Source organism: Serratia sp. TSA_105.2 (assembly GCF_052692115.1).
The window spans coordinates 57672-288357 of record NZ_JBQZFT010000001.1 but is presented as its reverse complement, the minus strand read 5'-3'; the positions used below and the strand labels follow the sequence as shown (position 1 = coordinate 288357).

The 230686-nt window shown below is 60.9% G+C and carries 207 protein-coding genes, 2 tRNA genes, 1 other RNA gene, 1 pseudogene and 1 riboswitch (2 of these 212 only partly in view); of the genes and pseudogenes, 97 read left to right on the top strand and 114 right to left on the bottom strand.

What is annotated here, in order from left to right; translation table 11 throughout:
* The 3 genes from yqhD to ACUTSC_RS01255 form a co-directional block, all read left to right on the top strand.
* A protein-coding gene (gene yqhD, locus ACUTSC_RS01265; RefSeq protein ID WP_443002439.1) for an alcohol dehydrogenase crosses the window boundary here: on the top strand, positions 1–261 show its 3' portion. The gene continues 903 nt to the left of window position 1, outside the view; 261 of the gene's 1164 nt are visible here — the last part of the coding sequence; the start codon falls outside the window, past its left edge; its stop codon occupies positions 259–261.
* 287 nt (positions 262–548) lie between these two features.
* A complete protein-coding gene (dkgA, locus tag ACUTSC_RS01260; RefSeq protein WP_445653038.1) occupies positions 549–1373 on the top strand; it encodes a 2,5-didehydrogluconate reductase DkgA in 825 nt (274 codons plus the stop codon).
* A 142-nt stretch (positions 1374–1515) separates the two neighbouring features.
* Positions 1516–2121, top strand: a complete 606-nt coding sequence (locus ACUTSC_RS01255; protein ID WP_443002438.1) for a transglycosylase SLT domain-containing protein — start codon at positions 1516–1518, stop codon at positions 2119–2121.
* A 63-nt stretch (positions 2122–2184) separates the two neighbouring features.
* Here ACUTSC_RS01255 and ACUTSC_RS01250 read toward each other — a convergent pair whose 3' ends face one another.
* Both ACUTSC_RS01250 and ACUTSC_RS01245 read right to left on the bottom strand, forming a co-directional pair.
* Complete coding sequence (locus ACUTSC_RS01250) at positions 2185–4353, bottom strand: YgiQ family radical SAM protein (protein ID WP_445653037.1); 2169 nt, start codon at positions 4351–4353, stop codon at positions 2185–2187.
* Positions 4354–4433: 80 nt separating this feature from the next.
* Complete coding sequence (locus tag ACUTSC_RS01245) at positions 4434–5168, bottom strand: GntR family transcriptional regulator (RefSeq protein WP_038879436.1); 735 nt, start codon at positions 5166–5168, stop codon at positions 4434–4436.
* A gap of 658 nt (positions 5169–5826) precedes the next feature.
* Here ACUTSC_RS01245 and ACUTSC_RS01240 point away from each other — a divergent pair.
* A complete protein-coding gene (locus tag ACUTSC_RS01240; protein ID WP_025304294.1) occupies positions 5827–7224 on the top strand; it encodes a purine-cytosine permease family protein in 1398 nt (465 codons plus the stop codon).
* Positions 7221–8153 (top strand): PfkB family carbohydrate kinase, encoded by a 933-nt coding sequence (locus tag ACUTSC_RS01235; RefSeq protein ID WP_094860195.1) that lies wholly within the window; start codon positions 7221–7223, stop codon positions 8151–8153. Before ACUTSC_RS01240 ends, ACUTSC_RS01235 begins: the two co-directional genes overlap by 4 nt.
* 34 nt (positions 8154–8187) lie before the next feature.
* Here ACUTSC_RS01235 and ACUTSC_RS01230 read toward each other — a convergent pair whose 3' ends face one another.
* Together ACUTSC_RS01230 and xapA are read right to left on the bottom strand one after the other, a co-directional pair.
* A complete protein-coding gene (locus tag ACUTSC_RS01230; RefSeq protein WP_130017285.1) occupies positions 8188–9438 on the bottom strand; it encodes a nucleoside permease in 1251 nt (416 codons plus the stop codon).
* An 81-nt stretch (positions 9439–9519) separates the two neighbouring features.
* Positions 9520–10341, bottom strand: coding sequence for a xanthosine phosphorylase (gene xapA, locus ACUTSC_RS01225; protein WP_047729825.1), 822 nt, complete (start codon positions 10339–10341; stop codon positions 9520–9522).
* Positions 10342–10478: 137 nt separating this feature from the next.
* Between xapA and ACUTSC_RS01220 the strand changes: the two genes are divergently transcribed.
* Positions 10479–11390 (top strand): LysR family transcriptional regulator, encoded by a 912-nt coding sequence (locus tag ACUTSC_RS01220; RefSeq protein ID WP_197767487.1) that lies wholly within the window; start codon positions 10479–10481, stop codon positions 11388–11390.
* 17 nt (positions 11391–11407) lie between these two features.
* Here the strand turns inward: ACUTSC_RS01220 and ftsP are convergent, their stop codons facing one another.
* From ftsP to parC, 4 genes are all read right to left on the bottom strand, one after another.
* Positions 11408–12823 carry a cell division protein FtsP gene (gene ftsP, locus ACUTSC_RS01215; RefSeq protein ID WP_063988673.1) on the bottom strand — a complete coding sequence of 472 codons (1416 nt, stop codon included), beginning with the start codon at positions 12821–12823 and terminating at the stop codon, positions 11408–11410.
* A 132-nt stretch (positions 12824–12955) separates the two neighbouring features.
* Entirely contained in the window at positions 12956–13690 is a 735-nt protein-coding gene (locus tag ACUTSC_RS01210; RefSeq protein ID WP_004937266.1) for a 1-acylglycerol-3-phosphate O-acyltransferase, read from the bottom strand.
* A gap of 53 nt (positions 13691–13743) precedes the next feature.
* A complete protein-coding gene (locus ACUTSC_RS01205) occupies positions 13744–13935 on the bottom strand; it encodes a hypothetical protein (protein WP_197767488.1) in 192 nt (63 codons plus the stop codon).
* A 3-nt stretch (positions 13936–13938) separates the two neighbouring features.
* On the bottom strand, positions 13939–16212 hold the full coding sequence (gene parC, locus ACUTSC_RS01200) for a DNA topoisomerase IV subunit A (protein ID WP_025304301.1): 2274 nt from the start codon (positions 16210–16212) through the stop codon (positions 13939–13941).
* Positions 16213–16527: 315 nt separating this feature from the next.
* Between parC and ACUTSC_RS01195 the strand changes: the two genes are divergently transcribed.
* Both ACUTSC_RS01195 and ACUTSC_RS01190 read left to right on the top strand, forming a co-directional pair.
* On the top strand, positions 16528–17109 hold the full coding sequence (locus ACUTSC_RS01195) for an NAD(P)H-dependent oxidoreductase (protein WP_445653036.1): 582 nt from the start codon (positions 16528–16530) through the stop codon (positions 17107–17109).
* Positions 17110–17142: 33 nt separating this feature from the next.
* Entirely contained in the window at positions 17143–17451 is a 309-nt protein-coding gene (locus ACUTSC_RS01190) for an antibiotic biosynthesis monooxygenase (protein WP_197767610.1), read from the top strand.
* Between the two features lie 5 nt (positions 17452–17456).
* On the opposite strand, the gene ACUTSC_RS01185 is transcribed toward ACUTSC_RS01190, so the two are convergent.
* From ACUTSC_RS01185 to nudF, 6 genes are all read right to left on the bottom strand, one after another.
* Positions 17457–18371 (bottom strand): LysR substrate-binding domain-containing protein, encoded by a 915-nt coding sequence (locus ACUTSC_RS01185; RefSeq protein ID WP_197767489.1) that lies wholly within the window; start codon positions 18369–18371, stop codon positions 17457–17459.
* A gap of 83 nt (positions 18372–18454) precedes the next feature.
* Positions 18455–20350 (bottom strand): DNA topoisomerase IV subunit B, encoded by a 1896-nt coding sequence (gene parE, locus ACUTSC_RS01180; RefSeq protein WP_025304305.1) that lies wholly within the window; start codon positions 20348–20350, stop codon positions 18455–18457.
* 46 nt (positions 20351–20396) lie between these two features.
* Complete coding sequence (gene yqiA, locus ACUTSC_RS01175) at positions 20397–20981, bottom strand: esterase YqiA (protein ID WP_025304306.1); 585 nt, start codon at positions 20979–20981, stop codon at positions 20397–20399.
* A complete protein-coding gene (gene cpdA / locus ACUTSC_RS01170; protein WP_033636061.1) occupies positions 20981–21808 on the bottom strand; it encodes a 3',5'-cyclic-AMP phosphodiesterase in 828 nt (275 codons plus the stop codon). Before cpdA ends, yqiA begins: the two co-directional genes overlap by 1 nt.
* A gap of 27 nt (positions 21809–21835) precedes the next feature.
* Positions 21836–22261, bottom strand: a complete 426-nt coding sequence (locus ACUTSC_RS01165) for a DUF1249 family protein (RefSeq protein WP_004937244.1) — start codon at positions 22259–22261, stop codon at positions 21836–21838.
* Positions 22261–22893 (bottom strand): ADP-ribose diphosphatase, encoded by a 633-nt coding sequence (nudF, locus tag ACUTSC_RS01160; RefSeq protein WP_004937242.1) that lies wholly within the window; start codon positions 22891–22893, stop codon positions 22261–22263. The genes ACUTSC_RS01165 and nudF overlap by 1 nt, the downstream gene beginning before the upstream one ends.
* 347 nt (positions 22894–23240) lie before the next feature.
* On the opposite strand from nudF, the gene hasF reads away from it, so the two are divergent.
* The gene (gene hasF, locus ACUTSC_RS01155; protein ID WP_060439221.1) at positions 23241–24758 is read left to right on the top strand and encodes a multidrug efflux transporter outer membrane subunit HasF; all 1518 of its coding nucleotides are present in this window, start codon (positions 23241–23243) and stop codon (positions 24756–24758) included.
* A 150-nt stretch (positions 24759–24908) separates the two neighbouring features.
* Positions 24909–26858, top strand: coding sequence for a dihydroxyacetone kinase operon transcriptional regulator DhaR (dhaR, locus tag ACUTSC_RS01150; RefSeq protein ID WP_445653035.1), 1950 nt, complete (start codon positions 24909–24911; stop codon positions 26856–26858).
* Here the strand turns inward: dhaR and dhaM are convergent.
* From dhaM to ACUTSC_RS01125, 5 genes are all read right to left on the bottom strand, one after another.
* Positions 26855–28285: a dihydroxyacetone kinase phosphoryl donor subunit DhaM gene (dhaM, locus tag ACUTSC_RS01145; RefSeq protein ID WP_197767490.1), complete on the bottom strand. Its 1431-nt coding sequence runs from the start codon at positions 28283–28285 to the stop codon at positions 26855–26857. The two genes, dhaR and dhaM, sit on opposite strands and share 4 nt — an antisense overlap.
* Positions 28286–28302: 17 nt before the next feature.
* Positions 28303–28935, bottom strand: coding sequence for a dihydroxyacetone kinase subunit DhaL (dhaL, locus tag ACUTSC_RS01140; RefSeq protein WP_197767491.1), 633 nt, complete (start codon positions 28933–28935; stop codon positions 28303–28305).
* Positions 28936–28944: 9 nt separating this feature from the next.
* Positions 28945–30015 carry a dihydroxyacetone kinase subunit DhaK gene (dhaK, locus tag ACUTSC_RS01135; RefSeq protein WP_060422900.1) on the bottom strand — a complete coding sequence of 357 codons (1071 nt, stop codon included), beginning with the start codon at positions 30013–30015 and terminating at the stop codon, positions 28945–28947.
* A 51-nt stretch (positions 30016–30066) separates the two neighbouring features.
* Positions 30067–31167 (bottom strand): glycerol dehydrogenase, encoded by a 1101-nt coding sequence (locus ACUTSC_RS01130; protein WP_445653034.1) that lies wholly within the window; start codon positions 31165–31167, stop codon positions 30067–30069.
* A gap of 153 nt (positions 31168–31320) precedes the next feature.
* A complete protein-coding gene (locus ACUTSC_RS01125; protein ID WP_255411660.1) occupies positions 31321–31452 on the bottom strand; it encodes a hypothetical protein in 132 nt (43 codons plus the stop codon).
* Positions 31453–31520: 68 nt separating this feature from the next.
* Between ACUTSC_RS01125 and ACUTSC_RS01120 the strand changes: the two genes are divergently transcribed.
* Both ACUTSC_RS01120 and ACUTSC_RS01115 read left to right on the top strand, forming a co-directional pair.
* On the top strand, positions 31521–32183 hold the full coding sequence (locus ACUTSC_RS01120) for a DUF1190 family protein (protein ID WP_197767493.1): 663 nt from the start codon (positions 31521–31523) through the stop codon (positions 32181–32183).
* Between the two features lie 3 nt (positions 32184–32186).
* Positions 32187–33347, top strand: a complete 1161-nt coding sequence (locus ACUTSC_RS01115) for a glutathionylspermidine synthase family protein (protein ID WP_164141355.1) — start codon at positions 32187–32189, stop codon at positions 33345–33347.
* 47 nt (positions 33348–33394) lie between these two features.
* Here the strand turns inward: ACUTSC_RS01115 and ygiD are convergent, their stop codons facing one another.
* Entirely contained in the window at positions 33395–34177 is a 783-nt protein-coding gene (gene ygiD, locus ACUTSC_RS01110; RefSeq protein ID WP_047570468.1) for a 4,5-DOPA-extradiol-dioxygenase, read from the bottom strand.
* Between the two features lie 322 nt (positions 34178–34499).
* On the opposite strand from ygiD, the gene ACUTSC_RS01105 reads away from it, so the two are divergent.
* Entirely contained in the window at positions 34500–36032 is a 1533-nt protein-coding gene (locus ACUTSC_RS01105; protein WP_197767494.1) for an alkaline phosphatase, read from the top strand.
* A 52-nt stretch (positions 36033–36084) separates the two neighbouring features.
* Here ACUTSC_RS01105 and ribB read toward each other — a convergent pair whose 3' ends face one another.
* Positions 36085–36738 (bottom strand): 3,4-dihydroxy-2-butanone-4-phosphate synthase, encoded by a 654-nt coding sequence (ribB, locus tag ACUTSC_RS01100; protein WP_004937218.1) that lies wholly within the window; start codon positions 36736–36738, stop codon positions 36085–36087.
* 110 nt (positions 36739–36848) lie between these two features.
* A riboswitch (FMN riboswitch) is annotated at positions 36849–37009 on the bottom strand.
* A gap of 145 nt (positions 37010–37154) precedes the next feature.
* Between ribB and ubiK the strand changes: the two genes are divergently transcribed.
* Positions 37155–37430 carry a ubiquinone biosynthesis accessory factor UbiK gene (ubiK, locus tag ACUTSC_RS01095; RefSeq protein WP_004937216.1) on the top strand — a complete coding sequence of 92 codons (276 nt, stop codon included), beginning with the start codon at positions 37155–37157 and terminating at the stop codon, positions 37428–37430.
* 58 nt (positions 37431–37488) lie between these two features.
* Here ubiK and hldE read toward each other — a convergent pair whose 3' ends face one another.
* The 3 genes from hldE to ACUTSC_RS01080 form a co-directional block, all read right to left on the bottom strand.
* Positions 37489–38919 (bottom strand): bifunctional D-glycero-beta-D-manno-heptose-7-phosphate kinase/D-glycero-beta-D-manno-heptose 1-phosphate adenylyltransferase HldE, encoded by a 1431-nt coding sequence (gene hldE, locus ACUTSC_RS01090; protein ID WP_197767495.1) that lies wholly within the window; start codon positions 38917–38919, stop codon positions 37489–37491.
* Positions 38920–38996: 77 nt separating this feature from the next.
* Entirely contained in the window at positions 38997–41834 is a 2838-nt protein-coding gene (gene glnE, locus ACUTSC_RS01085; protein ID WP_197767496.1) for a bifunctional [glutamate--ammonia ligase]-adenylyl-L-tyrosine phosphorylase/[glutamate--ammonia-ligase] adenylyltransferase, read from the bottom strand.
* Between the two features lie 45 nt (positions 41835–41879).
* Positions 41880–43187 (bottom strand): CYTH domain-containing protein, encoded by a 1308-nt coding sequence (locus ACUTSC_RS01080; RefSeq protein WP_197767497.1) that lies wholly within the window; start codon positions 43185–43187, stop codon positions 41880–41882.
* A 278-nt stretch (positions 43188–43465) separates the two neighbouring features.
* Between ACUTSC_RS01080 and ACUTSC_RS01075 the strand changes: the two genes are divergently transcribed.
* Together ACUTSC_RS01075 and ACUTSC_RS01070 are read left to right on the top strand one after the other, a co-directional pair.
* Positions 43466–44086 carry a TIGR04211 family SH3 domain-containing protein gene (locus tag ACUTSC_RS01075; RefSeq protein ID WP_197767498.1) on the top strand — a complete coding sequence of 207 codons (621 nt, stop codon included), beginning with the start codon at positions 43466–43468 and terminating at the stop codon, positions 44084–44086.
* A gap of 122 nt (positions 44087–44208) precedes the next feature.
* Positions 44209–45453 carry a multifunctional CCA addition/repair protein gene (locus ACUTSC_RS01070; protein ID WP_197767499.1) on the top strand — a complete coding sequence of 415 codons (1245 nt, stop codon included), beginning with the start codon at positions 44209–44211 and terminating at the stop codon, positions 45451–45453.
* Positions 45454–45492: 39 nt separating this feature from the next.
* On the opposite strand, the gene bacA is transcribed toward ACUTSC_RS01070, so the two are convergent.
* Together bacA and folB are read right to left on the bottom strand one after the other, a co-directional pair.
* Positions 45493–46317 (bottom strand): undecaprenyl-diphosphate phosphatase, encoded by an 825-nt coding sequence (bacA, locus tag ACUTSC_RS01065; RefSeq protein ID WP_004937204.1) that lies wholly within the window; start codon positions 46315–46317, stop codon positions 45493–45495.
* 131 nt (positions 46318–46448) lie between these two features.
* Positions 46449–46808 carry a bifunctional dihydroneopterin aldolase/7,8-dihydroneopterin epimerase gene (gene folB, locus ACUTSC_RS01060; RefSeq protein ID WP_197767500.1) on the bottom strand — a complete coding sequence of 120 codons (360 nt, stop codon included), beginning with the start codon at positions 46806–46808 and terminating at the stop codon, positions 46449–46451.
* Between the two features lie 107 nt (positions 46809–46915).
* On the opposite strand from folB, the gene plsY reads away from it, so the two are divergent.
* Positions 46916–47560 carry a glycerol-3-phosphate 1-O-acyltransferase PlsY gene (gene plsY / locus ACUTSC_RS01055; protein ID WP_197767501.1) on the top strand — a complete coding sequence of 215 codons (645 nt, stop codon included), beginning with the start codon at positions 46916–46918 and terminating at the stop codon, positions 47558–47560.
* A 30-nt stretch (positions 47561–47590) separates the two neighbouring features.
* Here the strand turns inward: plsY and tsaD are convergent, their stop codons facing one another.
* Positions 47591–48604 carry a tRNA (adenosine(37)-N6)-threonylcarbamoyltransferase complex transferase subunit TsaD gene (tsaD, locus tag ACUTSC_RS01050; protein ID WP_049198481.1) on the bottom strand — a complete coding sequence of 338 codons (1014 nt, stop codon included), beginning with the start codon at positions 48602–48604 and terminating at the stop codon, positions 47591–47593.
* A 325-nt stretch (positions 48605–48929) separates the two neighbouring features.
* On the opposite strand from tsaD, the gene rpsU reads away from it, so the two are divergent.
* The 3 genes from rpsU to rpoD all read left to right on the top strand — a co-directional run bounded on the left by rpsU (position 48930) and on the right by rpoD (position 53032).
* The gene (gene rpsU / locus ACUTSC_RS01045; protein WP_001144069.1) at positions 48930–49145 is read left to right on the top strand and encodes a 30S ribosomal protein S21; all 216 of its coding nucleotides are present in this window, start codon (positions 48930–48932) and stop codon (positions 49143–49145) included.
* 136 nt (positions 49146–49281) lie between these two features.
* A complete protein-coding gene (gene dnaG, locus ACUTSC_RS01040; protein ID WP_197767502.1) occupies positions 49282–51033 on the top strand; it encodes a DNA primase in 1752 nt (583 codons plus the stop codon).
* 157 nt (positions 51034–51190) lie between these two features.
* Complete coding sequence (gene rpoD, locus ACUTSC_RS01035) at positions 51191–53032, top strand: RNA polymerase sigma factor RpoD (RefSeq protein ID WP_063988654.1); 1842 nt, start codon at positions 51191–51193, stop codon at positions 53030–53032.
* Between the two features lie 74 nt (positions 53033–53106).
* On the opposite strand, the gene mug is transcribed toward rpoD, so the two are convergent.
* Positions 53107–53595, bottom strand: coding sequence for a G/U mismatch-specific DNA glycosylase (mug, locus tag ACUTSC_RS01030; protein ID WP_060419767.1), 489 nt, complete (start codon positions 53593–53595; stop codon positions 53107–53109).
* Positions 53596–53741: 146 nt separating this feature from the next.
* Between mug and ACUTSC_RS01025 the strand changes: the two genes are divergently transcribed.
* Together ACUTSC_RS01025 and aac(6') are read left to right on the top strand one after the other, a co-directional pair.
* Positions 53742–53817: transfer RNA gene (locus ACUTSC_RS01025), tRNA-Ile, on the top strand.
* Between the two features lie 122 nt (positions 53818–53939).
* Positions 53940–54380, top strand: coding sequence for an aminoglycoside 6'-N-acetyltransferase (gene aac(6'), locus ACUTSC_RS01020; RefSeq protein ID WP_197767510.1), 441 nt, complete (start codon positions 53940–53942; stop codon positions 54378–54380).
* Here the strand turns inward: aac(6') and ACUTSC_RS01015 are convergent, their stop codons facing one another.
* Positions 54381–55097 (bottom strand): HPP family protein, encoded by a 717-nt coding sequence (locus ACUTSC_RS01015; RefSeq protein WP_197767611.1) that lies wholly within the window; start codon positions 55095–55097, stop codon positions 54381–54383.
* Positions 55098–55268: 171 nt separating this feature from the next.
* Here ACUTSC_RS01015 and yfcF point away from each other — a divergent pair, with 171 nt between their 5' ends.
* Complete coding sequence (gene yfcF, locus ACUTSC_RS01010; protein ID WP_197767511.1) at positions 55269–55904, top strand: glutathione transferase; 636 nt, start codon at positions 55269–55271, stop codon at positions 55902–55904.
* 73 nt (positions 55905–55977) lie between these two features.
* Here yfcF and ACUTSC_RS01005 read toward each other — a convergent pair whose 3' ends face one another.
* The 3 genes from ACUTSC_RS01005 to ACUTSC_RS00995 are packed head-to-tail and all read right to left on the bottom strand — an operon-like array spanning position 55978 to position 60010.
* Complete coding sequence (locus tag ACUTSC_RS01005; RefSeq protein ID WP_197767512.1) at positions 55978–57219, bottom strand: aromatic amino acid transport family protein; 1242 nt, start codon at positions 57217–57219, stop codon at positions 55978–55980.
* Between the two features lie 58 nt (positions 57220–57277).
* A complete protein-coding gene (locus tag ACUTSC_RS01000) occupies positions 57278–58732 on the bottom strand; it encodes a succinate-semialdehyde dehydrogenase (protein ID WP_197767513.1) in 1455 nt (484 codons plus the stop codon).
* 12 nt (positions 58733–58744) lie between these two features.
* Complete coding sequence (locus tag ACUTSC_RS00995) at positions 58745–60010, bottom strand: 4-aminobutyrate--2-oxoglutarate transaminase (protein ID WP_197767514.1); 1266 nt, start codon at positions 60008–60010, stop codon at positions 58745–58747.
* A gap of 121 nt (positions 60011–60131) precedes the next feature.
* On the opposite strand from ACUTSC_RS00995, the gene pdxR reads away from it, so the two are divergent.
* On the top strand, positions 60132–61622 hold the full coding sequence (gene pdxR / locus ACUTSC_RS00990) for a MocR-like pyridoxine biosynthesis transcription factor PdxR (protein WP_197767515.1): 1491 nt from the start codon (positions 60132–60134) through the stop codon (positions 61620–61622).
* Between the two features lie 15 nt (positions 61623–61637).
* On the opposite strand, the gene ACUTSC_RS00985 is transcribed toward pdxR, so the two are convergent.
* Entirely contained in the window at positions 61638–63257 is a 1620-nt protein-coding gene (locus ACUTSC_RS00985; RefSeq protein WP_445653033.1) for an ABC-F family ATP-binding cassette domain-containing protein, read from the bottom strand.
* A 307-nt stretch (positions 63258–63564) separates the two neighbouring features.
* On the opposite strand from ACUTSC_RS00985, the gene ACUTSC_RS00980 reads away from it, so the two are divergent.
* Entirely contained in the window at positions 63565–65586 is a 2022-nt protein-coding gene (locus tag ACUTSC_RS00980) for an oxidoreductase (protein ID WP_443002422.1), read from the top strand.
* A gap of 34 nt (positions 65587–65620) precedes the next feature.
* Here the strand turns inward: ACUTSC_RS00980 and rlmG are convergent, their stop codons facing one another.
* Positions 65621–66760 (bottom strand): 23S rRNA (guanine(1835)-N(2))-methyltransferase RlmG, encoded by a 1140-nt coding sequence (gene rlmG, locus ACUTSC_RS00975; protein WP_197767518.1) that lies wholly within the window; start codon positions 66758–66760, stop codon positions 65621–65623.
* A 149-nt stretch (positions 66761–66909) separates the two neighbouring features.
* Between rlmG and ACUTSC_RS00970 the strand changes: the two genes are divergently transcribed.
* The 5 genes from ACUTSC_RS00970 (at position 66910) to sstT (ending at position 71899) form a co-directional block, all read left to right on the top strand.
* A complete protein-coding gene (locus ACUTSC_RS00970) occupies positions 66910–67416 on the top strand; it encodes a M48 metallopeptidase family protein (protein WP_004937154.1) in 507 nt (168 codons plus the stop codon).
* Between the two features lie 50 nt (positions 67417–67466).
* Positions 67467–68447: a Gfo/Idh/MocA family oxidoreductase gene (locus tag ACUTSC_RS00965; protein ID WP_197767519.1), complete on the top strand. Its 981-nt coding sequence runs from the start codon at positions 67467–67469 to the stop codon at positions 68445–68447.
* A 1-nt stretch (position 68448) separates the two neighbouring features.
* Positions 68449–69180 (top strand): glutamine amidotransferase, encoded by a 732-nt coding sequence (locus ACUTSC_RS00960; protein WP_060424716.1) that lies wholly within the window; start codon positions 68449–68451, stop codon positions 69178–69180.
* A gap of 252 nt (positions 69181–69432) precedes the next feature.
* Positions 69433–70401, top strand: a complete 969-nt coding sequence (locus tag ACUTSC_RS00955) for a TerC family protein (RefSeq protein ID WP_443006802.1) — start codon at positions 69433–69435, stop codon at positions 70399–70401.
* 262 nt (positions 70402–70663) lie between these two features.
* Complete coding sequence (gene sstT, locus ACUTSC_RS00950) at positions 70664–71899, top strand: serine/threonine transporter SstT (RefSeq protein WP_197767520.1); 1236 nt, start codon at positions 70664–70666, stop codon at positions 71897–71899.
* A gap of 53 nt (positions 71900–71952) precedes the next feature.
* On the opposite strand, the gene ACUTSC_RS00945 is transcribed toward sstT, so the two are convergent.
* Positions 71953–73440 carry a UxaA family hydrolase gene (locus ACUTSC_RS00945; protein ID WP_197767521.1) on the bottom strand — a complete coding sequence of 496 codons (1488 nt, stop codon included), beginning with the start codon at positions 73438–73440 and terminating at the stop codon, positions 71953–71955.
* Between the two features lie 20 nt (positions 73441–73460).
* Positions 73461–74873, bottom strand: a complete 1413-nt coding sequence (uxaC, locus tag ACUTSC_RS00940) for a glucuronate isomerase (RefSeq protein ID WP_197767522.1) — start codon at positions 74871–74873, stop codon at positions 73461–73463.
* Between the two features lie 300 nt (positions 74874–75173).
* Here uxaC and ACUTSC_RS00935 point away from each other — a divergent pair, with 300 nt between their 5' ends.
* The 11 genes from ACUTSC_RS00935 (at position 75174) to ACUTSC_RS00885 (ending at position 82707) form a co-directional block, all read left to right on the top strand.
* Positions 75174–76472 carry an MFS transporter gene (locus ACUTSC_RS00935; protein ID WP_197767524.1) on the top strand — a complete coding sequence of 433 codons (1299 nt, stop codon included), beginning with the start codon at positions 75174–75176 and terminating at the stop codon, positions 76470–76472.
* Between the two features lie 119 nt (positions 76473–76591).
* Entirely contained in the window at positions 76592–77368 is a 777-nt protein-coding gene (gene exuR / locus ACUTSC_RS00930; protein ID WP_033636102.1) for a transcriptional regulator ExuR, read from the top strand.
* A 186-nt stretch (positions 77369–77554) separates the two neighbouring features.
* Positions 77555–78001 (top strand): hypothetical protein, encoded by a 447-nt coding sequence (locus ACUTSC_RS00925; protein ID WP_197767525.1) that lies wholly within the window; start codon positions 77555–77557, stop codon positions 77999–78001.
* 136 nt (positions 78002–78137) lie between these two features.
* Positions 78138–78818 (top strand): DedA family protein, encoded by a 681-nt coding sequence (locus ACUTSC_RS00920; protein ID WP_033644523.1) that lies wholly within the window; start codon positions 78138–78140, stop codon positions 78816–78818.
* Positions 78815–79189, top strand: coding sequence for an EnvZ/OmpR regulon moderator MzrA (mzrA, locus tag ACUTSC_RS00915; protein WP_004937130.1), 375 nt, complete (start codon positions 78815–78817; stop codon positions 79187–79189). Before ACUTSC_RS00920 ends, mzrA begins: the two co-directional genes overlap by 4 nt.
* A 241-nt stretch (positions 79190–79430) precedes the next feature.
* On the top strand, positions 79431–79802 hold the full coding sequence (locus ACUTSC_RS00910; protein ID WP_197767526.1) for a DUF1090 family protein: 372 nt from the start codon (positions 79431–79433) through the stop codon (positions 79800–79802).
* A gap of 164 nt (positions 79803–79966) precedes the next feature.
* Positions 79967–80272, top strand: coding sequence for a DUF883 family protein (locus ACUTSC_RS00905; RefSeq protein WP_004937125.1), 306 nt, complete (start codon positions 79967–79969; stop codon positions 80270–80272).
* Between the two features lie 2 nt (positions 80273–80274).
* Positions 80275–80676: a phage holin family protein gene (locus ACUTSC_RS00900; RefSeq protein WP_015379160.1), complete on the top strand. Its 402-nt coding sequence runs from the start codon at positions 80275–80277 to the stop codon at positions 80674–80676.
* A complete protein-coding gene (locus tag ACUTSC_RS00895; protein WP_004937121.1) occupies positions 80673–80960 on the top strand; it encodes a YqjK-like family protein in 288 nt (95 codons plus the stop codon). The genes ACUTSC_RS00900 and ACUTSC_RS00895 overlap by 4 nt, the downstream gene beginning before the upstream one ends.
* 294 nt (positions 80961–81254) lie before the next feature.
* On the top strand, positions 81255–81650 hold the full coding sequence (locus ACUTSC_RS00890) for a DoxX family protein (protein WP_004937119.1): 396 nt from the start codon (positions 81255–81257) through the stop codon (positions 81648–81650).
* Between the two features lie 70 nt (positions 81651–81720).
* On the top strand, positions 81721–82707 hold the full coding sequence (locus ACUTSC_RS00885; RefSeq protein ID WP_197767527.1) for a glutathione S-transferase C-terminal domain-containing protein: 987 nt from the start codon (positions 81721–81723) through the stop codon (positions 82705–82707).
* Between the two features lie 51 nt (positions 82708–82758).
* Here ACUTSC_RS00885 and ACUTSC_RS00880 read toward each other — a convergent pair whose 3' ends face one another.
* Entirely contained in the window at positions 82759–83655 is an 897-nt protein-coding gene (locus ACUTSC_RS00880) for a LysR family transcriptional regulator (RefSeq protein WP_004937113.1), read from the bottom strand.
* Between the two features lie 107 nt (positions 83656–83762).
* On the opposite strand from ACUTSC_RS00880, the gene ACUTSC_RS00875 reads away from it, so the two are divergent.
* Positions 83763–84464, top strand: a complete 702-nt coding sequence (locus ACUTSC_RS00875) for a pirin family protein (RefSeq protein WP_197767528.1) — start codon at positions 83763–83765, stop codon at positions 84462–84464.
* A 57-nt stretch (positions 84465–84521) separates the two neighbouring features.
* Here the strand turns inward: ACUTSC_RS00875 and rnpB are convergent.
* An RNA gene (gene rnpB / locus ACUTSC_RS00870) (RNase P RNA component class A) lies at positions 84522–84899 on the bottom strand.
* Between the two features lie 41 nt (positions 84900–84940).
* Positions 84941–85804: a 16S rRNA (cytidine(1402)-2'-O)-methyltransferase gene (gene rsmI, locus ACUTSC_RS00865; protein WP_445653032.1), complete on the bottom strand. Its 864-nt coding sequence runs from the start codon at positions 85802–85804 to the stop codon at positions 84941–84943.
* Between the two features lie 62 nt (positions 85805–85866).
* On the opposite strand from rsmI, the gene ACUTSC_RS00860 reads away from it, so the two are divergent.
* The 5 genes from ACUTSC_RS00860 to ACUTSC_RS00840 all read left to right on the top strand — a co-directional run bounded on the left by ACUTSC_RS00860 (position 85867) and on the right by ACUTSC_RS00840 (position 91162).
* A complete protein-coding gene (locus tag ACUTSC_RS00860) occupies positions 85867–87906 on the top strand; it encodes a penicillin-binding protein activator (RefSeq protein ID WP_197767529.1) in 2040 nt (679 codons plus the stop codon).
* A complete protein-coding gene (locus ACUTSC_RS00855) occupies positions 87903–88256 on the top strand; it encodes a YraN family protein (RefSeq protein ID WP_197767530.1) in 354 nt (117 codons plus the stop codon). Before ACUTSC_RS00860 ends, ACUTSC_RS00855 begins: the two co-directional genes overlap by 4 nt.
* 51 nt (positions 88257–88307) lie before the next feature.
* Positions 88308–88898 (top strand): DnaA initiator-associating protein DiaA, encoded by a 591-nt coding sequence (gene diaA, locus ACUTSC_RS00850; RefSeq protein ID WP_004937103.1) that lies wholly within the window; start codon positions 88308–88310, stop codon positions 88896–88898.
* A 9-nt stretch (positions 88899–88907) separates the two neighbouring features.
* A complete protein-coding gene (gene dolP, locus ACUTSC_RS00845; RefSeq protein WP_004937101.1) occupies positions 88908–89483 on the top strand; it encodes a division/outer membrane stress-associated lipid-binding lipoprotein in 576 nt (191 codons plus the stop codon).
* A 116-nt stretch (positions 89484–89599) separates the two neighbouring features.
* Complete coding sequence (locus tag ACUTSC_RS00840) at positions 89600–91162, top strand: S10 family peptidase (RefSeq protein ID WP_443002417.1); 1563 nt, start codon at positions 89600–89602, stop codon at positions 91160–91162.
* 57 nt (positions 91163–91219) lie between these two features.
* Here the strand turns inward: ACUTSC_RS00840 and mtgA are convergent, their stop codons facing one another.
* The 4 genes from mtgA to ACUTSC_RS00820 form a co-directional block, all read right to left on the bottom strand.
* A complete protein-coding gene (mtgA, locus tag ACUTSC_RS00835; protein WP_149559065.1) occupies positions 91220–91951 on the bottom strand; it encodes a monofunctional biosynthetic peptidoglycan transglycosylase in 732 nt (243 codons plus the stop codon).
* A complete protein-coding gene (gene elbB / locus ACUTSC_RS00830; protein ID WP_197767532.1) occupies positions 91948–92601 on the bottom strand; it encodes an isoprenoid biosynthesis glyoxalase ElbB in 654 nt (217 codons plus the stop codon). The genes mtgA and elbB overlap by 4 nt, the downstream gene beginning before the upstream one ends.
* A gap of 237 nt (positions 92602–92838) precedes the next feature.
* Entirely contained in the window at positions 92839–95178 is a 2340-nt protein-coding gene (arcB, locus tag ACUTSC_RS00825; RefSeq protein ID WP_197767533.1) for an aerobic respiration two-component sensor histidine kinase ArcB, read from the bottom strand.
* 92 nt (positions 95179–95270) lie between these two features.
* Positions 95271–96209: a TIGR01212 family radical SAM protein gene (locus tag ACUTSC_RS00820; RefSeq protein ID WP_197767534.1), complete on the bottom strand. Its 939-nt coding sequence runs from the start codon at positions 96207–96209 to the stop codon at positions 95271–95273.
* Between the two features lie 691 nt (positions 96210–96900).
* Between ACUTSC_RS00820 and gltB the strand changes: the two genes are divergently transcribed.
* The 3 genes from gltB to ACUTSC_RS00805 all read left to right on the top strand — a co-directional run bounded on the left by gltB (position 96901) and on the right by ACUTSC_RS00805 (position 103438).
* Entirely contained in the window at positions 96901–101361 is a 4461-nt protein-coding gene (gltB, locus tag ACUTSC_RS00815; RefSeq protein WP_445653031.1) for a glutamate synthase large subunit, read from the top strand.
* A gap of 14 nt (positions 101362–101375) precedes the next feature.
* Entirely contained in the window at positions 101376–102794 is a 1419-nt protein-coding gene (locus ACUTSC_RS00810) for a glutamate synthase small subunit (protein WP_063988608.1), read from the top strand.
* 164 nt (positions 102795–102958) lie between these two features.
* Positions 102959–103438 carry a hypothetical protein gene (locus ACUTSC_RS00805; protein ID WP_445653030.1) on the top strand — a complete coding sequence of 160 codons (480 nt, stop codon included), beginning with the start codon at positions 102959–102961 and terminating at the stop codon, positions 103436–103438.
* 63 nt (positions 103439–103501) lie between these two features.
* Here ACUTSC_RS00805 and sspB read toward each other — a convergent pair whose 3' ends face one another.
* The 5 genes from sspB to zapE all read right to left on the bottom strand — a co-directional run bounded on the left by sspB (position 103502) and on the right by zapE (position 107203).
* A complete protein-coding gene (gene sspB, locus ACUTSC_RS00800) occupies positions 103502–104002 on the bottom strand; it encodes a ClpXP protease specificity-enhancing factor (protein WP_004937084.1) in 501 nt (166 codons plus the stop codon).
* 5 nt (positions 104003–104007) lie between these two features.
* A complete protein-coding gene (gene sspA, locus ACUTSC_RS00795; protein ID WP_063988752.1) occupies positions 104008–104649 on the bottom strand; it encodes a stringent starvation protein SspA in 642 nt (213 codons plus the stop codon).
* Positions 104650–104974: 325 nt separating this feature from the next.
* Positions 104975–105367 carry a 30S ribosomal protein S9 gene (gene rpsI / locus ACUTSC_RS00790; protein ID WP_004937080.1) on the bottom strand — a complete coding sequence of 131 codons (393 nt, stop codon included), beginning with the start codon at positions 105365–105367 and terminating at the stop codon, positions 104975–104977.
* A gap of 15 nt (positions 105368–105382) precedes the next feature.
* Positions 105383–105811 carry a 50S ribosomal protein L13 gene (rplM, locus tag ACUTSC_RS00785; protein WP_004937079.1) on the bottom strand — a complete coding sequence of 143 codons (429 nt, stop codon included), beginning with the start codon at positions 105809–105811 and terminating at the stop codon, positions 105383–105385.
* A gap of 264 nt (positions 105812–106075) precedes the next feature.
* Positions 106076–107203, bottom strand: a complete 1128-nt coding sequence (gene zapE, locus ACUTSC_RS00780) for a cell division protein ZapE (RefSeq protein WP_060424675.1) — start codon at positions 107201–107203, stop codon at positions 106076–106078.
* A gap of 231 nt (positions 107204–107434) precedes the next feature.
* On the opposite strand from zapE, the gene zapG reads away from it, so the two are divergent.
* From zapG to degS, 3 genes are all read left to right on the top strand, one after another.
* A complete protein-coding gene (gene zapG / locus ACUTSC_RS00775; protein ID WP_004937074.1) occupies positions 107435–107836 on the top strand; it encodes a Z-ring associated protein ZapG in 402 nt (133 codons plus the stop codon).
* A 181-nt stretch (positions 107837–108017) separates the two neighbouring features.
* A complete protein-coding gene (degQ, locus tag ACUTSC_RS00770) occupies positions 108018–109388 on the top strand; it encodes a serine endoprotease DegQ (protein ID WP_063988604.1) in 1371 nt (456 codons plus the stop codon).
* Positions 109389–109476: 88 nt separating this feature from the next.
* Positions 109477–110535 (top strand): outer membrane-stress sensor serine endopeptidase DegS, encoded by a 1059-nt coding sequence (degS, locus tag ACUTSC_RS00765; RefSeq protein ID WP_063988603.1) that lies wholly within the window; start codon positions 109477–109479, stop codon positions 110533–110535.
* A gap of 74 nt (positions 110536–110609) precedes the next feature.
* On the opposite strand, the gene murA is transcribed toward degS, so the two are convergent.
* From murA to mlaF, 7 genes are all read right to left on the bottom strand, one after another.
* Positions 110610–111869 carry a UDP-N-acetylglucosamine 1-carboxyvinyltransferase gene (murA, locus tag ACUTSC_RS00760; RefSeq protein WP_004937068.1) on the bottom strand — a complete coding sequence of 420 codons (1260 nt, stop codon included), beginning with the start codon at positions 111867–111869 and terminating at the stop codon, positions 110610–110612.
* A gap of 55 nt (positions 111870–111924) precedes the next feature.
* The gene (gene ibaG, locus ACUTSC_RS00755; RefSeq protein ID WP_025304370.1) at positions 111925–112179 is read right to left on the bottom strand and encodes a BolA family iron metabolism protein IbaG; all 255 of its coding nucleotides are present in this window, start codon (positions 112177–112179) and stop codon (positions 111925–111927) included.
* Positions 112180–112319: 140 nt separating this feature from the next.
* On the bottom strand, positions 112320–112622 hold the full coding sequence (mlaB, locus tag ACUTSC_RS00750; RefSeq protein ID WP_033639304.1) for a lipid asymmetry maintenance protein MlaB: 303 nt from the start codon (positions 112620–112622) through the stop codon (positions 112320–112322).
* Entirely contained in the window at positions 112622–113251 is a 630-nt protein-coding gene (gene mlaC, locus ACUTSC_RS00745) for a phospholipid-binding protein MlaC (protein WP_063988602.1), read from the bottom strand. The genes mlaB and mlaC overlap by 1 nt, the downstream gene beginning before the upstream one ends.
* Before the next feature lie 14 nt (positions 113252–113265).
* Positions 113266–113814: an outer membrane lipid asymmetry maintenance protein MlaD gene (gene mlaD, locus ACUTSC_RS00740; protein ID WP_063988601.1), complete on the bottom strand. Its 549-nt coding sequence runs from the start codon at positions 113812–113814 to the stop codon at positions 113266–113268.
* Positions 113815–113818: 4 nt separating this feature from the next.
* Positions 113819–114601, bottom strand: coding sequence for a lipid asymmetry maintenance ABC transporter permease subunit MlaE (gene mlaE, locus ACUTSC_RS00735; RefSeq protein ID WP_004937059.1), 783 nt, complete (start codon positions 114599–114601; stop codon positions 113819–113821).
* A 4-nt stretch (positions 114602–114605) separates the two neighbouring features.
* Positions 114606–115421 (bottom strand): phospholipid ABC transporter ATP-binding protein MlaF, encoded by an 816-nt coding sequence (mlaF, locus tag ACUTSC_RS00730; RefSeq protein WP_028127533.1) that lies wholly within the window; start codon positions 115419–115421, stop codon positions 114606–114608.
* Positions 115422–115724: 303 nt separating this feature from the next.
* Between mlaF and ACUTSC_RS00725 the strand changes: the two genes are divergently transcribed.
* The 11 genes from ACUTSC_RS00725 (at position 115725) to npr (ending at position 123758) form a co-directional block, all read left to right on the top strand.
* Complete coding sequence (locus ACUTSC_RS00725) at positions 115725–116702, top strand: calcium/sodium antiporter (RefSeq protein ID WP_004937053.1); 978 nt, start codon at positions 115725–115727, stop codon at positions 116700–116702.
* Positions 116703–116718: 16 nt separating this feature from the next.
* Positions 116719–117705: an arabinose-5-phosphate isomerase KdsD gene (gene kdsD, locus ACUTSC_RS00720; protein WP_197767538.1), complete on the top strand. Its 987-nt coding sequence runs from the start codon at positions 116719–116721 to the stop codon at positions 117703–117705.
* A 17-nt stretch (positions 117706–117722) separates the two neighbouring features.
* Entirely contained in the window at positions 117723–118277 is a 555-nt protein-coding gene (gene kdsC, locus ACUTSC_RS00715) for a 3-deoxy-manno-octulosonate-8-phosphatase KdsC (RefSeq protein WP_021505108.1), read from the top strand.
* Positions 118274–118852, top strand: coding sequence for an LPS export ABC transporter periplasmic protein LptC (gene lptC, locus ACUTSC_RS00710; RefSeq protein ID WP_197767539.1), 579 nt, complete (start codon positions 118274–118276; stop codon positions 118850–118852). The genes kdsC and lptC overlap by 4 nt, the downstream gene beginning before the upstream one ends.
* Positions 118821–119360 (top strand): lipopolysaccharide ABC transporter substrate-binding protein LptA, encoded by a 540-nt coding sequence (lptA, locus tag ACUTSC_RS00705; RefSeq protein ID WP_025304377.1) that lies wholly within the window; start codon positions 118821–118823, stop codon positions 119358–119360. Before lptC ends, lptA begins: the two co-directional genes overlap by 32 nt.
* Before the next feature lie 6 nt (positions 119361–119366).
* The gene (gene lptB / locus ACUTSC_RS00700) at positions 119367–120092 is read left to right on the top strand and encodes an LPS export ABC transporter ATP-binding protein (RefSeq protein ID WP_004937040.1); all 726 of its coding nucleotides are present in this window, start codon (positions 119367–119369) and stop codon (positions 120090–120092) included.
* Positions 120093–120144: 52 nt separating this feature from the next.
* The gene (gene rpoN / locus ACUTSC_RS00695; protein WP_445653029.1) at positions 120145–121578 is read left to right on the top strand and encodes an RNA polymerase factor sigma-54; all 1434 of its coding nucleotides are present in this window, start codon (positions 120145–120147) and stop codon (positions 121576–121578) included.
* Between the two features lie 23 nt (positions 121579–121601).
* Positions 121602–121889, top strand: coding sequence for a ribosome hibernation promoting factor (hpf, locus tag ACUTSC_RS00690; protein WP_004937038.1), 288 nt, complete (start codon positions 121602–121604; stop codon positions 121887–121889).
* 154 nt (positions 121890–122043) lie between these two features.
* Positions 122044–122505, top strand: a complete 462-nt coding sequence (gene ptsN / locus ACUTSC_RS00685; RefSeq protein ID WP_016930212.1) for a PTS IIA-like nitrogen regulatory protein PtsN — start codon at positions 122044–122046, stop codon at positions 122503–122505.
* A gap of 129 nt (positions 122506–122634) precedes the next feature.
* On the top strand, positions 122635–123489 hold the full coding sequence (rapZ, locus tag ACUTSC_RS00680) for an RNase adapter RapZ (RefSeq protein ID WP_015379177.1): 855 nt from the start codon (positions 122635–122637) through the stop codon (positions 123487–123489).
* Positions 123486–123758 (top strand): PTS phosphocarrier protein NPr, encoded by a 273-nt coding sequence (npr, locus tag ACUTSC_RS00675; protein ID WP_004937034.1) that lies wholly within the window; start codon positions 123486–123488, stop codon positions 123756–123758. Before rapZ ends, npr begins: the two co-directional genes overlap by 4 nt.
* A gap of 47 nt (positions 123759–123805) precedes the next feature.
* Here npr and ACUTSC_RS00670 read toward each other — a convergent pair whose 3' ends face one another.
* From ACUTSC_RS00670 to ACUTSC_RS00625, 10 genes are all read right to left on the bottom strand, one after another.
* Positions 123806–125722, bottom strand: coding sequence for a BglG family transcription antiterminator (locus ACUTSC_RS00670; RefSeq protein WP_445653028.1), 1917 nt, complete (start codon positions 125720–125722; stop codon positions 123806–123808).
* A gap of 51 nt (positions 125723–125773) precedes the next feature.
* Entirely contained in the window at positions 125774–126988 is a 1215-nt protein-coding gene (locus ACUTSC_RS00665) for a lactonase family protein (protein WP_084827496.1), read from the bottom strand.
* Between the two features lie 234 nt (positions 126989–127222).
* Positions 127223–127963 carry a 2-dehydro-3-deoxy-phosphogluconate aldolase gene (gene dagF, locus ACUTSC_RS00660; protein WP_033648993.1) on the bottom strand — a complete coding sequence of 247 codons (741 nt, stop codon included), beginning with the start codon at positions 127961–127963 and terminating at the stop codon, positions 127223–127225.
* The gene (locus ACUTSC_RS00655; RefSeq protein ID WP_048234895.1) at positions 127960–129078 is read right to left on the bottom strand and encodes a DgaE family pyridoxal phosphate-dependent ammonia lyase; all 1119 of its coding nucleotides are present in this window, start codon (positions 129076–129078) and stop codon (positions 127960–127962) included. The genes dagF and ACUTSC_RS00655 overlap by 4 nt, the downstream gene beginning before the upstream one ends.
* Positions 129062–130201 carry an amidohydrolase/deacetylase family metallohydrolase gene (locus ACUTSC_RS00650; protein ID WP_197767541.1) on the bottom strand — a complete coding sequence of 380 codons (1140 nt, stop codon included), beginning with the start codon at positions 130199–130201 and terminating at the stop codon, positions 129062–129064. The genes ACUTSC_RS00655 and ACUTSC_RS00650 overlap by 17 nt, the downstream gene beginning before the upstream one ends.
* Before the next feature lie 63 nt (positions 130202–130264).
* Complete coding sequence (locus ACUTSC_RS00645; protein ID WP_048234891.1) at positions 130265–130915, bottom strand: DUF4310 family protein; 651 nt, start codon at positions 130913–130915, stop codon at positions 130265–130267.
* Positions 130916–130926: 11 nt separating this feature from the next.
* Positions 130927–131703 (bottom strand): DUF4311 domain-containing protein, encoded by a 777-nt coding sequence (locus ACUTSC_RS00640; RefSeq protein ID WP_004937006.1) that lies wholly within the window; start codon positions 131701–131703, stop codon positions 130927–130929.
* A 30-nt stretch (positions 131704–131733) separates the two neighbouring features.
* A complete protein-coding gene (locus tag ACUTSC_RS00635; RefSeq protein ID WP_047729783.1) occupies positions 131734–132030 on the bottom strand; it encodes a DUF4312 family protein in 297 nt (98 codons plus the stop codon).
* A complete protein-coding gene (locus ACUTSC_RS00630; RefSeq protein WP_197767542.1) occupies positions 132030–132395 on the bottom strand; it encodes a glycine-rich SFCGS family protein in 366 nt (121 codons plus the stop codon). Before ACUTSC_RS00630 ends, ACUTSC_RS00635 begins: the two co-directional genes overlap by 1 nt.
* A gap of 36 nt (positions 132396–132431) precedes the next feature.
* Positions 132432–132758, bottom strand: a complete 327-nt coding sequence (locus ACUTSC_RS00625) for a glycine dehydrogenase (RefSeq protein WP_443002446.1) — start codon at positions 132756–132758, stop codon at positions 132432–132434.
* A 444-nt stretch (positions 132759–133202) separates the two neighbouring features.
* Between ACUTSC_RS00625 and rnk the strand changes: the two genes are divergently transcribed.
* The gene (gene rnk, locus ACUTSC_RS00620; protein WP_004936993.1) at positions 133203–133613 is read left to right on the top strand and encodes a nucleoside diphosphate kinase regulator; all 411 of its coding nucleotides are present in this window, start codon (positions 133203–133205) and stop codon (positions 133611–133613) included.
* A gap of 37 nt (positions 133614–133650) precedes the next feature.
* On the opposite strand, the gene ACUTSC_RS00615 is transcribed toward rnk, so the two are convergent.
* From ACUTSC_RS00615 to ACUTSC_RS00605, 3 genes are read right to left on the bottom strand one after another with little or no spacing between them, the layout of a single operon-like run.
* Positions 133651–134439, bottom strand: a complete 789-nt coding sequence (locus ACUTSC_RS00615; protein WP_197767544.1) for a TSUP family transporter — start codon at positions 134437–134439, stop codon at positions 133651–133653.
* Complete coding sequence (locus ACUTSC_RS00610) at positions 134432–135313, bottom strand: formyltransferase family protein (protein ID WP_197767545.1); 882 nt, start codon at positions 135311–135313, stop codon at positions 134432–134434. The genes ACUTSC_RS00615 and ACUTSC_RS00610 overlap by 8 nt, the downstream gene beginning before the upstream one ends.
* A complete protein-coding gene (locus ACUTSC_RS00605) occupies positions 135310–136764 on the bottom strand; it encodes an FAD/NAD(P)-binding protein (RefSeq protein WP_197767546.1) in 1455 nt (484 codons plus the stop codon). Before ACUTSC_RS00605 ends, ACUTSC_RS00610 begins: the two co-directional genes overlap by 4 nt.
* A gap of 283 nt (positions 136765–137047) precedes the next feature.
* Here ACUTSC_RS00605 and ACUTSC_RS00600 point away from each other — a divergent pair, with 283 nt between their 5' ends.
* Complete coding sequence (locus tag ACUTSC_RS00600; RefSeq protein WP_063988588.1) at positions 137048–137830, top strand: AraC family transcriptional regulator; 783 nt, start codon at positions 137048–137050, stop codon at positions 137828–137830.
* 4 nt (positions 137831–137834) lie between these two features.
* On the opposite strand, the gene cybC is transcribed toward ACUTSC_RS00600, so the two are convergent.
* The 4 genes and pseudogenes from cybC to ACUTSC_RS00580 all read right to left on the bottom strand — a co-directional run bounded on the left by cybC (position 137835) and on the right by ACUTSC_RS00580 (position 140560).
* Positions 137835–138221 (bottom strand): cytochrome b562, encoded by a 387-nt coding sequence (gene cybC, locus ACUTSC_RS00595; protein WP_060424637.1) that lies wholly within the window; start codon positions 138219–138221, stop codon positions 137835–137837.
* Between the two features lie 138 nt (positions 138222–138359).
* A complete protein-coding gene (pmbA, locus tag ACUTSC_RS00590) occupies positions 138360–139700 on the bottom strand; it encodes a metalloprotease PmbA (protein ID WP_197767547.1) in 1341 nt (446 codons plus the stop codon).
* Positions 139701–139875: 175 nt separating this feature from the next.
* On the bottom strand, positions 139876–140214 hold the full coding sequence (locus ACUTSC_RS00585; protein ID WP_197767548.1) for an XRE family transcriptional regulator: 339 nt from the start codon (positions 140212–140214) through the stop codon (positions 139876–139878).
* Positions 140198–140560, bottom strand: a pseudogene (locus ACUTSC_RS00580) (type II toxin-antitoxin system RelE/ParE family toxin). The gene ACUTSC_RS00585 and the pseudogene ACUTSC_RS00580 overlap by 17 nt, the downstream one beginning before the upstream one ends.
* A gap of 192 nt (positions 140561–140752) precedes the next feature.
* On the opposite strand from ACUTSC_RS00580, the gene yjgA reads away from it, so the two are divergent.
* Positions 140753–141301: a ribosome biogenesis factor YjgA gene (gene yjgA / locus ACUTSC_RS00575; RefSeq protein ID WP_197831420.1), complete on the top strand. Its 549-nt coding sequence runs from the start codon at positions 140753–140755 to the stop codon at positions 141299–141301.
* Positions 141302–141331: 30 nt separating this feature from the next.
* Here yjgA and ACUTSC_RS00570 read toward each other — a convergent pair whose 3' ends face one another.
* The 5 genes from ACUTSC_RS00570 to aaeX form a co-directional block, all read right to left on the bottom strand.
* A complete protein-coding gene (locus ACUTSC_RS00570) occupies positions 141332–141631 on the bottom strand; it encodes a barstar family protein (RefSeq protein WP_004936963.1) in 300 nt (99 codons plus the stop codon).
* A gap of 5 nt (positions 141632–141636) precedes the next feature.
* A complete protein-coding gene (locus ACUTSC_RS00565) occupies positions 141637–142104 on the bottom strand; it encodes a ribonuclease (RefSeq protein WP_047729775.1) in 468 nt (155 codons plus the stop codon).
* A 279-nt stretch (positions 142105–142383) separates the two neighbouring features.
* Positions 142384–144351, bottom strand: a complete 1968-nt coding sequence (aaeB, locus tag ACUTSC_RS00560; RefSeq protein WP_197767550.1) for a p-hydroxybenzoic acid efflux pump subunit AaeB — start codon at positions 144349–144351, stop codon at positions 142384–142386.
* Positions 144351–145286: a p-hydroxybenzoic acid efflux pump subunit AaeA gene (gene aaeA / locus ACUTSC_RS00555; protein ID WP_197767551.1), complete on the bottom strand. Its 936-nt coding sequence runs from the start codon at positions 145284–145286 to the stop codon at positions 144351–144353. Before aaeA ends, aaeB begins: the two co-directional genes overlap by 1 nt.
* Positions 145287–145293: 7 nt before the next feature.
* Entirely contained in the window at positions 145294–145497 is a 204-nt protein-coding gene (aaeX, locus tag ACUTSC_RS00550) for a p-hydroxybenzoic acid efflux pump operon protein AaeX (RefSeq protein WP_004936952.1), read from the bottom strand.
* Positions 145498–145811: 314 nt separating this feature from the next.
* Here aaeX and aaeR point away from each other — a divergent pair, with 314 nt between their 5' ends.
* Positions 145812–146723, top strand: coding sequence for an HTH-type transcriptional activator AaeR (gene aaeR, locus ACUTSC_RS00545; protein WP_004936950.1), 912 nt, complete (start codon positions 145812–145814; stop codon positions 146721–146723).
* Here aaeR and ACUTSC_RS00540 read toward each other — a convergent pair.
* Positions 146714–147058 (bottom strand): hypothetical protein, encoded by a 345-nt coding sequence (locus ACUTSC_RS00540; protein ID WP_445653027.1) that lies wholly within the window; start codon positions 147056–147058, stop codon positions 146714–146716. The two genes, aaeR and ACUTSC_RS00540, sit on opposite strands and share 10 nt — an antisense overlap.
* Positions 147055–147330 (bottom strand): double zinc ribbon domain-containing protein, encoded by a 276-nt coding sequence (locus ACUTSC_RS00535; RefSeq protein WP_197767554.1) that lies wholly within the window; start codon positions 147328–147330, stop codon positions 147055–147057. Before ACUTSC_RS00535 ends, ACUTSC_RS00540 begins: the two co-directional genes overlap by 4 nt.
* Before the next feature lie 207 nt (positions 147331–147537).
* On the opposite strand from ACUTSC_RS00535, the gene uriH reads away from it, so the two are divergent.
* Both uriH and ACUTSC_RS00525 read left to right on the top strand, forming a co-directional pair.
* Positions 147538–148479, top strand: a complete 942-nt coding sequence (gene uriH / locus ACUTSC_RS00530) for a uridine-preferring nucleoside hydrolase UriH (protein WP_063988580.1) — start codon at positions 147538–147540, stop codon at positions 148477–148479.
* A gap of 685 nt (positions 148480–149164) precedes the next feature.
* Complete coding sequence (locus ACUTSC_RS00525) at positions 149165–150847, top strand: Wzy polymerase domain-containing protein (RefSeq protein WP_197767555.1); 1683 nt, start codon at positions 149165–149167, stop codon at positions 150845–150847.
* A gap of 45 nt (positions 150848–150892) precedes the next feature.
* Here ACUTSC_RS00525 and ACUTSC_RS00520 read toward each other — a convergent pair whose 3' ends face one another.
* The 10 genes from ACUTSC_RS00520 to csrD form a co-directional block, all read right to left on the bottom strand.
* Positions 150893–151657: a CDP-diacylglycerol diphosphatase gene (locus tag ACUTSC_RS00520; RefSeq protein ID WP_197767556.1), complete on the bottom strand. Its 765-nt coding sequence runs from the start codon at positions 151655–151657 to the stop codon at positions 150893–150895.
* 107 nt (positions 151658–151764) lie between these two features.
* Positions 151765–153210, bottom strand: a complete 1446-nt coding sequence (gene tldD / locus ACUTSC_RS00515; protein ID WP_197767557.1) for a metalloprotease TldD — start codon at positions 153208–153210, stop codon at positions 151765–151767.
* A 7-nt stretch (positions 153211–153217) separates the two neighbouring features.
* The gene (nit1, locus tag ACUTSC_RS00510) at positions 153218–154078 is read right to left on the bottom strand and encodes a deaminated glutathione amidase (RefSeq protein ID WP_047729770.1); all 861 of its coding nucleotides are present in this window, start codon (positions 154076–154078) and stop codon (positions 153218–153220) included.
* The gene (yhdP, locus tag ACUTSC_RS00505) at positions 154075–157875 is read right to left on the bottom strand and encodes an AsmA2 domain-containing protein YhdP (protein ID WP_197767558.1); all 3801 of its coding nucleotides are present in this window, start codon (positions 157873–157875) and stop codon (positions 154075–154077) included. The genes nit1 and yhdP overlap by 4 nt, the downstream gene beginning before the upstream one ends.
* Before the next feature lie 86 nt (positions 157876–157961).
* A complete protein-coding gene (gene rng / locus ACUTSC_RS00500; protein ID WP_025304418.1) occupies positions 157962–159431 on the bottom strand; it encodes a ribonuclease G in 1470 nt (489 codons plus the stop codon).
* Between the two features lie 38 nt (positions 159432–159469).
* On the bottom strand, positions 159470–160054 hold the full coding sequence (locus ACUTSC_RS00495; RefSeq protein WP_048321988.1) for a Maf family protein: 585 nt from the start codon (positions 160052–160054) through the stop codon (positions 159470–159472).
* Between the two features lie 10 nt (positions 160055–160064).
* Entirely contained in the window at positions 160065–160553 is a 489-nt protein-coding gene (mreD, locus tag ACUTSC_RS00490; protein ID WP_004936918.1) for a rod shape-determining protein MreD, read from the bottom strand.
* On the bottom strand, positions 160550–161575 hold the full coding sequence (mreC, locus tag ACUTSC_RS00485; protein WP_197767559.1) for a rod shape-determining protein MreC: 1026 nt from the start codon (positions 161573–161575) through the stop codon (positions 160550–160552). The genes mreD and mreC overlap by 4 nt, the downstream gene beginning before the upstream one ends.
* Before the next feature lie 94 nt (positions 161576–161669).
* Positions 161670–162713, bottom strand: a complete 1044-nt coding sequence (gene mreB, locus ACUTSC_RS00480; RefSeq protein WP_003855260.1) for a rod shape-determining protein MreB — start codon at positions 162711–162713, stop codon at positions 161670–161672.
* Positions 162714–163126: 413 nt separating this feature from the next.
* Positions 163127–165061 (bottom strand): RNase E specificity factor CsrD, encoded by a 1935-nt coding sequence (csrD, locus tag ACUTSC_RS00475; protein ID WP_197767560.1) that lies wholly within the window; start codon positions 165059–165061, stop codon positions 163127–163129.
* 204 nt (positions 165062–165265) lie between these two features.
* On the opposite strand from csrD, the gene acuI reads away from it, so the two are divergent.
* The 8 genes from acuI to ACUTSC_RS00435 all read left to right on the top strand — a co-directional run bounded on the left by acuI (position 165266) and on the right by ACUTSC_RS00435 (position 173068).
* The gene (gene acuI / locus ACUTSC_RS00470; protein ID WP_047729768.1) at positions 165266–166243 is read left to right on the top strand and encodes an acrylyl-CoA reductase (NADPH); all 978 of its coding nucleotides are present in this window, start codon (positions 165266–165268) and stop codon (positions 166241–166243) included.
* Between the two features lie 155 nt (positions 166244–166398).
* Positions 166399–167400, top strand: coding sequence for a protein-methionine-sulfoxide reductase catalytic subunit MsrP (gene msrP / locus ACUTSC_RS00465; protein WP_197767562.1), 1002 nt, complete (start codon positions 166399–166401; stop codon positions 167398–167400).
* Entirely contained in the window at positions 167401–168000 is a 600-nt protein-coding gene (gene msrQ, locus ACUTSC_RS00460) for a protein-methionine-sulfoxide reductase heme-binding subunit MsrQ (RefSeq protein ID WP_016930241.1), read from the top strand.
* A 287-nt stretch (positions 168001–168287) separates the two neighbouring features.
* Positions 168288–168740, top strand: a complete 453-nt coding sequence (gene aroQ, locus ACUTSC_RS00455; RefSeq protein WP_004936891.1) for a type II 3-dehydroquinate dehydratase — start codon at positions 168288–168290, stop codon at positions 168738–168740.
* 32 nt (positions 168741–168772) lie between these two features.
* Positions 168773–169240: an acetyl-CoA carboxylase biotin carboxyl carrier protein gene (gene accB / locus ACUTSC_RS00450; protein ID WP_038879746.1), complete on the top strand. Its 468-nt coding sequence runs from the start codon at positions 168773–168775 to the stop codon at positions 169238–169240.
* Positions 169241–169252: 12 nt separating this feature from the next.
* Positions 169253–170602 (top strand): acetyl-CoA carboxylase biotin carboxylase subunit, encoded by a 1350-nt coding sequence (gene accC / locus ACUTSC_RS00445; protein WP_004936886.1) that lies wholly within the window; start codon positions 169253–169255, stop codon positions 170600–170602.
* Positions 170603–171021: 419 nt separating this feature from the next.
* Positions 171022–172089, top strand: a complete 1068-nt coding sequence (locus ACUTSC_RS00440; RefSeq protein ID WP_028127541.1) for a cupin domain-containing protein — start codon at positions 171022–171024, stop codon at positions 172087–172089.
* Between the two features lie 25 nt (positions 172090–172114).
* Positions 172115–173068, top strand: a complete 954-nt coding sequence (locus ACUTSC_RS00435; RefSeq protein ID WP_197767563.1) for a lactate/malate family dehydrogenase — start codon at positions 172115–172117, stop codon at positions 173066–173068.
* Between the two features lie 170 nt (positions 173069–173238).
* Here ACUTSC_RS00435 and ACUTSC_RS00430 read toward each other — a convergent pair whose 3' ends face one another.
* On the bottom strand, positions 173239–173436 hold the full coding sequence (locus ACUTSC_RS00430; RefSeq protein WP_443002401.1) for a hypothetical protein: 198 nt from the start codon (positions 173434–173436) through the stop codon (positions 173239–173241).
* A gap of 36 nt (positions 173437–173472) precedes the next feature.
* On the opposite strand from ACUTSC_RS00430, the gene ACUTSC_RS00425 reads away from it, so the two are divergent.
* The 8 genes from ACUTSC_RS00425 (at position 173473) to fis (ending at position 181290) form a co-directional block, all read left to right on the top strand.
* A complete protein-coding gene (locus tag ACUTSC_RS00425; RefSeq protein ID WP_443006801.1) occupies positions 173473–175299 on the top strand; it encodes a hypothetical protein in 1827 nt (608 codons plus the stop codon).
* A gap of 47 nt (positions 175300–175346) precedes the next feature.
* The gene (locus tag ACUTSC_RS00420; RefSeq protein WP_197767565.1) at positions 175347–176552 is read left to right on the top strand and encodes an MFS transporter; all 1206 of its coding nucleotides are present in this window, start codon (positions 175347–175349) and stop codon (positions 176550–176552) included.
* 195 nt (positions 176553–176747) lie between these two features.
* Positions 176748–176824 (top strand) — tRNA-OTHER (locus ACUTSC_RS00415).
* A gap of 219 nt (positions 176825–177043) precedes the next feature.
* Positions 177044–177286 carry a YhdT family protein gene (locus ACUTSC_RS00410; RefSeq protein ID WP_004936865.1) on the top strand — a complete coding sequence of 81 codons (243 nt, stop codon included), beginning with the start codon at positions 177044–177046 and terminating at the stop codon, positions 177284–177286.
* Entirely contained in the window at positions 177276–178721 is a 1446-nt protein-coding gene (panF, locus tag ACUTSC_RS00405) for a sodium/pantothenate symporter (protein ID WP_197767566.1), read from the top strand. Before ACUTSC_RS00410 ends, panF begins: the two co-directional genes overlap by 11 nt.
* A gap of 11 nt (positions 178722–178732) precedes the next feature.
* Positions 178733–179614 carry a 50S ribosomal protein L11 methyltransferase gene (gene prmA, locus ACUTSC_RS00400; RefSeq protein WP_016930246.1) on the top strand — a complete coding sequence of 294 codons (882 nt, stop codon included), beginning with the start codon at positions 178733–178735 and terminating at the stop codon, positions 179612–179614.
* 393 nt (positions 179615–180007) lie between these two features.
* Positions 180008–181012, top strand: coding sequence for a tRNA dihydrouridine synthase DusB (dusB, locus tag ACUTSC_RS00395; protein ID WP_025304426.1), 1005 nt, complete (start codon positions 180008–180010; stop codon positions 181010–181012).
* Positions 180994–181290 carry a DNA-binding transcriptional regulator Fis gene (fis, locus tag ACUTSC_RS00390; protein ID WP_000462905.1) on the top strand — a complete coding sequence of 99 codons (297 nt, stop codon included), beginning with the start codon at positions 180994–180996 and terminating at the stop codon, positions 181288–181290. Before dusB ends, fis begins: the two co-directional genes overlap by 19 nt.
* Positions 181291–181364: 74 nt before the next feature.
* Here the strand turns inward: fis and ACUTSC_RS00385 are convergent, their stop codons facing one another.
* Together ACUTSC_RS00385 and ACUTSC_RS00380 are read right to left on the bottom strand one after the other, a co-directional pair.
* Positions 181365–181595 (bottom strand): hypothetical protein, encoded by a 231-nt coding sequence (locus ACUTSC_RS00385; RefSeq protein ID WP_197767567.1) that lies wholly within the window; start codon positions 181593–181595, stop codon positions 181365–181367.
* Between the two features lie 146 nt (positions 181596–181741).
* Positions 181742–182083 (bottom strand): hypothetical protein, encoded by a 342-nt coding sequence (locus ACUTSC_RS00380; protein WP_197767568.1) that lies wholly within the window; start codon positions 182081–182083, stop codon positions 181742–181744.
* Positions 182084–182331: 248 nt separating this feature from the next.
* Here ACUTSC_RS00380 and lpxO point away from each other — a divergent pair, with 248 nt between their 5' ends.
* From lpxO to ACUTSC_RS00365, 3 genes are all read left to right on the top strand, one after another.
* Positions 182332–183237 carry a lipid A hydroxylase LpxO gene (gene lpxO / locus ACUTSC_RS00375; RefSeq protein WP_445653026.1) on the top strand — a complete coding sequence of 302 codons (906 nt, stop codon included), beginning with the start codon at positions 182332–182334 and terminating at the stop codon, positions 183235–183237.
* A gap of 302 nt (positions 183238–183539) precedes the next feature.
* Complete coding sequence (gene lpxP, locus ACUTSC_RS00370; protein WP_197767570.1) at positions 183540–184460, top strand: kdo(2)-lipid IV(A) palmitoleoyltransferase; 921 nt, start codon at positions 183540–183542, stop codon at positions 184458–184460.
* A 116-nt stretch (positions 184461–184576) separates the two neighbouring features.
* The gene (locus ACUTSC_RS00365; protein WP_197773720.1) at positions 184577–185275 is read left to right on the top strand and encodes a CTP synthase C-terminal region-related (seleno)protein; all 699 of its coding nucleotides are present in this window, start codon (positions 184577–184579) and stop codon (positions 185273–185275) included.
* Positions 185276–185316: 41 nt separating this feature from the next.
* Here the strand turns inward: ACUTSC_RS00365 and ACUTSC_RS00360 are convergent, their stop codons facing one another.
* The 3 genes from ACUTSC_RS00360 to ACUTSC_RS00350 form a co-directional block, all read right to left on the bottom strand.
* Complete coding sequence (locus tag ACUTSC_RS00360) at positions 185317–203097, bottom strand: amino acid adenylation domain-containing protein (RefSeq protein ID WP_445653025.1); 17781 nt, start codon at positions 203095–203097, stop codon at positions 185317–185319.
* A 611-nt stretch (positions 203098–203708) separates the two neighbouring features.
* Positions 203709–204398: an LrgB family protein gene (locus tag ACUTSC_RS00355; protein WP_004936833.1), complete on the bottom strand. Its 690-nt coding sequence runs from the start codon at positions 204396–204398 to the stop codon at positions 203709–203711.
* On the bottom strand, positions 204391–204813 hold the full coding sequence (locus tag ACUTSC_RS00350; protein WP_047570376.1) for a CidA/LrgA family protein: 423 nt from the start codon (positions 204811–204813) through the stop codon (positions 204391–204393). The genes ACUTSC_RS00355 and ACUTSC_RS00350 overlap by 8 nt, the downstream gene beginning before the upstream one ends.
* A gap of 140 nt (positions 204814–204953) precedes the next feature.
* Between ACUTSC_RS00350 and ACUTSC_RS00345 the strand changes: the two genes are divergently transcribed.
* Entirely contained in the window at positions 204954–205841 is an 888-nt protein-coding gene (locus tag ACUTSC_RS00345) for a LysR substrate-binding domain-containing protein (RefSeq protein WP_197767573.1), read from the top strand.
* Between the two features lie 76 nt (positions 205842–205917).
* On the opposite strand, the gene ACUTSC_RS00340 is transcribed toward ACUTSC_RS00345, so the two are convergent.
* The 5 genes from ACUTSC_RS00340 to ACUTSC_RS00320 form a co-directional block, all read right to left on the bottom strand.
* Positions 205918–207567: a Na+/H+ antiporter gene (locus tag ACUTSC_RS00340; RefSeq protein WP_033636184.1), complete on the bottom strand. Its 1650-nt coding sequence runs from the start codon at positions 207565–207567 to the stop codon at positions 205918–205920.
* A 197-nt stretch (positions 207568–207764) separates the two neighbouring features.
* Complete coding sequence (locus tag ACUTSC_RS00335; RefSeq protein ID WP_197767574.1) at positions 207765–209126, bottom strand: NCS2 family permease; 1362 nt, start codon at positions 209124–209126, stop codon at positions 207765–207767.
* A 332-nt stretch (positions 209127–209458) separates the two neighbouring features.
* Entirely contained in the window at positions 209459–209866 is a 408-nt protein-coding gene (locus ACUTSC_RS00330; RefSeq protein ID WP_197767575.1) for a VOC family protein, read from the bottom strand.
* Between the two features lie 47 nt (positions 209867–209913).
* Positions 209914–210582, bottom strand: coding sequence for a glutathione S-transferase N-terminal domain-containing protein (locus tag ACUTSC_RS00325; RefSeq protein WP_197773939.1), 669 nt, complete (start codon positions 210580–210582; stop codon positions 209914–209916).
* Positions 210579–211022 (bottom strand): lipocalin-like domain-containing protein, encoded by a 444-nt coding sequence (locus ACUTSC_RS00320; protein ID WP_197767576.1) that lies wholly within the window; start codon positions 211020–211022, stop codon positions 210579–210581. The genes ACUTSC_RS00325 and ACUTSC_RS00320 overlap by 4 nt, the downstream gene beginning before the upstream one ends.
* Positions 211023–211218: 196 nt before the next feature.
* On the opposite strand from ACUTSC_RS00320, the gene bhsA reads away from it, so the two are divergent.
* A complete protein-coding gene (gene bhsA, locus ACUTSC_RS00315) occupies positions 211219–211479 on the top strand; it encodes a multiple stress resistance protein BhsA (protein ID WP_025304435.1) in 261 nt (86 codons plus the stop codon).
* Between the two features lie 55 nt (positions 211480–211534).
* On the opposite strand, the gene ACUTSC_RS00310 is transcribed toward bhsA, so the two are convergent.
* A complete protein-coding gene (locus ACUTSC_RS00310; protein ID WP_049201481.1) occupies positions 211535–212452 on the bottom strand; it encodes a LysR family transcriptional regulator in 918 nt (305 codons plus the stop codon).
* 132 nt (positions 212453–212584) lie between these two features.
* Between ACUTSC_RS00310 and ACUTSC_RS00305 the strand changes: the two genes are divergently transcribed.
* The gene (locus tag ACUTSC_RS00305) at positions 212585–213334 is read left to right on the top strand and encodes a 3-oxoacyl-ACP reductase family protein (RefSeq protein WP_445653024.1); all 750 of its coding nucleotides are present in this window, start codon (positions 212585–212587) and stop codon (positions 213332–213334) included.
* 62 nt (positions 213335–213396) lie between these two features.
* Here the strand turns inward: ACUTSC_RS00305 and ssb1 are convergent, their stop codons facing one another.
* Complete coding sequence (gene ssb1, locus ACUTSC_RS00300) at positions 213397–213930, bottom strand: single-stranded DNA-binding protein SSB1 (RefSeq protein WP_063988542.1); 534 nt, start codon at positions 213928–213930, stop codon at positions 213397–213399.
* Between the two features lie 277 nt (positions 213931–214207).
* Between ssb1 and uvrA the strand changes: the two genes are divergently transcribed.
* Together uvrA and ACUTSC_RS00290 are read left to right on the top strand one after the other, a co-directional pair.
* On the top strand, positions 214208–217036 hold the full coding sequence (gene uvrA, locus ACUTSC_RS00295; RefSeq protein WP_197767578.1) for an excinuclease ABC subunit UvrA: 2829 nt from the start codon (positions 214208–214210) through the stop codon (positions 217034–217036).
* Between the two features lie 229 nt (positions 217037–217265).
* Entirely contained in the window at positions 217266–218318 is a 1053-nt protein-coding gene (locus ACUTSC_RS00290; RefSeq protein ID WP_197767579.1) for a zinc-binding dehydrogenase, read from the top strand.
* A 30-nt stretch (positions 218319–218348) separates the two neighbouring features.
* On the opposite strand, the gene maa is transcribed toward ACUTSC_RS00290, so the two are convergent.
* The 5 genes from maa to ACUTSC_RS00265 form a co-directional block, all read right to left on the bottom strand.
* Positions 218349–218906 (bottom strand): maltose O-acetyltransferase, encoded by a 558-nt coding sequence (gene maa, locus ACUTSC_RS00285; protein ID WP_197767580.1) that lies wholly within the window; start codon positions 218904–218906, stop codon positions 218349–218351.
* 156 nt (positions 218907–219062) lie between these two features.
* On the bottom strand, positions 219063–219416 hold the full coding sequence (locus tag ACUTSC_RS00280; RefSeq protein WP_038874311.1) for an MmcQ/YjbR family DNA-binding protein: 354 nt from the start codon (positions 219414–219416) through the stop codon (positions 219063–219065).
* Between the two features lie 4 nt (positions 219417–219420).
* Positions 219421–219837 (bottom strand): secondary thiamine-phosphate synthase enzyme YjbQ, encoded by a 417-nt coding sequence (locus ACUTSC_RS00275; protein WP_197767581.1) that lies wholly within the window; start codon positions 219835–219837, stop codon positions 219421–219423.
* Positions 219838–219963: 126 nt separating this feature from the next.
* A complete protein-coding gene (locus ACUTSC_RS00270; protein ID WP_049195296.1) occupies positions 219964–221157 on the bottom strand; it encodes an amino acid aminotransferase in 1194 nt (397 codons plus the stop codon).
* Between the two features lie 80 nt (positions 221158–221237).
* Entirely contained in the window at positions 221238–221711 is a 474-nt protein-coding gene (locus ACUTSC_RS00265; RefSeq protein ID WP_038874314.1) for an Lrp/AsnC family transcriptional regulator, read from the bottom strand.
* 215 nt (positions 221712–221926) lie between these two features.
* Here ACUTSC_RS00265 and ACUTSC_RS00260 point away from each other — a divergent pair, with 215 nt between their 5' ends.
* A complete protein-coding gene (locus ACUTSC_RS00260) occupies positions 221927–222694 on the top strand; it encodes a transporter substrate-binding domain-containing protein (RefSeq protein WP_047729740.1) in 768 nt (255 codons plus the stop codon).
* Between the two features lie 43 nt (positions 222695–222737).
* Here the strand turns inward: ACUTSC_RS00260 and alr are convergent, their stop codons facing one another.
* Both alr and dnaB read right to left on the bottom strand, forming a co-directional pair.
* Positions 222738–223817: an alanine racemase gene (gene alr, locus ACUTSC_RS00255; RefSeq protein ID WP_197767582.1), complete on the bottom strand. Its 1080-nt coding sequence runs from the start codon at positions 223815–223817 to the stop codon at positions 222738–222740.
* 17 nt (positions 223818–223834) lie between these two features.
* Positions 223835–225259, bottom strand: coding sequence for a replicative DNA helicase (dnaB, locus tag ACUTSC_RS00250; RefSeq protein WP_025160134.1), 1425 nt, complete (start codon positions 225257–225259; stop codon positions 223835–223837).
* A 167-nt stretch (positions 225260–225426) separates the two neighbouring features.
* Here dnaB and ACUTSC_RS00245 point away from each other — a divergent pair, with 167 nt between their 5' ends.
* Positions 225427–226410 carry an NADPH:quinone reductase gene (locus tag ACUTSC_RS00245; RefSeq protein ID WP_197767583.1) on the top strand — a complete coding sequence of 328 codons (984 nt, stop codon included), beginning with the start codon at positions 225427–225429 and terminating at the stop codon, positions 226408–226410.
* A 299-nt stretch (positions 226411–226709) separates the two neighbouring features.
* On the opposite strand, the gene pspG is transcribed toward ACUTSC_RS00245, so the two are convergent.
* The 3 genes from pspG to ACUTSC_RS00230 form a co-directional block, all read right to left on the bottom strand.
* Entirely contained in the window at positions 226710–226928 is a 219-nt protein-coding gene (gene pspG / locus ACUTSC_RS00240) for an envelope stress response protein PspG (RefSeq protein ID WP_025304448.1), read from the bottom strand.
* A gap of 157 nt (positions 226929–227085) precedes the next feature.
* Positions 227086–228096: a tRNA dihydrouridine(20/20a) synthase DusA gene (gene dusA / locus ACUTSC_RS00235; RefSeq protein WP_019453217.1), complete on the bottom strand. Its 1011-nt coding sequence runs from the start codon at positions 228094–228096 to the stop codon at positions 227086–227088.
* Between the two features lie 111 nt (positions 228097–228207).
* A complete protein-coding gene (locus ACUTSC_RS00230) occupies positions 228208–228780 on the bottom strand; it encodes a sugar O-acetyltransferase (protein ID WP_197767613.1) in 573 nt (190 codons plus the stop codon).
* A 245-nt stretch (positions 228781–229025) separates the two neighbouring features.
* On the opposite strand from ACUTSC_RS00230, the gene zur reads away from it, so the two are divergent.
* Positions 229026–229538 (top strand): zinc uptake transcriptional repressor Zur, encoded by a 513-nt coding sequence (gene zur / locus ACUTSC_RS00225; protein ID WP_015379223.1) that lies wholly within the window; start codon positions 229026–229028, stop codon positions 229536–229538.
* A gap of 102 nt (positions 229539–229640) precedes the next feature.
* Here zur and ACUTSC_RS00220 read toward each other — a convergent pair whose 3' ends face one another.
* Entirely contained in the window at positions 229641–229850 is a 210-nt protein-coding gene (locus tag ACUTSC_RS00220) for a CsbD family protein (protein WP_004936743.1), read from the bottom strand.
* 314 nt (positions 229851–230164) lie between these two features.
* Positions 230165–230686, bottom strand: the end of a protein-coding gene (gene dinF / locus ACUTSC_RS00215; RefSeq protein WP_197767584.1) for an MATE family efflux transporter DinF. 816 nt of this gene lie beyond the right edge of the window; only the last 522 of its 1338 coding nucleotides appear in the window; its start codon lies beyond the right edge, outside the window; it ends in the stop codon at positions 230165–230167.

Here is a 230686-nt window from a genome sequence, read left to right as displayed (position 1 = left end):
GAAAAACTGCTGCAGTATGCTGACCGCGTTTGGGGCCTGCGCGAAGGCAGCGAAGACAGCCGTATCGACGGGGCCATCGCCGCCACTCGCGCCTTCTTCGAGCAGATGGGCGTACCGACCCGCATGGCGGATTATCAGCTCGACGGCAGCAGCATTCCGGCGCTGCTCGACAAGCTGCATCAGCACGGCATGACTGCCCTGGGCGAGCATCAGGACATTACCCTGGACGTCAGCCGCCGCATTTATGAAGCGGCGCGTTAATCGCAAAACGGCGATTTTTTGCTAGGCTTTAGTCTCCGTCAGCCATTTTTCACCGCAGCCGGCGCCCGGCCGATCACCGGGCGCCGTCAGGCGCCTTAGCGCGCCGCCGATCGTTTCGCACCAGCCGTCTTACCGCTCATTCACAGGGAGAGCGGGGAGAAAGTCGCCCTCCCGCCACCGCTGAAATTAGGCTGGCAAACCCGGCAACCGCCCATTTTGCCAACTAGAATTTATCTATAGCCGTTTCGGTGCCGCAGGCGCCGCAATCCGTACACAAGGAGATGCGCATGACAACGCAACAACCCATCATCAAACTCCACGATGGTAATCTGATGCCGCAGTTGGGTCTCGGCGTTTGGCAGGCGAGTATTGAAGAGACCACCCGCGCGGTGAGCAAAGCGCTGGAGATCGGTTACCGCTCCATCGACACCGCCGCGATCTACAAGAACGAGGAAGGCGTCGGCGCCGCGCTGCAGTCCAGCTCGCTGCCGCGCAGCGAGCTGTTCATCACCACCAAGCTGTGGAACGACGATCAGGGCGATCCGCTGGCGGCGCTGGAAACCAGCCTGGAGAAGCTAAAACTGGACTATGTGGATCTGTACCTGATCCACTGGCCGCGCCCGCAGCAGGATCAATACGTCTCCGCCTGGCGCGATCTGATCAAACTGCGCGAACAAGGCCTGGTGAAAAGCATCGGCGTATGCAACTTCCATACGCCGCATCTGCAGCGCCTGCTGGATGAAACCAACGTGGCGCCGGTCGTCAACCAGATAGAGCTGCATCCGCTGCTGCAACAGCGCCAGCTGCGCGCCTGGAACGCCACGCACCACATCGCCACCGAATCCTGGAGCCCGCTGGCGCAGGGCGGTGAAGGGGTGTTCGACCATCCGCTGATCAAGGCGCTGGCCGAGAAATACGAGAAAACCCCGGCGCAGATCGTGGTGCGCTGGCACCTGGACAGCGGCCTTATCGTGATCCCGAAATCGGTCACGCCGTCGCGCATCCGCGAAAACTTCGAGGTGTTTGATTTCAAACTCGATAAGGACGAACTGGGCGAGATCGCCAAGCTGGACGTCGGCAACCGCCTCGGGCCGGATCCGGATACCCTGTAATTCCTCCCCAAGCCCTCTCCCGCCGGAGGGGGCTTTTCCTTCCACACATTGCTCCCTTGCGCCGCCTGACGTTATGATGACGACGCCGGAGGCTCCGCCCGCCGGTTACTGCCGTTCAAAAAACAGACAAGCACGGAGCACCATGAAATTCTCTTTCTCACACGGGTTACGGCTGGGCATGCTTTGCGTCATGCTGGTGCTGGCGGGTTGCGCCGGCAAGAAACAGCGCGTCAGCTACGATCGCCACGCTTTCGACAGCGCCATTAAAGACGCCGCCAGCGAATACGGCGTGGACGCCAGGCTGATCACCGCCATGATCCAGGTGGAGTCCGGCTTCAACCCCGCCGCGGTGAGCAGGTCCAACGCTATCGGCCTGATGCAGCTGAAAGCCGATACCGCCGGCTGCGATGCCTACCGCTACAAAGGCAAACGCGGCTGCCCGGACGATGACGATCTGCTGGATCCCGACACCAATATCGATCTCGGTGCCGCCTACCTGGCCACCTTGCAAAAACAGCAGCTTAAAGGGATCGCGAATCCTGTTACGCTGCGCTACGCCACCATCATCGCCTACGTCAACGGCACCGGCGCGCTGCTGCGCACCTTCTCCAGCAACCGTCAGCAGGCCATCGCGATGATCAACAATCTGTCGCCGGAAGCCTTTAACTGGCACGTGCGCAAATACCACCCCGCTCCGCAGGCGCCGCGTCATTTGATGAAAGTGGAAGCCGCCTACGAGCAGCTGTGATGCTCAAAAGTGAAAAGGAGAACCCGAGGGTTCTCCTTTTTGTTTGCGCACGCGTCGTAGCCGTTACGGCTTGGCCTTGCGAATCGGTTTGCGCGGCGGCCGGTTGGACGGCGTGCGCTGCCGATTGATATCGGTATGTTTGGTCAGCGCCGGCCGGGTATGGCGTTGCAGCCGTTTCGCTTCGCGCTGCTCGTCGATGCTCGGCGCCGGCACCAGACACTCGCGGCGGCTGCCGATCAGGTGCTTCAGCCCCATCTCTTCCAGCGCGGCGCGGATCAGCGCCCAGTTGGCCGGATCGTGATAACGCAGCAGCGCCTTGTGCAGCCGGCGCTGACGCTCGCCACGCGGCACCACCACGTCTTCGCTCTTGTACCCCACCTTGCTAAGCGGGTTTTTGCCGCTGTAATACATGGTGGTGGAGTTGGCCATCGGCGAAGGATAGAAGTTCTGCACCTGATCGAGGCGGAAACGGTTCTTCTTCAGCCACAGCGCCAGGTTCACCATGTCTTCATCGCGGGTGCCCGGGTGCGACGAGATGAAGTACGGGATCAGGTACTGCTCTTTGCCCGCCTGCTTCGAATAGTGATCAAACAGCTGCTTGAAGCGATCGTAGCTGCCCATGCCCGGCTTCATCATCTTCGACAGCGGGCCTTCTTCGGTGTGCTCCGGCGCGATCTTCAGGTAGCCGCCGACGTGGTGGGTCGCCAGCTCCTTGATATAGCGCGGATCTTCCACCGCCAGATCGTAACGAACCCCGGAAGCGATCAGGATCTTCTTGATGCCCTCCAGCGAACGCGCACGGCGATACAGTTTGATGGTCGGCTCGTGGTTGGTGTCCATGTAGGTGCAGATCTCCGGATACACGCACGAGGCGCGGCGGCAGGTCTGCTCGGCGCGCGGGTTGGTGCAGCGCAGCATATACATGTTGGCGGTCGGGCCACCGAGATCGGAGATCACGCCGGTAAAGCCCGGCACCTTGTCGCGGATCTCTTCGATTTCGCGAACGATCGAATCTTCCGAACGGCTCTGGATGATGCGCCCTTCGTGCTCGGTGATCGAACAGAACGAGCAGCCGCCGTAGCAACCACGCATGATGTTCACCGAGAAACGGATCATGTCATAGGCCGGAATGCGATCCTGGCCGTAGGACGGATGCGGCACGCGCTGATAAGGCAGCGCGAAGACGCTGTCCATCTCCGGCGTGGTCAGCGGGATCGCCGGCGGGTTGATCCACACGTAGCGGTCACCGTGTCTCTGCATCAGCGCGCGGGCGCAGCCCGGGTTGGTTTCATGGTGCAAAATGCGCGAGGTGTGCGCATACAGCACCTTGTCGCCCTTCACTTTCTCGAAGGACGGCAGCAGCACGTAGGTCTTCTCCCACGGCTTCGGCTTGGCGGCACGCACGGTGACAGGCTTGGCTTCCGGCTCTTTCGGCTTGGCGCCGTCGGCGCACGGCAGATCGTCGCCGTACGGGTTCGGGATAGCTTCGATGCGGCCCGGCTTGTCGAGACGGGTGGAGTCCACGCCGCTCCAGCCCGGCAGCGCTTCTTTACGCATCACCGCGGTATTGCGAATATCGTGGATGTCGCCGATCTTCTCACCGGCGGCCAGGCGATGCGCCACTTCCACCAGCGGGCGTTCGCCGTTGCCGTAGATCAGCATGTCGGCTTTGGAATCCACCAGCACCGAGCGGCGCACGGTATCCGACCAGTAATCGTAGTGGGCGATGCGGCGCAGGCTGGCTTCGATGCCGCCCAGCACGATCGGCACGTCTTTGTAGGCTTCTTTACAACGCTGGCTGTAGACCAGGGTGGCGCGATCCGGGCGCTTGCCGCCGACGTTGCCGGCGGTGTAAGCATCGTCGTGGCGCAGTTTGCGATCGGCGGTATAGCGGTTGATCATCGAGTCCATGTTGCCGGCGGTGATGCCGAAGAACAGGTTCGGTTTCCCCAACCGCATGAAATCTTCTTTGTTGCTCCAGTCCGGCTGCGCGATGATGCCGACGCGGAAGCCCTGCGCTTCCAGCATGCGGCCGATGATCGCCATGCCGAAGCTCGGGTGATCGACATAAGCGTCGCCGCTGATGATGATCACGTCGCAGCTGTCCCAGCCCAGTTGATCCATCTCTGCTCGCGACATCGGTAAAAACGGCGCGGTGCCAAAACATTCAGCCCAATAAGGCTTATAGGAAAACAGTTCACGATCGGGTTGGATCAGGCTGGTGGTGCTCATTCTGCTGCTCTTTTTACAGGTTAATTAATCGCCGGGCGGCGATTATACGCACTAGCAGCAAAAAGAGCATGGTTATTTCGCTAACCGTTCACTTCGAATTCATAAACGTCGCTGCGGCACAAGATATCGCTGAACTCCAGCGCCTCACCCTGGGCGTTGCGGCTGGTTTGGGTGATGTGCAACAACGGCGCGCCGCACGGCACGTTGAGCAGCTCGGCGACCTCGTCGCTGCAGGACACCGCCTTCAGCAGAAAGTGTTTATCTTCAGGCACGATGCCGCGCGATTGCCATAACGCATACAGCGAATGCTCCAGCTGGCCCGGTTCGGGCAGAAAGCGCGGCGGAATATAGGTGGTTTCCAGCGAGACCGGGCTGCCGTTCAGCAAGCGCAAACGCCGCAGTTTGATCACCTCATCCCCCTCCGCCAACCCCAGCGCCGCCGCGGCCTTAGCCGGCGCGCCGACCCGAGTGCGCAGCAACCATCGGTTACTGACGCTGCTGCCGTGGCGCAGCGCCTGAGCGGTGAAACCGCTGTCTTTATCGAGGGAATAGCCGATGCGCATCGCCACGCGGGTGCCCACGCCCTGCTGCCGCGAAATCAGCCCCTTCTCCTCCAGCAGCTTCATCGCCTTGCTGACGGTGACGCGCGACAGCGCCAGGCCTTCCGCCATCTGCCGTTCCGGCGGCAAAAACGCCTCTGCCGCCAGCACCTGCTGCCTGATTGCAGTTTCTATCGCCGTCGCCAGCTGAATATAACGCGGCGCTACCGCCCCCTGCGCCAGATGGCCACGCAGCCAGGCCATAAAATCCGTCATTCGCCCGCCCTCTTACCTATGCCATTTGTCTGGATTTCGTTTTTTATCCTATCGCCGATCCGGCGATAAGCCCCTCACCTTAACTAAAATATCGCTAATGTTTTCAGAGTGGCATCACAATTTTTGCCTAATGGACTTTCATTGGATCTAGATCGCGCGTAATCTGTGCTTATTGATGTTGATACATCAATCGCACCAACACCAGGGACCCACTTTAAAAACAATAAAAAACCCGCTGCCAGCCCTAAAGGATACCCTTGATGGCCGGTAGCGGGGATATACTGTCAGCACAAACGGCCGAGAATAAGCAACGTAGCTAATGGATAGCTTGCTCACTGCTCATAGCCACATCACAGGATCCCCTTGCGGTGGGCGCAACGGATCGATGTCGGCAAATAGAAACGTTCCCGCTTCGCCAAACCCCGCTGCAGACCCACTCTTTGACTACACTCATTGGCGCCGTGCGGCCGACGTGCCTCACCCGATAAGGCGGATACCGCCCTCACTTTGACAGACCCGGCGGTATCAGCCGCTACACACTGCGCGGAATCGGCGTCTTCACCGACAACGGAATAGCCGGCGTCAACCGCGCCAACGGAATCGATTTTCAGTCAACTGCGGCGGCCCTCGCGGCCCTGCGCTACAGGGATCATTTGCTATGACCGATATCAATCGCAATGAAGCATGGAAGGTAGAAAGCACCGGTATCGATCGGGTGCCGGACGCGGAACAGACCGGCAAGCCCATCGAGCTGTTTTGGATCTGGTCGGCGGCCAATATCGGCATTCTCGGCGTGGTGTACGGCGCCATTATCGTCGGCTTCGGCTTATCCTTCCTGCAATCGGTACTCGCCGCGCTGGTCGGCGTCGCCAGCTTCGTGCTGGTCGGCCTCACCAGCTTCGCCGGCAAGCGCGGGCGCACCTCTACGCTGACGCTCTCGCGGGTGATTTTCGGCCTGAAGGGCAACGTGGCGCCCACCCTGTTCAGTTGGATCAACCTGATGGGCTGGGAAGCGGTCAATGTGATCACCGGCACCCTGACGCTGGCGGCGCTGTTCGAGGCCTTCGGGTTGGGTAGCAGCCACCTGCTGACCGCGCTCAGCCTGCTGCTGTTCGGCGGGCTCACTGTCGTCGTCAGCCTGCTGGGGCAAAATACCGTGGTCTGGATGCAAAGCTGGTTCAGCCGCATCTTCGGCACCATGACGCTGATCGTGGTGCTCTATATCCTGTTCAACACCGAGTGGAGCCAGGTGCTGGCGCTGCCTTCCGGCAGCTGGTTGACCGGCTTCCTGCCGGCGGTATCGGTGATCGCCGCCGGCACCGGCATCAGCTGGGCGATTGCCGGCGCCGATTACAGCCGCTATCAAAGCCCGAGCTCGTCGAGCAAAAGCATTTTCGCCGCGGTAATGGGCGGCGCCTGTTTGCCGCTGATGCTGCTGATGCTGGCCGGCATCCTGCTTTCCGTGCAGCTGCCCGATCTGGCCAGCGCCGCCAACCCCATCGCGCTGATAGGCTCCGTGCTGCCCGCCTGGATGGCGATCCCTTATCTGCTGGCCGCCACCGCCGGTATCGTCACCATCGCGGTGCTCAGCCTGTATTCCGCCAGCCTTAACCTGCTGACCATCGGCGTGCAGGTCAAACAGTGGCTGGCGGTGTCGATCGACGCGGTCGTAGTGCTGGGCATCGCCCTGTATGTGCTGTTCATCTCCGGCGATTTCATGGGGCCGTTCATCTCCTTCCTGGTGTTCTGCGGCGTCTTCCTGGCGGCCTGGGAGGCGATTTTCCTGCTCGATTACCTGTGCCTGCGCCGCCGCCACGGGTATGATGGCAACGCTTTGTACGGCCTGCATGGCCAGAACCGCGGCGTGCGCAAAGCCCCGCTGTTCTGCTGGTTCCTCGGTGCCCTGTGCGGCCTGCTGGTCACCAAAACCGGTTTTATCGACGGCCCGCTGGCCAAAGGCTTGTTCGCCGATTCCAGCCTGGGGCTGTTTGTGTCGTTCGCGGTGAGTCTGATCGCTTACGGTCTGTACCTGACCCAACGCAGAGAACATCAATGAGTGAGTGGGAAGCTGTAACACCTGTCCTGGTTATTGGGGGCGCAGTCGGCGATCTGGTGATGACGCTGCCGCGCCTGCCGACCAGCGGCGAAGATATCGAAGCCCAGCCGCAGGCGCGGCAAATCGGCGGCTGCGCGTTCAATGTGGCGCGCGCGCTGGTGCGCCTGGAAACGCCGGTGATTAACGGCATGCCGGTTGGCAACGGCGAATGGGGCGCGGCTGCCGAAGCCGCCATGGGCGAGCTGGGGCTGGAGGTACTGTTGCGCCACGGCCAGATGGACAACGGCTGGTGCCTGGCGCTGGTGGAGCCGAACGGCGAACGCACCTTCATCACGGTTTCCGGCTGCGAAAGCCAATGGAATAAAGCGCAGCTGGCGACGCTGCCGCTGACAGAGCACACCCTGATCTACGCCAGCGGCTACGAGCTGGCGGGCGAAAGCGGCGAAGCGCTGCGCGAGTGGCTGACGCGCATGCCGTTCGACCAACCGCGCCTGATCGATCCCGGCCCGCGCATCGCTCAGCTCAGCGAAGATTTCTTCGCCATGCTCAGCGACAGCCACACCCTATTGACGCTCAACCGCGACGAAGTGGCCGCGCTGTGTGGCGCCGGTGACGCCGTAGAGGCCGCGCAGCGCTATGCCGCCGCCCGTAACCTGACGCTGATCTGCCGCCTGGATCGCGACGGCGCGTGGATCTGCGACGGCCGTACGCCGCCGCTGCACGTTCCCGCCTATCCGGTAGACGTGGTCGACACCATCGGCGCGGGCGATGCCCACTGCGCCGGTTTACTGGCGGGCCTGTCTGCCGGCTGGCCGCTGCCGCAGGCGGTCGATCTGGCCAACCGGGTCGCCGCTTGCGTGGTGGCCAGCCTCGGCGCCGCCAATCCGCCCGACCGGCAGCAGCTGCAACAGCGCTTCCCGCAGGCCTGACGTTTCAAGGCGCCGTCACGCGGCGCCTTCTGCCTTACTGCGCCGCCGCCGCGCTCTCCTGCGGCGGGTGGCGATAGTTGAAGCTCAACGCGAACACGATCCCCAGCACCAGCGTATACAGCGCAAACACCAGCCAGATGCTCTGCCAGTCTTTCACGCCGTCATGGCTGAAGAAGTCCACCACCTCGCCGCTGGCAAGCGCCCCCAGATAGGCGCCCAACCCGTTCACCATGGTCATGAACAGCCCCTGCGCGCTGGCGCGGATGCGGTGATCGGCCTCTTTCTCGACGAAGATGGCACCGGAGATATTAAAGAAGTCGAACGCACAGCCGTAGACGATCATCGACAACAGCAGCAGAACGAAACCAAAGCCAACCGGCGTGCCGTAAGCCAGGAACAGGAAACGCAGCGTCCAGGCCGCCATGCTGATCAGCATCACCTGCTTGATGCCGTAACGGCGCAGGAAGAAGGGAATGGTGAGGATAAAGAACACTTCGGAGATCTGCGACAGCGACAGCAGCACCGCCGGATACCGGACGCTGAGGCTGTCCTGATACAGCGGATTGAGCGACAGATCGTGCAGGAACGGGTTGCCGAAGGTATTGGTTATCTGCAGCGCCGCGCCAAGCAACATGGCGAACAGGAAAAACAGCGCCATGCGCCGCTGGCGGAACAGCACCAGCGCATCCAGCCCCAGCACGCTCACCCAGCTCTTCGACTCGGCCGCGCGGTTGGTCGGGCAGCGCGGCAGCGTCAGCGAATAAGCGGACAGCAGCAGCGACGCCGCAGAAGCCAGGTACAGCTGCAGATTGCTGAGCTCGATTTGGCTGAAACCGACCAGCCACATCGCCAGAATGAACCCCACCGTGCCGTACACCCGCACCGGCGGAAAGTCCTTCACCGTGTCAAAGCCGTGCTTCTCGAGGCAAAAATAGGAAATGGCGTTGGAGAGCGCGATGGTCGGCATGTAGACCATGGCGTTGAACAGCATCACCCAGAACATCAGCATCGGTTGCTCGACCTGCGCCGCGCAGTACAGCGCCAGCGCCCCGAGCAGGTGGCAAAGCGCATACAGAGAGTTGGCCTTCATCCACCGATCGGCAATGATGCCCGCCAGCCCCGGCATGATCAGCGCAGCGATGCCTTTGGCGCTGTAAACCATCCCCACCTGCATGCCGCTGAAATGCAGCGTGTTGATCATGTAGGAGCCCAGCGTGACCAGCCAGGCACCCCAGATAAAGAACTGCAGGAAAATCATGACTTTCAATCGTGTTTTTATCGCCATCGCCATCACCTTGTTATTATGCTTTCAACGATGATTGATGCGGCAGGCCCCCTGCAGCCCGCCGCCGGTTTGCTTGCGCTATTACAGCGTTTTGAACAGCTCGCGGATCAGGCGCATGAAATCGTCCGCCGCCAGTGCCGCGCAGCTGAGCGTTTGTTCATGGGAAAGCGGCGTATCCGACAGCCCTTCGGCATAGTTGGTCATCGCAGACACCACCAGCACCTTGAGGCCGCAGTGGCGCGCCGTCAGGACTTCCGGCACGATCGACATGCCCACCACGTCGCAGCCCAGGGTCTGCATCATGCGGATCTCCGCCGGCGTTTCGAAATTCGGCCCGGTGTAGGCGGCGAATACCCCTTCCGCCAGCGGGATGCCCGCGCTTTCGGCCACCGCCGCCAGCTGGGCGCGCAGATCGCGATCGTAGGCGTTTGCCAGGCTGAAGAAGCGCGGCCCAAAGCGCTCGTCGTTGGCGCCGACCAGCGGCGATTCCGGCATGAAGTTGATGTGATCGGTAATGGCCACCAGGCTGCCCGGCGCCACCGAGCGGCGCAGCGAACCGGCGGCGTTGGTCGCCAGCAGGAATTCGCAGCCCAGCAGTTTGAAGGTGCGCACCGCGGTGGTCATCACCTGCATGCCGCGCCCTTCATAGAAATGACCGCGCCCTTTCATGCACAATACCGGCACGCCTTCCAGCTTGCCGGCGACCAGTTGCCCGGCATGGCCGGCGACGCCGCTCACCGGAAAGCCCGGCAGCTCCGCGTAGTCGATGGTGACGGTTTCAGTCATCACCTCCGCCAGGGCGCCAAGCCCGGAGCCGAGAATCAAGGCCGCTTTCGGCTGGAAACCCGGCAGGCGTGCGCGGACAACATCGGCGCAGGTAAAAGCATCTTCTTGATTAAACATCGTATTCTCTCTTTCAGCAGGGGACAATAATCCCCATAGTAGAGAGCGAGGCGCGGCCGAGACCAATACATTCTTGGCGGCCGATTTATTCCATTTACCTATAAGTTGAGCTGCGTCACAAGGAGACGATATCCCGGATGAATCAGCCCCATGCCCTGCCCGATCCCGGCCGGATTAACTTCCGCCTGCTGCACTATTTCCGCGTGGTGGCGGAAGAGATGAATTTCACCCAGGCGGCTCGGCGGCTGAATATGTCACAGCCGCCGCTCAGCAAGCACATCAAGGAGCTGGAGAGTCAGCTCGGGGTGGTGCTGTTCAAACGCACCACCCGCTCCATGACGCTGACGCCGGCCGGCCGCACGCTGCTGCGCAACGTCGAGCGGCTGCTGGATCAGGCCGACAGCGCGCTGCATCAGGTGCAACAGATGGGGCGCGGCGAAGGTGGCCATATGGTGGTCGGCATGGTCGGCACCTCGGCCTGGGGCGGCCTGATCGCGGCGCTGCGGCGGTTCAGCGAGCAAAACGCCGGCGTCACCTGGTCGTTGAACGAGCTGACGCCCAGCCAGCAAATCGCCGCGCTGCAAAAGCGGCATATCGATATCGGGGTCTGGCGAGAGGCGCAGCAGCAGACGCTGCCGGGGTTGACCTGCCAACGGTTGGCGTGCGAAAGCATCGCCGTGGTGCTGCCGATCGCTCATCCGCTGGCGCAGCAGGAAAACATCCCGCTGGCGGCGCTGCAGAACGATAGCTTCATCGTGCTGCCGCCGCATGAGGCCAGCCTGGGGCTGTATCTGCACAATCTGTGTCTGCAGCAGGGATTCTTGCCGGACGTCGCTTATCAGGTCAACGAGCCGCAAACCCTGCTGGCGCTGGTGGCGGAAGGCTGCGGCATTACGCTGCTGCCGGACAGCTACGGCCGCATTCCGTGGCCCGGCGTGCGCTTTTGCTCGCTGCAACAGGCGCCGCCGGCGGATCTGTATGCGGTTTACCGCGCCGACAGCGTCACGCCGGTGGTGCAGGCCTTCCTGGAGATGCTGCGGGCGCCGTAAGCGGCCCGCAGCGCAGATTACATCGTCGGCTGCACCATCAGCTGGCCGGCAGTGCCGCGATCGGCCATTTCCAGCGTCTGGCTGTAATACAGGAACGGGAAGTGTTCGGAGGTAGGTTGGTTGAAATACACCAGCAGCTCAACGTCGCCATCGACCCAGACGGTGTCCTTCCAGCCGCGATCTTCCGCCATCGGCTGCGCGCCGTTGACACGTTTGATCAGGAATTGCACGCCCTGAATATGGAACGACTGCGGCGTATCCGCATGAATGTTCCAGCGTTCCCAGGTGCCTTGCTGCGCCTGCACGTCGATGCGGTTCATGTCCCAAATCGCGCCGTTGATGCCGACGCCGCCGTCGCCCAGGCGGAAATCGCGGGTGCGGCTGGCGCTGCCGTCCAACAGCTGATCCGCCAGCAGACGCATCGGCAGGTTGTCGGTCACCAGCGGCAGCAGGCCGGTCGGGCGCAGCGTCAGCACCTGGGTGGACACCAAAATGCTCGACGGCTCGAACAGGCCGCGCAGGCGATCCATGATGCCCGCCGCTTCACCGGCGGTGATGGTCACCTCCTCGCCCTTCGACATGTCGATCAGCACTTCCCGGCGTTCGCCCGGCGCCAGCGACAGCTGCTGCACCGCGACCGGCGCAGGCAGGAAGCCCTGATCGCTGGCGATCACGTTGAACGGCCGTCCGTCGCTGAGCTGCAAGGTATAGCGGCGCGCGTTGGAGGCGTTCAACAGGCGCAAACGCACCCAGCCGCGCGACACCTCGACATAGGGGTTTTGCACGCCGTTGACCAACAGCGTATCGCCGACGAAACCGCCCTGCGACGGCGCATCGTATTGCGGCGTGCCGAAGTTATCGAAGCGCTTGTCCTGAATGATCAGCGGAAAATCGTCGACACCATAGTGGTTGGGCAGCGGCAGCGCTTTGCTGACGGCATCCTCCACCAGCCACAGCCCGGCCAGCCCGTTGTAAACGTGCGGCGCCATGCGGTTCGGCGTGTTGGCGTGGTACCAACAGGTGGCCGCCGCCTGGCGAATAGGCAGCACCGGCGACCAGTCGACGTTGGGCGACATCATGCGCGGCGCACCGCCCATCAATGTGCCCGGTACCTGCAGACCGCTGATGGTCATCGCCACCGGCTCCTGCAGGCGGTTGCTGTAGATCAGTTTGACGTCGTCACCGCTGTAAACCCGCACCGTCGGCCCCAAATACATGCCGTTGATGCCCCACACCGCCGCTTTACGGTTATCCATAAACGCCCAGTGGGCGCGCTGCAGGGTCAGGAACAGCGGCTGACCGCGGCGCGACTCCAGCAGTGGAGGGATGGGTAATGGGGTCTGCGTTCCGCTCGCCTCTGCCCTCAGCGGCACGGCGCCCGCGCACAGCGCCAGGCCCGATGCCTGTAAAAACTGACGTCGACTGAGTGACATATTTTCTCCATGAAAAGCAATAACTAAACCGTGTGCAAAACCCAAACGCCCGCCAATCAAGATTAGCAGGCGCTCAGGCGTTAACGGCGCTGAACGCCAATTAAAAACGTATTCTTTGAAGCCGGTAGACTCTTATTTTTTGGCGGCGTTGCGCTGGGCGACTTCGGCGTCCAATTCGGCGATCTTCGCCTCCATCAGCTCGCGGCAATGGGCCGCCAGCTCGCGCACGTTTTCTTTGCCGTATTTGCTGGTATCCACCGGCGCCAACATCTCGACGATCACATGACCGTTATTCCAGCGATTAAGATTTATATTACCGCTGGTGGTCGATACGCAGATCGGCACAATCGGCACGCCGGCGGCGATGGCCGCGTGGAACGCGCCGGTTTTAAACGGCATCAGCCCGCGACCGCGGCTGCGGGTCCCTTCCGGGAACATCCAGATCGAAATGTCTTTCTTTTTGAACTGCTCCGCCACCTGGGCGATGGTGCCGTGCGCCTTGGCGCGATTATCACGATCTATCAGCAGATTACCGGTCAGCCAATACAGCGGGCCGAAAAACGGGATCCACACCAGACTTTTTTTACCGACGGTCACGGTGCGCGGCTGCACGATATTCGAGGCCGTCACCATGTCGTAGTTATTTTGGTGGTTGGCGATATAGATGCAGTTGCCGTTGTTGGCCGCATCGGCCGGCACGCGGGTTTCAACCTTGATGCCGAACAGCGTCGACAGGCGGCCGAAAAGGTGGCCGAAGGTCGCCACATGGCGGGGATTGCGCGGGCTGAACAAGCAATAAACAGAACCGAAAATACACACCAGAATACAGAAAAGAGTGGCGAGAACGGCACGCAAAATCAATAACATAACAACCTCATTAGCACACTGCCAACGCAGTTCACTTCGCTGCGCAGATTCCTTTACTCATTATTTGCCGGCCAGGCGATAAGCACGCCGATATGTCGCCTGCCTTTCTCGCTATTTTCCCGCCAGCCGGCAGTACGCACAATAATTTTATGCGCAGAAATGTTAACTATTTGGAAAATAAACGCCAGCAAAAATAAATAAGGCGGCCACAGCATGCTGCGACCGCCCGTTAACGCTAACGCCAACGCTTACTCTTCGCTGTCGCCGCCCGACGCCCGCACCGGCGCATCCACTTCGACGCGATCGATGCGCTGCAGGCCGCGCGGCAGTTGGGTGCCCTTGCGGCCGCGCTCCGCACGGAACTTCTGCAGATCCTCCGGTCGCAGCGTCAGCTTGCGTTTGCCGACGTGCAGCGTGACGGACGCCTGCGGCGGCAGCACGAACAGCCAGGCCAGCTTGTCTTCACCGGCCGCCGCCTGGGCTGCCGGAATCGAGACGATCTTGTTGCCTTTGCCCTTCGACAGCTGCGGCAGATCGGCAACCGGGAACATCAGCATGCGCCCGGCGGCGGTGATCGACAGCAGCATGTCGTCTGCGCCGTGGATCTCCATCGGCGGCAGCGCCCTGGCGTTGTCCGGCAGCGTAATCATCACCTTGCCTGCGCGATTGCGCGCCACCAAATCGTTGAAGGTGCAAACGAAGCCGTAACCGGCATCGGACGCCATCAGCAGCTTCTGATCGTCGGCCGCCATCAGCACCTGCTCAATAGTGGCGCCCGGCGGCGGCGTCAGCTTGCCGGTCAGCGGCTCGCCCTGCCCGCGCGCCGAAGGCAGCGTCATCGGATCGAGCGCATAGCTGCGCCCGGTGGAGTCGATGAATACCACCGGCTGGTTGCTCTTGCCGCGCGCCGCGCCGCGGAAGCTGTCGCCGGCCTTGTAGCTCAGGCCGGCCGGATCGATGTCGTGGCCCTTGGCGCTGCGCACCCAGCCCATTTCCGACAGCACGATGGTCACCGGCTCGGACGGCACGAAGTCGTGCTCGCTCATCGCCTTGGCTTCCGCGCGCTCAGTCAGCGGCGAACGACGATCGTCGCCGTAGGTCTGCGCATCGGCCTGGATCTCTTTCTTAATCAGCGTGTTCAGCTTGCGTTCGGACGCCAGCAGCGCCTGCAGCTGATCGCGCTCTTTCGCCAGCTCATCCTGCTCACCGCGGATCTTGACCTCTTCCAGCTTGGCCAGGTGACGCAGTTTCAGCTCGAGGATCGCTTCCGCCTGGGTATCGGAGATGCCGAAACGCTGCATCAGCACCGGCTTCGGCTCATCCTCGCTGCGAATGATGTGGATCACCTCGTCGATATTGAGGAACGCCACCAGCAAACCTTCGAGGATATGCAGGCGTTTCAGCACTTTCTCGAGGCGGTAGTTCAGGCGGCGGCGCACCGTGTCGCGACGGTAGGCCAGCCATTCGGTGAGGATCTCCACCAGCCCTTTGACCTGCGGGCGGTTATCCAGACCGATCATATTCATGTTGATGCGGTAGCTGCGTTCCAGATCGGTGGTGGCAAACAGGTGGTTCATCACCTGTTCCAGATCGATGCGGTTGGAGCGCGGCACGATCACCAGACGCGTCGGGTTTTCGTGGTCGGATTCATCGCGCAGATCTTCGACCATCGGCAGCTTCTTGGCGCGCATCTGGCTGGCGATCTGCTCCAGCACCTTGGCGCCGGACACCTGATGCGGCAAGGCGGTGATCACCGCGCTGCCGTCTTCTTTCTTCCACACGGCGCGCATGCGCACCGAGCCGCGGCCGCTCTGGTAAATTTTGCGGATTTCGTCGCGCGGGGTAATGATCTCGGCTTCGGTCGGGAAGTCCGGCCCCTGCACGAATTCGAGCAGGTCATCGAGTGAGGCGCCCGGCTTGTCGAGCAGCGCCACCGCCGCGGCGGCGACTTCGCGCACGTTGTGCGGCGGAATGTCGGTCGCCATGCCGACGGCAATGCCGGTGGTGCCGTTCAGCAGGATGTTCGGCAGGCGCGCCGGCAACATCTTCGGCTCTTGCAGCGTGCCGTCAAAGTTCGGGATCCAGTCGACGGTGCCCTGCCCCAGCTCGGCCAGCAGCACTTCGGCGTATTTGGATAGGCGGGATTCGGTATAACGCATCGCCGCAAACGACTTGGGATCGTCCGGCGCCCCCCAGTTCCCCTGGCCGTCCACCAGCGGATAGCGGTACGAGAACGGCTGCGCCATCAGCACCATGGCCTCATAACACGCGCTGTCGCCGTGCGGGTGGTATTTACCCAGCACGTCGCCCACGGTACGGGCGGATTTCTTGAATTTGGCGCTGTTGTTCAGCCCCAGCTCAGACATGGCGTAGATGATGCGGCGTTGTACCGGCTTCAAGCCGTCGCCAATGTACGGCAACGCCCGATCCATGATGACGTACATGGAATAGTTCAGATAGGCGTTTTCAGTGAATGTGTGCAGCGGTAAACGCTCTACACCGTCATGAGTCAGATCACTCATTACTCAATTATCCTCAGACCGTGGCTTGGCAATCCCTGGACGACAATAAGGCATCGCTTGTCGATTCTGCCCGCGATAGTAACCCATCTGCGGGGTGGCTGTCACAGTTGGCGCAAGGATCGCCGGCCGAAGGCGCTGTCGCCGGGGCGTTTAGGCAAAACTCCACCGTTATTGTTGATTAAGAATCAAGACTGTTGTGCCTGCCGTCACGTTTTTACTTGCCTGGCCAACGATTACACTCTCGTTCAGCAAGCTGTTTTTGCGCACCGCAGCGGAAAACGGCATCTATCTTAACTCTGACGGGAGCCGCAAAAGATGAGCAATATCCTGATTATCAACGCTAAAAAGCAATTCGGCCATTCCAACGGCGAACTCAACCAAACCCTGAGCGACGTGGCGGAAAGCTTCCTGCGCGATCTGCAGCACGATGTGCAGGTCACGGTGGTCGACGACGGCTATGACATCGAAGCCGAAGTACAGAAATACCTGTGGGCCGATGCGGTCATCTATCAGATGCCGGGTTGGTGGATGGGCGAGCCGTGGATCCTGAAAAAATACATCGACGAAGTGTTCACCGCCGGCCACGGCAGCCTGTACGCCAGCGATGGCCGCACCCGCTCCGACGCCGGCAAGAAGTACGGTTCCGGCGGCCTGATTCAGGGCAAAAAATACCTGCTGAGCCTGACCTGGAACGCCCCGCTCGAGGCTTTCACCGATCCGAACCAGTTCTTCCACGGCGTCGGCTTCGACGGCGTCTACCTGCACTTCCACAAGGCCAACCAGTTCCTGGGGATGGAAGCCTTGCCGACCTTTATCTGCAATGACGTGATAAAACAACCGGATATCGAAACGGACATCGCACGTTATCGCGAGCATCTGGCGGAAATTTTTGCTTAACTGGCAGCGAAGGGCTTAACCAACGAGGTAATGATGATCACCGTAATCGCAGAAATCAAAGTCAAACCCGGCCACCGCGCCACCGTGTTACAAACCATTGAAAAACTGGTGCCGCTGGTGCTGGCGGAAGAAGGCTGCGGCGAATACACGCCGATGGTAGACAGCCACACCCAAGCCCCCTGGCAGAAACTGTCGCCGGACTCGGTGTTTATGCTGGAAAAATGGCAAAGCCAGGCGCATCTGGAAAAACACCTGCAGATCGACCATATGCTCAAGCACCGCGAGACCATCAAGGACTACGTGCTAGGCACCGAGATCTACGTGCTGGAAAACGCGCTGTAATCCCCTCAGAGGCCCTCTGCGGCCTCTGGCGGTTCTCCCTCAAGGCGGGCGCTGACATAGTCGAGAAAACAGGTGAGGCGCGCCGCCAACTGGGCGTCGCGGTAATACACCGCGTTGATCGGTTGACGCACGTCCAGCGTCTCCCGCACCAGCAGCGGCACCAGCCTGCCCGCTTCCCGATCGCGTCGGGTCATGAAATCTGCCAGTTGGACAATGCCCGCACCGCGCAACGCCAACTCACGCAGCGTCTCCCCGCTGGAGGCCGAGATCGTCGGTTCGATGGCAAAATGCCGCGCCTGCCGGTGACGCAGCGGCCACTGGTTCAGCGACTCCGGGTAGGTGAATCCCAACAGGCAATGGCGGTGCAGATCTTCCACGCCGCGCGGTTCGCCATGCCGTTGCAGGTAATCCGGGCTGGCGAGGATGCGCAACCGGCTATGCCCCAGCAGGCGCGCATGGAGCGTGGAGTCGCGCAGCGCGCCGATGCGGATCGCGATATCGGCGCGTTTCTCCAGCAGGTCGATATTGCGATCGTCGGTGTCCAGCTCCAGCTCAATCTGCGGATAACGGCGGCGGAACTCCGCCACCATAGGCACCAGCACGTGCGCCATGAACGGGGCGGCGGCGTTGACCCGCAGCCGACCGGCGGGCAGCTGGCGCCGCAGCGCCATGAGTTCTTCGGCCTGATCCACCGAACGCAGGATTTCGCGCGCAGGCGTCAGGAAGCTCTGCCCTTCTTCGGTCAGGCTCAGGCGACGCGTGGTGCGGCGCAAGAGCGTAGCGTCGAGTTTCGTTTCCAGGCGGCTGAGTGCGCGGCTGACGCCGGAGGTGGTTTGGCCGAGCCGATCGGCGGCGGCGGTGACCGAACCGCTGTCGACCACCGCCGTGAATGCCAGCAGCTCTTCGAGGGTGATCTTCACGCGGTTCGCCCCAGGTTGACGGGCGCCGCATGCAACGCCCTGCGGGAAAGCAGGCCCGGCGTTTCACCGGGCCAGGGTCAGGCTCAGACCGCCAGTTCGGCCATGTCGCCCTTGTCTTGCAGCCAGTTGCGGCGATCTTCCGAACGCTTCTTGGCCAACAGCATGTCCATCACCGCCAGCGTCTGATCGACGTCATCCTCTGCCACCGTCAGTTGCACCAGACGGCGGGTGTTCGGATCGAGGGTGGTTTCGCGCAGCTGCAGCGGGTTCATCTCGCCCAGCCCTTTAAAGCGCTGCACGTTCGGCTTGCCCTTCTTGCGCTTCAGCTGTTCCAGCACGCCGGCTTTCTCTTCTTCATCCAGCGCGTAGAACACCTCTTTACCGAGATCGATACGGTACAGCGGCGGCATGGCGACATAGACATGGCCGCCTTTTACCAGGGAACGGAAGTGGCGCACGAACAGCGCGCACAGCAGCGTGGCGATGTGCAGGCCGTCGGAGTCCGCATCCGCCAGGATGCAGATTTTACCGTAGCGCAGCTGGCTGAGATCTTCGCTGTCCGGATCGATGCCGATCGCCACGGAAATGTCGTGCACTTCCTGCGAGGCCAGCACTTCGTCCGAGGAAACTTCCCAGGTATTCAGGATCTTGCCCTTCAGCGGCATGATCGCCTGATATTCGCGATCGCGCGCCTGTTTGGCCGATCCGCCCGCCGAGTCCCCTTCCACCAGGAACAGTTCGGTCATGGCCAGATCCTGCGAGGTGCAGTCCGCCAGCTTGCCCGGCAGCGCCGGCCCGCTGGTCAGCTTCTTGCGCACCACTTTCTTGGCGGCGCGCAGGCGGCGCTGGGCGCTGGAGATCGCCAGCTCGGCCAGCTGTTCCGCCGCCTGAACGTTCTGGTTCAGCCACAGGCTGAAGGCATCTTTCACCACGCCGGAAACGAAGGCCGCGCACTGGCGCGACGAGAGACGCTCTTTGGTCTGCCCGGCGAACTGCGGATCCTGCATCTTCACCGACAGCACGTAGGCGCAGCGATCCCAGATATCCTCCGCCGACAGCTTCACGCCGCGCGGCAGAATGTTGCGGAATTCGCAGAACTCGCGCATCGCGTCCAGCAGCCCCTGACGCAGGCCGTTGACGTGGGTGCCGCCCTGCATGGTCGGGATCAGGTTGACGTAGCTTTCGGTCAGCAGCTCGCCGCCTTCCGGCAGCCACAGCAGCGCCCAGTCCACCGCTTCGGTATCACCGGCGAAATTGCCGACGAACGGCGCTTCCGGCAGGGTAATCAGGCCGTTGACCGCTTCCATCAGGTAGTCGGTCAGGCCGTCCTGATAGCACCAGCGCTGTTCGGTGTTGTTCACCTTGTCGATGAAATAGATCTCGACGCCAGGGCACAGCACCGCTTTGGCTTTCAGCAGGTGAGTCAGGCGCGATACCGAGAAACGCGGGCTGTCGAAGAACTGTTCGTCCGGCCAGAAGTGCACGCTGGTGCCGGTGTTGCGTTTGCCGCAGGTGCCGGTCACCGTCAGATCTTGCACCTTGTCGCCGTTTTCGAAGGCGATGCCGTAGACGTTGCCGTCGCGGCGCACGTTGACTTCCACCCGTTTCGACAGGGCGTTGACCACCGAGATGCCAACGCCGTGCAGGCCGCCGGAGAACTGGTAGTTTTTATTCGAGAATTTACCGCCGGCGTGCAGCCGGCACAGGATCAACTCAACCGCCGGCACGCCCTCTTCCGGGTGGATGTCCACCGGCATGCCGCGGCCGTCGTCGATCACTTCCAGCGACTGATCGGCGTGCAGAATCACGTCGATACGCTTGGCGTGACCAGCCAACGCTTCGTCGACGCTGTTATCGATCACCTCTTGGCCGAGGTGGTTTGGGCGCGTCGTGTCGGTATACATGCCGGGACGACGGCGCACTGGTTCTAGACCGCTGAGTACTTCAATGGCATCAGCGTTATAGCTGGATTGAGTCATCGTTGATTATTTTTTCGTGGTTAAAGGGAGGTGCCGGAACGGTCCGTCAGACCGCGTTTAGCCCTAAAAAATCCACAATCTGGGGGAAGTAGTGCTCGAAACCGACGAAGGCGTGGTTTCCACCCGACTCCACCGTTTGCCGACACGCGGTGTAATACGCCACTGCCTGGCCGTAATCGAGAATTTCATCGCCCGTTTGCTGCAGCAGCCAGATTAAATCCGGCGACTCCAAGGGATCGATCTGCATCACTTTCAGATCGTAAACGTGCCGAGACTCTAACACATATTGCTGGCCGGTGTAGGGGTTCTCGTTGGCGCCGAGATAGTCGACCAGCAGCTCAAACGGCTTGACCGCCGGGTTGACCACCACCGCCGGCAGCGAAAAACACTGCGACAACCAGGTGGCGTAATAGCCGCCCAGCGATGAGCCGACCAGCCCGAGCGTTTGGCCGGCGCGCTCCAGCACCATATTTTCCAGCATCTCGGCGGCCTCCGCCGGAAAAGCCGGCAGCTGTGGCACCAGCATCTCGATGTCGGGATGGTGCTCGGCTAGCCAGGCCTTGAAGGCCACCGCCTTGGCCGACTGCGGCGAACTATTGAAACCGTGCAGGTAGAGCAGTGTCGAAGGCATCAGTATCCATCCGAGTCCATATCGGGGCGGAAATCGTCGTTTTCCAGGCGGAACACCTGCGTCTCGACGCGGCCGTCCGGCAGCAGATCGAGGTAGCGCCAGCCGGGGGAGACGTCGTCGATGGTGAAGTTCGTGCAGTGCGGCTTGAATTGCACGCAGGTGGACGGCGTCGCCAACAGGCGCCGGCCCTGCCATTCCAGATCCAGATCCTGGTGAATGTGCCCGCACACCACGGTATTCACTTTCGGATAACGCAGCAGGATCGCGCCCAGCATATGCGGGTTGCGCAGGCTGTGCTGATCGAGCCAGGTGCAACCGGACGGCAGCGGATGATGGTGCAGCAGCAACAGCGTATAGCGCTCGGGATGAGCCTGCAGGCAGCGCTCCATCCACTCGAGCTGGTATTCGCTCAATTCGCCGTGCGGTACGCCGAACACCTGGCTGTCCAACATCAGCACCTGCCAGCTATCGCCCAGCAGCACCTGTTTGGAAGGCGCAATGCCGGCGGCGGCCAACGCGTCGACCATCGCCGGTTGGAAATCGTGGTTGCCCGGCAGCCACACGCAGGGTGCCGGCAGTTGCGCGATGCCGGCGGCGAAGTGGCGGTACGCCTCTTGCGAATGATCCTGCGCCAAATCTCCCGTGGCGACGATCAAATCGACGTCGCGGCGCTGCGCCTGAATGGCGTCCAGCACCGCGTGATAGCTGCGATAGGTATTGATGCCGAGCAGCGTCTCGTGTTCACCGGCAAAAAGGTGGGTATCTGTTATTTGTAGAATCCTGACCGCGGCCCCACTCGCCACGGGCAGTTTAAACAGGCTTTCCAAATGGTGTCCTTTGTTATTTCAGTCTGTCTAACAAACCGGAACCGCCATCGCTCCATGCGCCAAACAGTAGCGCAGCCAATCAGCAAGAAACTGGTTAATTTGATGCTTTTCGTCGCGTTGATGCAACTTTTTATTAGGATAATCATAACGCGCTTTAAAGCGGTAGATCTGCTGACTGGAACACACTTCCGCAACCATGGCGTCATGGTACAACCGCACCGTCATCGCGGGCAGGCTCCAGTAGCTGACCGCCGGAAAGATCTGCTCGATCTCCACCAGCGACGTGTAACGCGTGGACTCAACGATGGTCAAACGATAGCCGGCGCCGTTCACCTGATAAGTCACCGTTTCGCCCGCTTCGTCGTTGCGCGGCAGCAAGCGGCGCAATTGCGCGAAGTTGGTTTCGCACAATCTCATCATTTCGGGGAAATCAGGGGTATAGCGCTGTTTCATTAGTTGGCCCACTCTTTTCTCAACGATTCATGGTGCAACGCCAGCCATTGCAATGCAATCACTGATGCGGCGTTATCGATCGCGCCCTCCTCCACCCAGCGGTAAGCCTGCTCGCGGCTGACCACGTGGACGCGGATATCTTCATGTTCTTCCGCCAGGCCATGGATGCCTTCGGCGGTGCCGGCGTCCACCTCGCCGACCATGATCGACAGACGTTCGCTGGTGCCCCCCGGGCTGGCCAGATAGCTCAGCACCGGTTTGCAGCGCCCGACCACCACGCCGGCCTCTTCCTGCGCTTCGCGGCGGCACACATCCTCGACGCTTTCGCCGGTTTCGATCATACCCGCCACCATTTCCAGCAGCCAGGGCGAATTACTGGTATCGACCGCGGCGATGCGCAGTTGTTCAATCAGTACCACTTCGTCGCGCACCGGATCGTAGGGCAACAGCACCGCCGCATGACCACGCTCGAAAATTTCACGCGTGATTTCAGGGCTCATTTCGCCATTGAACAAACGATGGCGAAACCGGTATAAATTGAGTGAAAAAAAACCACGGTACAGCGTCTCGCGTGCAATAATTTCTACATCTTTTTTATCGAAAGTGACGGGTGACGGCTGCGAACGGTTCATGCGCGAATTCTCCTGCTTGAGTATGCCGATAAAATAAACGGTTTTGATGACAGAAACAGCGGGACTCTCCGCCGCGGCTTTATGTTAGGCTGTTTTTCGCCGCCGGATGCGGCACGTTTGTGCGCTCGCAGGTAATAGCGGGAAACAATCCGGATTGTCAGCCATAATATCAGCTGCAGTCGACCCGGGCAGTACGCCAAGGTAAATGGGCGGTCTGAAAGGTAAAAGTTACGCGAGATGGCACATTCAGCCACCTGATGCGTACCGCAGACTCTGCTAGAATCGGCAACTATTTCGTCTATCGTCAGCGCTAACATAGCAATATTGCTGCACAACAAGGAATGCAAATGAAGAAACTGCTCCCCCTTCTTATCGGACTGAGCCTGGGCGGCTTCAGTGCAATGAGCCAGGCAGAGAACCTGCTGCAGGTCTACAAACAGGCCAGGGAAAGTAACCCGGATCTGCGCAAAAGTGCAGCTGACCGCGACGCCGCATTCGAAAAGATCAATGAAGCGCGCAGCCCGCTGTTGCCGCAGCTCGGTTTAACCGCAGGTTACGATTACACCAACGGTTATCGTGACAGCAATGGCGTTAACAGCAACGTGACCAGCGGTTCGTTGGCGCTGACGCAAACTATTTTCGACATGTCGAAATGGCGCCAGCTGACGCTGCAGGAAAAAACCGCCGGCATCTCCGACGTCACCTTCCAAACCGCCGAGCAGTCGCTGATTCTCAACACCGCCACCGCCTACTTCAACGTGCTGAAAGCGATCGACACGCTGTCCTATACCCAGGCGCAGAAAGATGCGGTATACCGCACGCTGGATCAAACCACCCAACGCTTCAACGTGGGCCTGGTGGCGATCACTGACGTGCAGAACGCCCGCTCGAACTATGACACCGTGCTGGCGGCGGAAGTCTCCGCCCGCAACGATCTGGATAATGCGCTGGAAACGCTGCGCCAGGTGACCGGGGCCTTCTACCCGGAGCTGGCCTCACTGAACACCGATCGCTTCAGTACCCAGCGCCCGGAAGCGGTGAACAACCTGCTGAAAGAAGCGGAAGCGCGCAACCTGAGCCTGCTGTCCGCCCGTCTGAGCCAGGATCTGGCGCGCGAGCAAATCCGCGCAGCCCAAACCGGCTATATGCCGACGATTGACGTCAGCGCGTCAACCGGCATCAGCAATACCAAATACAACGGATCCAACACCGGCGGCGCGAATGCCGCGCGCTACAGCGACTCCGATGCGGGCCAAAATAAGGTCGGCATCAGCTTCAACCTGCCGCTGTACAGCGGCGGCGCGACCAATTCCCAGGTGAAACAAGCGCAGTACGGCTTCGTCGGCGCCAGCGAGCAGTTGGAAAGCTCACACCGCAGCGTGGTGCAGACCGTGCGTTCGTCGTTCAACAACGTCAATGCCTCGATCAGCAGCATCAACGCCTACAAACAGGCGGTGATTTCCGCGCAGAGCTCTCTGGATGCGATGGAAGCCGGTTATCAGGTTGGTACCCGCACCATCGTCGATGTGCTGGACGCCACCACCACCCTGTATAACGCCAAACGTCAGCTGTCCGACGCGCGTTATACCTATCTGATCAACCAGCTGAACATCAAGTCGGCGCTCGGCACGCTGAACCAGAACGATCTGCTGCTGTTGAATGGCGCGTTGGGTAAACCGGTGTCGACCGCACCTGACGCCGTGGCGCCGCAGAACCGCGCGCAGGACGCCTATGCGGACGGTTATCAGGACAATGCGCCAATGCAGCAAACCGCAGCGCCGGTACCGGCGGCCACTCGCGCATCCGCGCCGGCCGTCACCACCAGCCAACCGGCTCGCCAGAGCGGCAACCCATTCCGCAACTGATGCGCACGCGTTGATAAATACGGGGTCCGGCCTGCGCCGCGCCCCGTTTTTTTTGCCCCGATTTCCCCCACTTCTGCCCGCCGCCTCACAGCCGCCGCTGTGCCAGGTGGTATCATCGTCACTCTCGTTTTCGCAGTCTGGTGAGGTTCGATGGACAACGATTCACGCTGGCAGCGCTTGATTAACGACGGCGAACTGCCGCCGCCGCTGCGCCCGACACAGGCGGTTTACGCCTCCTGGCTGCGCTGCCGCAGCCTGATGCAGCCCGACGTCTGGCAAGCACCGCACCGCGCCCAGGGCGCCACCTTCGAATCGATTTGCCGCCGCAAGAACGACCTGCTGACGCTCGGCCAGGCGGCGCTGGAGGACGCCTGCGAATACATGGAGCCGCGTCGTTGCCTGTTGATGATCCTCGACGAGAGCGGCTGCATGCTGTGGCGCTGCGGCGACACCCAAACCTGGGAGCTGTTGCAGCCATTGGGGTTCGCCCCCGGCGCTTACTGGGCCGAGGGGCAGATCGGCACCAACGCCCCGGCGCTGGCGGCGACGGAAGGCCACCCGGTGCGGGTGAGCGGCGAGGAGCACGTGCGCCGGGCGCTGCACGGCTGGTCATTCTGCGCGACGCCGGTCTACGACAACAGCGGCCGCCAACGCGGCTCGATCGCGCTGGGCTGCCTGCTGGCCGACTGCGCCGCCGGCGATCTGTCGCTGACGCTGGCCATCGCTCGCGAAATCGGCAATTCGCTGAACGCCGACGGCCTGCTGGCGGAATCCAACCGCCATCTTAACCAGCTTTACGGCCTGCTGGACGGCGTAGACGACGGCGTCATGGCCTGGGATCACCGTGGCTACCTGCAATATATCAACCAGCGCGCCGCCGCCCTGCTGAAGCTGGACGAGCAGCAGAGCCAGGGCAAACCGCTGGCGCAGCTGCTGACGCTGCCCGCCCTGCTCAAGCGCGCCATCGCCGACCGGCAGCCGCTGCAACACGTCGAAGTCACCTTCGAAAGCCAGCGGCAGTTTATTGCCGCCTTGCTGACGCTCAAGCCGATTTTCGACGGCGATCGCTGCAGTTTTATCGCCCTGCTGCACCCACTCGAGCGGCTGCGCCAATATGTCAGCAGCCAGTTGGGGCGCGTCAGCCACAGCTTCGAACAGATGCCCTCCGCCTCGCTGGAAATGCGGCGACTGATCCGTTACGGGCAGCAGGCGGCCAAGGGCCAGCATCCGATCCTGCTGCGCGGGGAGGAAGGGGTTGGCAAAGAGCGGCTCAGCCAGGCTATCCACAACGCCGGCGAACGCGCCGCCGGGCCGTATATCGCCCTCAACTGCCAGCTGTTGCCGCAGGCGCAGGGGCTGCGTGAACTGCTGGGCAGCGACGCCAGCGAAGAAGAGGCGGGCCAGCTCAGCAAATTCGAATTGGCCAACGGCGGCACGCTGTATCTCGAACAGATCGAATACCTGCCGGCGGAGATGCAGTCGGCGTTGCTGCAGGTGCTGAAAACCGGCGTGGTGATCCGCCTCAATTCCAGCCGAGTGATCCCCGTCGATGTGCGGGTGATCGCCGGCAGCGCCGCCGATCTGCCGCTGCTGGTGCAACAAAACCGCCTCCGCCGCCAGCTGTTTTACAGCCTGCAAGCCTTCGAGATCCAGATCCCGCCGCTGCGCCAGCGGCTGAGCGATATTCCGCTGCTGGTCAAACACCATCTGCGCGCGCTGGAGCAACACTTTCAGTGTCGCTTTCGGGTGGATGACGAAGTGATGGCCCAACTGGCGCTCTACCTGTGGCCGGGCAACGATTTGGAACTGAAAGGGGTGGTGGAGCGCGCGGCGATGATTTGCCACGGCCACCACATCCAGTTAGCAGATTTGCCGGCACACCTGCTCGGCCAGCCGTCGCTGCTGGAGAGCGATCCGCAGCCCGGCGCGCCGCTGTTGACGCTGACGGACATGGAGCGCCAGGCGATCCTCCGCGCGGCGACCGTCAGCCGTGGTCAGTTGACGGAGATGGCGCAGCTGCTGGGTATCGGCCGCACCACCCTGTGGCGGAAGATCAAACAGCATGGGATCGACATCCGCCAGTTCAAGCTGCGCGCCTAGTGGCTGAGCTGCAACACCCCGCGCGCAGCGTCCAGCATCGCCTTCTGCCCGCTGCGGGTTTTGCTCAGGCAATCCTGCATACCGACCACCATCGGAATGCCCATCGCCTTCGCCAGAATGGCGCTGTGCGACAGGGCATTGCCACCGCTCAGGCAGATGCCGAGCACCAGCCGCCTGTCGAGCATCACCACCTCCGAAGGCATCAGCTCGTCCATCACCAGTATCGACGGCTCTGCCAGCGCGATGGCCGACAGCGGCAGCCCCTGTAGATGGCACAGCGTGCGGCGCAGCATGTCGCGCACGTCCAGTTCACGCGCCCGCATGTAGTCGTCATCCAGCTCGCGGTACTCTTCGGCGATCGCTTCCAGCACCTGCCGCCAGGCCTGTTCGGCGCAGCACAGCTGCTGCGCGATGCGGGTGTAAGCCGCCTGCTGCAGATCCGGATCGTCCAACAGCATGCTGTGGGCGCCAAAGATCGCCGCCTGCGGCTTGCCGATCAGCGTACCGGTGCGTTCCGCCAGCCGATTCAGATCGCTCAGGGTGTGCTGCAGCGCCTCACGCAGGCGTTGCTGTTCGCCCAACACCTCGTCCGCGCCAATCCGTCGATCGGCGGTTGGCGGCCAGAAGCTGTGGGCCTGGAACACCGGCCCGCTGGTGACGCTTTCCGCCACCGGGATACCGTGCAGCGAAGGCTGCTGCCGCTCGGAGACCGTCTCGCCGAAATGCTGTTCCGCCAGCGCGTTGAACGCCGCCAGCGCCTCGTCCGCCTGCGCGCCGTCGGCGATCAGGCGAATAGTGTCGCCGTGGCGCACCTGCAACAGCGCCAACTGATTGAGGCTGCGCGGATCGACGCACTGCCCCTGCTTTTCCAGCACCAGCTCGGCCCTGAACGGCGCCAGCGTCTCGACCAGCCGCGCCGCCGGGCGCGCGTGCAGCCCGTGCGGGTTCTGCACCGTCCAGGTTGCGCTTTTGCCCTGCGCCAGCGGCAAAGCCGCGCTTTTCGCGGCCGGCGAGCCTTCGCCCAGCTGCGCCTGTTTGGCCTGCAGCGCGCCCTGCGCCTCCGCCACCACCTGCTCCAGCGAGGCACCGGAGTTGGCGGCCACCACCGCCGCCAGCGTGCCTTCGACCAGCGGTGCCGCACACAGCCGCACTTTGACAGCCACGTCCGGGTCCAGCAGATCGAGCGCGGTTTCGGCACTGAGCAGCGCGCTACCCAAATCCATCAGCACCAGAACGCCGTCACCGTCGGCGACCGCTTCGATCGCCTCCATCACTTTGACCGCGTCGGTGCCGATCGGGTGTTCCTCGTCATCCACGCCCGCCGCCAGCGCCAGCTTGCAACCGTCGCCGCGCATCATCTGCCGCGCCAACTGCTCAACGCCGCGCGCCAGCAACGCGCTGTGCGAAACCACCACGATATTAATCATCTCGCCTCCTGCTACGGCTAACTACCGGCGACCTCAGCCAGCGTTTTCATCATCAGCATCACCGAAGTGGCGCCGGGATCCTGGTGGCCGATGCTGCGCTCGCCCAGATAACTGGCCCGCCCCTTGCGCGCCTGCATGGTAATGGTGCTCTCCACCGCCCGCTCGGCGCTGTCGGCGGCGCGCTGCAGCGCTTCCGCCACGCTCAGGTTCTGCTGCGCGGACTGGCCGAGGCTTTCCACCACCGGCCACCAGACATCGCACATGGTTTTATCGCCCGGCTCCGCCTTACCGCGCATCACCACGCCTTCCACCCCCTCTTGCATCATCTGATGCAGCTCCGGCAGATCCAGGCTTTGCTTGGCGTTCGCCGCCTGCGCCGCGCGGATGAAGAAGGTGCCGAACAGCGGACCGCTGGCGCCGCCCACGCTCGACAGCAGCGTCATGCCGGTGTTTTTCAGGATAAAGCCGATATCCTTGTTCGCCACCGACGGCAGCTTTTCCACCACCTTGTTGAAACCGCGATTCATGTTCAAACCGTGGTCGGCATCACCGATCTCGGTGTCCAGCCGGGTCAGAAAATCGCGCTCCCGGCTGAACACCTCGCCGCAACGCATCAGCCAATCGACAACCTGTTGTTTGGTCAACGCCATGATTCCTCCTCAGCAACCCCAACGCAGCGCAGGCGTTTTCACCGGCGCATCCCACAAGGACAACAGCTCGTCGTCCACGTTCAACAGCGTGATGGACACGCCCTGCATATCGAGCGAGGTGCAATAAGACCCCACCAGGTTGCGTTCAATAATGATGCCCGCTTCGGCGCAGCGCTCCGCCAGCCGATGGTACACGCCGTATAGCTCCGACAGTGGCGTGGCGCCCAGGTTGTTGACCAGCGCGATCGCCCGATCGCCGCGCGTCAGCGGCTGTTTGGTCTGCATCTCGTCGCGCCACTCGCCCTGCTGGCGATCCCAGACGCGGATCGTGCGCTGATAGTGGCCGTGGTCGATCAGCGTATGGAACATGTCGTCCACCGCCGCGTTGAGCGTGGTGAACGGGCGGCGCGCAATGCCCGGCTCGCCGTGAATGCCGACGCCGAACTCCATTTCGTTTTCCGCCAGGGTGAACGACGGCTTGCCGGCGGCCGGTACGGTGCAAGCCCCCAGCGCGATGCCGATTGAGTGCCCGTGGTTGTTGATGCGATGCCCTAACGTCACCACGCTGTCCAGATCGTCGCCGCGCGCCGCAGCGGCGCCCAGCAGCTTCTCCATCAGTACGGTGTTGGCCACCCCGCGCCGCCCGGCGGTAAACAGGCTGTCTTTGACCGCCACGTCGTCATCCACCAGCACCGTCGCCACCGCGACGCCGCTGTCGTGCAGCAGCTCGGTGGCGGTTTCGAAGTTGAGCACGTCGCCGGTGTAGTTCTTGATCAGCATCAGCACCCCGGCGCCGCCGTCGATCGCCTGGCCGCACTCGTACATTTTATCCGGCGTCGGCGAGGTGAAAATCTCGCCCGGACAGGCGCCATCGAGCATCCCTTCGCCGACGAAACCGCAGTGCATCGGCTCATGGCCGCTGCCGCCGCCGGACAGGATCGCCACCTTGCCCGCCACCGGCGCATCGGCGCGGGTCACGAACACCGGATCCGCGTGCACCAGCAGCTCGGGATGGGCCTCCGCCAGCCCCTGCAACTGCTCTTCCAACACCGACTCGACCTGATTAATCAGTTTTTTCACGATGGTTTCCTCTGTAAGAACAGGGACGCGGCGCACCGCGCCCCAAGGGTATCAATGACGCTGCAGCCAGGCGGCGCCCAGCCTATCCGCCGTCAGGATCGCCGCCTGCACGCCCGCAGGAGTGACCTTGAACGGCATGTTGTGAATGGTTTCGCCGGCCGCGCAGCTTGCCTCGGCCACCGCCATGATCTTCGCCGTCGCATCGCCGGTGACGCCCATCTGCGCCAGCGTGATCGGCAAGCCGATGCCATGGCAAAACGCCAGCACGGTTTCAATCTGCGCCATCGGGCTGTTCTGCAGCACCAGCTGCGCCAGGGTGCCGAACGCCACTTTCTCGCCGTGATACAGGTGGTGGCACTCTTCGAGCACGGTAAAACCGTTGTGAATAGCATGCGCCGCCGCCAACCCGCTGCTCTCGAAGCCGATACCGCTCAGATACGTATTGGCCTCAATGATGCGCTCCACCGCTTCCGTCACCACGCCGGCCTCGACCGCCAGTTTGGCTTTCACCCCTTCCGCCAGCAGCGTGTCATAGCACAGCCGCGCCAAACTGAGCGCCGCCAGCGTCGATTTGCCGCCGGCCATGCTGGTGGCCTGGGCGTCGAAGCAGGCCTGGGCTTCGAAATAGGTGGAGAGCGCGTCGCCCATGCCGGCCACCAGCAGGCGCACCGGCGCTTTGGCGATGATGGCGCTGTCCATCACCACCATGTCCGGGTTGCGCGGGTAAATCAGGTATTCGGCGAATTCGCCCTGTTCAGTGTAGAGGACCGACAGCGCGCTGGTCGGCGCATCGGTGGAGGCGATGGTGGGAATAAGCACCACCGGCAGCTGTTGGTAGTGCGCCACGGCCTTGGCGGTGTCGAGCGTCTTGCCGCCGCCGACGCCGATCACCCCGCGGCAGCCGTGAGCCTGCAGCTCATGGCCGAGCCGGTCTATCTCTTTGCGGCTGCATTCGCCGTTGAAGCGGGCCGCGTGATGTTTCACGCCGTGCTGCTGCAGGCTGCCCATCAGGGTGTCGCCCGCCAGCTGCATCACGAAGTCGTCAGCGATCACCAGGTAGTGATCGGCGAGGGATTTGGCGTATTCGCCGACGGCGGCCAGCGCATTGGCGCCCTGAATATATTTGCCTGGTGACTGGATGATTCTCAACATAACCGGATCCTTGTAGGGAGTTGGCGATGGTAACGTTCAGATATCAGGTGATGACGCGCCGACTTCGCCGCCGGCTTGTTGTTGTGCTTCGACTATGAGCGACCGCTGCCCGCCTGGCGAGCTTCGCGATTTTTGTTCCATTATGGAACATCATCATAGCGACAACGTTTCATGATGAAACGCCAACGCGCGTTTTTTCGCCGCGAAAGCGAACTGGCGCACACCCCAACGTATAACTGCGTAAAGAGTCGATTCTGCGGGCGTTTCAGCTTTAATTTTGACCATGTTTCCCCTATCCTTAGCGCCACTACTGGGAAAGGGCGAAAACAGCCCGCATGATGGGATTGATAACGATGAAACGGACAAAAAACATCAACCAAGAGACGTTCCGCAAATCCTGGCGCAGCTACCGTGTCGCGCCCGTGGCTTTGGCGATCAGCGCCGTCTTTATGCTGGCCGGCTGCGAGAAAAGCGATGAAACGGTCTCCCTGTATCAGAATGCCGATGACTGTTCGCGCGCCAATCCTTCGATGAGCGAGCAGTGCACCACCTCCTACAACAACGCCCTGCAAGAAGCGGCGAAAACCGCGCCGAAATACGCCACCCGCGAAGACTGCGTCGCCGAATTCGGCGAAGCACAGTGCACCCAGGCTCCGGCGCAGGCCGGCATGGCGGCGGAATCGCAAAGCAGCGGCAACTTCTGGATGCCGCTGATGGCGGGCTACATGATGGGTCGCCTGATGGGCGGTTCCGGCTTCGCGCAGCAGCCGCTGTTCACCTCCAAGAACGCCGCCAGCCCGGCGAACGGCAAGTTTGTCGACGCCAGCGGCAAGAGCTACGGCCCGGCCACCGCCGGCGGCCGCACCATGACGGTGCCGAAAACCGCCATGGCGCCGAAGCCTGCGGTCACCAACACCGTGACCCGCGGCGGCTTCGGCGAGACCGTGGCCAAGCAGACCAGCATGCAGCGCAGCAGCGCCACCTCCAACTCCGGCTCTCGCAGCATGGGCGGTTGATGCATGAAACGTATTGCTATTACCGAGCGCCCGGATTGGCGTGAAAAAGCGACCGAGTTTGGTTTCCGTTTCCACACCATGTACGGCGAGCCGTACTGGTGTGAAGACGCCTATTACCAGTTCACGCTGGCGCAGATTGAAGAGATCGAAAACGCCACCGCCGAACTGCACCAGATGTGCCTGCAGGTGGTGGAAAAAGTGGTCGGCAGCGACGAGCTGATGGCCAAGTTCTGCATCCCGAAACACACCTGGGAGTTCGTACGCAGCTCCTGGCGCACCAATCAGCCATCGCTGTACTCGCGTCTCGATCTGGCCTATGACGGCGTCAACCCGCCGAAGCTGCTGGAGAACAACGCCGATACGCCAACCTCGCTGTATGAGGCGGCCTTCTTCCAGTGGCTGTGGCTGGAAGACCAGATCAACGCAGGCAAACTGGATCCGGAGTCGGATCAGTACAACAGCCTGCAGGAGAAGCTGATCGAGCGTTTCGCCGAGCTGAAAGCGCATCACGGTTTTGGCCTGTTGCACCTGGCCTGCTGCCAGGACAGCGAAGAAGATCGCGGCACGGTGCAATATCTGCAGGACTGCGCGCAGGAAGCCGGTCTGCCGACCGAGTTCCTGTTCATGGAAGATATTGGCCTCGGCGAGAAAGGCCAGTTTACCGATTTGCAGGATCAGGTGATCGGCAACCTGTTCAAGCTCTACCCGTGGGAATTCATGCTGCGCGAGATGTTCTCCACCAAGCTCGAAGACGCCGGCGTGCGCTGGCTGGAGCCGGCCTGGAAGAGCATCATCTCCAACAAGGCGCTGCTGCCGCTGCTGTGGGAAATGTTCCCGAACCACCCGAATCTGTTGCCGGCTTATTTCGCGCAAGACGATCATCCGCCGATGGATCATTACGTCACCAAGCCGCTGTTCTCACGCGAAGGCGCCAATATCCAGATCGTCGAAAACGGTCAGGAAGTGGCGCGTGTGGACGGACCTTATGGTGAAGAAGGCATGATCGTACAGCAGTTCCACCCGCTGCCGAAGTTTGAAGACAGCTACACGTTGATCGGCAGCTGGCTGGTGAACGATCAGCCTTGCGGTATCGGCCTGCGCGAAGATCGCGAACTGATCACGCAGGATCTGTCGCGCTTCTATCCGCACACCATCCTCGGCTGATCGCCCCGCCGAAGACAAAAACGCCAGTCTCTGACTGGCGTTTTTCTTTAGCCCACCTGCACCGACAGCATGCTCAGCGCTCCCATTTCGATACCGTCGATCGGCACGCTGATGGCCTCTTTGCCATCCCAACCGCCAAGCACGTACAGCAACGGCAGATAGTGTTCCGGCGTCGGATTCGACAGCGCAGCCCCCTCATGGCGCATGAAATCCACCAGCGGATGGTTTTCGCCCCGATAACGCAGGTTATCCCGGACAAAGTTATTGAACGATTCCGCCCACGGGTAGGCGCTGGTATCGCCCTGCCATTTCACCATGCGCAGGTTGTGCACCACGTTGCCGCTGGCGACGATCATCACGCCCTCATCGCGCAGCGCAGCGAGTTTGCGGCCCAGTTCATAGTGATAGGCCGCCGGCTGCGTGCCGTCGACGCTGAGCTGCACCACCGGGATGTCGGCATTGGGATACATCTTGATCAACACGCCCCAGGTGCCGTGATCCAACCCCCACTCACCGAGATCGGCCGTCACCGGCACCGGCGCCAGCATGCGCTGCAACTGCGCAGCCAGCGCGGGAGAACCTGGCGCCGGATAACGGGTATCAAACAGCGCCTGCGGGAACCCGCCGAAGTCGTGAATGGTTTTGGGTTTTTCCATCGCGGTGACCGCAGTGCCGCGGGTATACCAATGCGCGGAAACCGCCACGATCGCCTTCGGGCGCGGCAATGACTCACCCAACGCACGCCATGCCCGGGTGTAACGGTTGTCTTCCAGCACGTTCATCGGGCTACCGTGGCCAAGAAACAGTGCCGGCATACGAGAGGTATTCATAAGGAGATCCTTAGTTCAAATTGTGCTATGCCGCTACATTACGCGCTTTGCCGCACCAACACAGCCGGATAACCGTGATGAAGATGTTCAATAAATTTGAATTAAAGACGAAGGAATGCGCTGGCAAATAGAAAGATAAAAAATCCATATATTTCAATAAATTAATAAGCCACATGAATGCCATGACATTACTGCCACACAGATCTAATTTGTGAACAATTTATGTATTTTTTGTTAAATCAATCTATACACTCCTCCTCTGCCGACGGGAGCAGGCAACCCCGCCGCGCAATGGGAATTACGTCTCACCAAGGAGGAATTCATGTTCAGACTCACACTGGCAACCCGCCTGGCGCTTTCCATGTCCTTGCTCACCGGCTGGACGGCAACCACCGGCGCGGCGGACAACGCGCAGCTGACGCAGCGCGAAGACCCTTACTTCCTTCAGGCACAAGCTCAGCTGCAACAGCGACTGAAACAGGCACCAAATATCAACCGCGCCAAAAACGTCATTCTGGTAGTCGGTGACGGCATGGGATTTTCCACCGTGACCGCCGCCCGCATTTTTGAAGGGCAGCAGCGCGGCGTGGACGGCGAATCCAACGTGCTGGCCTGGGAGGCCTTTCCCTATCTGGCGGCGGCCAAAACCTACTCCGCCGACGCCCAAATCACCGACTCCGCGCCCAGCGCAGTGGCGATGACCACCGGCGTCAAAACCATCAACGATCTGATGGGCCTCGACCATACGGCTACCCTCAACAATTGCGAGGACCAGCAAACCAAAGCCGTCACCACGCTGTGGGAGATGGCCGCAACGCTTGGCATGGCCACCGGCGCCGTGACGACCGCGACCATCACCCACGCCACGCCGGGCGCCACCTATGCCCATATCGCCAACCGCGATTGGGAATCCGACGCAAAAATGCCGGCAGCGGCCCTGGCCGCAGGCTGCCGCGACATCGCGCGCCAACTGGTGGAAATGAAGTACGGCAACGGCCTCAACGTGGCGATGGGCGGCGGGCGCGCCAACTTCCTGCCCGACAGCGTGAGCGATCCGGAATATCCCGGTAAAAAAGGCGCCAGAAAGGATGGCCGCGATCTGACGCAGGCCTGGCTACAACGCTATGGCGAGCGTGGGCAATATATCTGGAATCAGGCGCAGTTCGCCAAAATCGAACCGGCCAAAGTCGACCACCTGTTGGCCCTGTTCGAGCCGTCGCACATGAACTTCGAGCACGATCGGCGGCAAGACGCGGCGGGAGAGCCTTCGCTGGCAGAAATGACCGGCAAGGCCATCGATATTCTGGCCAGGAATTCCGAAGGCTACCTGCTGTTGGTGGAGGGGGGACGCATCGATCACGGTAGCCACAACGGTAACGCCTACCGCACGCTGAGCGACGCGGTCGCCCTGAACGAGGCGGTGAAAACCATCGTCGATAAGGTCAATCTGGACGAAACTCTGGTGATCGTGACCGGCGATCACAGCCACACGTTGACCATCGCCGGCTATGCCAAGCGAGGTAATCCTATCCTCGGCATTTCCGTCGGCGTCGACGGCAAACCGCGGCTGGGCAGCGACGGCAAGCCTTACACCACCGTCGGCTTCGCCAATGGCCCCGGCGGCGCGATCCCGCTGACCGAACGCCCGGCATTAACCATGGAACAGGCCACCGCGCCCGACTTTATTCAGCCGGCGCTGGTGCCGCTGAATAGCGAGACCCACGGAGGAGAAGATCTCGGCATCTACGCCATCGGCCCCTGGGCGCATCTGTTCCAGGGCACGGTGGAGGAGAACTACACCTTCCACGTGATGAATTACGCCAGCCGCATCGACGAACGCCTGTCAGAACGGTAGATACAAAAAAGCCGCGTAACGCGGCTTTTTTATCGTTGAAAGCGGCCGGCTATCAGCTGGCTTTTTTCTCGTGCGCCTGGCGGTAGGCCACCAGATCTTCGATGGTCAGCACCACCATGTCGTGCTGTTTGGCGAAGGTAATCACTTCCGGCGCATGCGCCATGCTGCCATCGTCGTTGGTCAGCTCACACAGCACGCCGGCAGGTTTGAAACCGGCCATGGAAACCAGATCGATGGTCGCTTCGGTGTGGCCGCGACGGCTCAGCACGCCGCCCGGCTGCGCGCGCAGCGGGAATACGTGGCCCGGACGGTTCAGGTCGCTCGGCTTGGCGCTGTCTGCCACCGCCGCACGGATGGTGGTCAGGCGATCGGAAGCGGAAACCCCGGTGGTCACACCCTGCGCCGCTTCGATGGTCACGGTGAAGGCGGTCTGGAACTGACTGGAGTTGTTGGTCACCATCATCGGCAGCTCAAGCTGCTGACGGCGTTCTTCGGTGATGCACAAGCACACGATACCGCTGCCGTGGCGAATGGTCAGCGCCATCTGCTCAACGGTCATGGTTTCCGCGGCGAAGATCATGTCACCTTCGTTTTCACGGTTTTCATCATCGAGCACCATTACGCCGCGCCCGTTGCGCAGTGCGTCGATCGCGCGTTCAACGCGTTCTGTCGGCGTGCCGAAGTCTGAAAGTAGCGTCTGATTCATGGTAAAAAACCTCATTAAAAAATTATGGATTACCAGAACCAGGGCGATCTTGAGGAGTAGCTAGCAATAGCTAAAAAAATAACGCAAGCGGGCGCAAGCCCGGCAGATACCGTTACTCTCTCCCATCCGGACTATAACCGTCGGCCCCGGAATTACACCGGATCTGCTGACCTCTAACCGGCCCTGACGGGCTGACTGAGCGCTCGCGGGCTTTCACCGTAGAAGGTGATTTACCGCCGGTGGGGACTTTCACCCCGCCCTGAGAATAAGCAGGATGACTATAACGCTAATGGGTAGGCAGGGCAATTGGCAAAAGCACAATTCGGCCACGCACGGCGAATGCGCTTAATGGTTTATCCGGCGGGCAACTCGCATTACACTAAGCGGCAGCTATTAAACTCTGAAAGGGATACGCCATGATTGACCCGAAAAAAATCGAACAAATCGCACGCCAGGTTCATGAGTCCATGCCTAAAGGCGTTCGTGAATTCGGGGAAGACGTTGAGAAAAAAATCCGTCAGGTCCTGCAGTCGCAGCTGACCCGCCTGGATTTGGTTAACCGCGAAGAGTTCGACGTACAGACTCAGGTGCTGTTGCGCACCCGCGAGAAGCTGGCGCTGTTGGAACAGCGCATGGCCGAGCTGGAAAGCAAACTGAGCGCGGCACCAGCCGCCAAGCAGGAAGACGAATAAATTCCCGCCAAGGGCGCGCACCTGAACCGCGCGCCCTTGTTCTTTAGGTCGCTCGGCGTTAGCCGCGCCCGTCTTTAATCGCTTTGATGATGTTGGTGGTCGACAGCCCGTCTTCAAAGTTCAGCACTTTGACATCGCCGCCGTTGGCCCACACTTCCGCACTGCCGGCAATCTCTTCCGGTTTGTAATCACCGCCTTTCACCAGCAGATCCGGCAGGATGTCGGCGATCAAGCGCTGCGGCGTATCCTCTTCGAACGGCACCACCCAATCCACCGCTTCCAGCGCGCCCAGCACGATCATCCGATTCTCCAGCGCGTTGACCGGGCGTGTTTCCCCTTTCAGGCGTTTGGTCGACGCATCGCTGTTCACCGCCACGATCAGGCGGTCGCCCAGCTTGCGGGCGTTGGCCAGATAAGAGACGTGGCCGGCATGCAAAATGTCGAAGATGCCGTTGGTCATCACCACTTTTTCGCCGCGCTGACGCGCCTGCGCCACGGCATGCTTCAACTGCGCTTCGGTCATCACGCCAAAACCGGTTTCGGCACGGCCGCGCACCGCGTTTTCCAACTCGATGGGCGACACGGTGGAAGTACCGAGCTTGCCCACCACCACGCCGGCGGCGGCGTTGGCCAGGAAACAGGACTCTTCCAGCGAATTACCGGCGGCCAGCGAGGCGGCCAGCACGCCGATCACGGTGTCGCCCGCGCCGGTCACATCGAACACTTCCTGCGCCTGGGTCGGCAGGTGCAGCGGCTCAACGCCCGGCTGCAGCAGCGTCATGCCGTGTTCGGAACGGGTGACCAACAGCGCCGACAGCTCAAAATCCGCCACCAGCTTCATGCCGCGTTCCACCAGTTCCGCCTCATCCTTGCAGTGGCCCACCACCGCTTCGAACTCGGACAGGTTCGGCGTCAGCAGCGTCGCGCCGCGATAGCGCTCGAAGTTAGAGCCTTTCGGATCGATCAGCACCGGTACCTTGGCGGCGCGCGCCAGTTGGATCATGCCCTGCACCTGGCTGAGCGCGCCCTTGGCGTAATCGGACAGCACCAGCGCGCCGATCTGCGGCAGCGCCTGCTGAATGCGCTCCAGCATCGGCTGCGGATCGACGTTGGAGAAGCCTTCTTCGAAGTCGAGACGGATCAGCTGCTGGTTGCGCGACAGCACGCGCAGCTTGGTGATGGTCGGATGGGTCGGCACCGAGACGAAGTCGCAGCGCACGTTGACTTCATTCAGTTTGGCGCTCAGCGCCCGCGCCGCATCGTCGATGCCGGTCAGGCCCACCAGGCGGGAAGTGGCCCCCAGCGAAGCGATGTTCATCGCCACGTTAGCCGCGCCGCCGGGACGCTCTTCGATGGTATCGACCTTGACCACCGGCACCGGGGCTTCCGGTGAAATGCGGCTGGTCGGCCCATACCAATAGCGATCCAACATGACGTCACCGACCACCAGCACACCGGCGCGGCGAAAATCAGGCAGCGTAACTTTCATCCGATAACTCCAAAAAAGTACAAAATTTTAGTGGCGCAGATATTACCACAGACCGCCGGAATACCCGCAAAAAGGTATTAATCCAGCCATTTGGCCCAGCTGGCGCGCACCTGCTCGCGCTCGGCGGCGAACAGTTCGCTACCGACCTTGCCGGAATGCTCCTGCAGCGCCAGATGGTGGATCTCGTCGCGCATGGTGACATAGGCCTGGGTCAACGCGCGCGCCTCCTCTTCCGGCATGATGTCGTAATTGGCCATCAGCTCGAAGATGCGCACGTTGTCCGACCAACGCGTCAGCCGCGGTTCACCCGGCGCATAGCGTAAGACCAGATATTGGGCGATAAATTCGATGTCGGTAATGCCGCCCTCATCGGTTTTGATATCAAACAGATCGCGCTGCTTGTTGCCGAGATGGTTGCGCATCTTTTCGCGCATCTCGCGCACTTCGCGCTTCAGGATCTCCGCATCACGCGTTTTGCACAGGATCTCGCGCCGGATCGCATCGAACTGCTGATGCAGCGCCGGATCGCCATGCACGATGCGCGCGCGCACCAGGGCCTGATGCTCCCAGGTCCAGGCTTCGTTTTGCTGGTAGTCGGCGAACGCCTCGACGGTGCTGACCAACATCCCCGCAGCGCCGGAAGGCCGCAGGCGCGCGTCCACCTCATACAGAATGCCGGAGGAGGTGCGGGTGCTGAACAGATGCATCACCCGCTGCGCAAGCCGCAGGTAGAACTGACGGCCGTCGATGCAGCGATCGCCGTCGGTCATCACCTCCGGCGGGCAATCCAGCAGGAACACCAGATCGAGATCGGAACTGTAACCCAGCTCCCAGCCGCCCAGCTTGCCGTAGCCGATCACCGCAAAGCCGCGCCCTTCACGCTCCTGCAGATGGGTCGGCTGGCCGTAGCGCGCCACCATGTCGCTCCAGGCCTGTTGCACCACCGCGTCGATGATCGCCTCCGCCAGATAAGTCAGGTGGTCGCTCACTTTCATCACCGGCAGCGCGCCGGCGATATCCGCCGCGGCGATGCGCAGCTGCTGCGCCTGCTTGAACTGGCGCAGCGCCTCCAGCTTTTGCTCTTCGTCGTCTTCCGGCACCCGTAGCAGGTACTGGCGCAGCTCGCTGCGGTAGGCGTCCAGCGCCACCGGCTGATACAGCGTGGCCGGATCCAGCAGTTCGTCCAGTAACAGCGGGTAGCGCGACAGCTGGTTGGCAACCATCGGCGACGCGGCGCACAGGCGGATCAGATGGCTGAGTGCCGCGTGATACTCTACCAGCAGCTCGAGGTAGGTGGTGCGGGTGACGATGCTGAGCAGCAGCTGCGCCAGCCGCACCAGCGCGGTCGGCGCGTCCTGGCGCGGGCATACCTCCGCCAGCAGGCGCGGCATCAGCTGATCGAGCACGTCGCGGCCGCGCGGGCCGATGGTGCGTTTGTCGACGTCATGGCGGAAATCGGCGATGGTGCGCAGCATCTGTCGGCGCCCCTCTTCGTCCAGGTGCGGCGTCAGTGGCGCCAGCTCGTTTTCCTCCAGCGCGTCCTGCCACAGGCTGTGGTAGTGCTGATAGTCGGGATCTTCGCCGACATCCGGGCTATCATCACCTATCAGGTCATCGAACACGGCGCGCACCGCCTGCATGTGCAGCTCCAGCGCCGCCATCAGCGCCGGCCAATCCGCCAGCCCCATGCCGTAGGCCAGCCGCGCCTGATCGAGCGCATCCTGCGGCAGCGTCTGGGTTTGCTGATCGCCGATCGCCTGCAGCAGATTCTCCAGCCGCCGCAGGAACAGGTAGGCGGCGCTCAGCGCCCGCACCTGCTCGGCCTCCAGCAGCCCCAGCTCCCCCACCGCCTGCAGCGTCGGCAGCAGCGAACGCCCCTGCAGCGCCGGCTCGCGGCCGCCGCGGATCAGCTGGAATACCTGGGTGATGAATTCGATTTCGCGAATGCCGCCGGCGCCCAGCTTGATGTTGTCCTTCAGGCCGCGACGCCGCACTTCACGGGCGATCATGCCCTTCATGTTGCGCAACGACTGGATGACGCTGAAATCGATATAGCGGCGGAACACGAATGGCCGCAGCGTTTTACGCAGCTCCTGGCTGTAAGCGTCTTCCGCGCCGCCCATCAGGCGCGCCTTCACCATCGCATAGCGCTCCCAGTCGCGCCCCTGCTCCTGATAGTAATCTTCCAGCGCCGCGAAGCTCATCACCAACGGGCCGCTGTCGCCGAACGGCCGCAGCCGCATGTCGACGCGATAGACGAAGCCGTCGATAGTCTGCTGATCCAGCGCCTTGATCAGCCGCTGGCCGAGGCGGGTGAAGAACTGGGCATTGTCCAGCTCGCGCCGCCCGCCCTGGGTCTGGCCGTTTTCCGGGTAGGCGAAGATCAGATCGATATCCGACGAGAAATTCAGCTCGCCGCCGCCCAGCTTGCCCATGCCGAGGATCAGCAGCGGCTGCGGTTCACCGGCGGCGTTGCACGGCGTGCCCCACTCGCGGCAGCAGGTTTGGTACAGCCAGTCGCGCGCGCTAACGATCAGCGTTTCCGCCAATCCGCTCAGCTGCAGCAGCGTTTCTTCGGTCGAACACAGCCCCTGAGCCTGCACCCAGGCAATGCGCACCAGCGTTTCACGGCGAAACAGACGCAGCGTGCGCATCAGCTGCGCCTCATCGCGCACCTCTTCCAGCTCGTCCTGCAGCCAGGCAGCATAGTGTTGCCACTCGCCGGGCGCCGGCGGCTGTTCGCGCAGCGTCGCCAGCCAGGCCGGCTGGGCAAGCAGCGCGTCGCTGACGAAATCGCTCGACGCCAGCACCCACTGCTCCTGTTCGCTAAAGGCGCAGTCCGCGCCGTGAACTTCCTGAAAACGCTGCACAACCTGCTGTGCCTGAGCCTGCAACGCGGCTGAAAGTGGCGACATAGTGTATGACCCGTTCTGCGGCCCACGGCTGGCGGGCCGGCTGGATTAACGAAGCGCGCCGTTTAACCAGAATGGCGCATGCGATAAGGCCTGTTTGCGGCTGGCTTCATACCAGCCCTGGCGGCGCTCGCTCAGCGCTGCCTGCAGCTCACGCCAGGCCTCGATATAAGGCCCGGTCTGCTCGTCGGGATAGGCGCCCGACAGCAGGACCAGCGCCGAAATCTGACGCGTCAGTCGCGGCAATTGTTCCTGATATTCATCTTCGTTCAGCGTACGGCTGAAGGCTTCTTTCAGCTCCGCGCTGCTGCGCCCCAGCATGATGTCGCTGAAGCGCTTGAAAGAACCGTCCAGCTTGGCCTGCGCTTTGGCATCGATAAACGGCCGCCAGGCGCCGCTCACCAGCCATGATGTGAGCGCCAACTTACATTGCAGATAGGCCGTGCTGTAGCACAGGGTCTCTGGCTGTGCGGCTTTGTCCGCCAACAGCGGCTCGAGCTCGGTCAGGCGGGCGCGCAGATCGGCGCTGGCCTTGCGCGGCACCAAACCGCCGAAAATCACCAGCGCCTGGCGGATCGTTCCGACCGCCTCAACCACCGAGGCGCGCGCCTGCGCGTCGCCGCGTAGCCACAGCTCTTCGTGGTACTGCCAGTGGCTCAGCGCCAGCTCGAAGGCGGCGATCATCCCCTGCTCTACGGTCGCCTTGGCCGCCGGCTTCAGCACCTGCAGCGGGCGCATCTCGCGCGGCGGATTGCCCTGCGCCAGATGGTAACCGCGCGCCGCCTTGCTCAGGCTGCCCTGACGCAGCCCGTCGTGCGCCGCCAGCTCACCGGCCAACGCCAGCAGATCGGCGGTATCGCCTTTCAACAACTCCAGCTCGATCTCGCTCAGGGCTTCGCTGAGGTCACCGGCACGCACCTCGCCCTGGTCCAGGCCAATCTCGATCTCGCTTTGGCCGTAAGTAACCACCCACTTCTCACGCACGAAATCGGTACGGAACAGCGGTTGCAACGCCTGCTGCAACGCTGCGATATCGCAATCCTGCGGCCAAATGTCGGCAGGAAACTGCGCCAGCACCAGCTGCGGCTCGGCGATAGCGACATTGTATTCCGGGCGCTGGTGCAGGCCGCCCACCACTTTACCGGCGGTTTTGATGGTCATCTCATAGCGATCGTCGAAACCGCGAATGCGCAGCCCCATGTCGTGACGGCGCAGGAAGTTGTCGGCCGTTTCGAAGTAAATGTTGGTCAGCTTTTGCGGCTCGGAATGCTGATGCGGCCAGGCGGCGAGCCATTGCGGCAAAGCGGCCACCGCTTGCGGCGCGGCGATAAATTTCAGTTCAATTTCAACGGTCATAATTCTTTAACACCAATAAGTTATGCATTCACGTCGGTTTCAGCGCGGCGCGTTCGGCCCGCCGTATGCTGCCCACTGACGCACAGTTGCCGTTATCTTACCGCGATTCCCGGTGCCTTAACCCTGCTAACTGTAGAAAAAACCTGTTACGTTATAAAACGCTGCGCAACTCACAGAATCAGCCACAGTAAGATAGTTCTCATTCCGGTTTTGGCGTTGCGTCGTCAGACTGAACCCTCTACTATCGTTCCATAAATTCACCCAGAAACGATGAACTAATGCAGAAATTACGCCTGATTTGCCTTGCCGCGCTGAGCTTCAGCATCACTTGGGCCGCACATGCCGAAGATAAACGCTATATCTCCGATGAGTTAAGCACTTACGTCCATAGCGGCCCAGGTAATCAGTACCGTATTGTCGGCACTCTGAACGCCGGTGAAGAAGTCACCCTATTGAGCGTCAACGACAGCACCAACTACGGCCAGATCCGCGATCCGAAAGGGCGCACCACCTGGCTCCCGCTCGATCAGCTCAGCCAGACGCCAAGCCTGCGCACCCGCGTGCCCGAGCTGGAGCAGCAGGTGAAAACCCTGACCGACAAGCTGGCCAACATCGATAACACCTGGAACCAGCGTACCTCGGAAATGCAGGAAAAAGTCGCGGGCAGCGACAGCACCATCAGCAGCCTGCAGAAGGAAAACCAGGATCTGAAAAACCAGCTGGTGGTCGCACAGAAGAAGGTCAACGCCGTTAACCTGCAGCTCGACGATAAGCAGCGCACCATTATCCTGCAGTGGTTCATGTACGGCGGCGGCGTCGCCGGCGTCGGTTTGCTGCTGGGCCTGCTGTTGCCGCACCTGATCCCGCGCCGCAAGAACAACAATCGCTGGATGAACTGATCTCAGTATCGTTCAGTTTGAGTATGGGCGCCTGCGGGCGCCCTTTTCATTGGTGCCGACATCCCGCAGCCAATTCATGTAATCTGATAGACAGAGCCTTACACGATATTCAGGAGTCAACAGTGCAGATTTATCTGGTCGGCGGCGCCGTTCGCGACAGCCTGCTCAACATCCCGGTAGTCGATCATGATTGGGTGGTGGTGGGCGCCACGCCGGCGGAGCTGCTGGCATTGGGCTACCAACAGGTCGGCAAAGATTTCCCGGTGTTCCTCAACCCCGATTCTCATGAGGAGTACGCGCTGGCGCGCACCGAGCGCAAATCCGGCCAGGGGTACACCGGTTTTACCTGCTATGCCGCGCCGGACGTCACGCTGGAAGAAGATCTGCTGCGGCGCGATCTGACCATCAACGCCATCGCCCGCTCCGCCGAAGGGGAACTGATTGATCCTTACGGCGGCGTGGCCGATCTGCAGGCGCGCGTGCTGCGCCACGTTTCCGACGCGTTTGGCGAAGATCCGCTGCGCGTACTGCGCGTGGCCCGCTTCACTGCCCGCTTCGCCCACCTGGGTTTTCACATCGCCGACGAAACGCGCGCCCTGATGCGCCAAATGGCGCATAGCGGTGAACTGGCTGCGCTGACCGCCGAACGCGTCTGGAAGGAAACCGAAAAGGCGCTGCAAAGCCAGAGCCCGCAGGTCTATTTTCAGGTGCTGCGCGACTGTGATGCGCTGGCGGTGCTGTTCCCGGAAATCGACGCGCTGTTCGGCGTACCGGCCCCCGCCAAGTGGCACCCGGAGATCGACACCGGCGTGCACACGCTGATGGCGTTGGCGATTGCCGCCCGCCTCACGCCGGAGGTGGACGTGCGCTTCGCCACCCTGTGCCATGACCTCGGCAAGGGGTTGACGCCGAAAGCGTTCTGGCCGCATCACCACGGCCACGGCCCGGCAGGCGTGCGGCTGGTCGAAGCGCTGTGCCAGCGACTGCGGGTGCCCAACCCGGTGCGCGATCTGAGCAAGCTGGTGGCCGAGTACCATGATCTGATCCACACCGTGAACAAGCTGCGGCCGGAAACCCTGCTGAAGCTGTTCGACGCCATCGACGTCTGGCGCAAGCCCCAAAGGCTGGAGCAGATTATCCTGGCCAGCGAAGCGGACGCGCGTGGCCGTACCGGCTTTGAGGAAAACCCTTATCCGCAGGGCGACTATCTGCGTCAGGCGTATCAGGTGGCGAACGCGGTATCGATTAAAGAAGTGGTCGCCAGCGGGCTGCAGGGCACCGCGATCCGCGATGAGCTCAAACGCCGCCGCCAGCAGGCGCTGGCCGACTGGAAACTCAGCCAAACGATTATCAACGATCAGGCATAAAAAAACCCCGCAGAGCGGGGTTTTTTCTTGGCGTCGGGCTTACAGGAATACCATGTAAACCACGGCCGCCACGATAAAGCGGTAGATGGCGAACGGCACGAACGAGATGCGCTTGATCAGCGACAGGAAGGTCTTGATCGCAATCAGCGCCACCACGAAGGCCGTTACGAAACCGACGGCGAACATCGGCAGATCGCCCCAGGTCAGGAAGTGCAGGCTCTTGTACAGATCCAGGCCGCTGGCGCCAATCATCATCGGCACCGCCAAAATGAAGGAGAACTCGGACGCCGCATAGCGGTTCACGCCCACCAGCATACCGCCGGCGATAGTGGAACCCGAACGGGAGAAGCCCGGCCACAGCGCCAGGCACTGGAAGCAGCCGATCATGAACGCCTGGCGGTAGGTGATGTCATCCAGCCCTTCCGCGCTCGGTTTCTTCGGCTTCAGCCATTCCGCCGCCAGCAGCAGCAGGCCGCCGACCACCAACGCATACATCACGTTTTTCGGCGCGAACAGCGACTTGATGAAATCATGGAAGGCCAGACCCAGCACCACCGCCGGGATCATCGCCAGCAGGATGTGCCCCAGCTTCAGTTGGCCGCTGGTTTTGCCCTCGTGCTCCACCGGCTTGCCGCCGAAATGGATACCGATCAGGCCGAACAGCCGGCGCCAGAACATCACCACCACGGCCAGGATCGACCCCAGTTGGATGATGACTTCAAAGGTTTTGGCTTTGTCGCCGGTAAAGCCCAGCCACTCGCCAACGATAATCATATGCCCGGTGGAAGACACCGGCAGAAATTCGGTTAACCCCTCGACAACCCCAAGAACAAACGCAATAAACAGTGAATGCATGTCAGCCATGTGCTTCGATCACCCTATAAATAACGGCTATCACATAAAAAAGCGGCAGTGTTTAAAGACAATGCCGCTAAAACAATTCTCAGGATTAAGACCAGGTTAACGGTCTTTCGTTGCAAGCAGATGACATAAAATTATGCGGGACGAGTACCGCGCTCAATGATCACGCCGACCCGACTGGCATGTGCTACAGCGCCCGGTTTGCTGACCTTAATACGGACCCAGGGGGAATTGAAGCGCTGAAGCAAAATTTCGGATATTTCCTCCGCCACGCGTTCCACCAGCGCGAAGCGGTTCGACTCAACGTGCCGGATCACGGCGTCGCTGACGTCGGCATAGCTCAGACAGTCGGTTACGTCATCGCTGGCGGCGGCCGGCCGGTTATCCCAGCCCATTTCGATATCGAACACCAGCTTCTGACGAATGCCCTGTTCCCACTCATAAACGCCAATGGTGGTAATTACGGTAAGCTCTTCAATAAATACGATATCCATCACGTCATTCTCTGTTTTTGGCCTTGCCGGATACCACTTCCAGCGGAATGTGCGTATTATCCATAGATGTTGCGAGTAAAACGACCATTATTAAACGGAACCGCGTTATGAGTGCTACCGCGCTTGGCATGATTATCTTCGCGTATCTGTGCGGCTCGATTTCGAGCGCGATCCTGGTTTGCCGGATCGCCAGGCTGCCGGACCCGCGTGAGCATGGCTCAGGAAACCCCGGGGCGACCAACGTCCTGCGCATCGGCGGCCGGCTTGCGGCGGCGGCGGTGTTGGTGTTCGATATTCTGAAAGGGATGTTGCCGGTCTGGCTGGCCTACAAACTCGATGTGCCGCCGCTGTACCTCGGCCTGACGGCGATCGCCGCCTGCCTGGGGCACATCTATCCGGTGTTCTTCCACTTTCGCGGCGGTAAAGGCGTGGCGACGGCGTTTGGCGCCATCGCGCCTATCGGTTGGGATCTGACCGGCCTGATGACCGGCACCTGGCTGCTGACGGTGTTGCTCAGCGGCTACTCTTCGCTCGGCGCTATCGTCAGCGCGCTGATCGCCCCGTTCTACGTCTGGTGGTTCAAACCGCAGTTCACCTTCCCGGTGGCGATGCTCTCCTGCCTGATCCTGATGCGGCATCACGACAATATCCAGCGCCTGTGGCGCGGCCAGGAAGGCAAGATTTGGGGCAAGTTCCGCAAGAAGAAAAACGACGCGGATACGGATAACGGCGACCAGCCGAAAGACGAATAACAGAAGGGCCGGATTATCCGGCCCTTTGCTTTATACCGCAGGCAGTTCCGCCAGCGGCCAGCGCGGCCGCACCGAAACGCTCAGTTCCGGGCTGGCGCCGCTCTTCAGGCGCACCATGCCGGCATAGGCGATCATCGCGCCGTTGTCGGTGCAAAATTCCGGGCGGGCATAGAACACTTCCCCACCGCGCTTGTGCATCATCTCCGCCAGCTTGGCGCGCAACGTACGGTTGGCGCTCACGCCGCCGGCCATCACCAGGCGTTTAAAACCGGTCTGCTCCAGCGCGCGTTTGCACTTGATTGCCAGCGTATCCACCACCGCATCCTCGAAGGCGCGGGCGATGTCGGCACGCGTCTGATCGTCGTTGCCGTTGGAACGAATGGTGTTGGCGGCGAAGGTTTTCAGCCCGGAGAAGCTGAAGTCCAGGCCCGGACGATCGGTCATCGGCCGCGGGAAGGTGAAACGTCCCGCCGTGCCCTGCTGCGCCATCTTAGACAGCATCGGCCCGCCGGGGTAATCCAGGCCGAGCAGCTTGGCGGTTTTGTCGAACGCTTCGCCGGCGGCATCGTCGATCGATTCGCCCAGCAGTTCATACTCACCGATGCCGGTGACGCTGATCAGTTGAGTATGGCCGCCGGAGACCAGCAGCGCGACGAACGGGAACGCCGGCGGGTTGTCTTCCAGCATCGGTGCCAGCAGGTGGCCTTCCATATGGTGCACCGGCACCGCCGGCACGTTCCAGGCGAACGCCAGCGCGCGCCCCACGGTAGCGCCGACCAACAGCGCCCCCACCAGGCCTGGCCCGGCAGTGTAGGCCACGCCGTCGATGTCGGCCGGGGTCAGGTTGGCCTCTTTCAGCGCTGCCTGAATCAGCGGCACGGTTTTGCGCACGTGATCGCGGGAGGCCAGTTCCGGCACCACGCCGCCGTAGTCGGCGTGCAGCTTCACCTGGCTGTATAATTGGTTGGCCAACAAACCGGTTTGATCGTCATACACTGCAATTCCGGTTTCATCGCAGGACGTTTCTATACCCAGTACTCGCATTACATTTCCCATCATTCACGTGCGGCCGCCAGTCTACCACATTCCGCCGCATTTACCGCCGGTGCCGCGCATCTTGTCACCGGCTCGCACCTATGTCGATGATTCATCCAGAAAATGCCCAGGCGATTAAAGACGAGCATTTTTTTCTGATTAGTCTATAATCAGCGCCCGGTGCAAAATTGCGCACGTTGCGGCAGAGCGACGCGGGTTTCAATTTGCGGTGATGCTTTACAAAGCAGCATCCATTGGAGTAAAATTCCGCACCATTTTGAAAAGGCTGGCGCTTGGCCAGCAACAAACCGAATTTTATTGAGGTGAGAGGCACATGCCGGTAATTAAAGTACGTGAAAACGAGCCATTTGACGTTGCTCTGCGTCGTTTCAAACGCTCTTGCGAAAAAGCGGGTGTTTTAGCTGAAGTTCGTCGTCGTGAGTTTTATGAAAAACCAACTACCGAACGTAAACGCGCTAAAGCTTCTGCTGTGAAACGTCACGCGAAGAAACTGGCTCGCGAAAACGCACGCCGCACTCGTCTGTATTAATTCTTCGGGGGCAACCCCACCGCGTGAATTTCTGATTTTCAAAATCGCGCAGACCGAGTAGTTGCATACGAAGGCCGTGCTTTCCGAAAGGAATGCGCGGCTTGTTCTCGTTTATAGGCTAATGAAGTAAGGGCTTATGGCTGGACGAATTCCGCGCGTATTTATCAATGACTTGCTGGCTCGCACCGACATCGTCGACCTGATCGACGCCCGCGTGAAGCTCAAGAAGCAAGGCAAGAACTACCACGCGTGCTGTCCGTTCCACCACGAAAAGACGCCTTCCTTTACCGTTAATGGCGAAAAGCAGTTTTATCACTGTTTTGGGTGTGGTGCGCACGGCAACGCCGTCGATTTTTTGATGAATTACGACCGACTCGAGTTTGTCGAAACCATCGAAGAGCTGGCGACCATGCACGGGCTGGAAGTGCCTTACGAAGCGGGCACCGGGCCAACCCAGATCGAACGCCATCAGCGCCAGAGCCTGTACCAACTGATGGAGCAGCTCAGCGCGTTCTATCAACAGTCACTGCAGCAGTCCTCCGGGGCACCGGCACGCAGCTATTTGCAGCAGCGCGGATTAAGTGACGACGTTATTCGCCATTTCGCCATCGGCTTCGCGCCGGCGGGATGGGACAACGCCCTGAAGCGTTTCGGCCGCGACGCCGACTCGCGCCGCGCATTGAACGATGCCGGCATGCTGGTGACTAACGATCAGGGGCGTTCGTACGACCGTTTCCGCGAACGGGTGATGTTCCCCATCCGCGACAAACGCGGGCGCGTGATCGCCTTCGGCGGCCGCGTATTGGGCGACGGTATGCCGAAGTACCTGAACTCGCCGGAAACCGAAGTTTTCCATAAGGGCCGCCAGCTGTATGGCCTGTATGAAGCACAGCAGAACCACCCTACCCTCCAGCGGCTGCTGGTGGTGGAAGGGTATATGGACGTGGTGGCGTTGGCGCAATTCGGCATCGATTATGCCGTCGCCTCGCTCGGAACCTCGACGACGGCTGAACACATTCAGCTGCTGTTCCGCGCCACCGACAACGTCGTCTGCTGTTACGACGGCGACCGCGCCGGCCGCGAAGCGGCCTGGCGAGCGCTGGAAACCGCGCTGCCGTACCTGAACGACGGGCGCCAGCTGCGGTTCATGTTTTTGCCCGACGGCGAAGATCCGGACACCCTGGTGCGCAAGGAAGGCAAAGAAGCCTTCGAACAGCGAATGGAGCAGGCGCAGCCGCTGTCCACGTTCCTGTTCGAAAGCCTGCTGCCGCAGGTGGATCTGAGCAGCCCGGACGGGCGTGCCAAGCTGAGCACGCTGGCGCTGCCGCTGATTACGCAGGTGCCGGGCGAAACGTTGCGCTTGTACCTGCGCCAGGAGCTCGGCAACAAGCTGGGGCTGCTGGACGACAGCCAGCTCGACAAGCTGATGCCCAAGCAGGCGGAAAATGCGCATCCTTATCAGGCGCCCCAGCTAAAACGCACAACCATGCGTATACTGATAGGGTTACTGGTGCAAAATCCGCAGTTGGCTACACTTGTACCTTCTCTTGAAGGGTTGCAACACGCCAAACTACCAGGCCTGCCGCTGTTCAGCGAGCTGGTGAGCCTTTGCCTGGCTCAACCTGGAATAAAAACGGGCCAGATTCTGGAAGAATATCGGGATACAAAGTTCAGCGCTAACCTTGAAACTTTGTCTGCCTGGAACGATATATCAGATACAGAGATTGCAGAAAGAACCTTTCTGGACTCCCTGAATCATATGTTCGACTCTGTGCTCGAAATACGGTTAGAAGAGTTGCTGGCACTCTCCCGTACGCAGGGCTTGAGCCCCTCAGAGCGAGAAGAAGTTCGTATGATCAACGAGTCAAGAGCTGGAAAGAAAAACTGAATACCAAACGGCTTAAGTGCCGATAATTGCGAGGGCAGAGCCCTGCACAGTGCCGCCATAGTGGGCCGCGGCGATAACGAAAACGCCCCAAATGCTATTGTTGGCGGTTTCGCCGACCGACACCAACCTAAATACTCTGAAGTGTGGATACCGTCTTATGGAGCAAAACCCGCAGTCACAGCTGAAGCTACTTGTCACCCGTGGTAAGGAGCAAGGCTATCTGACCTATGCTGAGGTCAATGACCATCTGCCGGAAGATATCGTCGACTCCGATCAGATCGAAGACATCATCCAGATGATTAACGACATGGGCATCCAGGTGATGGAAGAAGCACCGGACGCCGATGACCTGCTGCTCGCCGAAAACTCGAACAGCACGGACGAAGATGCGGAAGAAGCCGCCGCACAGGTTCTGTCCAGCGTGGAATCCGAAATCGGCCGCACCACCGACCCGGTGCGCATGTATATGCGCGAAATGGGTACCGTCGAACTGCTGACGCGCGAAGGCGAAATCGACATCGCCAAGCGCATCGAAGACGGCATCAACCAGGTGCAGTGCTCGGTTGCCGAATACCCGGAAGCCATTACCTATCTGCTTGAGCAGTACGATCGCGTCGAAGCGGGCGAAGCGCGCCTGTCCGATCTGATCACCGGCTTCGTCGATCCTAACGCGGAAGAGGACATCGCCCCCACCGCGACCCACATCGGTTCTGAGCTGTCGAGCGAAGAGCAAGACGACGACGAAGAAGACGAAGACGACGAAGACGACGACACCGAAGACGACAACAGCATCGATCCTGAGCTGGCGCGTCAGAAGTTCGCCGATCTGCGCGATCAGTACGAAACGACCCGTCTGGTGATCAAGAAGAACGGCCGCAGCCATGCCAGCGCCGCGGAAGAGATCCTGAAGCTGTCTGAAGTGTTCAAGCAGTTCCGCCTGGTGCCGAAACAGTTCGACTTCCTGGTCAACAGCATGCGCACCATGATGGATCGCGTTCGCACCCAAGAACGTATCATCATGAAGCTGTGCGTTGAACAGTGCAAAATGCCGAAGAAGAACTTCGTCACCCTGTTCGCCGGCAACGAAACCAGCGATTCCTGGTTCGAAGCCGCGCTGGCGATGGCCAAGCCATGGTCGGAAAAGCTGAAAGACGTGGCCGAGGACGTGCAGCGCAGCCTGCAGAAACTGCGTCAGATCGAAGAAGAAACCGGCCTGACCATCGAGCAGGTCAAAGACATCAACCGTCGCATGTCGATCGGTGAAGCGAAAGCCCGCCGCGCGAAGAAAGAGATGGTTGAGGCCAACCTGCGTCTGGTTATTTCCATCGCCAAGAAATATACCAACCGCGGCCTGCAGTTCCTGGATCTGATCCAGGAAGGCAACATCGGCCTGATGAAAGCGGTAGACAAGTTCGAATACCGCCGCGGCTATAAGTTCTCGACGTACGCCACCTGGTGGATCCGTCAGGCTATCACCCGCTCCATCGCCGACCAGGCGCGCACCATCCGTATTCCGGTGCATATGATTGAGACCATCAACAAGCTCAACCGTATTTCGCGCCAGATGCTGCAAGAGATGGGCCGCGAGCCGACGCCGGAAGAGCTGGCCGAGCGCATGCTGATGCCGGAAGACAAGATCCGCAAGGTGCTGAAGATCGCCAAAGAGCCAATCTCGATGGAAACGCCGATCGGCGACGACGAAGATTCGCATCTGGGCGACTTCATCGAGGATACCACCCTCGAGCTGCCGCTGGATTCCGCGACCTCGGAAAGCCTGCGTTCCGCCACCCACGACGTGCTGGCCGGCCTGACCGCGCGCGAAGCGAAAGTGCTGCGCATGCGTTTCGGTATCGACATGAACACCGACCACACGCTGGAAGAGGTCGGCAAGCAGTTTGACGTTACCCGTGAGCGTATTCGTCAGATCGAAGCCAAGGCACTGCGCAAGCTGCGTCACCCGAGCCGCTCCGAAGTGCTGCGCAGCTTCCTGGACGACTAAGTCCGGCTGCCGCACCCAAAACAAAAACCCCGGCCTGCCGGGGTTTTTTTATGCCCTGAATACGCCCCGCCGCATCATTGCAACGCCAGGAACAGCTCGCGATAGCTGGCGGTAAGCTGCTCCAGCGTGGCGCGATTCAATCCGCTGGGGTTAGGCAATACCCACACCTCGGTCTCCCCCAGCATCAGCGCCTGTTTGCCCCAGGGCGCGTTTTTCACCCCGAAGGCGGTGGTGAACGCCTGCTTGCCCAAAATCGCCAGCGCGCGCGGCTGATAGCGCAGGATTTTCTCTTGCAGCACCTCGCCGCCACTGCGCAGCTCGTCGCGCGACAGCTCGCTGGCCGCCACCGTCGGGCGCGCCACCAGCGCGGTAATGCCGCAGCCGTTATCCTTCAGCTGCTGCCACTGCTCCGGCGCCAGCTGGCGCTCGGTAAAGCCGGCCTGATGGATCACCTTCCAGAAGCGATTGCTGCCGTTGGCGAAAGGGTAGCCCTGATGGGCGGAAGAAAGGCCGGGGTTGATGCCGCAAAACACCACCCGCAGGTTAGGCGCCAGAAGTTCCATGAGTGTCGTGAGTCCATTGCAGGGATTTACTGCGGTTATCGCAAAATCCGCCAGCAATTACAACAGGCTAGAACTGTGCAGAAAAGCAACATACGGGCGGGTAACAGTAGACCGCCGCTTAAGGATTCCCTATAATCTCGCGGCTTGGCCCCTTAGCTCAGTGGTTAGAGCAGGCGACTCATAATCGCTTGGTCGTTGGTTCAAACCCAACAGGGGCCACCAAATTTTAGCTGTTTTCACGGCCTTACAAGCCATCCTGCCCGGGGTGGCTTTTTTGTTTCCCGCCGCCGTGCCACACTTCTCTCTCGGCATTCCTGATTTATTCCGACTCATAAGGCCCCTGCATGATCGTCAACTGCGACCACGACAACCTCGACGCCTGGCTGGCGCTGCGCTCAGCGCTGTGGCCCACCTGCCCGTTGGAAGAACACCGCGCGGAGATGCGTGAAATATTGGCTTCGCCGCACCACACCGCGTTTATGGCGCGGGGACTGGACGGCGATTTCGTTGGCTTTGCCGAGATCGCGCTGCGCTACGATTACGTCAACGGCTGCGAATCGTCGCCGGTGGCATTTCTGGAAGGGATTTACACCGTCGAACGCGCCCGCCGCCAAGGCTGGGCCGCGCGCCTGATCGCGCAGGTGCAGGAGTGGGCCAAGCAGCAGGGGTGCAGCGAGCTGGCGTCGGATACCGATATCGCCAATCTGGACTCCCAGCGCCTGCATGCGGCGCTGGGCTTTGCCGAAACGGAACGGGTGGTGTTTTACCGCAAAACGTTGGGCTGATCAGGCGGTCTTGCTTTGCCGCTGATGCGCCAGCTGCTCGGCGCGCAGCAGGATCTCCTGCAGATCGTCCTCGTCGATATCGAACAGGTCCCCCTCCATCAGCGCCTCGTGCAGATCGGCGCGGGTGATGGACACGGCATCGATCGGCAGATTGGCCGGTTTGGCCTCCGCCGGCGCCAGCGCGTGCGGGTAGCGTCGCCCGGCCAGGTTGTTGAACAGAATGGCCAGCGCCGCCAGCAGCACCGAGTTCAGCAGCACCGGGTACAGCACGAAGTCATAGCCCATCTGGTGAATACCGGGGCCGCCGAGGATGGCGGTCAGCGCCACCGCGCCACCCGGGGGATGCAGGCAGCGCAGCTTGAACATCAGGCCGATGGCCACCGCCGCCGCTATGCCGCAGGCCAGGCCCGGATCGGGGATCAACAGACCGGCACTGACCCCCACCGTCGCCGCCAGCGCATTGCCGCCGACGATCGACCAGGGCTGCGCCAACGGGCTGTTGGGCACGCCGAACAGCAACACCGCCGAGGCGCCCATCGGCGCGATAAACCACAGGTTCACCTCGCCCAAAACAAAGTGGCTGATCCAGCCGGCGAGCATCAGCCCCAAACCGGCGCCGACGCTGGAAATCAGCATCTCTCGCTTGCCCACCGCCAGCGGGTGCGGCCACAGGCGCGCACATCCCACTTTCACTCGTTCTATCCACTGCGTTTTCATGTTACCCAATACGGCTCAATTCACGTGTTGGCAACAAATATATCACATCATCCTGAAGGAACTCACGGCGCCGTAAACCGCGCCGCCCAAGAACTTTTAGGCTAACAGATTGATTTTTAGCCTCCCCTCAACAATGATCAATGTTCCCCCCTTAACCCCGAGGAACCGCCGATGTCTCAACCGATCATCGAGCTTTACACCGACAGTGAATTTTTCAGCCCGTACGCCATGTCCGCCTTTGTCGTGCTGACGGAAAAAGGCATTCCGTTCACCGTGAAGACGGTGGATCTGGCGAAAGAAGAGAACAAAGAGGCAGCCTACGCGGCGCTGTCGCTCACCTGCCGGGTGCCGACGCTGGCGATCGGCGAGTTCCAGCTCTCGGAGTCTTCGGCGATCGCCGAATACCTGGAAGACATCCATCCGGCCCACGCCGTATACCCGCGCGACGTAAAGCTGCGCGCCAAAGCGCGTGAGATCCAGGCCTGGCTGCGCAGCGATCTGCTGCCGATCCGCGCTGAGCGCTCGACCGAGGCGGTATTCAACAACGGTAAGTTCCCGCCGCTGTCCGAAACCGCGCAAGAGGCCGCGCGCAAGCTGATCGACGCCGTCGAAAAGCTGCTGAGCCACGGACAGGACAATGTATTCAGGGAGTGGTGCATCGCCGACACCGATCTGGCGCTGATGCTCAACCGGCTGGTGATACACGGCGATCCGGTGCCGGAGCGCGTGCGCCACTATGCGCACAAGCAGTGGCAGCGCCCGTCGGTGCAGGCGTGGCTGGCGTTGTCGGAAAAACGGCGCGCCTGAGAAAAAAAGCGGCGGCCACGACGCCGCCGTTCTCAATGCCGAGAAACAACATCACTGCTTGAGGGAAGGCAAATCACCATCCAGAGGGCAGATAGCCTAACAATGAAGCGATGGCGTACACCGCGCTGGCCAGGTACAGCAGCACAATGCTGACCTGCAGCAACGGGTGCGTGATCCAATTGCACTGCCAGCGTGGGGTCTGGTCGCCCTGCTTGCGCGCGCCGCGCAGGATCAGCATCGGCATGATCGACAGGATCACCCCGCTGAACACCCCGGCGAAGTAGAGCGCGTTGACGAACGACACCAGGCCGCTGTAGGCCAGCACGAACGGCGGCACCACCACCAGCAGCAGTACGCCGAAGCGGCGCAGCGGCAGCTCGTCATTGCCCAGCCGGAACTTGTCGAAAATATTGGTCAGGAAGCTGCCGCCCAATCCCCAGTACGAAGTCAACATCGCGCACAGCGCAAAGATGTTGGCGGAGAAGAACGCCCACTGCCCCAGCGCCTGGCCCCAGGAGATAGTGGCCACGTCGGAGATGTCATCCAGCCCGCTGAGCGCGATCACCGACATCGGCACCGCCGCCAGCAAAATGAAGGTCACCACCATACCGACGATGATCGCCTTCGGCAGTTGCTCAGGCTTGTCGGCAAAGCCGCGCGCCATCTCCGGCACGATGTACTGCGCCGAGAAGCAGAACACCACCACGTTGAACACCGGCACCATATAGCGCCAGTCGCCGTCCAGCAGGTTGCGCATCTGGGTGGTGTCTTTCAGCAGCGTTGCCGCCACCAGCGCGGTCAACATCACCACCATGCCGATGCTGATGAACTTCTCGCCGCGGCCGATCGCTTTCAAACCGAGGTACAGCACGCCGGCGGCGGGCACGAAGAACAGCAGGCTGCCCAGCGCCGGCGAGATGCCGAACAGCGATTGCAGCAGCTTGCCGCTGCCGGTCATATAGGCGGTAAGCGCCCCAACGCTGTTGACGCACACCGAAGCGAACATCAGCCAGGCGCCCAGGCCGCCGACGTAGCGCTTCGCCAGCCCGCTCAGCTGCAGATGCGCGCGGGTGCGCAGCGTGGATTCGGCGACGTACAGCATAGTGATGGTGGTCAGGCTCCCCACCAGCACCAGCCAGAACAGCAGCGGCAGGAAACCGGCCTTGCTGGAGGCGTAGGCGATGGAGAGCACCCCGGCGCCGATGTTGGTGCCGACGATCATCGCCACCCCTTCGAGGAAACTTAACGATTTGGCGGGTGCAGGTGCTCGCACCCCGGCGGCAAGCACCGGAGAAACAGAGATATTATCAGACATGCATCATCCTTTATCGCCCGGCGACGCTGGCCGCCGGGATGGGTTAACGTCCTGACGCTCAACAGCTCACATCGATACACAGGTATTTCAGCTCCAGATATTCTTCTATCCCGTAGCGCGATCCTTCGCGCCCGAGCCCTGACTGCTTCACGCCGCCGAACGGCGCCACCTCGTTGGAAATCAACCCGGTGTTGATGCCGACCATGCCGTACTCCAGCGCTTCCGGCACGCGCCACTGGCGCGCAGCGTTCTGCGTGAACAGGTAGGCGGCCAGGCCGAATTCGGTGTCGTTGGCCATGGCGATGGCTTCCGCCTCGTCATGGAAACGGAACAGCGGCGCCACCGGCCCGAAGGTCTCTTCTTTGGCGAAGCGCATCTTCTGCGTTACCCCGGTCACCACCGTCGGCTGGAAGAAAGTGCCGCCGAGCGCGTGCGGCTGGCCGCCGGTGGCGATCTGCGCCCCTTTGATCAGCGCATCGTCGATATGGCTCTGCACCTTCGCCACCGCATCGCTGTCGATCAGCGGCCCCTGGGTGGTGCCTTCCTGGCTGCCGTCGCCGACTTTCAGCTGTTCGACCGCCGCCACCAGTTTCTCCGCCAGCCGCTCGTAGATGCCGTCCTGCACGTAGATGCGGTTGGCGCAGACGCAGGTCTGGCCGCTGTTGCGGAACTTGGAGGCCATGATGCCCGCCACCGCCGCGTCCAGATTGGCGTCGTCGAACACGATGACCGGCGCGTTGCCACCCAGCTCCAGCGACAGTTTCTTGATGCTCGGCGCGCACTGCGCCATCAGGATGCGGCCGACCTCGGTCGAACCGGTAAAGCTCAGCTTGCGCACCACCGGGCTGTCGCACAGCACCTTGCCCACCTGCGCCGCTTCGCCGGTCACCACCTGTAAAACGCCGGCGGGAATGCCAGCGTCCTGCGCCAGCTTGGCCAGCGCCAACGCGGTCAGCGGCGTTTGCTCGGCCGGTTTGACGATGATGGCGCAGCCCGCCGCCAGCGCCGGCGCCACCTTGCGGGTGATCATCGCCGCCGGGAAATTCCACGGGGTGATGGCCGCGCACACGCCGATCGGCTGCTTAACCACCACCAGGCGCTGCGAAGCCTGTGGCGCCTGCAATACCGCGCCGTCCACCCGCTTGGCCTCTTCGGCGAACCAGGTGATGAACGACGCGGCGTAGGCCACTTCGCCGCGCGCTTCCGCCAGCGATTTGCCCTGCTCGGCGGTCATCAACTGCGCCAGATCTTCCTGTGCGGCCAGCACCTTGTCGGCCCAGGCCAACAGCAGCGCGGAACGCTGCTTGGCAGTCAGCTGTTTCCACTCGCTTTGCGCCCGCTGCGCCGCCGCGATCGCCTGCTGGGTTTCCTCTTCGCTGACCAGCGGAATGCTGGCCAGTTCGACGCCGGTGGCCGGGTTGATCACCGCTTCGCGCTGGCCGCTCAGGGCATCGCACCATTCGCCGTTGATCAGACACTGGCTGCGCAGCAGCTCGGGATTGTTCAATTTCATGCCGTTCGCTCCTTAGTGAGCCAGCGCGCGGGTCAGAATGCCCATCGCCTTGGTGAACTGATCGTCCGGGATGGTCAGCGGGTACAGGAAGCGGATCACGTTGCCGTTCACGCCGCAGCTCAGCAGCAGCAGCCCTTCCTCCATCGCCTTCTGCTGCACCTGACGGGTGATCTCCGCCGAAGGCTTGCCGGTAGCCGGATCGTTGAACTCCACCGCCACCATCGAACCTTGCGCACGCACATCGGCGATCGCCGGGCTGGTTTTGCGCGCCTGCTGCAACACTTCCACCAGGTGCTCGCCCAAGCGCTGGGCGCGCTGGCATAGCTGCTCTTCGTCGATCACGTCCAGCACCGCATGCGCCGCGGCCACCGCCAGCGGGTTACCGGCGTAGGTGCCGCCCAGCCCACCCGGCGCCGGCGCGTCCATCACCTCGGCGCGGCCCGCCACCGCCGACAGCGGCATGCCGCCCGCCAGGCTTTTCGCCATGGTGATCAGATCCGGTTTAACGCTGTAGTGCTCCATGGCGAACAGCTTGCCGGTACGGGCGAAGCCGGTCTGCACTTCGTCGGCGATCAGCAGGATGCCATGCTGGTCGCACAGCGCGCGCAGCGCCTGCATGAACTCGGCTGGCGCCACGTTGAAGCCGCCTTCGCCCTGCACCGGCTCCAGCACGATCGCCGCCACCTGCTTGGGATCGATATCCGCTTTAAACAGGCGATCCAGGCTGTTCATCGCGTCTTCGGTGGTCACGCCGTACAACGCGTTCGGGTACTGGCCGTGGAACACCGAGCCGGGGAATGGGCCGAAGCCCAGTTTGTAAGGCGCCACTTTGCCGGTCAGCGCCATGGTCATATAGGTGCGGCCGTGGAAACCGCCGCCGAAGGTGATCAACCCCGGGCGGCCGGTGTAAGCGCGGGCGATCTTCACCGCGTTTTCCACCGCTTCCGCGCCGGTGGTGAAGAAGGCGGTTTTACACGGGCCGGCGATCGGCGCGCGCTGGTTGATACGCTCCGCCAACGAGACATAGCTTTCGTAAGGAACGATCTGATAGGCGGTGTGGGTGAAGGCCTGCAGCTGCTTTTCAATCGCGGCGATCACCTTCGGGTGGCGGTGGCCGGTGTTCAGCACGGCGATCCCCGAGGCGAAATCGATCACTTCTTTGCCTTCCACATCCCACAGCGTGGCGTTCTCTGCGCGCTCGGCGTAAAAACCACACATCACGCCCACTCCGCGCGGGGTGGCGTCCTGACGGCGTTGGTTCAATTCTGCGTTTTTCATGCTGTTCTCTCCGGTCGGTGCCAGTTACACGTTTCGTTCACATTCGTGAAACAATGCCGTTTATTTACACAGGATGTGGCCCTATAATCGAGTGCCAGTTACGAATAATTGAGGGATCCAATTGCGCTCATTGAGTGGTGATCTGTTGCTGCAGCGCCTCGGCGAGCAGCCCGATGACAAGCTGCACAAGCGGCTTTACAACGCGATCCGCACCAGCATTCTCGACGGCAGCCTGCCGCCCTCCAGCCGCCTGCCCGCCTCGCGCGATCTGGCGCAGGAGCTCAGCCTGTCCCGCAACACCGTGTTAACCGTTTACGAACAACTGCTGGCGGAAGGTTACGTGTCGGCGCGCGCCGGCAGCGGTACCTTCGTCGCCGACACGGTGCCGGACAGCTGCCTCTCCACCGGCGGCGCCCCGGCGAACGGCAGCGGGCAACCACGCCGCGTCGAATTGTCGGAGCGCGGCGCCACGCTGCTGCACCACGCCAGCGCCAGCCCCAAACAATGGGGGGCGTTCATTCCCGGCGTGCCCGACGTCAACGCCTTTCCCCATCAGCTGTTCAGCAAGATCCAGGCGCGCCTCAGCCGCCGCCCGGCGCCGCAGCGGCTGACCTACAGCAATCAGGGCGGTAGCCCGGAGCTGCAACATGCATTGGTGGAGTATTTACGGGTAGCGCGCTCAGTGCACTGCTCGCCGGAACAGATCCTGATCACCGAGGGCATCCATCAGGCGATCGATCTGGTGACGCGCATGTTGTGCAATCCGGGGGATGACGCCTGGATCGAAGAGCCGGGCTATTGGGGGATCCGCAATATCCTGCGCATCAATGCGCTGAATATCTGCCCGCTGGCGGTGGACGAAGCCGGGCTGGTGCCGCCGGAGCAGCCGACCACCCCGCCGCGGCTGATCTTTGTTACCCCGTCGCACCAGTATCCACTCGGCTCGGTGATGAGCCTGGCGCGGCGCCAACGGCTGCTGGCGCTGGCGCGCAACGCCGGCGGTTGGATCGTCGAGGACGACTACGACAGCGAATTCCGCTTTTCCGGCCAACCGATCCCGGCGCTGCAAGGGCTGGAGGCCGATGCGCCGGTGATTTACATCGGCACCTTCAGCAAGACGCTCTACCCGGCGCTGCGCCTCGGCTATGTGGTATTGCCGCTGCCGCTGGTGCAGGCGTTGAAAACCGCCCACGCCGAGCTGTACCGCGGCGGGCACCTGCTGATCCAGAGCGCGCTGGCGGAGTTTATTCAGGCGGGGCACTACACCGCGCATATCCGCCGCATGCGGTTGCTGTACGCCCGGCGGCGCGCCTTTCTGACCGGATTGATCGAACAGCACCTCGGCAAACAGGCGCTCAGCGAGTTCAACAGCAACGCCGGATTGCATCTGATCCTCAATCTGCCGGACGAGGCCGACGACGTGGCGATCGCCGCCGCCGCCGGCGCGCAGGGGGTGCTGGTGCGGCCGCTGTCGCGCTACTACATGCTGCCCAACCGCCGGCGCGGCCTGCTGATGGGGTTTGCCTGCGTACCGGAAGAGCAGATGGCCGCGGCCTTCACCCAACTGTTGGCGTGCATTAACGCGCCCGAGATGCAAAAGGCGGCCCCCTAGGGCCGCCTTCACGCCTTACCAGGCCTGAAGCCGCCAGCCGTCCGCCTGTCGGTGCAGGCGGTGCGTCGGCCGCAGCGCCTGCAGGAAGTCTTCGTCGTGCGATACCACCAGCATCGCGCCGGGGAAATCCGCCAGGGCGGTTTCGATCGCCAGCGACGACGCCAGATCCAGGTGGTTGGTCGGTTCGTCCAGCAACAGCAGCTGCGCCGGTTGCCGCCGCCACAGCGCACAGGCCAGCGCCGCCTTGAGCCGTTCGCCGCCGCTCAGCGAGCCCAGCGGCAGCGCGATGCGATCCGCGCCAAGCTGCAGCTGCACCAGCCGGGTGCGCAACGCGCCTTCCGCCAGCGGCGAATCCTGCAGCCCCAGATGGTCCATCACCGACAGATTCGGGTCGAGCTGCGACAGGGTTTGATCGAGGTAGGCCGTCGACAGCGGGCAATGACAATGACCGGACAGCGCCGTCAGCTGACCGAGAACGGTCTTCAGTAAAGTGGACTTGCCGCAGCCGTTGGGGCCGGTCAACGCCACGCGCATCGGGCCGTCGATCCGCAGATCCAACGGCGGCGCGCTGACGAACGGCAGCTGCAGCTGCTCGAGCACCAGCACCTGCTTGTTCGCGCTCACTTCACTGCCCGGCAACGCCAGCAACACCGGCTGCTCGTCCTCCACCCGCTGATAGGCCTCGCGCACCGCCGCATCGAGGCTGTCGCGCTGATCCTGATGCTGTTTGCGCAGCGTGCCGAGGCTCTCCTTCGCCGCCGATTTGTAGGCCACCCGTTCGAAGGAGGCGATATTCAGCGTATCGACGACGCGCAGCGTTTGCGCCGAGCGTCGCTGGCTCATGTCGTGCTCTTTCTGCTGGCGGGCGCGGGTGCGGCGGCGCTCCTCGCGCGCATGCTCCAGATCGGCGCGCGCCGCCTGCTGCTCCGTATCGCGCTGGCGCCGGTAGTCGTCGTAGTTGCCGCCGTAGCTGCGCAGCGCGCCGGGCGTCAGTTCGACGATGCGCTCCATACGCCCCAGCAGCTGCCGGTCATGGCTGGCGATCAGCAGCCCGCCGCGCCACTGATCCAACTGCTGATACAACCAGGCGCGCCCGACGCTGTCGAGGTGGTTGGTCGGTTCGTCCAACAGCAGATAATCCGCCTCCCCCAGAAAAGCGCCGCACAGCGCCGCGCGCATCCGTTCGCCGCCGCTCAAGTCGCACGCGGATCGCAGCGGATCGAAGGCCGGCAGCCCGGCGGCGGCGAAGGCGCTTTGCAGGCGATCGTTGAGATCCCAGCGCCCTTCCAGACGATCGATGTCGTCCGCCAACGGCCGCCCCTGCTCGATGCGCGCCAGCGCGGCGAAGACCTCGCCGTAGCCCAGCAGCTGCGCCAGCGTGGTGTTCGCCGCGATCTCCGGCTGCTGCGCAACGTAAGCCAATGCGGCATGGGATTCGACGTGCCCGATGCTCGGCCGATCCCGTCCGACGATCAGGCGCAGCAGCTGGGTTTTGCCGACGCCGTTGCGCCCCACCAGGCCGCAGCGCGACCGATCGAAAGCGAGATCCAGCGGGCCGAACAGCGTTTCGCCGTCAGCAAATTGGCAGGTCAGTTGATGTAAAACGAAATAAGGGGACTGCGCAAAATGAGCCATAAGCACTCCTGAATGAGATCAAAACATCCCCACAGGGCGCGGGAGCGCACAGCGTGGGACCAGATATCAACAGGTGTGATTGTTCATTTTCGGTTATGGCTCCGCAGAGAGAAGGAATTTACAACGCGCAAAGGTTAACCGATCTTTTGTTCGTTATGCAAACGTTGCCTGAGATTCATGACGTCTATCACATTCGGCACAACGCAGATTCCCAAGCGGCGCGACAACGGCTAGATTTATCTCATCCGACCACTTGTGTTCACATAATTATAACAACGGGCCCCGATTTCACCCGATGGAGAGTGCAATGAGCAATTACCCTCACCTGCTGGCGCCGCTGGATCTCGGCTTCACTACCCTGAAAAACCGGGTGCTGATGGGATCGATGCATACCGGCCTGGAAGAGCTGCCTGACGGCCCGCAGCGCCTGGCCGCGTTCTATGCCGAGCGCGCCGCCGCCGGCGTGGCCCTGATCGTCACCGGCGGCATCGCGCCCAACGACAAAGGCGTGGTGTATCGCGGCGGTTCTACCCTCAACAGCGAGGCGCAGCTGCCTCACCATCGGCCGGTCACCGAGGCCGTTCATCGCGCGGGCGGCAAGATAGCGCTGCAGATCCTGCATGCCGGCCGCTACAGCTATCAGCCGCACCCGGTGGGCCCTTCCGCGCTGCAGGCGCCGATCAATCCCTTCGCGCCAAGCGCGCTGAGTGAAACGGAGATCGAGCAGACCATCGCCGACTTCGCCCGCTGCGCGGCGCTGGCGCAACAGGCCGGCTACGACGGCGTTGAGGTGATGGGTTCCGAAGGCTACCTGATCAACCAATTTTTGGCGGCGCGCACCAACCAGCGCGACGATCGCTGGGGCGGCAGCTTCACCAACCGCATGCGCTTCGCCGTCGAGATCGTGCGGGCGGTACGCCAGGCAGTGGGCGCAGAATTCATTCTGATCTACCGGCTGTCGATGCTCGATCTGGTGGAAGACGGCTCCAGCTGGCAGGAGATCGAACAGCTGGCGCTGGCGGTCGAACAGGCGGGCGCCACGATCATCAATACCGGCATCGGCTGGCACGAGGCGCGCATCCCGACCATTGCCACCATGGTGCCGCGCGCCGGGTTCAGCTGGGTGACCCGCAAGCTGATGGGCAAGGTGGGTATTCCGCTGATCACTACCAACCGCATCAACGATCCGGCGGTGGCCGAGCAGGTGCTGGCGGACGGCTGCGCCGACATGGTGTCGATGGCGCGCCCGTTCCTCGCCGACGCCGCCTTTGTGCAGAAAGCCGCCGAGGGACGTGCCGACGAGATCAATACCTGTATCGGTTGCAACCAGGCCTGTCTCGACCAGATTTTTGAAGGCAAGCTGACGTCTTGCCTGGTCAACCCGCGCGCCTGCCGCGAAACCGAAATGCCGTTGACGATGGCGGAAAAACCGAAAACGCTGGCGGTGATCGGCGCCGGCCCCGCCGGGCTGGCCTTCGCCACCACCGCCGCCAGCCGCGGCCATCAGGTGACGCTGTTCGACGCGGCCGATCAGATCGGCGGCCAGTTCAACATCGCCAAGCAGATCCCCGGCAAGGAAGAATTCCATGAAACCCTGCGTTACTTCCGCCGCCAGCTGGCGCTGCGCGAAGTGACGGTCAGATTGGGCGTCAAGGTCGAGGCGGCGGATTTAAGCGAATTCGACGAAGTGATCCTCGCCTGCGGCATCGTGCCGCGCACCCCGGACATCCCCGGCATCGGCCACGCCAAGGTGCTGAGCTATCTGGACGTGCTGCGCGATAAAAAACCGGTCGGCCAGCGGGTGGCGATCGTCGGCGCCGGCGGCATCGGCTTCGACACCGCCGAGTACCTCAGCCAGCATGGCGTGTCCAGCAGCCTGGATCAGGCGGAATTCAACCGCGAATGGGGCATCGACGGCCGCCTTGAGCAGCGCGGCGGGCTGGCGGCGCAAGGGCCGCAGGCACCGCGTGCCGCGCGGCAGATCTACCTGTTGCAGCGCAAAACCAGCAAAGTGGGCGAAGGCCTGGGGAAAACCACCGGTTGGATCCACCGCGCCAGCCTGGCGATGCGCGGCGTGAAGATGCTCAACAGCGTCAGCTATCGGCTGATCGACGACGAAGGACTGCACATCACCCGCGCCGAGCAGGACAGCTGTCTGCCGGTAGACACGGTGGTCATCTGCGCCGGGCAGGAACCGCGCCGCGAGCTGCAGCAGCCGCTGCTGGCGATGGGGAAAACCGTGCATCTGATCGGCGGCGCCGACGTGGCCGCCGAGCTGGACGCCCGCCGCGCGATCGATCAGGGTACGCGGCTGGCGATGGCGCTGTAAAAAAGGGGCGCCTGGCGCCCCTTGGTCATCACGCTCAGCGACGCGCGCCGGATTTCACCGCTCTCAAGATCACGAACTTCTTGTTCGAGGCCACCAGCGTGCAGTTGCCGAACAGACGCTTGAGCTTCTGGTGATAGTCGAGATGGCGGTTACCGACGATGCGCAATTCGCCGCCCACCTGCAGGCAGCGCTTGGCGTCGCAGAACATCTGCCAGGCGGTGTGATCGGTAATGGCGTGCTGCTGGTGGAACGGCGGGTTACACAGCACCGCCTGCACGCTTTCGCGTTCGATGCCCGCCAGCGCGTTGTTCACCTCAAACTGGCAGCGATCCAGCTCTTGTGGCAGGTTGTGCTCCACGTTCAGCTCGCTGGAGGCCACCGCCATGTAAGATTCATCGACGAAGGTCACCTGCGCTTCCGGGTTTTGCGCCAGCGCCGCCAAGCCAATCACGCCGTTGCCGCAGCCCAGATCGACGATATGGCCGTTCAGGCCACGCGGCAGATGATCCAGGAACAGGCGCGCGCCGATATCCAGGCTGCCGCGCGAGAAGACGTTGGCGTGGTTATGGATAAGCCAATCGGTGCCATCCAGCGTCCAGTCGGTGGTTTCCGCTGCCGCCGGCGGGACGATGTCCGCCACCTGGCAGAAGATCAGGCGCGCTTTCTTCCACGCCAGGCTGGTGCGCGTCGGGCCCAGCACCTTTTCGAACAGCTGCATCGTCGAGGTATGCACGTCACGCGCTTTGGCGCCGGCGACGATCAGCGTGTCTTCGGTCACAACGTGGCGCAGCGCGCGCAGCTGCTGCTCCAGCAGCGCCAGCGCCTTCGGCACGCGAATCAGCACCACCGCCGGCGCCGCCGGCAGCTCGGCCAGGCTGTCCAACAGCGTGACCTGCTCAGGATCCAGACCGTTGAGCTTGAGGTTGTGGCGCGTCGCCAGCTGGCTCATGTACGAGTCGCTGACGCTGTAAGGGCGATGCGCGTGCAGCGCACAGGCCAGGGTGCCGAAGTTATCGTTGAAAATCAGCACCGGACGGCCGCCGATATCTACGTTTTCAAGCTGTTGCAGCAGATATTCGTCCGCCGCTTCCCACGCCTGCAGTTGGGTGGATTCTTCCTGTTGGGGATAACGCTCCAGCTCAAGTTGCTGTGTTCCCAGATCGAGTTGGCTCATTGCCCCTCCTGACTGATAAAATTTGGGCTGTTTATCCCCTAAAAACGCCCGTCAGTAAAATGTTTTTTCGGATAAATTGCGTATGTCAGGATTTGAGCGAAAAAACAGCATAGAATGACCAGCTGAATGGCCGTTGATACGGAACAAGAATGTCTGAATTGACCTACCTGCAAGGCTACCCAACGCATCTGCAAAGTCAGGTGCAGCAACTGATCCATCAGAACCGGCTGGGAGACGTGCTGCTGCAGCGCTATCCGCAGGTGCACGACTGCACCACCGACAAGTCGCTGTATCAGTTTACCGTCGATCTGAAAAACCAGTATCTGCGCAACGCCCAGCCGCTGAGCAAGGTGGCCTACGACAGCAAGATCCACGTCATGAAGCACGCACTCGGCCTGCATACCGCTATCTCACGCGTGCAGGGCGGCAAGCTGAAGGCCAAGGCAGAAATCCGCGTGGCGACGGTGTTCAAGGTTGCGCCCGAACCGTTCCTGCGCATGATCGTGGTGCATGAGCTGGCGCACCTGAAAGAGAAAGATCACAACAAGGCGTTCTACAGCCTGTGCTGTCATATGGAGCCGGATTACCACCAGTTGGAGTTCGATACCCGGCTGTATCTGACGCACCTTTCGCTGTTCGGCGAGCTGTATGCATAGCGAGTGAGGGCGTGATAATCTGCGGTTTTAAGCCTGGACCGGAGCTCGCCATGATTCGCTTTGCCGTCGTCGGCACCAACTGGATTACGGAACGTTTTATCGATGCCGCCCATGAAAGCGGCAAACTCAAGCTGAGCGCCGTGTATTCACGCTCGCTGGAACAGGCGCAGGCGTTTGGCGCCAACTATCAGGTCACGCAGTTTTTCGACTCGCTCGAGGCGATGGCGCAGTCTGACGCCATAGACGCGGTGTATATCGCCAGCCCCAATTCCCTGCACTGCCCGCAATCGCTGCTGTTCCTGCGCCATAAAAAACACGTGATCTGCGAAAAACCGCTGGCCTCCAACCAGCGCGAAGCGGAACAACTGGTAGCCTGCGCGCGGGAAAATCAGGTGGTGCTGTTCGAAGCGTTCAAAAGCGCCTACTTGCCGAATTTCCTGGCGCTGCAGCAGGCATTGCCGAAAGTCGGCCAGCTGCGCAAAGCCTTTATCAACTATTGCCAATACTCTTCGCGCTATCCGCGCTACCTCGCCGGCGAGAACCCCAACACCTTTAACCCGCAGTTCTCCAACGGCTCGATCATGGACATCGGCTATTACTGCCTGGCCAGCGCAGTGGCGCTGTTCGGCGCGCCGCAGTCGGTGCTGGCCAGCGCCACGCTGCTGGATACCGGCGTGGACGCCCATGGCACCGTCTGCCTGAACTACGGCGATTTCGACGTCACGCTTTCCCATTCCAAGGTCAGCGACTCGGCGATCCCCAGCGAGATCCAGGGGGAAGAAGGCACGCTGATTATCGACAAGATTTCCGAATGTCAGGGCGTGGCGCTAACGCCGCGCGGCGGCAACCGCCAGGATCTGAGCCAGACGCAGCACATCAATACCATGCTGTATGAAGCGCTGGCCTTCGCCGAGCTGATTGAGAAGCATCAGGTGGAACACCCGGGGCTGGAGAATTCGCTGATCGTCGCCCGCCTGCTGACCGATATCCGCCGCCAGACCGGCGTCGTCTTCCCCGCCGACGGAGAATGAGATGAAACCGCTGCTCGTGATGCAAACCGGCGACGCGCCGCAGGCCATTCGCCAGGAACTGGCCAACTTTGAAGGTATGTTCCTGCAACAGGGCAACATCGACGCCGAACGCGCGCACATTGTGCATCTGCCCGCCGGCGAACGGCCGTTGCCGCCGGCCGCCTATTGCGGCGTGGTCATCACCGGCTCGCCGGCGATGGTGACCGAACAGCTGCCGTGGAGCGAGGAGGCCGCCGAATGGCTGCGTCAGGCGATGGCGATCAAACTGCCGCTGTTCGGCGTCTGCTACGGCCACCAGCTGTTGGCCTACGCGCTCGGCGGCGAAGTGGGCTATCACCCGCAGGGTATGGAGGTGGGTACGCTGGAGATCGAACTGCTGCCCGCCGCGGCTGAAGACCGGCGGCTCACCCTGCTGCCGCCGCGTTTCAAGGCCAACCTTATCCATTCGCAGAGCGTGCTGACGCCGCCCGCCGGCGCGCAGACGCTGGCGCGTTCGCAGCAGGACGCGCACCAGATCCTGCGCTATGGCGATCACGCCCTGACCACCCAGTTCCATCCGGAATTCAACGGCGCGGTGATGAGCCAGTATCTGCAGTGGCTCGGCGAACTGCATCCCGAGCAGCAAGCCCGCTATCAACAGCAACAACAACAGGTTAGCGACACGCCGTTCAGCCGCCTGCTGCTGCAGGGGTTCGTCGTCAGCCTCGGCGCGCAAAAAGCGATGGCCGGCTAACGCGATTCACGTTGACCGCCGACACATTTTGCATTACTTTCTGCTCTGCAAAGGGGAGTAACTTCATTGCCGGTCAATCGTCATTACGATGCGCAAGCATCCGGTTACCGGGCAACCTGATGTCAAAGGTGTAACCACCTTCATCAACGTTGTAAGTGAGACCTTGCCGGAAGGCGAGGTTTGCTTGCAGCGTTCACAAAGCGGCTGGCGTCTTCCGACGTTGGCCGTTTTTGTTTTTGAAGGATACCTCTGATGATGAATTCCGTTGGCACACCGTGGTTATGGGGCAGCTTCGCCGCCGTCATAGTCGTGATGCTCGCAATCGACCTCCTGTTGCAGGGCCGTAAAGGCGCGCACACCATGACCCTGAAGCAGGCCGCCAGCTGGTCGCTGGTGTGGGTCAGCCTCTCCCTGCTGTTCAATTTCGGTTTCTGGTACTACCTGAATGAAACCGCCGGGCGCGCCGTCGCCGATACCCAGGCGCTGGCCTTCCTGACCGGCTACCTGATCGAAAAAGCGCTGGCGGTGGATAACGTGTTCGTCTGGCTGATGCTGTTCAGCTACTTCGCCGTGCCGGCCAACCTGCAGCGGCGGGTGCTGATCTACGGCGTGCTGGGGGCGATCGTGCTGCGTACCATCATGATCTTCGCCGGCAGCTGGCTGGTCAGCCAGTTCCAGTGGCTGCTGTATCTGTTCGGCGCCTTCCTGCTGTTCACCGGTATCAAGATGGCGCTGGCGAAGGAAGATGACTCGGCGATCGGCGACAAGCCGCTGGTGAAATGGCTGCGCAGCCACCTGCGCATGACCGACAGCCTGGAAGGCGAGCGCTTTTTCGTGCGCCGCAACGGCATCCTGTTCGCTACCCCGCTGGTGCTGGTGCTGATCCTGGTCGAACTGAGCGACGTGATCTTCGCGGTAGACAGCATCCCGGCGATCTTCGCCGTGACCACCGATCCGTTCATCGTCCTGACCTCTAACCTGTTCGCCATCATGGGTCTGCGCGCCATGTACTTCCTGTTGGCCAACGTAGCGGAACGTTTCTCGATGCTGAAATATGGCCTGTCGGTGATCCTGGTGTTTATCGGCATCAAGATGCTGATTATCGACTTCTTCCACATCCCGATCGGCGTGTCGCTCTGCGTGGTGGCAGGCATCCTGACGCTTACCTTGCTGATCAACGCCTGGGTCAATCGCCGCAACGATCGCCTGGCGAAGAAATAACCACAATCTGTTATCCGGGGCGCTAGTCGCCCCGCTATTGTTTGGCAATTCCCCCAAAACGCCAAACGTTATTGCGATCACACAAATGTAACCAGTATGTTATCAAGTGTTGATCCGCGCTCAGAATTTCATCCCCGCCTCTTTCCAACATCATTCGATTGCTGAATACTGATTCGGCAAACACACTTAGTTACAGAATCATATAAAGCTACCCGGCGTCGTTCCCGCCGCGGCGGCCAGATAACATCAGGAAGAAAGCACTATGCAAAAACTATTACAAAGGATCATGCAGGGTAGCCTGGTCAAACAAATCATGGTCGGCCTGGTGGCCGGCATTCTGGTGGCGTTGGTTTCGCCGGCAGCCGCTGCGGCCGTCGGCCTGCTCGGCACCCTGTTCGTCGGCGCGCTGAAAGCGGTGGCGCCGGTGCTGGTGCTGATCCTGGTGATGGCCTCGATCGCCAACCATAAACAGGGGCAGAAGACCAACATTCGCCCGATCCTGTTCCTCTACCTGCTGGGCACCTTTGCCGCAGCGCTGGTGGCGGTCGTCGTCAGCTTTATCTTCCCTTCTACGCTGGCGCTGACCACCGGTGCGACCGACATTACCCCGCCGGGCGGCATTGTGGAGGTGATGAAGGGTCTGTTGATGAGCGTGGTGGCCAACCCATTCCATGCGCTGATTAACGCCAACTACATCGGTATTCTGGCGTGGGCCGTCGGGCTGGGGCTGGCGCTGCGCCACGCTTCCGAAACCACTAAGGGGCTGATCAACGACATGTCCCATGCGGTCACGCTGGTGGTACGCGCGGTGATCCGCTGTGCGCCGCTCGGCATCTTCGGCCTGGTGGCCTCCACGCTGGCGGAAACCGGCTTCGGCGTGCTGTGGGGCTACGCCCAGCTGCTGATGGTGCTGCTCGGCTGCATGCTGCTGGTAGCGCTGGTGCTCAACCCGCTGATCGTTTACTGGAAAATCCGCCGCAACCCGTATCCGCTGGTGTTCGCCTGCCTGCGCGAGAGCGGCGTGACCGCCTTCTTCACCCGCAGCTCCGCCGCCAACATCCCGGTGAACATGGAGCTATGCAAGAAGCTGAACCTGAATGAGGACACCTACTCGGTTTCCATCCCGCTGGGCGCCACCATCAACATGGCCGGCGCGGCGATCACCATCACCGTGCTGACGCTGGCGGCGGTGAACACGCTGGGCATCGCGGTGGACGTCCCGACCGCTCTGCTGCTGAGCGTGGTGGCTGCCCTCTGCGCCTGCGGCGCCTCCGGCGTGGCCGGCGGCTCGCTGCTGCTGATCCCGTTGGCGTGCAATATGTTCGGCATTCCGAACGACGTGGCGATGCAGGTGGTGGCGGTCGGCTTTATTATCGGCGTGCTGCAGGATTCGGCGGAAACCGCCCTTAACTCTTCCACCGACGTGCTGTTCACCGCCGCGGCCTGCCAGGCGGAAGATCAACGGCTGGCGAACGAAGACCCGCTGAAGGTGCGTTAATCCCACCTGTCGGCATCGAAAAGGCGCTCTTTCGAGCGCCTTTTTTGTCAGCCTTACAGCGTCACCCCGCTTTTAAAGATCGCAAGCTCGCGGAAATCGTTGGCTTCATTGCGCGCCGGGCGGCCGTTGGCGATCTCGACGATCAGATCGACGAAGCGGCCGAGCAAAGTCTCCATCGCCACGCCGTGGATCAGGCCGCCGGCGTCGAAATCGATCCAGTGCGGTTTCTTCGCCGCCAGCTCGCTGTTGGTGGCCAGCTTCACCGTCGGCACAAAGCCGCCGTACGGCGTGCCGCGCCCGGTGCTGAACAGCACCATATGGCAGCCGGCACCGGCCAGCGCGCTGGTCGCCACCGCATCGTTGCCCGGCGCGCTGAGCAGATTCAGCCCCGGCACGCGCAGCCGCTCACCGTACTTCAGCACGTCCACCACCTGGCTCAGGCCCGCTTTTTGGGTGCAGCCGAGCGATTTCTCTTCCAGCGTGGTAATGCCGCCGGCCTTGTTGCCCGGCGATGGATTCTCGTATATCGGCTGTTGATGGGCGATGAAATAGCGTTTGAAATCGTTGATCATGTCGACGGTTTTGTCGAAGGTCTCCCCGTCGCGGCAGCGGCTCATCAGAATGCGCTCGGCGCCGAACATCTCCGGCACTTCGGTCAGCACCGTGGTGCCGCCGTTGGCGATCACATAATCGGAAAAGCGCCCCAGCAACGGGTTGGCGGTGATGCCCGACAATCCGTCCGAACCGCCGCACTCCAGGCCGAATTTCAGCTCGCTCAGGCGGCCCGGCTCGCGGCGATCGTGGCGCATCTCCCGGTACAGCTCGTGCAGCAGCGCCAGCCCGGCCTCCACCTCGTCGTCCTGCTGTTGGCACACCATAAAGCGCAGCCGCCGCTCGTCCGTCATCCCCAGCGTGGCGCGAAAGGCATCCACCTGATTGTTCTCGCACCCCAGCCCGATCACCAGCACCGCGCCGGCGTTGGGATGGCGCGCCATGTTCTGCAGCATGATGCGGGTGTTGGCATGATCCTGCCCCAACTGCGAGCAGCCGAACGGATGGCTGAACAGATGCACGCCGTCGATCCCCTCCGCCTGCGTTTGCTGCAAAAAACGCTGCTGGATCTGGCGGGCGATGCCGTTGACGCAGCCGACGGTCGGCACGATCCACAGTTCATTGCGGATCCCCACGCCGCCGTCGGCCCGGCGGTACAGCTGCACCTCGCGATCCGCCGCCTGCGGCGGCAACGCAGGGAACTGCGGCTGGTAACGGTAGCTGTCCAGATCGCTCAGGTTGGTTTTGGCGTTTTGCGAATGGATATGCTCCCCACGGCCTATGGCCGCGAGCGCATGGCCGATCGGCTGGCCATATTTGATGATGTCCTCACCCTCGGCGATCGGGCCGAGCGCAAACTTGTGCCCGCGCGCCACCGGCTGTACCAGCGGAACGGCTACGCCTGCCAGCTCAAGCGTTTCTCCGGCGGCCAGGTCGCGCAGCGCCACCGCCACGTTATCCTGCTCGTGAATCTTTATCGTACTTTGCATAAACCGGTCCCGGATAACGGCTACGCCAGGTCAATGGCGAAATAGTCTTTGGCGTTGTCGAAGCAGATATTTTTCACCATTCCGCCCAGCAGCGCGATATCGGCCGGCGCTTCGCCGTCCGTCACCCAGCGGCCGATCATCTGGCAAAGGATGCGACGGAAGTATTCATGGCGCGTATACGACAGGAAACTGCGACTGTCGGTCAGCATGCCGACGAAGCGGCTCAGCAGCCCGAGCTGCGCCAGCTGCGTCATTTGGCGCTGCATGCCGTCCTTCTGATCGTTGAACCACCAGCCGGAGCCGAACTGCATCTTGCCCGGCGTGCCTTCCCCCTGGAAATTGCCGATCATGGTGCCAATCACTTCGTTATCGCGCGGATTGAGGCAATAAAGAATGGTTTTCGGCAGGCCGCCCTGCCGCGCCTGGGCATCCAGCAGCCGCGACAGCGGCTCCGCCAGCGGCCGATCGTTGATCGAGTCGAAGCCGATATCCGGCCCGACGGCGGCCAGCATGCGGCTGTTGTTATTGCGCAGCGCGCCGATGTGATATTGCTGCACCCAGCCGCGCCGCCGGTATTCGCCGGCCAGGAACAGCAGCACCGCGCTTTTGAACTGGGCGCTCTGTTCCGGCGTCGGCAACTCGCCGTTCAGGCGACGCAGCAGGATTGCATCCAGCGTCGCTTCATCGGCCTCGCCGAACACCACCACGTCCAGCGCATGGTCAGCCACCTTGCAACCGTGGGCGGCGAAGTGATCCATACGCTTGTACAGGGCGTCGCACAGCGCGCTGAAGCGGCCGATCGCGGTATCCGCCGCCGCCTCCAGCTGCCGCAGATAGTCGTTGAAGCCGGGCGCATCGATGGTGAAGGCCTTGTCCGGCCGCCAGCTCGGCAACACCTTGATATCGAAGCTGTGATCGTCGGCGATCGCCCGATGATGGCGCAGATCGTCGATCGGATCGTCGGTAGTGCCGACCATTTTCACGTTCATCTGCCGCATGATGCCGCGCGCGCGAAACTCATCCTGCGCCAATAGCGCATTGCCGCGCTGCCAGATCTCATCCGCCGTGGCCGGCGACAGCAGCGTTCCAGTGATGCCAAACGGCCGGCGCAGCTCCAGGTGCGTCCAGTGATAGAGCGGGTTACCGATGGTGTGTGGCACCGTAGCGGCCCAGGCGTCGAATTTCTCGCGATCGCCCGCATCGCCGGTGCACAGCCGCTCCGCCACGCCGTTGGTGCGCATCGCCCGCCATTTGTAGTGATCCCCCCGCAGCCAGATATCGTACAGGTTGCTGAAGCGGGTATTCTCCGCAATCTGTTGCGGCGGCAAATGGCAGTGGTAATCGAAAATCGGCTGGTGCGCCGCGTAGTCGTGATACAAACGCCGGGCAAATTCGCTGTCCAGCAGGAAATCTTCGCTCAAAAACGTCGCCATCTCGGGCTCCTTACCTTACTTGCCGTGCGGCACAGGGATCGAATCACAAAAGTTATCACACCAATTTTAGCGAGCGTCCAGCAAATTTTTCCCGCCATCTGCCGTTCTGCTGTCCTTCAATCCTTTTTTCGCTCAGTTTTACGGCAAATGCGCGGCATAAACGCCCTATTTCACCGGCGACAGTATCGCTCAGGCGAATAATTCCTTTTGTGATATCACTCAACTTTTAAACTTGTATGACAGGTTATTGTCTCGCCAGCCGCATCGCCGGCCATACCTTCAAACGGGGAGATATTTCGGATGCGTAAAATTAAAGGGTTACGCTGGTACATGATCGGGCTGGTGACCATCGGCACCGTGCTGGGCTACCTGACCCGCAACGCCATCGCCGTGGCGGCGCCGACGCTGGAAGATACGCTGCACATCACCACCCAACAGTATTCTTATATCGTTGCCGCCTATTCCGCCTGCTATACCGTGATGCAGCCGGTGGCGGGCTATGTGCTGGACGTGCTGGGCACCAAGGTCGGTTACGCCATGTTCGCCATTCTGTGGGCGCTGTTCTGCATGGGTACCGCGCTGGCCAACAGCTGGGGCGGCCTGGCGCTGGCGCGCGGCGCGGTCGGCATGGCCGAGGCGGCGATGATCCCCGCCGGGCTGAAGGCCAGCAGCGAGTGGTTTCCGGCCAAAGAACGTTCGATCGCCGTCGGCTATTTCAACGTAGGTTCGTCGATCGGCGGCATGATCGCCCCGCCGCTGGTGGTGTGGGCCATCGTGGCGCACAGCTGGGAGATGGCGTTCATCATCACCGGCGTGCTGAGCCTGATCTGGGCCATCTGCTGGCTGCTGTTCTACAAGCACCCGAAAGATCAGAAGAAACTGAGCCAGGAAGAGCGCCGATACATCCTCGAAGGGCAGGAAGCGCAGCACCAGACCTCTAACGCCAAAAAAATGTCCGCCTGGCAGATCGTGCGCAACCGCCAGTTCTGGGGCATCGCGCTGCCGCGCTTTCTGGCGGAACCGGCCTGGGGCACCTTCAACGCCTGGATCCCGCTGTTCATGTTCAAGGCCTACGGTTTTAATCTGAAAGAGATCGCCATGTTCGCCTGGATGCCGATGCTGTTCGCCGATCTCGGCTGCATCGTCGGCGGCTACCTGCCGCCGCTGTTCCAGAAATATTTCAAGGTCAATCTGATCGTCTCGCGCAAGCTGGTGGTGACGATGGGAGCGGTGTTGATGATCGGCCCCGGCATGATCGGCCTGTTCACCAGCCCTTACGCGGCTATCGCGCTGCTGTGCGTCGGCGGCTTCGCCCATCAGGCGCTGTCCGGCGCGCTGATCACCCTCTCTTCCGACGTGTTCGGCCGCAATGAGGTAGCGACCGCCAACGGCCTGACCGGCATGGCGGCCTGGACCGCCAGCACGCTGTTCGCCCTGGTGGTGGGCGCCCTGGCGGACACCCTCGGCTTCAGCCCGCTGTTCGCCGCGCTGTCGGTCTTCGACATTCTCGGCGCCATCGTCATCTGGACGGTGCTGCAAAACCGCCCGGCCGCCGAACCGCAACCCGCCACGCTGCAACCGTCCCCGGCGCGCAGCTGATCCCGTCGCCCGGCCGCCGCGCCGGGCCTCCTGCTCCTCTGGCAGCGGTGCCGAATAAGTGGTATAACAAATCCGATGGCTACGCGCCCCTTCCCACCGCACCGTATAGAGCATTCACTATGGAATTCACTGAAACCAGACGCCTGTATCAGCAACTGGCCGCCGAGCTTAAGCAACGCATCGAAAGCGGCCGCTACCCGGTAGGCGACAAGCTGCCGGCCGAGCGATACATCGCCGAAGAGATGAATGTCAGCCGCACCGTGGTGCGCGAAGCGATCATCATGCTGGAGGTGGAAGGCTATGTGGACGTGCGCAAGGGATCCGGGATCCACGTGGTGTCCAACCAGCAAAAACACCTGGTGGTGCCGGGCGACAGCATCGAGTTCGCCACCGCCGGCCCGTTTGAGCTGCTGCAGGCGCGCCAGCTGATCGAAAGCAACATCGCCGAATTCGCCGCCACCCAGGTGACCAAACAAGATATCGTGCAGCTGATGGAGATCCAGGAGCACGCCCGCAAAGAAGATCGCTTCCGCGACTCGCAGTGGGATCTGAAGTTCCACGTGCAGGTGGCGCTGGCCACCCAGAACACCGCCATGGCCACCATCGTGGAAAAAATGTGGGTACAGCGGGTCAACAACCCTTACTGGAAAAAACTGCACGAGCATATCGACGAACGTTCGATCGCCAGCTGGTGCGACGATCACGATCAGATCCTCAAGGCGCTGATGCGCAAAGATCCCTACGCCGCCAAACTGGCGATGTGGCAGCATCTGGAAAACACCAAGCAGATGCTGTTTAACGCCACCAGCGACGACTTCGAATACAACGCCGACCGCTACCTGTTCGCCGAGAATCCGGTGGTGCATCTGGATGGCGTGAGCCACGAGCCGAAATAGCCACGGCGGTCAAAAACCGTCGGCTTATGTCAGGTAATGTAAAATCCGCTGAATCGATGCCGGAACCGCCGTTTGCCGTGTACTATTTCACCGTCGGCAACGTAGATTTCCCTGTTGCCAATCGTGCTATTTTGGTAGAGTTAGCCCACTTTTTTACCCATTGCTGCGGGGGCGGGACGCGAATAAATGCGCTGGTTGTTTGCCATGCTGATTGCTGTTTTCTGCTGGACCGGTTCGGTCTCCGGCCAACAGCTATGCGTGGCGTCACCCAAGCCCACCCCCAGCGCGCTGAGCAGCCTGCCGCCGCTGGCGGAGCCGGCGCTTTCCCCCTATGATCATGTGTATCGGGCGCCGGCCGAAGCGCGCCGCAAAGCCCCCGGCAAGTTGCCGCTGCTGCTGCCCAGAGCGCACTCTTTCCCCGGTTCGCTGCTCGTATCCTCCCTGCCGGTGCCGGTCTATACCCTGGCCGCAGAGCCGGGCTACCGAATTCGCTTCCCTCGCCAGGACACTCCGGCGCCCAACCGGCTTGCCCAGGTCGACTGGATGCTGGACGCCTCCAGGCAACAGAGTCGGCAGGCCGGCTGGAAAGAAAGTAACATGCAGTACCGTGGCACGCTGACTTACCACCTATGACCGGTGTCGCACCGCTAAGAAACCTTAAAGCAACGCCGTTTCATCGTTATCAGCATTCAGGATCGCCGCGCGCTTTCAGCCCACGCCCGTTCCGCCGCTGAGATAAAAATAAACAATGACGTTTTAGGAACACCGGATGGACATCATTAAAGAACTGATACATGCCTTGTGGCAGCAGGATTTTGAGACGCTGGCGAACCCTTCGTTGGTGTGGACCCTCTACATCCTGCTGTTCATGATCCTGTTTTTGGAGAACGGCCTGCTGCCGGCCGCTTTCCTGCCGGGCGACAGCCTGCTGATCCTGGTCGGTGTGCTGATCGCCAAAGGCACCATGGGTTTCCCGCTGACCATCGTTATCCTGACCGTCGCCGCCAGCCTGGGGTGCTGGGTCAGCTATATACAGGGCCGATGGCTCGGCAATACGCGAACGGTGCAAGGCTGGCTTTCTCACCTGCCAGCCCACTACCATCAACGCGCTCACAATCTGTTCCACCGCCACGGGCTTTCCGCTCTGCTGGTCGGCCGCTTCCTGGCCTTCGTGCGCACCCTGCTGCCGACCATCGCCGGGCTGTCCGGCCTGAGCAACGCGCGCTTCCAGTTCTTCAACTGGATGAGCGGCCTGCTGTGGGTCTTGATCCTGACAACGCTGGGCTTCGCGCTGGGGAAAACCCCGGTGTTCCGCAAGTATGAAGATCAGCTGATGTTCTGCCTGATGATGTTGCCGCTGGTGTTGCTGGTGGTCGGGCTGGTCGGCTCGCTGATCGTGCTGTGGCGCAAGAAACGCGCCAGCGGCCAGAACCCGGGGAAAGGGGCGTGACAGCAAAGCGCCCGCGCTGGCAATACGTCTTGATGATCGCGCTCGCCCTGCTGGCATTGGCGACGCTGCTGGTGCCCTGCATGGTGCGCACCGAGAGCGAGCTGCGCATTCGCGCCAGCCAGCAAGGGCTGTCGCTGCCCGACGGTTTTTACGTCTACCAGCGCCTGGATGAGCGCGGCATCCGCATCAAAAGCATTACGCCGGAAGGCGATGGCCTGGTCATCCGTCTGGATTCGCCGGAGCAGCAATTGCTGGCGCGCGAAGCGTTGCAAACCATTTTGCCGCCCGGTTACCACATCGCATTGAGCGAGTCCCCTGTGCCGTCGCATTGGGTACGCGAATTTGCGCGTTCCCCTCTCAATCTGGGATAATCCCCCTTCCTATGAAGGGGTTTCCTTTCATTGCATTATTTTCATTTTCATTCGCACCAATTAGCTCAAGAATTAATCAGTCGGCACTGAGTCACGGCTGATTCTTTGGGGGCCCGCCGGTTTCATGACTATGCTGAAGGGTAACTTCAGCCGGCGACGAACGCCCTCCTCTCGCGCTGCCGCCTTCGGCAGTCAGGAAAGCGGATGCCTGTTCAGGCATCCCATGAAAAGGAACTGAAAGATGAAATTACGCCACTCACTGTTACTGCTGTTGCCACTCTGCACGCTGCCGGCGCTCGCTGCGGCCGCCGAGGGCGGTTGCGCCGCCAAAGCGCAAGATATCCAGCAGCAAATCGACTATGCCACCCAACACGGCAACACCCACCGCGTGGACGGGCTGAAAAAAGCGCTGAGCGAAGTGCAGACTCACTGCACCGAAGCCGGCCTGCAGGCCGAACGTGAGAAAAATATCGCGGAGAAACAGCGCAAGGTCGATGAGCGCCGGCGGGAGCTGAAAGAAGCGCAGCAAACCGGCAAGCTGGACAAGGTCGCCAAGAAGCAACAAAAGCTGGCGGAAGCGCAGGCTGAGCTGAAACACGCCCAGGCGGAATAATTTTTTTACACCAGCGGATTTATCGATGAGAGCCCCATCACACGGGATTTCTTAAGTATATGGGATTGATGTCTGGTGTTATCTGCTGGCCATCACCCCTTTGCTCCGGCGAAAAAATCCGCTATGTTAAAAGTCTGTCGAAATAAACGTTAAGGAATAATCACATGGCACATGATTCAAATGCAGAAAACTTACGCGCTGAACTGAAGTCCTTAGCCGATACGCTGGAAGAAGTGCTGAACTCCTCCACCGATAAGCCGAAAGCCGAGCTGGAGAAGCTGCGTTCGAAAGCGGAAGGCGCGCTGAAAGAGACCCGCGCTCGCCTGAGCGACGCCGGTGACAAGCTGGCTTCGCAAACCAAACAGATCGCCGGCCAGGCCGACGACTACGTGCGCGACAACCCGTGGACCGGCATCGGTATTGGCGCGGCAGTTGGCGTCGTGCTCGGCGTGCTGCTCGCGCGTCGCTAATCATGGCTGAACAACCGCAAGTGCGCGCGCAGGGCCCCGCCAAAGGGGTCCTGGATATCGGTCAGCGCATCATCACGATCCTGGTCGGCATGGTGGAAACCCGTGTCCGGCTGGCGGTGGTCGAGTTGGAAGAGGAGAAAGCCAACCTCATTCAGCTGCTGATCATGGCCGGTATGACGCTGCTGTTCACCGCCTTCGGTTTGATGAGCCTGTTGATCCTGATCTTCTGGGCCATCGATCCGGTCTACCGGCTGGTGGCGCTGGGCGCCACGACCGGCGTGCTGCTGTTCCTGGCCGTGGTCGGCACCATCTGGACGCTGGTCAAGGCCCGTCGCACCACGCTGCTGGGCGCCACGCGCAAGCAGTTGGAACTCGACCGCGCCGAACTGGAGCGCGAGCCATGAGCCGCCGCCGCTACCTGGAATGGAAAAAAGAGAGGCTGATTCGCCAGATCCAGCAGCAACGTCTGGATCTGGCCGAACACAAGTCTCTGTGGCTGGAAAAGACCGAACGCATTGACCGCGGCTGGCAAACGGTGTTTGGCCTGCGCCGCTATCTGGTGCTCGGTTCCAGCGTCATGGCGCTGTACGGCATCCGCCACCCCAGCAAGATGATCCGCTGGTCGCGCCGCGCTTTCGGTGCCTGGAGCGCTATCCGTCTGTTTAAAAAGACCTTCTCCGCCAAGTAAGCGCCGCGCTTTTCCTTCAAACATCCTGTTGCTCCGCCCTCGTTTTCCCCCTAAAACAGCGCTGCTTATCCCGAGGGCCGGGCAACCTGCTGACCAGCGTCAGTTTATTAGCACGCTAAAGATTCAGATTTTTTGAAAAATTACGACAGTTTTACTTGCTAACAACCTGAGCACTTCCCGCTTAACATTCACTCCATCAATTTGAGACGGAGCGGACAGGGTAAGAGACCCGCTACGCCGCCCGTTGATATGACTACCGCCGAACAGGCGCACAAAAACACTTTGGAGTAGATGATGAAAAAATTAGAAGATACAGGTTTGTTGGTTGCTCGTATTCTGATGCCAATCCTGTTTATCGTGGCAGGCTACGGCAAAATGGGTGACGCTTATGCCGGTACCCAACAGTATATGCAATCGATGGGCGTGCCTGGCTTCTTGCTGCCGCTGACCATCCTGCTGGAATTTGGCGGCGGTCTGGCGATCCTGTTCGGTTTCCTGACCCGCACCGTAGCGCTGTTCACTGCCGGTTTCACCATCCTGACCGCGCTGCTGTTCCACACTGACTTTGCGGAAGGCGTAAACCAGTTGATGTTCATGAAAAACCTGACCATCGCCGGCGGCTTCATCGTGTTGGCGGTTGCAGGCCCGGGCGGCTTCAGCATCGACCGCCTTCTGAACAAGAAATGGTAATCTAAACTGTCATTCAGGGCCCGGCATGCCGGGCCCTGTCGTTTTTCACTCGGACACCAAGGAGATTCCCATGGGACAACTCGTCGATGGCGTTTGGCAAGACATCTGGTATGACACGAAATCTACCGGCGGCCGTTTCAAACGTTCAACCGCTCAGTTTCGCAATTGGGTGACCGCCGACGGTCAGCCGGGCGAACACGGCGCGGGCGGCTTCCAGGCTGAAGCGGGCCGTTATCACCTGTACGTTTCTCTCGCCTGCCCCTGGGCGCACCGCACGCTGCTGATGCGCAAACTGAAAGGGCTGGAGCAGATCATTCCGGTCTCGGTGGTGCACCCGCTGATGCTGGAAAACGGCTGGACCTTCGGCCAGGATTTTCCTGAAACCACCGGCGATCCGCTGTATCACGCCGACTTCTTGTACCAGATCTACCTGCGTGCCGATCCGCACTACAGCGGGCGCGTGACCGTACCGGTACTGTGGGACAAACAGCGGCAAACCATCGTCAGCAACGAATCCGCCGACATCATCCGCATGTTCAACAGCGCGTTTGACGGCGTGGGCGCCCGCGCGGGCGATTACTACCCGGCCGAGCTGCGCGGCAAAATCGATGAGCTGAACGGCTGGATTTACGATCAAGTGAACAACGGCGTGTACAAGGCCGGTTTCGCCACCAGCCAGGAAGCGTATGACGACGCGGTCAACGGGGTCTTCAACGCGCTGGAACGCCTGGAGCAGATCCTGGGGCAGCACCGCTACCTGACCGGCGATCGGCTGACCGAAGCCGACCTGCGTCTGTGGACCACGCTGGTGCGCTTCGATCCGGTGTACGTCACCCACTTCAAGTGCGATAAACACCGCATCAGCGACTACCTGAACCTGTACGGTTTCCTGCGCGACATCTACCAGATGCCGGGCATCACCGAAACGGTCAGCCTGCCGCACATTCGCAACCACTACTACCGCAGCCACGCCACCATCAACCCGCACGGCATCATTTCCATCGGGCCGGCGCAGGATCTGGACGAGCCGCACGGCCGCGACCAGCGCTTCGCCTAAGGCAAAAAAAATCCCCTTGCCGCCCGGCAAGGGGATGTCATCCAAGCGATGTTAGCGCTGCGCGAACAGGCGCGGAATTTCGCGCAGGAACCAGGCTTTCGCCTCCCCCATGCTGTCGCGCCGCCAGGCCATGATGATATCGGCTTCGCGGCTGTATTCCGGCCCCACCACGCGCAGCCGCCCGGCTTCGATATCTTTCTCCACCATCGGATACGGCATGGTCGCCACCCCTAACCCGGCCAGCAGCGCCAGACGCTTGTCTTCGATGGTGCTCACCGTCAGACGCTGCTGCTTATCCAGCAGCTGCACGGTCAACACCGGACGCTCGCGGGCGGTATCCGCCACCGCGATGCCGCGGTATTTCACGCGGGTCACCTCGGACAGCGGCTCCGGCTCCTGGTGGATAGGATGATCCGGCGCGGCGACGTAAACGCTCATCACCTTGTACAGTTTGCGGGTGTTGATCTCCGACGACGCGCGAAAATGCATGTCCGGCGCGATCACGATGTCGGCGCGCCCCTGCTCCAGCCGCTCCCAGGCGCCCGCCAGCACCTCGGTGAAAATCGACACCTGGGTGTTGGCCTTCAGCGCCAGCTTGTCCACCAGCGGGAACAGCAGGCTCGGCGGCGACAGCGCTTCGCTGACGATGGTCAGGTGAGTTTCCCAACCGCGCGCCAGCGCCTCGGCGTCGGTGGTCAGCTTGTCGGCCGCTTCCAGCAGCACCCGCCCGCGTTCCAGCAACATGCGCCCCACATTGGTGAACTTGGTGCGGTGGCCCGAACGGTCGAACAGCACCACGTCCAATTCTTCTTCCAATTTTTGCATGGTGTAGCTGAGCGCCGACGGCACCCGGCCCAATTCGTCGGCGGCCGCGGCGAAGCTGCCGCGCCGGTCGATCGCGTCCATCACTCTCAGCGCCTCAAGCGTGAGCGCCCGATCTCTGGCCATCACATCCCTCTGTCAGGAAATTTGAATATGCCGACCAGATTAACTGGCTAACAATCCGACGTCCAGATGCTTACCATTTGGATAATGAATTTAGAGAGCCGATTGCCATGATTACATGCAGAACAGCACAACAATGCGGGCAAGCTGACTTTGGTTGGCTGCAGGCTCGCTACACCTTTTCCTTTGGTCACTACTTCGATCCCAAACTGATGGGCTACGCGTCGCTGCGGGTGCTGAATCAGGAGGTGCTGGCGCCGGGCGCGTCATTCCAGCCGCGCACCTATCCCAGCGTGGATATCCTGAACCTGATCCTGCAGGGCGAGGCGGAATACCGCGACAGCGACGGCAACGCCGCGCGCGCCAAAGCCGGCGAAGCGCTGCTGCTGGCCACCCAGCCGGGCCTGAGCTACAGCGAACAAAACGTCAGCAGCGATACGCCGCTGACCCGCCTGCAGCTGTGGCTGGACGCCTGCCCGGAACGTAACAACGAGCGGGTGCAGCGCCTGACGCTGCCGGCGGCAGGCAACCTGCTGCTGGCCTCGCCGGACGGCGCGCAGGGCAGCCTGCAGCTGCGCCAGCAGGTTTGGATCCACCATCTCGATCTGCAGCCGGGCGAAGAACAAACGCTGACGATTAACGGGCCACGCGCCTATTTGCAGTCGATTCACGGCACCATCACCGCCACCGGCGAGCGTCACGAAGCGCAGCGCCTGACCTGCGGCGACGGCGCCTTCGTGCGCGAGGAGAATCGCCTGACGATCCGCGCCGAGACGCCGCTGCGCGCACTACTGATTGACCTGCCGGTGTAAACCGGCCGGTAAACGAAAAACCCCGCGCAACTGACGTTGCGCGGGGTTTTCTTTTGTCGAGGGAGTTGACCGGTAAGCCGGGTTCTGTCGTGGACAGTCATTCCTCTAGGCCAGCAATCGCTCACTGGCTCAAGCAGCCTACCCGGGTTCAGTACGGGCCGTACCATGTGAACCCCTATTTGGCCTTGCTCCGGGTGGAGTTTACCGTGCCACGAACTGTTGCCAGCCGCGCGGTGCGCTCTTACCGCACCCTTTCACCCTTACCTGATCCCGCTTGCGCGGGCCATCGGCGGTTTGCTCTCTGTTGCACTAGTCGTAGGCTTGCGCCTCCCAGGCGTTACCTGGCACCCTGCCCTATGGAGCCCGGACTTTCCTCCCCTCCATCTGTCTCCCCGAAGAGGACGGCAATGAAGCGGCGACTGTCTGGTCAACTCCGGCGCGGATAGTAGCGTCGCGGCAGCGGCAGGTCAACCGCTTTACGGCTGTTGTTGCTCCAGCGCGTGCTTATACAGCGCATTTTTCTTCACGCCGTGGATTTCGGCCGCCAGCGCTGCCGCCTTTTTCAGCGGCAGCTCTTTTTGCAGCAGCGCCAGCGTGCGCTGCGCCTCGAGCGGCAGCGCATCCTCCTGCGCCTTGTGGCCTTCGACGATCAGCACCATCTCGCCGCGGCGGCGCACTTCATCTTCCTGCACCCACGCCAGCAGTTCGCCCACCGGCGCGCCGTGGATAGATTCCCAGGTTTTGGTCAGCTCGCGCGCCAGCACCACATAGCGCTGCGGGCCCCAGACGGTGACCATGTCCTGCAGGCTTTCCAGCAGGCGGTGAGTGGATTCGTAGAAAATCAGCGTGCGCGGTTCCTCCGCCAGCGCCATCAGCGTATCCTTGCGCCCCTTGGTTTTCGCCGGCAGGAAGCCTTCATAGCAGAAGCGGTCGGAAGCGACGCCCGCGGCGCACAGCGCGGTAGTGGCGGCGCAGGCGCCCGGCAACGGCACCACGCGAATGCCGGCCTCGCGGCAGCGGCGCACCAGGTGATAACCGGGATCGTTGATCAGCGGCGTGCCGGCGTCGGACACCAGCGCGATGCTCTGGCCTTCCTGCAGTTTCGCCAACAATTGATCGGCCTTTTGCTGTTCGTTGTGATCGTGCAGCGCGAAAAGACGCGCGTTGATCGCGAAGTGTTGCAGCAGCAATCCGGTATGGCGCGTGTCTTCCGCCGCGATCAGATCAACGCTTTTCAGTACCTCTAACGCACGGTGGGTGATATCGCCCAGATTGCCGATGGGGGTGGGCACCACATACAGCGTTGATGCAGAAATGACTGATTGTTGGTGTTGATTCATTGTTTCATCCGGGTTGCCGATTTAATATTGAGCATCTTGAAAAAAACATCACTGGATACAGTATGCTTTCCTCAACATTCGTTCGTACCAAAGCAGGGCGTTCCAAGCCTGTCCGACTTACCGCAGTCATCGCGGCCGCCCTTTTCCTGGCAGGCTGTCCAAGTCGGGCCCCGCAAACGCCGCCCGCCAATATACAGGACGAAGCGAGCGCCAGCTCCGATTACTACCTGCAGCAGTTGCAGCAAAGCAGCGATGATAACAAGGCTGACTGGCAATTACTTGCTATTCGCGCCTTGCTGCGTGAAGGAAAACTGCCGCAGGCCGGCGACCAGTTGAGTCAACTGCCGAAAAATCTCAGCGGCGCGCAGCAGACTGAACGCCAGTTGCTGACTGCCGAACTGCAGATCGCCAACAAAAGCTACGTCAGCGCCCGCAGCACGCTGGGCCACCTGGACAGCGGTTCGCTGTCGCCGAACCAGAAGGTGCGCTACTACCAGGCGCAAATCGCCGCCAATCAGGGCAAAGCGTCGCTGCCCTTGATCCGCGCCTATATCGCTCAGGAGCCGTTGCTGACCGGCAAACCGCACCAGGACAACCTGGATCAGACCTGGCAGGCGCTGCTGCAGCTGACGCCGCAGGAGATGAACAGCCTGGTGATCAACGCTGACGAGAACGTGCTGCAAGGCTGGCTGGATCTGCTGCGCGTCTATCAGGACAACAAGCAGGATCCCGATCTGCTGAAGGCCGGCATCAAAGACTGGCAGAACCGTTATCCGAAGAACCCGGCGGCCAAAACGCTGCCGGCTCGCCTGAACCAGGTGCTGAACTTCACCCAGGCCTCCACCTCGAAAATCGCCCTGCTGCTGCCGTTGAACGGCCAGGCGAAAGTGTTCGCCGACGCCATCCAGCAAGGCTTCGAAGCGGCGAAAAACGGCGGTTCCATGCCGGCGCCGCAGCCTCAAGCCGCGCAACCGGCCAACGCGCCGGCCCAAACGGCGCCGGCCGATCAGGCCGCCGCGGGCGACATCAACGCCAACGGCGCGGTCAGCCCTTCGGCGCAAGAGAGCCAGCCTGCCGTGACCGCCGCGCAACCCGCTGCGCCGTCCAGCGCGCCGATAACGCCGCTGCAGGCCGCCAACGCGCAGGTCAAAGTGTACGACACCACCAGCCAGCCGCTGGCCGCCTTGCTGAGCCAGGCGCAGCAGGATGGCGCCACCCTGGTGGTCGGGCCGCTGCTGAAAGAGAACGTCGATCAGCTGTCCGCCAGCACCACCACGCTGAACGTGCTGGCGCTCAACCAGCCGGAAACGCCGAAGGACAACCTGAACATCTGTTACTTCGCCCTGTCGCCGGAAGATGAAGCGCGCGACGCCGCCCGCCACATCTGGGAACAGCAGAAGCGTCAACCGCTGCTGCTGGTGCCGCGCGGCGCCTTCGGCGATCGCGTCGCCAAGGCCTTTAACCAGGAATGGCAGAAGCAAGGCGGGCAAACCGTGCTGCGTCAGGACATCGGCTCCGCTGGCGAGCTGCGCCAAATGGTGAACAGCGGCGGTATCCGCATGACCGGTACGCCGATGTCGAGCGCCCCGGCGCCGCAGAGCGTCACCATCGCCGGGTTGACCATTCCTGCGCCGCCGAGCGACGTGCCCGCCGCGACCGGCGGCAGCGTCGACGCGGTGTATATCGTCGCCACGCAGTCTCAGCTGACGCTGATCAAACCGATGATCGACATGGCCACCAGCTCGCGCGGTAAGCCGGCGATGTACGCCAGCTCGCGCAGCTACCAGGCCGGCGCCGGCCCAGACTTCCGTCTGGAAATGGAAGGCCTGCAGTTCAGCGATATCCCGCTGCTGGCGGGTTCAAATCCTCAACTGTTGCAGCAGGCCAGCGCGCGTTTCCGCAACGATTACTCGCTGGTGCGCCTGTATGCGATGGGGATGGATGCCTGGACATTGGCCAACCACTTTGCTGAAATGCGCCAGCTGCCGGGCTTCCAGGTTTCCGGCACCACCGGTACGCTGAGCGCGTCGCCGAACTGCGTGATCAACCGTAAGCTGCCTTGGCTGCAATACCGTCAGGGCACGGTCGTTCCGGTCTCTTGAACCCACGCGCCTCAGGGGCGGGCTATGAGTTACTGGCCCGCCGTCACCTGGAACACGCCGGGCTCACCTTCTGCGCCGCCAACGTCGCGGTGCGCGGCGGTGAGCTCGACCTCATCATGCGCGACGGCACTACCTGGGTATTCGTCGAAGTGCGCTACCGCCGCAACGACGCCTTCGGCGGCGCGGCCGCCAGCGTCACCTTTCGCAAACAACGGCGGTTGCTGCACGCCGCCGCCGTCTGGCTGGCGGGGCGCGGAGCCAGTTTTGACACATCATCTTGCCGTTTTGATGTTTTGGCCATTACCGGTAGCCAGTTAGAATGGATACCCAACGCCTTCAATGCGGATTAATCGGGGTTTTGCGGCGCAGACCGGCCCTTTGACTTAGTGGATTAATACAACGTGCTGGATAGAATTAAAGTCTGTTTTACCGAAAGCATCCAAACCCAGATCGCGGCGGCGGAAGCATTGCCGGACGCCATATCCCGCGCTGCGATGACGCTGGTTCAATCCTTACTCAACGGCAACAAAATCCTGTGCTGCGGCAACGGCACCTCGGCGGCCAACGCGCAGCACTTCGCCGCCAGCATGATCAACCGTTTTGAAACCGAGCGCCCCAGCCTGCCGGCCATCGCTCTCAACGCCGACAACGTGGTGCTGACGGCGATCAGCAACGATCGGCTGCACGACGAAGTGTATGCCAAGCAGGTGCGCGCGCTCGGGCACACCGGCGACGTGCTGCTGGCGATTTCCACCCGCGGCAACAGCCGTGATATTGTGAAAGCGGTCGAGGCGGCCGTCACGCGCGATATGACCATCGTCGCGCTCACCGGCTACGACGGCGGCGAGCTGGCCGGGCTGCTCGGCCAGCAGGATGTCGAAATCCGCATCCCGTCGCACCGCAGCTCGCGCATTCAGGAAATGCATATGCTGACCGTAAACTGCCTGTGCGACCTGATAGACAATACGTTATTCCCCCACCAGGACGATTAAGGAACTGAGATGAAGCTAAAAGCCACATTTGCAGTGCTGTCCAGCGCCCTGCTGTTGCAAGGCTGTATCGCCGGCGTCGTCGTCGGCAGTGCGGCCGTCGCGACCAAAACCGCCACCGACCCGCGCAGCGTCGGGACCCAGGTGGATGACGGTACGCTGGAAGCCAGGGTCGAAAGCGCCCTAAGCAAAGACCAGCAGTTGAAGAAAGACGCCCGGGTGGTCGCCACCGCCTATCAGGGCAAAGTGCTGTTGACCGGCCAGTCGCCTAACGCCGATCTCACCGCGCGCGCCAAGCAGATCGCCATGGGCGTGGAAGGCACGACCGAAGTGTATAACGAAATCCGTCAGGGCACGCCGGTCAGCCTGAGCACCGCGTCCTCCGACACCTGGATCACCACCAAGGTGCGTTCGCAGCTGCTCACCAGCGATACGGTGAAATCGTCCAACGTGAAAGTGACTACCGAAAATGGCGAAGTGTTCTTGCTGGGCCTGGTCACCCAACAGGAAGGGCAGTCTGCGGCGCAGATCGCCAGCCAGGTCAGCGGCGTGAAGCACGTCACCACGGCCTTTACCTATGTGAAATGATCCTTCAGGCAAGGGGCCTTCCCCTTGCCGCTTTTCTGTACGCTTCCCGCTGTTTTACCCTGGTTTAATGAGCCGCGTTTAAAGTAATCTCTCACTTCATTACGGATAAAATTCAAATGGACAGAATTTTAATCGGTTTTCTCACTGCCGTTTCTTTATTTACCGCCGGAGTTTCCGCCGCCAATCCCACACAGGATGCGCCCCGCACCGAACATGCCCCGGCCCCGATGGCCGATCAAACCGTTGCTACTGAAGGCGCGATCACGGTCGACCAGGTAAAAATCAATTATCAGGCGCAAACCGGGGTGCTGGAATTGAGTAAAGAGGATCCGGAAGATCCCGTGACCGGCATGTTCTATGTTGCGTATTTCAAAAAGAATGAGAATAAGAACGAGAGCAGGCCGATTACCTTTATCTACAACGGCGGGCCGGGCTCCGCATCGCTTTGGCTGCATATGGGGGCGCTGGGGCCTAAACGGGTTATCGCTACTCAGCCAGAGAAAACACAGCTGGCGCCTTACCAACTCACCGATAACCAATACAGCCTGCTCAACGCCAGCGATCTGGTGTTTATCGATGCCCCCGGAACGGGTTACAGCCGCTTTTCCAGCAGTGCCGCCAGCCAGCCGGAGAGAGCGCAGCAAAAATCACAGAGTGCCAGCAACGTTTATGGCGTCAACGGCGATGCTCAGGCTTTCTCTCAATTTATCGTTCAGTTTTTAACGCATTACCAACGCTGGAACTCACCTAAATATTTATTGGGTGAAAGCTACGGCACTACCCGCTCGGTGGTATTGGCCGAGACGCTAAAAAATCAGAATATCGATCTCAACGGTATTATCCTGATGTCGCAGTTTCTGAACTACGACAATAACGTCGACGATCCCAATCAAAACCCCGGCGTCGATCAACCTTACTATCTGGCACTACCCACCTACGCAGCCAGCGCATGGTACCACCAGCGGCTGCCGGGCAAACACCCGAGCCTGAAAACCCTGTTAGACCAGGCCGAGCAGTTTGCACTGGGGACTTATGCCCAAGCCTTGCTGCAAGGTGCCAATCTGCCTGAAAAAGATCGCCAAACGCTCGCCGAGCAGCTTTACCAATTTACCGGCATTCCGGCCGATTATTGGCTAAAGGCCAATTTGCGCCTGAGTGGACCGGTATTCGCCAAGCAACTGTTGCGCAGTCAGGACGAGACCATTGGCAGAATCGATACCCGCTATCGTGGGCCGTCGCTGGATAATATCGCTGAAACATCCAACTACGATCCCAACGTCAGTGCCATTACTTCCGCCTACGTCGCGCAATTCCACGATTATCTTGGCAAAACGCTGCATTTTAGCGCCGACCAAAACTATCGCGCATTTTCCGATGAGGTCTATGACTGGAACATGTCCAGCAACAGCCGGGACAGATCATTTAACGTGTTGCCGAACCTGTCGCGGGTGATGAAAATGACCCCGACAATGAGAGTGATGGTGATTGGTGGGGTTTACGATCTGGCCACCCCTTACTTCGTCGCCAAATATGAGATGAGCCATCTGCCCGTGTCGCCCAAATTACGCGACAATATCCGTTTCTATTGGTATGACACCGGGCACATGCCGTACTTGGATGAACTATCGCTTAAAAAGATGCACGCGGATTTAACTGCATTTATCAGCGATAAGCCCTGATGCGGCATTAGCCACCGAAGAGAGAGATACCTTGCCCGAAAGCAGGGTATCTCATGGTTAATCCAACTTGTTCTCTTTCAGGAAACCTTCCCCGCCCAGTTGCCGCATCTGGCGCATGATCCACTGTTGACGCTGCACCACATAGCCGGACGGTGCATCGGCCCTGAAACGGTGCGGATTCGGCAATACCGCCGCCAGCAGCGCCGCTTCGGCCGCGCTCAGCCGTTTGGCCGGCTTATGGAAAAAGCGCTGTGAAGCCTCCTCCACGCCGAACACCCCGTCGCCGAACTCGACGATGTTCAGATACACCGTCAGAATGCGCCGTTTGGTCCACACCAGCTCGATGCCCGACGTCAATCCGGCCTCCAACCCTTTGCGCAGCCAGCTGCGGCCATCCCACAGAAACAGGTTTTTGGCGGTTTGCTGCGACAGCGTGGACGCGCCGCGGATGCGCGTCGGGCGCTTCTCGTTGTGGCTGAGCGCCTTTTCAATGGCCGCCACGTCGAAGCCCCAATGGTCTGGAAACTTCTGATCCTCCGCCGCCATCACCGCCAGCGCCATCTGCGGCGAGATGTCGTCCATCGACACCCAGTCCGAATGGGCGACGTAGCCGAAGTCGCCGCTCAGCCAGGCGCTGACTTGTCTCTCCACCATCACGGCGGAAAACGGCACCGGCAGGAAGGCGAAGGCCACAATGCCCAACACCCACAGGCCGAGAATCGCGATGACCCCGCGCTTCAGCCAATACCACGGGCGCAGCCGCCGCCATCCGCCGAGCGATTTTCTCATTCAGCCAGTTCCAGCACCCGCGCCACCAGCTTATCGATGCCGAGGGCCGCCTGCGCGATCGACGGCGCCAGCATATAGGCCGGCGTGGTCACGACTTTGTGTTCGCTGTCCACCACGATATCGTCCACCGGGCAAATCACCGGCTCGCCGCCCATGGCGTCAATCACTTCTCCCAGGTCCGGATCGTTGCCAATGGTCAGCCGCGCTTGTTGATCCAGCAGTTTCGGCAACAGCGCCGGCGCGATGCACATCAGGCCAATTGGTTTGTTGGCCTTATGCATCTCGCGCGTCAGACGCGCCAAATCTTCATCAACCCAACATTCCGCGCCGGCTTCGGCGAAATTGCTGAGGTTCTTGGCGGCGCCAAAGCCGCCGGGCACGATCAGCGCATCCAGCTGCGCGGCCTCCGCCAGCGCCAGCGGCTGCACCGCGCCGCGGGCAATGCGCGCCGATTCAATCAGGACATTGCGCGACTCCGCCATCTCCTCACCAGATAAATGATTAATAACATGGCGTTGTGGTTTATCAGGCGCAAAGCACACCGCCTGCGCGCCGGCACGGTCCAACGCCAGCAGCGTCAGCACCGCTTCATGGATCTCCGTACCGTCATAAACGCCACTGCCGCTGAGGACGACACCCACCTTTTTCATCACTCTTACTCCTCTCGCCGCTGTCAACTGGTTCGTGCTCGGAGTTGACAAACACTAATCTACATCACACATTTTAATGAATCTTCTAACAAGAGCGCTTACATTTGCTATGTTGTTGGCTGTATGATGTTTAGGAATTCGCAACAACCTGCTCGACCAGAACACTGAAACCAATACGCAGGTTCACAATTTCCCTGGTGTTGGCGCAATATTCGCGCACCCCGGCTTAGGTCGGGGTCATTTTTTTTCAGCGTTCTCTACCCAAGCCCGCAGTACCTGCACGTCGTTGCGCCACTCTTGCTTCAACTCATCCACCCAATCCTGCACGTTATCCCACCAGGCCGGCAGCGTCGGTGTTTGAATCTGTTGCGCCAGCTGCTGCAGGTGACGCAGACCGACCGAACCGGCGGCGCCTTTGATCTTGTGCCCTTCCTCGGTGATGCCTTTCTGATCGCGCGCCGTCATGTTGGAGTCCAGCACCGCCAGGTAGCCCGGCATCATCTGTTCGAACATCTCCAGGCTTTGGTGGATCAGCTGCGGGCCAACCAGGTCCATGTACTGTTCCAGCATCGCGGTATCGAGTAACGACTCATTAATCTGCATCGCCTTGTGCTCCGTTTTCTTTGAAGTGTGAGAAGGTTGATGATCCCAATAGTGTTTGATGACCTGGGTCAACGCCGGCACCGACAGCGGCTTGCTCAGCACATCGTCCATGCCCGCCTCGAGGTACTCTTTTTTGTCTTTCAGCACGTTGGCGGTCAGGGCCACCAGCGGCGGCAGCGCCTGCCCGGCGTAACGTTCGCGCAGCGCCCGGGCGATGTCCAGCCCGGTCATGTCCGGCAGCTGGATGTCCAGCAGCACCAGATCGAACTCGTCCGGGTCGAACATCGCCAGCGCGTCGTGGCCGTTCATCGCCACCTCGACGCTGTTGCCCAATTTCTCCAGCACCGAGCGCGCCACGATCACGTTCAGTTCGATATCCTCCACCAGCAGGATGTGCAGCGCCGGCAACGGCAGCTCCTCTTCCTCCGGTGCCGCGCTGGCGGCTTCCTGCACCGCCGGCGCCTGGATGGTCAGAGTGAAGCAAGAACCGTGCCCCTGTTCGCTGCGCACGGTGATGTCACCGCCCATGCTCTGCGCCAGCCGCTTGGAGACCGCCAGCCCGATGCCGGTGCCGGTAGCCGGGCGGCCACCGCGCTGATCTTTCACCTGGTAATACATGGCGAAGATCTTGTCCTGCTCGTCCTGCGGGATGCCCATGCCCGAATCTTCCACCTCGAACACCAGCTTCTCCTGCGCCTCGCGCCGCACGCGCACCACGATTTGCCCCCGCTGGGTGAATTTCACCGCGTTGCCGATCAGGTTCCACAAAATCTGCCGCAGGCGCGTGCCGTCGGTCACGATCTGCTGCGGCAGCGGCGTCTGCGGCTCCATGATGAACTGCAGTCCTTTCGGCTGCGCCAGCAGGCCGGAGAGGTTCTCCAGATCCGCCAGGAAGCCGGTGAAGTCCACCGGCTGGTTGTCGAGCTGCACCTTGCGCCGCTCGAGCTTATCCATTTCGATAATGTCGTTGAAGATATTGCCGAGGGTGATGGCGCTGACGTGAATGGTCTTCAGGTATTTCAGCTGCTCGTCGTTCAGCTCGGTATCGAGCAGGATGCGGCTCAGGCCGACGATGCCGTTAAGCGGCGTACGCAGCTCGTGGCTGATCGTGGAGATAAAGGTGGTCTTCTCCCTGCTGGCGTTCTCCAGCGCGTCCTGGTAGCGCTTACGCTCGGTAATATCGCGGCCGAAGCCCATCAGCCCGTGGCGTTTGCCCACCCGGTCGTAAAACGGCACCTTGCGCAGCTCGAAACAGGCCTTGCGGCCGTCGGGATACACCAGCCACTGTTCGTAGGTCAGCGAGACGTTGTGGCGGAACACCTTCTCGTCGGTCTCAATGACCTTTTCGGCGATCTCCTGGCCGTAGACGTCGAACGGCGTCAGGCCGATCAGCTGCTTCTCGCTCTTGCCGGTCAGCAGCTCCATCGCGCGGTTGCAGCCGGAAAATTCTTTGTCTTCGTTGCGGTAATAGACCAGATCCGGCGAGGCATCGAGGAAGGAACGCAGCAGCGCCGATTGCTGGCCCAGCTCAATCTGCGCCAGTTCACGCTGTTCCATCTCTTCCGTCAGTTTCTCCATCACCTGCAGGCGCTCTTCTTCCGCCTTGATACGGTCGGCGATCTCCTGGTTCAGTTGGCTGATATTGTCCTTAAGCTGCTGATTGAGCTCCAGATCGCGGTGGCGCATCTCCTCCAGCTTGTCCACCAGCCGCGCCAGCCGCTGGCGCGACTCCTCCAGCTGCTCCACCACTACCGAGAGGAAGTAGACCGCCCACGGGGTGATCAACAGGCCGAAGAAGATCGAACGCACCACGTCGATGCTTTCCACTTCGCCGCGCAGCAGCATGGTCACCGCCATCTGCACCACCATCGCCAGCACCACCAGCGCCGAGGCCAGCAGCAGCGAGAAGCGCACCAACCCCAGTTTCACCATTAAATCGACGTAGTACTGGGCCAACACCCGGATTTGCTTCATAGCGGCTCCCATCAGACACAATCTTTTGAATCATACCGTAAAACAGCGGTGAGATAAGGCGGCAAACGCCGAAGTGTGGCAAAGATTGCACTTCAGAGCGGCATTCCGGGGCGGTAGCGCAGCTTTTCATCCAGCGCGCTGCCCTGCCCGCCGTATTGCTGCAGATAAGCGCCCACCGCCTGCATGCCGAGCCAGCGGTTTTCGCACCACAGCGGCGCCAGCAGCGTGGGCCGACGGGCACTGGCGGACAGGCGGTGATACACCACCTCGCCAGGCGTGTGGCGGATCATCTCCCCGGCGCTGGCGGCGTAGTCCTCCAGCGCCAGTTCGGACAAACGCCCGGCTCGCCACGCGCGGGCCAGGGTACTGCCGGTAACGACGTGCAGCGGATGTAGCTTGATGCCATCCACGCCGGACTCCACCACCCGCTGCAGCGTGAGCAGATGATCGCGCTGGGTTTCTCCCGGCAGCCCGACGATCAGATGGCAACACACCTTCAGCCCGCGCTGCCGAGCCCGTTGCGCGGTCTGCTGATAGCAGTGGAAATCATGGCCGCGGTTGATGCGTTTGAGCGTTTTGTCGTGCGCCGTCTGCAGCCCCAGTTCCAACCACACTTCGTACCCCTGTTCGCGATACCCCGTCAGCAGATCCAATGCGGCGGGCGGCACGCAGTCCGGCCGAGTGCCGACGCACAGGCCGACCATCGCACTCTGCGCCAACGCCTGCCGATACATCGACGCCAGCAGTTCGACCTCCGCATAGGTGCTGGTATAGGCCTGGAAATAGGCCAGATAGCGCCGCGCCCGGTCAACCCGCGCGGCCTGCTGCACCAGCTGTTCGGCGATACTTTGCCGTTGCATCGCCTCATCGGCGAACGAAGCGACGTTGCAAAACGTACAGCCGCCGCGCCCCAACGTGCCGTCACGGTTAGGGCAGCTGAACCCGCCATGCAGCGTGAGTTTATGGATCTTTTCGCCATAGCGGCGCTGGAGATCTGCGCCAAACATATTGACTAATTGCGGCAACTGCATAATCTTGGTGATTCTCTGTGTTCAAAGCCGCGATGCTAATAAGAAACGGCTTTTTCCGCGATGACAGAGATCAACGCTTTCCCCGCAAGGCGCCACCAGGCATAACTATTCATCATAAACGCAAATCAATTCACTATAATTCTGATGAATTATTCTAATCGTCGCGCAACCGTTAACGGCAATATGACAATGCGGTGAAAAACAGTGACAAACATCAACAAAGAAATATCTTATAGAATAAAATTCTGCCATTAACCCCCGCACTAGCATGGTGCAGAGATTAAGGGGTTGCACTATAGTGAGACAGCTCACACTTCTGTGGGGATCGGCGTTGCCCCACGATAGTGCAAAAATGCATTAAACATCTTATTTTTCAAATAAATAGACATCATCAATTCGATAAGAATCTATCTTAAGCCCACATTTGACCTGCGAATTCTTTCTCGCTAAGTTGGAAGTCCGCTGGAAGCTTTCTGGACGGGCAAACGTCTCGTCATATTTATGCAGTAATTGAAGACTCCCTCTTAAAACAAGTCCTATACCACTTGTGAGACCGTCACGAGAGGCCATTGATGGAGGGCGGAAAAGCAGATTGGCGGGGTTAACTTGCTGATTGGACTTCTGCCTGAAATTGGGAAGCCCCCTCGCAGTAGGTTGTGAGAGTCACGCAGAGCCTGGGGAGGTTCACGATATGTTGTACGATAAATCCCAAGAGAGGGACAACTGTGGTTTCGGCCTGATCGCCCACATAGAAGGCGAACCTAGCCACAAGGTGGTGCGCACCGCCATTCACGCGCTGGCCCGCATGCAGCACCGCGGCGCGATCCTGGCCGACGGCAAGACCGGCGACGGCTGCGGCCTGTTGCTGCAAAAACCCGATCGCTTCTTCCGCATGGTGGCGGAAGAGCGCGGCTGGCGTTTGGCCAAGAACTACGCCGTCGGCATGATGTTCCTCAGCCAGAATGAGGAGGAAGCGCGCCTCAGCCGCCGCATCGTGGAAGAAGAGCTGCAAAACGAAACGCTGTCGATCGTCGGCTGGCGTGAAGTGCCGACCAACCCGGACGTGCTGGGTGAAATCGCCCTCTCCTCCCTGCCGCGCATCGAGCAAATCTTCGTTAACGCCCCGGCCGGCTGGCGCCCGCGCGATATGGAGCGCCGCCTGTTCGTAGCGCGCCGCCGCATCGAGAAACGCGTGCAGGACAACAGTTTCTACGTCTGCAGCTTCTCCAACCTGGTGACGATCTATAAAGGCCTGTGCATGCCTGCGGATCTGCCGCGCTTCTATCTCGATCTGGCGGACCTGCGCCTGGAGTCGGCCATTTGCCTGTTCCATCAGCGCTTCTCCACCAACACCGTGCCGCGCTGGCCGCTGGCGCAGCCGTTCCGCTACCTGGCGCACAACGGCGAAATCAACACCATCACGGGCAACCGCCAGTGGGCGCGTGCCCGTACTTACAAATTCCAAACGCCGCTGATCCCGGATCTTCAGGCCGCCGCGCCGTTCGTCAACGAAACCGGCTCCGACTCCAGCTCGCTGGACAACATGCTGGAGCTGCTGCTGGCGGGCGGGATGGATCTCATTCGCGCCATGCGTCTGCTGGTGCCGCCGGCCTGGCAGAATAACCCGGACATGGACGGCGATCTGCGCGCCTTCTTCGACTTCAACTCGATGCACATGGAGCCGTGGGACGGCCCGGCCGGCATCGTGATGTCCGACGGCCGCTACGCCGCTTGTAACCTCGATCGCAACGGCCTGCGCCCGGCGCGCTATGTCATCACCAAAGACAAGCTGATCACCTGCGCCTCCGAAGTCGGCATCTGGGATTACCAGCCGGACGAAGTGGTGGAAAAAGGCCGCGTCGGCCCCGGCGAGCTGATGGTGATCGACACCCGCAGCGGCCGCATTCTGCACTCGGCGGAAACCGACAACGATCTGAAAAGCCGCCACCCGTATAAAGAGTGGATGGAGAAAAACGTCAAACGTCTGGTGCCATTCGAAGATCTGCCGGACGATCAGGTCGGCAGCCGCGAGCTCGACGACGCGCAGCTCGAGACCTATCAGAAACAGTTCGGCTACAGCAGCGAAGAGCTGGATCAGGTAATCCGCGTACTGGGCGAGATTGGCCAGGAAGCCACCGGTTCGATGGGCGACGATACCCCGTTCGCCGTGCTCTCCAGCCGGCCGCGCATCGTTTACGACTATTTCCGCCAGCAGTTCGCGCAGGTCACCAACCCGCCGATCGATCCGCTGCGCGAAGCGCACGTCATGTCGCTGGCCACCAGCATCGGCCGTGAAATGAACGTATTCTGCGAAGCCGAAGGCCAGGCGCACCGCCTGAGCTTCAAATCGCCGATCCTGCTGTACTCCGATTTCAAACAGCTCACCACGCTGGAAGGCGAATACTATCGCGCCGAGACGCTCGATCTGACCTTCGATCCGCAGCAGCAGGATCTGGAGCAAACCATTCGCGCCCTGTGCGACGAAGCGGAACGCAAGGTGCGCGAAGGCGCGGTGCTGTTGGTGTTGTCCGACCGCGCCATCACGCCCGGCCGCCTGCCGGTACCGGCCCCGATGGCGGTGGGCGCCGTGCAAACCCGCCTGGTAGAGAAAAGCCTGCGCTGCGACGCCAACCTGATCGTTGAAACCGCCAGCGCCCGCGATCCGCACCACTTCGCCGTGCTGCTCGGTTTCGGCGCGACCGCCATCTACCCGTACCTGGCCTATGAAACCCTGGCCAAGCTGGTGGACAGCCAGGCGATCGACAAGAAATACCGCGACGTGATGCTGAACTACCGCAACGGCATCAATAAAGGCCTGTATAAGATCATGTCCAAAATGGGCATATCGACCATCGCCTCTTACCGCTGCTCCAAGCTGTTCGAAGCGGTCGGCCTGCATCGCGATCTGGCGGATCTGTGCTTCCAGGGCGTGGTCAGCCGCATCGGCGGCGCCAGCTTCAGCGATTTCCAGCAGGATCTGCAGAATCTCTCCAAGCGCGCCTGGTTGAAACGCAAACCGCTGGAGCAAGGCGGCCTGCTGAAGTTCGTGCACGGCGGCGAATACCACGCCTACAACCCGGACGTGGTGAACTCGCTGCAAAAAGCGGTGCACAGCGGGGAATACAGCGACTATCAGGCCTACGCCAAGCTGGTGAACGAGCGGCCGGTCGCCATGCTGCGCGATCTGCTGGCCATCACGCCGAAAGGCGAACCGATCCCGGTCGATCAGGTTGAACCGGCGGAGTCGCTGTTCAAACGCTTCGACACCGCGGCGATGTCGATCGGCGCACTGAGCCCGGAAGCGCACGAATCGCTGGCGATCGCCATGAACGGCCTCGGCGGCTTCTCCAACTCCGGCGAAGGCGGCGAAGATCCGGCGCGCTATCGCACCAACAAGGTGTCGCGCATCAAACAGGTGGCCTCCGGCCGCTTCGGCGTGACGCCGGCCTACCTGGTGAACGCCGACGTGATCCAGATTAAGGTGGCGCAGGGCGCCAAGCCGGGCGAAGGCGGCCAGCTGCCGGGCGATAAAGTCACTCCGTACATCGCCAGACTGCGTTACTCGGTGCCGGGCGTGACCCTGATCTCCCCGCCGCCGCACCACGACATCTACTCGATCGAAGATCTGGCGCAGCTGATCTTCGACCTGAAGCAGGTCAACCCGAATGCGGTGATCTCGGTGAAACTGGTGTCCGAGCCGGGCGTCGGCACCATCGCCACCGGCGTGGCGAAAGCCTATGCCGATCTGATCACCATCGCCGGTTACGACGGCGGCACCGGCGCCAGCCCGCTGTCTTCGGTGAAATACGCCGGCTGTCCGTGGGAACTGGGCCTGGTGGAAACCCAGCAGGCGCTGGTGGCCAACGGCCTGCGCCACAAGATCCGCCTGCAGGTGGACGGCGGCCTGAAAACCGGCGTGGACATCGTCAAGGCGGCGATCCTGGGCGCGGAAAGCTTCGGCTTCGGCACCGGGCCGATGGTGGCGCTGGGCTGTAAATACCTGCGCATCTGCCACCTCAACAACTGCGCGACCGGCGTCGCGACTCAGGACGACAAGCTGCGTCGCGATCACTACCACGGCCTGCCGGAACGCGTGACGAATTACTTCCAGTTTATCGCGCGTGAAACCCGCGAGATCATGGCGCAGCTGGGCGTGAGCCAACTGGTGGATCTGATCGGCCGCACCGAGTTCCTGACCGAGCTGGACGGCATCTCGGCCAAGCAGAACAAGCTGGATCTGTCGCCGCTGCTGAAAACCGCCACACCGCATCCGGGCAAAGCGGTGTACTGCACCGAAAGCAGCAACCCGGCGTTCGACAAGGGCCTGCTGAACAAAGAGCTGCTGGCTCAGGCGCAACCGTATATCGAAGCGAAGCAGGGTAAAACCTTCTACTTCGACATTCGCAACACCGACCGCTCCGTGGGCGCCATGCTGTCCGGCGCTATCGCCGACGTGCACGGCGATCAGGGCATGGCAGCCGATCCGATCAAGGCGCACTTCTCCGGCACAGCCGGGCAGAGCTTCGGCGTCTGGAACGCCGGCGGCGTCGAGCTGACCCTGACCGGCGACGCCAACGACTATGTCGGCAAAGGCATGGCCGGCGGCAGCATCGCGGTGCGTCCGCCGATCGGCTCCGCCTTCCGCAGCCATGAAGCCAGCATCGTCGGCAACACCTGCCTATACGGCGCCACTGGCGGCAAGCTGTTCGCCTCCGGCCGCGCGGGCGAACGCTTCGCGGTGCGCAACTCCGGCGCCATCACCGTGGTGGAAGGCATCGGCGACAACGGCTGCGAATACATGACCGGCGGCATCGTCTGCGTGCTGGGTAAAACCGGCATCAACTTCGGCGCCGGCATGACCGGCGGCTTCGCCTACGTGCTGGACGAAGACGGCGAGTTCCGCAAGCGCGTGAACCCGGAACTGGTGGAAGTGCTGGATGTCGATCAGTTGGCGATCCACGAGGAGCACCTGCGCGGCCTGATCACCGAACACGTGCAGGCGACCGGCTCTTCCCGCGCGGAAGAGATCCTGGCCAACTGGCCGGAGTGGGCGCCGAAGTTCGCCCTGGTCAAACCGAAGTCCAGCGATGTCAAAGCGCTGTTGGGTCACCGTAGCCGTTCCGCAGCCGAGCTGCGGGTGCAGGCGCAGTAAGAGGTAGGTCATTAATGAGCCAGAACGTTTATCAATTTATCGACCTGCAGCGTGTTGATCCGCCAAAGAAACCGCTGAAGATCCGCAAAATCGAGTTCGTCGAGATCTACGAACCGTTTTCGGAAACCCAGGCCAAGGCCCAGGCTGACCGCTGTCTGTCCTGCGGCAACCCGTATTGCGAGTGGAAGTGCCCGGTGCACAACTACATCCCGAACTGGCTGAAGCTGGCCAACGAAGGCCGCATCATGGAAGCGGCGGACCTGGCGCATCAGACCAACAGCCTGCCGGAAGTGTGCGGCCGCGTGTGCCCGCAGGATCGCCTGTGCGAAGGCTCCTGCACCCTGAACGACGAGTTCGGCGCGGTCACCATCGGCAATATCGAGCGCTACATCAGCGATAAGGCTATCGAAATGGGCTGGAAGCCGGACATGTCGCACGTGCAGCCGACCGGCAAGCGCGTGGCGATCGTCGGTGCCGGCCCTGCCGGGCTGGCCTGCGCCGACGTGCTGACCCGCAACGGCGTCAAAGCGGTGGTGTATGACCGTCATCCCGAGATCGGCGGCCTGCTGACCTTCGGTATCCCGGCGTTCAAGCTGGAAAAGGAAGTGATGGTCAAACGCCGCGGCATTTTCAGCGAGATGGGCATCGAGTTCCAGCTGAACACCGAAGTGGGCAAAGACGTCAGCATGGAGACCTTGCTGAGCGAGTACGATGCGGTGTTTCTCGGCGTCGGCACCTATCAGTCGATGCGCGGTGGCCTGGAGAACGAGGAGGCGCAGGGCGTGTACGACGCGCTGCCGTTCCTGATCGCCAACACCAAGCAGCTGATGGGGTATGAAACCGAGCAGCACGAGCCTTACGTCAGCATGGAGGGCAAGCGCGTGGTGGTGCTGGGCGGCGGCGATACCGCCATGGACTGCGTGCGTACCTCGGTGCGCCAGGGCGCGACGCAGGTCATCTGCGCCTACCGCCGCGACGAAGCCAACATGCCGGGCTCCAAGCGCGAAGTGAAGAACGCCCGGGAAGAAGGTGTAGACTTCCAGTTTAACCTGCAACCGCTGAGCATCGAACTGAACAGCGCCGGCCGCGTGGCCGGGGTGAAAATGGTGCGTACTCAGCTGGGTGCGCCGGATGCCAACGGCCGTCAGGCGGCGGAGCAGGTGCCGGGTTCCGAACACGTGATCGACGCCGACGCGGTGGTGATGGCGTTCGGCTTCCGCCCACACCGTATGGACTGGCTGGCGGCGCACGACGTGCAGCTCGATAAACAGGGCCGGATCCTGGCGCCGGAAGGCAGCGACAACGCGTTCCAGACCAGTAACCCGAAAATCTTCGCCGGTGGCGACGCGGTGCGCGGCTCAGACCTGGTGGTGACGGCGATCGCCGAAGGCCGCAAGGCGGCAGACGGCATCATGAACTACCTGGAAGTGTAAACTTTCCGTACCGCCAGAGGCCCGGCACGTTGCCGGGCCTCTGTTTTAGCCTGCCACGCTTTGTAACAACCTCCCCTCTCCTCACCGTCTCAACGCGCTATAGTATTGAGTTAGCACCATTGCGGGGCGCGGCTGCGCCTGACACCGAGATAAGGATAGCGAACATGAAATGCTCCATTTCCCTGTTGGCCGGCGCACTGCTGGCCGTCAGTTTCAGCGCTTCGGCCATGGCGCTGGATTCGCAGGAGGTCGGTTACAATATCGAAGCACGCGGCGCGCGGCCGGTCGTGACTCAGTTAGGCAAGGCCGGGCAGTTCAACGCCGTGGAAAACAGCATCAGGCTGGGGGACGACAGCTGGATTGCCCTGGCGCCCAAGCTGGCCGGCGGCGGCAATGCCGGCTTTACCGCCGGCATCAAATCGGCCCTCTCCGCCGCCCTGATCTACAATCCGGCGGCGGTGTTGCAGGCGCTCAACAAAGGCAACGATCTGCCGCTCAATGACATTTGCACCGCGCCGCCGGAAGTGCAAGGCGACACCGCCATCACCAGTTTCCGCCAGCGCGCAACGCGCGCCTTGTCCACCGTGCGCGTTGGCGATCTCAGCGCGCCGCGCGATGCCTGCATCGCCGCTTTGAAAGGCTGATCCGCCTCTGCCGGGCAAAAAAAAAGCACCCCCTGGGGTGCTTTTTCGTTTGTTCGCGCGGGGTTATTTCACCACGCGCAGCGCCGGGCGGCCACCGCGCGGCGGCTGCGGCGGCTCGTCGTCCGGGCCGTTATCTTCTGCGGTATCCGGGCGATCGCCGTCGATCACCGACATCAGGGTTTCCGAAGGGATCGTCTCATTGTCCAGACCTTCGAACACGCCTTCACTTTCGTCGTAGGCGGCTTCCGGTTCGAACATCGTGCCGGCGCCGTTTTCACGCGCATAGATCGCCAGCACGGCGGCCATCGGCACCGAAACCTGACGCGGCACGCCGCCGAAACGCGCGTTAAACTGCACGTCTTCGTTGCCCAACGCCAGGTTGCCTACCGCACGCGGCGCGATATTCAGCACGATCTGGCCGTCACGCGCGAACTCCATCGGCACCTGCACGTCCGGGCGAGTCACATCGACCACCAGGTGCGGCGTCAGTTGGTTATCCAGCAGCCAGTCGTAGAACGCCCGCAGCAGATACGGGCGACGCGGCGTCATCTGAGACATGTCCATCGCGCTTAGCCCCGGGTTTGCAGGCGCATTTCACGCTCGGCTTCGGTCAAGGAAGCCAGGAAAGCGTCGCGTTCGAAGACGCGGGTCATGTAGCCCTTCAGCTCTTTGGAACCGGCGCCGCTCAATTCGATGCCCAGCTGCGACAGACGCCACAACAGCGGTGCCAGGTAGCAATCCACCAGGCTGAACTCTTCACTCATGAAATACGGCGTCTGACCGAAGATAGGCGCGATCGCCAACAGCTCCTCACGCAGCTGGCGACGGGCAGATTCCGCTTCCTGACCGCTGCTCTTCTCGATCTTGTCCATCAGCGAGTACCAGTTCTTCTCGATGCGCAGCATCATCAGACGGCTCTCGCCACGGGCAACCGGGTAAACCGGCATCAGCGGCGGGTGCGGGAAACGCTCATCCAGGTATTCCATGATGATGCGGGATTCATACAGGGTCAGTTCGCGATCGACCAGCGTAGGCACCGTCTGGTAAGGGTTGAGGTCAATCAGATCTTGCGGCAGGTTATCCATTTCGACCTGCTCGATCTCGACGCTGACACCTTTCTCCGCCAGTACGATACGTACTTGATGGCTAAAAATGTCGGTCGGGCCAGAGAACAGCGTCATTACCGAACGTTTGTTGGCAGCGACAGCCATGAAAACCTCCAAGTTATCTAGAAAATACTGCGAATAGCCAACTGACAGGCTGCTATCCTGAATAATCTTGCCGCAGGCCGGCAGCACGCAGCGCGACCCGAGCCCATGAAAAACCGGCCCAGGAGGTCAACTGCACGGCGAACAGGCGCAAAAGTGGGTGATAGTTTACCAGATTTTGCTTGTTTTGTGGGGGCGGTGCGGCGAATTCATGTTGAATTGTCTGATCTGCCACAGATTTTAGTCGGGGACGGCGGATTTCAGGCATAAAAAAACCCGGTGAAGCACCGGGTTTTTTGCGTAAATCGCACTGCCGAAGCAGCGAAAATTAACGCTTGGAGAACTGCGGACGACGACGTGCTTTACGCAGGCCGACTTTCTTACGTTCAACCTGACGAGCGTCACGGGTGACGAAGCCAGCTTTACGCAGTTCAGAACGCAGAGTCTCATCGTACTCCATCAGTGCACGGGTGATACCGTGACGGATAGCGCCAGCTTGACCGGAGATACCACCACCTTTAACGGTGATGTACAGGTCCAGTTTGCCAACCATGTCGACCAGCTCCAGCGGCTGACGAACTACCATGCGGGCAGTTTCGCGACCGAAGTACTGTTCCAGGCTGCGCTGGTTGATAACGATGTTACCGTTGCCCGGCTTGATGAAGACGCGAGCGGCGGAGCTTTTGCGGCGACCAGTGCCGTAGTATTGATTTTCAGCCATTGCCATTAATCCCGATTAAATGTCCAGAACTTGCGGTTGCTGTGCCGCGTGATTGTGCTCGGTGCCCGCGTAAACTTTCAGTTTACGGAACATAGCACGACCCAGCGGGCCCTTTGGCAGCATGCCTTTAACCGCGATTTCAATCACGCGCTCAGGACGGCGGGCAATCATCTCTTCAAAGGTCGCTTGCTTGATACCACCGATGTGGCCGGTGTGGTGGTAGTACACTTTGTCTGTACGCTTGTTGCCGGTTACAGCAACTTTGTCAGCGTTCAGAACGATGATGTAATCACCGGTATCCACGTGCGGGGTGTATTCCGCTTTATGCTTGCCGCGCAGGCGACGAGCCAGTTCAGTAGCGAGACGGCCTAAAGTTTTACCATCTGCATCAACAACGTACCAGTCGCGTTTTACGGTTTCTGGTTTAGCTGTAAAAGTTTTCATTAGAAAGCTTACCCAATAATTAGTTACACGTTGGTGAACACCCAAACGCTCGAAAACAGTTGAGGCTCACACGACCATACAAGTCCAGCAAACCTACCCCTTCGAATAGCCATTGCCGGCACTATAAAGTTTTTGGGAAAAAAAACTTTGTTGTAACGTGGGGTCGCAAGATTATAGAGAAGTCGCTCACAAAGATCGAACGGTTTTTGAATGGAAAATAAATTTATCGCCGGCGGCAGGCAACCGGCGATAGGCCCGGCGGACTCAGGGCAGATGCGGCAGCTTGAGGTACTCTTCGCTCTGCATTTCCTGCAGGCGCGACAGGCAACGCTGGTACTCGAACTTCAGCCGCTCCCCCTGGTAGATCTCGAACATCGACGCCTCGGCGCCGATCACCAGCTTGACGTGTCGCTCGTAGAATTCGTCCACCAGCGCCAGGAAACGGCGCGCGGTATTCTCTTTCAGCGGCCCCATCACCTGCACATTATACAGGATCACGCTGTGATACAGCCGCGACAGCGCAATGTAGTCCAGCTGGCTGCGCGCCTCTTCGCACAGCGTGTGGAAATCCACCGCCAACACGCCGTCCACCGAACGGATCGCCTGCAGCGGCCGATGGTTGATCTGCAGCACTGGCGCATCCTCCCCCGCCTTGCCCGCCAGCTTGACGAACATCCGATCCAGGGTCGCGCGCGTCTGGTCGTTCAGCGGCGTCAGGTAGAGGTGCGCCTGGGTCAGGGTGCGCAGACGATAGTCGATGCCGGCGTCGACGTTCATCACGTCGCAGTACTCATTGATCAGATCGATAGCCGGCAGGAAACGCGCCCGCTGCAGGCCGTTGCGGTACAGATCGTCCGGCGGGATGTTCGACGTGGCCACCAGCGTGATGCCGCGGGCGAACAGCGCCTGCAGCAGCGTGGCCAGCAGCATGGCGTCGGTGATGTCGGACACGAAGAATTCGTCGAAGCACAGTACGTCGGTTTCGGCCTTGAAGCCGTCGGCGACGATTTCCAGCGGATTTTCCCGCCCCTGCAGTTCGGTCAGCTCTTCATGCACCCGCAGCATGAAGCGGTGGAAGTGCAGACGCATTTTGCGATCGCCGGGCAGGCTGTGGAAGAACATGTCCATCAGCCAGGTTTTGCCGCGCCCGACGCCGCCCCACATATACAGCCCCTGCACCGGGCGCTGCGGCGCCGTTTCGCCGCCCTTGCCCAGCAAACGGCTGAGCTTGCCGCGCAGCCCGCCGGCCGGCGCGCTCGCCGCGGGCTTTTGCAGCAGAGCCTGATAAATGCGATCCAGCTGAGCGACGGCCCGGCGTTGAACCTCATCGGCCTGGTATTCCCCCGCGTCCAGCGCCTGCTGGTAGCGAGATAACGGTGATAGTGCCTGCATCTGTTCGATGTTCCCTAAGAACGCTTAGAAATTATTTAGCCAACGTTGGCGGCAAGTTGATGCCGATTCGCATCGTTATCGCCACAAATGCCCGCTGCGAGCGCCGCTGAAAACCCTGTAAAAATTAGGTGGAAGCGCATCAGGATTCCACTCGGACAAGGTTAACGGTTATAGTGGATATTATTAAGTGAAAAATCCCTGCGGAACAACGAAGTCAAAATAGGAGTCATCATGACCTGGGAGTATGCGCTGATTGGTTTGGTCGTCGGTATCGTGATTGGTGCGGTGGCGATGCGTTTTGGCAACCGTAAATTACGTCAACAACAAGTCCTGCAGAACGAGCTGGACAAGAGCAAAACCGAGCTGGAAGAGTACCGCCAGGAGCTGGTCGGCCACTTCGCCCGCAGCGCCGAGCTGCTGGACAACATGGCTCGCGACTATCGCCAGCTGTATCAGCACATGGCGAAAAGCTCCAACAACCTGCTGCCGGATCTGCCGATGCAGGAGAACCCGTTCCGCTATCGCCTGACCGAAGCGGAAGCGGACAACGATCAGGCGCCGGTGGAAATGCCGCGCGACTATTCTGAAGGGGCCTCCGGCCTGCTGCGCGGCCAAAGCGCACGCCGCGACTGATATCCCTTCTTCACCCGCGGGGCCACCCGCGGGTTTATTCCCTCTTTGTGCCTTATTGACCTTCCTTCGCATTACCTTTACTGAACTTTGCACGCAAATTCACGGTCTTACCCTTCACTATGACAAGGTGATTGCCTTATCATCAAATTTTCATCGGCAGGTATTGAGAGAGTTATCATCAATGAAGAAAAAGTCTTTAATTCTTAGTGCATTGGCAATGAGCCTCGGCCTGGCGCTCAGCGCCGTACCGGTGGCCAACGCGGCCCTGCCCGTTGCCGTTCAGGGGCAGCCGCTGCCGAGCCTGGCGCCGATGTTGGAAAAAGTCTTGCCCGCCGTAGTGAGCGTGCATGTCGCAGGCACCCAGGTGCAGCGTCAACAGCTGCCGGAAGAGTTCAGACGCTTCTTCGGCCCCAATTTCCCCGGCCAACAGCAGAGCTCCCGCCCGTTTGAAGGGCTGGGTTCCGGCGTCATCATCGATGCCGCCAAAGGCTACGTGCTGACCAACAATCACGTCATCAACAACGCCGATAAAATCCGCGTGCAGTTGAACGACGGCCGCGAACTGGACGCCAAGCTGGTCGGCCGCGATGAACAATCCGACATCGCCCTGCTGCAACTCAGCGACACCAAAAACCTGACCGCCATCAAGATGGCCGATTCCGACCAGCTGCGCGTCGGCGACTTCGCCGTGGCGGTCGGCAACCCGTTTGGCCTGGGCCAAACCGCCACCTCCGGCATCATCTCGGCGCTGGGCCGCACCGGCCTGAATCTGGAAGGGCTGGAAAACTTCATTCAGACCGACGCCTCGATCAACCGCGGCAACTCCGGCGGCGCATTGGTTAACCTGAACGGCGAACTGATCGGCATCAATACCGCCATTTTGGCGCCGAGCGGCGGCAACGTCGGCATCGGCTTCGCCATTCCGAGCAATATGGCGCAGAACCTGAGCCAGCAGCTGATCGAATTCGGCGAAGTGAAACGCGGCCTGCTCGGCATCAAGGGCAGCGAAATGACCCCTGACATGGCCAAAGCCTTCAACACCGACGCGCAGCGCGGCGCCTTCGTCAGCGAAGTGCTGCCGAAATCCGCCGCCGCCAAGGCCGGCATCAAAGCCGGGGATATTCTGGTTTCCGTCGACGGCAAGCCGGTGAACAGCTTCGCCGAGCTGCGCGCCAAGGTCGGCACCACCGCACCGGGCAAAACCCTCAAAGTGGGCCTGCTGCGCGATGGCAAACCGCAGGAAGTCTCGGTCACGCTGGACAACAGCGAGAGCGCCTCGACCAACGCCGAAACGCTGTCGCCGGCGCTGCAGGGGGTTTCCCTCAGCAATGGCGCACTGCCGACTGGCGACAAGGGCGTGAAGGTGGAGAACGTGGATAAAGGCTCGACGGCGGCGCAGATCGGCCTGCAAAAAGGCGACGTGATCATCGGCGTCAACCGCCAGCGCGTGGACAGCATCACCGCGCTGCGCAAGGTGCTGGAAGCCAAACCACCGGTGATGGCGCTCAATATCGTGCGCGGTAACGAAACCATTTATCTGCTGCTGCGTTAATTTGTGCAAAAACCGGGCTCGGTGACATACTGCGCCCGGTTAACTCATGCTATCCTCCGAACATCGTTCACCACACCACGAAAACTCCATGTTTGCTAAGCTCTTGCGTTCCGTCGTTATCGGTCTCATCGTTGCCGGCCTGCTGTTGGTCGCCCTGCCCATGCTGCGCTCTTCCAACGGCCTGTTTGCAGAGAAAACCGAGAATACCAGCGACGAAACACCGGTGAGCTACAACAAGGCGGTGCGCCGCGCCGCCCCCGCCGTGGTGAACATCTACAACCGCAATCTGAATGGCGCCACCAACGTGCTGTCGCTCGGTTCCGGCGTGATCATGAACGAACGCGGTTATATCATCACCAACCGCCACGTGATCAAAGACGCCCAGCAGATCACCGTGGTGTTGCAGGATGGCCGCCGCTACGAAGCGCTGCTGGTCGGCTCCGACGGCCTGACCGATTTGGCGGTGCTGAAGATCGATCCCGGCAACCTGCCGGTGATCCCGACCAACAAAAACCGCGTTGCCCACGTCGGCGACGTAGTGCTGGCGATCGGCAACCCGTATAACCTGGGGCAAACCGTGACTCAGGGTATCCTCAGCGCCACCGGGCGCATCAGTATGAGCACCACCGGCCGGCAGACGTTCCTGCAGACCGACGCCTCAATCAACCGCGGCAACTCCGGCGGCGCGCTGGTCAACTCGCTGGGCGAGCTGATCGGCATCAATACCCTGACCTATGACAAAATCACCGATGGCGAAACGCCGGAAGGCCTCGGCTTCGCCATTCCGATCGAACTGGCCACCAAAATCATGGACAAGCTGATCCGCGACGGCCGCGTGATCCGCGGCTATTTCGGCATTCAGGGCAAGGAGATTATTCCGCTGCGCTCGTCCAACTCCGGCATCGATCGCCTGCAGGGCATCATCGTGACCGAAATTACGCCGAACGGCCCGGCGAGCAGCGCCGGTTTCCAGATCAACGACATCATCATCAACGTGGATAACAAACCGGCGGTGTCCGTGCTGGAGACCATGGACCAGGTGGCGGAGATCAGGCCGGGCACCGAGATACCGGTCATCGTGCTGCGCGACGGCAAGCGTATTACGTTGAAAATGACGGTGGGTGAATTCCCGGAAGACAGCAATTAAAAAAAAAGGGCCGGCATTAATAGCCGGCCCTTTGATTTTCATCCTGCCGACGCAGCCGCGCCGGCGCTAATCACTTACTCGCCTTTCACACGCTCGATGTTCGCACCCAACGCGCGCAGCTTGTCTTCAATACGCTCATAGCCGCGATCGATGTGGTAGATGCGATCGACGACGGTCACGCCGTCGGCGATGCAGCCGGCGATCACCAGGCTGGCGGAAGCGCGCAGATCGGTCGCCATCACCTGAGCGCCGGACAGCTGCTCAACGCCGTGGCAGATTACGGTGTTGCTCTCAATTTCCGCGTGCGCGCCCATGCGGATCAGTTCCGGCACGTGCATGAAGCGGTTTTCGAAGATGGTCTCGGTGATGACGCCGGTGCCTTCCGCCACCAGGTTCAGCAGGCTGAACTGGGCCTGCATGTCGGTCGGGAAGCCCGGATGCGGCGCGGTACGCACGGTGACCGCTTTCGGGCGTTTGCCGTGCATGTCCAGGCTGATCCAGTCTTCGCCCACTTCGATATCGGCACCGGCTTCGCGCAGCTTGGCCAGCACCGCATCCAGCGTATCCGGACGGGTGTTGCGGCACATCACTTTACCACCGGAAACTGCGGCGGCGATCAGGAAGGTGCCGGTCTCGATGCGGTCAGGCAGCACGCGATACACGCCGCCGCCCAGACGCTCGACGCCCTCGATGGTGATTTTGTCGCTACCGGCGCCGCTGATCTTCGCGCCCAGCGTGTTGAGGAAGTTGGCGGTATCGACAATTTCCGGCTCACGCGCGGCGTTCTCGATAACGGTGGTGCCGGTCGCCAGAGTCGCGGCGCTCATGATGGTTACGGTCGCGCCCACGCTCACCTTGTCCATGACGATGTGCGCGCCCTTCAGGCGGCCCTCGACGGACGCCTTGACGTAACCTTCTTCCAGCTTGATCTCGGCACCCAGCTGCTCCAGGCCGGTGATGTGCAGATCGACCGGACGCGCGCCGATCGCGCAGCCGCCCGGCAGGGAAACCTGACCGCGGCCGAAACGCGCCACCAGCGGCCCCAGCGCCCAGATGGATGCGCGCATGGTTTTCACCAGATCGTAAGGGGCACAGAACTCGTTCACGCCGCTGGCGTCCACGAAGACCGAACCGTTGCGCTCAATCTTGGTACCCAACTGGTTGAGTAGTTTAATGGTGGTGTCGATGTCCTTCAGCTTGGGGACATTCTGCAGCTCGACCGGCTCTTCCGCCAACAGGGCGGCGAACAGGATCGGCAGGGCGGCGTTTTTGGCCCCGGAAATAGACACTTCACCGCTCAGGCGGGTCCGACCCTGCACACGAAATTTATCCATCTGACTACTCTCTGTTATCTAATCTGAAGCTGCCCGCCCGGCAGGGCAAACAGCCTTAAAATCCGTTGAGTTTGCGGTCTCGCTGCCACTCTTCAGGGGTGTACGCCTTGATAGACAAGGCATGAATGCGGTTGTCCGCAATGTATTCCATCAGCGGTGCGTAAACCGTCTGCTGTTTTTTGACGCGGCTCATACCGGCGAACAGTTCACCGACCACAATCGCTTGAAAATGACTGCCGTCGCCCGTCACATGTGCTTCATCCAGTGCCAATGCCTGCATCAGCACGTCTTTAATCTCGTTGGTTTCCATAGTATCCAGTTCTGCCGCTAAAGGATCATAAACAGCCTAGTATCTTAGTGGAATACGATGTTTTCTTAAACTAAAGAAAAAGCCCCTGCATAACAGGGGCTTTGTATCGTTTTACCACGCAAGGGCGGCGTGAAACGCCGCTAACCGGCGGTATCGACAGGCATTATCGCCTGCAGGTTGTAGAGCGCGATCAGCGTTTTCAGGCGCTCGGTGGCACCGAAAATTTTCAACGCTACACCGCGTTGGCGCTGCTCTTCCTGCAAATGCAGCAACAGCGCCAGCCCGGCGGAGTCCACGCGCTGCAGTTGCGCCACGTCGATCGCGGTTTTATCCGCCATCAGCGCGTCGCGCTGCCGCCACAGCGGCTGCAGCGTTTCCCGGTCCAGTTCACCGCGCAGGATCAGCGTCTGCTGCTCTGATTCGAAGCTGAGCGCTGCCGACATCAGTTTTTCTTGTCCAGCGTGATAGGCTGCGCGGCGGCGGCCTGCAGCTGCTTGGTCAGGCCGTCGATGCCCTGAGTACGCAGCGTAGACGCCCACTCGTTCTGCTTGGTGGTGATCATGCTGACACCTTCGGCGATCATGTCATACGCCTGCCAGTAGCCGGTTTTGCTGTTCTTGCGCCATTGGAAATCCAGACGCACCGGCGGGCGGCCGCCGTTGTCGATGATGGTGACGCGAATGGCTACGATGTCGGCATTGCCCAGCGGCTGTTCAGGCGCGATCTGATAAGTTTGGCCGTGGTACATCGCCAGCGCCTGGCCGTAAGCCTGCTCCAGGTAAGACTGGAAGGCGGTGAAGTAGGCTTCGCGCTGCGCAGGCGTCGCCTCTTTATAGTAACGCCCCAGCACCAGCGCGCCGGCGTATTTCACCTGCACGAACGGCATCAGTTCCTGGTGGACGATGGAGCGCAGGTAGTTCGGGTCCTGCTTGATCTTCGGCTGTTCGTTTTTCAAACGGCTGAAGGTCTTCTGCGCCGCGTCTTGCATCATGCTGTAAGGATTGGTTTGGTCGGCTGCGCTCGCCAGCGGTGCAACCACCAGCAGAGCCACCATCAGTAAACGTTTAAACATGCAGGTATCCTCTCTTAATGATTTGGAACAGCGGGTTGCGGTGTGGCGCCGGCAGCCGGCTCAGCGGCCGCGTCTCCCGGTTTGGCGCTGTCCTGACCGCCGCTTTTATACAGGAACTGGCCGATCAGGTCTTCCAGAACCATAGCTGATTTGGTGTCCTGAATGGTGCCGCCGTCTTTCAGGATGGTGGTGCCCATATCAGGATCTTCGAAGCCCACGTTAAGCGCCAGATATTGCTCGCCCAGCAGGCCGGAGGTGCGGATCGCCAGCGAGCTGGTATCCGGGATTTGGTCGTACTTTTTCTGGATATCCAGCGCCACGCGCGGCGTGTAGGTTTTCGAATCGAGTTCGATGTCCGCCACGCGGCCGATCACCACGCCGCCAATCTTCACCGGCGAACGCGGTTTCAGGCCACCGATGTTGTCGAACGTCGCGTAAATGCGGTAGGTCGGCTCGCTGCCGATCGATTTAAGGTTCGCCACCTGCAGGCAGATAAACACGATGGCGCACAGCGCGATCAGCATAAATGCCCCAACCCAGATTTCACTCTTCTTCGTTTGCATCGAATCAATTCCCAAACATCAGTGCTGTCAGCACGAAATCCAATCCCAACACCGCCAGTGACGAATGCACCACGGTACGCGTCGTCGCCCGGCTAATCCCTTCAGAGGTAGGCACCGCGTCGTACCCGTTGAAAATGGCAATCCAGGTTACGGTAATGGCGAATACCACGCTTTTGATCAGGCAGTTGAGCAGATCTTTTTTCCACTCTACGGCGCCCTGCATCGCCGACCAGAAGAAGCCGCTGTCGATGCCCTTCCAGTCCACGCCGACCACCGAGCCGCCCCAAATGCCGATCGCCACGAAAATGATGGTCAACAGCGGCATGCTGATCAACCCCGCCCAGAAGCGCGGCGCCACGATGCGCCGCAGCGGATCGACCGCCATCATTTCCAGGCTGGAGATCTGTTCCGTCGCCTTCATCAGGCCGATTTCCGCCGTGAGCGCGGAACCGGCGCGGCCGGCGAACAGCAGCGCCGTCACCACCGGCCCCAGTTCGCGCAGCAGCGACAGCGCCACCATCATGCCAAGGCTGGCCTCGGCACTGTAGGTGGTGAGCACGATATAGCCCTGCAGGCCCAGCACCATGCCGATGAACAGCCCGGAGACCATGATGATCAGCAGCGACTGTACGCCGACGCTGTAGAGCTGTTTCAACAACAGCGGCCACTGCTTGCCGGGTTCCGGCCGGCCAATCAACGCGTTGAACAGCATCAACCCGGCGCGGCCGAAGCTGGCGCTGGTGTTGATGCCACTGCGCCCCAAGGACGCTAACGCTCTTAATAACATGAGCTTATTTACTCCCTAAGCCTAGCAGTTCGGTCTGATAATCCCCGGCCGGATAGCGGAACGGCACCGGCCCATCCGCTATACCATCCAGGAACTGGCGCACACGCGCATCAGGATTGTTCTGCAATTGCTGCGTGGTGCCTTCGGCGATCACCCGGTGATCGGCCACGATGTAGGCGTAGTCGGCGATGCTCAGCACCTCCGGCACGTCGTGCGACACCACGATGCAGGTAATGCCCAGCGCATGGTTCAGCTCGTCGATCAGCTTGACCAGCACCCCCATGGTGATCGGATCCTGGCCGACGAAGGGTTCGTCGAACATGATCATCTCCGGGTCCAGCGCGATCGCGCGCGCCAACGCCGCCCGGCGCGCCATGCCGCCGGAAAGCTCATTGGGCATCAGCTGGGCCGCGCCGCGCAGCCCCACCGCTTCCAGCTTCATCAGCACCGTGCTGCGCAACAAAGGCTCCGGCAGGTTGCTGTGCTCGCGCAGCGGGTAGGCCACGTTTTCGAATACGGTCAAATCGGTAAACAGCGCGCCCGACTGGAACAGCATGCTCATCTTTTTACGCGCGTCGTATAACTGACGGCGGGACAACGCGGGAATGTTGTCGCCGTCGAACCAAATCTCCCCGCTGTCCGGCGCCAACTGGCCGCCGATCAGGCGCAGCAGCGTGGTTTTGCCGATGCCCGATGGCCCCATGATCGCCGTGACCTTACCGCGAGGCACCGTCAGGTTGATGTCTTCAAATATCCGTCGGTCGCCGCGCGAGAAGCTCATGTCGCGCACTTCGACCAAATTATCTGCCTTTTGGAGCATGTTAATGGACCCTTTACGACTCATCTTTTGCTGAATCTACCCGTGATGTTAAAGCAATGGGCGCAATCCGTCTCATCTTTACAAAAACTTACTGCCATTTCGCAACCAATGGTGCCATTGGTTTTACTTTTCCGCGCCACCCGGTCAAAATTGGCGCCATAACGAAAAAAAACGAAACTGTTCAACTATTAGCCGGGAAAAACCGTTGCTGCAGCTCAAACGCGCGCAACGGGGGGCAAGCAATACCGCCGCATTGACGGCTTTAACCAACGAACCGGGATAATACCCGACAAAGGACCCTGCATGTTTCTCGCGATAGCATTATTAATCGTTGGTTTATTTCTACTGGTGTATGGTGCAGACCGCTTAGTTTATGGTGCTGCCGTGATTTCCCGCTCGCTCGGCGTACCGCCGTTGATCATCGGCATGACCATCGTCGGCATCGGCACTTCGCTGCCGGAGCTGATCGTATCCACCACCGCCGCGCTGAACGGGCAGATAGATATGGCCGTTGGCAACGTATTAGGGTCCAACATCACCAACATCTTATTGATCCTGGGGGTGGCGGCGCTGATTCACCCGCTGGCCGCGCGCTCCGAGATACTGCGGCGCGAACTGCCGCTGATGTTAGCGGTCACAGTATTGTGCGGTTTCGTGTTGATGGACGGCACCCTGAGCAGGCTGGACGGCGTGCTGCTGCTGGCCGCCGCCGCCGGCTTCATCCTGCTAATGCTGAAAATCGCCCGGCTGGCGCAGCGCGAGGGCAGCGACAGCCTGACCATGGAGCAGATAGCCGAGCTGCCGCAGGACAGCAGCAACACCGTGGCGGTGCTGTGGCTGGTGTTGGCGTTTATCATTCTGCCGCTCTCTTCCAGGATGGTGGTCGATAACGCGACGGTGATTGCGCACTATTTCGGCCTGAGCGAACTGGTGGTCGGGTTGACCATTATCGCCATCGGCACCAGCCTGCCCGAACTGGCCACCTCCATCGCCGGGGCGCTGAAGGGCGAGGATGATATGGCGATTGGTAATATCATCGGCTCCAATATTTTCAACACGGTGATCGTGCTGGGCGTCCCCGCCCTGCTGTCGCCGGGTAGCGTGGACACCGCCGCCTTCCAGCGCGATTACTGGGTGATGCTGGCGGCCAGCGTGCTGCTGAGCGTGCTGTGCATCGGCCGCAAACACCGCATCGGCCACCTGGCGGGCGCGCTGTTATTATGCGGCTTTATTGCGTATCTTGCGGTGCTGTTCTTTAACCCTTTCAGTACTTTCGGCTAAACCGACGGGAATGAGTATGTCGAACATTGAGTTGCAACCGGGCTTCGATTTTCAGCAGGCCGGCAAAGAAGTGCTTCAGATAGAGCGTGAAGGGCTGGCTCAGCTCGACAGCTACATCAACGCAGACTTCACCCACGCCTGCGAAACCATCGCCGCCTGCGGCGGCAAAGTGGTGGTGATGGGCATGGGCAAATCCGGCCATATCGGCTGCAAGATCGCCGCGACCTTCGCCAGCACCGGCACGCCCTCATTCTTTGTTCACCCGGCGGAAGCCAGCCATGGCGATTTGGGCATGGTCACCCCACAGGACATCGTGCTCGCCATCTCCAACTCCGGCGAGTCCAGCGAAATCCTGGCGCTGATCCCGGTATTGAAACGCCAACAGATCACCCTCATCTGTATGACCAATAATCCGGAAAGCTCGATGGGCAAGGCCTCGGATATCCACCTGTGCATCAAGGTGCCGCAGGAAGCCTGCCCGCTGGGGCTGGCGCCGACCACCAGCACCACCGCCACGCTAGTGATGGGCGATGCGCTGGCCGTCGCGCTGCTGAAAGCGCGCGGTTTCACGCCGGAAGATTTCGCGCTGTCGCATCCGGGCGGCGCACTCGGCCGCAAACTGCTGCTGCGGGTTAGCGATATTATGCACAGCGGCGACGAAATGCCCCACGTCAGCGCCGAGGCTTCATTGCGCGACGCGCTGCTGGAAATCACCCGCAAAAATCTGGGTCTGACGGTGGTCTGCGACGATCTGATGAAAATCGCCGGCATCTTCACCGACGGCGACCTGCGCCGGGTATTCGACATGGGCATCAACCTGCACGAGGCGAAGATCGCCGACGTCATGACGCCGGGCGGCGTGCGGGTGCGCCCCAACATCCTGGCGGTCGATGCATTGAACCTGATGCAACAACGCCACATCACCGCGCTGCTGGTTGCCGATGGCGACCAACTGCTGGGTGTGGTACATATGCATGACATGCTGCGCGCCGGCGTCGTTTAATTAAGGAATAGAACGGAATGGGTATGGTAGAAACCTGCTACGGGCCGGTAGAACAAGAGGTTATGGCGCGTGCCGGGAACATCCGCCTGTTGATTTGCGACGTTGACGGCGTGCTGTCGGACGGCCTGATCTTCATGGGCAACAACGGTGAAGAACTGAAGGCGTTCAACGTGCGCGACGGCTACGGCATCCGCTGCTTGAAAACCTCGGACATCGAGGTGGCGATCATCACCGGTCGCTCCGCCAAGCTGCTGGAAGACCGCGCGCAGACGCTCGGTATCACCCATCTTTATCAGGGGCAGTCCGATAAGCTTTTGGCCTTCCGCGAACTGTTGGATAAACTGTCGTTAACGGCGGATCAGGTCGCCTATATCGGCGATGACCTGATCGACTGGCCGGTGATGGCGCAGGTCGGCCTGGCGGTCGCGGTGGCGGACGCACATCCGCTGTTGACGCCGCGTGCCCACTACGTCACCCGCATTGCCGGCGGCCGCGGTGCAGTGCGCGAACTGTGCGACATCATTCTTTTGGCTCAAAATAAGCTGGAGGACGCCAAAGGGCTGTCGATATGAGTAAAACCAAACTGTGGATCACCATCCTGTTGACGGTGATCGTTCTGGCGCTGATCGGCTGGAACATGACGGACTTCAGCGACGACACGGCCCCTGGCCCGGTCAACGATAAGGATCCGACCTACCAGAGCCAGCACACGGTCACCGTGGTGTACAACCCGGCCGGCAAGCTGAATTACAAACTGGTGGCGGAAGACGCGAAGTATTACACCGCCGGCGAGCTGAGCTGGTTCACCCAGCCGGTAATGACGCTGTTCGATGAGAATGCGGTGGCCACCTGGTCAGTTCGCGCCGATCGCGCCAAACTGACTAAAGACCGGATGCTGTATCTGTATGGTCACGTCGAGGTAAACAGCCTGACCACCACCTCGCAGCTGGAAAAAATTAAGACGGACAACGCTCAGGTAAACCTGGTCACCCAGGACGTCACCTCCGATGACGAAGTCACGCTTTTCGGGACCAATTTTACCTCTAACGGCATGAAAATGCGTGGGAACCTGCGGACCAAAACCGCTGAGCTGATTGATAAGGTTAAGACCAACTATGAAATTCAGAACCAAAAACCAACTCCGTAACCTGTTGCTCGGCAGCTTAGTTCTGGCCGCCAGCGCCCCCGCTCTGGCGCTGAAATCCGACTCCAGCCAGCCGGTGAGCATCGACTCGCTCAAACAGTCGTTGGACATGCAAAGCAACGTCAGCACCTTCACCGACAACGTGGTGATCAAGCAAGGCACCATCGATATTCGCGCCGACAAGGTGGTCGTCACCCGCCCGGGCGGAGATCAGAATAAGACCTATATTGAAGCGTTCGGCAACCCGGTAACCTTCTACCAGATGCAGGACAGCGGCAAGCCGGTCAAAGGCCACGCGCAGAAAGTGCGTTACGACGTGGCGACCCAGCTGGTGACCCTGACGGGCAACGCCTATCTGGAGCAGCTCGACAGCAACGTGAAAGGCGATCGCATCACCTATCTGGTGCAACAGCAGCAAATGCAGGCGTTTAGCGACAAAGGCAAACGCGTGACAACGGTTCTGGTACCGTCGCAGTTGCAAGACAAAAACGGGCAAAAAAAGAGTAACTAATCACTTATGGCAACACTCATCGCAGAAAACCTGGCGAAAGCCTACAAGGGCCGTAAAGTTGTCGAAGACGTCAGCCTGAAAGTGAAATCCGGCGAGATCGTCGGCCTGCTCGGGCCGAACGGCGCCGGTAAAACCACCACCTTCTACATGGTGGTCGGCATCGTGCCGCGCGACGCCGGGCGCATCGTGATCGACGAAGAAGACATCAGCCTGCTGCCGCTGCACGCCCGCGCGCGCCGCGGCATCGGCTATCTGCCGCAGGAAGCGTCGATCTTCCGCCGCCTGAGCGTGTACGATAACCTGATGGCGGTGCTGGAGATCCGTCCCGATCTCACCAGCGAACAGCGCGAAGACCGCGCCAAAGAGCTGATGGAAGAGTTCCACATCTCCCATCTGCGCGACAGCCTCGGCCAGGCGCTGTCCGGCGGTGAACGCCGCCGCGTCGAAATCGCCCGCGCGCTGGCGGCCAACCCGAAATTCATTCTGCTGGACGAGCCCTTCGCCGGGGTGGATCCGATTTCCGTTATCGACATCAAAAAAATCATCGAGCACCTGCGTGACAGCGGCCTGGGCGTGCTGATCACCGACCACAACGTGCGCGAGACGCTGGACGTGTGTGAACGCGCCTACATCGTCAGCCAGGGCAAACTGATTGCCCACGGCACGCCGGATGCTATTCTGGCCGACGAGCAGGTAAAACGCGTTTATCTGGGCGAAGAGTTCCGCCTCTAAGCGCCGGCGCGCCCTGCGGGGCGACACCGTTAACGGAAGTAGACAGAAAACTATGAAGCAAGGTTTGCAACTCAGGCTCAGCCAACAGCTGGCCATGACACCTCAGCTCCAGCAGGCGATCCGCCTGCTGCAGTTGTCCACGCTTGAGCTTCAGCAAGAGATCCAGCTGGCGCTGGAGAGCAATCCGCTGCTTGAACAGACCGATCTGCACGACGAAATCGACGCCAAAGAAACCCAGGAAACCGAGGGGCTCGATACCCGCGAGGCGCTGGAACAGAAAGACATGCCGGAAGAGCTGCCGCTGGACGCCACCTGGGATGAGATCTACACCGCCGGCACGCCGTCCGGCACCGGCACCGACTACAGCGACGACGAGCTGCCGGTCTATCAGGGCGAGACTACCCAAACGCTGCAGGATTACCTGATGTGGCAGGTGGATCTGACGCCGTTCTCCGATACCGACGTCGCCATCGCCACCTCCATCGTCGACGCGGTGGACGACACCGGCTATCTCACCGTGCCGCTGGAAGACATTCTGGAAAGCCTGGGCGACGAGAACGTGACCCTCGAAGAAGTCGAGGCGGTGTTGAAGCGCGTGCAGCGTTTCGATCCGATCGGCGTTGCCGCGCGCGATCTGCGCGATTGCCTGCTGGTGCAGCTCTCCCAATACGCCAAAGACACCCCTTATCTGGCCGAAGCGCGGCTGATCATCAGCGACCATTTGGATCTGTTGGCCAACCACGACTTTCGCAGCCTGATGCGATCAACCCGGCTAAAAGAAGATACACTGAAAGAAGCGATGCTGCTGATTCAGTCGCTCGATCCGCGCCCGGGGCAGTCGATCAATACCGGCGAATCGGAATACGTGATCCCGGACGTGCTGGTGCGCAAGACGCAGAACACGTGGACGGTCGAGCTCAACGGCGACAGCGTGCCGCGTTTGAAGATCAATCAGCAGTACGCCGCGCTGGGCAGCAGCGCCCGCAGCGAAGCCGACGGCCAATTTATCCGCAGCAACCTGCAGGAAGCCAAGTGGCTGATTAAAAGCCTGGAAAGCCGCAACGAGACGCTGTTGAAGGTCACCCGCTGCATCGTCAGCCAACAGCAGGCGTTCTTCGAGCAAGGCGAAGAGTTTATGAAACCCATGGTGCTGGCGGATATCGCCCAGGCCGTGGAGATGCATGAATCGACGATCTCGCGCGTCACCACGCAGAAGTTTTTGCACAGCCCGCGCGGCATTTTCGAATTGAAATATTTCTTCTCCAGCCACGTGAATACCGACAGCGGCGGCGAAGCCTCCTCGACGGCGATCCGCGCGTTGGTGAAGAAATTGATTGCGGCGGAAAACCCCGCCAAACCACTCAGCGACAGCAAGCTGGCCACCTTGCTCTCCGATCAGGGGATCATCGTGGCGCGGCGCACCGTCGCCAAGTACCGAGAGTCTTTGTCCATCCCGCCGTCGAACCAGCGTAAACAGTTGGTTTGACCTCTATTGAGAAGGAAGACACTATGCAGCTCAACATTACCGGACACCACATCGAAATCACCGATCCGTTGCGCGAGTTCGTGAACAACAAGTTCGCCAAACTCGAACAGTATTTTGATCGCATCAATCAGGTGTATGTTGTATTAAGTGTGGAAAAAGTGCAGCAAATTGCGGAAGCAACGGTGCACGTGAATGGAGGCGAGTTGCACGCCACCTCGGAAGACGAGAATATGTATGCCGCAATTGATACGCTGATCGACAAATTGGCACGTCAATTGAACAAACATAAAGACAAATTGAAGCAACACTGACACCCTAACCCATTCCATGAGGTGCATCTGTCGCAGCCTCGCCCTTCGGCGCGTGACCCGCATGGGTGACGCGCCGAACGGTAATCAGGGTTAAAACCGACGAAAAACCGCCTTGCCGGGTGCGCCCGGCGGCGCGGTTTTAAGTGAAGATGAGATGAACAACGAATATATGCAATTAAGCTCGGTGTTAAACATCGAGTGCACCAAAAGCTCGGTACACTGCACCAGCAAGAAGCGGGCTTTGGAAATTATCAGCGAACTGGCCGCCAAACAGCTCAATCTGCCTTCGCAGGTGGTGTTTGACGCGGTTCTCACCCGGGAACGCATGGGCAGCACCGGTATCGGCAACGGTATCGCCATTCCCCACGGCAAACTGGAAGAGGACACACTGCGGGCCGTTGGCGTGTTTATCCGTCTCGACCAACCCATCGCTTTCGACGCTATCGACAACCAACCGGTCGACCTGCTGTTCGCGCTGCTGGTGCCTGCCGATCAATGCAAAACCCATTTGCATACCCTGTCGCTGGTCGCCAAACGCCTGGCCGACAAAACCGTATGCCGCCGCCTGCGCGCCGCGCAAAGCGACGAAGAACTTTACCAAATCATCACCGAGTGATGCCCGGCCGGCGTGACTTCCAGCCCGGATAACGATACTGTTTCACGATGATGGATCCGGCTGCGGCCGGAATAACAAAGTTTCCACCGGTGGCGATGAACGCCGCCGCGATGCCAGGGGAGTTGCCACATGGTGCTGATGATTGTCAGCGGCCGTTCCGGTTCCGGAAAATCCGTCGCCTTGCGGGCGCTGGAAGACATGGGTTTTTACTGCGTTGACAACCTGCCGGTGGTGCTGCTGCCACAGCTCGCCAACACGCTGGCGGAACGCAATATCTCCGCGGCGGTCAGCATCGACGTGCGCAACATGCCGGAATCGCCGGAAGTGTTCGAATACGCGATGACTCAGCTGCCGGACAGCTTCTCGCCGCAGCTGCTGTTCCTCGACGCCGATCGCAACACGCTGATCCGCCGTTACAGCGACACCCGCCGCCTGCACCCGCTCTCCAGCAAGAACCTGTCGCTGGAAAGCGCCATCGACGAAGAGAGCGATCTGCTCGAACCGCTGCGCTCGCGGGCTGACCTGATTATCGACACCTCGGAAATGTCGGTGCACGAACTGGCCGAAATGCTGCGCACCCGCCTGCTGGGCAAGCGCGAGCGCGAACTGACCATGGTGTTCGAATCCTTCGGCTTCAAGCACGGCATCCCGATCGACGCCGACTACGTGTTCGACGTGCGCTTCCTGCCGAACCCGCACTGGGATCCGAAGCTGCGGCCGATGACCGGTCTGGACAAGCCGGTCGCGTCGTTCCTCGATCGCCATACCGAAGTGCACAACTTCATCTACCAGACCCGCAGCTACCTGGAGCAATGGCTGCCGATGCTGGAAACCAACAACCGCAGCTACCTGACGGTCGCCATCGGCTGTACCGGCGGTAAACACCGCTCGGTGTACGTGGCGGAACAGCTGGCCGATTACTTCCGCTCGCGCGGCAAGAACGTGCAGTCGCGCCACCGCACGCTGGAAAAGCGCAAACAATGACGGTCAAACAGACGGTTGAAATCAAAAACAAGCTGGGCATGCACGCGCGCCCGGCGATGAAACTGTTCGAGCTGGTGCAAAGCTTCGACGCCGAGGTGATGCTGCGCAACGAAAGCGGTACCGAAGCCGAAGCCAGCAGCGTCATCGCGCTGCTGATGCTGGATTCCGCCCAGGGCCGGCATATCGAAGTCGAAGCGACCGGCCCCGATGAAGTCAACGCGCTGGCGGCGGTGGTCGAGCTGTTCAACTCCGGGTTTGATGAAGATTAGCCGCTGAGGGCGCGCCTTTGCGCCCAATCCCCCATATCCTCTCCCCCTCAACTCCGGCTCAGGCAGTCCAGCGCCACCGCTTTAAAGCTGTCGAAGCTGTCGCTGCCCAACAGGCGGCTCATTGAGCGTTCACGCACGAAGGTGACGAACAGCTCGTAGATCGCCATCGCCTCTTCATAGTCGCTCTTGCTGATCGCCAGCAGGAAAATCACGTGCGCGACCTCGCCTTCTCCCCAGGCGACGCCCTGCGGCGCCAGCAGCGTCACCACCACGGTCTTTTTGGCCAGCAGCCCCAGCGAGTGCGGCAGCGCGATGCCCTCGCCCAGCAGCGTGGAGACGATTGCCTCGCGTTCGACCAGCGACGGATAGAAGTCCGCGCCGACGTACCCTTCCCGCTCCAGCTGGCCGCACACCCGGCTGAACAGCTCCGCCTGCGTCAACGGCTCGTTGAGCACCATGAAATGCTCGGCGTCGAAGAACTTCTCCAGCATGTACGGTCGGGTGCGATCCACCAGCACCAGCTTGCCCAGTTGCTCCAGTTGGTAATCGGTCGGGAACGGCGACATCACCACCACCGGCTTGTTCTTTTCGCCGATGCGGGCGTTGGAAATCACGAAGTCTTCGTCGATATGCACAAGCATTTCGTAATCGCGCAGTGAGACGATGCGCGTCATCACCAGCTGCGGATATTTGCGCGCAATCTGCGCCTGGATCATGCGCACCGTCGAGTTGCCGGTATCGCACACCAGCATCACCTGCGGGTGGCGTTCATAACCGATGTTGTAATGCCGCTCCAGCCCCACGCCGATGTGCAGCACCAGATAGCCGATTTCGTTCTCGCTCAGGGTATAGGGGGTGTATTTACCCCAGCTGGAGACCGCCGCCAGGGTCACGTCGTAAGCCATCGGATAGTGCTGCTTGATGTTGGCCAACAGCGGATTGGGGATATTGATCTGGTATTTCACCCGCGTAATCATGGTCTTGATATGGGTAAGCAGATCGGCCCGCAGCTGCTCGTCGCCCTGCAGGTTGTAGTTATAATGTGCGTTGATGTAGGACAGGATGTAGTCCACCAGCGCTTCTTCATCGTCGGCGTTGATCTCGGTCGGCTGCACGTCCTGCACGCGCCGCGCGGCAATATTCACCCGCAGATAGGCCTCTTCGGCCATCGAGATCTCTTTGCCGGAGGCCGAACGCAGCTCCGCCGCCAGGCGGGTCGACACCTGACGCACCGCGTCGTCGCCGTCCTCCACCTCGAAGTCCGGCAGCGGATAGCCGTCGTTGATGCGCCGCAGCGCCACCGCGCAGTAGAAGATCAGGTACTGCTCGCCCTCGTCGGTCAGGCGAATGGCATATTGCGACAGCAGCGGGTGCAGCAATCCGGCGAACGCCGCTACCTGCGGCTGCAGCAGGATCTCGTTGTTGAGCAGCGGGTTCTCGGCGTCGGCCAGCTGCAGCTGGAACAGCAGATCGGTGAGGCAGGCGCGGATCGCCATCTCGGCGCCGAACAGCTTCATGCCGTAGCGCGGCTTGGTTTCGATCGTCAATTGATAGTGCGCCAGGCGCTCTCTCACCTCAGCCATGTCGTTTTGCAACGTACCGCGGCTGACGAACCACTCGTCGGCCAAATCTTCCAGTTTGAGAGAGAAGGCTGAGGTCAAAAAACGCACCAGCAGATAATGCACTCGCTCCTGCGCGCTGCGCGGAGTGGCGTGCTTGCGGCGCTCCTGATGCTGCAGGGCGCTGAACAACGCGGCGTTATCGACCTGCAGGCGATAGCCAGCCCCGCGGCTATGCACGAAACGCGCGCCATATTTGTCCAGAATCTCGTTCAGCGCGGTGATGTCCGCCCGCACCGTGCGGGTGGACACGGCGAAACGCTTCGCCAGCTCATCCTGCGGCAAAGTCTCGGTTTGCAAAGCATCGAACAAGTAAGCCAAACGCGGGTAAGGAAATCGCACCATTCTGTGTCCGTCAATCAGGCAACCCGCCCGGTGAGCCGGGCGGGCCACGGGTTACTTCGGCGGCGGCAGGAACGCCATTTGCGAGGGGCTGCCGATCGGCAGATAGCCGCCCACAAAGCTGAGTTTGCCGTCCGTCGGGTTTACGCTGAAGCGGGTAACGTTATCGCTGCGCTGATTCAGCGCGTACAGATAGCGGCCATCCGGGCTCAGCGCCAGCGAACGCGGGTAATCGCCACGCGTCCAGGTTTCCGCCACCGGCTTCAACTCACCGCCGGCGCCCACGCTGAACTGGGCAATGCTGTTATGCAGCCGGTTGGCGACGTACAGCGTGTCGCCGTTCTTGCTGAGCGCCAGCCCCGAAGCGAAGCTGGTGCCCTGATAGTCGGCGGGCAGCGCGGAAACCGCATGCAGTTGTTTCAGAGTACCTTTTTGGCGATCAAAACGGTAGCTGGTCAACGTCGAGGCCTCTTCGTTCACCAGCAGCACGGTTTCGCCGTCCGGATGGAACACAAAGTGACGCGGCCCCGCACCGGCGGAAGAGGCGGCGATCCACGGCGGATCGTTCGGCGTCAGCCGGCCGCTCGCGGCGTCAAAGCGCCATTGGTAAATGCGATCCAACCCCAGATCGGTGGAGAACACGAACTTGCCGCTCGGATCGCTGGCGATCATATGGGCATGCGGGCCGTTGTGATCGCTGATGGCGAAGCTGCCGTTCACCGCCGCCGCCGGTTTGGCCGCGCCCGCCGGGCCCTGCTGTTGCTGCACCGAGCTGGCGGCGCCCAGGCTGCCGTCCGCTTCAATCGGGAAAGCCGCCACGCTGCCGCTGACGTAGTTCGCCACCAGCAGATGGCGCCCGTCCGGCGTCGATGAGAGATATACCGGCCCCGCCCCCTGCGAATCCACCTGGTTGAGCTGCGTCAGGCCGCCGTCGGCCGGATTGACCCGGTAAGCGGTGATGCCGCCGTGTTTGCCGCCGTTGAAATCGGCCACTTCGCTGGCGACATACAGCGTCTTGCCATCGGCGCCCAGCGTCAGCTGCGCCGGATTCGGCACTTTGCTGACCAGCGTAGTGTGGCTCAGCGCGCCGCTGGCCGGATCGACCTGCACCCGGTAAACGCCTTCGCCGTTGGGATTGTAAGTGCCGATATAGGCGAAATGAGATGACGTGGAGTTCATTGCATCCTCAGCATGCAGCGCCGGGCCGGTCACGGCCAGCAGCGCCAGGAACAACGCGGTGCGTCGGGTTGGAGCCTGCCAGTTTCGCATAGTAATCCTCAGTATAGGTAACGGCGCGACATGCCGCGCCACGGGAAAACCTTCGCCTCCCAGCGTTATCCCCGTCATACTTGAAGTTGCTTCTGTGTTGGCTGCAAGCACTCCCCCCAGTCACTTACTTAAGTAAGCTCCTGGGGACTCATGCTCTTGCCGCCGGGAAGCAACTCCAATTATTTAGGGCATACCTCATCCCATATTTAGGGCATACCTCATCCCATTGCGCGTTCAGCCCACCAGCTTTTTGGTCATCGCCAGCAGGGTTTTCACATCCTGCGGACGCGTGTCGCCGCTGGCGGCGTCGATGATCGAACTGTAGATATGCGGGATCACACGTTTCACACCGGCCGCCAGCGCGATCTCGACGATCGGCTCGTAGTTCTCCAGATCAATGCCGCCGGTCGGCTCCAGCATAAAGTCATGCTCGGCGCAGGCCTTGGCTACGTACTGGTATTCGTCCTTGCACTTCAGGCCGCCCATCGGGAAATACTTGATCGAGCTGCCGCCCATGTCCTTCAGCAAGGCGATGGCGGTTTCCACCGGCACGATGCCGTCCGGCGCTGCGGCACTCAATGGGCCGGTAGAGATCTTCACCCAGCCGACGCGGCCGGTCGGCGACACCAGGCCGTTGACCACGCTGTCGTTCTGGCCCAGCAGCGCGCGGCTGGCGCCGACACCGGTAAATACCTGGTTAACGTGCTGCGGCTGCACCTGCTGAGCGATCAGGCTGACCATCGCCGACTGTTTCGGATCGCCGGCGCCCAGGCCGACCGAGAGCGCGTTTTCGATCAGGCGCGCATAGCGCAGCATATCGGTCACCGCGCTGTCGACGTCCGGGTAGTTCTTGGAGAGTACGCCCACCAGCACATGGCCTTCCGCCGCGGCGTAGATGTCCTGCGCGTTGGCTTTGGAGCCGGCCAGCACGTTCAGGCAGACACGGTCGCGATAGTAGTTAGGCTGCAGCTTCATGCTTGTTTCTCCGTAAACAGGTTCTTGATACAGCTAAAGACGGTCATCAGCTGTTGCTCGTCGACGCTGCGCACGTCGACCTCAATCTTGCCCTCGTTGGCCTTGTAGCCGCGGAAGTAGATGGCAATATCGCCGGTTTTCAGCGCCTGAACGATGTCATAGGTCGACCGCCCCAGCACCGCCTCGTCGAAGGCGATCTCGGCGCGGGCGATATCGCGGCCGGCGCTGTCCCAGACGGTTTTGGCGCTGACGCCGGTCAGGGTGTTGAGACCGTCAAGGAACGGCGTCATCCGCTCCACCATCTGTTGCCCGGTGGTTTTCTCAAGCGTCAGATAGCTTTCAATCGCCTGCGTCAGGCCGAGGATGCCCTCTTTGCCGACCTTCATCGCCCGGCCGATGCCGCCGGACTGCAGCTTCACCCACTCGACGTACTGTTTCTTGCCGATAACCAGGCCGCTGGTCGGCCCTTCGATGGCTTTGGCGCCGCTGTAGATCACCAGATCGGCCCCCATCTGGTAGTAACACATCAGATCTTCTTCCGCCGCGGCGTCGACGATCAGCGGCAGGTTATGCTTGCGCGCCACCACTGCCGCCTGTTCGACGGACAAAATGCTTTTCTGCACGCAGTGGTGCGATTTGACGTACAGGATCGCCGCCGTCTGCGGCGTGATGCAGGCTTCAATCTGCTCCGGCGAACATTCGTTGGCGTAGCCCGCCTCCACCACCTTGCCGCCGCCCAGCGCCACCATGGTGTCCACCGGCGCGCCGAAGTTGACGTTGTGACCGCGCGGCAACACGATCTCGCGCGGCACGGCGATCGGCGCCGAGTGCAGGTTCACCAGCAGATTAGCGTTATCTTTGACGATCGCTGCCGCCACCGACTGGGCAATGCCCGCCGAGGCGCAGGAAACGATCACCGCGTCCTCCACGTTGAGCAGGTCGGCGATATAGGCGCCGGTCTTGTTGACCAGATCCTTGATTTCGAAATAGTGATTCAGACCGTAGTCAACGGCGTCGATCACGTCCTGGCGCGGCGTGGAAACGCCGAGAATGGTCATGCGGCCGGAGGTGTTGATCACCTGCTTCAAACCGTATTTTTCATAAATCGAAGACATGGGCTGCCTCCCCTTGTTCGGTTAATAGGATTTCCCCAGCCACCACCGCGGCCAGCGGCACCAACAGCTGTTCGCCCTCGGCGGTTTGCCCTTCGGCGTCGGCGAACACCTGCGGTTCGCGGCGCAGTTCAAACAGCGTGAAATCGGCGTCATAGCCCGGCTCCAGCCGCCCTTTGCCGCTGAGCTGCAGCGCCGACGCGGCGTTCTCCGTGACGCAGGCGATCACCTGCGGCAGAGTCAGGCCGACGCTGAAGAATTTGGACATCACCGTCGCCAGGCTGTGCACCGGCCCGTTCATGCGGTTGCGGCAGTAAATATCGGAGCTGATGGTATGCGGCAAAATGCCCAGCTTGATCGCCTGGCGCGCCACCTCGAAGCTGAAGCTGGCGGTGCCGTGCCCCACGTCGAGCAACACGCCGCGCCGCAGCGCGCGCTGGATCGACTCGCGCAGCGTGCCCGCCGGCGTCAGAATGCGGTTCGGTTTGCCGTTGTAGCAGTGGGTGATGATGTCGCCACGGGTCAGCAGATCGGCGATCTCGTCCAGATTCGGTGGGTTGTTGCCGATATGCACCATCAGCGGCAGCTGGCGGTTTTCCCGCTGGATCTCTTTGGCCAACACCAGCGGCCGGGTGCCGTTCTTGCCCACCACGCTGCTGCTCATGCGCGCCTTGATGCCGATGATAAAGCCGGGATGGTTGGCGATGGCCTGACCGGCCTCGCGCTTGTCGATGTCCGTCAACTCCGCCAGCTCGTTCTGCCGCAGCAGGCCGATGCGCGAGATGTTGAGGAAGGCGAACACGTTGGTTTTGGCGCTGCGCGTCAGCTGATAAAAGGCGTCGATATCGTCGGCGCCGGTGCTGCCGGCATCGACCACGCTGGTGACGCCGCTGGCAATGCCGACCCGATCCGGCTCGTCATGGTAAATCGGCGAGTCGGGATAGCAGTGCACATGCGCATCGATCCAACCGGCACTCAGGCGGCAGTTGCCCGCCAGATCCAGTTGGCGAACGGCGCTGACGTCCGCCGCCAACCGCCCCACCGAGGCTATTTTGCCGTCTTTCACCGCCAGATCGATCAGCGTGTCGTCCGCCAGTCTGGCGCCTCTGATTACTAAGTCATACATACCGCATTGCTCCTGTTAGCCCGGGCGCCGCCGCAGCATCGGGCGGCGCCTGGCGCAGGCCTCTTAAGAAATGGCTACCGGGAAGATCGCCCCCAGGATCATCGCGCCGAGGATCGCTCCGCCGGTGATCGGTTTACCCCAGATATAGAACAGCAGCGCGCCGAGCAGCGAACCGATGCCGATCGGGATCGAGGCGGTCATCGCCGACAGGATGATCAACGGCCCGAGGAAGCGGCCCGACGAGTTGCCCGCCCCCATCATCACGTCCGCCCCGTAGGTGGAGTTGCTCTGATTGATGGTGAATTTGCGCGCCAGGATGATTACGTAACCGATCGCCAGGCCGATGACGAGGCCGGTGGCCAGCGAAGCGGCGAAGTTGGCGACCGGGAACACGATGCCGGCCCCCAAAAGCAGCGCCGGTACGCCCAGCCCGACGCCGGTCTGGATCGCGCCGCCGATGTCCAGGATGCCCACCAGCGAGCCTTCGATGATGCGCGCGAACAGGAAGCTGGCGCCGAACGCCGCCACCGCGCCGTACACGCCGGTATCCATCCCCGCTCGCAGCATGGAAACGAAGGCCACTTCGTTAAAGGCGCCGATGCCGTACAGGTAGTACATGTGCGTCCCGGCGAACACGCCGGAGGACAGCAGACCAACAAAAATCGGGAATGACCAGTCGGCGTACCAGAAGCCTTTTTGGGTTTGCTCTTCCATCATCCCGCTCCTTATTTACCGCTCAGGGTATTGTGAATGGCGTCCAGCCAGCCCGGCACGCCGAGGCTGAAGGACTCGAGAACTTTCATGTCGAAGCCGCGGAAGAAGCCGCTCAGCACGAACAGCAGCACGATCACCGCCATCATGATCTTGGTGATCTTGTTCCAGCCGCTCTCTTCCACGCCTTTGCCGATCAGAATGCCCAGCACCAGGCCCGGTACGGCGTTGCCCATGATCAGCTGCGCCAGGCCGCCGAAGATGGTGCCCCAGAAGCCGGAACGGCGCCCGGCGTCGATCGCCGCCAGCCAGAAGATCACCGGCATCACGGTGTTCACCAGCAGGTTGGCCGCCGGTACCAGCACCTTGATCGCGGTGACCTGCAGCGCGGCAGGCACGGCGGAAGCGGTGGTATTGAGGAACGCCACCACCAGCATGCCGATGATGCCGCAGGCAATAGCCATTTTTTTCGGATCGTGCAGCGTTTGCGCCAGATTGCGGTTCTTGACCATCAGGGCCGCCGCGCCCCAGTGCGGGATGATGCGGTGGTCGACGTCCTGCGTGAAGGAACCCGCCGCCACGGAAGACGCCCAGGCGTTGAAGAAGAAGCCCAGACCGAATGAGAAGTGGGAAGCCGGATCGCCCTCGCAGGAATTCAGCTCGCCCAGGGTGCGAAATGCCCCCATGCCCTGTGTTGTCGGTGCGTGGAACATGCGTGCGGCGCCGGCCCCTACGCCGACCCCCACCAGCCCACCGATAATAATCGATTTAAATAAGATGATTAAAAACATCAGTATACCCTTTCATTTATGCTAACGTTTTTATTTCGTGACGAAGACAACCTTCTCGGTATTGATAATGGTTACGTTCACGGTTATTTCCAGAGAAACGGCATAGCGCTTTCTTTCACGCGGCAAAAAGAAGAAAAGAAATTTCTCTTTAGTTATTTTCTCTTCCGCTTTCACCACGCTGACGTCCTGCGGCTCGATACGCAGCAGAATATTGTTGGTGGACTTTAATACCGCGCCCTGCACATTAGCCAAGGCGGAAGCAAAAGCTTTCGCTTTGCTGTCGCCTTTACCCTCCACCTTTACCGATGTGGTATATTGCTCTTTCATTATGGATTGCCATGTTTTTTAACGTAGGCTTCCACCAATTTCTGGCCCAGCTCTTCTTTATCCATAAAGCCGAAGCCCAGCACGTTGCAGCCTTCGTTAATTGCCGTTACGCCCTCGTCCACCGAACGCATGCCGTATTTAGCCTTGTAGCCGTGTTTGGTTTGCGCGGTAATCGCGCCGGCGCCGCCGCTGCCGCAAAAAGAGATGCCCAGCTGCGCGTTTTCCGCTTTCATGACGTCACCCAGCTTCATGTCCGCCGCAACGCCGGGGATGACCACCGCTTTTCCGCCTGCATTTTCAACGCCTTGGCCGACTTTCTGCCCTTTACCCAGACGATCGCCGATCACTACGGTAATTTGACCCATGGTATATTCTCCTGATTGAAATCGATGCGTTAACCGCTATGCGTTATTATCTTTCGCCACTTCGAAGTGCACTGACAGCAAATAGGCTTCTTCGATAGGCAATGTGCCAAACTGATTCACCACGCGCTCCGCCATTTGCATGGATTCAGTGGAGATTTCGTCGAACAACGATTTATCCACCTCCGGCAACGGCTCACCGGTTATTGAACGCAGCACCATGGCGCGAATATGCGATTCCAGCATCTGTTGCTGCACCGCATTGGTATAAATATTTTCAGCACTCAGCATCGCAGTAATATCCGCCAACACCCGAGCAGCGATCGCTCCGGCTTCGCTGACATCGGATTGTTCAATTTCTTTTATCGAAGCAGATCCATCATTCACTTTTCAGTACCCCTAGATCCCACATTAATCAGTAAGCCGTAAAGCGCATCACCTGAATAACCCGCTTTCTGTGATGTCTTTACCCTACCCCCGGTAGGATTTTCTGTGTAGACCGGTTTTTTCCAGTTTGAAGTGGAAATCGAATGACGTACGGGGATCCATTTCGCAAAACGGCGCGGCGGTGAAAAAGTCAATGAGATAACAAATAGATAACCGGGCTAACCGTTTTTTTTGCCACGATTGACGATAAAAGCCTTCGTGATCGGGATCTCTTTCTTTTCTCGTCCCAACCGCCTACTATCAATGGGACAAATCGACATTACCCACACCCCCGCTCCTCTGGCGCGGGGGTGTTGCTTTGTGTTGTTTTTCCGAATTTATGGGTGCGCAGACTGGCACCCTTTGATTTGACTGGAGAGTGGAATGACCAAACCCATCATTACTATTAATGAGCTGGATGCGGAACGCCTGGATGCGCTATTGGAACAACCGGCCTTTGCCAACACCGACGTCGCCGCCGCGCTGAACGACGAGTTGGATCGCGCGGAAATCCTGCCGCCGGAGAAAATGCCGGCCAACGTGGTGACCATGAACAGCCGCGTGCGTTTTCGCGATCTGCACACCGATGAAGAACACGTGCGCACGCTGGTTTACCCGGCATCGCTGAAAGACAGCCACGATCAGCTGTCGGTGATGGCGCCGCTGGGCGCAGCGCTGCTCGGCATGCACGTCGGCAAGCAGATCTCCTGGCAATTGCCGAACGGTGAAGAAGCGCGGATTGAAGTGCTGGAATTGCTGTATCAACCGGAAGCGGCGGGCGAATACCACCGTTAAGCGGTTCTCAGGGCGGCATCCGGCCGCCCTTTCTGTCTCAGACGCAGATAGCGATCAGCACGGCGATCAGCAGCAGCACGTAGATTTTGGCATGCAGCGCATCGCTCACCTTAGGCAAACAGCGCCGGGCAAACACGATCCCCGCAATCCCCGCGACCACCAGCAGCCCCAGAATGTTCAGATTGACGTAGCCCAGATACTGCGGTCCGCTCATCTCGCGCCACCCCAACACGATATACATCAGCGCCCCGATCACCGCCACCGGGATCGACAGCGGGTTGGCGGCGCTGACGCAATATTTCATGTCATAGCCATGGCGGCGCAGCAGCGGGACGGTCATCACGCTGCCGCCCACCCCCAGCAGGGTGGCGATGCCGCCGATCAGCGGCCCGCCGCCCCACAGCGTGGCGGGGGACAGTTCGGCGCGCGCCGGTTTGACCAGGAAACCCCGGCGGAACAGACAGTCGGCGATGGTCACTGCCATATAGACCACAAACAGCCCGCGGATCACGCCGTCCGCCAGCAGCGAAGAGGCGAACGCGCCCAGCGCCGCACCGATGCCGATGAAAAAGATCAGCGGCACGATGGTTTCGCGCAGCAGGTTGCCGCTGCGCAAGTTGGTCAGCGTGGCGTAACTCGCGTTGAGGATCATCACCGCCGTCGAGGTCGCCACCGCGATATGCATCGCCTGGCCGGGCTGCTCGCCCGACGCGGAGATCAGGTGATAGACGAAAGGCACCACCACAAAGCCGCCGCCGAAGCCGAACAGAATGGTGGTGATGCCGGTCAGAAAACCGGCCCCCAGAACAATTAACGTTTCAATCATGGCCGTGCGCCCGCACGAAGTCATCGAACCCGGCGCAGAATTGCCCCGCCAGCGGGTGGAAGCGATCGCCGACGAACAGCGCCAGATACTGCTCGCGCACGGCGTCATGGTCCACCAGCTCAATGCCCGCCTGTTCTGCCTGCGCCAGCGTCTGCGCGTCCGGGAAGCCCCAGTAGCGCGAATCGCCCTGCTTTTCCGCCGCTATCGCTTCGCTATGCTCCGCCTGCATCATCTGGCGCGCCAGGAAAGTGCCGCTCTGCACGCCCAACAGCATCATATTTTCCAGGAACGACAGATCGTGACGCAGCTCGGCGGGCAGGCGGGCGAGCACCGGGCCGGCGTCCCAGTGCTCATCCATTTCATGCAGCGTTACCGCGCAGTCTCTGTCACCGTTCATCATCGCGCGGAACAGCGTCATCACCCCGCGATAACGCGGCAAATCCCCCGGATGCAGGTTCCAGAGCAGCTTGCCGCGTCGGCTGAAGGCGCTCACATAGTCGGCGGAGAATTTCTGATAACAGCGCAGGGAGATCACCCCATCCATATGCCCCAGGCTGCTGATAAACGCGGTGTCGTTGATGTCGAGAACGCGATGCGCTTTGACCCCGGCGGCGGCCAGGAACAAGGCCGGCGGCTGATAGACGCCCGCGCAGGCGGCGGCGTTGCGGCCCACGAACGGGAACACGAAATCGTTCAGCACTTCGCGCTCATACAGCCCCAGGCGGCGAACCGCCGGCTCCTGCGTGCGCCCGGCGCTTTTCGCCAGGGGAAAATACACCGTAAAGGCACACTCGCCTTTCAGGGCGGCGATCAGATCCTGGCACACCAACCAGGAGAAAATGTCGTTGCCGACAAAGAGCGCTACGTTTTTCATACTTCAGCCTTCTTTGCGTTGAAAATAGGGTTGTTGAACACGATCTTGCTGATATCCCGCGTGATGGACTCCATCGCCGAGGTGTAAAACAGGTCGCCCTTGGCGGGCGCGCCGAGCGAGTAGAGGTGCTGCTCGCGGCCGCGCCGGTCGGCGATTTTCAGCGTGTGCGGGTTGCACTTCACGCCGCCGAACAGGTTCTCTTGCACCAGCCCGTCTTGCAGCAGCTGATGGCTCAGGCGGTTGGGCGGCAGTTGATAGGAAGGCGTGGTGCAGTTGAACAGATACTGCGCGTGCACTTGCGTCTCATGGCAACGGAGGGTAAACCCGTCCGTTCCCTTGCTGATATCCGCCAGGCCGCCGCAGGCGCGCAGGCGTTGGCTCTCCAGCGCCGCCACGATCTTGTTGGCGTTCTTGATCGGCATGGCGTGCCGATTACGCATCCAGGAGGAGTTGTAAAAGCGCATGAAAACCTGCCGGTTGTTGGCATCCATCTTGACCCAGGCAGCGCACACCGCCGGGTGGATCGCCGCCAGATAGCTGCAGATATGCTCCCGGGCAAAACGCGCGCGATCGAGGCTGTCCGCCAGATCGCGGTAGCAATCGCGTCTTTCCCCCAGCGCCGAGAACACCGTCAGCCGCTCCGGCCCTGGATAGTGGCGCGCCAGCGCGGCGTTGATCGCATGCACCAGCTGTTGCGCGTCAATAATATCGCTGCCGGCGACAAAGCGCCGCAGCGCCTCAACAAACGCCTCCGGCGGCGGACGCATCAGCGCCGGCTGCACGCTGGGGAACAGGCCCGAGCGCGACAGGGCGCAGATGTCGGTCGCCCCCAGGCGTTCCATCAGCTCAACGATGGCGTCAATCGCCGTCAGGCTGCAGCCGATCACGCCAATGGTCGAGTAAGGGTTGATCGGCGGTAGATCCTGGTGGGCCTGATAAGCGATCACGCCATCCACCGGATAGAGACATTCCGGCGGGTTGTGCCCCGAGCACAGCACCAGCGCATTCATCTGTTCGGCGCCGCCACAGGTGGTGGTCAGCCGGTAGCCGGCTTCTAGCGGCGCGATGGCATTCACTTCGGCGGTCACGAAATTCAGCGCTACGTTACTGTCCGCCGCCATATAAATCGTCATGTCGCGAATAAAATCGAGATATTCCCGATACAGCCAGCGCGGCGGATAACGATCCTGGCAAAACTGCGGGAAATGCATGGCGATCCAATCAACGAAGTGCGTATCGTCGAAAATATCCGCCGACATGTTTTCCGGCGTCATATTTAATATATGACTGTCAAAATCGCTGCTGTATGCCATACCGCCCTTGAAGCCCTGTTTGTCGAACACCGTCAGGGAAAGCGGCCTTTTGCAATGATTAACCGACTTATTTTTTATAAAGTTATACGCAAAAGCGATCCCGGCGGCTCCGCCGCCAACCACACCGAACTTATACATGAAATATCACCTTATAGTCATTGAACTGCGCTAAGAACTATTGCTTCAGGTGTTGGAATAAAAAGACGCTTTATTCCTTATTAACTTCTTGTATTGCGAGAACGAAAACCTTCGTCCCATCCTGGTGTGAAAACTTGCACGGGCTTCATGACCGATAAAATAGTGGTGCCCCGAACAAGCATTATTTTTCTGCCCCGATAGTAGGGCGGCGGCCATTGGCTTGCTTTATATGAAAGGCCAACTATCATTGCGTTTCGGCCAATCTGCCCGCCCAAGGGAACACATGCGCAACGTCCGCATTGATGACATCGACCACGTAACGCGCGCGGTGATCGCCATCGGCACCGATTATCCACCGGGCCACCTGCTGCCGATGCACAGCCACCGGCGCGCGCAGTTGCTGTACGGCGCCACCGGCGTCATGCACGTTTTCACCCAGCAAGGCAATTGGGTCGTCCCGCCGCAGCATGCGGTCTGGCTGCCGCCGCAGATGCCGCACGCGGTGAGGATGGTCGGCGTCACCACCCGCAGCCTGTACCTCGAACCCGGCGCGTTGCCCGCCGAACGGCCGCAGGTATGCCAGGTGGTCAGCGTCACGCCGCTGATGCGCCAGCTGTTGATGGCGGCGGTGGATATGCCGCTGGAGTATGAACAAGAAGGGCGCGACGGAGCGCTGGCAACGCTGCTGCTGCATGAGCTGGCCCGGCTGCAACCCTTGCCGTTGCACATCCCGCTGCCCGCCGATCCTCGGCTGGGCGAGCTGTGTCACGCCTTTTTGCAGCACCCCGACGCCCACGACTCCGCGCAGCGGTGGGCGCCTCGTCTGTACATGAGCATTCGCACCTTCAGCCGCTTCTTTCGCGCGCAGACCGGCCTGCCGTTTTCGCAATGGCGCCAGCGCGCCTGCGTGGTGCTGGCGTTGGCGCTGCTGGCCGAAGGGCGCAGCGTAACGCAGGTGGCGATGGAGATGGGATATGACAGCAGCGCGGCGTTTTCAACCATGTTTCGCCGCGTGCTGGGGCAGGCGCCCTCCTCCTATCTGACGGAAGACGGGCGCGACGGTTGACGGATTAGCGGAATTTCTTGTGGTTGGCGTCGCGGGTTTGCTTGAAGCCCTGCGCCAGCTGCTTCGCTTCGGCGACTTTGCCCTGGTTGGCCAGCGCCAACGCCTGATCGATCTGGCCGATCAGGGTATCCAACCCGCTGCGAAAATCTTTCATCTCCGGGCTGTCGGCGGCTTTGTCTTCCAGTTTCGGCGGGGTGCCCTGCTTGGCATCCTGCGCGGCGGCGCGCATGTTTTGCAGGCTCTGTGTGAGGGTAGCGGCCGAATCGGTATTCAGCACCGTTTTGTAGTTTTCCGCCAGGGTGTCCATATCGTCGCCCAGATCGGCGGCGGCCGCCAGCGAACTGGCTGCCAGCAGCGTCAACGCCGCCAGCGCTTTCAGGGTATTCTGCATGTTTGCTCACCTTCCAGTTATTGTTTTAATTAACCCACCGTTACCATAGGCAAGGCCGGGCAAAACCGAAACCGGAGATTTGTAAGCAAGGTTGAGACGGGATAACGCGCGACCGGCGGGCGCCGGCCGCGCAGAGGATCACTGGCCGGCGATCTTCATTTCCGGCAGCAGCACCGAACCGCACTGGATATTGCTGCGGGTTTCGATATCGCTGCCGACGCTGACGATGTTGCGCAGCATGTCTTTCAGGTTGCCGGCGATGGTGATCTCGCTGACCGGATATTGGATCTCGCCGTTTTCCACCCAGAAACCGGCGGCGCCGCGCGAGTAATCGCCGGTGACGCCGCTGACGCCCTGGCCCATCAGCTCGGTGACCACCAGGCCGGTGCCAAGCTGTTTCAACATGCCGGCGAAGTCCGCGCCCTGCCCGGCAATGCGCCAGTTATGGATGCCGCCGGCATGGCCGGTGCTGTGCAGGCCCAGCTTGCGCGCCGAGTAGCTGGTCATCAGCCAGGTTTGCAGCACGCCATCCTTGACGATATCGCGCCGCTGGGTGCTCACGCCCTCGCTGTCGAACGGCGTTGACGCCAGCCCTTTCAGCAGGTGCGGATGCTCCTCGACGGTCAGCCACGCCGGCAGGATCTGCTTGCCGAGCGAGTCCAGCAGGAAAGTGGATTTGCGGTAAACGCTGCTGCCGCTGATGGCGCCTACCAGATGGCCGAACAGCCCGGTGGCCACTTCTGAGGCGAACAGCACCGGCGCCTTCATGGTCGACAGTTTGCGCGGCGCGAGACGCGCCAGCGTGCGGCGGGCGCACTCCTGCCCCACCCACTCGGGGCTTTGCAGATCGCCCATCGCACGGCCGATGGTGTAAGCGTAATCCCGCTCCATGTCGCCGCCCTGCTCCGCAATGACGCAGCTGGACAGCGAGTGGCGGCTGGAACAGTAGCTTTGCAGCATGCCGTGGCTGTTGCCGAACACCTTGATGCCGTAGTGGCTGTTGAAGCTGCCGCCTTCGGTGTTGGTAATGCGCTTGTCCGCCGCCAGCGAAGCCTGCTCGGCGCGCGCCGCCAGCTCGATGCCGCGCTCGGCGTCCAGCTCGGTCGGGTGGAACAGATCGAGATCCGGCGCCTCGAATGCCAGCAGATCTTTCTCCGCCGGGCCGGCGCAGGGATCTTCAGAGGTGTAGCGTGCGATGTCCAGCGCCGCCTGTACGGTGCGGGCGATGGCATCCGGGCTGAGATCGGTGGATGAGGCGCTGCCTTTACGCTGGCGGTGATACACGGTGATGCCCAGCGCGCCATCGCTGTTGAACTCGACGTTTTCCACCTCGCCGAAGCGGGTACTGACGCTGATACCGGTCGATTTGGTGACCGCAACTTCCGCCGCGTCGGAACCGGCGCGGGCCAGCTCCAGCGCCTGAGAAACGGCCTGTTCCAGCGCCTTGCGCTGTTCTGCAACTTGAGTGACTACTTTCATCAATCTGCCATAATTAATCAGAAAATCGTTGAGAAAAGTGCCGGAGCGGCGTAGTTGTGCACGCGGGGCGGCGCGCAAAAATCCTGAGATCTCTGCCATTGAGTCTAACAGGAACCGCGTTGAATTTCGCATAAAGCCGAACGGCAAAGCCGGGATAACATGCAAAAGCCGCGCATTACTCGACGATCAGTTTTACCGACTTGCCGATATTCGCCATCATGTTGACCAACGCGTCCAGCGTAAATTTCTCGGTTTTCTGATTCACCACGTCGGACACGCGCGGCCGGGAAGTGTGCAGATAACGCGCTGCCTCCTCCTGGCGATAGCCTTCTTCCTCAATCCACGCACTGATCTCACCCATCAGCTGTTTTTTCAGTGCGATAAGCTGCGCAATTTCCGCATGGGACTGCGCTTGCAATTGCCGAGCCTCGTCGGCGGAAAATCCCAGATCCGCAAACACATTGCCGCCTGCCGGCGTAACGTGGCGTGAACCGGTATCAATCGGCTTGGTCATGACCTTTACTCCGCTCATTAATGACCGCGTCATAACGCGCTTTGATTATCTGAATATCGTGGCGGCTGGTTTTCTCCGTCTTCTTCTGAAAGCTGTGCAAGACGTAGATCGCTTCGCTGAACTTTGCCACATAAACCACCCTGAATGCCCCGCCGATGGCATATAAACGGATTTCGATAACACCGCTTCCGCAGCTGACCATCGGTTTCCAATTACCGGGTTCCAGACCTCTTTACACTTTACTCAGTTCAAATCCTGCCGCTTTGCGCGCATCGATTGGAAAGGCCAGCAAATCCGCTAACGATGAACCACGCCAATCAATGGCTTTCTCTATGCCATCATCCATGAACACCACCCCTTTTTGGTATAAAATTTTATACAAAAAAAGGTGATAAAAACAACAGCAAAAATTCGCAGGACGCACGGCAAGGCGCAATAATCCCCCAACGAGGTAGCTATACTCAGTTTGCTCAGGGCACGCAATTGGCGGGTTGCCGGACAACCTGTTAGGATTAGCCTCTTTTTAACGGAGCCTACCATGAACAAACAGCCTGAAGACTGGCTCGACGATGTCCCGGAGAATGAAAACGAGGACGATGACGAGATTATCTGGGTCAGTAAAAGTGAGATTAAACGTGATGCCGAAGCGCTGAAAGACCTAGGGGCCGAAATGGTCGATCTGGGCAAAAACGCGCTGGACCGCATTCCGTTGGACGAAGATCTGCGCGCCGCCATCGAGCTGGCGCAGAAGATCAAGAAAGAGGGCCGTCGCCGTCAGCTGCAGCTGATCGGCAAGATGCTGCGCGCCCGCGATATCGAGCCGATCCAGACCGCGCTCGACAAGCTGAAAAACCGCCATAACCAGCAGGTTTCGCTGTTCCATAAACTGGAAGCGCTGCGCGACCGTCTGGTCGACGAAGGCGATGACGTGATTCCATCGATCCTAGATCTGTATCCGGCCGCCGATCGCCAACAGCTGCGTTCACTGGTGCGCAACGCGCAGAAAGAGAAGGCCGCCAACAAGCCGCCTAAGGCTTACCGCCAGATCTTCCAATACCTGCGCGAGCTGGCCGAAGCGGCCGACTAAGCGCCGCCGCCATCCCGGGATGAATCCGTTTCATCCCCGGTGATGGGCCGGTTCGCCGCTGCTTTCGCGGATATTGAAACGCAGGCTGCCTTCCAGCTCTTCTTCCGCCTCTTCAAACAGCAAAATGATCGCGCCGAAACGACGCTTGCTGCGGGCATTCAGGTGAGTGAACTCGATTTCCACCGGCAGGCCGATATCGCCGGTCACCACGTCCCACAGCGCGTCGAGGTTGGCGCCGAACCCCTCGTCCAGCGCAAACTTGTGCGCGAAATCGCGGTAGAAGGTCGGCACATCCTGGATCTGCTCAAAATCAAACTCTACTTTTGCCATCAAACTCACTCCACACGAATGAAGTTTTTGTAATGGTCGCGCGTGACGAAGATCAGACCGTCGCTCGAATACAGCAGGCGATCGGCGCCGCGCCGGCCACACTGGTAATTGATGTCCGCTTCGCGCCAGACTCGGCCGCCGGCGCTCGGCAGTTGCCCTTCACGGTTAGAGAATCGATCGCCGCCAATCGCCTTGCCCGGCAATACCGCACAGAGGTTGCCTGAACGCGGATCCCAGCCCTGCTCGCGCGCCTGCTTCTTGGTGACGTAATAATCCGGCAGCCGCTGATGCTGCTGCAGGTAACTCACCACCGTTTGCTGCTGCGTGAGCCGATCGATGCTCTGCTGCTGCCCCGCCGGGGCCTGGACCACCGCCGGATTGCCGCCGATCGCACGGTGCTCGTTGCCGCGCAGCGCGCTGAATACGGCGATGACCACGGCGATGACAATCGCCACCAGAATCCGCTTGTTCATGACATTCCCTGAAATTATGCCGCCGAAGGCGCCGCAGCTCCCCCAGGCTAGTTAGGTATATAGTCGACCTGGATGAAACTAAGATGACCGGCAAGTAACGTTTTCGCGGCGGCTAAGGTTTCATCCATTCATGACAATGATGCCACTTTCCAGCCGTTCTGGCACTCGGAGTCGCTCTGAAAACGGGCCGCCTCTTGTAAGACGGCCGCCGTACCAGGCGCTGCTTTCAGTATAGTCGGGGAAGGCGCCGCGCAACGCGGCGCAACAGGCGGGAACGCATCAATCGATCAAGGCGTGGCGATAGCGATGCAGCATGTCGGCCAGGCGTTTCACCGGCCCGGTGACGCTGAGCGGCGCCTGATTGTCCACCAATTTTTGCTGGTACTCATTCATCTCACTCAGCAAGCGATCGTAGTAATAGGCGCGCTTGACGTCGTTCTTGGCGGAGACCACCCGATCGGCGGTGCTGCGGATCTGGCGGTGGAAGGCCGACAGCTCTTCGCTGACCGGAATTTCCGCCCGCTGCATGCGCTGGTGGGCAATGATCAGGTTCAGCGCCAGACGATACTTGGCGATATCGTTCGGAAACATCATCAGCAGCTGGTTAAGCTGCTGATACAGCGCAGGCAGGTGGTTCTGCCGACGGCGCGCCGCCTTGGTGGTCAGCGCCGACACCGCGCTGCTGACGAACTGGTTGAGCAACGTGCGGCCGGTGCGCTCGCGCGAATTGTCGCGGATCAACAGCAGCACCATCAGCCCGACGCAGCTGCCGAGGAACTGGCCGAGCGCCCCATCGAGAAACTGTGTGACGTTGAACTCCATCGGGTTGCTCAGCACCAGAATATTGATCGTCCCCGCCAACAGCCCCAGCGAACCGAGCCGCCGCTTCTGCACCTCGATGCCGATGAAAAACGCCAGCAGGCCGAGGCTGAGACACAGCAGCAAAATGCTCTGCTGCGTCGCCGGCAGGATCACCATGAAGAACAGGGAACCGACCGGGATCGCCGCCAGCATGCCCAGCACGAAATCCATCGCCACCATGCGCGGCGCCGGGGTACGCATCGCCAGCGAGGTGATCACCGCAATGATCACCATAAAGCCGCTGCCGGACGTCCAGCCGGTCCACAGCCACAGCAGGCAGCCGAAGGCCGTGGCCACAAAGGTGCGCAGACCGTTGATCAGCGCATGATGCCCTTCTGCCGAGGTCGGCTTGACCACGGTTTCATTGCTCAACACGTCCTCTTCCACCGCGCTGATGCTGCCGTTGGTGTGTACGCCCTTCGACAGCAGCAGGTAGCGCGTTGCCGCGCCGACCCAGCCGGTGAGGGTCGGCAGCGTTTCCTCGGAGCGATGCGTGGTCAGCACCTGGCGCAACAGCTTCATGCGCTTGTGGATCTCCTGCGGCGTTTCCGCCGGCACCATCAGTTGCTCCCGCAGGCTCGCTTGCAGCGCATCCGGGTGGTTCAGCAGGATCAGATAGGTTTCGCAGGCCTGGGTGATCAGCGTCAGCGACAGGGTATGCAGCGCTTTTACCCGACGGTTGACCTTCTGCCAGCGCGAGGACTCCATCATCAGGTTGTTGCGCATGCCGTCCAGCGCCGTGGTGCTCTTGACCAGATTGCTCCAGGCGCGGTCGATATCCTCTTTGTCGGCGTTGCTGATGCACATCTGCATCAGGCGATATTGATCCACCAACAGCTGATCCACCGCCCGATCGATGTCCTGCTTGATCGAACGCGGCGAGAACAGCAGATCCGCCAATACGGCGCTGACGATGCCCAGCACGATCTCGCTGCAACGCTCGATGGCGAACTGCGGCGCTTCCAGCAGATGGGCCTCGCTGGTGGCGACCGTCACGATGATGATCAGCGCGGTATAGCCGGCCAGGCCCCAGGCGTAGGAGTTCTCGACCTTGATCAGCGAAGAGAGCCAGGTGCAGAAGCCGGCCCAGATGCAGCACAGCAGCAGCATCACCACCGGCGCGCGGGCGGTGGTGATGATAATGATCAGGCCGACAAAGCAGCCGATAAAGGTGCCGATGATGCGCAGCCAGCCGCGGTGGCGGATGGCGCCGGAGAAGGGTTCACCGCCGGCAGCAAAGGCCGGGCCGGCGGCGACGATGGCGGCGGTCATCGCCGACCAGCGCGGGGTTTCCAGGTTGAGATGGAAGCCGACGAACAGCGCAAACACAATCGCGAAGCTGAGTTTGAAGGCAAATCTCAGCCGGATAAAGGTTGGGCTGTTCATTAGCCGAACTCACGCAGCCGGTGCATCAGGCGCACAAAGGGCGAGCCGCTGTCGGCATTGCGATCGTTCTTGCCGACGATCACCACGGTGGCGGTGGTGCCGGCCGGGTACGGATGCTGTTGGTCCTTGGCGTCCAGCAGGATCTTCACCGGCACGCGCTGCGCCAGGCGCACCCACTCCAGGTTGCTGTCGATCGAGGCCAACCCTTTATTGTTAACCGTGCTGCTGCTGTTGTTCACCGCGGCCGCCACGCTGTCGACGGTGCCATGCATGATGCGATTGCTGCCGAGCGGGGTGATCTCCGCGCGGTCGCCCTTATTCAGGCCGGTCAGCTTGGTTTCTTCCAGATACGCCAGAATGTAGAAGGAGTCTTTCTTCACCAGCGCCACCGCCACCGAGCCGCGGGTGATGTATTCGCCGGCGTGGACGTTGAGGTTGGTGATCCAGCCATCGGCCGGGGCGCGCACCGTGGTGCGCTCCAGATCCAGCTGCGCCAGCTCGCGCGCCGCCACGGCCTTCGCCAGCTGGTGCTGCACGGTCTGCAGCGAGTTGTTCGACTGGTCGATTTCTTCCTGCGACATCGCCTGCACGCCCAACTTCACGCGGCGGCCGGCCTCACGCCGTTTTTCCGCCGCCAGCGCTTGATAGTAGGCGACGTCGGCACCGGCCTCCGCCAGCGCCTGCTCATAGCGCGGCCGATCGACCACGAACAGCACCTGGCCTTTCTTCACCAGCTGGTTGTCCACCACCGGCACGTCGGTCAGCAGGCCGCTGACGTCCGGCGCGATCGCCACCACGTCGGCGGTAAACTTGGCGTCACGCGTCCACGGCGACTCGGTGTAGAACACCCAGGCCTTGAACACCGCAACGATGCCCAGCAGCACAAGAATCAAAGTGATCGCGATTCGGGTTATTTTTATCGAAAAATTTTTCACAGCGACCTCAAACAAAAAGACATGAAATCAGATAAAACAAGCAGCAATACAGCGCGGTATTAAACAGCGCCGGATGCCAGACAAAATCGTAAATCCCCGTCGGCTGCAGCAGGCGGCGCAAGAGAAAAAACAGCGCCAGCGACACCAGCAGCTCGAAAAACACCGGCGGAAACGACAGTCCGAAGATGACCATAACCGGAAGCAAACTCATCAATTTTTCCTTATTGTTCACTGCGCCGGGGAAAGACACATCTCGCCATTCACATTCTCTTTACATTTTAGCGTGCGCGCGCCACAAATCTTGACCAGACAGCTTGTCCAGGTCACGAACCCGAAAAAAGGTTAAACTTTGGGGCAGACGTCCACGACAGGGATTGCGAGGGTGCCGGAGGAGCGGCAGGATTACGTCGCCGCTCGCTCTCGCACGTTGGTAAGGTCTATTCACCCGACCACGTTATATTAGCCTGCTTACTATCAAGGCATCAACAATCTGTGATCTAAATCACTTTTAAGCCAGAGTGAATAATGGAAAGATTAAAACGGATGTCGGTATTCGCCAAAGTGGTTGAGTTCGGGTCGTTTACCGCGGCCGCGCGCCAGCTCGACATGAGCGTTTCATCGATTAGCCAAACCGTCTCGAAATTGGAAAATGAGCTGCAGGTCAAGCTGTTGAACCGCAGCACGCGCAGCATCGGCCTGACCGAGGCCGGCAAAATCTACTATCAGGGCTGCCGACGCATGCTGCAGGAAGTCAGCGAAGTGCATGAGCAGTTGTACGCGTTTAACAATACCCCCGCCGGCACGCTGCGCATCGGCAGCTCATCCACCATGGCGCAAAACGTGCTGGCGAACATGACCGCCGAGATGATGAAAGAGTACCCGGGCCTGACGGTCAACCTGGTGACCGGCATTCCGGCGCCAGATCTGATCACCGACGGATTGGATCTGGTGATCCGTACCGGCGCGCTGCAGGACTCCAGCCTGTTCTCCCGCCGCCTGGGGCAGATGCCGATGGTGGTGTGCGCGGCCAAAAGCTACCTCAGCCAGCACGGCACGCCACAGAAGCCGAGCGACATGGTCAACTTTTCCTGGCTCGAGTACAGCGTGCGCCCCGACAGCGAATTTGAACTGATGTCGCCGGAGGGCATCACCACGCGCATTTCACCACAGGGGCGCTTCGTCACCAACGACTCCTCCACCATGATCCGTTGGCTGAAAAACGGCGCCGGCATCGCCTACGCCCCGCTGATGTGGGTGATCGAAGAGATCAAACGCGGCGAGATCGAGATCCTGTTCAAAAGCTACCATTCGGATCCGCGGCCGATCTACGCGCTCTATACCGAGAAGGACAAACTGCCGCTGAAGGTGCAGGTATGTATCAACTACCTAACCGACTATTTCGAACGGGTGGCGGCAGTCTATCAGGGTTATCGCTGAGCGGCGCTCAAATAGCGGTGCGCCAGCGCGCCCAGCAGCATCAGAGCCAGCATGCCGAGGCCCCACAGCAGCCAGACGGCGTAGCCCGCCCAGTTCAGCAGCAGAGGAAAATAGCTCGCCAGCCCGCTGCCCAGCTGTTTCAGCCACGGCAGCCAGGCATCCAGCACCGCCTGCGGCACCAAAGTCAGCGCACCGCTCACCGGCAGCGATGCGCCGCCGGCCGCGTCCGCCAACGCCGGGAGCCAGGTCAGCACGCCGGCCACGCCGCAGGCCAACACGGTCCACAGCGCCATTGCGCCCAGCAGCAGCGCGAACGTCCAACCGCCCCGGTTCACGGCACACCGCCGCCGCACTGCGGGCAAAAGCGGCTGCCCGGCGGCAGCGGCGCAGCGCACTGGCCGCAGGTGGCGTTCAGCGCGGCAAACGGCTGGCCGCAGCGATGGCAATAACGCGCGCCCGATTTATTCACCGCCCGGCATTCCGGGCACTGCGGCCCCGGCTCGCCATGCTGGTTATAGCGGTTGCCATGATGCCCGCCGCCGTGGCTCGCGCGCTGATGACCGCCGTTAATCCCGCCCTGCCCCAACAACCTTTTCAGCAAGCTCATCCCGCCTCTCCTCTGTGCATTAACGCTGAACCTCACTGTAAACCCTGGAGCAAACTCCAGGGTAAAGCCCGTCGAGCAGGATTTACGTTTCATTACATCGTAAAAGTGGCAAGGCTTTGATGCCGTTAACAAAAGCACCATCGGCATTATCCCACGCCGCCGCGCTGCGTTATGCTGCGGGAACCTCTCCCTGCATCAGGAATAACCATGAAAAAAATCATACTGGACTGTGACCCGGGGCATGACGACGCCATCGCCCTGTTGCTGGCCTGGGGCAATCCGCAGATCGACCTGCTGGCGGTCACCACCGTGGTGGGTAACCAGACGCTGGACAAAGTGACGCGCAACGCGCTGGCGGTGGCGCGCATCGCCAATATCACCGGCGTGCCCTTCGCCGCCGGTTGCCCGCGCCCGCTGGTGCGCAATATCGAAGTGGCGCCCGACATTCACGGCGATTCCGGCCTCGATGGCCCGGTGCTGCCGGAACCCCACCTGCAGTTGGACTCGCGCCACGCGGTGGATCTGATCATCGAGACCGTGATGGCCCACCCGCCCGGCAGCGTGACGCTGGTGCCGACCGGCGGCCTGACCAATATCGCCATGGCGGTGCGTAAAGAGCCGCGCATTGCCGAACGGGTCAAGGAAGTGGTGCTGATGGGCGGTGGCTACCATGTGGGCAACTGGAGCGCGGTGGCAGAGTTCAATATCAAAATCGATCCCGAGGCGGCGCACATCGTGTTTAACGAAAAATGGCCGCTGACCATGGTCGGGTTGGATCTCACCCACCAGGCTTTGGCCACGCCGGCAGTCTGCGAGCGCATCGCCGCCCTCGGCACCCGGCCGGCCACCTTCGTCGGCGAACTGCTGGCCTTCTTTGGCCGTATGTACCAGCAGGCGCAGGGCTTCAGCGCCCCGCCGGTACACGATCCTTGCGCCGTCGCCTACGTGATCGATCCGAGCGTAATGACGGTGCGCAAAGCGCCGGTGGATATCGAGCTGACCGGCACCCTGACGCTGGGCATGACGGTCGCGGACTTCCGCGCGCCGCCGCCGCCGGACTGCCACACCCAGGTCGCGGTCAAACTGGATCAGGATAAATTCTGGGATCTGGTGGTAGATGCGCTGGAGCGGATTGGCGAAGTGGAGTGAGAGCGGTGAAACGTGGATTGACGCGCTTTTACAGGCGCGTTGGTCCGTCTTTCGTCACGGCAACAGGGATAGGCAGACCATCGCTCCGTTATTTCCATAGGCACAGAACAATCTTAAAAAAATTAACTTTAAAAAAACTTAAAAAAAACTATAAGAACAAGAAGAGTCTTAATGAAAACAAAAACTGGCGTGATAAAGAAAATGTGAAATAAAATAATGAACAGTGATAAATAAAACCACGACTGCCGCACCGCCATTGGCAACAATGATTTAACAAGAAAATACTTATCTCATTGGCTCCATCACCTGCTAGCCCAGACGCTCGCTGCCGCTCACACGGCGTTTCATTATGCACAAAAAATCACAATCAATTGATTTAAATGAAAAAATAAAACAATAGATTAAAAATTGACTGAAGAGAGATAAATTTGAGAAAATGATAACCCTGTTTTTAAAACAAAGAAAACACCCTTTTGCAGGCAACTGAATACGGCTTCCCAATTTTTATATAAGCCGTCCCCGCGCTCACAGGGAAAATTATTTATCGCTTCGACATGAAGTCTTTTCAATTCCCATAAAGCATTTTAGGCATTGACGTTTCAGCGAATTTAAACACCAGAATAAAGGATAGGGAATAATTAAAATATGCTTTCAATAAACGCTATCAGGCCTTGGCGGGTTAACCATGACCGATAAAGCCCCCGTTAACGCACCGGCTATCGCCGTGCTGCCCCTGCTGCTGATCTGGATGGCGGTGATTCTGCCGGTCTATCACCCCAACATGGGCGGCGGCGGCCTGGCGCTGCCGCAAAATATTCTGGCCTGGAGCGCTATGGCGCTGACCACGCTGCTCGTGACCGCCACCGTTTGTGTTGGCCGAATCCGTCTTTCACTTACCCCCACCGCACGGCTGTTGCTGCTCGGCATCGCCGTGCTGGCGTTGCCGCTGCTGTATACCCGCCCCGAGTGGCGCGAAGATGCCCTGTGGCGCTGCGCCGGTTTGCTCGGTGGTTGGCTGTTCTATGTCGCTTGCCTGCAGCTGCGCCTCACCGCCCGGCAGCGCGACCTGTTGCTGTTCGGCCTGCTGTTCGCCGTCGGCGTTCAGGCGCTGTTGGCGGCGCTACAGCTGTTCGCCCCTGCTCTGGCCTGGGTATCTCCTAACGGCAGCCGGGTCTACGGCGTCTTTCAGCAACCGAACGTGCTCGGCAGCTTCATCGCCACCGGGCTGGCTTTGGCGCTCTGGCTGCTGCTTGCCCCCCTCTCTGCGCAGACGCAGCGGCGGCAACTCCCGTTGCTCGCGCTGCTGGTCGCTTTCTCCGCCCTGCTGGTGCTGATCCAGTCGCGCGCCGCCTGGCTGGGCGGCGCCCTGGCAGCGGCGCTGCTGCTGTGGCGCTTTGCCCGCCAGCGCCCGGCCGCAAGCCGCTGGGCCGGCGGCGCGCTGCTGTTGGGCGTGGCGATCGGCACCACGGTATTGTTCACCGGTTTCGGCCTGGATGGCCGCGCGGGTCTGATCGGTCGGGAACTTTCCAATAGTGCGCGCCTCACCATGCTGCATGACGTCGGCGCCATGATCTTGGCCAAACCGCTGCTGGGCTGGGGCTACGGCGGCTTTGAATACAGCTTCGCGCACTTCCGTCTGCAGACCATGCCCTGGCGAGAAGTGCTGGAAGTCGCCGGGCATCCGCACAATGAAATCCTGCTGTGGTGGGTTGAGGGCGGCCTGCCGGCGCTGGCGGGGATCGTTATCGTCCTCGTCGCCGGCGCGCTACTGTTGAAACGTGCCTGGCAACGGGATCGCGAGCAGCCGGCCGGTGCGCGCGTCGGGCTGTTCCTGGTGCTGCTGCCGATGCTGGTGCATACCCAGCTGGAATACCCTTTCTATCTGTCTACGCCGCACTGGCTGGCGTTTCTGCTGCTGCTGGCGCTGCTGGATGGCCAAACCGGCGAGCCGCGCCCGCTGCCGTTCGCCAAAGCCCTGAGCCTGCCGGTGGCGATAGCGGCCATCGGCGTGTTGGCGATGGCGGTCTTCGCCTGGCAAGGACGCATGGCGCTCACCCAATCGGAGCGCACCATGCTGGCCACCATCGACAGCATCGAGCAGATGCCGCCGCCGGCCGCCTGGATCTACCGGGAGCGCAAAACGTTCGACGAGCAATCTCACGCGCTGCTGGTCTATAACCAAACGCGTGATGATGCCCTGTTGACCGGCTATCGGCAGTGGGCCAACGCCTATCTGCAGCGCCGCATCGATGCCAACGTCTACGCCACGCTGATCATGATTTTGCGTTATCAGGGCGCTCAGGCGGAAGCCGACGCTCGCCTGCGGGAGGCCGCTTTTCTGTTTGCGCGGGATGCGCGATTCAGATAGGAAGAATAAGGTGAGAGCGCATCGCTCTCACCTGCCGTCTTGAGATTAACGCGGCAAAATCGCACACGTTTTATCCAGCAGCGATTCTACCGAGGCGCGGTTGCCAACGTCCCAGCCGCGCTTCGAGGCCAGCAAGATAAATCCCCGTTGGCCGGCAAACGTGGTCGGAACGACGGCCACGCCATACTCCGCCAGCTGCTGCGGCGACAGATGAAAATAATCCGCAAGATCCTTAATCGGGTAGATACCCATCGCGGTCGGTTGCATCACGCGGCGGGCATAGTAGGTGTGGCGCAACAGCTTATCCGGCAAAGGTCGCCATTGTTCCTGAATATAGGGGCGTTCTGCCTGCAATTGGCGCCGTACATCTTCGCGCAGACAGGTCAGGTGAATATGCAATTGGTTCTGGCTGCGGCCATAAGCGGAGTTGATCGCCATACCCAGCCTGTCGTCCGGCACCGGCCCGCCATACTCGGCGGCCAGCCGGTAACGCATCAGCCATGCATAGCCAAAATAGTCCGTCCGCTCCCCGGCCAGCAGCAGCGGGCTTTCGATGCCGGAAAGCGGCGCCGTCGGCACCAGAATGAAGTGGTAGGGGTAACGCGGGTTTTGCAGCACGCTAAAACCCTGCGCTTTCCCCTGCGGCATATAAATCTGCTCACACGGGGCCGGATCGCGCTTTTGCTGATAGTTGGCCATGCAGAGCTTATCGACCACGCCCCACAGCGCATCGGAACGGGCGCAGCCCGTCAGGGAAAGAACGCCCAGCAACAGCAACCAACGCTGGGTAGACACACCAAAGCACGCCATCGTCATCTTTCTCGGCATCATCGCCGCACAGCACTCTTTGCGTGGGCGAGAAAAAACTCAACATGGAGAATGAACAAGGGGCCAGCGCATGGCCCCTTGAGGAAAGATTACGCCGTGCCGCCGACGGTCAGCGTATCCAGTTTCAGCGTCGGTTGGCCGACGCCTACCGGCACGCTCTGGCCTTCCTTGCCACACACGCCCACGCCTTTATCGAGCGCCAGATCGTTGCCGACCATCGAGATCTGCTGCATCGCCTCAATGCCGGAGCCGATCAGCGTCGCCCCTTTCACCGGTTTGGTGATGCGGCCCTTCTCGATCAGGTAGGCTTCGGTGGTGGAAAACACGAACTTGCCGGAGGTAATGTCCACCTGGCCGCCGCCAAAGTTCGGCGCGTACAGGCCGTACTCGACGCTGGCGATGATCTCTTCCGGCGTCGATTGGCCCGCCAGCATGTAAGTGTTGGTCATACGCGGCATCGGCAGATGCGCATAGGACTCGCGGCGGCCGTTGCCGGTCGGCGCGACGCCCATCAGCCGCGCGTTGAGCTTGTCCTGCATGTAGCCTTTCAGCACGCCGTTTTCGATCAGCACGTTGTACTGGCCCGGTACGCCTTCGTCGTCGATAGCCAGCGAGCCGCGGCGCCCTTGCAGGGTGCCATCATCCACCACGGTGCAGAGCTCGGAAGCCACCAGCTCGCCCATATGGCCGCTGAACACCGAGGTGCCGCGCCGGTTGAAGTCGCCTTCCAGGCCGTGGCCCACCGCCTCGTGCAGCAGTACGCCCGGCCAGCCGGCCCCCAGCACCACCGGCATATTGCCGGCCGGCGCCGCTACCGCACCGAGATTGACCAGCGCCATGCGCACCGCTTCCTGGGCATAGACATCGGCACGCACGTCGCCGTCGACGCTTTCCAGGAAATAGTCGTAACCGAAACGGCCGCCGCCGCCGCTGGAGCCGCGCTCACGCTTGCCGTCCTGCTCCACCAGCACGCTGACGGAAAGGCGCACCAGCGGGCGAACGTCCGCCGCCAGCGTGCCGTCGGTGGCGGCGACCAACACCTGCTCGTAAACGCCGGTGATGCTGGCGTTCACTTCCTGCACCCGTGCATCGGCGGCGCGCGCCACCTTGTCGACGCGGTGCAGCAGGGCAATTTTCTCTTCGCGCGGCAGGCTTTGCAGCGGATCGAGCAGCGGATACAGCGCCCGGTAACCGATCTCGCCCAAGGTGTGCGCCCGCCCGTTGCCCTGCTCACGCACGATGCTGCGCGCCGCCTGGGCGCTCTGCTGCAGCGCATTCAGGGTGATCTGATCGGCATAGGCGAAGCCGGTCTTCTCGCCGCTGACGGCGCGCACGCCGACGCCCTGGTCGATATTGTAAGAGCCATCCTTGATGATGCCGTCCTCGATCACCCAGGCTTCGTGATAGCTGGACTGGAAATAGAGATCGGCGTAGTCGATACGGCGTTCTGCCAGTTGACCCAGTACCTGGTACAGGTCTTGATGACTCAGCTTGTTGGTAGCGAGTAACTGCTCACTGACAAACGTCAGGCTCATAATGGTTTCACTCTTGATTGGAGGATAGCTTGTCAGACGGCGCCGTCAGCGACGTCTGGAATCGGTTGTGCTGCAATACCGGCATCTGTTGCCGCAAGGGCTGCAGGCTTGCGGTGTCCACGCGCACCTTCAGCGCCGCCACGGCGTCCGCGTTCTCGGCCAACACCTTGCCCCAGCCGTCGACAGCCAGCGAGTGGCCCCAGGTGCGGCGAGTCGGCCCGTGTCGCCCCACCTGCGCCGGCGCCAGGATCATGCACTGGTTTTCGATCGCCCGGGCGCGCAGCAGGATTTCCCAATGTGCCTCACCGGTGACCCGGGTAAAGGCCGCCGGCACCGAAATCAGTTCGGCGCCCTGCGCCCGCAGCGCCTGGAATAGCGCGGGGAAGCGCAGATCGTAGCATATGGTCATGCCCAAACGCCCGACCGGCGTATCCACCACCGTCAGGTGCTGCCCGTGCTGGTAGGTATCCGACTCGCGGTAATGGCCGTGCGCATCGTTGATGTCCACATCGAACATGTGCAGTTTGTCGTAGCGGGCGCGGATCTCGCCCTGCTCGTCGAACAACAGGCTGCTGGTGGTGATAAGCTCCGGGTTTTCGCGGCTGATCAAGGGCATCGAGCCCACCAGCAACCACACGCCATAGCGGCGCGCCAGCTCGCGCACCGCGTTTTGCAGCGGACCGTCGCCCTGTTTTTCCGCCTGTTGGCGGTAGGCCGCGGAGTTAGCGAACAGCAGCGCGTTCTCCGGCGTCATGACCAGTTTTACCCCGGCATTGAGCTGCTTGATCTGCTGTTCAATCTGGGCCAGGTTATCGCGCACCTGATCGCCACTGCACAACTGCAACAACGCAACGTTAGCATTCCTCATGACGCCTTATCCTCCTTTGCCTTACGAAGTACCTCATTGATCTTCGGCTGATCGAGATCGCCGCTGATATGGTAACGAATCAGCGAAATCTTGCTCCACAGCGGCCCCAGCACCTGCGAGGCGGCAAATACCGCCGCGCCGACGATCGGGTTGACGACAAACGCCGTGGCCACGCCGACGGTCGCCGAAATCGCCGGCGCCACCACCGCCTCCATATCGATGCGCCGGCGCGCCAGATCGATCTGGCCACTCATGGCTATATCCGCCGCCAGGCCATCGATCAATAGATTATCAGTATGCATTATGCCATCTTTCAGCCAGGCGGTGCTGCGGATGGAATCAAAGTAGAAACCTTTGCCGAAGGTATCGCTGAAATCGAACTGCAGCTTGCGCAGCAGGGCGTCGAAGCTGACCAGCCGCAGCAGCTGACCGGCGCGGCCGCCGCCCATGCTGTCGATCTCGCCCTTGCCCATCTTGACCTGCAGCGCGCCGCTCAGCGTATTGACCTGCGGCTGCCACGGCGCGCCGTGCCAATACAGATCGAAGTCCACGTCATAAGGCGCCCCTTTCAGCGGGATAGTGATGCCGAAGAAGGCGGCGGTTTCATCGATCTTGCCGCCGAGCAGCTTGCCTTTCAACGAGCTGCGTTCTTCCTGCGCGTTCTGCTTCCACAGGCCGGTGGCGCTCATGCGCCCTTTGCCGGTGTCGATCAGGCCGTGATCCAGCGTCAGGGTATCGCCCCGATTGCTCAGATCCGCCTCGACCCTGCCGAGGTTCTGCCCCAGCACCCAGCACGACTTGCAGCGCAACATCAGCGAAGGCCAGTCGCGGAAGGAAACTTTCTCCGCCGGCGGCGGCGTGCCCGCCGCGTTTTTCGCCTCGGCGAACTGCGGGTTGTAATACAGGTAGTTGATATCGGCGCGCCACGGCCCGCGATCGGCCACCCGCAGGCTGCCGTCCACTTCATCGCTCTTGGCGCTCACCACGGTGGCACCCAGCTGTTTTTCGGCCGACAGCGTCAGCTTATGCCAGGCCTGGCCGCCCAACAGCAGCTGCGGCGTGGTCAGCGCCACGGTGGTGGGGAAGCTGAAACCGCCCACCTGACCGCTACCGCCACCCTGTTTCAGCGCCGGCGCCAACAGGGCCAGCCATTGCTCGCCGTCCAGCGCCGGCAGGTTCAGCGTCATCGACTTGCCGGCCGGCAGCGGCGGCGTGCCGCCACCGTTGGTTTGCCAGGCGGCGCGCGCCAGATTCACCTGTTTTTTGTCGAAGTTCCATTCGCTGTTGAAGCGGTTCTGCTTGCCCGCACTGCCGGTCAACATGAAGCCGTTAAGACCGCCTTTGACCTTGACGTTCACCGGCAACGCCTCGCCCGGCGCCTTGTCCAGTGGCGAAGGTAAGTGACTGCTCACTTTCTTCAGGTCTGCGTCAAGGCCGATATCGTAACTGGCCGAGCCCTGATGCGGCAGCGTAATGGCCACCTGGCTCTGCCAGGGCGCACTGCCGCTGAGCGCATCGGCGGCCTCTTTCGGCAGGCCGGGGAACTTGCCCGGCTGCCAGTCGCCCTTCAGGCCGACGTTGACCTTGTAGTCACGCTCGCCTTCCTGGGTGGTGAAGTTGACCGCCACCGGTTGCCCGAACCAGGTGGCCGACAGCGGGTCGCTCTGCAGGTTGCCGTTGTCGAAGCGGAACTTGCCGCTGAGCTTTTGCAGCTCGCTGTCCAGCGGCTTGATCAGCAACGAATTGTTGTTCAGCGCCACTTCACCGGTCGCTCTGACCTGCTCGCCGTCCAGGGGAATATCGAGATGTAAGCGCCCACTGACATCACCACCAATCTGCAGCTGATCCAGCGCCGCCCCCAGCGAATCGTGCAGCGGCGTCTGCATGAAGTAGTCATGCACGTCGCTGCCCGCACCCGCGACTTCGGCGTCGATCAGCAGCCGCTCTTTCAGGTAATCCGGGATCACCGCGCTGATATTTTTGCCCGCCACCTTGCCCAACCGGGTTTGCGGCGCATGCATCCACAATCCTTCGTTAGCGAAGTCGAGGTCGATCGCCAAATCGGTCAGCGCCGGCCAGCCCGGTTGGAACTGGAAAGTGGCGTGACGCAGCGGCACGAAGACTTCGAACTGCCCTTCGTTTTTACGGTACGGGAAGTGCTGCGGATCGCCGGAATAAATCAGCGTGGCGTTATCCACCTGGCCGCCCTGAATGGCGCCGCTCAGGTAGTCCACCAGATGCTTGCCCATCAGCGGTTCCGGGAAATAGCGCCAGGCGTCGGCGCCGTCATACAGGCGGATGCCCGCCAGAATGTTCAACCACGGATCGCCCTTGGCCGGCTGCTGATAACGAAAATCGCCGTTAACCCACAGCGACTTCGCCTTGACGTCCAGCCCCTGGCTCGCCAGCTCCCAACCCCGATCGTTGTAACGCCAGGTCAGCGCGCCGCGCGCGCTGCTGACTTCAAGCGGCGCACGGAACATATCGCCGTAAGGCAAGGTGCTGCCTGTCAGCCCCAGCGTCAGGCGGCCGTTCTCCACCCCGCCGCTCAACGCCCCGGAGAAGTGGTTGATGCCCGGCAGCAGTTCCCAACGCTGCCAGCTGACATCGCGCCACAGCGCCTGAAAACGGCTCTTTTCCGGCTGCTTCAGCGGAATGTCCAGCGCCAAGGCTTCCATCTTCCCCTGCGGCTGCAGATCGTTCCAGCGATCGAGCACGTCCGGGCTGAGGAACGAGAAGGTCGGCAGCAGCGCCGACAGGCGCTCCAACTGAAGGTTAGTCGCGCGCACCCGCAGCTCTTCATTCTGCGCCGGCCCCATGAACTCGGTGTTTTCCGGCAGCCACAGGGCAGAAAGCGTGCCCTGCGGCCAGGCCTGGCCATCGGTGCTCAACCGCAACTGCGGCACGTCGAGCTGCCAACCGGTGCCTTGGCGGCGCAGCGACAGCGCCAGATTGTCCACGTCCAGCCGGTGCTGCGCGGCGCCGGTATCCCAGTTGGCCGCCCCCTGCTTAAGCAACGCGTGGCCGCCGGCAATCTCGCCGTTTTGCACCTGCAGCCAGGCCGCCAGGCTGAAGTCGGCGCTTTCCAGCCCGGTGTTGGCGCGCAGCCAGCGGGTGAACCAGGGTTTCATGTCGATGTTATCGGCCTGCAGGTAGACCGTGCCGGTGTCCAGCAGGCCCTGATTATCGCGCAGGTCCATGCGCAGCTGCACCACGCCGTGTTGGCCGTTCAGCGTCGACAGGCTGATCTGCCCCTCGGCGCGGTGGCGATCGCGGCCGTTGAGCCAGGTCAGCTGAGGAATGTCGAATTCGGCGCGCGCGCCGGCGGGCGTCAGGAACGAGATACGGCTGTCGCGCAAATCGAAGTGGTCGAGCTGGCGCAGCATCAGATCGCTGATTTTACCCGGCTCAAGGCCGTCGCCCTGCCGGTCGCCGCCCAGCGTGGCGTTCAGATCGAGCCGGAATTGATAGAAGGTCAGATCGCGGAACTGCCAGCGCCAGTGCAGCAGCGATTGCCACACGTCCAGCGCCAGCGTCACGCGTTCGATATGCACATCGCTTTTGGGCAGCGTGGCGTTCAGGTTGCGCATTTCAAGTTGTGGGCCGAACGTTTCCCAACTGCCCTGCACGAAGTCCATCTGCACAGGCACGCCGGACAGCTTCTCCACCTGCGCCAGCAGTTGGGGACGGTAGTCGTTCAGCTTCGGCAGCATCAGGCGCAGCCCGCTGATCAGCAGCGCCACAATCACGATTAGGGTGGCGCCTGTTGCTAACAGAATCCCAGGCAGTCGCCTCACGCAGTTCTCCTTGCTCCGCTGCCTGGCAACGGGAATATCTATGCACTGACGGGCCCGGCATCCGGGCCCTTACGATGTCGGGCGGGCTACATCATGACGACGTCGAACTGCTCCTGGCTGTACAACGGTTCGATCTGCACCTTCACCTGTTTGCCGACGAAGATCTCCACTTCGGCCAGCGCATGCGACTCTTCGCTCTTCAGCGCTTCGCCGACTGCCGCCGAAGCGTACACCAGGAAGCGATCGGAATCGTAAGCATGGTGCACGCGCACAATCTCGCGCAGGATCTCGTAGCACACAGTTTCCACCGTTTTCACGGTGCCGCGCCCATTGCAAGTAGGACAATCGTGACAGAGCACATGTTCAATGCTTTCACGCGTTCGTTTACGCGTCATTTCAACTAAGCCTAGCTGAGAGAAGCCGTTGATCGTGGTTTTTACCCGATCTTTACTCAACGCCTGCTCCAGCGAGTGCAGCACCCGGCGGCGATGCTCTTCGTTGTTCATATCGATAAAGTCGATGATGATGATGCCGCCCAGGTTACGCAGCCGCAGCTGGCGCGCGATGGCCTGCGTCGCCTCAATGTTGGTATTGAAGATGGTTTCGTCGAGGTTGCGGTGGCCGACGAAGGCGCCGGTGTTGATGTCGACCGTGGTCATCGCCTCGGTCTGATCGATGATCAGATAGCCGCCGGACTTCAGCTCCACCTTGCGTTCCAGCGCGCGCTGGATCTCGTTTTCCACATCGTACAGATCGAAAATCGGCTGGCTGCCGGTATAGAGCTCGAGCTTGTTGGTAATGTCCGGGATGTACTCGCCGGTAAACTCCACCAGCAGATCGTGGGTCAGTCGCGAATCGACGCGGATGCGATCCAGCGCCGCGCCGGCGAAATCGCGCAAGATGCGCTGCGCCAGCGCCAGCTCGCCGTACAGCTTGTATTTGGTCTGGTTGCGCTTCTTGCGCTCCATCACCTTCGTCCACAGGCGTTTAAGGAACGCGGCGTCCTGCGCCAGCTCTTCCTCGCCGATACCTTCCGCCGCGGTGCGGATGATAAAGCCGCCCAGCTCGTCGCAGTGCGGCGCAACGATGGATTTCAGGCGCTCGCGCTCGGCTTCGCTGTCGATACGCTGCGAAACGCCGACGTGCGCCGCGCCCGGCATGAAGACCAGATAGCGCGAAGGCAGCGTGATGTCGGTGGTCAGGCGCGCGCCCTTGGTGCCAAGCGGATCTTTCACCACCTGCACCATCAGATCTTGCCCCTGTCGCACCAGCTCGGCGATGTCGCGCACGTGGAAGTTTTTCCGCTCGTCGCCGGCGACGCATTCGGTATGCGGCATGATGTCGGAGGCGTGCAGGAAGGCGGCCTTGTCCAGGCCGATGTCGACGAACGCCGCCTGCATGCCCGGCAGAACGCGGCTGACGCGTCCTTTATAGATATTGCCGACGATGCCGCGTTTGGATTCGCGTTCGATATGGATCTCTTGCAGAATGCCGCCATCGATATAGGCGACCCGCGTTTCAGACGGTGTGATATTAACCAGTAGCTCAGCGGTCATGCCTTCTCCTCAGAGCCGGTCGATAATGGCAGCGCCCATCAACCGGTTCTTACATCACGTAATGCGACAAAATTACTGAGCAGCTCATGTGTTTCGACCAGCGGCAGACCGACCACCGCGTGATAACTCCCGGTTATCGTTCTGACGAAACAACCACCCTTTCCTTGAATTCCATAGGCGCCCGCCTTATCCATCGGTTCGCCCGTAGCAATATAGTCGCGGATATCCTGTTGTGACAGGCTGCGGAACGTCACGTCGGTCACCACCAGCTGGCAGCGCACGTCGTGGCGATCGGCGATCGCCACCGCCGTCATCACCTGATGCTGCTTGCCGGACAGGGCCGCCAGCATTTCGGCCGCATGGGCTTCATCGCGCGGCTTCTCCAGCACCCGGCCGTTGAGCACCACGATGGTGTCGGCGCCCAGCACCGGCCGATCCTCCTGCGCCAGCGCCACGCCGGCTTTGGCCTTGTCCTGCGCCAGGCGGCGCACATAGGCTTCGGCGGCTTCGCCTTCCCGGCGCTGCTCTTCGGTATGCGTCAGCAGAATGTCGAACGACACGCCCAGCAGGGTCAGCAGTTCACGTCGACGTGGGGAGCCGGAGGCCAGATAAAGCGAAGTCATTGATATATCCTTACTGTACGGCGAACTGACGGCGGATTTTGCGCATCAACAGGAATAACCACGGCCACAAAATGCCGTTTACCACACTACTCCAGAACACCTCTGGGCGGAAAGAGACGTTGATCACTAAAAACTCAGCCCAGAACACCACCACGTCCATCGACAGCGACAGCAGCACGACGATCAGCGCCTGTTGCCACAGCGCCATATTGCGGAACAGTTGGAATTTGAACGCCACCAGGTAGGCGATGATGCCCAGCGCCAGCGCGCGCACGCCCAGCGTGGAGCCGAGGATCAGATCCATGATCAGCCCCAGCACAAAGCCGGTGCCGACGTTGACCCGGTGCGGCAAGGCCATTACCCAGTAAATCAGGATCAACACCAGCCAGGAAGGCCGGAACATGTAGATTTGCTCCGGCCACGGCATGATTTGCAGCACCAACGCCACCAGGAACGACAGCCAGATTATCCAGCGCCCGTGGCTGCGGTAGCTGTTCATTGCACCACTCCCGCCGCGGCAGGCTGAACCTGAGGCTGGGCAGACGCCGGAGCGGCGGTTTGCGGCGCCACGCCGGTAGCCGGAGCCGGCAGCTGCGGCCCGACCGAGCCGGCAGGCGGCAGCACCTGCGGCATCATCTGCATCAGGCGTTCATTGGCCACGCGGTGCACTTCGTCCGGCGGCAGCGGCATGTCGCCGTTGCGATCGGCGCCCCACAGCAGCAACAGGTAGCGCAAGCGCTGCAGACCGGCGGTCGGCCGTGCCTGAATCACGGTGTAAGCGCGCTGGTTGTCGACCTTGACCGAGGAGACCACCGCCACCGGATAGCCTTCCGGGAAGCGGCCGCCGAGGCCGGAGGTCACCAGCACGTCGCCAACGCGGATATCGGTGTTGTTCGGCAGGTGCTCCAGCTGCAGATCGTCGGCGCAGCCGCTGCCTGCGGCGATCACTCGAATATCGTTGCGCAGCACCTGGATCGGCAACGCGTGCGAGGCATCGCAGATCAGCAGCACGCGGCTGGTGACTTTCGCCACCGCCACCACCTGACCGACCACGCCCTTGTCGCTGATCACCGGCTGGCCTTCATAGACGCCGTTGTCCGACCCCTTGTCGATCACCACCTGATCGCTGTAAGGATCGGAACCGGTGGAGATCACCTGGGTGACCATCTTGTGTTCGTCCTGGCGCAGCGGGGAACCCAGCAGCTCGCGCAAGCGGGCGTTTTCCTGCTTGAATTGGCCAAGAAGAAGAATATCGCTGTTTTTCAGCAGCAGTTCCTGCCGCAGAGCGCGGTTTTCCAGCTCCAGCTGTTGGCGGGTGGCCAGCGTTTCTGACACGCTGTCCAAAACTTTACGCGGCCCGTTGGCCAGAAAATAGAAAGGGCTGACTGCGGTGTCCATGTAGTTGCGTATCTTCACGAACGTGCCGAGCCGGCTGTCGGCAACGATCAGGCCAATGGCCGCGATCACCGCCAAAAAAAGTCGCAGTTGCAGGGAAGGCCCCCTGCTAAAAATCGGCTTCATAAATTATGCGAGTTCCTCGACAACAGAAAGAGGAACCGTACCCGATTTTCGCTGTGCGCATTCATCCGATACGATTCCTCCCTCCAGGGGCTGGCTATTCTTCGCTGAACAAATCGCCGCCGTGCATGTCGATCATTTCCAACGCCTTGCCGCCGCCGCGCGCCACGCAGGTCAGCGGGTCTTCCGCCACCACGACCGGAATGCCGGTTTCTTCCATCAGCAGGCGATCGAGGTTGCGCAGCAGCGCGCCGCCGCCGGTCAATACCATGCCGCGTTCGGAAATGTCGGAGGCCAATTCTGGCGGGCACTGCTCCAGCGCAACCATCACCGCGCTGACGATGCCGGTCAGCGGCTCTTGCAGGGCTTCAAGGATTTCATTGGAGTTCAGGGTAAAGCCGCGCGGTACGCCTTCGGCCAGGTTACGGCCACGGACTTCGATTTCGCGCACTTCGTCGCCCGGATAGGCAGAACCGATTTCGTGCTTGATGCGCTCGGCGGTCGCTTCGCCGATCAGCGAGCCGTAGTTACGGCGCACATAATTGATGATGGCTTCATCGAAGCGGTCGCCGCCGATGCGCACGGAAGAGGAGTACACCACGCCGTTCAGCGAGATCACCGCCACTTCAGTGGTACCGCCACCGATATCCACCACCATGGAACCGGTCGCTTCGGAGACCGGCAGACCTGCGCCGATCGCCGCCGCCATCGGCTCTTCAATCAGGAACACTTCACGCGCGCCGGCCCCTTGGGCGGACTCGCGGATAGCGCGGCGTTCAACCTGGGTTGCGCCGACCGGCACACAGACCAGCACACGCGGGCTTGGGCGCATGAAGCTGTTGCTGTGAACCTGTTTGATAAAGTGCTGCAGCATTTTTTCGGTCACGAAGAAGTCGGCGATTACGCCGTCTTTCATCGGGCGAATAGCCGCGATGTTGCCGGGGGTGCGGCCCAGCATCTGTTTGGCGTCATGACCGACGGCCGCTACGCTCTTTGGGGAGCCGGCACGATCCTGGCGAATGGCAACCACCGAAGGTTCATTCAGTACGATGCCTTGCCCTTTAACATAAATCAGGGTATTGGCGGTACCCAAGTCGATGGACAAGTCGTTGGAAAACATGCCACGAAATTTCTTAAACATAACGAAAGGATAATCCTGCAAGCTGGGGGCGGAAAATAAAATCCGCCTACTTTACCAACCACACGAAGCAGCGACAAGGCGCAAAAACGTTCTACTTCGGTGAAAAATAGTCTGTATTGTTTCTGCTCGAATGCACGGAAATTGGATGAGGCCTGAATTCCCTGAACAAAGGCTCAGTTTACCACCCTGTCAACGCACGAAACGGCGTAACACAGCTCATAAAATCTAACATATTCCCTGATTGCCGCCGATGGTAAGCACCTACCAACGTCAACCAGATAAAAGCTGACAAGAGCCTATCTCAAATAGGCGTCGTTGTCGCAGGCAGATTGGAGAAAACTCCAAAATGACGGGTGACATGGCCCAGATGGATCCGGCGCTCATTCTACGTCAATTTTTGTCCGGCAATCAGCTTAAACGCGATAACGACGTGAATATTTTTTACGCCCCGCGTCGATCGGTTCCGGCGATGCGAAAAAGTCGCCCTGCCCGCCGTGGATACCACGCTCTTTCAGCGTCTGCCACTCGTTGCGCGTGCGCACGCTGGCGGCGAACACCTGCGCGTGCGTGCCCGCGCAGGCACCCGTCAGGCTCTGCACGAACAGCTGATTTTCGTCCCGCTTATCGATACTCCGCACCAGCCCCGGGTGGAGCTTGACGATCTCCACCTGCAACGACTTGATATAGGACGTACTGACCACGGTTAAACCCGCTTTGGACACCGCGAGGCGGCAGCCCAGCCCTGACAGCAACTTCAGTACCGGACGCAAACGGTCGATATGTTGACACACATCTGCCTCCGCAAGTTCAATCAGAATTCGCCTACGCTGACTTTTTTCGCACTGCAACAACGTATCGCGCAGCCAGCGCTGGAAAGAACGCTGCAAAATCGAGTCGACGCACAGCGGAAACGCCAGCGTTTCCTCAGGCCATTGCGCCAGCAAGGGGAGGATGCGGCTCACCTGTTGGCGATCGTAACTCTCCGCCAACCCCAGCTGCTGCACCAGCGGCATATATTCCGCCGGCAGCAACTCCTGGGAGCCGTCATAAATCCGGCTCATGATCTCAAGATGGTGTACCTCGCCTTCTACGGTCACCGCCGGTTTCTGATACAGCCGCGGGCCGCCGCGCGCCAGCACCTGTTCCAACAGCGTGCGCCACTTGACGCTGCCGCGCCCCTTTTCCGGCACCTGGCTGTCGTACACATACCAGCCGTTTTCGCCCTGCAGCGTCGCGTGGCGCGTCGCCTGCTCCGCGTAATCGATCACCTGCTCCGTGGTTTGCCCGCTGCGGTACGCCACGATGCCGATGTGCAGGAAGGCCTCGCGATCGATCAGCGCCGTGGAAGGCAAGGCATCGATGGCGTTGACCAGCTGTGACGCGATGCCGTCGGCTTCCTTCAGGGTTCGATGCGGCAACAGCACGGTAAAATCGCTGTGGAAATAGCGCGCCAGCAGCGCCGAGGGGTAGCGCATCACGAAGGTAGACAGCAGGTTGACCAGCGAATACATCAGCTCCTGTACCGCCACGCTGCCGTGCGTGTCGCGCAGGGTCTCGAAATCGGGCAGCCGCACCATCATCACGATGCCGTGCGAACCTTCGTCTTCCAGCTGAGTGGTCAATTGATTATCGAAGAACAGGCGATTATTCAGCCCGGTTTTGGCGTCCTGCGCGGCGAAGGCGCGGATCAGCGTATCGACCCGGCTGCGCTCTTCCCGCGCTTCAGCCAGATCGGCCAGCAGGCGGTCGAGCGCGCCGCTGACGTTGGCCGGCCACTCACGCACGTCGCCCTGCATGACGTTTTCACGCTCGCCGTTCAGAATGCGCCGCGCGCGGCGTTCCAGGCGGTCTTCACCGTCGGCCTGCTCACGCAACCAGCGCAGGCTGAACAGCAAAACCACCACCATGACGACGATCGACAGCGTGACGGCGGCGGTGGACTGCAACGTGCGCACGTCGCTGGCGAAGGGATCGAGGTAAGTGATGTACAGTGTGCTGCCCGGGTGTTGCAACAGGGGGCGCGAGACCTGACGATAGCCGTTCAGCGTATCCCAGGGCTCTTTTTTCAGCGTCGGCAATTTATAGTTGAGAAACTGGCTGGTGCCGGCCTCTACGCGGATCGACACGATGCCGAGCGGGCGCATGACGATCGGCAACCATTTCTCCTGATCGCGCGGCGATTCGTGCAACATGGCCTGATCGAGAGAGGTAACCAGCGAATCAAAGCGGCGCTCCTGGCGATCCTGGGTAACGTAAAAGAAGCTGTATGAGCATCCCATCAGCATCAAAAACATCGCCAGCGCGACCAACAGAGTGATCAATGCAGAGAGTTTGGTGGTAAATCGCATCCCTGTGCCTTGTCCGCTATGGTTAAGTGAGTGTTCACCCTTTAGCTAAAAGGGGCCGTCCAACCCTAACAAGCCTTGCTGAAGAATTAAACCTGCAAGCGCCGTTTTTGTCCTTTATCAGGACTTGGGCCGCTTATTATGCATATAGTCAAATAAATGTGATTCAGCCATTGATAGAAAAGTGTAAACGAGAGGAAGAGTGACATGCGTGCACTGTTATTGGAACAACAAGACGACCAAACTCTGGCTCAAATCAAAGATATCGGCAGCGATCGGTTGCCGGAAGGCGATGTCACCGTCGACATCAACTGGTCCAGCCTAAATTATAAGGATGCGCTGGCGATCACCGGCAAAGGCAAGATCGTGCGCAACTTCCCGATGGTGCCGGGCATCGACTTCGCCGGCACCGTGCGCCACAGCCGCGACGATCGCTTCAAAGAGGGGCAAAGCGTGGTGCTCACCGGCTGGGGCGTGGGTGAACATCACTGGGGCGGCCTGGCCGAGCAGGCGCGCGTCTCGGGCGAATGGCTGGTACCGCTGCCGAACGGCCTGGATGAGCGCAAGGCGATGATCATCGGCACCGCCGGCTTTACCGCCATGCTGTGCGTCATGGCGCTGGAGGAAGGCGGCGTGCATCCGGACGACGGCGATATTCTGGTGACCGGCGCCAGCGGCGGCGTGGGCAGCACCGCCATCGCCCTGCTGGCGGCGTTGGGCTATCGGGTGACCGCCATCAGCGGCCGCGACAGCAATACCGACTACCTGAAAGCGCTCGGCGCCAAAGAGGTGATGTCGCGCGATGGCTATATCGACACGCCGCGCCCGCTGGAGAAACAGCTGTGGGCCGGCGCGGTGGACACCGTCGGCGACAAACTGCTGGCGCGGGTGCTGGCGCAGATGAACTATAACGGCACCGTCGCCGCCTGCGGCCTGGCGGGCGGTTATCAGCTGCCGACCACCGTGATGCCGTTCATTCTGCGCAACGTGCGCCTGCAGGGCGTGGATTCGGTACATACGCCGCTGCACCGCCGCCAAACCGCCTGGGAGCGGCTGGCCGGTATTCTGCCGGACAGCTTCTATCAGCAGGCCACGCATGAAATCACCCTCGAGCAGGCGCCGGCCACCGCCGCCGCGCTGCTGAACAACCAAATCACCGGCCGCACCCTGGTGAAAATCCGCTGACCTTCTCCCCCCGGCAACGGGGGTTCACCCGCTTCTGCGAAATTTCATATTTTCCCGCGTCCCCTCGCTTCCGGCCGGCTTTAGCGCCATGCTTATTTCATGGAGACCCGTTAGCCGCTCGCAGGCGGCGGGAATCAGTCGCGGAGAACATAAGCATGAACAAACACCCGAAATTGACCGAGGCCGACGTCACGCCGGAGAGCGTGTTCCACCAGCGGCGCAAAGTGCTGCAGGCGCTCGGCATCACCGCCGCTACGCTGGCGCTGCCTACCGGCGCCCGGGCGGACCTGCTGTCGTGGTTCAAAGGCAACGATCGCCCCAAGGCGCCGCCGGGCAAAGCGCTGGCATTCAGCAAACCGGCCGCCTGGCAGGCGCAGCTGGCGATGACGCCGGAAGATAAGGTCACCGGCTACAACAACTTCTATGAATTCGGCCTCGACAAAGCCGATCCGGCCGCCAACGCCGGCGGGCTGAAAACCGAAGGCTGGAAAGTACGCATCGACGGCGAAGTGGCGAAGCCGATAACGCTGGATATCGACGATCTGATGAAGCGTTTCCCGCTGGAACAGCGCATTTACCGCATGCGCTGCGTCGAGGCCTGGTCGATGGTGGTGCCGTGGATCGGTTTCGAACTGGGCAAGCTTCTCAAGCTGGCCGAACCGAACAGCAACGCGCGCTACGTGGCCTTCCAGACGCTGTACGATCCGGAGCAGATGCCCGGCCAGAAAGATCGCTTTATCGGCGGCGGCCTGAAATATCCCTACGTCGAAGGGCTGCGGCTGGACGAGGCGATGCATCCGCTGGCGCTGCTGACCGTCGGCGTGTACGGCAAAACCCTGCCGCCGCAAAACGGCGCGCCGCTGCGGCTGATCACGCCGTGGAAATACGGCTTCAAAGGCATCAAATCGATCGTGCATATCCGTTTGGTGCGCGATCAGCCGCCGACCACCTGGAACCAATCCGCGCCGAACGAGTACGGTTTTTACGCCAACGTGAACCCGCACGTCGATCATCCGCGCTGGTCGCAGGCCACCGAGCGTTTCATCGGCTCCGGCGGCATTCTCGACGTCAAACGCCAACCGACGCTGCTGTTCAACGGCTATGCCGATCAGGTGGCGTCGCTGTATCGTGGCATGGATCTGCGGGAGAATTTCTAAGTGCGCCTGACGCCTGTTCATATCAAATGGCTGAAAGCCGCCCTGCATCTGGCGGCATTTCTGCCCTTTCTCTGGCTGGTGCTGGCGGTGGATCAGGGCTGGTTCAGCGCCGATCCGTCCAAGGACATTCAGCATTTTACCGGCAGAATGACGCTGAAACTGCTGCTGGCCACGCTGGCTATCGCCCCGCTGGCGCGCTACGCCCGCCAACCGCTGCTGATCCGCTGCCGCCGTCTGGTGGGGCTGTGGTGCTTTGCCTGGGGCACGCTGCACCTGATAAGCTACTCCACGCTGGAGCTGGGGCTGAGCAATCTCGGCCTGCTGGGCAGCGAGCTGGTGAACCGCCCTTATCTGACGCTCGGCATCCTCACCTGGCTGATCCTGCTGGCGCTGGCGGCCACTTCGACGCTGTGGGCGATGCGCAAACTGGGCGCCAAATGGCAAACGTTGCACAACTTCGTCTATCTGGCGGCGATCCTCGCCCCCATCCACTACCTGTGGTCGGTCAAAACGTTTTCCCCCCAGCCGTTCATTTACGCGCTGCTGGCGGTGGCGCTGTTGGGCCTGCGCTACAAGAAATTCCGCGCCTGGTGGCGCTGAATCACGCGGCGGCGCGTGTTATTGTCGCGGAAAAACACACGCCGCCGGCCGGAACTTTTTCTGTGTTCCAGCGCTCATATTCCTGTCACGGATCCCCTGGTTCGTCGATTTGGGGTTGAATATCTTCGCTGATAAGACCAGTATTTAGCTGCGAATTGCTACGATATCGTTATAATGCCCGACCTTGTTTCTGTTCTCAGGGTGAATTTGCCCCTTAACAGGTGACAAATCGATAACATCGGGTTATTTTCTACGATGATGGTTTTATTGCCGGAGATACCAGCACAATGGCGGATAAGTTTCACATTTTGCTTCTGAACGGCCCCAATCTCAATCTGCTGGGGACGCGTGAGCCGGAGAAGTACGGCAGCACGACGCTGACAGAGATTGTTAACGGATTGGAAAACCAGGCATCCGCATTGGATATTACCCTGAGCCATCTGCAATCCAACGCCGAGCATCAGCTGATCGATCGCATTCATCAGGCGCGCGGCAACACCGATTTCATTCTGATAAACCCGGCGGCGTTCACGCATACCAGCGTGGCGCTGCGCGATGCGTTGCTGGCGGTGCAGATCCCGTTCATCGAGATCCACCTGTCCAACGTGCACGCCCGCGAACCTTTCCGCCATCACTCTTATCTCTCGGACGTAGCGGTAGGCGTGATTTGCGGCCTCGGCGCGGATGGCTACGCTTTCGCTTTACAGGCAGCGGTTAACCGTCTGTCGAAAACCCACTAATTGCTCCACAAAAAGAGTACGGAATCACACTCATGGATATTCGTAAAATCAAGAAACTGATCGAACTGGTTGAAGAATCAGGCATTTCTGAACTGGAAATCTCTGAAGGCGAAGAATCGGTTCGCATCAGCCGTGCCGCACCGGCGCAGGCTTACCCCGTCATGCAGCAGGCCTACGCGATGCCGGCGCAGCAGCAGCCGGCCCTGGCTGCCGCCGTTGCCACCGCACCTGCGGCAGAAACCCCTGCGGCACCGGCGGCCATGAGTGGCCACGTCGTTCGTTCCCCAATGGTAGGCACCTTCTACCGCACCCCAAGCCCGGACGCGAAAGCCTTCGTGGAAGTGGGTCAGAAAGTGAACGCCGGCGATACCCTGTGCATCGTTGAAGCCATGAAAATGATGAACCAGATCGAAGCCGACAAGTCCGGCGTCGTGAAAGCCATCCTGGTGGAAAACGGCCAGCCGGTCGAATATGACGAGCCGCTGGTCGTCATCGAATAACGAGGCGCCCCCATGCTTGATAAAATTGTTATCGCCAACCGCGGCGAGATCGCGCTTCGTATCCTGCGTGCCTGTAAAGAACTGGGCATCAAGACCGTTGCGGTTCACTCCGCTGCCGACCGCGATCTGAAACACGTGCTGCTGGCCGACGAGACCGTCTGCATCGGTCCTGCGCCATCGGTAAAAAGCTATCTGAACATCCCGGCCATCATCTCGGCGGCGGAAATCACCGGCGCCGTGGCGATCCACCCGGGTTACGGCTTCCTGTCCGAGAACGCCGACTTCGCCGAGCAGGTTGAACGCTCCGGCTTCATCTTCATCGGCCCGAAAGCCGAAACCATCCGCCTGATGGGCGACAAGGTTTCCGCGATCAACGCCATGAAGAAAGCCGGCGTGCCTTGCGTACCTGGCTCTGACGGCCCGCTGACCGACGACATGGATAAAAACCGTGCCTTCGCCAAGCGCATCGGTTACCCGGTGATCATCAAGGCCTCCGGCGGCGGCGGCGGTCGCGGCATGCGCGTCGTGCGCAGCGACAAAGACCTTGAGCAGTCCATCAACATGACGAAAGCGGAAGCCAAAGCGGCTTTCAACAACGACATGGTGTACATGGAAAAATACCTGGAAAATCCGCGCCACATCGAGATTCAGGTATTGGCCGACGGCCAGGGCAACGCCATCTATCTGGCCGAGCGCGACTGCTCCATGCAGCGCCGCCACCAGAAAGTGGTAGAAGAAGCGCCGGCACCGGGCATCACCAGCGAAATGCGCCGTTACATCGGCGAGCGCTGCTCGAAAGCCTGCGTGGAAATCGGCTACCGCGGTGCGGGCACCTTCGAGTTCCTATATGAAAACGGCGAGTTCTATTTCATCGAAATGAACACCCGTATTCAGGTAGAGCACCCGGTTACCGAAATGATCACCGGCGTGGATCTGATCAAAGAGCAGCTGCGCATCGCTGCCGGTCAGCCGCTGTCGATCAAACAGGAAGAAGTGAAGATCCACGGCCACGCGGTAGAATGCCGTATCAACGCTGAAGATCCGAACACCTTCCTGCCGAGCCCGGGCAAGATCACCCGCTTCCACGCGCCAGGCGGTTTCGGCGTGCGTTGGGAATCTCATATCTACGCCGGTTACACCGTACCGCCGTACTATGACTCCATGATCGGCAAACTGATCACCTTCGGCGAAAACCGTGACGTGGCGATTGCCCGCATGAAGAACGCCTTGGCTGAACTGATCATCGACGGCATCAAAACCAACGTTGAGCTGCAGCAGAAGATCATGAACGACGAAAACTTCCAGCACGGTGGCACCAACATCCACTATCTGGAGAAGAAGCTGGGTCTGCAGGAAACCTAAGGCAGCCACGCAGCACCGTCTGACGAAAGGCCGGTTAATCACCGGCCTTTTTCTTTTCTCACGCCCGCCTGATTTTTTCGTTCAACCGCGCAAAATAGAATCAAATCTTCACAGATAACTTTATCTTCACATTTATCGAGCACCCCACCCGCATCACCACGCAAAACATAAAAAACTGTTTTTAAACAAAAAATACCCATCACATAGCTTGAAAATAAATATTAGCAAGGAAAAAAATCAATCACTCGAATTTTTACACGCCATAAGCTTTAACAAAATTAACGTATTAATTACAAAGCTTGACCCCGATCACATCCGCTCGGTGATAGCCCGTGCTATTGTCGCCGTCGATCGAATGCAGCGCGCTCTTTTTCTCTTTTTATTTATCCTTTTTATTGACTTAGATGAGTAATGTCTTAATGAGCCATGTAACTGAATACGACCGTAAGCCCGTGTTTTCCCAGTACCACCGTGCTGACATGGAAACCATAAAAAGCATTAAGGAAAACGGGATTGAGAAGCTTTTGGGCGAAGTGAAGAATTTCCGCGCCAATGAGGAAATGAACCGCTTTATTCCCGAACAGGCACGCCTGGCAGTAAGCTGGGTGCGTCTGGCGAAAAACGAAAAGCTGGATGTGCATGTTCATCCAATATCTTCGCTGTATATCATTTGTGAAGGGGAAGCGATCCTGCTGGGAGACGGCGTCGACCGCCGGGCCGTTCCAGGCGATGTCATCTGCATTCCGCCAGGCGCGGATCACGGCTTCATCGGCGCGGGCGACAACGGCTACTGGGGGCTGTCAATCCAGTTTGAGGAGCGCGGGCTCTATGAAGATCCAAGCAAGCCGCTGGTGACTTTCGATCAAGATCCCTACGCTTACTACCATCAGCTTAAAGCGCATAACGCCCGCTACATCGAGCGCTACCAGGACAACAAGATCTTTACCGCATTCGCCAAGGATAAAACCTTCTCCGAGGCGAAAAAATCCTTGTTCCTGGACTACCTGCAGATCCTGTCCGATCAGTTCCAAAAAATGGTGCTGCTGCGTAGCGCACTGTGTGAAGACGTTCGCTTCTCACGTTTCTTCAGTGAGCATCTGAAAGAAGAATTCGGCCATGACGAGGTGCTGCGCAACAGCCGCGACAACCTCCAAGTTCGCGAAGACGCGATCTTTGAAGCACTGTGCATCTGGTTCAACCACCAGATGATCACGCTGGATAATCTGGAACAGGCTATCCTGGTGCACTTTGTCATCGAAGGTTCGGCTTTCGTTTTCTATAACAACATCAAACACGTGTTCGATCCGAGCAAACAGAACCATTTCGAGGATCACTCCGAATTCGATGGCGATCATCAGGAAGTGGATAAAGCGTTCTTCAAGGGGATGACCGAAGAACAATTCCAGCGTGTCAAAGCCGTACTCGATAAAGGGTGGAGTATGGTTGAGAAGCAGTATGCAAGACTGGCCGAACTGATCGAAGCATAAGCCGGGCAGGTCATCAGGAGCGGTCATGAAAATTGTTTTATTGGGATTCGGCGGCATTGGGCAAGAGACGCTAAACGCGCTGTTAAGTACGACCGAGCGACGTGGCAGCGTCAATGAAGTCGTGATCATCTGCCGAAATACCGAAAAATATTCAGCCGTTTGCGAAGATATTCTTGATGGCCTGCTGGCGGAAGCGCTCTTCTCACGCCATAACCGGACGTCTTTACCCAAGATGGTTGTGACGGATGACTACCGCCACATCGATGGGGCTGACGTGATCCTCTGTTGCTATGGCGTGCCTTCAACCTTTCCGATGCATGACCGCCAGGCGTTGCTGGACGATCACGTACGGCTCAGCGAGGCCATTTTTAGCCGAGCCAAACCATTCATTGCTCCCGGCTGCCACATCATCAATGCGGTCAATCCGGTGGATAGCATCAGCTATTACATCGATAAAATCCTGCTCGACTCTCGCTGCCGGGTGATAGGGATCGGCGCCGCGCACAACACCGCCAGGCTGCTGAAAAGCATCTGCCGCATTTCCGGGATCGACATGCAGCGCATTGACGCGCGTAGCCTGACGGTCTGCGGCGAACACGGCGCCGGGTTGGTGCCCTTGCTCAGCCAGGTAACAACCGACGAGGGACCGCTGAACCAGCTACTTTCGGCGCAGGCGCTGGCGCAAATCGTCACCGATACCCGCAATCAAGGGTTGGACATATTTCACAAAATGCGGCGCCCTCCTAAATATGGCCCGGCCGCCTCCATTCTTATCTTGCTTGAGCGCATCATCCAACGGGACGAAACCCCCTGCTGCGGTTCGGTCTGGCTGCCGGAACTGGGCGTGTTCATGTCCTGGCCGCTGGCTCTGCGCGACGGCGTCTTTACGCCGCTATCGCTGATGCCCAATCAGGATGAGCAACAACAAATCCACCAGGCGGCGCTCAAGTTAAAAAACATCATCCAAGGTTTTAGCTGATGACGACCGATCAAACCAGACAGATTTTCCGCGATCTCTACATGCCGTTACGCCCTGAGTATCGTTTTCTTTCGCCACTGTACGGGGTGCTCTGGTGCAACAACGAACTCGCGGAAAAGTATTACCGTTTTCTTGGCGCCGATCACCCGATCGGCCAGGTGGCGCGCGCGTTATTCTACCGCACTGACCTGGTCGAGTTTGACGTAAGCAAAGAGGTGAAGAATCCGTTCACCTGGTTTTCCCCCTCTACCCTTGCACGGCTGGTGGCTTTCATGAGCAGCCGGCGTTTCACCGACGATGATATCGCCATGCTGTACCAACAGGTGCGCGATGAAACGGATTTTCACGATGCCGTTGAGCGGCAGCATCGGCTTTCCGGGCAAATACGCCGGCTGTGCGACAGCGTGCTGCAACAATTCGAAAATACGAAAACGCAGATCGCCGCCGCGGAGAGCGAAGCGCTCGCCTTAGGCGCTCAGTTGAAAACGCAGGAAAAAGCGCTGAACCAGATCCTGCAACAGGCCGAAAACGCAGTTAAAACGCAGCAGGCGCCGATCCAACAATGTCGAACCGCGATCGCCGCGCTAAAAGCCGGTAAAAAAGCGCTGGGCAAGAGCGCTGCGGAGAATAAAGAGGCGCAACTGTTGGCGCTCAATGCCGAAATCGCCGAGCTGGAAGCACGCGTGAATGCGGCGCAGCAAGAAGCCGTGCATCAAGCCGGCCTGTTCCCCGCCTGGCAAAACGCGCAGGCCGCCGTCGAACACGCCCACCAGCAAAAAGATGAAGCCACCTTGCGCGCCAGCATGCTGGCGGAAAATTTTACCGAAAGCACCGTCGAACGGCTGCAAACCGAGGGATTCAGCGCCGATTTCATTGCATTGCATCTGCCTTTCAACAAGTATCACCGCTATCTGCCACGACGTGTGCAGGATTACGTCGGTATCCACTGTGCAGATCGCGACAGCTTGCTGGCCGAGTTGCACAATTTATGTCGTTTACTGATCGCGGCCAGCCGCACCGCCGGGCACGACAGGGAGGCGTTTCATTTGCTCAACGCGGCGCTGTGGCTGAAATGCAAGGGTAACTTCGGCAAATTGACCGCCTACATGCAGCAACTGCGGGAGCTGAGCGGGGAGTTGTTCGGCGAAACGGCGATGGACGAGACGCACTTCCCCGATCTCTGCCACGACTATTACGATCGCGAAGTGTACGGCCGCTATTTTCCGCCGCTGTGCATCACCAAAACCTGCCGCCCCGCGCCGGATTCTGACGTCTCGTTCTCAGATTGCGGGGAGAGTTCGCTGCGCAACTTCATCAATGTCCTGGTGAAAAACCAAGCAAGCGCGCAGCTTGACGCCGGAATACTCAAACGCAGCGGCCTGGCTGTCGATCCGCGCGTCATCGCGTTCTATGAAAAAAACCCTCGTTTGGAAACGATCAGAAGCCAGGAAGTACATAACCAGTGGGCTGAGATTGCCTCATCACTCAATGCGCGCGACAGCCGAATCAAATACCTGACGCCAGGCAAAGACGCCTATTGCGAGTTGGCCGCCGGCGGTAACAACATGCAGCATATGCTGCAAGCGCTATTGGGCGAAGCTGATATCACCACCATTTGCCGCCGAATCGCCTCCTCTTCCGGCATCGATATTCGTTGCGATCTCAGCGAATTCCACCCGGAACGGCACGATCTGGAAGACTTCACCAACGTTGTTCGCCTTGAATTCGACGGCAAATATGTCTTTCACTGGTATTTCCTCAAACAGCATTTCCGCTGCGCTTCGGCAGATCTGTTCAACGAAGAGGAAAATTATGTACGCCAGGCACTCGCCATGCTGAATGACGAGATGAAACAGGGTCGTCTGAATCGCGACCAGTTCCGCGCACTGCTCAGTTTCCATCTGAAAGAGAAGCCCGTGGCGCAAGTCAAAATGATATTCGACAACCTTGGCGCTATCCTCGTCGGAGATGAAATGACGTTCTTGATGTTGGGTAAATTGAACTCCGTCGATTCCATGTTCGAATACTGCATGAACGTTCTGGCGATTCCAACGCTGGCGCATAGCACGCCAGTTTCGGCGACTGTCGCCGCGATTATTCAAGGCATCAGCCCGCATCCGGTTATCTTCGACCAGCGGAAAAATCTCATCGCGAGGATTAGAGAAGCCGGAGTGACGCCGTTACTCACTCTGGCTAACCGGTGGGAAAAGGAAAGTTTGGAAAAGGTGTAATACACTCGGTTCAACAGACGACGAGCAACATTTAAGGAGAAACCGCCTTGAGGTCAACATTCATCCCTTATTTCCCAAAAGAAATATGGGTTATCTTTATCGGGACGTTTTTGACGCGCGCCTGCTTTTTCATGATTTGGCCATTCATTACCATTCTTATGAGAAATAACTACGCGATGACTCCGGTGGAAATCGGCGTCATGATGAGCGTATCACTTATCGTGTCTATTTCTTTCGGCTATCTCTTCGGTGGCGCATCAGACAAATATGGCCGTCGCACGTTGATTATTCTCGGTGCAATTGCCGCTATCATTTCATTTAGCGTACTTGCGTTGGCCAACTCACCGGCGTGGTATTTTGTCGGTATTTTACTCAATGGCATTTCGCGCTCATTGATCGAACCCGCCAGCAAAGCGGTGATCGGCGATATTCTCCATGACAGGCAAGAGCGAGAACGCGCGTTGAACATCCGCTACTTCCTGATGAACGTGGGCGCAGCCGTCGGCCCATTAGTGGGTGTCGCTCTCGGGCTGACGGCGCAGAAGGCCACCTTCTTCGTCACCGCATTGTCGTTCCTTTGCTATTTGCTGCTGGTGCTCGCGGTATTCAAAGCGGGGCACGGTAAAGAAACGCGCAACGCCACCTTCTCGTTCATTGGCTCTTTGCGGATTATCTGGAACGATCAGGCGTTCAAGGTTTTGGTTGTCGCCAACATTTTGGTGATGCTGGTCTACGGGCAGATCGACGTGACACTGCCGCAATACCTCATGATCAGCCAGGTGCACAACCCCGAATACCTGCTCAGCGTGCTGATATTCATCAATGCAGCCACGGTGATAACGCTGCAGTATTTCACCGAGCGCTTTACCCGTCGCATGTCATTGGCACTGAAAACCAGCCTGGGCGTGTTCTTTCTCGCGCTTTCACAAATTGTCTTCCTGCTGGTTTCCAGTGAAAGCTGGGTGCTGTGGTTGGTCGCCATGTTCCTGCTCAGCCTCGGCGAAGTCATCCTGTTCCCTACGCTCAATATACAAATTGATCGTATGGCGCCGGCCAACCTAAAAGGGGCTTACTTCGGTGCCGCCACGTTTTACGAATTTGGCCTGGCGCTCGCCCCTTTTGTCGGCGGTTTGCTGTTAAAACAAGGTGGCGGTGGCGCCCTGTATGCCGTGATGTTCTTTTTATGCATCGGCGTCATCGTTCTTTATACTATTTCAGAAAGAATATCTGAGAAAAGAACGATAACCGCGTGACATTGTTAATCCGCTAATTAACGCCGCCCTTGTTTAAGTGTATTAACGGGGCGGCTTTAACGTGATATTAATCACAGTAAATAAATAAAAAAGGATGTGCAGGTCATTATTTAATCGAACGATTTATTTAATACCAAAAAATAAAAAAATCTATTTACATGAATGATTAGGAGATGTTATAAATTTGTTTATTACAGGCGTGTAGCTCAGTGGTAGAGCGCTGTGTCATACTTCACAGAGGTCACCTGGTTCGATTCCGGTTGCGCCAACCAATATAAAACTCATTCCTTTCCCATTCTCTTTAATTATTTTTTCATCGAAATAAACCGGCAACAGTTTATATATTTACCCCCCTCTTTTCTTTCCATCGCCCCGTTGCGTTCACCGGAAAGGTGAATAATTTATTAGCCAAACGCCGCACATTCCGTACAATCCTGTTCCTTCATCTGTTCTTGTCACAAGCCATCATCGTAAACCTATGGGGGACACTGATGGACAAACGCTTTATTCAGGCGCACCGCGAAGCGCGCTGGGCGCTGGGGCTGACGCTGCTCTACCTGCTGGCCTGGGGGCTGGCGGCCTACCTGCCGGACAGCGCCATCGGCGTCACCGGCCTGCCGCACTGGTTCGAAATGGCCTGCTTACTGGTACCACTGCTGTTCATCGGCCTGTGCTGGCTGATGGTGCGCACGGTGTTTCGCGACATTTCGCTGGAGGACCGCGATGCAAACTGAAGTGATCCTGCCGCTGGTCGCCTACCTGCTGCTGGTATTCGGCCTGTCGGTATACGCCTACAGCCGCCGCCAGAGCGGGAATTTCCTCAGCGAATACTTCCTCGGCAACCGCTCGATGGGCGGCTTTGTGCTGGCGATGACCCTGACCGCCACCTACATCAGCGCCAGTTCGTTTATCGGCGGCCCCGGCGCCGCCTACAAATACGGCCTGGGCTGGGTGCTGCTGGCGATGATCCAGCTGCCGGCGGTGTGGCTGTCGCTCGGCGTGCTGGGCAAGAAATTCGCCATCCTGGCGCGGCGCTACAACGCCATCACCCTCAATGACATGCTGTATGGCCGCTACCAAAGCCGCCTGCTGGTTTGGCTGGCCAGCCTCAGCCTGCTGGTGGCGTTCCTCGGCGCCATGACGGTGCAGTTCATCGGCGGCGCCCGCCTGCTGGAGACCGCCGCCGGCATTCCTTACGACACCGGCCTGCTGATCTTCGGCATCAGCATCGCGCTGTACACCGCCTTCGGCGGCTTCCGCGCCAGCGTGCTGAACGACGCCATGCAGGGGCTGGTGATGCTGCTCGGCACCGTGCTGCTGCTGGTGGCGGTGATCCACGCCGCCGGCGGGCTGGACAGCGCGGTGAACAAACTGCAGCAGATCGATCCGGCGCTGGTGTCGCCGCAGGGCGGCGATCAGATCCTCAGCCTGCCGTTTATGGCATCGTTCTGGATCCTGGTGTGCTTCGGGGTGATCGGCCTGCCGCATACCGCCGTGCGCTGTATTTCTTACAAAGACAGCAAGGCGGTGCATCGCGGCATTCTGCTCGGCACCGTGGTGGTGGCGGTGCTGATGTTCGGCATGCACCTGGCCGGCGCGCTCGGCCGCGCGGTGTTGCCGGATCTCAAGATCCCCGACCAGGTGATCCCGACGCTGATGATCACCGTGCTGCCGCCGTACGCCGCCGGGATCTTTTTGGCGGCGCCGATGGCGGCGATCATGTCGACCATCAATGCCCAACTGCTGCAATCCTCCGCCACCATCATCAAGGATCTCTACCTGGGCGTACGCCCACAGCAGATCCACAACGAGCGGCTGATCAAGCGCTTCTCAAGCCTGACCACGCTGGTCCTCGGTCTGCTGGTGCTGCTGGCGGCCTGGCGGCCGCCTGAGATGATCATCTGGCTCAACCTGCTGGCTTTCGGCGGGCTGGAGGCGGTATTCCTGTGGCCGTTGGTGCTGGGCCTGTATTGGGAACGCGCCAATGCTCAGGGAGCGCTTAGCTCAATGGTGTCGGGTGCGGTATGCTATACGCTATTGGCCAGCTTCAACCTGCAACCGGCGGGGCTGCACCCTATCGTGCCTTCGCTGTTGCTCAGCCTGTTGGCGTTTTATCTCGGTAATGTCGTCGGCGAAAAGCGCCGGGCGGCGTCATCATTACCCTCTTGAAGAGAATTGCTATGCCTTGGATCCAACTCAAACTGAACACCACCGGCAGCCAGGCGGAAGACCTGAGCGACGCGCTGGTGGAAAGCGGCGCCGTGTCGGTGACCTTCCAGGACACCCACGACAACCCGGTGTTCGAACCCTTGCCGGGTGAAACCCTGCTGTGGGGCGATACCGACGTGATCGGCCTGTACGACGCGGAAACCGATATGGCCGAGGTGGTGGCGATGCTGGAACAGCACCCGCTGCTGGGCGCCGGTTTCCGCCACAAGATAGAACAGCTGGAAGACAAGGACTGGGAGCGCGAGTGGATGGACAACTTCCACCCGATGCGCTTCGGCGAGCGCTTGTGGATCTGCCCGAGCTGGCGTGACGTGCCGGATCCCGACGCGGTCAACGTGATGCTCGATCCGGGCCTCGCATTCGGTACCGGCACCCACCCGACCACGGCGCTGTGCCTGCAGTGGCTGGACGGCCTCGATCTGGCCGGCAAAACCGTTATCGACTTCGGTTGCGGTTCCGGCATCCTGGCAATCGCCGCCCTGAAGCTGGGTGCAGCGCGCGCTATCGGCATCGACATCGATCCCCAAGCCATTCAGGCCAGCCGCGACAACGCGCAGCGTAACGGCGTTTCAGAGCGTCTGGAGCTGTATCTGCCGAAAGACCAGCCGGCGGACCTGCTGGCGGACGTGGTGGTCGCCAACATCCTCGCCGGCCCGCTGCGCGAGCTGGCGCCGCTGATCGGTTGCCTGCCGAAGGCCGGCGGTCATCTGGGGCTGTCCGGCGTGCTGGCCAGCCAGGCGAGCAGCGTAGCGGAAGCCTACGAAGAGAAGTTCACGCTCGATCCGGTCGCCGAGCGCGAAGAATGGTGCCGCATCACCGGCCGCCGCAAGTAAGCGTCACGGTCTATTGCCTCCTCATCCACCGGCCCTGCGCCGGTGGATTTTTTTTGCCTGGCGATCGGCCTGCGGGCGAGACAAAATTTTATGCAATTTTTCGCCACTCAACGACGGATCGCCCTGATAATGCGCCTTCCAGACAGGCTATCTCGGCAAAAAACGCGGGTGAATGCAGATAATATTCTGCACAAAGGCGAATATTTTGCCGCACACAAAATAAGCACTTTTCGTCAACTTATTGTAAAATATATATAATATTTTTATGAATAGCCGCGTAGCGCATTTTTCGTCCTAATATCGGGCCAATTGGTTAAAGTTTGGCCTTTCATCTCGACGCAAAAATGCGTAATATACGCGCCCTTGCGGACACAGTATGGTCACTCTTTGTCTATGCGCATTGGACACCACCAGCTTACTAATTGCCTGATTGCGGCCCCGATGGCCGGTATTACAGATCGCCCGTTCAGAACCCTCTGTCATGCAATGGGTGCTGGGATGGCTGTATCCGAAATGCTCTCCTCCAACCCGGAGGTGTGGCGGACGGATAAGTCGCGTCTGCGTATGGTGCATAGCGATGAACCAGGGATCCGCTCCGTGCAGATTGCCGGATGCGATCCTGATGATATGGCCGCCGCCGCGCGTATCAACGTGGCCAGCGGCGCGCAGATCATCGACATCAATATGGGATGCCCGGCCAAAAAAGTGAACCGGAAGCTTGCCGGGTCCGCCTTGTTGCAGTACCCGGATCTGGTAAAACGGATCCTCCACGCGGTGGTTGACGCGGTGGATGTGCCGGTAACGCTGAAGATTCGCACCGGCTGGGCGCCAGAGCATCGTAACTGTGTAGAGATTGCCCAACTGGCCGAAGACTGTGGTATTCAGGCCCTGACGATTCACGGCCGAACCCGCGCCTGTCTGTTTAACGGCAACGCGGAATACGACAGCATTCGGGCAGTTAAGCAGAGTGTTTCCATTCCGATTATCGCGAATGGGGATATTACTGACCCGCATAAAGCCAGAGCAGTGCTCGACTACACCGGGGCCGATGCCCTGATGATAGGCCGCGCTGCTCAGGGGAGACCCTGGATCTTCCGGGAAATCCAGCATTATCTGGACACTGGGGAGTTGCTGCCGCCGCTGCCGCTTGGCGAGGTGAAGCGCTTGTTGATTGGGCACATTCGGGAATTGCACGGCTTCTATGGCCAAGGCAAGGGATTCCGGATTGCTCGTAAGCACGTGTCCTGGTATCTCCAGGAACACGCTCCGAATGACCAGTTTCGGCGCACATTCAACGCCATAGAGGATGCCAGCGAACAGCTGGAGGCGTTGGAGGCATATTTCGAAAATCTTAGCGTAAAAAAAGAGCTGACAGAACTATGTTCGAACAACGCGTAAATTCTGACGTACTGACCGTTTCTACCGTTAACTCACAAGATCAGGTGACTCAAAAGCCTCTGCGTGACTCGGTTAAACAAGCACTGAAGAACTATTTTGCTCAACTGAATGGTCAAGACGTAAATGACCTGTATGAGCTGGTACTGGCTGAAGTTGAACAGCCACTGTTGGACATGGTGATGCAATACACCCGTGGCAACCAGACCCGCGCAGCCCTGATGATGGGCATCAACCGCGGCACGCTGCGCAAGAAGCTGAAAAAATACGGCATGAACTGATACTAGTCAGTTAACGTGTTGAAAAGGCGCTTTATCTCATTTGATAAGCGCCTTTTTCTTTTTGTGGCTTGTGCCTACATTGGCGGGGCTTTACGCGGAATGCGCTTATCAATGTATCCGGCAATGAAATAGCAAATACCCGCCACGCCCGCGACCATCACGGAGCGCTTCCACCCGTCCAACTCCACACCCAGGCTATCCAGCCCGCTCAACACCCCAAACACCAGCAGACCCAAGATCACCGATGCTCTGCCTGTCCAGGTGGGTGAGGGGGTAAATAAACGCCTTATCCAGTGGGATCTCATAGCGCTTCCTCCTTGCTTACGATTGAGTCGCCAATCGATGAAGAATACTCTCACGTTTTACTCGGGGCGACAAAGCGGGGGCATAGGCTCTGGTTTGCAGACAATAAAAAAGGCCGCAGCGCGGCCCTTGGGGTAAAGCGGAGACCTTATTCGGTCGCTTTGTTCTTGAGGCTTTCCGCCCCTTGCTTGGTCTTGTCCCAAGCCTTCTCCGTACCCTGTTTGGTGGAGTGCCAGGCCTTTTGCGAGCCTTCGCTTACTTTGCTGCCGACGCTGTCGCTCTTGCCTTCAGCGGCGTGCTTGGCTTTCAGCTTCAGCTCTTCACCCTTGTCCTGAGACTGGTGCAGCTTTTCTTTGGCGGTATCCGCCCCTTTATTCGCCTCAGCGACGACCTCGTTGCTGGCGTGAGCGGCGGTGTCGGTCGCGGTTTCAGCAGCGAACACCGGGGAAGCGAGCAGCAGTGCAGACAAGGCAATGATTGATTTCTTCATAAGTCCCTCTTTTCTCAGATACGTGCCATTCGTCATGAAACAAGATGGCATGAAACACCCCTTGAACGATTTAAGAATAGGACTAAAAACAAAAAAATCGATATAAAATTTTATTACCAGCGGTTTTATTGATTTTTTATGCCACCAAGCAGTATGAGCGGGGAAAGCGCACGAAAAAGTTAAATTTTTCCTGTCACAAAACTATAATTTGTACGAATTTTTAACAAGCACCAACAGGGATGGATTCTATGGTTGCCGCGATCATTATCGGCATTTTTATCATCAGCTTCCTCTACGCGCACTCCCGCGGCAAGGAGAAACAAAAACTTACCCGCCAACTGTTCGATCACTCCACCTTTATGGGGCCGATCAACATGTTTATGACCGGCTTCTCACGTTTGCCCGCCAAACAGCCCTATTTCGACGAAAAAGGCTTCCCGGAGCTGCAGACGCTGACCGACAACTGGCAGGTGATCCGCGAGGAAGCGGTACGCCTGCAGGATCACATCAAAAAGGCGCAGTCGCACAACGACGCAGGGTTCAACACTTTCTTCAAGCGCGGCTGGAAACGTTTCTATCTGAAATGGTACAGCGACAGCCACCCTTCGGCGCAGACGCTGTGCCCAAAAACCGTCGAGCTGCTCAACCGCATCCCATCGGTCAAGGCAGCGATGTTCGCCGAGCTGCCGCCCGGCAGCCATTTAGGTAAACACCGCGATCCTTACGCCGGTTCGGTGCGCTATCACCTGGGGCTAATGACGCCCAACGACGACCGCTGCTTCATCGAGGTGGACGGCGAGCAGCACAGCTGGCGCGACGGCGAGGCGGTGCTCTTTGACGAAACCTACGTGCACTGGGCGCAAAACGCCACCGATCAGACGCGCATCATTCTGTTTTGCGACGTCGAACGGCCGATGAAATGGCGCTGGGCGCAGGCGGTCAACCACTGGGTCGGCGCCACGCTGATGTCGGCGGCCAGCTCGCCGAACGACGATCAGGATCGCACCGGCGGCATCAACCGCATCTTCAAATACGTCAACGCGGTGCGCGATGCCGGCCAACGCCTGAAGGCGCGCAACCGCCGCGGTTACTACCTGCTGAAGTGGCTGGTGATCGCCGCCATTTTCGCCGCCATCATCCTCCCCAGCCTGTAAACCGTCGCCCATCTTCAACTCAGGGGCAACGCGAATGAGAATATTCGCATGCCCCTCTTCCGCCACACCCCGTACCCTGTGTTAACATACACGTTCCTAGAGCCGCCTCCGCTGGCCAACAGCTATCCCTCCGAAGCCTGATAGCAGCGCAAACCGCCCTTCGAATGTAAATGTTTAGTCAATTATGGAATTCCGACTAAACCCTGGCCGTACTTGGGTGTCTGAGTAGTCGTATCGCTATCGAGTGGAACCTTTATGCGTTACAGCTTGCTGCCCCCCTTTAACGTATAAAAAGAGTTTCTATGAAATCAGCCAAAGCATTTCAACTGGCCTTGCTGCACCCGCGCTACTGGCTCACCTGGTTCGGTCTCGCCCTGCTGTTCCTGCTGGTCCAGCTCCCTTACCCGTTGCTCAATCGGCTGGGAGTGTGGATGGGGCGCACTTCGATGCGATTTCTCAAACGGCGCGTCACCATCACCCGTCGCAACCTCGAGCTGTGCTTCCCCGATATGGACGAAGCGCAGCGTGAGCGCAAGGTGGTGGGCAACTTCGAATCGCTCGGCATGGGCCTGTTGGAAACCGGCATGGCCTGGTTCTGGTCGGATAAACGCGTCAAGCGCTGGTTCAACGTCTCCGGCATCAACCACCTCAAAATGGCGCAGCGCGACGATCGCGGCGTGCTGGTGATCGGCGTGCACTTTATGTCGCTGGAGCTGGGCGGCCGGGCAATGGGTCTGTGCCAGCCGATGATGGCGATGTACCGTCCGCACAACAACAAGGCGATGGAGTGGGCGCAGACCAAGGGCCGCATGCGCTCCAACAAGGCGATGATCGATCGCAAGGATCTGCGCGGCATGGTGCACGCGCTCAAGCGCGGCGAGGCGGTATGGTTCGCGCCGGATCAGGACTACGGCCCGCGCGGCAGCGTATTCGCCCCGCTGTTCGCCGTCGATCAGGCCGCCACCACCAGCGGCACCTTCATGCTGGCGCGCATGGCCAACCCGGCGCTGGTGCCGGTGGTGCTGATCCGCCGCGAACGCGGCCGCGGCTACGACCTGCTGATCCAGCCTGCCCTGGAAGACTATCCGCTCAGCGACGAACAGGCGGCGGCGGTTTACATGAACAAAGTGATCGAGAAAGAGATCATGCGGGCGCCGGAGCAATACATGTGGCTGCACCGCCGCTTCAAAACCCGACCGGCCGGTGCGCCCTCGCTGTACTGACCCTCATTTTTTTCAGCCCGGCCAACGCCGGGCTTTTTTGTGCGCCACGTTTAAAAAGCGGCGGCTCGACACTCTACTTTCCTGTAATCTCCTTTTTTACCCGCACAGGAAAGGAAATGATGAAAGCTCAAGTTCGCATTGCTCTGGTCGGTGATTACAACCCGCAAGCCGTGGCCCATCAGGCCATCCCCGTGGCGCTCCGGCTCGCCGCCGCCCATCTCGACATCGACGTGCTGCCCCAGTGGCTACCGACCGACACCCTGACCACCCCCGAAACGCTGCAAAATTTCGACGCCATCTGGGTGGTGCCGGGCAGCCCGTATCGTTACGACGACGGCGCCTTTATGGCGATCCGTCATGCGCGGGAAAACGACGTGCCGTTCCTCGGCTCCTGCGGCGGTTTTCAATACGCCATCGTCGAATACGCCCGCAACGTGATGGGCTGGCACGACGCCGGCCATGCGGAAACCGACAGCGGCGGCCGGTTGGTGATCGCCCCGCTGAGCTGCTCGCTGGTGGAGAAAACCGGCGACATCGTTTTTCAGCCCGAGACCCGCGTCGCGCAGGCCTACGGCAGCCTGAACACCCATGAAGGCTACCACTGCAACTTCGGCGTGAATCCGGAGTTCGTCGCCGATCTTGAGCGCTTCCCGCTGATGATCAGCGGCCACGACACCGAAGGCGACGTGCGCGCCATCGAACTGCCGGGCCTGCGTTTTTATGTCGCCACGCTGTTCCAGTCGGAACGCGCCGCGCTGCGCGGCGAGCTTTCACCGCTGGTGGTGGAACTCGTCAAAACCGCCGCCAACGGGTAAAAAAAAGCCCTCTTGCGAGGGCTTCATTATAAGCAACGCGGTCAGCGTCGGACGAGCGTATTCAGCACGGCGCTGATGCGCTCTCCTAACCCGCGCCGGTTCGCCGCTTCCGACATCATGGTGACATGATCGCCATCGACCAGGTTGACCGTCACCGCCGACGCCGGCAAATGCCCCTCCCAGCCGAGAGCCGAGCCGTCGCGGCGGTTGTAACCTGCCGGCTTGATGCGTTGCCAGTAGGCTTCCAGATCGTCGTTCAGCAAGCCGGGCATCTCCTCTACCGCTTTAAACAAGTGCAGATTAAGGCCGAGCGGCCGGATGACGCTGGCGCCGACCAGGGTCGCATAGTGATAACGCTTGCGCCATAAAGCAGCCTCCTTCAGCGGATCATCGAGGAAAGTGCTGATGCCCTGGCCGTGCAGCACGGCCAGCGCATCCTCCACCGACAGCAACTGCAGGCGGGCGAACAGCGCCGCCTCCAGCGTCGGATGTTCCACCTCCAGCCAGCTGAGGAATAGCTGTGTCGCATCGCGCATCGCCTGCTGCGGCCGCATGGTGTCGAGCAGGCCCACCAGCGCCACCTCTTCCCCCTCCGCCTGCAGCCGTTCCGCCACCATGTAGGTCAAGATCCCGCCCGAGGAGTAACCGAACAGGTGGTACGGCCCGCTGGCTTGCGCCTGCCGGATGACCCCGGCAACGATCTCCGCCATCGCTTCCATCGTTGCCGGCGGCGCGTCGGTCATCTCTGGCCACGGCACGGCATAAATCGGGAAGTCCGCATCGATCTCTTTGGCAATCTCATAAACATACGAGTGATCGCCATAGCCGGTCGGCATGAAGAACACCGGCGGGTGCTGGCCGCTGCGGCGCGCCGGCAATGCTCTGAGCGGCTGTTCGCCCGTGCGCTGCTCGACATGCGCCGCCAGATCCGCCAGCACCGGGTGGTCAAAGATCGCCTGCACCTGCAGTGCGATCCCCCACTGCTGCGCCAGGCTGGCCTGGCGTACCGCCAGCAGCGAGTGGCCGCCCAGTTCGAAGAAGTTGTCGTGTCTGCCGATCTGAGGCAGCCCCAGCAACTCCGCCCACGCCTGCGCCAACAGCGTCTCGGTATCGCCGCGCGGCGCTTCGTAGGCTTCGCCTGCGGCGGCGGCCATCTCCGGCGCCGGCAGAGCCCGCCGATCAATCTTGCCGTTTGGCGTCAGCGGCATCGCCGCCAGCCAGACAAAGGCCGCAGGCAGCATATAGTCCGGCAACTGAGCCGCCAGGTGCTGGCGCAGCTCACCGGCCAATCCGTCGCTCGCCACGTTCTCACGCAGGCTGATCCAGGCGATCAACCGCGTATCCGCACCGATGCAGCGGGCATCGACCACCGCTTCGTTCACTGCCGGGTGCGCCGCCAGGCGCGCCTCTATCTCCCCCATCTCAATGCGGAAGCCGCGGATCTTCACCTGACGATCGTTGCGTCGCTGATACTCGAGATTGCCGTCCGCCCGATAACGCACCAGATCGCCGGTGCGATACATGCGCCCGCCCGGGTTGAACGGATCGTTCAGGAAACGCTCCGCGGTCAGTTCCGGCCGGTTGAGGTACCCCAGCGCCACGCCGACGCCGCCGATATACAGCTCGCCGATAACGCCCAGCGGTGCCGGTCGGCCGCGCGCATCCAGCACATAGGCGCGGGTGTTGCCGATCGGCTTACCGATCGGCAAACGCGTTGCGCCTTGCACCTCGGCGATCGCCGCCGTCGTCGCGAAGGTCGTCGCTTCCGTCGGCCCATAGGCGTGGATCAGCTGTACCGGCCCCGCTTCCTGCAGCAGCCGTTCGAAGGCGCTCGGCTCCTCCTTTTCCCCGCCGCAGATCAGGTAGCGCAGCTGGGCCAACGTCGCGCCCATGCTGTACACATACTGATTGAACAACGCGGTTGTCAGGAACAGCGTCGTCACGCGATGCTGCGTCAATGCGGCGCTCAAACGCGCCGCATCCATCACGGTTTCCGCCGGGATCACCACCAGTTCGCCGCCGTTCAACAGCGCCGCCCACACCTCCATCGTCGCGGCGTCGAAGGCCGGGTTAGCGGCGTAAGCCACCCGTTCCGTCGCATCCAACGCCGCATAACGGTTGTTGATCACCAACCGGGTGATGCCTTGGTGCGGCGTCATCACGCCTTTAGGCAGCCCTGTGGAGCCGGACGTGTACATGATGTACGCCATCTCGCCGCTCGACAGCAACAGCGCCGGGTCGTTCTCGTCACCGCCGGAGATCAGCGGCCGCAGCAGCGGCAAGGTATCCCCGTCCGCCGCTTCACCGACGATCAGACGCGCGCCGCAGTCCTCCAGGATCCACTGCTGACGCGCCGCCGGCAGTTGCGGGTCGATCGGCACATACACCGCGCCGGCTTTGAAGATCGCCAGTTGCGTCGCCACCAGATCGATGCTGCGCGTCAGACGCGTCGCCACGCGCTCGCCCGGTTGAATGCCGTGCGCGATCAGAGCATGCGCCAGCCGGTTAGCCTGGGCGTTCAACGCCGCATAGCCGATCCGACGGTCGCCTTGCACGATCGCTACAGCCTGCGGCGCACGCTGCGCCTGGCGTTCAAACAGCTGATGCACGCAAAGCGCTGCGGGATAAGGCTCCGCCGTCTGATTCCATTCCTCCAGCAGCAGCCGGCGCTCTGACGGCGGCAGGATCTCCAGTTCGCTCGCCGGCAGGGTCGGCTGGCTTTCCAACGCCTGCGCCAATGAGGCCAGCGCCTGTTGCATATAGCCGCAGATCCTCGCCGCCGGCACCGGCTCGCTGACCTGCGCCGTTAGCCCCAGAGAGTCGCCGCCGTCTTCCACCGACAGGACGAACGGATAGTTGGTGCGCTCCTGCGCGCTCAACAGCGTCATGCCTTCCGGCAACACCAGCTCGCTGCCGTTGTTGTGGCGATAGTTGAGCAAGGCGCTGAACAGCGGCATCCCCGCCGCCACGCCGCTGCAGCGCTGCGCCAGCGCCAGCGGCGCGTGCTCATGATGCAGCAACCCGCTCAGCCGCGCGTGGGCCTGGCGCGCCGCCGTCACCACACCGTCATCGCCGATGTCGAGGCGCAGCGGCAACGTATTGATAAACAGCCCCATCGCGCGCTCGGCGTCTTCCCCCGCCTGCATGCGTCCCAATAGCACGGTACCGAACACCACGCGATCGTGGCCGCTGGTGCGGGCCAGCACCTGCGCCCAGGCCAAATGGCACAGGCTGGCCAGGCTCACGCCCAGCCGTTTGGCTTGATGCCGCAGACGTTCGTTCAACGCCTTGTCGATAGGCTGGTGCGCCGTGGTGACGCCTTTGCCGTCGCCGCGCACGTTGCCGAGCCCGAACGGCAGCACCGGCTCTTCGATGTCCTCCAGCATGGTGCGGAAGAAGGCTTCATGTTCTTGCGCGCTGACGCTCAAACGCGCCTGCGCCACCGCATTGCGGAACGGCGGTGCGGCGCCCAGCTCGGCGCCTTTGCCGGCGAGGATCGTGGCGATCTCTTCCTCAATCAATGCCGCCGTGGAATGATCCCCCACCAGATGATGCCATTGCTGCAGCATCCACCAACTGCCATCGCTATCTTGCGCCACCACTACGTTCAGCAGCGGCGCGCGGCTGAGATCCAGACGCGCATGCTGCGGATCGAAGCGCGCCATCAACTGCTCGCCAATCGCCCCCTGCGCCGGATCGAGCGTCAGCTCAGTCCACGGCAGCGCGGCGGCGCGCCAAACGACCTGTACCGGCTCGCGGATCGCCTCACTGATGAACGCCGTGCGCAAAATATCGTGGCGATCGATCACCTGTTGCATCGCGGCCCGCCAACGATCCAGACGCTCGCGGTGCTCAAAGCGCAGCAGCGTAGACAGCAGGTACGGATCGCCCCGCTCCGCCAACAGGTGGTGGAACAGAATCCCCTCCTGCAACGGCGACAGCGCATAGATATCCTGCACATTGGCCACGCCGCCCGGCACGCGCGCCACAATGCTGTCGATTTCAACCTGGTTCAGCGAGGCCAGCGGCAGCAGCTCAGGCGTGATGCGCGCGCTGTCCGGCCGCAGCAGGTTCTCGGGGATCTCGACTTCGCAGCGCGCCTCCAGCGCCTCCGCCAGCGAGGCCAGCGTCGGGGCGGTAAACAGCGTCTGCACGTTTGCCGTCAGGCCGCAGCGGCGCAGCTCCGCGATCAGTTTCACCGCCAGCAGCGAGTGCCCGCCCAACTCGAAGAAATTGTCATGTCGGCCGACATTCGGCAGACCGAGCAATTCGCCCCAGATCGCCGCCAACAGGGTTTCCGTGTCGCCCTGAGGCGCTTCATGGCCCACGCGTGCAAAGTCGCCGGCCTGCGGCGTCGGCAACGCGTGGCGATCCACTTTGCCATTCGGGGTCAACGGCAAGTCGGCCAGCATCAGACAGGCCGCCGGCACCATGTAGTCCGGCAGCTGCGCCGCCAGATGCCGCCGCAGCTCGTCGGTCAGATCGCGGCCCTCGGCCTCGGCTTGCGGGACGATCCAGGCGATCAACGCAGGATGCGCGCCGCGCACGTCAACCACCGCTTCGCGCACCGCCGGGTGCGTTTCCAACAGGACTTCAATCTCGCTGCACTCGATGCGGAAGCCGCGGATCTTCACCTGCTGATCGTTGCGTCCGCAGTAATCGAGGTTGCCGTCCGGCAGATAGCGCGCTAAATCGCCGGTGCGATACATGCGGCCTCCCTCGTTAAACGGATCCGCCAGGAAACGCTCGGCCGTGAGGTCTTCGCGATTCAGGTAACCCAGCGCCACGCCTACGCCACCGATATACAGCTCGCCGATCGCGCCCAGCGGCACCGGCTGGCGGTATTCGTCCAGTAGATACACCCGGGTATTGCCGATCGGCCGGCCAATCGGCAAACGGTGCCGCCCCGCCGCCACGGTGATATGCGCCGAGGTGGCGGCGGTAGTGGCTTCCGTCGGGCCGTAGCCGTTGATCAGCTGCACCCGGCCGCCCTCCTTCAGCACCCGGGTATAGGCATGAGGATCCGCCGCTTCGCCGCCGCTGATCAGGTATTTCAGCCCCGCCAACGTCGCGGGAATGCTGTGCGCATGCTGATTGAACAGCGAGGTCGGCAACACCAGCACCGTAATCGCCTGACGCGTCAGCAGATCGGCGAACGCCGAGGCGTCCAGCAAGACCGCAGGCGGCACCACCACCAGCGCGGCGCCGTTCAGCAAGGCTCCCCAAACTTCCAGCGTCGCCGGATCGAACGCCGGGTTGATGGCGAAAGCGATACGATCCGAGTCGCTGAACTCCGCATAGCCGTTATTGATCACCAGTCGGTTGATCCCCTGATGCGGCACCATCACGCCTTTCGGCTTACCGGTTGAGCCGGAGGTGTACATGATGTAGGCCAGATCCAGACTGTTGCTCGTCAATATCGGCGCACCGAACGGCAGATCCGCGTCATCGTTTTGCGGCAGACGAGCGACGCCGACGCCGATCTGCGCGTCGTCCTCGCCGCCGTTCAGCAGCAGCACCGCGCCGCTGTCGGCGATGATCCAGTTCTGCCGGCCGGCCGGCAGCTGCGGGTCAACCGGCACATAGGCCGCGCCGGCCTTAAGGATCGCCAATTGGGCGATCGCCAGGGCGGCGCTGCGCTCAAACCGGACCGCCACGCGCTGGCCGGGCTCCACGCCCGCCTTAATCAGGCGCCAGGCCAGCCGATTGGCGCGCTCCGCCAACTGCGCGTAGCGGATAAGCTGCTCGCCATCGATCAACGCCGTCGCCTGCGGCGTGCGCCGCGCCTGCTCGTCAAACAGCTGATGCACGCACGCCTGCGCCGGATACGCCCGCTCGGTGCGGTTCCAGTCATGCAGCAGCAGTTGGCGTTCGGCCGCAGGCAGCAGATCGACGCGCGCCGCCGGCTGGGCCAGATCCGCCACCATTGCTCGCAGCGCCTGCTGCAGATACGCGCCGTAGCGCACCGCCGTGTCGCGATCGAACAAGGCACTGGCGTAGTTCAACGAGCCGACAATACCGCTGCCGCTTTCCGCCAACTCGAGCGTCATGTCGAATTTCGCGACGTCATAGCTCAGCCCGGCATCCGCCGTTTGCAGGCCCGGCAAGGCGATATCGCGCACCGAGCCGTCCTGCCAGGCCAGCATCACCTGGAACAGCGGCGTCGCGTCCAGCTGGCGCGGCGGATTGACCACCTCCACCACCTGTTCGAACGGCAGATCGCCGTTTTCCCGCGCCGCCAATACCGTCTCGCGCACTCGCTCGAGCAAGATTTGCAGCGTCGGCTCACCGCGCAGATCGACATGCATCGCCAGCGTGCTGACGAAGAAGCCGGCCAGCGGTTCGATTTCCAGCCTGCCGCGGTTGGCCTCCGGGGTGCCGATAACCACCTGCTGTTGGCCGGCCATGCGGGACAACACCAGACTCCAGGCGGCCAGCACCGTCATGAACAGCGTGCCGCCGTATTGACGGCTTAACCGCCGCAGCGCGTCGGTGAGCGCCGCGTCGATGACTAAAGGCACCTCGCCGCCGGCGAACGACTGCATCGCCGGACGCGGCCGATCGGTCGGCAGCGTCAGCAGCGCCGGCGCATCGCCCAGCGTCTGGCGCCAGAACGCCGCCTGCTCGGCCAACCGTTCCTGCGTCAGCCACTGGCGCTGCCAAACGGCATAATCGACATAGTGCACCGCCAGCGGCGGCAGCGGCGACGGTTCGCCGCGTTGGAAGGCGCCATACAGCGCGCTCAGCTCCCGCATCAGGATCCCCGTAGACCAGCCGTCGGAAACGATATGGTGGCAGGTCAGCAGGAACAGATGCCGCCGATCGCTCACTTGCAGCAAGCTGGCCCGCACCAGCGGCCCCCCTTCCAGATCGAACGGCGCTTTCATCGCCGCTTCGGCCAGCGCGTGCAAACGTTGCTCCGCCTGATGCTCGCCGCGCAAGTCGTGATGCGCCAGCGGCATGGCCGCCTCCGGCAAGATCCGCACCTGGGGTTGCCCATCCTGGCAGACAAACACGCTGCGCAAGGCTTCGTGGCGGGCATACAGCGCGTCGAGGCTGCGCTGGAACGCCGGCGCATCCAGTTCGCCGTCCAAGCGCAAGGCCAGCGGGATGTGGTAAGTCTCGCCGATCCCGCCCATTTGGCTCAGGAACCACAACCGCTGCTGGGCAAACGACAACGGCAATGCGCCGTGACGCGGAGTCGGCACGATGGCCGTCGGCTGCGCCGCCCCCTCCCGTTCCAGCCGCTGCGCCAGCGCCTGCAACACCGGCGCGGCGAACAGCGCCGACAGCGGCAACCGCCAGCCGGCCTGCTGCACCCGGTTGGCCAACTGTACCGCCAGCAGCGAATGCCCGCCCAGGGCGAAGAAGTCATCGTGACGACCGACGCGTTCAACATTCAGTAACTGACGCCAGACGGACGCCAGCAGGCGTTCTCGCTCATCGGCCGGTGCTTCATAAACGGCGCGCGCGGCGGCGCCCAGCTCCGGCGCCGGCAGCGCGCGTTTGTCCAGCTTGCCGTTGGTGGTCAGCGGCAACGCGTCCAGCCACACGAAGGCCGTCGGCACCATATAGTCCGGCAGACGGCCGGCCAGATGCTGACGCAGCCGCAGCGCCAGCGTTTCCCGAGCCTCCCCTTCACCCGGCACCGCCCAGGCCACCAAACGTTTGTCGCCGCCGTTGTCCTGCCAGGCGTCAACCGCCACGCTACGAACCTCAGGATGGCTCAGCAGCGCCGCCTCCACCTCACCGCACTCAATGCGGAAACCGCGAATTTTCACCTGCTGGTCGTTGCGCCCCAGGTACTCCAGCTCACCGTTCGGCAGATAGCGCGCCAGATCGCCGGCGCGATACATCCGTTCTCCCGCCACGAAAGGATCGTCGAGGAAACGTTGCGCATTCAGCTCCGGCCGATTCAGGTAGCCGCGCGCCACGCCCAGCCCGCCGACATACAGCTCCCCCACCGCGCCCTGCGCCACCGGCTGACCGTGTTCGTCAAGCAGATACAGGCGCAGATCCGGAATGCGGTGGCCGATCGGGCTGCCGCTGCCGGTGATGTCCGCCGGAGACATTTCCCGGTAAGTGACGTGCACCGTCGTTTCCGTTATGCCGTACATATTGATTAACCGCGGCGCGTCCGGCCGATTACGGGCATACCACGGCGCCAGATCGGCCGGATTCAGCATTTCGCCGCCGAAGACGATGTAGCGCAGCCGATGCGGCGTGTCGTCCTGAGCCTGAATGAACGCCTTAAAGGCGCTTGGCGTCTGATTCAGCACCGTCACGCCCTGGTGGCAAACCAGCTGATAGAACGCGGGGGCGGAGCGCGCCGTTTCCTGCGGCACGATCACCAACCGGCCGCCGTGGCGCCACGCGCCCCAGATTTCCCATACCGAGAAATCGAAGGCGAACGAGTGGAACAGACACCACACATCCCCGGCGTCAAAGCCGAACCCGGCATCAGTCGCGGTAAACAGGCGCTCAACCTGACGGTGCTCCACCATCACGCCTTTGGGCTTGCCGGTCGATCCGGAGGTATAGATCACATAGGCCAGATTGGCCGCCGTCAGCCCTTCAACTTGCGGATTGGCGGCCTCGGCGCCCCAATCCTCCTCCAGCGCCATCGTCGGCACATCGGCCCCGCTCAGCGCCGAGCGCCCTGCAGCGTCGGCCAGCAGCAACACCGGCCGGGCATCGTGTAAAATGTATTCCAGACGTTCGCCGGTATACGCCGGATCGAGCGGCACATAGGCGCCGCCCGCTTTCAGGATCGCCAGCAACCCGACCAGCATCGGCGTGCCGCGCTCCGCACACAGCGCCACCAGACGATCGGGCCCGACGCCGCGCGCGATCAACACCTGCGCCAACGCGTTGGCTCGTTCATTGAGCGCCCGATAGCTGAGGCGCTCTTCTCCGCACACCGCTGCGATCGCCGCCGGCGTGCGCAGCGCCAGCCGCTCCAGGTGATGGTGCGGGCAGAGATCCGCCTGCGGTTCGTCCGGCGTCCAGTTCCAGCCATGCAACAACCGCTGCCGTTCATTCTGCGGCAACAGCGCAAGCTGCGAAACCGGCTGCGGCGCCGCCAACGCGATGCCCTGCAGCACCTGGCGCAGATAGATCCCGTAGCGCTCGGCGGTTTCACGATCGAACAACGCCGTGGCGTAATACAGCGAGCCGGCGATTTCTTCGCCGATCTCGGTCAGATCCAGCGTCATGTCATATTTCGCTGCGGCATAGCCGGCATCGATCGCTTCCGCCTGCAGCCCCGGCAGGCCGATATCGTGCACCGAACCGTCCTGCCAGCTCAGCATCACCTGGAACAACGGGGTATGGCCGCGATGACGCGGCGGGTTCACCTGTTCAACCACCTGCTCGAAAGGCAGATCGCCATGGTCGCGCGCCGCCAGCAGCGTATCGCGCACGCGCAGCGCCAACGTCGACAAATCCGGATCGTCGGACAGATCGATGCGCAGCGCCAGGGTGCTGACGAAGAAGCCGATCATCGGTTCCGTTTCCAGCCGGCGACGGTTGGCCTCCGGCGTGCCGATCACCAGATCGCGCTGCCCCGACAAACGGGACAGCACAACGCTCCACGCCGTCAGCAGCGTGATGAACAGCGTGCATCCCTGACGCAGGCTGAATTGCCTCAGCGCCGCGGTCAACTCGGCATCAAGCGAGACGGCCACCCGATCCCCGGCGAATGACTGCACCGCCGGACGCGGACGGTCGGTCGGCAACGTCAACAGCGCCGGCGCATCGCCCAACGTCTGGCGCCAATAATCGGCCTGCTTCGACAACCGCGCAGGCTGCAGCCATTGCCGCTGCCAGTGGGCGTAATCCGCGTACTGCAACGCCAGCGGCGGCAGCGGCGAAGGCTCGCCGCGACACAATGCGCCATACAGCGCGCCCAGCTCCCGCAGCAGGATGCCGTTCGACCAGCCATCGGAAATGATGTGGTGGCAGGTCAGCGCGAACAGCTGTTCCTCGTCGCTCAACCGGATGAGGCTGGCGCGCACCAGCGGGCCACCGGTCAGATCAAAGGGAACCGCGACCTCTTCCTGCATCAGCGTGGCGGCGCGCGCCTGCGCATCCGCGACGCCGCGCAGATCGTGGATCGTCAGCGGCAAACCGGCGATCGGCAAAATGAGCGCCTGCGGCTGGCCGTCGCGGCTGATGAAGACGGTGCGCAACGCGTCGTGGCGCGCATAAAGCGCGTCGAGGCTGCTCTGCCAGGCGGCCAGATTCAGCGGCCCACGCAGCCGCAGCGCCAACGGCATGTGGTAAATTTCGCTCATGCCGTCCAGTTGGGTCAGGAACCACAGGCGCTGCTGAGCGAACGACAGCGGTAAGGCGGCATCGCGCGGCGCGGGCAGAATCGGCGGCAGGCTTTCCGCCTGCGTAATCTGGCGCGCCAACGCCTGCAGGACCGGGTTGGCAAACAGCGCCTGCAGCGACAACGGCAACCCGCTTTGCTGCAGGCGGTTGGCCAAACGCACCGCCAACAGCGAATGGCCGCCCAGAGCGAAGAAGCTGTCGTTGCGGCCAACCCGTTCCACGCCCAGCAGCTCTTCCCACAGCGCCGCCAGACGCTGCTCGACGTGCCCCTGCGGCGCCTCGTAGGCTTCTCGACGATAGGCCTCACCCGACGGGTCGGGCAATGCGCGGCGATCGAGCTTACCGTTTGGCGACAGGGGCAGCGTCTCCAGCAGCACGCAAGCGGCCGGCACCATGTAATCCGGCAGTTTGTCGGCCAAATGCCGGCGCAGCGTCTCCGCCAGCGACGCCTCATCGGCACTTGGCTGCGGCACCACCCAGGCGATCAGGCGTTTCTCACCGTCGCCGCCGCCGCGCGCATCCACCGCGGCTTCGCGCACCTGCGGATGCGCGGCCAGCACCGCCTCTATCTCGCCGCATTCGATACGGAAACCGCGGATCTTCACCTGTTGATCGTTACGTCCCAGATACTCGATATTGCCGTCCGGCAGATAGCGAGCCACATCGCCGGTGCGGTACATGCGGCCGCCGTGGCCGGCATCGAACGGATCGGCCAGGAAGCGCTCCGCCGTCAGTTCAGGCCGGTTGAAATAGCCGCGCGCCACCTGAATGCCGCCGATATACAGCTCGCCGACCGCCCCCAGCGGTACCGGCTGCCCTTGTTCATCAAGCAGATAGATCCGCGTGTTGGCCACCGGCCGCCCAATGGGCACCGACACCAGCCCAGGTTGGCGGGTGCAGTGCCAGGCCGTCACGTCCACCGCCGCTTCGGTCGGGCCATAGAGGTTATGCAACTCAACATGCGGCATCTGGCGGTAGAATTCGGCCACCAGCGAGGCGGGCAGCGCCTCGCCGCTGCACATGACGCGCACCACCTGCCCACAGCGGCGGCTCGCGCCTTCATACAGCAGGAAGCTTTGCAGCATAGACGGCACAAAGTGCAGCGTTGTCACGCCATACTGTTCGATGATGCGGCTCAGGTACTCCGGATCCTTGTGGCCTTCAGGGCGCGCCATTGCCAGACGCGCGCCATACATCAACGGCCAGAAGAATTCCCACACTGAGACGTCGAAGCCGAACGGCGTTTTCTGCAGCACCGTATCCGCCGGCGTCAATCCATAAGCCTGCTGCATCCAGATCAGGCGGTTAACGATGCCACGATGTTCATTCATCGCGCCTTTCGGTTTGCCGGTCGAGCCGGAGGTATAAATCACGTAGGCCAAATGGTTGGGCTGCGCGCGCGGCGCCGGGTTATCGGCGTTCAGCTCGTCCGCCAACGGTTCATCCAGCGCCAGCAGCGGCACCGCGTGTTCGCCCAGCGCCGCGCGGCCGGCGGCGTCCGCCAGCAGCAGCACCGGATCGGCGTCCTGCAGGATATAGTGCAGACGCTCGCCCGGATAAGCCGGATCCAGCGGCACATAGGCGCCGCCGGCCTTGAGGATGCCGAACAATGCCGTCACCATCGCCAGGCTGCGCTCGGCGCACACCGCCACGCGGCAATCCGGACCGACACCGCGCGCTATCAGCGCGTGCGCCAGGCGATTGGCCTGCGCATTCAGCTGGGCGTAGCTCAGTTCGGCGTCGCCGCAAACCAGCGCCACGGCGTCCGGCGTGCGGCGCACCTGCGCTTCAAACAGCGCATGCAGGCAGACATCCTGCGGATAAGGCTGCGCCGTTGCGTTCCAGCCATTGATCAGCAAGGCGTACTCGTCGTCCGGCAGAATCGACAGTTCGCGCACCGGCATTTCCGGCGTGTGTTCCAGCGCATTCACCAGAGCGGTCAATGCCTGTTGCATATAGCGGCACACCCGTGAGGCTTCGATGGGGTCGATGACCTGTGCCGTTAACGCCAGCGAATCCATGCCGTCGTCTACCGACAGCACGAACGGATAGTTGGTGCGTTCGTCCGCGCCGATCAGGCTGACCCCTTCCGGCAGCGCCAATGCTTCCCCGTCGTTGTGGCGGTAGTTCAGCAGTGCACTGAACAGCGGCGCACCGTTTTTCACGCCGCTGCAGCGCTGCGCCAACGCCAGCGAGGCGTGCTCATGCGCCAGCAAGCCGCTCAGGCGCGCATGCGCCTGCCGCACCGACGCTTCAACGCTGCGCCCGTCCATATCCAGCCGCAGCGGCAGCGTATTGATGAATAGCCCCAGCGCCCGGTCGGCGCCTTCGCCCGATTCCATGCGGCCCAGCAGCACCGTGCCGAACACCACGGCATCACGCCCGCTGGTGCGCGCCAACACCTGCGCCCAGGCCAGATGGCACAGGCTGGCCAGGCTGACGCCCAGCCGCTTCGCCTGTCGACGCAGGCCGGCATTCAGCGCAGGCGCCAACGCCAGGTGGCCGGTATTGGCGCACTGTCCGTCGCCGTGTACGTTGCCGAGCCCGAACGGCAGCACCGGTTCGTCGATATCCGCCAGCATGCCGCAGAAGAAACTCTCATGTTCCTGTTCGCTGAGCCCCAAACGCGCTTGCGCCACCGCATTGCGGAACGGCTGCGCGCTGCCCAGCGTATCCCCGCGCCCGGCCAGAATGGCGTTGACTTCTTCCCCCATCATCGCCAGCGTCGAGTGGTCGCCAATCAGGTGGTGCCACTGCTGCAAGACGTACCAGCTACCGTCGCTCTCTTCGGCGATGACGTAATACAGCAGCGGCGCCCGCGTCAGATCCTGACGGATCCGCCGGGGGTCGAAGCGCGCTCCCAGCTGACGGCCGACCGGCCCCGCGGCCGGATCCAGCGCCAGCTCGATCACCGCTAAGCGCGCCCGGCGCCAGACGACCTGTACCGGTTCGGACAGCCCCGCACCGACAAAGGCCGTGCGCAAAATGTCATGACGCTCCACCACCTGCTGCATCGCCGCCAGCCAGCGATCGAAACGCGCCCGGCTGTCGAAGCGCAGCAGTGCCGACAGCAGGTAAGGGTCGCCCTCTTCCGCCAGCATGTGGTGGAACAAGATCCCTTCCTGCAACGGGGAAAGGGCATAGATATCCTGTACGTTGTCGATACCCCCCTCCACACCGTCGACGATCTGATCGATCTCAGCCTGAGTCAGATCGGCCAGCGGCAGCATCTGCGGCGTGATTGAGCGGCAGCCCGACACAATCCGATTTTCCGGCACCTGGATCCGCTGCTGCGACACCAGCGTTTGCGCCAGATCCGACAGCGTTGGCGTGGAGAACAGCGCCTGAACGCTCGCCGACAGCCCCGCCTGGCGCAGCTGTGCCATCAGCTTCACCGCCAGCAGCGAATGGCCGCCCAACTCGAAGAAGTTGTCGTGACGCCCCACGCGTTCAACGCTCAACAACCCCTGCCAAATCTGAGCCAGCAGCCCTTCTGTTTCCCCCTGCGGCTCGACATAGGCTTCGCGCATGGCGGCATCCGGCGCCGGCGCCGGCAGCGCGCGCCGATCCAGTTTGCCGTTCGGCGACAGCGGCAGCGCCTCCAGCCACACAAAGGCCGTCGGCACCATATAATCCGGCAGCGTTGCGGCAAGCGCCCGGCGCAGCGTCTGCGCCAGCGCCTCACGCTCCGCTTCCGGCTGCGGCACGACCCAGGCCACCAGACGTTTGTCGCCTTCGCCATCCGTGAGCACATCTACCACCGCGTCACGCACGGCGGCTTGCATAGCCAGCTGCGACTCGATTTCACCGCATTCAATGCGGAAGCCGCGAATTTTTACCTGCAGATCGTTGCGGCCCAGATACTCCAGGCTGCCGTCCGGCATATAACGCGCCAGATCGCCGGTGCGGTACATGCGGCCACCCGGCGCGAAAGGATCGGCAAGAAAACGCTCCGCCGTCAGCGCCGGCAGATTCAGGTAGCCGCGCGCCACCTGCGCGCCGCCGATATACAACTCACCCACGGCACCCAGCGGCACCGGCTGCCCATAGTCATCCAGCAAGTACGCCCGGCCGTTGGCGATAGGCCGGCCGATAGACGGCATCGCCGTACCGACCGCCGGCTCGCCCGAAGTCGCTACCACGGTCGTCTCCGTCGGCCCATAGTTATTCACAATGGTTACGCCAGGCGGCGCCTGCAGCGGCCAGCGGCGGATGCTGTCGCCGCCGATCAGCAGCATCCGCAGATCGGCAGGCATGTCGCCCATCAGTGCGAGCTCAGCCAGCGGCGTCACCATAAACCCGACCTGCACACCGCTGCCGCGCCACCATTGCAGCAGCGCTTCGCCATTGCCCGCCGCCTCTGCCGGCGGCAGCAACAGCGTCGCTCCCTTCGTCAACGTCGGCCAGATTTCCCAAACGCTGGCGTCAAAACCCAGACCCGCCATGCTGGTCGTTCGTTCACCGGCCTGCAAACCGGTCGCTTCGCAGTGCCACATGATCAGGTTGATCAGGTGCGCCTGCTCCACCATTACCCCTTTCGGTTTGCCGGTCGAGCCCGAGGTGTAAACCACATACGCCAGACTGCCTGGCTGCGCGCGCGGCGGCAGGTCGTGCTCCTGCTCTGGCAGCGCGTCTTCCAGGGCCAACAGCGGCGCGGCCACCGCCCCCAGCGCCGCGCGGCCGGCGCTATCCGCCAACAGCAACGCCGGCGCGCAGTCCTGCACGATATAGTGCAGGCGCTCAGCGGGATAAGCCGGATCCAGCGGCACATAGGCGCCGCCGGCTTTCAGGATCGCCAGCAGTGCAACGATCATCTCCGGGCTGCGCGCGGCGCAGACCGCGACGCGGCTTTCCGGCCCCACGCCGCGTGCCGTCAGGTGATGCGCCAGCCGGTTGGCGCGCGCGTTCAATTCCGCATAGCTCAGCGACGTCTCCCCCTGAGACAGCGCCGGCGCCGTCGGCGTACGCCGCGCCTGCGCTTCAAATAGGGCCGACACGCTTGACGCCTGCGGGAAAGCACGGTGGGTGCGGTTGCGCACGTTGAGCACTAGCTCTCGCTCCGCCTGGCTCAGTAAACGATCGCCGCGCACCGGCGCATTCGGCGCCGCAGCGGCCTGCCGGAGCAGCAATAGCAGATGTTGCGCGGCGCGCAGCATCTGCTCGTCCCCCACCGCGGCGCTGTCGTACACCCAACGGAAAGCGCCGTTGCTTTCACAGATCTGCAGCACTGCCCGGGCGCCGGAGCATTTCACCGCCGCTGCGCCCTCCTGGCCTTCGTCGAATCCCGGCGAGGTGTCGCGGCGCAATAGCGCCACGACGGTTGACCAGGCGCGCGAACGCGTGTCCAGGCCGAGCAATGCCGGATGGTAGGCCCGACGCGCGTGCGCCTGCTGCCATTCGCGTCGCATCTGCACCTGCGCCTCGGTGAAACCCAGCGTCGGATCCAGCGAGATCTGCAGCGGCAGTGTCCAGACCTGGCCCGGCTCGCCGATAACGTCGTCCGTCGCGTTCAGCCAGCCAAGTTGGAAATCACTTTCGCCGCCCATCAATCCCAGATACAACGCCAACCCGGTCAACACCGATTCGACCTCAATCTTGCCCGCATGTTGCCAGGCCGTAGCCTGCCATGCCGGCCGAGCTTCGCGCTGCCAGGCCACCGGGAACGCCGCCGGGGCAAACTGGGCCAATCGCGGTTGCCAGAAAGCCGCATGGTGCCCACCGGCCGCCTGTATCTCCTCCAACCGTTTCGCCTGCAAGGGATCAAGCAACGGCAACGGCTCGCCCACCGTCAAACCGTGCCGCCGCGCCAGCGCTTCCCCCGCCGCCAGCTCCCCTTCGGCGGTGAACCAGCCTCCGATCCGCACCGCCCCTTCCGCCGTGGCGATATTCCAACCCGCATCGTCGACGCCAAGCAGCGTACCGGGTGCCGCATCGCCGGCGTCAGGCAGCATTTCCAGGCGCCCAACGCCCAGCGCCCGGTCGTTCAACAGGATTTTCAGCGGGCAATCGCCCGCAGGATGGCCGAGTGACGTCGCGAGGCGCACCAGTTCAGCGGCAGGACGATCCCAACGGATAAAGCCGGCGGCCGGCGGCAGTCGGCGGAGATCATAGAAACTGCCGCTGACGTCCGCTTCAGGCTGCGCATGAATCTGTTGCATCACCTGAGCGATGCTGCCTTCAGGCTGTTCAGAGAGGGTCCGCAGAATAAACTGGAAACGCCGCTGTAAACTCTCAAGCTGGCTTAATGAATGGGCATGCGGCGCATCGGCAAACATGACGTCCAATTCTTGCGCCTGCTGATCTTCGTAAAACAGAATTTGCATATCGCTGACGGCGATGTTGCCGCCGTAATACCAGCGCGTCTTACATCCCCAAAACGGATCGCCATGATCGAAGGAAACGATATTGATAGCGGGACCAAACCAGGATGAGCTCATGGTACTGCGATCGCGACGAATATCTTCACCGCGATATAATTGCCGACGAACCACTTTGGCTATTTCCGCAGCGACCTGTTGTGCGAAATCCGCCAGACGACTTTCAGGGTTAATGGCTAAAATCAGTGGCACCACATTCGCGGTCATACCAATACTGTTTCGCTCTCGGGTACCGGTAACGGGCAGGCTGAAATTCAATAAGGTCTGACCAGTAATACTATGGAAACATAATGCGACGGCCGCCGCCAATATATGAGCGCGATGTACACCGGCTTTTTCCGCACCCCGATCAATCGCCGCTATCTCATTTATTGTTAATGTGTGATTGCTGATTTGCATGGACGAATAAGGGACGAGTTTCTCCCGACGCGTCAGGCTATGGGGCGCGGCGAGCGTGTAGCCTTGCCAGAACTGTTTGTCGGTAGCGAAGCGGGAAGAGTCGCGGTACTGCAGGTCGTGTTCATAGAGCCGGCTAAAACTGCAATTGCTGAATTCAGGAATGTTTTTTTTCTCAGCCAACGCGTTGTAATACAGTGCGATGCGACGCATGAACTCTTCAGCGCTGCGGCCATCCACCAGCATGTGGTGAAAACGCCGGTAGAGAATATAGCTGCCCGGCGCCAACGTCAGTAAGGCAAAGCCGAACAGGTCCTGATCCAGCGCGGAGATAACGCGATCGGCATCTTGCCGCATCCAGCGCTGCGCCGCCAGCTCAGGGTATTCCTGGCTGCTGAAGTCATGCGCGGAAAGCGGGTCATGACTGCGCACCGCACGGTATTGATAAAGCTTACCGTCTTGTTCGGTGAAATGGGCCTGCATCGCCGGCGTTTCTTCAATGATCGCGTCTATCGCCTGGCGCAGCAGGGCTATCTGCAACGGCCCTTCTATCGTGCCGTATCCCCACATATTGAACGGCAAGCCTTCAGACATGCTGGCGCTCAGCCAAAGCTCGCGCTGAGCGGTGGTAATTTCATGCAGTTCGACTTTCTCCAACGCAACATGAGCACCAGTACGGAATTCCCCACTCTTCACATCAGTTTGTTTGTTCATAATATTCTCTAGCACTTTTTCATTACGTTAATGAAAGGGACCGTCCGGATTTAGGCAAAGCCTGGCCGTCCGACAGTTTAAGTCAGAATAAAAAACCGTAGAAAAGCTGGGTATCCCCCCAACTAAGAAAGAATGAAATGGTTAATCCAGAGGTTCCCCCTGTGCCTCAATTTGTTGAGCTGTGAAGTATAGGAGAGGATATTTTTTTTGGCGAAATGTGCGAAAGGGAATAAATGACCATTTTATTTCCCCGATATTACTCAGGGATGACGAGCGTATTCCTCTTGTATTAATCCGATATAATTAGAGAGAAATTCATATTCTCTTGTATTATTCACCACAGTTAATGTGCAACAATACTTACGATAAGAGCCTCTCCATATCAATAAGTTATACTTTATTGTTTTGATGATAATACTTTATAAGTAAATTAATTCATTTTCATTTAAAATGAGCGGCAATTTTGCCCGCGGCGCATCTATCGTTTTTTGTTATAACGATGGGAAAAATTATGCTGAAAAATTTCTTCGTTTTTTCGGGCGCTCATCGACGGCACCGTTCCCAACGACAGACAATGTAAAATGGGGCGGCAGAGCCCGCCCCGAGAGGTCTTACCACATCAGCCGGCCGATCAGCGGCGCGGCCACCACCGTGATAATGCCGGCCAGCATCATCACCAGGCTCGATACCACGCCCTCCTGCGGCCCCAGTTCATAAGCGCGGGCGGTGCCGGCGCCGTGCGACGAGGCGCCAAACCCGGCTCCCTTGGCCAGGCGGCTGCGCACCGCCAGCCGCAGAAACAGAATGTCGCCCACCGCCATGCCGAACACCCCGGTGATCACCACGAACAGCGCCACCAGATCCGGCTGCCCGCCCATCTGCTTGGCGGCCTCCAGCGCGAACGGCGTAGTAATCGAACGCACCGCCAGGCTGCGCTGTACCTCTTCCGGCAGCGTCAGCAGGCGCGCCAGCCACACCGAGCTGTACACCGCCACCAGCACCGCCGTCGTTACCCCGGCGGTCAGCGACAGCCAGTGGCGGCGGATGATGTGCAAATTCTCGTACACCGGCACTGCAAAGGCGATGGTCGCCGGCCCCAGCAACCACAGCAGCCAGTGGGTTTCGCCAATATAGTCCTGATAGGAGATGTGGGTGACCACCAGCAGCAGCACCAGGATCATCGGCGTCAGCACCAGCGGCATCAGCAGCAACGTGCGGCGGCGGCGATAGAGTTTCTTGTTGGCGAAGTACAGCGCCAGCGTCGCCAGAAAGCAGGCCAGGCTGAGGATAAAATCATTCATGGCGCAACTTCCGTCGCTGCAGCCAAATCTCCAGCCGATACACCCTGTCCACCACCAGCCCGGTGGCGCCCAGCGTCAGCATGGTGCTGACCGCGATCACCAGAAAGATCTTCCAGCCCTCGACCATCAGCAGCTGGGCATAGTTGACCACCGCCACCACCGCCGGCACGAAGAACAGCAGCATTTCTGCCAGCAGCCAGCGGGAACCGGCCTTGACCCAGCTCAGCGGCAGAATGCGCAGCAGGATCAGCGCCAGCAGCATCAGCATGCCGACGATATTGGCGGGGAGCGGCAGGTGGAATTGTTGCACCAGACGATCGGCGATCAGGAACAGCGCCGCATACAACGCCACCTGAATCGGCACCTGCAAACGGGTCAGCAGGGAGGGGGCAACGCGGCGTAACGCCAGAGACATGAAAGATGACCTCAAACAATAAATTGACGGCCTACAGTATACGCAGCCGGGAAACCACGCCTGAAATGAATTAAAATTATCGACATCATGCCGTCCGGGAATAGTTTCCCGCCGGTAGCGCCCTCAAGGAGAACCCTAACGTGGATGTCCGCACCCTGCGCTACTTCGTTGAAGTGGTGCGCCAGCAAAGCTTCACCCGCGCCGCGGAAAAACTGTTCGTCACCCAGCCCACCATCAGCAAGATGCTGCGGCATCTGGAAGAGGAGCTGGAATGCACGCTGCTGATCCGCGAAGGCCGCAAGCTGCGCCTGACCGACAGCGGCCAGGCGGTGTATCAGCGCGGCCTGACGATCCTCGACGAATTCCGCCAGCTGGAGGCGGAGCTGGAAGACATCAGCTCGGTGAAAAAGGGCGTGCTGCGGCTGGGCATTCCGCCGATGGTCGGCAGGCAGATCGCCGATCTGATCCGCCGCTTTCGCCAGACCTACCCCGGTATCGAATTGAAAATTTCCGAGCTGGGCGGGCTGTCGGTCGAACAGGCGGTGATGTCCGGCGAACTGGATCTGGCGATGACGGTGCTGCCCTTCGATTCGGAACAGCCGCTGACCTTTCTGCCGCTGCTGGGCCATCCGATGTGCGTGGTGGCGCCGCGCACGCCGCAGTGGCTCAACCGCACCCGCATCAATATCACCGAATTGGCCGACAGCCCGATCCTGATTTATAACGAAGACTTTGCGCTGTACAAGATGCTGATGAAGGCGTTTCGCCAGGCCGGTTTTGAACCGCAAATCGCGGTGCGCAGCGGCCAGTGGGACTTCCTCGCCTCGATGGTGCAGGCCGGCGTGGGCATCGCCATGCTGCCGGAGCCGGTCTGCCGCTGGCTGGACAAGGAAAACCTGGTCTGGCTGCCGCTGGAGCCGCGCATGGAGTGGAAAGTCGGGCTGATCTGGCGCCAGGGCAGCTACCTGTCGCACAGCGCGCAGGCCTGGATCGCCTGCTGCCGCGACTACTGGCCGCCGCTCAAGTAGCCAAAAAACAAGGGCCGCACAGGCGGCCCTTCAGGACAGAGATAAAGCGGATAAACGTTTATTCCCCCTCGGAGATTTACCCTTCGCGCTCGATCAGCAACGCTTCGAGCAAGTCGAGATCGTGCAGCAGTTTTTGCAGCGTCTCGTTGCTGATTTTCTGCGTGGCGCGCAGATGGTATAGCTCGCCGCGCTCGGCGCGCAGCGCCGTCAGGCGGAAACGCCGCTCGAGGTTTTCCATCGCCAGCGCATTCTCGATATCGTCTTTCGACGCGATGCGCCGCCGCAGCATGCCCGTCACCCGCGAACTGACCTCTTTCAACACCTGCGGATCGAGGTTCTCTTCGGTATCGGCAACCAAACGCTCTTCCATTTTATTCACGCTCTCGATCGCCACCTCGGCCGCCATGGCGATCGCCATGCGTTCTTCCTGCTTGCTGGCGCTCTTGTCGGCCACCTGCACACCGCGCAGCAACAGCGGCAACGCCAGCACGCCGACGATCAACGACAGCAGGATCACCCCGGCGGCGATAAACACCAGCTGATAGCGCGCCGGGAAGGCGGTGCCGTCGCTCAGCAACAGCGGTATCGACAGCACACCGGCCAGGGTAATCGCCCCGCGCACCCCGGCGAACGACGCCACCCACAGCTCACGCGTGCTGTAGTCGCCAAACTGCAGCGGGCGCTTTTTCATAAAGCGGTTGCTGGCCTTCTTCATCACCCACAACCAGGTGAAACGCAGCACCAGCAGCGCGGCGTAGATGGTGGCCACGTCGGCGAACAGGTACCAGGTCTGGATGGTCGGATCCAGCTCCGCCTGCAGGATAGAGGTTTCAAGAATGCCCGGCAGCTGCAGGCCCAACATGATGAACACCATGCCGTTGAACACGAACTCCAACATCGCCCATACGCTGTTGGCGCGCAGGCGCATCGCCAGCGGCGCGTTGCGGATCACGCCGGATTGGCTGATGGTCATCCCCGCCGCCACCGCCGCCAGGATGCCGGAAACGCCGATATGTTCGGCGATCAGGTAGGAGGCGAACGGCAGCAGCAGCAGGAACACGATCTGGGTCGCCGGGTCGTCGCCGCTCCAGCGGCTCATCACCCGCAGCGATTTACTGTAGGTCCAGGTGACCGCCACGCCGGCCAGCAGGCCGCCGATCGCCACTTTGAGGAACTCGAGGGTCGCGCCGCCCACGGTGAACACCATGGTGCCCATCGCCACCGCGATGGCGAACTTGAGCGACACCAGACCGGACGCGTCATTCATCAGCGCCTCGCCCTCGAGCACGCCCATGATCGGCTTGGGAATGCGCCCTTTACCGACGATGCCGGACAGCGCCACGGCATCGGTCGGCGACAGCACTGCCGCCAGCGCGAAGGCCGCCACCAGCGGAATGCCCGGCACCATGGCGTAGATCAGATAGCCGACGCCGACCACGGTGATCAGCACCAGCACCAGCGCCAGGCCGAGAATTTCACGCCCGTGGTGCAGGAATTCGCGCGTCGGCGTTTTCCAACCGTCAGCGAACAGCAGCGGCGGAATGAACAGCACCAGGAACAGTTCGGGATCAAAGTCGACGTGCAGCCCGAAATGCGGCCAGGCCAACAGGGCTCCGATGGCGATTTGCATCAGCGGCAGCGGCACCTGGAACGGCAACATGCGCGTCACCACCCCGGACAGGGAGACCACCAGGATCAAAATGAGGATTGTAAAAAAGATTTCCATGCTTTCCTTAGACTCTACGATTCAGACGACATCGGCTCAGGGCCTGCGTTGGTCCCGATAGTAGATCACTTTTTTTACAGCCGTTAAAGCTTGTTGTGCCTTTCAAAACGCGGTGCAGAACAGAAGAAGACTTATCTTAAGAAGGGAAATGCCGTGACAGATTCCCCCGCCCATCGGGCGAGGGAAACCCGAGGGGCTTAAATCGCCCAGCCGCCGGCGTAAAACGCCACCAGCGCCACGGCGATCAGCACGGTGCCGATGTTCAGCTTGCGCCATTCGCCGGAGAAGATGCGGCCGATGACCAGCGAACTGAAGCCCAGCATGATGCCGGTAACGATGTTGCAGGTCAGTACGATGAACACCGCGCACAGCAGGCCGGCCATCGCGTCGACGAAGTCGTTGAAGTCCAGCTTGGTGACGTTGCTCAGCATCAGCAGGCCGACGTACATCAGCGCCGGTGCGGTGGCATAGACCGGCACCAGATAGGCCAGCGGCGACAGGAACAGGATCAGCAGGAACAGAATGCCGACCACGGTGGCGGTCAGGCCGGTCTTGCCGCCCGCGGCGGTGCCGGCGGCGGATTCGATGTAGACCGCGGCGGGCGCGGCGCCCACCAGGCCGGAGAAGATGCTGCTCAGGGAATCCGAGGTCAGCGCCTTGCCGCCGTTGATGATCTGCCCGTCTTTATCCAGCAGGTTGGCTTGCCCGGCCACCGCGCGGATGGTGCCGGTGGCGTCGAACACCGCGGTCATCACCAGCGCCAGCACGCTCGGCAACACCACCGGCTGCAATGCGCCCATGATATCCAGGCTGAAGATCAACGATTTGCCGTCAGCATCCGCCAGGCTCGGCATGGCGAACAGCCCCTGGTATTTCACCGCCGGGTCGACGATCAGGCCGATGATGGAAATGGCGATGATCACCAGCAAAATGCCGCCGGGCACGCGCAGTTTTTCCAGGCCGAAGATCACCGCCAGGCCGACCAGCGTCATCACCACCGGGAAGGAGGTGAACGCGCCGAGCGCCACCGGCAGGCCATCCAGCGGGTTCTTCACCACCAGGCCGACGCCGTTGGCGGCGATCAGCAGCAGGAACAGACCGATACCGATGCCGGTGCCGTGCGCCACCCCCATCGGCAGGTTGCGCAGGATCCAGGCGCGGATGCCGGTGACCGAGATAATGGTAAATAGCACGCCCATCACGAACACCGCGCCCAGCGCCACCGGAATGCTGATGTGCTGGCCCAGCACCAGGCTGAAGGCGGTGAAAGCGGTCAATGAAATCGCACAGCCGATGGCCATCGGCAGGTTAGCCCACAGCCCCATCAGCAGCGAGCCCAGACCGGCCACCAGGCAAGTGGAGACAAACACCGCCGCCGGCGGGAAGCCCGCTTTGCCCAGCATGCTCGGCACCACGATCACCGAGTACACCATCGCCAGGAAGGTGGTCAGCCCCGCCACCACTTCCTGACGCACGCTGCTGCCGCGCGCGGAAATTTTAAAATAGCCATCAAGCCCGCCGGTTGGTTTTGCGGCGTGGTTCGCTTGAGAGTTCGACATAGGTTACTTCCCCTGTGTTTCATGAATCGGCCCGTTACAGCAGGCCTGTAATCTCGCCCGCGCCCGATCGCCACGTAATCGTTTACGTCACGTTCCGCATCCTTGCCCTTCCGTCGCATCGCCAACGGCGATGCGCACCAAGGCAAACGTTTAACTCGCCGCGCGCGGTACGGGTAATTTATGGTGGTTTATTCAAGGCAAACGATTATCCTGCCTTCCATAGCGTCTAATCAACTAAAGATCGCGGCAATTTATGCAGAAAGTGGCGGGAATGGCGCCTGCACGATAAAACCGGGGCGACGGGCGCCCCGGCGAACGCCGTCACGGCGAGATTATTGCGTCTGCACCGCGGCGGGATCCATATACATCAATTCCCAGATATGGCCATCCAGATCCTGAAAACCGTGGCCGTACATCACGCCGTAGTCCCGTGGCGGGTGATAAGTGTTGCCGCCGCCGGCGACCGCCTTGCGCACCAGTTCGTCCACCGCCGCCCGGCTGGGCTGCGACAGGCACACCAGCACTTCGGTGGTCTGTTTGGCGTCGCCGATCGGATTCGGGGTAAACACCCTGAATTTTTCATGGGTCAGCAGCATCACGTAAATCGTGTCGCTGACCACCATGCATGCGGCAGTGTCATCGGTAAATTGCGGGTTGAAAGTGAAACCCAGGTGGGTGAAAAACGCCATCGAGGCGGGCAGATCGCGTACGGGCAGGTTAACGAAGATTTGCGTAGCCATGGGCTACCTCCGATGAAGAATGACCCCATCGAGTATAGCCCATCCGGTTAGCTCAGCAGGTCGTAAGGGCCGCCCTGCTCCAGTGCCCGCTGGTAGGCGGGCCGGGCGTGAATGCGCTGCAGAAAGCCGCGCAGCTTCGGGCAATCATCCAACGCGCCGCGCGCCGCCATCGCTTCCAGCGGGAAGCTCATCTGAATGTCCGCCGCGCTGAAGTCGTTGCCGACGAACCAGCTGCCCTTGTTCAGGTGCTGTTCGAGGAATTCGCACTGCGGCGCGATCTGCTTGTCGAGATATTCGCGCTGCACGCCCTTGCCGATCGCGCCGGCCACTGGCCGCAGCAGCCAGGGGATTGGCGGCTGCCCGAGACGGCTGAACACCAATTTCATCACCAACAGCGGCATCAGCGATCCTTCGGCGTAGTGCAGCCAGTAGCGATACTGCTGGCGCGCGTGGAAGTCGGTCGGCATGAACATCCCTTGCGCGTCATAGGCTTCCTGCAGGTATTCGATGATGGCGCCGGATTCCGCCAGCGTCAGATCGCCGTCGACGATCACCGGCGATTTGCCCAGCGGGTGGATCTTTTTCAGCGCCGCCGGCGCCAGCATGGTCTGCGGATCGCGTTCGTAGCGTTGCACCTGATAGGGCACGCCCAGCTCTTCCAGAAACCACAGAATGCGCTGCGACCGTGAGTGATTGAGATGATGAACAATGATCATAAAGAAGCTCCTGTCCGCTGCCACACCAGTTCGCCCACCTGCACGCCATTGCCGAGCTGCAAGGGGACCGTGCGCAACGTCAGCCGATCGCCGCTGAAAGCGTAAAAACGCATCTGACGGCTGCCTACCCAGTTGGGGAACGAACAGCCTTCGACCTGATGCACCACCCGCTGCTCGCTTTCCTCCACCTGATAGCGGCCGAAGTAGCAAATCATATTGATGAAGGCCGCGCGGATCTCCCGCTCGGACCCCTGCGCCAAATCGTCGGCGGCGAAACGCGGCCGCACGGCGCTGTACAGCTGCGCCGCCATCGTGCCGTTGGCCTCATAGTGGATGCGCCCCAACACCTGCTCGCCCAGCGGGTAATTCAGCTCGCCGTTCTGGTTTTTGAACACCGACGACACCAGCGCCCAGCTGCCGATAAACGCGTTTACCGTCATTACGCTTCTCCGGTTAAAGATCGTCTGTAAAGGGTAGTGGCGATTTTTACCGCGCGCCAGCGGGTGAAAAAACAATCAATTTATTTGATAGAGATACTCAAAACTCTCCGATTTTTTATTCCAATCTGCCGCACTACTATTTAACACATCGAGAGACAACGGGCTCTCATCCAATCAATACGCTGAGGAATACATCATGAAAAACGTCAAAATTTTTGCTACCGCTGCGCTGCTGGCTACCGCTTCTTTCGCTACCTTCGCCGCTGACCTGCCTTCCAGCCAACCCGCTGCAGACGCCCAGAAAATCGGCGTAGTCTCCGTTAGCGGCGCCACCAACCTGAGCGCGCTGGAAAGCGAACTGGCCAGCAAAGCCGCCGCGTCGGGCGCCAGCTCATACCGCATCGTCGCCGCCGGTGGCCAGAACAAACTGTACGGCACCGCAGAAATCTTCAACTGATCGTCGAACAGCCAACCGACGGAAGAAAGAAGCCCCGCAAGGGGCTTTTCTCGTTTTAGCGAGCGTCGAAGCGTGTCGCCAGCTTCTGCAGGCGAAACTGCTCGGTGATGAAATCGACAAAAACCCGGGTTTTGGTCGGTAAGAATTTGGTGGTGGGAAAATAAAGGTGCATGCTGCCGCGATCGACATACCAGCCCGGCAACACCCGCACCAGGCGGCCGTTTTCCAGATAAGGCACCGCATTCGGCATGGCGATCAAGGCAATGCCCAAGCCCATTTCCGCCGCCCGCGCCGCCGCCTCCGGCTCGTTTACCGTCATGCCGATCGCCATCGCCGGCGCATGCTGCTCGTTTTCCGCATTGCGCAGCGGCTGATGGCGGATACGCCCGGTCTGCGGCGAACGGATGAAAATCCCGGTGTGTTGCGCCAGCTGTTCCGGCTGCCGCAGCGGCGGCCGTTGCCGCAGATAATCCGCCGAAGCCACCAACACGCCGTGTGCGGGCGCCAGCTCGCGCGCAATCATCCCCTGAGCCAGTTCGATGCCGCCGCCCAACGCGGCGTCGAAGTGCTCGCCGATCAGATCCACCTGGCGATTATCAAAATGCCAGTCCGGCACGATCGCCGGATAACGCGCCAGAAAATCCGGCAACATCGGCAACACGAAATTCAGACCGAAAGCGGTGCCCATGCTGATCCTCAGGCTGCCGGCCGCCACGCCACCGCTGCTGCTCAGGCCCTTCAACGCGCACTGAATCGACTGCAGACCACCGCTGACTTCCTGCAAAAAACGCTCACCCTCTTCGGTCAGGATCAGCTGGCGAGTGTTGCGCTGGAACAGGCGCACGCCAACCAGCGTCTCCAGCCGGGTGACGTTTTTGCCCACCGCCGCCGGGCTGAGGCCCAGCTTGCGGCCGGCGGCGGAAAAGCTGCCGTTTTCCGCGCTGCTGACGAAGCATTCCAGGTGTCCCAGCATACTTTTCCTCTATGGATTTCAAACTAATGGTTTGAACTGATTATAGCTCTTTGTGGCTAGTGGCCGTGCCGGCGATCTCCGATACTGAATGCCGGCACTTTACTTTACCCTCACCCACTTTGGAGAAATAACATGACCACAGCACATCCTCTACAAGGCAAAGTCGCGTTCGTTCAAGGCGGTTCACGCGGCATCGGCGCCGCCATCGTTAAACGGTTGGCGAGCGAAGGCGCCGCCGTCGCCTTTACCTACGCCGCCTCGGCCGATCGCGCCGAAGCGGTGGCAAGCGCCATCACCACCGCCGGCGGCAAAGCCCTCGCCATCAAGGCCGACAGCGCCGATGCGGCAGCGCTGCAGCAGGCGGTGCACCAGGCGGTCAGCCAGTTCGGCAATCTGGATATTCTGGTGAACAACGCCGGAGTGTTTACGCTGGGCAGCACCGAGGAGCTGGCGCTGGACGATTTGGATCGCATGCTGGCGGTCAACGTGCGCAGCGTGTTCGTCGCCAGCCAGGAGGCGGCGCGCCACATGAACGACGGCGGCCGCATCATCCACATCGGCAGCACCAACGCCGAGCGCGTGCCGTTCGGCGGCGCGGCGGTGTATGCGATGAGCAAATCGGCGCTGGTCGGCCTGACCAAAGGCATGGCGCGCGATCTCGGCCCGCGCGGCATCACCGTCAATAACGTGCAGCCCGGCCCGGTGGACACCGAGATGAACCCGGACGCCGGCGAATTCGCCGATCAACTCAAGCAGCTGATGGCGATCGGCCGCTACGGCAAAGATGAAGAGATCGCCAGCTTCGTCGCCTACCTCGCCGGCCCGCAGGCGGGTTACATCACCGGCGCCAGCCTGAGCATCGACGGCGGCTTCTCGGCGTAACGCCCCCTGAAATACAAAAAGCCCCGTAAAGGGGCTTTTTGTTGGCTGCAAACAGCCGGATATCAGAACGGGATATCGTCGTCGAAATCCATTGGCGGTTCGTTGCTGCTGGCTGCCGGAGCGCTGTTCTGCGCCGGGCGAGACTGCTGCTGGCCGCCGCTGAACTGGTTGCCGCCCTGTGGCTGCTGAGGCTGGCCCCAACCGCCCTGGCCGCCGGCAGATTGACCGGCCGGTGCGCCGCCGCCCTGACGGCCGCCCAGCATCTGCATGGTGCCGCCGACGTTAACCACCACTTCGGTGGTGTATTTTTCCACGCCGGACTGATCGGTCCATTTACGGGTCTGCAGGGAGCCTTCGATGTAGACCTGAGAGCCTTTGCGCAGGTATTCGCCCGCCACTTCGGCCAGTTTGCCGAACAGCACGACGCGGTGCCACTCGGTCTTCTCTTTCTGTTCGCCGGTCGCCTTGTCACGCCAGCTTTCGGAGGTCGCCAGGGTAATGTTGGCCACTGCGCCGCCGTTCGGCATGTAACGGACTTCTGGATCCTGACCCAGATTCCCGACCAGAATTACTTTGTTTACGCCTCTGCTGGCCATGAGCACTTCTCCCGATGATTGATTTCTACACAGTATAAACGCGTCAGTTTACCACGCTGAGTGCGAAACCACACCCGTGTTGATAAGTGCGAATTGCATTCCAGAATTGTCTTTTCGATCGACCTTGTTGCATTCGCATACTGGATATTCATTCAGGTTTTTTTGTGTCATAATTATGCGTTTCGACCAGGCTGTGCCGGTTTTTTGCGAGATCCATCACAAAATCCCCCGCAAAAATCGCGACAGGCGCGGTGTATCATCAAGACGGGAAGTGTAAATGGACAATATCGAAGTTCGTGGTGCTCGAACCCATAATCTGAAAAACATCAACCTGATCATCCCGCGTGACAAACTGATCGTCGTCACCGGCCTGTCCGGTTCCGGCAAGTCATCGCTGGCTTTCGATACGCTGTATGCCGAAGGGCAGCGGCGCTATGTCGAATCACTCTCCGCCTATGCGCGCCAGTTCCTGTCGCTGATGGAAAAGCCGGACGTCGATCATATCGAAGGCCTGTCGCCGGCGATCTCCATCGAGCAAAAATCCACCTCGCACAACCCGCGATCCACGGTCGGCACCATCACCGAGATCCACGACTACCTGCGCCTGCTGTTCGCCCGCGTCGGTGAGCCGCGCTGCCCGGATCACCATGTGCCGCTGGCGGCGCAAACCGTCAGCCAGATGGTCGATAACGTGCTGAGCCAGCCGGAAGGCAAACGCCTGATGCTGCTGGCGCCGGTGGTGAAAGACCGCAAGGGCGAGCACACCAAAACGCTGGAAAACCTGGCCGCCCAGGGCTATATCCGCGCGCGCATCGACGGTGAAGTGTGCGATCTGTCCGACCCGCCGAAGCTGGAGCTGCAGAAGAAACACACCATCGAAGTGGTGGTCGATCGCTTCAAGGTGCGCGACGACATGGCGCAGCGCCTGGCCGAATCGTTCGAAACCGCGCTGGAACTGTCCGGCGGCACTGCGGTGGTGGCGGATATGGACGACGAGAAAGCGGACGAGCTGCTGTTCTCCGCCAACTTCGCCTGCCCGATCTGCGGCTACAGCATGCGCGAGCTGGAGCCGCGCCTGTTTTCTTTCAACAACCCGGCCGGCGCCTGCCCGACCTGCGACGGCCTGGGCGTGCAGCAGTTCTTCGATCCGGATCGCGTGGTGCAAAACCCCGAGCTGTCGCTGGCCGGCGGCGCGATCCGTGGCTGGGATCGTCGTAACTTCTATTACTTCCAGATGCTGCGCTCGCTGGCGGAGCACTATGAGTTCGACGTCGAAGCGCCGTTCAACACCCTGAGCGCCGACGTGCAGAAAGCGGTGCTAAGCGGTTCCGGCAAAGAGTCGATAGAATTCAAATACATCAACGATCGCGGTGACACCACCGTGCGCCGCCATCCGTTCGAAGGCGTGCTGCACAACATGGAACGCCGCTATAAAGAGACCGAATCCAGCGCAGTGCGCGAAGAATTGGCGAAGTTCATCAGCAACCGCCCTTGCGCCTCGTGCCACGGCACCCGCCTGCGCGAAGAAGCGCGCAACGTGTTCGTCGAAGACACCACGCTGCCGGAGATCTCCGATCTGAGCATCGGCCATGCGATGACCTTCTTCCAGAACATGAAGCTCAGCGGCCAGCGCGCCAAGATCGCCGAAAAAGTGCTGAAAGAGATCGGCGATCGCCTGAAGTTCCTGGTGAACGTCGGCCTGAACTACCTGTCACTGTCCCGCTCGGCGGAGACGCTCTCCGGCGGCGAAGCGCAGCGTATCCGTTTGGCCAGCCAGATCGGCGCCGGCCTGGTGGGCGTGATGTACGTGCTGGACGAGCCGTCGATCGGCCTGCACCAGCGCGACAACGAGCGCCTGCTGGAAACGCTGATCCACCTGCGCAACCTCGGCAACACGGTGATCGTGGTGGAGCATGACGAAGACGCCATCCGCGCCGCCGACCACGTGATCGACATCGGCCCCGGCGCCGGCGTGCACGGCGGCCAGGTGGTGGCGGAAGGCACCGTCGACGACATCATGGCACAGCCGGACTCGCTGACCGGCCAGTTCCTCAGCGGCAAACGCGAGATCGCCATTCCGGCGCAGCGCGTGCAGGCCGATCCGACCAAGGTGCTGAAGCTGAGCGGCGCGCGCGGCAACAACCTGAAGGACGTGACGCTGACGCTGCCGGTCGGCCTGTTTACCTGCATCACCGGCGTGTCCGGCTCCGGCAAATCGACGCTGATCAACGATACGCTGTTCCCGATCGCCCAGCGCCAGCTCAACGGCGCCACCATCGCCGAGCCAGCGCCGTTCCGCGAAGTGACCGGCCTGGAACATTTCGACAAGGTGATCGACATCGACCAGAGCCCGATCGGCCGTACGCCACGCTCTAACCCGGCCACCTACACCGGCATCTTCACCCCGGTGCGCGAGCTGTTCGCCGGCGTGCCGGAGTCGCGCAGCCGCGGTTATACGCCGGGCCGATTCAGCTTCAACGTCAAGGGCGGGCGCTGTGAAGCCTGCCAGGGCGACGGGGTGATCAAGGTCGAGATGCACTTCCTGCCGGACATCTATGTGCCATGCGACCAATGCAAGGGCAAGCGCTATAACCGCGAAACGCTGGAAGTGAAGTACAAGGGCAAGAGCATCCACGAAGTGCTGGAGATGACCATCGAAGAAGCGCGTGAGTTCTTCGACGCGGTGCCGGCGCTGGCGCGCAAGCTACAGACCCTGATGGATGTCGGCCTGTCGTACATCCGCCTCGGCCAGTCGGCCACCACGCTCTCCGGCGGTGAGGCGCAGCGCGTCAAGCTGGCGCGCGAGCTGTCGAAACGCGGCACCGGCCAGACGCTGTATATCCTCGACGAACCGACTACCGGCCTGCACTTCGCCGATATTCAACAGCTGTTGGCGGTACTGCATCAGTTGCGCGATCAGGGCAACACCATCGTGGTCATCGAGCATAACCTGGACGTGATCAAGACCGCCGACTGGATCGTCGATCTGGGGCCGGAAGGCGGCAGCGGCGGCGGCGAGATCCTGGTCGCCGACACGCCGGAAACCGTGGCCGAGTGTGAAAAATCGCACACCGCGCGCTTCCTGAAACCGCTGTTGAACAAGTAGTATCGCCGGCGTGCGGGCCGTCGCTCAGGCGGCCCGCACGCTGACCCGTTTCGCTGCAATCAAACAGAAACGGGCAAGGTTTCGACATTTTCAGGCATTTCCCTCCGCGCTCACCGCTTTTATCATCAATGTTCCCTCGGCGGCCGCCCTGTCTGATTCAGGCCGCGTCTCACCGGCACTCCGCTGCCGGCCAAGCGTTGTCCCCCATACATTGATAACTGGAGCGACCATGAACATTACCCATGCCTATGCCGCGCATGATGCGAAGTCTGCGCTGGTGCCTTTCGATTACCCACCGCGCGCCCTGCGCGACCACGATGTGCAAATTCAGGTGCTGTTCTGCGGCGTGTGCCATTCGGACCTGCATCAGGCTCGCAACGAATGGAGCAATACGATTTACCCGGTGGTGCCGGGCCACGAAATCGTCGGCCGCGTTAGCGCCGTCGGTGGCCATGTCTCGCGTTACCGGGTCGGCGATCTGGTCGGCGTCGGTTGCATGGTGGATTCCTGCCGCAGCTGCCCGAGCTGCGATGAGGGGCTGGAACAGTATTGCGAGAACGGCTTTACCGGCACCTATAACGGTCAGGACCGCCAGACCGGCGCCGTGACCTACGGCGGCTACTCCACCAATCTGGTGGTGGATCAGGACTTCGTACTGCGAGTGCCGGAAAATCTCGATCCGGCCGGAGTCGCGCCGCTGCTGTGCGCCGGCATTACCACCTATTCGCCGCTGCGCCAGTGGGGCGCGGGACCGGGCAAAAAGGTCGGCATCGTCGGCCTCGGCGGGCTGGGGCACATGGGCGTCAAACTGGCGCGGGCGATGGGCGCGCACGTGGTGCTGTTCACCACCTCACCGTCGAAAATAGAAGACGCCAAGCGCCTCGGCGCCCATGAAGTGGTGATTTCGCGCAACCCGGAGGAGATGGCGCAGCACGTCAACAGCTTCGATTTCATCCTCAACACGGTGGCGGCCCAGCACGATCTGAATCCGTTCCTCAACTTGCTGCGCCGCGACGGCACCCTGGCGCTGGTCGGCGCGCCGGAGCACGATCACCCGTCGCCGCAGGTGTTCAACCTGATCATGAAGCGCCGCCGCATCGCCGGTTCGCTGATCGGCGGCATCGCGGAAACGCAAGAGATGCTGGACTTCTGCGGCCAACACGGCATTACGTCGAATATCGAGCTGATCCCGATGCAGCAAATTAATGAAGCCTATGAACGCATGCTGAAAAGCGACGTGAAGTACCGCTTCGTGGTGGATATCGACTCGCTGCGAGCCTGATGACAACGGGCGCCCGGCGGCGCCCGTTTTTTATAGCTGCTTGATGATCCTGGCCGGGTTGCCGCCCACCACGCAGTTGGCCGGCACGTCTTTGGTCACCACCGCGCCGGAGGCCACGACCGCATTGTCGCCGATGGTCACGCCCGGATTGATCACCGCGCGCCCGCCGATCCATACGTTGTCGCCAATCCTGACCGGCTTGCCGAACTCCGCGCCGCCGACGCGGGTCTCGGCGTCCAGCGGATGGGTCGCGGTGTAGATATGCACGCCCGGCGCCAGCAGGCAGTTGTCGCCGATATGCACCTCGCACACGTCGAGGATCACGCAGTCGAAATTGGCGTAGAAGTGCTTGCCGAGATAAATGTTATAGCCGTAGTCGCAGCGGAAGGTCGGCTCGATGGTGCCGCCCTGATAGCCGCCCAGCAGCTCGTCCAGCCACTGTTTGCGCAGCTCGCCCTCTTCCGGCGAGGAGTGGTTATAGCGATGCGTCAGCTGGCGCGCGCGCCGACGCTCGCTGCGCAGCAGGTCATCGCCAGCGTCGTACAATTCTCCGGCGATCATCTTGCGCTTTTCTTCGCTGATGGCCATGTCGGCCTCCTTAATTAATTTTACCCGCATTTCTTGAATGCCCAAGCGTAGCCGCTTTTGCCTGGCAAGAAAAAGGGAACGTTCCCAACTTAAAGCCGCGATCACGCTTTGACACGAAAAAACAGGAGAAAAATGGGCGGTGGCGCCGCCCGGCAATCAGGCGCGCAGTTCCTGGCGCACGTGTTCGGGCAGGCCTTCCACCACCAGCTGATAGGAGCTGTCGATCAGCGTGTAAAACTGCGAGTTCGGCAGGTTGCCGTCGAGAAACACCGTGTTCCAGTGCGCCTTGTTCAGGCCGGCACAGGCGACGATCTCAGGATGGTGTTCACGCAGGCTTTCCGCCAGCTCCGGGCTGGACTTGACCGCCAGCGCCGGCCGCCCTTCGACCTCGCACACCATGGCGAACATCACGTCGCCCACCTTGATCTGACTGGCCTGCCACTGGTTCTGGTCGCTTTGTTCCGCGCCCGGCTTCGCCATGCAGTACTCCAGCAATGCGCTGTTATTCATTGGGTTATTCCCCCTGTAATGTGGCCACAATACGGCGTGCTCCGCCGTGGATGCGGTGCTCCCCCAGCCAGATGCCCTGCCATGTGCCCAACGTCAGCCGCCCGTGCCTGACGGGCAGCGTCAAGGAAGCGCCCAGCAGCGAGGATTTGATGTGCGCCGGCATGTCGTCCGGCCCTTCGTAATCATGCTGATAGGATGCGTGTTCCGGCACCTGACGCAGGAAATGCTGCTCCATATCGGCTCGCACCGTGGGATCGCAGTTCTCGTTGAGCGTCAGCGAGGCCGAGGTATGCTGCAGCAACAGATGCAGCAGGCCGGTTTGCAGGCGGTGTAAGTGGGTTAACTGGTTGACGATCTCGTCGGTAACCAGATGAAAGCCACGCGCTTTTGCGCTGAGGATTAGCGTTTGCTGATGCCACATGAGTGAGCGCCCCACAATCAGTATATTCTCTCTCCGGTTTGCAGCAACTTCGGCGGCGCGCCGGCAATAAAAAAGGAGCGATATCGCTATCGCTCCCCGATGAACGTCCGTTCAGACTAACAGGCGTTACTGCACCGCGGCAAACGCCTCGGCCACCTGACGCACGTTGTTGTGGTTCAGGCCGGCCACGCACATGCGGCCGCTGTGGATCAGGTAGACGCCGAACTCTTCACGCAGGCGATCGACCTGCGCCGCGCTGAAGCCGGTGTAGCTGAACATGCCGCGCTGCGCCAGCAGGTAATCGAAGTTGCGCTGCGGCAACGCGCTCTTCAGGGTGTCCACCAACGCATGGCGCATCTCGAGAATGCGGGTACGCATGCTCTCCACCTCGTCCAGCCATTGAGTTTTCAACTGGGCGTCGTTCAGCACCTTGGCCACCAGCTGCGCGCCGAAATTCGGCGGGCTCGAGTAGTTGCGGCGCACGGTAGCCTTCAACTGACCCAGCACGCGCCCGGCCGCTTCTTCGCTTTCGCACACTACCGACAGGCCGCCGACGCGCTCGCCGTACAGCGAGAAGATCTTCGAGAACGAGTTGCTCACCAGGCACGGCAGGCCGGCCGCCGCGATGGCGCGAATGGCGTAGGCGTCCTGCTCCATGCCACCGCCGAAGCCCTGATAGGCGATGTCGAGGAACGGAATGATTTCACGCTCGGCGATCACCTTGACCACCTCATCCCACTGGGCAGGGGTCAGGTCGGAACCGGTCGGGTTGTGGCAGCACGGGTGCAGCAGCGCGATGCTGTGCTTCGGCAGCTGTTTCAGCGCAGCCAGCATGGCGTCGAACTTCACACCCAGGCTTTCGCTGTCGAAATACGGGTAGGTATTCACTTTGAAACCAGCGCCGCTGAAGATGGCGACGTGGTTTTCCCAGGTCGGATCGCTGACCCACACCTGCGAATCCGGGAAGTAGCTTTTCAGGAAGTCGGCGCCCACTTTCAACGCGCCGGAACCGCCGACGGTCTGAATGGTGGCGATGCGCCCCTGCTGAAGCATCGGATGCTGCGCGCCGAACAGCAGTTGCTGGATGGCGGAACGGTAAGGTTGCAGCCCTTCCATCGGCAGGTATACCGAGGCGCCGTGCTCGACGCTGTTCAACTGCGCTTGCGCCGCGGCGACCGCTCGCATCTGCGGGATGATGCCCTGCGCATCGTAGTACAGGCCGATACTCAGGTTCACCTTGTGCGCGCGCGGGTCTTGTTTGAATTTTTCCATCAGCGACAGAATGGGATCGCCGGCATAGGCGTCAACGTTCTGGAACACGGGGGTTTTCTCCTGGTTTATTTATTGTGGTTTGGGCACAGCGTTACGTTCCTAATATAGACGGAAAACCGCATTCGGTTTTAGCTTTCTCGCGCCACCGGCAATAAACCGTTTTCCTTGATGCGATTGAGCACCACCGCCGTTTTGATATGCGCCACGCTTTTGTGCGGCGACAGCGTCTGGCTGATGAACTCGCTCAGCGCCGGCAGGTCTGCCACCGCCACTTTCAGCAGGTAATCGGCGTCGCCGGTAGTCTTGTAAGCGTCAAGTATCGCGTCCACGTCCTCTAGCATCTGATGAAAGCTGTCGATCTGCTCCTGCGCGTGCGTGATCAGGCTGACTTCGATCAGCCCCACCAGCCCCAGGCCGACCGCCTCCGGCGCCAGCCGCGCGTGGTAGCCGCGGATCAGCTGCGCCTGCTCCAAGCTGATGCGCCGCCGTGAACACTGGGAGGCGGAGAGCCCCACCAGCTCGCTCAGCTCCTGATTGGTCAGACGGCCGTTGGCCTGTAACAGCGTCAGGATTTTCATATCAAAATCGTCAATGTTGTACATAGCCACCTGTAAACTGTGTTAATAAATGTTGACGTTACAGCCTACCAGTTTTTTTACCGTTGCCGACGTCACACCCTGGCGCTTAAATCGCGTACAGCAGCAACGCCCGGCGTTTTCGCCGGTAAGCGGCATAAAAAACGGCTAACTCATGCAGGCAAACGACAATTAACGGCGAAGTAACGCATAAAACCACGAATGTATAAAAAGGACGCCAGATGAAAAAGTTACTCCCCCTCGCGCTGCTGCTCGCCGCCGGCAGCGCCGGCGCGCAATCCCACCTGGACAAGGTGCTGCAGCAAAAGACCCTGGAGGTCTGCACCACCGGCGACTACAAGCCCTATACCTTCCTCAAGGAAGACGGCAGCTATGAAGGCATCGATATCGACATGGCGGAATCGCTGGCCAAGAGCCTGGGCGCGAAAGTGAAGTGGGTGAAGACCAGCTGGAAAACTCTGACGCCGGACTTCGCCTCCGGCAAGTGCGACATTGCGATGGGCGGCATCTCCGTCACATTGGAGCGGCAAAAGCAGGTGTTCTTCGCCGACAAGCTGGATACCGACGGCAAAATCCCGCTGGTGCGCTGCACCGACGTGAAGAAATACCGCACTCTCGAGCAGATCAACAAGCCGTCGGTGCGCCTGCTGGAACCGGCGGGCGGCACCAACGAAGCCTTCGTGCACGCCTATCTGCCGAAGGCCAAACTGACGCTGACGCACGACAACATGAGCATTTTCCAGCAGTTGGTGGACCGCAAGGCGGACGTGATGATCACCGACGCCTCCGAGGCGCTGTACCAGCAGAAGCGCTATCCGAAGCTGTGCGCGGTGAATCCGACCAAACCGATGCAGTACGGCGAGAAAGCCTACATGCTGCCGCGCGACGATCTGAGCTGGAAACTGTATGTGGATCAGTGGCTGCACCTGGCCAAAGCGACCGGCGAGTATCAGAAAGTTATCGATAAATGGTTGGCGGTAAAGAAGTAACGCGCTGAGAAACGGGGCCGACGCGCGTCGGCCCTGCTGTGTATCAGTCGCCGATGTATTCCATCGCCACGCGCTGCGTGAGCTTGGTGATCAGTTCGTAAGCGCTGATGCCGGTGCAGGCGGCGATGCGGTCGACCGGCAGCGCCTGGCCCCACAGCACCGCTTCATCCCCCACCTTATCGGCGGCGTCCGGCCCGAGATCGACCGAAATCATGTCCATCGACACCCGGCCGACGATCGGCACTTCGCGGCCGTTGATAAGGATCGGCGTACCGGTCGGCGCGCTGCGCGGGTAGCCGTCGCCGTACCCCATAGCCACCACGCCCAGCCGGGTATCGCGCGGGCTTACCCAGGTGCCGCCGTAGCCGACCGCTTCGCCGGCCCGGTGCTCGCGCACCGCGATCAGGCTGGACTTCAGCGTCATCGCCGGCTGCAGCCCATGCTCGGCGCCGCTGCCGTTTTCCAGCGGCGACACGCCGTACAAAATGATGCCGGGACGCACCCACTCGTTGTGGGCATCCGGCCACAGCAGCGTGCCGCCGGACGCGGCGACCGAGCGCTGGCCCGGTTTGCCGCGCGCGAACTGCTCGAAGCAGGCGATCTGTTTCAGGGTGGCGTCGGATTCCGGCTCATCGGCGCGGCTGAAGTGACTCATGATATTGACCGGCTGCGCCACGTTGCGGCAGGCGCACAGGCGCTGATAAAACGCCTCCGCCTGTTCGGGGCGCACTCCCAGCCGATGCATGCCGGTATCGAGCTTCATCCACACCGGCACCGGGCGTGCCAACTCGGCCTGCTCCAGCGCTTCGAGCTGTTCGATGCTGTGCACCGCGGTTTCGATGTTGTTCGCCACCAGCACCGGCAGATCTTCGGCACAGAAGAAGCCTTCCAGCAGCAGGATCGGTTTAACGATACCGCCGGAGCGCAGCATCAGCGCCTCGCCGATGCGCGCCACGCCGTAGCAGTCGGCGTCTTGCAGGGTGTGTGCTGTTTCCAGCAGGCCATGTCCATAAGCGTTTGCTTTCACAACGGCAATCAGGCGGCTTTGCGGCGCCTGACGGCGCACCTGTTGCAGATTATGTCGCAGAGCGCGGCGGTCGATTACAGCGGTTGCCGCTTTCATTTCAGTTCCTTAGCTGATTATTCGTCATCGTATTGTGGCCCCGCGTAGTTATCGAAACGCGACCACTGGCCGTTAAAGGTAAGGCGCACGGTGCCGATCGGGCCGTTACGCTGCTTACCGATAATAATTTCCGCGATCCCTTTCAGATCGCTGTTCTCGTGATACACCTCATCACGATAGATGAACATAATCAGGTCGGCATCCTGCTCGATAGAGCCGGATTCACGCAGGTCGGAGTTGACCGGGCGCTTATCGGCGCGCTGCTCCAGGCTTCGGTTCAGCTGCGACAGCGCCACCACCGGCACCTGCAGCTCTTTCGCCAGCGCCTTCAGCGAGCGCGAAATCTCGGCGATCTCCAGCGTACGGTTGTCGGACAGGGCCGGCACGCGCATCAGCTGCAGGTAGTCGATCATGATGAGGCTGAGCCCGTCGTGCTCGCGGAAAATGCGCCGCGCGCGCGAGCGCACTTCGGTCGGCGTCAGGCCGGAGGAGTCGTCGATGTACATGTTGCGCTTCTCCAGCAGAATGCCCATGGTGCTGGAAATGCGCGCCCAGTCCTCGTCGTCGAGCTGGCCGGTACGGATGCGCGTCTGATCCACGCGCGACAGCGACGCCAGCATACGCATCATGATCTGTTCGCCGGGCATCTCCAGGCTGAAGATCAGCACCGGTTTTTCCTGGGTCATCGCGGCGTTTTCGCACAGGTTCATGGCGAAGGTGGTTTTCCCCATCGATGGACGGGCGGCGACGATGATCAGGTCGGACTTTTGCATGCCCGCGGTTTTCTTGTTGAGGTCCTGATAGCCGGTATCGACCCCCGTCACACCGTCGTGCGGCTGCTGATACAGCTGCTCGATGCGCGACACGGTGTCTTCCAGGATGCGCTCGATGCCCTTCGGGCCTTCGTCTTTGCTGGCGCGGTTCTCGGCGATTTGGAATACGCGGGATTCCGCCAGATCGAGCAGGTCTTCGCTGCTGCGCCCCTGCGGATCGTAGCCGGCGTCGGCGATCTCGTTAGCCACCGAGATCATCTCGCGCACCACTGCACGCTCGCGCACGATGTCGGCGTAGGCGCCGATGTTGGCGGCGCTCGGGGTGTTTTTCGACAGCTCGGCCAGGTAGGCGAAGCCGCCGACCGAGTCCAGTTCGCCTTTCTGCTCCAGCGATTCAGACAGGGTGATGAGGTCGATAGGCTTGCTCATCTCCAGCAGACGCTGCATCTCGGTAAAGATCAGGCGGTGCGGGCGGCTGAAGAAGTCGTTGGCGACCACGCGCTCCGCCACGTTGTCCCAGCGCTCGTTATCCAGCATCAAACCGCCCAACACCGACTGTTCGGCCTCCAGCGAGTGCGGCGGCATCTTCAGCCCTTCCATCTGACGATCTCTGGAACGCTCTCTGGTTTCGTCCGCGTTTGTTTTGTTGGTTGGTTTTTTTCCTGCCATGAAACGTAGTCTTTATCCGGTTGCGAATGAAGGATCTTGACGCGAGAGTATACGTGATTTTTGCGTCATAACCGATGCAAAAAAGGTATTGAACTCCGCACGGGTGAACTGGATCTCCGATACTAAAAAGAATAGGGTGAAATCAGACACTCAAACGAGGTAACGATATGGCCAAGCGCATTCAATTCTCCGCCACCGGCGGGCCGGAAGTCTTGCAATACGTTGATTTTACACCGCTCGATCCCGCCGCCGGCGAAGTGCAGATCGAAAACAAGGCGATCGGCATCAACTACATCGACACCTATGTGCGCAGCGGGCTGTACGCGCCGGCGAGCCTGCCGAGCGGCCTCGGCACCGAGGCGGCCGGCGTGGTGATCAAGGTCGGCGCCGGGGTCAGCGCGATCAAACCGGGCGACCGGGTGGTGTATGCGCAGTCATCGCTCGGCGCCTACAGCGAGGTCCACAACGTGCCGGAAGAAAAAGTGGCGCTGCTGCCGCACAATCTCAGCTTTGAGCAGGGCGCCGCTTCTTTCCTCAAAGGGCTGACGGTGCACTACCTGCTACGCCAGACCCACGACGTACAACCGGGTGAAGTGTTCCTGTTCCATGCCGCCGCCGGCGGGGTTGGGCTGATCGCCTGCCAATGGGCCAAAGCGCTGGGCGCGCGCCTGATCGGCAGCGTCGGCTCCGACGAAAAGGCCGCGCTGGCGAAACAGGCCGGCGCCTGGGCCACCATTAACTACCACAAAGAGGATATCGCCCAGCGGGTGGCCGAGCTGACGCACGGCGAGAAGGTCGGCGTGGTTTACGATTCGGTGGGGCAAAGCACCTGGCAGGCCTCGCTCAACAGCCTGAAACGTCGCGGCCTGATGGTCAGCTTCGGCAACGCCTCCGGCCCGGTGACCGGCGTCGATCTGGCGCTGCTGAATCAGAAGGGCTCACTGTACGTCACTCGCCCTTCCCTTAACGGCTACATCACCAACCGCGCCGAGCTGCAGTACGCCAGCAACGAGCTGTTCTCGCTGATCGGCAGCGGCGCCATTCGGGTGGAGGTGAGAGACGAGCAGAAATTTGCGCTGGCCGACGCCCAGCGGGCGCATCAGGTGCTGGAAAGCCGCAGCACCAGCGGCTCCAGCCTGCTGATCCCCTGATAGCGGCAAAAGAAAAGGGCTCCTTGCGGAGCCCTTTCTGTACTGCGTTTTGTAGGGGTAGAGCAGAGTCCGCCAGAGACAGGGGGTTGCTTCAGCAACACGAATTTTGGTTGTCTCTCACGGTGATGAAATCGGTCGCATCACTGCATCGACAAACATCCTAACAGCCCCGTCCGGCAAAAAACACGCTTTATGTGCCACATCGCGCGGCAAAACTGCCAAGCTGTGATCGCTGCCGCATTAGCGGGGCGGCAAGTTGTGCAAGTTTCATCGCGACTGACTGATTATTCAGCAAAAAATCAGTAACGCCTGGCCTGCGGTTTCTGCATCGAACGGTAAATCCATACCCCGACCACCGCCAAAATCAGCCACGGCAGCAGCTTGATGACCACCGCGAACAACCCGCCCAACAGCATGAACGCCGCCGCCACCAACAGCGCAGCGAAGATCCCCAGCAGCGAGATGCCGGTCACCATCAGCATCACCACAAAGCCAATGAGAAAGAAGATTTCCAACATGATTGCTCCTTTGCAACTCAACGTATCTGCAGAGGGAATTACAAGAAGCGTGCCAGAATGGCGAAAGGGCTAACCTATTGAAAAAACAGGGTAGGCATCCGGCAACGCGCCGAATACCTGGCGAAAAAGACTAACTGTTGGTCAAGATTTTTGTGGGTTACGCCATTTCCACACGCGGCTGACGCACCAGCGCCAGCGCCTGCTCCACCACCCGCGCATCGGCACCCGGCTTGTGGGCGTTCTCGCTCAGGTGGCGACGCCACTGGCGCGCGCCCGGCACGCCCTGGAACAAACCGAGGATGTGGCGGGTGATGTGGCCGAGATAGGTGCCGTTGGACAGCTCGCGCTCGATATACGGATACAGCGCTTCGACGATCGCCACGCTGTCCGGCACTGCGGTCTGCGCGCCGAACAGTTCGCTGTCGACCCGCGCCAGGATGCCCGGATTCTGATACGCCTCGCGCCCCATCATCACCCCGTCCAGATGCTGCAGGTGCTGCTGCGCCTCTTCCAGCGTTTTCACCCCGCCGTTGATGGCGATGGTCAGCGCCGGAAAGTCCCGCTTCAGCTGATAAACGCGCGGATAGTCGAGCGGCGGCACTTCACGGTTCTCTTTCGGGCTGAGGCCGGAGAGCCAGGCCTTGCGCGCGTGGATGGTGAACATGTCGCACTCGCCGCGCCCGGCGACGGTTTGGATAAAGTCGCACAGGAAGGCGTAGCTGTCCTGATCGTCGATGCCGATGCGGGTCTTCACCGTCACCGGGATCGACACCACGTCGCGCATCGCCTTGATGCAGTCGGCGACCAGCGTCGCCTGCCCCATCAGACAGGCGCCGAACATGCCGTTTTGCACGCGATCGGACGGGCAGCCGACGTTGAGGTTAATCTCGTCGTAACCGCGCTGCTCCGCCAGTTTGGCGCAGTGCGCCAACGCGGCCGGATCGCTGCCGCCCAGCTGCAGCGCCACCGGATGCTCTTCTTCGCTGTAGGCCAGGTAGTCGCCCTTGCCGTGAATGATCGCGCCGGTGGTCACCATTTCGGTGTACAGCAGCGTTTCCTTGGTCAACAGGCGGTGGAAATAACGGCAATGACGATCGGTCCAGTCGAGCATCGGCGCGATGGAGAAACGATTGGCGGCGTAGGTTGGGGCGTGATTGTCTTTCGTCATGCTGAGTTACTGGCTACCTGAGTCTGTCTGGGTTTAACGAACGGCGCGCGGCCGCAAACGGCTATTATAACGACAATCGGCGCCGTTGGGAAAACCGCCTTCGCTTCCCCCCTATTCCAACGTGCGGATAACCCGGCACGGCTGCCCCAGCGCCAGCACGTTGGCCGGGATGTCGCCGGTCACGATGCTGCCCGCACCGATAGTCGTGCCGTCGCCGATGGTCACGCCCGGCAAGATCACCACGTTACCGCCGATCCATACGTTGCTGCCGATGGACACCGGCTGCGCCGAGGTGCGGAAAGGAAAGGCCGGGTCGCCGGTAAAGCGTTCACCGGCCTTGAGCGGGTGGCTCGGCGTGTAGATTTGCACGTTGGGGCCGATCAGCGTGTTGTCGCCGATGGTGATGGTATTGCAGTCGAGGAACACCGCATTGACGTTGATAAAACAGTTTTTACCGATGCGGACATGCTGCCCGTAGTCGCACCAGAACGGCGTTTCGATCCAGCTCGCCTCGCCCCAGGCGCCGAACAGTTCGCCGAGCAGGCGGTTTTTCTCGTCCGCCTGATGCGAATCCAGCGCCCCCAGGCGTTTGGTCAACGCCCTGGCCCGATGGTACATCGCAATCAGTTCTTCATCGCGGCTGTTGTACTCCAGGCCGCTTAACAGCTTCTCTCTTTCCGTCATCACACAAGGCTCCTGTTCGTCACGCGGGTGAAGCGCGTTATACCGCTCTCGCCAGCGGCTCTCCAGCGCTAAAATCGGCAACGTTGATTTGCCGCCCGCCTGCGGGGAAAAGTTGTGATGCATCTCTCTTTTAGCGCACTCAGCGCGCCTTTCCCTGCGCAATCCTCAGGGGAAAAGGGGGCAACTCTCGGCGATTCGCCGTAATCATGGTAAAATCGGCTTTTTTACGTACCGGGATATTTGCGATGAACTCAACCACCCAGGAAAAGCTGCTGGCGCAGGCGGAACGCCTCTGCCAACAACGCAATGTGCGATTGACGCCGCAACGGCTGGAAGTGCTGCGTCTGATGACTCAGCAACCCGGTGCAATCAGCGCTTATGACCTGCTCGATCTGCTGCGCGTCGCCGAACCGCAGGCCAAGCCGCCGACGGTCTATCGCGCGCTGGATTTTCTGCTGGAACAAGGATTTATCCATAGAGTGGAGTCCGCCAACAGCTACGTGTTGTGTCACCATTTCGAACAGCCTATGCATACGTCCGCACTGTTTATCTGCGACCGCTGTGGCCAGGTGACCGAACGCACTACCGAAGGCGTAGAAGAAACGCTGCAGAAGCTGGCGCAGGAAGCCGGATTTGCGCTGCGGCACAGCGTGGTGGAAGCGCACGGTCTGTGCGCCGGCTGCGTGGAGGTTGAGGCTTGCGACAGCAAGCATGACTGCGCCGAACACGATCACAGCATCGCCATCAAGAAGAAATAATACAAAGTCAGGTACCTCCCTGTACCTGCGGCCGGGGCGCCAGAGGATGAGAGCGACGCCGGCCTGCGCTGGGCAAGCCGCCTTCAATGGCGGCCCTGCAAATTACCAGCGGTGTTTGGTGTGATCTTCCCAGGCTTTCACCTCTTTCTCGGCCGCCTCTTTCTGGTAACCGTAGCGCTCCTGGATTTTGCCGACCAGCTGTTCGCGTTTCCCTTCGATGACTGTCAGATCGTCATCGGTCAGCTTGCCCCATTTTTCCTTCACTTTGCCTTTAAGCTGCTTCCAGTTACCGTCGGCTTGATCTTTATTCATAGTCTCTCCGTTAACCTGTGGTGAATCAGTGATCCCTGTCGCCGGCCGGGATTAACCAGAAATTTTTCTGGCCGATACGCCCTTCACCTTAAAGAATATCGCTCCCCTTCATTCGCCAGCCACATGATTCATTCTAGTTAAACACGGAAACAAAAAAGCCATATGACAGAATAAAAAACCATTAAAAATGAAATAAACATAAAAAACGCCAACAAACAACGAGCTAAGCCGAGCAGAACCAGGCTGAAAACATGTAAGCAAACATGAACAAAAACATAAGACAAATTAATAATTAACCCAACAAAGCGTCCGGTTTAGCGTGCGGCAAACCAGCTGCCGCGCACCTGATGACGATGCCAAACCCAGCCCAACGCCAGACCGCGCAGCGCCAGAAACACCGCCAGCGCCAGCCAGAGTCCGTGGTTGCCAAGCAGCGGCACGCTGAACAGCGCCAGACCGTATCCCGCCGCGGCCACCGCCATGCTGTTGCGCATCTCGGCGCCGCGTGTGGCGCCGATAAACATGCCGTCCAGTAAATAGCACCACACTCCAACCAGCGGCAGGATAACCTGCCACGGCAAATAGTGGGCGGCCAACGCTCGCAGCTCCGGCAAGGAGGTCAACGCCGCCACGATCTGCTGGCCGGTAACGGCATACGCCAGGGCGAAGGCCAGCGCGACCAGCCCTGCCTGCCTGCAGGCCGCGTGCCACACCTTACGCAGCTGGCTGTCGTCCCGGGCGCCGTAGGCGTGGCCCGAATGGGCCTCCACCGCATAAGCGAAGCCGTCGAGCGCATAGGCGGTGAACGTCAGCAGATTCATCAATACCGCGTTGAC

Excerpts from the sequence above, each read along its gene's own strand:
- ACUTSC_RS00350 (WP_047570376.1), bottom strand. The coding sequence starts at position 204,813 with ATGTCTCTGGCGTTACGCCGCGTTGCCCCCTCCCTGCTGACCCGTTTG.
- nudF (WP_004937242.1), bottom strand. The coding sequence starts at position 22,893 with ATGAACCGTTCGCAGCCGTCACCCGTCACTTTCGATAAAAAAGATGTA.
- yqiA (WP_025304306.1), bottom strand. The coding sequence starts at position 20,981 with ATGCCTTCGACACTGCTCTACCTGCACGGTTTCAATAGTTCGCCGCAG.
- ibaG (WP_025304370.1), bottom strand. The coding sequence starts at position 112,179 with ATGGAAACCAACGAGATTAAAGACGTGCTGATGCAGGCATTGGCACTG.
- parC (WP_025304301.1), bottom strand. The coding sequence starts at position 16,212 with ATGAGTGATCTGACTCATGACGGTGTAGAGCGTTTACCGCTGCACACA.
- ACUTSC_RS00440 (WP_028127541.1), top strand. The coding sequence starts at position 171,022 with ATGAGCCATGTAACTGAATACGACCGTAAGCCCGTGTTTTCCCAGTAC.
- ssb1 (WP_063988542.1), bottom strand. The coding sequence starts at position 213,930 with ATGGCCAGCAGAGGCGTAAACAAAGTAATTCTGGTCGGGAATCTGGGT.
- ACUTSC_RS01230 (WP_130017285.1), bottom strand. The coding sequence starts at position 9,438 with ATGGCGATAAAAACACGATTGAAAGTCATGATTTTCCTGCAGTTCTTT.
- ACUTSC_RS00495 (WP_048321988.1), bottom strand. The coding sequence starts at position 160,054 with ATGACTTCGCTTTATCTGGCCTCCGGCTCCCCACGTCGACGTGAACTG.
- ACUTSC_RS00245 (WP_197767583.1), top strand. The coding sequence starts at position 225,427 with ATGGCCAAGCGCATTCAATTCTCCGCCACCGGCGGGCCGGAAGTCTTG.
- ACUTSC_RS01125 (WP_255411660.1), bottom strand. The coding sequence starts at position 31,452 with ATGGTCAAAATTAAAGCTGAAACGCCCGCAGAATCGACTCTTTACGCA.
- elbB (WP_197767532.1), bottom strand. The coding sequence starts at position 92,601 with ATGAAAAAGGTGGGTGTCGTCCTCAGCGGCAGTGGCGTTTATGACGGT.
- ACUTSC_RS00260 (WP_047729740.1), top strand. The coding sequence starts at position 221,927 with ATGAAAAAGTTACTCCCCCTCGCGCTGCTGCTCGCCGCCGGCAGCGCC.
- dusA (WP_019453217.1), bottom strand. The coding sequence starts at position 228,096 with ATGACGAAAGACAATCACGCCCCAACCTACGCCGCCAATCGTTTCTCC.
- ACUTSC_RS01255 (WP_443002438.1), top strand. The coding sequence starts at position 1,516 with ATGAAATTCTCTTTCTCACACGGGTTACGGCTGGGCATGCTTTGCGTC.
- mreC (WP_197767559.1), bottom strand. The coding sequence starts at position 161,575 with ATGAAGCCGATTTTTAGCAGGGGGCCTTCCCTGCAACTGCGACTTTTT.
- ACUTSC_RS00635 (WP_047729783.1), bottom strand. The coding sequence starts at position 132,030 with ATGAAAGAGCAATATACCACATCGGTAAAGGTGGAGGGTAAAGGCGAC.
- dusB (WP_025304426.1), top strand. The coding sequence starts at position 180,008 with ATGCGCATTGGACACCACCAGCTTACTAATTGCCTGATTGCGGCCCCG.
- rng (WP_025304418.1), bottom strand. The coding sequence starts at position 159,431 with ATGACCGCTGAGCTACTGGTTAATATCACACCGTCTGAAACGCGGGTC.
- arcB (WP_197767533.1), bottom strand. The coding sequence starts at position 95,178 with ATGAAGCAAATCCGGGTGTTGGCCCAGTACTACGTCGATTTAATGGTG.
- accB (WP_038879746.1), top strand. The coding sequence starts at position 168,773 with ATGGATATTCGTAAAATCAAGAAACTGATCGAACTGGTTGAAGAATCA.
- ACUTSC_RS00895 (WP_004937121.1), top strand. The coding sequence starts at position 80,673 with ATGAGCCGCCGCCGCTACCTGGAATGGAAAAAAGAGAGGCTGATTCGC.
- tsaD (WP_049198481.1), bottom strand. The coding sequence starts at position 48,604 with ATGCGAGTACTGGGTATAGAAACGTCCTGCGATGAAACCGGAATTGCA.
- ACUTSC_RS00570 (WP_004936963.1), bottom strand. The coding sequence starts at position 141,631 with ATGGCAAAAGTAGAGTTTGATTTTGAGCAGATCCAGGATGTGCCGACC.
- ACUTSC_RS01240 (WP_025304294.1), top strand. The coding sequence starts at position 5,827 with ATGACCGATATCAATCGCAATGAAGCATGGAAGGTAGAAAGCACCGGT.
- ACUTSC_RS00925 (WP_197767525.1), top strand. The coding sequence starts at position 77,555 with ATGCGCTGGTTGTTTGCCATGCTGATTGCTGTTTTCTGCTGGACCGGT.
- ACUTSC_RS00290 (WP_197767579.1), top strand. The coding sequence starts at position 217,266 with ATGAACATTACCCATGCCTATGCCGCGCATGATGCGAAGTCTGCGCTG.
- sspB (WP_004937084.1), bottom strand. The coding sequence starts at position 104,002 with ATGGACATGTCTCAGATGACGCCGCGTCGCCCGTATCTGCTGCGGGCG.
- ACUTSC_RS00860 (WP_197767529.1), top strand. The coding sequence starts at position 85,867 with ATGCTTTCCTCAACATTCGTTCGTACCAAAGCAGGGCGTTCCAAGCCT.
- ACUTSC_RS00655 (WP_048234895.1), bottom strand. The coding sequence starts at position 129,078 with ATGTCTTCGATTTATGAAAAATACGGTTTGAAGCAGGTGATCAACACC.
- hpf (WP_004937038.1), top strand. The coding sequence starts at position 121,602 with ATGCAGCTCAACATTACCGGACACCACATCGAAATCACCGATCCGTTG.
- hasF (WP_060439221.1), top strand. The coding sequence starts at position 23,241 with ATGAAGAAACTGCTCCCCCTTCTTATCGGACTGAGCCTGGGCGGCTTC.
- yjgA (WP_197831420.1), top strand. The coding sequence starts at position 140,753 with ATGAACAAACAGCCTGAAGACTGGCTCGACGATGTCCCGGAGAATGAA.
- fis (WP_000462905.1), top strand. The coding sequence starts at position 180,994 with ATGTTCGAACAACGCGTAAATTCTGACGTACTGACCGTTTCTACCGTT.
- aaeB (WP_197767550.1), bottom strand. The coding sequence starts at position 144,351 with ATGAACAGCCCAACCTTTATCCGGCTGAGATTTGCCTTCAAACTCAGC.
- zur (WP_015379223.1), top strand. The coding sequence starts at position 229,026 with ATGAACTCAACCACCCAGGAAAAGCTGCTGGCGCAGGCGGAACGCCTC.
- ACUTSC_RS00725 (WP_004937053.1), top strand. The coding sequence starts at position 115,725 with ATGTTTCTCGCGATAGCATTATTAATCGTTGGTTTATTTCTACTGGTG.
- ACUTSC_RS00970 (WP_004937154.1), top strand. The coding sequence starts at position 66,910 with ATGTCTGAATTGACCTACCTGCAAGGCTACCCAACGCATCTGCAAAGT.
- ACUTSC_RS00875 (WP_197767528.1), top strand. The coding sequence starts at position 83,763 with ATGATTACATGCAGAACAGCACAACAATGCGGGCAAGCTGACTTTGGT.
- zapE (WP_060424675.1), bottom strand. The coding sequence starts at position 107,203 with ATGCAGGCACTATCACCGTTATCTCGCTACCAGCAGGCGCTGGACGCG.
- ACUTSC_RS00980 (WP_443002422.1), top strand. The coding sequence starts at position 63,565 with ATGAGCAATTACCCTCACCTGCTGGCGCCGCTGGATCTCGGCTTCACT.
- mlaE (WP_004937059.1), bottom strand. The coding sequence starts at position 114,601 with ATGTTATTAAGAGCGTTAGCGTCCTTGGGGCGCAGTGGCATCAACACC.
- dolP (WP_004937101.1), top strand. The coding sequence starts at position 88,908 with ATGAAGCTAAAAGCCACATTTGCAGTGCTGTCCAGCGCCCTGCTGTTG.
- ACUTSC_RS00280 (WP_038874311.1), bottom strand. The coding sequence starts at position 219,416 with ATGAATAACAGCGCATTGCTGGAGTACTGCATGGCGAAGCCGGGCGCG.
- rpoN (WP_445653029.1), top strand. The coding sequence starts at position 120,145 with ATGAAGCAAGGTTTGCAACTCAGGCTCAGCCAACAGCTGGCCATGACA.
- rsmI (WP_445653032.1), bottom strand. The coding sequence starts at position 85,804 with ATGAATCAACACCAACAATCAGTCATTTCTGCATCAACGCTGTATGTG.
- alr (WP_197767582.1), bottom strand. The coding sequence starts at position 223,817 with ATGAAAGCGGCAACCGCTGTAATCGACCGCCGCGCTCTGCGACATAAT.
- ACUTSC_RS00355 (WP_004936833.1), bottom strand. The coding sequence starts at position 204,398 with ATGAATGATTTTATCCTCAGCCTGGCCTGCTTTCTGGCGACGCTGGCG.
- ACUTSC_RS00520 (WP_197767556.1), bottom strand. The coding sequence starts at position 151,657 with ATGGCGTGCTTTGGTGTGTCTACCCAGCGTTGGTTGCTGTTGCTGGGC.
- mlaD (WP_063988601.1), bottom strand. The coding sequence starts at position 113,814 with ATGCAAACGAAGAAGAGTGAAATCTGGGTTGGGGCATTTATGCTGATC.
- ACUTSC_RS01235 (WP_094860195.1), top strand. The coding sequence starts at position 7,221 with ATGAGTGAGTGGGAAGCTGTAACACCTGTCCTGGTTATTGGGGGCGCA.
- ACUTSC_RS00220 (WP_004936743.1), bottom strand. The coding sequence starts at position 229,850 with ATGAATAAAGATCAAGCCGACGGTAACTGGAAGCAGCTTAAAGGCAAA.
- ACUTSC_RS01210 (WP_004937266.1), bottom strand. The coding sequence starts at position 13,690 with ATGTTATTGATTTTGCGTGCCGTTCTCGCCACTCTTTTCTGTATTCTG.
- ACUTSC_RS00935 (WP_197767524.1), top strand. The coding sequence starts at position 75,174 with ATGCGTAAAATTAAAGGGTTACGCTGGTACATGATCGGGCTGGTGACC.
- mreD (WP_004936918.1), bottom strand. The coding sequence starts at position 160,553 with ATGAACAGCTACCGCAGCCACGGGCGCTGGATAATCTGGCTGTCGTTC.
- ribB (WP_004937218.1), bottom strand. The coding sequence starts at position 36,738 with ATGAATCAGACGCTACTTTCAGACTTCGGCACGCCGACAGAACGCGTT.
- ftsP (WP_063988673.1), bottom strand. The coding sequence starts at position 12,823 with ATGTCACTCAGTCGACGTCAGTTTTTACAGGCATCGGGCCTGGCGCTG.
- dkgA (WP_445653038.1), top strand. The coding sequence starts at position 549 with ATGACAACGCAACAACCCATCATCAAACTCCACGATGGTAATCTGATG.
- degS (WP_063988603.1), top strand. The coding sequence starts at position 109,477 with ATGTTTGCTAAGCTCTTGCGTTCCGTCGTTATCGGTCTCATCGTTGCC.
- ACUTSC_RS00905 (WP_004937125.1), top strand. The coding sequence starts at position 79,967 with ATGGCACATGATTCAAATGCAGAAAACTTACGCGCTGAACTGAAGTCC.
- ygiD (WP_047570468.1), bottom strand. The coding sequence starts at position 34,177 with ATGAATACCTCTCGTATGCCGGCACTGTTTCTTGGCCACGGTAGCCCG.
- maa (WP_197767580.1), bottom strand. The coding sequence starts at position 218,906 with ATGGCCATCAGCGAAGAAAAGCGCAAGATGATCGCCGGAGAATTGTAC.
- xapA (WP_047729825.1), bottom strand. The coding sequence starts at position 10,341 with ATGTTTAATCAAGAAGATGCTTTTACCTGCGCCGATGTTGTCCGCGCA.
- ACUTSC_RS00310 (WP_049201481.1), bottom strand. The coding sequence starts at position 212,452 with ATGCTGGGACACCTGGAATGCTTCGTCAGCAGCGCGGAAAACGGCAGC.
- rplM (WP_004937079.1), bottom strand. The coding sequence starts at position 105,811 with ATGAAAACTTTTACAGCTAAACCAGAAACCGTAAAACGCGACTGGTAC.
- ACUTSC_RS01080 (WP_197767497.1), bottom strand. The coding sequence starts at position 43,187 with ATGACCGTTGAAATTGAACTGAAATTTATCGCCGCGCCGCAAGCGGTG.
- sspA (WP_063988752.1), bottom strand. The coding sequence starts at position 104,649 with ATGGCTGTCGCTGCCAACAAACGTTCGGTAATGACGCTGTTCTCTGGC.
- ACUTSC_RS00410 (WP_004936865.1), top strand. The coding sequence starts at position 177,044 with ATGGACAAACGCTTTATTCAGGCGCACCGCGAAGCGCGCTGGGCGCTG.
- mlaB (WP_033639304.1), bottom strand. The coding sequence starts at position 112,622 with ATGTCGGCAGCGCTCAGCTTCGAATCAGAGCAGCAGACGCTGATCCTG.
- ubiK (WP_004937216.1), top strand. The coding sequence starts at position 37,155 with ATGATTGACCCGAAAAAAATCGAACAAATCGCACGCCAGGTTCATGAG.
- ACUTSC_RS00430 (WP_443002401.1), bottom strand. The coding sequence starts at position 173,436 with ATGCTGCCGCTCAACGGCATCGTGAAAATCCGTTTCATCGCGCACCTG.
- ACUTSC_RS01130 (WP_445653034.1), bottom strand. The coding sequence starts at position 31,167 with ATGTTGAGAATCATCCAGTCACCAGGCAAATATATTCAGGGCGCCAAT.
- ACUTSC_RS00330 (WP_197767575.1), bottom strand. The coding sequence starts at position 209,866 with ATGGCTACGCAAATCTTCGTTAACCTGCCCGTACGCGATCTGCCCGCC.
- rpsI (WP_004937080.1), bottom strand. The coding sequence starts at position 105,367 with ATGGCTGAAAATCAATACTACGGCACTGGTCGCCGCAAAAGCTCCGCC.
- ACUTSC_RS01115 (WP_164141355.1), top strand. The coding sequence starts at position 32,187 with ATGAAACGTATTGCTATTACCGAGCGCCCGGATTGGCGTGAAAAAGCG.
- ACUTSC_RS00890 (WP_004937119.1), top strand. The coding sequence starts at position 81,255 with ATGAAAAAATTAGAAGATACAGGTTTGTTGGTTGCTCGTATTCTGATG.
- ACUTSC_RS00600 (WP_063988588.1), top strand. The coding sequence starts at position 137,048 with ATGCGCAACGTCCGCATTGATGACATCGACCACGTAACGCGCGCGGTG.
- aroQ (WP_004936891.1), top strand. The coding sequence starts at position 168,288 with ATGGCGGATAAGTTTCACATTTTGCTTCTGAACGGCCCCAATCTCAAT.
- ACUTSC_RS00945 (WP_197767521.1), bottom strand. The coding sequence starts at position 73,440 with ATGCAAAGTACGATAAAGATTCACGAGCAGGATAACGTGGCGGTGGCG.
- ACUTSC_RS00960 (WP_060424716.1), top strand. The coding sequence starts at position 68,449 with ATGAAACCGCTGCTCGTGATGCAAACCGGCGACGCGCCGCAGGCCATT.
- csrD (WP_197767560.1), bottom strand. The coding sequence starts at position 165,061 with ATGCGATTTACCACCAAACTCTCTGCATTGATCACTCTGTTGGTCGCG.
- ACUTSC_RS00565 (WP_047729775.1), bottom strand. The coding sequence starts at position 142,104 with ATGAACAAGCGGATTCTGGTGGCGATTGTCATCGCCGTGGTCATCGCC.
- ACUTSC_RS00535 (WP_197767554.1), bottom strand. The coding sequence starts at position 147,330 with ATGAGCTTGCTGAAAAGGTTGTTGGGGCAGGGCGGGATTAACGGCGGT.
- ACUTSC_RS00650 (WP_197767541.1), bottom strand. The coding sequence starts at position 130,201 with ATGTATGACTTAGTAATCAGAGGCGCCAGACTGGCGGACGACACGCTG.
- ACUTSC_RS00585 (WP_197767548.1), bottom strand. The coding sequence starts at position 140,214 with ATGACCAAGCCGATTGATACCGGTTCACGCCACGTTACGCCGGCAGGC.
- murA (WP_004937068.1), bottom strand. The coding sequence starts at position 111,869 with ATGGATAAATTTCGTGTGCAGGGTCGGACCCGCCTGAGCGGTGAAGTG.
- ACUTSC_RS00265 (WP_038874314.1), bottom strand. The coding sequence starts at position 221,711 with ATGTACAACATTGACGATTTTGATATGAAAATCCTGACGCTGTTACAG.
- ACUTSC_RS00275 (WP_197767581.1), bottom strand. The coding sequence starts at position 219,837 with ATGTGGCATCAGCAAACGCTAATCCTCAGCGCAAAAGCGCGTGGCTTT.
- ACUTSC_RS00920 (WP_033644523.1), top strand. The coding sequence starts at position 78,138 with ATGGACATCATTAAAGAACTGATACATGCCTTGTGGCAGCAGGATTTT.
- rpoD (WP_063988654.1), top strand. The coding sequence starts at position 51,191 with ATGGAGCAAAACCCGCAGTCACAGCTGAAGCTACTTGTCACCCGTGGT.
- uvrA (WP_197767578.1), top strand. The coding sequence starts at position 214,208 with ATGGACAATATCGAAGTTCGTGGTGCTCGAACCCATAATCTGAAAAAC.
- ACUTSC_RS00955 (WP_443006802.1), top strand. The coding sequence starts at position 69,433 with ATGATGAATTCCGTTGGCACACCGTGGTTATGGGGCAGCTTCGCCGCC.
- ACUTSC_RS01120 (WP_197767493.1), top strand. The coding sequence starts at position 31,521 with ATGAAACGGACAAAAAACATCAACCAAGAGACGTTCCGCAAATCCTGG.
- ACUTSC_RS00385 (WP_197767567.1), bottom strand. The coding sequence starts at position 181,595 with ATGAGATCCCACTGGATAAGGCGTTTATTTACCCCCTCACCCACCTGG.
- ACUTSC_RS01190 (WP_197767610.1), top strand. The coding sequence starts at position 17,143 with ATGATCACCGTAATCGCAGAAATCAAAGTCAAACCCGGCCACCGCGCC.
- ACUTSC_RS01000 (WP_197767513.1), bottom strand. The coding sequence starts at position 58,732 with ATGAAATTGAACAATCCCGAGCTGCTGCGCAGCCAGTGTCTGATCAAC.
- gltB (WP_445653031.1), top strand. The coding sequence starts at position 96,901 with ATGTTGTACGATAAATCCCAAGAGAGGGACAACTGTGGTTTCGGCCTG.
- ACUTSC_RS00985 (WP_445653033.1), bottom strand. The coding sequence starts at position 63,257 with ATGGCTCATTTTGCGCAGTCCCCTTATTTCGTTTTACATCAACTGACC.
- ACUTSC_RS00995 (WP_197767514.1), bottom strand. The coding sequence starts at position 60,010 with ATGAAAAACGCAGAATTGAACCAACGCCGTCAGGACGCCACCCCGCGC.
- pspG (WP_025304448.1), bottom strand. The coding sequence starts at position 226,928 with ATGTTGGAAATCTTCTTTCTCATTGGCTTTGTGGTGATGCTGATGGTG.
- dhaR (WP_445653035.1), top strand. The coding sequence starts at position 24,909 with ATGGACAACGATTCACGCTGGCAGCGCTTGATTAACGACGGCGAACTG.
- ACUTSC_RS00880 (WP_004937113.1), bottom strand. The coding sequence starts at position 83,655 with ATGGCCAGAGATCGGGCGCTCACGCTTGAGGCGCTGAGAGTGATGGAC.
- ACUTSC_RS01245 (WP_038879436.1), bottom strand. The coding sequence starts at position 5,168 with ATGACGGATTTTATGGCCTGGCTGCGTGGCCATCTGGCGCAGGGGGCG.
- ACUTSC_RS00820 (WP_197767534.1), bottom strand. The coding sequence starts at position 96,209 with ATGCAGTTGCCGCAATTAGTCAATATGTTTGGCGCAGATCTCCAGCGC.
- ACUTSC_RS00630 (WP_197767542.1), bottom strand. The coding sequence starts at position 132,395 with ATGGGTCAAATTACCGTAGTGATCGGCGATCGTCTGGGTAAAGGGCAG.
- ACUTSC_RS01195 (WP_445653036.1), top strand. The coding sequence starts at position 16,528 with ATGAGCAATATCCTGATTATCAACGCTAAAAAGCAATTCGGCCATTCC.
- ACUTSC_RS00805 (WP_445653030.1), top strand. The coding sequence starts at position 102,959 with ATGAAATGCTCCATTTCCCTGTTGGCCGGCGCACTGCTGGCCGTCAGT.
- degQ (WP_063988604.1), top strand. The coding sequence starts at position 108,018 with ATGAAGAAAAAGTCTTTAATTCTTAGTGCATTGGCAATGAGCCTCGGC.
- bhsA (WP_025304435.1), top strand. The coding sequence starts at position 211,219 with ATGAAAAACGTCAAAATTTTTGCTACCGCTGCGCTGCTGGCTACCGCT.
- ACUTSC_RS00305 (WP_445653024.1), top strand. The coding sequence starts at position 212,585 with ATGACCACAGCACATCCTCTACAAGGCAAAGTCGCGTTCGTTCAAGGC.
- mtgA (WP_149559065.1), bottom strand. The coding sequence starts at position 91,951 with ATGAGAAAATCGCTCGGCGGATGGCGGCGGCTGCGCCCGTGGTATTGG.
- lptB (WP_004937040.1), top strand. The coding sequence starts at position 119,367 with ATGGCAACACTCATCGCAGAAAACCTGGCGAAAGCCTACAAGGGCCGT.
- ACUTSC_RS00340 (WP_033636184.1), bottom strand. The coding sequence starts at position 207,567 with ATGGAAATCTTTTTTACAATCCTCATTTTGATCCTGGTGGTCTCCCTG.
- ptsN (WP_016930212.1), top strand. The coding sequence starts at position 122,044 with ATGAACAACGAATATATGCAATTAAGCTCGGTGTTAAACATCGAGTGC.
- ACUTSC_RS01250 (WP_445653037.1), bottom strand. The coding sequence starts at position 4,353 with ATGAGCACCACCAGCCTGATCCAACCCGATCGTGAACTGTTTTCCTAT.
- ACUTSC_RS00810 (WP_063988608.1), top strand. The coding sequence starts at position 101,376 with ATGAGCCAGAACGTTTATCAATTTATCGACCTGCAGCGTGTTGATCCG.
- ACUTSC_RS00230 (WP_197767613.1), bottom strand. The coding sequence starts at position 228,780 with ATGACGGAAAGAGAGAAGCTGTTAAGCGGCCTGGAGTACAACAGCCGC.
- cybC (WP_060424637.1), bottom strand. The coding sequence starts at position 138,221 with ATGCAGAATACCCTGAAAGCGCTGGCGGCGTTGACGCTGCTGGCAGCC.
- ACUTSC_RS00910 (WP_197767526.1), top strand. The coding sequence starts at position 79,431 with ATGAAATTACGCCACTCACTGTTACTGCTGTTGCCACTCTGCACGCTG.
- yfcF (WP_197767511.1), top strand. The coding sequence starts at position 55,269 with ATGTCTCAACCGATCATCGAGCTTTACACCGACAGTGAATTTTTCAGC.
- ACUTSC_RS00615 (WP_197767544.1), bottom strand. The coding sequence starts at position 134,439 with ATGATTGAAACGTTAATTGTTCTGGGGGCCGGTTTTCTGACCGGCATC.
- dhaL (WP_197767491.1), bottom strand. The coding sequence starts at position 28,935 with ATGGCGTTGACCAAACAACAGGTTGTCGATTGGCTGATGCGTTGCGGC.
- ACUTSC_RS00435 (WP_197767563.1), top strand. The coding sequence starts at position 172,115 with ATGAAAATTGTTTTATTGGGATTCGGCGGCATTGGGCAAGAGACGCTA.
- ACUTSC_RS00610 (WP_197767545.1), bottom strand. The coding sequence starts at position 135,313 with ATGAAAAACGTAGCGCTCTTTGTCGGCAACGACATTTTCTCCTGGTTG.
- mreB (WP_003855260.1), bottom strand. The coding sequence starts at position 162,713 with ATGTTTAAGAAATTTCGTGGCATGTTTTCCAACGACTTGTCCATCGAC.
- kdsD (WP_197767538.1), top strand. The coding sequence starts at position 116,719 with ATGTCGAACATTGAGTTGCAACCGGGCTTCGATTTTCAGCAGGCCGGC.
- ACUTSC_RS00365 (WP_197773720.1), top strand. The coding sequence starts at position 184,577 with ATGATGAAAGCTCAAGTTCGCATTGCTCTGGTCGGTGATTACAACCCG.
- ACUTSC_RS00360 (WP_445653025.1), bottom strand. The coding sequence starts at position 203,097 with ATGAACAAACAAACTGATGTGAAGAGTGGGGAATTCCGTACTGGTGCT.
- rapZ (WP_015379177.1), top strand. The coding sequence starts at position 122,635 with ATGGTGCTGATGATTGTCAGCGGCCGTTCCGGTTCCGGAAAATCCGTC.
- plsY (WP_197767501.1), top strand. The coding sequence starts at position 46,916 with ATGAGTGCTACCGCGCTTGGCATGATTATCTTCGCGTATCTGTGCGGC.
- rpsU (WP_001144069.1), top strand. The coding sequence starts at position 48,930 with ATGCCGGTAATTAAAGTACGTGAAAACGAGCCATTTGACGTTGCTCTG.
- ACUTSC_RS00325 (WP_197773939.1), bottom strand. The coding sequence starts at position 210,582 with ATGATCATTGTTCATCATCTCAATCACTCACGGTCGCAGCGCATTCTG.
- ACUTSC_RS01005 (WP_197767512.1), bottom strand. The coding sequence starts at position 57,219 with ATGTCTGATAATATCTCTGTTTCTCCGGTGCTTGCCGCCGGGGTGCGA.
- ACUTSC_RS00900 (WP_015379160.1), top strand. The coding sequence starts at position 80,275 with ATGGCTGAACAACCGCAAGTGCGCGCGCAGGGCCCCGCCAAAGGGGTC.
- ACUTSC_RS00335 (WP_197767574.1), bottom strand. The coding sequence starts at position 209,126 with ATGTCGAACTCTCAAGCGAACCACGCCGCAAAACCAACCGGCGGGCTT.
- tldD (WP_197767557.1), bottom strand. The coding sequence starts at position 153,210 with ATGAGCCTGACGTTTGTCAGTGAGCAGTTACTCGCTACCAACAAGCTG.
- ACUTSC_RS00965 (WP_197767519.1), top strand. The coding sequence starts at position 67,467 with ATGATTCGCTTTGCCGTCGTCGGCACCAACTGGATTACGGAACGTTTT.
- rnk (WP_004936993.1), top strand. The coding sequence starts at position 133,203 with ATGACCAAACCCATCATTACTATTAATGAGCTGGATGCGGAACGCCTG.
- prmA (WP_016930246.1), top strand. The coding sequence starts at position 178,733 with ATGCCTTGGATCCAACTCAAACTGAACACCACCGGCAGCCAGGCGGAA.
- bacA (WP_004937204.1), bottom strand. The coding sequence starts at position 46,317 with ATGGCTGACATGCATTCACTGTTTATTGCGTTTGTTCTTGGGGTTGTC.
- acuI (WP_047729768.1), top strand. The coding sequence starts at position 165,266 with ATGCGTGCACTGTTATTGGAACAACAAGACGACCAAACTCTGGCTCAA.
- msrP (WP_197767562.1), top strand. The coding sequence starts at position 166,399 with ATGAACAAACACCCGAAATTGACCGAGGCCGACGTCACGCCGGAGAGC.
- dnaB (WP_025160134.1), bottom strand. The coding sequence starts at position 225,259 with ATGGCAGGAAAAAAACCAACCAACAAAACAAACGCGGACGAAACCAGA.
- exuR (WP_033636102.1), top strand. The coding sequence starts at position 76,592 with ATGGAATTCACTGAAACCAGACGCCTGTATCAGCAACTGGCCGCCGAG.
- folB (WP_197767500.1), bottom strand. The coding sequence starts at position 46,808 with ATGGATATCGTATTTATTGAAGAGCTTACCGTAATTACCACCATTGGC.
- nit1 (WP_047729770.1), bottom strand. The coding sequence starts at position 154,078 with ATGAGGAATGCTAACGTTGCGTTGTTGCAGTTGTGCAGTGGCGATCAG.
- dhaM (WP_197767490.1), bottom strand. The coding sequence starts at position 28,285 with ATGATTAATATCGTGGTGGTTTCGCACAGCGCGTTGCTGGCGCGCGGC.
- ACUTSC_RS00605 (WP_197767546.1), bottom strand. The coding sequence starts at position 136,764 with ATGTATAAGTTCGGTGTGGTTGGCGGCGGAGCCGCCGGGATCGCTTTT.
- rlmG (WP_197767518.1), bottom strand. The coding sequence starts at position 66,760 with ATGAGCCAACTCGATCTGGGAACACAGCAACTTGAGCTGGAGCGTTAT.
- lptC (WP_197767539.1), top strand. The coding sequence starts at position 118,274 with ATGAGTAAAACCAAACTGTGGATCACCATCCTGTTGACGGTGATCGTT.
- pmbA (WP_197767547.1), bottom strand. The coding sequence starts at position 139,700 with ATGAAAGTAGTCACTCAAGTTGCAGAACAGCGCAAGGCGCTGGAACAG.
- hldE (WP_197767495.1), bottom strand. The coding sequence starts at position 38,919 with ATGAAAGTTACGCTGCCTGATTTTCGCCGCGCCGGTGTGCTGGTGGTC.
- sstT (WP_197767520.1), top strand. The coding sequence starts at position 70,664 with ATGCAAAAACTATTACAAAGGATCATGCAGGGTAGCCTGGTCAAACAA.
- ACUTSC_RS01105 (WP_197767494.1), top strand. The coding sequence starts at position 34,500 with ATGTTCAGACTCACACTGGCAACCCGCCTGGCGCTTTCCATGTCCTTG.
- ACUTSC_RS01075 (WP_197767498.1), top strand. The coding sequence starts at position 43,466 with ATGCAGAAATTACGCCTGATTTGCCTTGCCGCGCTGAGCTTCAGCATC.
- ACUTSC_RS00840 (WP_443002417.1), top strand. The coding sequence starts at position 89,600 with ATGGACAGAATTTTAATCGGTTTTCTCACTGCCGTTTCTTTATTTACC.
- npr (WP_004937034.1), top strand. The coding sequence starts at position 123,486 with ATGACGGTCAAACAGACGGTTGAAATCAAAAACAAGCTGGGCATGCAC.
- lptA (WP_025304377.1), top strand. The coding sequence starts at position 118,821 with ATGAAATTCAGAACCAAAAACCAACTCCGTAACCTGTTGCTCGGCAGC.
- aaeX (WP_004936952.1), bottom strand. The coding sequence starts at position 145,497 with ATGAGTTTGCTTCCGGTTATGGTCATCTTCGGACTGTCGTTTCCGCCG.
- ACUTSC_RS01015 (WP_197767611.1), bottom strand. The coding sequence starts at position 55,097 with ATGAAAACGCAGTGGATAGAACGAGTGAAAGTGGGATGTGCGCGCCTG.
- mug (WP_060419767.1), bottom strand. The coding sequence starts at position 53,595 with ATGGAACTTCTGGCGCCTAACCTGCGGGTGGTGTTTTGCGGCATCAAC.
- parE (WP_025304305.1), bottom strand. The coding sequence starts at position 20,350 with ATGACTCAATCCAGCTATAACGCTGATGCCATTGAAGTACTCAGCGGT.
- dagF (WP_033648993.1), bottom strand. The coding sequence starts at position 127,963 with ATGAAGCTGCAGCCTAACTACTATCGCGACCGTGTCTGCCTGAACGTG.
- panF (WP_197767566.1), top strand. The coding sequence starts at position 177,276 with ATGCAAACTGAAGTGATCCTGCCGCTGGTCGCCTACCTGCTGCTGGTA.
- zapG (WP_004937074.1), top strand. The coding sequence starts at position 107,435 with ATGACCTGGGAGTATGCGCTGATTGGTTTGGTCGTCGGTATCGTGATT.
- dnaG (WP_197767502.1), top strand. The coding sequence starts at position 49,282 with ATGGCTGGACGAATTCCGCGCGTATTTATCAATGACTTGCTGGCTCGC.
- uriH (WP_063988580.1), top strand. The coding sequence starts at position 147,538 with ATGAAAAAAATCATACTGGACTGTGACCCGGGGCATGACGACGCCATC.
- ACUTSC_RS00525 (WP_197767555.1), top strand. The coding sequence starts at position 149,165 with ATGACCGATAAAGCCCCCGTTAACGCACCGGCTATCGCCGTGCTGCCC.
- ACUTSC_RS01220 (WP_197767487.1), top strand. The coding sequence starts at position 10,479 with ATGAATCAGCCCCATGCCCTGCCCGATCCCGGCCGGATTAACTTCCGC.
- ACUTSC_RS00380 (WP_197767568.1), bottom strand. The coding sequence starts at position 182,083 with ATGAAGAAATCAATCATTGCCTTGTCTGCACTGCTGCTCGCTTCCCCG.
- ACUTSC_RS00320 (WP_197767576.1), bottom strand. The coding sequence starts at position 211,022 with ATGACGGTAAACGCGTTTATCGGCAGCTGGGCGCTGGTGTCGTCGGTG.
- aaeR (WP_004936950.1), top strand. The coding sequence starts at position 145,812 with ATGGAAAGATTAAAACGGATGTCGGTATTCGCCAAAGTGGTTGAGTTC.
- uxaC (WP_197767522.1), bottom strand. The coding sequence starts at position 74,873 with ATGGCGACGTTTTTGAGCGAAGATTTCCTGCTGGACAGCGAATTTGCC.
- kdsC (WP_021505108.1), top strand. The coding sequence starts at position 117,723 with ATGGGTATGGTAGAAACCTGCTACGGGCCGGTAGAACAAGAGGTTATG.
- lpxP (WP_197767570.1), top strand. The coding sequence starts at position 183,540 with ATGAAATCAGCCAAAGCATTTCAACTGGCCTTGCTGCACCCGCGCTAC.
- mlaF (WP_028127533.1), bottom strand. The coding sequence starts at position 115,421 with ATGCTCCAAAAGGCAGATAATTTGGTCGAAGTGCGCGACATGAGCTTC.
- accC (WP_004936886.1), top strand. The coding sequence starts at position 169,253 with ATGCTTGATAAAATTGTTATCGCCAACCGCGGCGAGATCGCGCTTCGT.
- ACUTSC_RS00885 (WP_197767527.1), top strand. The coding sequence starts at position 81,721 with ATGGGACAACTCGTCGATGGCGTTTGGCAAGACATCTGGTATGACACG.
- glnE (WP_197767496.1), bottom strand. The coding sequence starts at position 41,834 with ATGTCGCCACTTTCAGCCGCGTTGCAGGCTCAGGCACAGCAGGTTGTG.
- lpxO (WP_445653026.1), top strand. The coding sequence starts at position 182,332 with ATGGTTGCCGCGATCATTATCGGCATTTTTATCATCAGCTTCCTCTAC.
- ACUTSC_RS00670 (WP_445653028.1), bottom strand. The coding sequence starts at position 125,722 with ATGGTGCGATTTCCTTACCCGCGTTTGGCTTACTTGTTCGATGCTTTG.
- mlaC (WP_063988602.1), bottom strand. The coding sequence starts at position 113,251 with ATGTTTAAACGTTTACTGATGGTGGCTCTGCTGGTGGTTGCACCGCTG.
- ACUTSC_RS00640 (WP_004937006.1), bottom strand. The coding sequence starts at position 131,703 with ATGTTTTTAATCATCTTATTTAAATCGATTATTATCGGTGGGCTGGTG.
- ACUTSC_RS01165 (WP_004937244.1), bottom strand. The coding sequence starts at position 22,261 with ATGAAACAGCGCTATACCCCTGATTTCCCCGAAATGATGAGATTGTGC.
- ACUTSC_RS00665 (WP_084827496.1), bottom strand. The coding sequence starts at position 126,988 with ATGCGAAACTGGCAGGCTCCAACCCGACGCACCGCGTTGTTCCTGGCG.
- ACUTSC_RS00645 (WP_048234891.1), bottom strand. The coding sequence starts at position 130,915 with ATGGAAGAGCAAACCCAAAAAGGCTTCTGGTACGCCGACTGGTCATTC.